A 183,573-nucleotide genomic window follows, 5' to 3' on the forward strand; every position below is an offset into this window, starting at 1 on the left:
GACTCCAAAAAGGACAAAAGGAAACGAAAAACAATGTAATTTTAAGAAAAAGCTAGATTAAGAGTGATATTGTCCAAAATTCGGGGGTTAATCCGCTATGTTGTGGTAAGAAGGGAGGTACTAAAATGGCAAACAACAGGCAAATTAACGAATTCGCTATCAAATGGTTAGAAAAATATCGCAATGCAAAAGCTACAGAAACTGAGGTTGCCGAGGGCTTTGCAGATGAGTGCTTTGCCCTCGGCTTTGAGATGGATTGTGGAAAGTCATTTGAGGATGCATTTCCTAATACAAAAGCTTTTAGTGATTATACTCAGCTTAAGAGGATCATTAACCAGGTAGAAGATATAACATTGCTGGGTTCGACAATATTCTCAAAGTGGCGTTATATTACCCATTGGTCATATGGCGAAGATCTACTTTCGCCAGAAAACAGACCCTGGTTCATCATCGCCTTTTCGCGCTTGATGGTGTTAAGTTCAAAAGACGGCTATAGTCCGTTTGGATTTTATGGTCAAGCAAAGAAAATCAGAATCATATCTAATAATATTGGCTATGGGCCTTGCCCTATGCCAGAGGACGAAGTGGAACAACACCTAACGATTACTGATGACGGTCGTGTATGGTTCTCTGGTTACAATTTTGGTAGCGGAAGTGGAAAATACGAGCGTGGTCGTACAAAAACCTTCCGCTTGGATAGAGAAAAAGCCAACCTTATTTTCTCATCTTTTACGAGATTCTTTAGTGGAGAATTTGATGATATTTTTGCTACTGATATTGGTTCTTGGGAAATGACAATCACCAATATGGAAGGTCGAGAGTTTACTTTCAGAGGTTCACTATGTGCTGATTATGAAATTGACGGGGCAGACCTATCGGATATGTTGCGTGATACATTGAATATTAAAAACCTCTTTGTTTTTGATGGTGGTAATAAGCCTGATAGGGTTGAGAGAATTTCAATTGATTATCATAGGGTTACTAAAATAAAACCAATGGCTCTTCCGAATAAAAATGTTGATACTATAACTTGGGAATACTCGGAACAGTTGGTTATTGACCGTGAGACAGAAACAATAGAACATATACTGCAAATCGGATCTGGTTGTGTCGTCACCCGCAAATATCAAGTTGAGGAAGGTGTATCGAGTTTCCTTGATGATCTAGATGCTGATACTTTATTTGAAAGTATAGAAGGAAATCCTCCAGATGTTATTAAAAATTCGAATGAAACAAAGGATTATACCATTAAGATTGATTTTAAGAGAAAACCCCAGAGTGTAATCAAAGGTACATACGATAGGAACGGTCTCCCGAAAGATTGGCCAGAGTTTGCGAATGACATTTATAACTTCATGCGATTTTACGGGTGGGGAGAAATTCTCGATCCATCTGTGTACAGAAAATTCAAACGGCGAGCTGGTGAGTATATGTTTTGCAGTGTGGAGTTTAATGAAGGTGGAAAACGCTATTATTACATAAGCGAAGATGACACGATAGAAGTGGGGGATTTTGTAATAGTTCCTGTTGGGATGGATGCACATACGGCTACAGTAGAAGTCGTAGATATTGAATATTTTTCTGAGGAGAACGCACCATTCCCTATTGAAAAGGCAAAATATATCATTCGCAAATTTCCAGATTCCCCAAACTGAAGCCTAAAGGGCTCCCAAGAAGTTCACTTATTTCGGCCAATCTATGCTTTTTAATGCAAGTAAAAGGCAGTTCCTATTTTAAAATGGAGCTGCTTTTCTTTATTTATGAGATATGTGCGAAAAAACTAATTTAAGGTAAACACATCCACTAATAGTTGAAAGAAGTTGAGTGAGAGAGAGGGATTGAGAATGGAAAAGTGGTTACGAAAGCAATAGGGGCAAGGAACCTTTTGAACAACTAATACAGCAGTACTATGAACGAATCAACTGAACTACTTATCTTATTGGCACTCACATAAAAATGTGGGTGTTTTTTGTTTTTGAGAAGAAGTAGTCCCCAATAAAACTGGAATGAAAAAGGACCGTGTAAATAAAGTGGCCTAATTATGAATATTTGGTGAGCAAAATACCTTTATTAAAATAAATGTTCACAAAACCTTCATAAATATATCTTTTTCCCCATCTTGATAGGGGTTAATGGCCATTATTTGATGAAAAAATAAGTGAAATAGTAATTTTCCAAAAAAAATTTTTTAAATTATATCACATAAATATTGTCTGTCAATGTTTTGCTGAAGAAGAATAACAAAACAGAGTACTAGTTGATGTTCGATACCACGTAAATTATTAATGGTATTTACATTCATAATTGGAAATATTTATAATATTCTCAGAGGAGTGATGAAAATTGTCAAATCTTGACTTCAAAACCATCATTGAAGGTATCGGCTATCATCAATTTGGCAAAGAGGTATTGGCAACCCAAATTCGTTTTTCGACACTAGAAGCTTTATTTAAGGTAGATCCAGAAGTACAGAGAAAATTAGATCCAATAAGAAGAGTTGAAATAAGACAATTTATATTAGATTCATTAAGATCTAGGTATTTTTATTTTTCACCTTTTATTTTTTCGGCAAGGGGAGCTATTAAAAAAACAGAGCAAGGCTGGGAGCTGATTCCGGGAGCAAAGCTTTATATTCTTGACGGACAACACCGCGCAGCGGCTTTGTCATCAGCATTAAGCCACTTAAAAACACAAATGGAAACAGCGGAAGAAGTTGGGGATATGGAAGAGGCACGGACTTTTCAAAACTACATTAATAAACTGGAAGCCTATCCAGTAGCGATGCAAGTGTATTTGGACCTTTCACTACAAGAGGAGAAGCAGCTATTTACCGATATCAATTCGGAGCGAAAAGAAGCACACACAGGATTAATTATGAAATACGATCATCGCGATGCATATACAGAGTTAACGAGAAAAGTGGCAAAACAACTTGAGCGTCAGTTTGAAATTGAAACAGAGTTATCACGCCTTACCTACCAAAACTCCGCAGTTACTTCACTAACCATCATGAGAAGATGCTTGCTTGCATTATTTGAAGGGATCTTGACAGTCAAAAAAGGCAACGCCAATTTTGGAAACTGTACACCTGAAGAAGTAATGGCCATCTCACTGGCATTCTTTGAATCCTGGCAGCACCTGTTCCCGAAGCAAATGGCTAACCGGAAGAAGTATGTGACGGGTCTGACGGGAATTCAGGTTGCATTAGCCCTTACGATTCATGAACTCAACAAGAAATATGACATTCCACATTTAGAGGCAATTCAGCAGTTAAAGAAGCTTAAACATTATAGCTCGTGGCAGCATGATGACCCGATCTTTTCACATCTATATGACCCTGCATCAAGAAAAATCAAACACCATTCATCCACAACTTCAATACAAAGAACAGCCGTGAAATTCTTATCGATTCTAAATAAAGAAAGGATAGGATGTCCTTGATCGTCAACGATGTGTTTTCCAAACGACAATCGATTGCAACTTATACACTTGAAGAGCTTTCAAACTTAATCCATCATGGTCAAGTGAAATTACGTGATGTAAACAAACTACATGTAAGAGCAATAAAAAAATACATTTTGGAGAATGTATTAACCGAGCAAATTTATTTCCCACCAATCGTCGCAAATGTTGATTATCTTGGGTCGGAAAAGCCTCAAGAGTTAACGATCATTGATGGCAGCCAAAGACTTGCTGCCCTTTGTCAAATCGAAGAAATGGGATACAGGGAGGCAAAAAGTGATCATCCCGAGGAAATGAAAAAAGGCTACAAGCTCCTTTTATTTTTTCAACATACAGAGATAGCTGTCCAAATTTTTGAAGGACTGTCAAAGGAAGAATCAGACCAGCTGTATATCGACTTGAATACGAAGGGGAAAAAGGTGGCTTTATCGAAAAGGATTGCCTTTGACTCAAGAAAAGAATTGAACATCATAACCAATTCAATTTTAGAAACAAATTCACAATTAAAGACAGCTGGTGTTGAAATTGAAAAAATAGCAGTCGTAAGGCCCGCTAATAAGAAGCTGCTTTCGTTGTCACATCTGCGCCAAATTGTGGCAATCTTTCTAACTGGAAAAATGGTATTCAGAACGATGGAGGATCGCTATGAAATGCACATGGAGGCAGAGGATTACATCAAGCTGATCAATACGTGGTTTCACGAATTATTCAAGTTATATCCTCCAGAACGGATCGGGGATTTTCAGATATCGATGCTGGCAAATCATCCTCTACTTATTAGTATTGCCTACTTTGCGAATAAAGGCTTGAAAAATACAAATCTAAAAGAGCGAGAACAAGAATTAGTCGAGCGAATGCGCAGTTTAAAAGATGTCGATTTTAATAGAAAAAATCCTATTTGGAAGGAGTTTGCGGGCACTGCTAGAGGAGGATATTTTTATTTGGCTAACGACAAAGCAAATATTGAAAAGCTTGTAAACTTCCTTGAGGAACAAGGGAGGTGAGGAGAATGTGAGAAATAAAATAAAAACCCCATAGGTAGCACAGTCTGGGCAGACAGTACCTATGGGAGTCTTTAGGTCGGGTATACCAACCTTTTGTTAGTATACCCTTTTTCGCGGAAATTTTATAGATCTACGATTAGTGAAACAGCAAACACAATGAAGGAGGGATACAAATTGGATATTAAGTACAATTACTTAATTAATGGAAAGACAGTTCTACTTTATGGTGTATTTCATGAGAATGGAGAATTATTCACATTTGTTATAGAAGGTGCAGATTGCTTTTTAGTCGCCATGTCACCGGTTAACCTTATTGATAAGTCGCTTATCAGCTATGGATCAGATTTCAAAGGTGCCTTAAGTAGTTCGAGAAAGCTGCTTGGGGAAAATAAAAAAATGTATCCGATTAAAATCGATGGCTCCTTGGACATCTGGCTATTCCCAACAAGATCCTATAAAAAACATAATTGCGTCTGGTTCGCCTTAAATCATGTGAAAAATACTAAATCACTGGGGATAAAAGACACGAAAGTATTTCTGAGCTATGGTCATGAAATTAATATTAAAATGCGAGAATCTTCATTTCGTAACAAACGCAATCTTACATCGGACCTAAGGGGGATGATTGACCATAACAGGCAACAATCATTAGGCTTCATCACTGAGCCTGAAAGAGGGTTTAGGATCGTTGAAGAGAAGGGGGGGTATGAATGCAAATCAAATAGAAAAAAAGATAAATAGAAATGCTATAAACAAAAGCAGCTGCTCCGAGTGGTACCATTCAATTGCTGTAAACATCGTTCGTATTGATAGCCTTATATCATAATGCTACTATTTTCTTGTAGAATATTTCGAGCTGCGTTTGCATGCAGAGGAGGATGAACCATAATGTATATGTATCTGATGAAAAACGAGAAGCCGATAAATAAGGAACTCATAAAGAGCCATGTGGAATATTTAAGAGAATTGAAGAGATTGGGAAAACTAGTGCTATGTGGCCCTTTTACGGATTATCCAGGTGGAATGGTCATATTTTTTGCCGAAGATTTAGTTGAGGCAATAAATATAGCAGAATCCGATCCGTTCATAGCTTCTGGATGTAAATCTTATGAAATCAGAACACTTGAACCAGCTAATGAAGAAAATAATTACTTATTGGATGAATAAATGCATATATACTGAAACAATCAAGTAGTTTGATCATCGCAGGTGAATAATTCAGAGATCTGCTGAAGGTAACATTTGTTTAATTGAAGAAGCAGGAACCAACTAAGGTATCCTGCTTCGTGTGAATTAAGCTTGTGAAAATAGATTCCTAAAGGGTGACTAGTGTCCAAATCCCAATATATAACTTTATTTTAAAGCATCTTGCAAGAGCTTTTTTGTTCCGTCTAAGGCATTGATATTGGACTGAAAGTTGAATAGATTATACTCTAGATTCCCAATTTCATCATTGATGGCTCTTTCTTGTTCAGAAGTAGGATTGGATTGGTAATCTTGCAACATGTCTAGCAGCTTTTCGGTACCTTCTATAAGGGGTGGAAGACCACCTACTAATTTCTGATTGAAATCTTGATATGCTGGGTCATTTGGTACATTAAGCCCCTCCAACTGACCTTGTATTTCTCTCCAATTTTTAAGTAATCCTTCAAATCCATCGATTCCTTGAGGTGATGTGGCTAAGCTTTCCTTTATTTGATTTGTCAAGACGTCTACAAATCTCCAATACTCTTTTTTGTGCTCAATTAACTCTGCCGATGTATTTTTAACCACTTTGGTGTTTGTATCTTTCTGCTTGTTCTTAACTTCTTTAGCTTGAGCTTTCACTACTTTCGATCCATCAGTTTCCAATCTTAGCAAGTCCTCATAGTCTACTATTTTTAAAGTATCTACGTTTAAAAGTGCTTGATTTGGCTCTGCATCTTTTGCATTTTTTCTATATTCAATTCGAACTAATTTCTTACTAGGAGTGTTGTCATCCCCACCCTCATCAAACAAAGCAGCTTCAGTGTCGGTGATTTTCTTGGATTCGTCAATTAATACTTTTCCATTTATGTCTACTAATTGATAATATTCTTTTCCTTTAGCAAAATATTTATCACCATAAACGGCACCAACCATATTGGTTACTCTAAATACTTTTTTACCTGTATAGTCAAAAAAGTCCCCTGATTGAGTATATGCCTCATCCTCAGGGTCACCTGATGATTCTCCAGTGAAGATGAGATTTTTGGCTAATCCCAGTGTAAAACCATCAGGTTGAAAAAGTACATTGAAATTAGAATCCACGATGGCATTTCCTTCTCCCCCAACGATGTCACCTGAAGCGAGGAACATGTTGTGATCGAGCAGGTCTTTAATATCTTCTGTTGTAAAGTGGCCTGTCTGATCGAAGGTTTTAATAGGGGAACCATCCAATCCCTCGATGCTAATATAACCATCAGCATCTTCTTTGATGATTTTTCCGTCCAAGACTAGAAAATGACTACCTTCATCTTCTGGCTCTTCTTCATATACTTCTATGTAGTTTCCCTGTTTGTCAAAAAATCCGAATGTCGTGTATAAATAATCACCGAAATATGAACCGTAAAAGTAGTCTCCATCATATAAGTCCAATTTTTCAAGGCCCACCTCAGCTAATTCGCCAACTTCCTTTCCTTTTGTATCAATGACAATTGTTCGTGAATTACTGAGATCATCACGATCCTCCTCGATCGTACTTACTACTGCAACTCCGTTTGAAAAATTATTGGCAGATCTGAATATCGGTTCAATGACCCATTCGCCTTTTGTATTTATGTAACCGTATAATCTAGCCTCAGGGTCCTCCGCTAGTATCATTTCTCTCATTTCTGGAATACTCGCTGCAGCTAGTCCATCATGGAACTCTAATTCCTCAAATTTATATTCATTCGTGGGCTCCATCAGCCAATGAAAGTTATCATCAATCGTACCGACATACTCCGCACCGTCTTTTTCAAGTGATATCATATTGAGATTTTCACCATAGGACAGGACCGTTTTAATTTCAAATCCTTGCTCTTCCAACGTAGGCTTTGTCTCTTTTTGAGAAGACTCAGTCTTCAAGGTTTCCTTAGATGTTTTGCCTTCATTCCCCGTATCCTGGCAGCCTGTTAGTAAGGCACCAGATATTACAAGTAAAGATGCAGCGACTTTCCAATTTCTAAATTTCATTCTGTAACCCCCTAGATGTCTAATTTTGAGCAAAAAAAATACCTGCTTTAAATAAAAGCAGGAAGATATCCGTTTCCCAACTAAATTCGGTAACTCAGCCACCGTAGCCAATAGGCATTAGGTCTGGAGCTTTGCGTCCTTACCTTTCGATAAGTTTGCCACTTCGTATAAGTAGAAACAGTAGAATTTTACTATCTTTTGAGGGGAAAATCTATAGATTTTTAATAATTTTTGGTAGGAATTCCAACAAAGGCGGCAAATCTGCCTAAGTAAGCATCAATCCCACAAGTAAGGACTGCTACAAATTTCTTACTACCAGCAGATCCCGAATGAGGTGTAAAAAATATTTGCTGAAAGCCTTGAGTAAACTATACTAAGGAGTGTTTGCACAATCTAAAAAATACATAGTATAAAGCGACAACAAGGGGAAGCAAATGACAACAACCATAACCTATATCAAAGAGTGGCAGCAAGCGCTGCATCAAGAGATTACATACTTAAAAAAATTTGGAGGAAGCAGGTATTCCGTAGTAAATGGCAGGATGGTATCAAATGAAGGCCCATATAGCTATTATTTTGATACAGCCAGCTCGTTGAAAATACCAGTTGGTTCCTCAATAAAGCTGGAATGGGGAACGATGAAAACGGGCGGCAAAGTGCTTTCCTCTGAGGGTAGGGGGATCATCCTTGCCTTGGAGAAAAACCTTGGGGAATTTATCTCGGATGCTTATCTGTTACATGATCCTTGGGAACTGCTTGAACAATTAATAGAGCGCTTGGATGAAATCAAAAAAAACAAACAAAAACGGCTGAGAGTGAAAAGATTGATGAATCCATCGATGGAAAAGAAACACCCAGTGGAAAAAATCAAGAGTAATGTCCATGAATTGATGTTAAGGTCGAAATACAATCCTGCTACATTTGTCTGGGGGCCGCCGGGTACAGGAAAAACATACACCTTGGCTAGAACAGCCGCTAACAAGTATTTTCAGAAGAAGAGAGTGTTGATATTATCCCATAGCAATCAAGCGGTCGATGTCCTAATGGCTGAACTGACTGATTTTATGAAAAGAAAAAAGAGATTTCAAGAAGGGGATGTACTTCGCTACGGTGGAAGCATGGGGGACATTTCAACAACTCATCGCGAAATTACCACAAATCTACTCATTGAAAAGCAGGATCCGCTCTTAGCAAAAGATAGAGAGAGACTATTCGAAGAACGGCGCCTTATCAAGCAAGACTTGGCCCATTCTTTCAGCAAACGAGATTCGGATCATCTGCTGGAGTTAGAAATACGGATTGCGAGGATGCTGGAAAAGGTTCGAAGGAAAGAGGTTCAACTAGTAGAAGATGCGTTCATTGTGGGGACGACACTGGCTAAGGCGGCAAGTGACAAAGCGGTTTACGAACAAACCTATGATGTTGTCATCCTCGATGAAGCAAGTATGGCGTTTGTGCCACAGGTTGCTTTTGCCGCTACCTTAGGAAAAAGAGTTATTATTTGCGGGGACTTCAAACAGCTGCCGCCGATCGCTTCAAGCCGGGACCCGCTTGTCGTCAAATGGCTGAAAGAGGATGTGTTCCATCATGCTGGGATGGTGGAGTGGTTGAACGAAGGGAAGCTTCATCCTCAGTTATTCCTTTTAAAAGAACAGAGAAGGATGCATCCTGATATTTCTGCTTTTACCAATCGGTATATTTATCATTCCCTTGTAAGTGATCATGAGAGTGTTCATAAAAGCAGAAATCCGATCGTAGGTCTTGCTCCATTTAAAGGACATGCATCTGTGCTGCTGGATACCAGTTTTACCGGCTTGCACGGGATGAGTGATATAACGACCAATTCAAGATTTAACCTATGGCAGCTCTTGCTGTCTTTTCAATTGATTCATGAAGCCCAATTAGGTGGAGCGAAATCGATTGGCTATGTGACTCCATATCGGGCTCAGGCAAATCTTATGGGCTTGCTACTAGAAGAGATGGATGAGAAGGGAGATAACCAAGCGGATATTATTGCGGCGACTGTCCACCGGTTCCAAGGAAGTGAGCGGGATGTGATGATTTTTGATACGGTGGATAGTGCTCCGCAAGATCGGGCAGGAATGCTATTAACTGGGAAGGATAGTGAACGTCTGATTAATGTCGCTATTACAAGAACGAAGGGGAAATTTCTTCACGTCAGCAACAGAAGTTTTATCGAAAAGCATGTCTATCGAGGAAAAACGCTGCGACAGCTCGTTGACTATCAGGTCCGGCACAAACAAACGATCACGACAAAGGAAATCGGCTCTTGGATTCGCAATCAGCATCCCAAATTGAAATGGATTCATGCGCGAAAGCTGGAAGTTGTTTTTCAGGATCTGAAAACAGCCAAGTCTTCCATTACCATCTCTCTGCCTGAGGGAACCCTGCTTTCTGAGGAATGGAATAAGCAGTTACTAGGTAGAGGCAAACGAATAAAATTAACCGTTATTTCCAATAAAAATTGGAGTGCATCCAATGTCTGGCTTGAAAAAAGCTTTCCGTTTCCGTTTGTGATGATAGATGACAAGGTATTGTGGTTGGGACTTCCACTTGAAGGCGCCAGAGGAGTCCACCCTCCCTATGTAGCAGCAAGGCTCATATCAAGCCAGGTTTGTGAGTATGTGTTAAAGCAGATTTAGTTAACTAGAGAGAGAAGCTATCCTTGTTGTCTTCCCAACTTACTTTAACTTGAAGAAGCAGGAACCAATTATGGTTTCCTGCTTCATTCATTTTTGGCAGCAGCTCTAAAGAAGGATTAACGATCGATTCCGTGGAACTGATAGAAAGGACAAATGTCCTTTCTTTTATCGATTAACACATATTACTATTAATGACAGGAAGAATGATTGTTAAGGTGATGAGCAATGAAAAAAATAAACGATAGACAATTACTAAGTGACTTGCTTATTAGGCATAATCTTTTAACAGTATTTAATAAAGAACATTTAGAACACTTCAATTTATATATGCTAGAAAAAGGTGAAGTTGTTTTTTCTGTAGGAGACCACTTGGAAGAATTATTACTTTTAGTCAGGGGAAGAGTGAAAATCTCCACGCCTTTACCTAATGGCAAATCACTTTTATTGAGATTTAATAACTCGCCATCTATGGTAGGTGAATTAGAATTTGTAACCAAAAGGCAGGCGAGGAATTCTGTAGAATGCTTAAGTGAATGTTTGTTGATTGGAATCAAATTCAACTTGTTATATGAACACTATTATAATCATCCAGCATTTCTTCAGTATATTGTCCAACACTTAGGCAATCGATTATATTCATCTTCCAACGCTGCCAGCCTTAACCTTCTGACTAAGGTAGAGAATAGATTTGCTAGTTACTTATTGTCCATGTTAACAAGCACCGATGATAGCTTTGAAGAAGAAATCAAGACGTCAAATTTGGTGGAAACAGCTGAATTATTAGGTACTAGCTATAGACATCTTAATAGAGTGATTAATGGGCTTGTTGAAAAGGATATTGTAGAGAGAAGAAAAGGAATTATCCAGGTAAAGAACATGAAGAAGCTTGAAGAGTTGGCAGATGGGATAAAATACGAATAATTTGGTGGGGAAATATTATTATGCTAAAAGGAATTCTTTTTTCATTACTCGCAGGAATATTTATCACACTGCAAGGAATTTTTAACACTAATGTAAGTTCAAAAGCTGGTTTTTGGTTGACTACTACAATTGTTCACGCTATTGGCTTAATTGGTTCTGTAATCATTTATCTTATTGTAAGAGATGGGAGCATCAAAAATCTGCAAGAGGTGAATAAGGTTTATCTCTTGGGTGGCTTATTTGGTGTAATTATCGTGTTTAGCGTTATGCAAGGCATAGCACATGTTGGACCAGCTTTTTCTGTTTCCATTCTATTAATAACACAATTAGTCATAGCATTAATGATCAACACGTTAGGCTTGTTTGGTATAGAGCCTGTTGCTTTAAGTCTTAATAAAATTATTGGTGTATTAGTAATGGTGGGCGGAGTCTTTATTTTTCAATTCAAGTAGTGGAACAGTTATGTATCAAGTGTAAAAAAAGCCCTGATCTCCTCAGGGCTTTTACCATTGGAAGTTGGAGAATAATATCCATACTTCCTAGATCAATCGTAAATCCCATTCTTGTGAAAGTCTTTTGAGAAGCGCCACACCAGCTGTGCTATTGCCATGTTTATCAATGGCCGGTCCATAAAGACCGACTCCCCAGCAAGCAAAGCGATTATTGGTCACTCTTGCACTTGGAGGGATGGCTGCCATAATGCCGCCTGAAACACCGCTTTTGGCAGGGATTCCAACAAAGGCGGCAAAGCGGCCTGAATAATCATACATCCCGCAGGTCAGCATCAGTGTCTTTGCCAGACTGGCAATTTCCATAGAGAATATTTGCTCATTTGTATAAGGATGAAGGCCATCATGTGCCAAAATCAGCCCCATTTGTGCAAGCTCGACAATATTGACTTCAATCGAGCAGAGCTTTAAGTAGACTTCCATTGCATCTTCTACACCCCCGAGAAGGAATCCAGTTTCCTTTAACCAATAGGCAAGGGCACGGTTTCGATTGGCAGTTTGCCACTCAGAATGAAAAACATCCATGTTAATGGAAGGTTTTCGTCCAATCATTTTTTCGAAAAATGAAAGGAGTGCCTCGACTTTATCCAATGGCGAATGACCGGGCAATAAAGAGGCGACAGTGATGGCTCCGGCATTGATCATCGGATTAAATGGCCTTCCCGGGTGGCTTAGCTCTAAACGAAAAATCGAATTAAAGGCATCACCCGTCGGCTCCACATCAACATATTGTAGCACCTCGTCTATTCCTCTTGTATGACAAGCAAAAATAAAGCTGAACACCTTCGAAATACTTTGTAAGGTAAAGCAATGATCCGTATCCCCTGATTTAAGGAATGTACCTTGAGAGGAGATTAAACAAATCCCGAGGTGTTCAGGATTTGCCTTTTTTAATGCAGGAATATAACTAGCTGTAGCTCCACTCGTTGTATTTTTTTTGGCATCTAAAACGAATTGATCAAGCTGTTCTTGTATAGAAATAAATTCAATTGATTCATTTTGGATATTGTTCATTTGAGCGAATCCTTTCAAGTTCATCTTTCCATTTTAGTATTGATGATTAGATGGGAAATTACAATCAAATTTTGTGCTATTCCTCTTTATTTTTCCAATCCAGCACATTTTGCTTGATTTAATGGGGGCACTGATTGGTGCTCCTTTATCTGCTTGGCTATCGAGTCGATTAGGTATGATTAAACGCCCTTTTGGAACGTAACGAATTTTAACATTCATGTTAACGAGTGTTGATAGACGATTCCAATTTTATAATTGATAATCATATTAGGAGGTATGAAAAGTATGATAAGTATGAATTTAAAAAACTTGCGGACACGCCACCGGCTTACTCAAGAAGAAGTGGCTGAGCACTTAAATGTATCACGTCAAGTCATTGCAAAATGGGAAAAAGGTGAATCTTCCCCTGATATTCATCATTGTATGGAACTCGCAAGACTTTACAATGTGACTTTAGATAACTTAGTTCATTTTGAGGAGGATGAAGGCGGTCTTGGTATACCACCAAAAGGAAAACATTTCTTCGGAGTGGCGACAATAGGTGAACGTGGACAAATTGTCATTCCAAAGAAAGCACGTGAGGTATTTAAGTTAGAAGCGGGTGGATTGCTCATTATCGTTGGAGATGATGAACGTGGGCTTGCTCTTGTCCCAGAACGTATGATGAGTGGCTTCTTCAATTTGGTCAAGACGACTTTAGATCAAGAGGGTGAATAAATGACTACCGCTATTGCAATCGACTCTCTCACAAAAAAATACGGTACGAAGACCGTTGTGGACAACATCTCTTTTTCGATTCAAGAAGGAGAATTATTTGGTCTGCTTGGTGTGAATGGTGCCGGCAAAACGACGCTTATCAAAATGCTTTCCTGTTTAATAAAGCCAACTTATGGTGATGCGACATTGCTGGGAAAAAGTATTGCACAATATCCGGAACAAGTACGAAAAGTCATTGCTGTATCGCCACAAGAAACGGCCATCGCTCCAAATCTAACCGTGCGTGAAAATTTGGAGCTAATGGCGGGTGTCCAAGGTCTTCATAAAGCAGATGCAAAAACAAAAGCGGATGAAATGATTGCCCAGTTTTCATTGCAGCCATATGAATATCAGCGGAGTAAAACGTTATCAGGAGGTTGGCAACGTAAACTAAGCATCGCGATGGCTTTAATTAGCGAACCACGAATTTTATTTTTGGATGAGCCAACACTTGGGCTTGATATATTAGGACGTCGTGAGTTATGGGTGCTCATTGAAAAGTTAAAAGAAAAAACAACGATCATTTTAACAACCCATTACTTAGAAGAAGCAGAGGCTTTATCTGACCGTATTTGTATTATGAAAAATGGGCAAATAAAAGCGATTGGTTCAGCTAAAGAGCTGATAGAAACCTCTACTACCACAAGCTTTGAAGATGCTTTTGTGTATTTTGTGATGGAAGGGGACGTACAATGAGAATACTATTATTTGCTAATAGAACGACAAAGGAAATTGTACGAGATCCAATGTCCATCTTTTTTGGATTAGGATTCCCACTTGTTTTAATGTTTCTTTTATCAGCAATTAACAAAAGTATCCCAGTCGATCTTTTTGATATTGGCCAATTAACACCGGGCATTGCGGTGTTCGGTTTATCTTTTATGGGCCTTTTTGCAGCGCAGGTTATCTCGAAGGATAGAGGAAATTCGTTTTTAACAAGGCTTTTCACAACGCCTATGACATCACAAGACTTCATTATCGGTTATAGTTTTCCTTTAGTTGTGATGGCAATTGCACAAGGGATTGTATGTTATATTACTGCAATGTTTTTAGGATTATCCATTTCTACTTCAATGATTATCGCCATTTCTTTATTGATCCTGCCTGGTCTTATTTTTGTTAGTCTTGGACTTATATGCGGATCATTGTTAAGTGAAAAAGCAGCCACCGGTCTTTGCGGGGCTCTTCTTACCAATTTAGCCGCTTGGCTTTCTGGCATCTGGTTTGATTTAGACCTAGTAGGAGGGGTATTCAAGGATATAGCATATTTACTGCCATTTGTACATGCAGTCGATATGGGAAGAGCAGCGCTTAATGGTCAATACAGTGACATTTTTCCACATATATGGTGGGTGTTTAGCTACGCCATCATATTGTCATTACTAGCGATTGTTATTTTTAGAAAGAAAATGAAGGCAGACTGATTTTACAAAAACTATTATTTGTTGAACGCAGCAACGCCTAAGGTCGGTAACCTTTTTGAGCTTGATGCAATTGCGGCATGTTTCATCGGTGGGCCGTTTCGATCTTTTATGTCGCCTCCTTAGTTAAGTCGCAAAGGGAAGGTTCTCCAGCTTCATTATTTAGCTCAAACTTAGTTCATTAATGCAATTAGTTCAACTTCCATCGAAATTATATGTATTTCAATCCCTATTCATAAGAAAATTGGTCTCTACCGTTACAGAAAATCCATATATATAGAAGTAAAAAGCCAACAGGAGTAGAAACCAATGGATAAATCAAATAGTAACTTTAGATGGGGTGTCTTTGCTTCTGTATTGTTCACCTATTTATTAATCTCAAGTCTGCGAACCGCGCCAGGCTTGATAACGAATCAAGTGATGCATGATTTTCATGTTACAGCTACAATAATCGGATTACTGACAAGCATTCAATTTTTTGTGTACACGGCGTTGCAAATTCCGATGGGGATTATGGCGGACCGGTTTGGGCCTAACTTTTTTCTAATCATAGGGGCCATCCTTACTGGGGTGGGTACCATCATTTATAGTCTTGCCACCCATGAATCTGTCCTGTTTTTTGCGAGAATCCTTACGGGGATAGGGGATTCTACGATCTGGGTCAATATGGTGCTAATTTTGAGCAGATGGTTTAATGCAAAGGAATTTACTCGCTTAATCGGTGTGACAGCCATGACAGGAAGTCTTGGCTTCCTTGTGGCGACCGTCCCTTTCGCTTTATGGATTGAACTACTTGGCTGGAGGGCATCGTTTTTTTCAATGGGACTAATCGTATGTTTATGTGGCATTCTTCTTTATGTTGTACTTGTAAAAAAACCAAAACAATCGATGTTTGAACAGCACGAAACTAAACGTGAAAAATCAGTCCGAAGAATTTTTCTGAATCCGCAGGCCTGGTCTTTATTCTTGTGTCATTTTGGGATTGTCGGAACGTATATAGGATTTATTGGTTCATGGGCAGTTCCATATGGGATGGATGTGTATGGAATGACACGTTCAGGTGCGAGCCAGCTCATTTTTCTGGGTTTGATCGGGGCACTTATTGGTGCTCCTTTATCTACTTGGCTATCAAGTCGGATAAGAATGATTAAAAGACCTTATGTGATGGTCCATATCATTCTTTTAATTTGTTGGTCTACCTTTCTATTATTTCACGGGAATCCTCCATTTTTCCTGCTAACGATGCTTTTCTTTATTATTGGTCTTGCCTATGGGGCAAATGCTTTAACTTTTGCTGCCGTTCGACAATCGTTTCCGATTCTGGAATCTGGCATTGCCTCCGGGTTTGCGAATACAGGTGGTTTCTTAAGCGCCGTCTTGTTACCAAGCATTTTTGGGAATGTATTGGATCATTTTCAGGCCTCTAAAGACAATTTAAGTACTGGGTATTTTTACGGATTCATTATTCCAGTTGTCTTTTCTATTATTGGCTTGTTCGGGGTGATTTCTTTGAAGGAAAAGCGTAGACAAATAGGTGAAAAAACACGATAAGAGAGGGGAGCCCCTCTCCTATAAGATATATTGCTGATAAGTGTCTCTTAAAAAAGGGTATTCAAAGGTATTTCAATTTCGGGTAGAACATGGGAGCAGAACACGTCTTCAATACTGTAAATATTAGGGGGGCCATAAAAGTTATTTTTTTCAAGTACATACTGTTCAAGAATCTTTTCATTTGGATAGATTAATAAATATTCTTTAACCCCATGCTTTTGGTATTGGTTTAACTTCTCAATTCGATCTCTTTGCCAAGTAGAAGGAGAAAGGACTTCTACAATAAGATCTGGAGCACCTTTGCAGCCATTATCATCTAACTTTTTATCATCGCATACTACGCTAATATCCGGCTGTACGACTACGAATTCATGCTCGTCCTCTTCCGCAGACAATCTAACATCAAATGGTGCAGTATATACTTCACGTGCTTTGCCTTTGAGAAAAGTATATAGTTCCCCTGTAAGCTGGGTTACAATACGTTGATGTTGTCGAGATGGAGCCGCTTGCAAATAGGGAGTTCCATCAATTATTTCATAACGAGGCTCATCGGCCCATGTTAAGTAGTCAGCATAGGATACTTTTTTAGAGTGAGGTGGTTTCATACTCATATAGACACTTCCTTGATTATCCTTATTTTAACATTTGTTATGGTGACTGTCACTTGCCTAAAACATTAATGATTGATACTTCTCCTAGGGTAATGCGAGATACAAAGGTGATCGAGCAATTACTTATCAATGAGGTTTGTTGCTCTTAAATTTATAAAACGAAAAGGCATTTTGGAATTTGATTATTCCCAAATGCCTTTTCGTTATTATGAAATAAAGTTCAATCCACTTACTTTGGTGCAGGGTTGTTATAAGTACAACATTTGCTAGAGTTGTTATTTTATATATTCATTGATGGGCCTTACCAGGTAAACATTGTTTGGAAGCTTATCAGTAGAGATATAACCTGGCTGGGCGTTCACTAGAGCTGGGATGCGGTTGACTACGTTAGCGCAAGTCAGCTCTACAGTAGCAGGACGGTTGACATTAATGGTCGTTTCAGGTTCACCGTAGAAAGTCCAATCGTTTTTGTCAAAATCGTCAGGCCCATAAACCTTGCCAATACACTCGGTTTCGATGGTAATTCCCTCTGCAGTTTCCGTGGTAACAATGGCAGACATACCAGTAGGCTCGCCAGCCTTTATCGTCATACCCAAGGTATCACTGCGCAAGTCGCTGTGATGGGTAGTAGGTACGCACTTCTGAGTTTGAGAAATAGGTGTAAGCCCCATTTTACTACAGAGCCAACCATTCTGGTTCCACATATAACTCGGTACATATTCCCCACTCTCTACAAGCCTTTTTTGTTCTTCAGAAGAGAGGTCGTTATAGTTTCCAATCTCCTGGGCGAATTCTTCTTTCGATAGGCCTGCACCATGACCTTTTGCCAGAGCAATTCCATAGTCTTCTACATTATAGCTGCTGCTTCCTTTAATCTTGGTTATTTTGTGCATGGATCCAGCTAGAGTGTCGATTAGAACGCCCCAGTACATGTCGGGATAACCGCTACCAGCCAATGTTACCCCATTTTCTTTCGCCAATTGATCTAATTTCTGCGTAATAGCTGGGGAAGAATTCCAAGGATAAAGTGCTTCCTCACAAGTAGAAATTGCATTCACTCCATTCTTGGCACATGTGGCAAAAGCTTGCTCAATATCAGCCATGGTGCTCAGGGTAGCAACGATACAAACGTCAGGCTTCAATTCTGCCATGATATCTCCAGCATCTTTGACATCAGAAATGATGACTCCAGTATGAGCTCCACCCATTATTTCACCGATATCTTTACCGATAACAGCGGGGTTCACATCGAAGGCTGCTACAATGTCAGCACCCTTTTCTAGCAAATAACGCATTAAAAATACACTCATCTTTCCACAACCATACTGAGCAACTTTCAGCTTACGGTCCATATAATTACCTCCGTCCTTTTTCCTGTGTGAGATTAAGTCATGTATACATTTATGCTATCAGGTTCCTTTACAGTTTATTAAGTCCTGCATAAGAGACCTGGTACGCACACAATCGCTAAACAGATAGCTACAAATCTCCTTCCATGGCTCGCATTTTTTACCATGTATTCTGAAGTCAGTTAACTATCTGATGCTTTTGATTTATTAGATTAGTTATATTTTAACCAATAAATACGAGATTGTATATAATTTCACAAAGTGTTAACAATTGAGATATTTAAATGAAAGATCATAGTTCTTAATTTTTCTAAGGGTAGCAAAAATCATTTGTTCTATACAAACTAGAACAAATCTGTTATATTAAAAATAGAACAAAGGAGGGGATATGGTTGATTATACAAATTGAGCCTCTGTCAGACATTCCGATTTATACGCAAATTACGAATCAAATGATCGAGGGAATAGCAAGGGGCTACATGAAACCTGGTGATTCTCTTCCGTCTGTACGCACATTTGCCGCTGACCTCGGGGTAAATATGCACACAGTTAATAAAAGTTATCACGAGTTAGAAAAAAAAGGCATTATTAGCATCATTCCTAAATCCGGTGCAATCATTAACTCTCCGGATAAAACTGAGATGCATATAAAGAGAATTACTGAAGAATTCAAACCAGTCATTGCTGAAGCCCTTGTTTTAGGATGGGAAAAAGAGCAAATTCAAGAATTGGTTACGTCAATTATGATTGATTTAAAGAAGGAATAAAAATTCATATGTTTTTTTAAGGATGGTGAAAGAGGATGGACATCATATTATTCTTAGTAATTATGATATTTTTGGTTGCAACGGAAATGGCCATTCCATTTCTTGCAAAACGCACTACTGTTTTTGGAGTTTCAATCCCTGATGAATATTGCAAAGATGCAACACTAGTTTCCTATAAGAAACGGTATTCTTTGCTCGTTTTCATTGTGGGAGCACTTGCTATCTCCTTATATATAGGCTGGATTTTAACGGGAAATCCTCTTAATGAAACTCAAGTACTAGTAGGACTCGCGATTCAATTTGGTATTCTCATTATTTGTACTGCTCTATACTTTTATTTTCATGCCAAAACTCTACAGCAAAAAAGCAGGATGAAGTGGGGAGAAAATGAAAAAAGAGTAAAAGTAATGGATCTTTCGGTACGTTCTCAGGATTCCATGCTGCCATGGTATATATATTTACTGCCAATTGTCGTGACTCTTGGGGTTATAGTTTATACGATACTAAATTACAGCATGCTTCCTGAACAAATTCCAGTTCATTGGGGACCAAATGGAGAACCAGATGCCTTCACCCCTAAAACGTATGTATCTGCCATTTCCTTACCCTTAGTGATGCTTGTTATCCAATGCATGTTCCTAGGGATCAATGAGACAACAAAGCGGTCCGGTATCAAATTAAGTGCTACTAGGCCAGAGGCATCGCGCATTCGTCAATTAACGCTAAGGAAGTATACGAGCTGGTTTCTGTTTTTAGTCAGCATCTTAATGACGATGTTGTTTTCGTATTTGCAACTAAGAATGGTACACCCTGATTTAGGTGGTAATGCCCTTTCTATCTCGATGCCATTTTTATTCTTAATCGTTATCCTTGTGTCGACTATTTTCTACGCGATTAAAGTGGGGCGTGCTGGCGAAAACATGAACCTTGAGCAGGAGCCGGGAATTGTAGACATAGATGAGGACCAGTATTGGATTGGAGGCATTTTTTACTTTAATAAAAATGACCCATCTATTTTCGTGGAGAAGCGCTTTGGGATTGGTTGGACGATTAATTTTGCCAACCCACTTGGCTACTTAATGATATTCGGGCCACTTCTACTGATCCTATTAATTACTATTCTAACCTAAATTAATTTGGAGGGTGTTTTTTGAAAAAAATAGGACTAGTTATTCTTATCATCTGTAGTATATCTTTATTACTCATTAGCTGTAGTCAAGAAAAAAAGGAATTGAAAACAAAGGAGAAAGGTGGAGTTCCATTGGAAAAAATAGCTGGGACTTGGGAAGGGTCTATCCAAATACCGAATCAACCTCTTCCAATTATCGTTCAATTTTCAAACAAAAGCGGCACGATTAGTATCCCTGCTCAAGGAGTCCAGAACTACCCATTAACAGAGGTCAACTTAGAAGCAGAAGGCATTACATTTACAATGGATATTCAGAAACAGCATATTGCCTTTGATGGAAAAGTTGGAGATGAGAAAATAACAGGCACATTTAAACAAAATGGTCAGTCCTTCCCGTTTGAATTAATGAAAGAGGAAGATGTGGCAGCAGAGGATTCAGGCGATAATGTACAAATTGAGCGTCAGGAAGGCCTCATGTATGGTCAGCTTGAGCTCCCTAGTGGAGAGGGACCTTTCCCTGTCATGATTATCCTTGCTGGCTCTGGCCCAACTGATAAAGATGGAAATTCCACCCTACTACCAGGAAAAAATAATAGCCTAAAAATGCTCGCAGAGGACTTAGCCGCTAAAGGCATTGCCAGTATTCGCTATGACAAACGTGGAATCGGCAAAAATCTCAGTTTAGGTGGAAATGAAGAGGATTTACGCTTTGAACACTATATTGATGATGCCGCAGCCTGGGTGCAATTTGCGAAGGAAGATAAGCGTTTTTCAAAGGTAGGTGTAATTGGTCATAGTGAAGGGTCGTTAATTGGAATGGTTGCCGCACAAAAGGCAGAGGCAGACGTATTTGTTTCCATTGCAGGTGCTGGGAGACCAATAGACGAAGTGCTAACCGAGCAGCTTGTTGGGCAATTACCCGCAAATCTCCAAAAGGAATCAGCAGAAATACTAGAAAAGTTAAAAAAGGGAGAGAGAGTGAAAGAAGTTAGTACGGAATTACAAAGTCTGTACCGCTCTTCTGTTCAGCCTTATATGATTTCTTGGCTGCAATACAATCCACAAAAGGAAATAGAGAAGCTGGATTGTCCTGTACTCATTATTAATGGTTCGCATGATATCCAAGTACCTGTTGCAGATGCTGAACGATTACATGAGGCAAAAGAAGCATCTAGTCTCTACATTGTAGAGGGAATGAACCACATCCTTAAGGAAGCGCCAGAGGAGCGAGAAGGAAATATTGCAACATATACAAATCCTGACTTACCTTTAGCTGAGGGACTAATTAGCCATATAATTGAATTCTTAGAGTAAGGAAATGGACCTAGTGCGATGAAGATATTGAACATGGTCATTTAAAAAGAAAAGCTTTACAGAGATTTTTCTACTGTAAAGCTTTTTATAAAATATTCAGCCTTCTGTCATTCCTGTGGAACGACTACGCACTGCTTAAACTGACAATGCTTTACCGACAGCTATTTCCTGTTCTTTGCTCGAATCTTTACGTAATGCATTGACTTCCTCATATTCCTTCGTATCCTTCCAAAGTTCATCTTTCAAAGGATTGAGTCGATATTTAATAATACGTGCTACTTGCCATACTGCAAGGACTACGTTTAAAGCTAAGCTTATTAAAGCAATCGTCCAGTTGGCTGCAGGATTGTATGAAACGCTTACATTGAATGTGCTTCCCACTGCGAAAAAGTGTGGAAAGGTCATTACCCACATCATCCAAAAGGATAGTGTTTGAGCACGGTTCTGCATCCAAGTGCCTTTTGCCCAAAGAAGTGCAGGTACCGTTGCAGCTATATTTAAAGCTACTCCTGAATAAAAGGCATTACCAGGTGCGCATGAGTAGACATAAGCGATATTCCATGCACCATAGGCAATAATCCATAGTTTTGTTTGGTCTGGCCATTGCATATCTTTTTTCTTACCAGAGGTTGCAAATATTCCAACCCAACCACAAATTAGCAGAAGGTTTAATATACCTGCAATTGCGTTAACATAGTTCCAACCACCAGAGATGTAATACATCCCATCAACTATTCCTTCGAAACCCATAATCCCCACTTGAAACTCTCGAATAACTGCCTCTGCAATATTAATTGCTAATATGGCTGGTACGAGAATTAAATACCATGGATGTTTTTTGTGGAAATTTGTAAAACGAATTACCATGTAAATCAGACTTCCGGCTAATGCTGAATAGACTTTTACCCAGTGGAACCATGAAGTAAGTTCAGGATCTGACGTAAAGTACCAAATAGGTGTTAATACGACTGGCAAGACCATGAATATGATCACGCTTCCCCACTTACTAGAACGAACTACTTCATTTAAACCAATAAGTAGACCAAAAACAACGAACCACATAATAGCATTGTACCAAGGGATAGATTCAAAAAAGAACATGACATGCCTCTCCTTTCATTTTTTGAAATAATAACTTGAGACAAACCATATTAAAGTATAATTCCCTGCAATACTTGGATAAAAGCTAGTATTGCTCGATGTTATTTAGACATAACGAACGTTCGGTATGTCTATGTGAAAAGTGTAACAAATTTTTCCAACATTGTCAATCATCAATAATTCTAGGCAAATCCTACTCTTCGATATTGTTATTTCACTTGTGATATAATGAATAATTATATGTAAGGAGTATCGTTGCCAGATGAAGAGCGATGGAAAAATGAAAATTTTAGAAGCAGCTAGAGCTATTATTATTGAACATGGTATTCAAGGTGCGACAATTCGTGGAATCGCTCAACAGGCGGGCGTTAGCACAGGTGCTATTTATCATTATTACGATTCAAAAGAGGCTATATTGTATGATGTGATGGATGAGGGCTTAAGTGAGATTAAACGAATTGCAACTATATCGCTCGAGGATAAAAAAAGGTTTCAAGAAATCATTCAGGAAATATTTGATGGAATGCAAGAGCGTTTTAAAAAGGATGCTGAAAATCGATTGCAATTTTATTTAGCTCATGAGGCCATGCTAGGAAATGAGGAGTTAAAACATAAATTTAAGGAAAAGTATCAGGATTGGATTAATCGACTAGAAGCTATATTTGTTCAAGCATATGATGCAAAATCTGGACCGTTAACAAGAGCAGTGGCAACCTGGACGATGGCAGCAATTGATGGGATGGTTCTTCAGATCCTTCTCCACACTGATACTGTTGAGCTAAAACATATTAACCAAGTATTAGAGTTTCTTTTAAGTGAAGGTTTTTCGCACTTCTTTAAAGTCATTCACGAAGTACCCGACAAATGATAGTATTTTATTCACAAACATATATGGGATATTTACTACATAACTCTATATACCAACTTTTTTCTATAGGAGTAATGATTGAATATACCACACAAAACGAACAGTTCTACAGAGATATTCCTTCATAGGCTATTCAGACAAAAGCCATTCCCCGCATTATCCCTGTAAATAATGTTTGTGAAATAAGATTCCGCGGGGAGTGACACCGTTGTCAATTATTCTATTTCCCATGACATCGTAAAACTACCTTGATGTTTCTCCCCTTCTATTTGGAGCTTGTATTGACCTGATTGGTTTAGTTCAACTGTATCTCCTGGTTTTAATGTTTTGATTGTTTTTCCATCTGAGTCTATCACCCTTGCAATTAGTTCTCCCTTTTTAGTTTCTGCCGAAAAATTTAAGACGAGCGTTTCTTGATTATCAAGTTTTACCTTTGCATAATAATGACCGGAGAATTGATTGTATTCCCCACTTAAACTGTTCTTTGTAGAATTAATTTCCCCTATTGTTATTACGTAAGAACCACCTGTGCATCCAACTAAATATAAGGACATAAGCACAGATAAAAATAACAAGCCCATTTTTTTCATCACTAGTTAATCCCCCATTATTATAGGTTCTTTTATCTACTTCCATTTTAGCATTAAAAGTTTCTCTCCCAACTATAACAATTATAAATAAAGGCTGTATTCGTGCAGATTGTGACTTTGGAATTGCTAGGTACCGTTTCCAAACTCAAAAATATAGGCAGCCTAAAAGAGGAGATGGTGAACTCCGTTATTAGACTGCCTTCATTAAATATAGATTTTTACATAGGTGAAGTAATTTGTGACCATCGCTTCAGCATATTGTGAATTACGTAGAAAAATAAAATGTAGGAACGAGGATCCTAGCTCCTCGTTCCTACAGATTTTAACGCTATTGAAAATTGACTTGGCTTGCTTGCCTAGTACGAAACAATTTCCAATCCAGTAGGGCATGTTCAGGAAGTGATAATGACTTGCTTTTATTCCAGCCCCTCAATAATAACTTCCTTCGCTGGCATGAATTCTTCACCAGTCTCTAAATAGGTAACCTGTACTTTGTCACCTTCCTGCAAGTAAATTGCGAGTGGGCTACTTTCAGAGGAAACGACGTAGCTCTTCTTATTATCCAATAAGAAGGTGATAACTGTGAAATCACCACTCTTTTCTTTGTAGACTCGGATGATCGAACCACTCACTTGTTTTTCTTCTGCCTTTGAGTTTCCGTCGACAGAGCCTCCGCCTTTTTGCAAGGCTGTTTTGTACAACTTTAAGGCTTCGTTTGGTGTCCCACCGTAGACAGAAATTTCTGGGTTCGCTGCTGATACGATAAAGTAATTTTGCAGGAAGCCATTTGAATCTAGAACAGCTGTAAGCCAGCTTGCTTCGCCATAGAAATTATAGAGAACGGGCATTTGACCCTTCCATTTCTTTTCGATAAATTTCTTTTCAATAATTTGTAGCGCGCCTTGGGAATCCATATAGGATTCTTCAAGATTTCCGGTGTAATAGGTCGCTTCGCCAGTTCTTGAATTTGTGAGAGAATAGCCAAGCATTGAATCGACACCCTCTTTTGGACTGGTGAAGTCAGTGAAATAATACATATCTCCGTTTTCATCAAAGATAGGACTTACATTGGCTTCTGTGCCTTCATCAGAAGGAAGCTTTACATCTTTCTTGCCAAATTTGCTATTCCAGAATCCGTGTACATAATTTCCGAAGTAGCTATTTTGCAGACTGACTGCTTCGGGAGAAACGGCCCCATCAATAAATTCTGGAACCTCTGCTAAGGAAAAGTCCTTTGTTTCCCCTGATTTGGGGTCGACCATGACAATCCCTTTCACGTCGAAGCCATTTCGAGCAGAGATAAATTTCCCATAGGAGCGGATATAAAAAGGCTTGCCGTCATCATCGATTTCGAGCTGCACATCCCCATAGAAGATATACTTTGGGTATTGCATTCGGATATGGCGTTCTAGATTTTTATGGAAGAAAGAGGATGGAGTGTATTCCATTTCGGCTTTCATAAATTTCGGATTCGCACTTGAATCAGTTGCACTAATCGTAAAATATCCTGGTGTCGTATCGCCATTTAACCATTTGAAAAATCCAGAAAATTCTACAGGAGCGATATACACATAATCTCCGTTTACCTTTTGAATTTGCAAATTTCCAAGCTCATAATAGCTTGTATTGGGTACTTGTCCAAAGGCTTTTTTCATTTTATTACGTGCAAATTTGGGTGGGACACTTGCTGGCGTTTCGTTCTCATCAAATGTCTCAATTTCCGTCTTTTCCTTCATTTTCGCAATCGTATATTTCTCGTCTGCATTAAAGAGGGGAGCCAATAGAAATGCAGCACCAACAATCAAGCTTCCAAGGAGTAGTACTCCTTTAATCCATCTTTCCCTTCCTGAAGCAAAGAACGCCCCTAACAGGGTAACAGGGATGGCAAGGGCCCATAAGGATGTGAAGTTTCTATCTAGATTTGTCAAATAATAGAAGGAAAAGACCCCAATTATTAATAGGATGATAACTGCTCCAAAAAGAAGACCTCCTGGCTTTCCCTTCTTGCTTTCTTTTTCTTTGGATTTATTTCTTTTTGAAAAAGGTATTAGCACAAGCGCAGAGGCTAATCCCGTAATCAGTGAAAATAGAAATATATTGCTCATATCAATCTCTCCTTTGTAAAACTTACATATTCAAGTACGTATTTCTGGATGAAAAGTTTCATGGGATGACATAATGGAAAGGGAATTCCACCACAATAAGATCAGATAAAACGAAGGAGTTGTTGAAATTGGTACAATCTTTGAAAGGAAAAGTAGCATTTATAACTGGAGCAGGAAAGGGAATCGGAAAGGCCGTTGCTCTTGCTTTGGCCAATGAAGGAGTAAACGTTGAATGGGTTAAACGGGGCTGCCACATCCAGTGCTTATAGCGCCTCCAAATTTGGAGTCATTGGCCTAACGGAATCACTGGCACAAGAGGTTCGAAAGAATAATATTCGGGTGACCGCTTTAACTCCAAGCACTGTTGCGACAGAGCTTGCGGTTAAAACGAACCTAATTTCTGAGAACAATGAAGAAAAATATATGCAGCCTGAAGACATTGCAGAATTCATTGTCTCGCAATTAAAATTACATCCACGAATTTATGTAAAAACAGCAAATCTATTGGCAACCAATCCATTTTAATCAAGTTCTCTGAGGGATTCTGTTTTGTTCAAGGTTTGATGAGTCTTGTATTTCAAAATTGAAAAAATACTAGCTGAGATTACCCTTACCAATCAAGTATACTAAAAGAAATACAGGTAATAGGGTGAAGCTATGGCAAAATTATTCTCAATCGGTGAACTCCTAATTGATTTTATTCCTCAGCAAAAGGGAGTTCCATTAAAGGACGTGCTTTCCTTTGAGCGAGCCCCAGGTGGAGCTCTGGCAAATGCCGCGGCGGCTGTTGCTAAATTTGGACAGCCTTCAGAGATGATTACGAAGCTTGGAATGGATGCGTTTGGGGATTTTCTCATTGAACAATTGCAGATGGCGGGTGTGGAGACAGACAAAATTCTTCGTACAAAAGAGGCAAATACTGGACTAGCATTTGTTTCTCTGAAGGAAAATGGGGAGCGGGAATTCTCCTTTTATCGTAAGCCGTCTGCAGATTTGTTATTAAGTGAAAAGGAAATTCAATCTGACTGGTTTGCAAAGGGAGATATTCTTCATTTTTGCTCAGTTAATTTAGTCGAAAGTCCGATGAAACAAGCGCATAAGAAAAGCATTTCGATCATGAAAGAGAAAGGCGGTCTTATCAGCTTTGATCCGAATGTAAGATTACCGTTATGGGAGGAGCCATCGGACTGTAGAAAAGCCATTCTTGAATTCCTGCCACATGCCCATCTTGTCAAAGTATCAGATGAGGAGCTTGAATTTATTACTGGGAACAAAGAGGTCGAAAGTGCGATTAAATCACTATTCATTGGTGATGTTCAAGCAGTAGTATACACAAAAGGTGCTCTTGGTGCAGAACTACATATTAAAGGTGCAAGCTGGGAATCACCTGGCTACACCGTTGAGGTTCAGGATACAACAGGTGCCGGGGATGCTTTTATGGGTGGACTGTTATATAAGCTGCTTGAAGCAGGCGCTCATCCAATGAACCTATTACAGATTCTAAGCAATCAACATATGGAAATACTCCAATTTGCCAATGCCAGTGGAGCATTGACGGCTGCTGGTAAAGGAGCGATTTCCGCACTCCCGAGCAAAAAACAGGTTCTCGAACTTATCAATGTTCAGGAAAGATAGTGTAATCCTATGGTAATTGACAAGCCATTAACGAGCCAGAAAGCTATATTTAACAAGCAAAAAGAGCCCAATTTTGGGCTTTTTTTGATGATACAGCAAAAGTTTCTCCAGTATTCTGAATTTATACTTTTCTTTTGGGGTCAAGGGGAGTATTCTAATATTTAAGTAATCTTTGTTTTTTGAAAATAATGTTCTACAAGTAGGGGGAAATCGGAATGAAGGCCTATCAAATTGAAACCATCCTAAGCTCCAATCGCAAGCAAAAGCCGGTAACGGAACAGCTTGAGTTTGGGACTATTTTCACGGATCATATGTTTATTATGGATTACAGCGTAGAGAGGGGCTGGCACGATCCCCGTATTATTCCATACCAACCGATCAGCTTAGACCCTGCTGCAATGGTTTTTCACTATGGGCAAACTGTTTTTGAAGGGTTAAAGGCATATTTATCGAAGGATGGAGAGGTTTTTCTATTTAGACCTGATCGCAATTTTTCGAGGATGAATCAGTCCAATGCAAGATTATGTATCCCGCCAATAGACGAAGAATTAGCGGTAGAGGCATTGAAGCAACTGGTGAAAATCGATCAAGATTGGATACCGAAAGCTGAAGGGACGTCATTATACATTCGACCGTTCATTATTTCGACAGCCCCTCATTTAGGTGTGGCCCCTTCTGAGTCTTATCAATTTATCATCATCCTGTCACCGGTTGGCTCCTATTATAAGGAAGGGATTCATCCCGTCAAAATATCTGTTGAGCAAAACTATGTGAGAGCGGTAGCTGGTGGTACCGGCGAGGCGAAGACAGGCGGTAACTATGCCAACGGTCTTAAAGCACAGGAGGAAGCAGCCAAGCTTGGATATTCACAGGTGCTTTGGTTAGATGGAAGAGAAAACAAATATATTGAGGAAGTAGGAAGCATGAATGTTTTCTTCAAAATAAATGGAGAAATCGTAACCCCTGCTCTAAACGGAAGCATCCTACAAGGGATTACAAGGGACTCTATTATTCAATTACTCAAACACTGGAATATACCGGTGATTGAACGGAGAATATCCGTTGAAGAAATTTATCAATCCTATCGTGAAGGGCTGTTGGAGGAAGCATTTGGAACAGGAACAGCTGCTGTTATTTCTCCGATCGGTGAGTTCCTATGGAAGGGAGAAAAGCTTGTCGTCAATAGCGGAGAAGTAGGTCAATTAACGAGAGAGCTTTATGACACTTTAACAGGAATTCAGAATGGAACGAAAGAAGACCCGTTTGGCTGGAGAGTTCAGTTAAGATAGATGAAGAAAGAATAAGACTGTCGCCATTTTTTAGAAAAGGCTATATTAGTCTTTAGTGTTGATTTTCAGCCTTATACATGTACGTGAACGGGTTTTATTCGGTACGAAAACATTCGTGAACGTATATGTATAAGGCGATATTAAGATCAACAATCAGATATAACAGAGCCTTAGAAAAAGGGGACAGTCTATTTTTATCATTATCAAATGTAGTGACACTTCCGCTATTGCATATAATTTTTGAGCGTATACCTATTATTATTCCTTCACATTTGGATCGACGATATTTCCTCCATAATCAGGAACATGGCTAGCTCGATTCTCATGATATTGAGAGCCTGATCCCTGCTGATTTTTTTGTTGCTTATTTTTACCTGTTCTCTTCCTTGCCATAATGTTCACCTCATAATTTTAAATTTGATGAATATGGTATCAGGATTAATTTCCCCATTTTATCACGAACTATGCTGAACAATAGGTTACAACTGGAAAAGGCTAGCAGTGAAATCATCCTGCTAGCCGAGATCCAAAGAAGCAACTATTTCGTACACGAAAAAATCCGATAATCTAGAATCCCTTGATAATTTGCCATGATATCAAAATGTTGGACCATAACCGTAAAAAGCTCCGGCTCAATATAATCTGAGTATTGAAACTCAGGAGCTTGATTTGTTTGGGGAATAGGCACGTTAGGCCTCCTGGCATTTATTCTTTTGAAACCGGCCTGCGAAAATAAAGCGATCCATTCCTGTTCTAAAGGGACAGAATCAAAGCCATAAAAATCTTTGATTTCCTTTTTTGTTGATGCTGCTAGGGGATGATTAATGGTAAGTTCATTAGCAATAAACCGGCCCCCCTTTTTTAATAGCCGATATATTTCCCGAAGGGCTCTAGGGGCATCAACAAAGGCTAGGACGGATTCAGAAATAACCATATCAAATGTATCGTCCTCTAAAGGGCAGCTTTCGATAGAGCCATGGATTATTTCCACAGGTAGTTGATATTTTTTCATTCGTTTTTTTGCTTTCTTAATCATGATCGGGTTGATGTCCAACCCAATTACCTTCGCACCATATCGGGCGGCCAAATATGCGGCTGTTTGGCCAGTACCGCACCCCACGTCTAAAATGCGAGAGGTGCTGTTAATCTTTTCAGACAGAAACATTTCCTTTGTAAGATCTATTCCCCCAGGATGTGCTCCTCCAACACCAAATTTGGATATGAATTCCAAGTATTTTGAAGTTCCTATAAGAACCACCCACTTTATACTATCTTTAAACATATTATGTAGATGCGGAAGGGATGGTTCCTTTCGTCTTGCTTATTCAGATTTTCTAACAGTATGAATCTTCAAAACATATAGGCGGATCTTGTCGAATATTGTATGATAATCTATATAAATAAAAGTATGAAGGGTGGCACAATTGAATTCGCTTCAAAAACAGTTAGAAGAAAAAGTTGTTTTGAATGAAAATAGAATTGCCGAGATTAGAAGCCGCATTGATTCTCGATATGAGAAGGCGTCGGCTCAAGAAAAAGCGAGAATGCTAGCGAAAGCCGTCCATAGCTTAATAGACCGCTCGTTGCCGAACTTCTCAATGGAAACGAAGAAAAGCATTCGAATGGGGCTTATTAAGGAAAAGGTCGCAGCAAAATCTTGGACGATTTCTGCGGGCGATCTCGTTGAGTATAGTGTCAGGCTGGCTACACAGGAAGAAATTACGAATGAAATGTCTCCATGGGTAATTCAACATGTGAGAGCTACACCTGATTTAGTTACTAGATACATTGATCAGCTTGTCGGTTATTTTGATGACAAAGAGCCGGAACCGATAGAAAAGAATATTACTAGTGTACAGACAACAAGCGAAATACATACCAAGCAAACTCGCTGGTTAATTCGGGTGGGCATAGTAGGAGCAGCAACAGCTTTTCTCATTTTGCTCGTTGTTCTTATCATGGAGTTTCCGTCTGACAAAAAAGTTGATTTTTCAAAGAAGGAAGCCATGGTGCTTGCTGAAGCTGAGACAATTGAGCGTGTACCAAATGATCTGCCTCCACATTTGCAATATAAGAATATAAATACTGATAAATTAAGAGATTGGTTGCATGGTAGGAATTCATTATTGGCGGAGGAACCATATTTTCCTACGATTGTGGAGGTTGCCGCAGAATATAATATCAACCCGCTTTTGTTATTTGCGATCACAGGGCAGGAGCAGGGATTTGTTCCCCAAAATCATATAAGGGCTCATGAAATTGCAAACAACCCGTTTAATGTATTCCATAGCTGGGAGGATTACAACACAAATATTGAGGAATCGACTCAAATCGCCGCTCGCACCGTTGTAAATTTGAGCAAGGAGCGACCCAATGATGTCGATCCCATTCAATGGATTAATCGCAAATATGCTGAGGACAAAAACTGGTGGAAAGGAGTTTCTTCTATCTATTCACAATTAGAGAAGGTAGTGAAGTGAGACAGAAGCACTTTGCCCCAGGTTCATTTCTCCTGTGGTACAACGAGTAGAGGACGCATCATATCATAATCCTCATGCTCAAGAATATGGCAATGCCAAACGTAGTGGCCTGTGTATGGAGAGAATTTCATAATCACTCTTGTAATTTCAGCAGAAGGTGCTGAAACAATGTCCTTCCACCCACGTTCGTTCGGGGCCGGAGGTTTGGCCGGTCCAGTATAGACAATTTGTCCATCCTGATTATAACGGTCGAGATCAAAGGGACGGCGATCAAGAATTTGGAATTGAACGAGATGGATATGAATCGGATGGGAAAAACCCGTTACATTGATTAAAGACCAAATTTCCGTTGCACCCAGTTGAGGTTTTTCGGTAATGGGATCATTCCACATTTTGTGATCGAGCAAGAGCAGGGGGCGTTCCCATTTATCTGTTGTGGATACTAACTTTAAATTACGGATTGCGGTAATGTTGTTCTTTGTCAGGGTGGGAATTTCAGATAAATATTGTGGAATTCTACCATGATCTTTTCCAGACAAAGATTTAGTGACCTTGAATTGCAGGATATCGTCTGTTTCGTCCTCTGGAGCGGCATTCGGCCCAAGATCATTCTTTAAAAGGATTGTGTCTCCATCATAATCGGAAAAGTCCACAATGACATCAACTCGAACTCCTGGCTCAATCTCAATTTTCTCTAGCTTGACGGTTTGGGCCAATAAGCCGCCATCCGAGCCAATTTGATGAAAGGATTGCCCGGAATCTAGATACAGCTGATAGGATCGGGTATTCGAAGCATTAAGAATCCGGAAGCGATATTTCCGCGGCTCTACCTCAAGAAACGGCCAAACCTTTCCGTTCACAACAATGGTATCTCCAAGGAAAAAGGGCTGGATTGATGGATGAGGGAGATCCTCTGATGGATTATTTGGTTGTTCCGGGTAAAAGAGGGATCCGTCCCTATTAAAGGTTCGATCTTGAATGATGAGCGGAATCTCATATGGTCCTTCTGGAAGTCCGAGGGATCTTTCCTTATGATCACGAATAATATACATCCCTGCTAGTCCTGCATATACATTAAGTCTCGTAATGCCCATTGCATGATCGTGATACCATAATGTTGCCCCGCGTTGAAAGTTGTTGTATTCGTAAACCTTCTGCTTAAAAAAGGGACCTACCTCCTTGTAGTCCTTCGTATACCAAGCCTCTGGATACCCGTCACTTTCAGGAGCTACGTTCGCACCGTGAAGATGTGTGACCGTTCTCACCTCTGGTAAATGATCGAGATCGTGGATTGATTTATCAACGGGGAGAAAATGTGTGCTGGGTAAGTTGTTTACCCACTTAATCCTAACCCGTTCTCCCTGATTTACATCTATGGTAGGACCAGGATATTGCCCTTGATAACCCCAAACGGTAGTCGGTGCTAGATCCCGATGTAACCTTTGCCTGGTTTCCTCCATGCTCACTACATAATAGGACTCATGTTTTGTTTTTCTATTTGGTTTTAAAGTCTCCATGATTGGAAGGGAATCGACAAATTTCTTTAGCTTCACACCCATGTCCTCAACTCCTTTTTATAGACAATGATACAATAGCTTATGTAAAGGACTGATTTTTGGATTAGGCTGAAGTATTTGAGTTTTTTGTAAGGTATTTATCTTAATCATTGTTCATCGGAGGGAAGAAAATGGACGGAAGAGTTGAAAAAATATTTGTTGGAATGCCTAGCAAGATAGGTGAAAAGGGAGCAATGGACCCGATGGAGCGCGAGTGGGAAACGGCGATGTTTAAAGAAGAGATCCAAGGCCCCGTGTGGGTGGGAACGACCCATATTGAAGGCGATGGGCAAGCGGATCTAAAGCATCATGGTGGTCCCGAAAAGGCCGTTTTTGCTTACTCCTCAGAGCATTATATATACTGGAATAAAAGCTTGGAGGGAGCTAGCCTCCTTCCCGGAGGAATGGGAGAGAATTTTCTCATCGACCATTTAACCGAAGAACATATTTGTATTGGGGATACATTTGAAATAGGAGAAACAATTATCCAAGTGTCCCAGCCAAGGCAGCCTTGTTGGAAGCCTGCTCGGCGATTCAAAATAAAGAATTTGGCTTTGTTAATTCAAAATACAGGAAGGACAGGTTGGTATTTTCGTGTTCTAAAAGAAGGAAAGGTGGAAAAAGGGCAGACACTTCGGTTGATCGATCGGCCTTTTTCACAATGGACGATATCAGCATGTAACCAAATCATGCATCATGATAAAAAGAATATTCCGTTAGCCAAGGAGCTTGCCTCCTGCGAACTTTTAGCCCTAAGCTGGAGGGAAACGTTATTGAAACGCGTGGAGACTGGGATAGAAGCAGATATACAAAAAAGAACGATTGGGCCAAACGAATAATGGATTACATTTGAAGCCCTTAGGAACCTTGATAAAAGGAGAGAACTAGAAAATGAAAACATTATTGTTAACTGGATTTGAACCATTTTTAAGCTTCACAATTAATCCAACGATGCGAATTGTCGAGGAATTAAATGGCGAGGTGATTGGGGATTATAAGGTTCATGGTGAAATTTTGCCGGTGGATTTCAGGGCTTCAGGGACAAAAATATTGGAACATATCGACAAAATTCAGCCTGATGCCGTGATTTCCTTAGGATTAGCTGGTGGGAGGTACAAAATAACTCCTGAACGAATTGCGATCAATGTCAATGATGGCGAGGCTGATAATCGAGGAAATATCCTTGTGGATGAACCAATTCGAGAGGAAGGATTGGATGCCTATTTTTCGACATTGCCAGTTCGAGCAATGGTCGAGCGATTGCTTGAGGAAGGGCTACCTGCTGAGATATCGAATAGTGCGGGTACTTATTTATGTAATCATGTGATGTATCAATGCTTGCACTATGCAAAATCGCAGCGAAAAAAGATGCCGACAGGGTTCATCCATATTCCAGCTTCACATGAGTTAGCTATTCAGCATGGGAAAATCCCAAGCTGGTCCCATGATGATTTGAAAAAGGGGATCCTTACCTGTATAAAGGTGATATCAGAAATTTCTCCTACGGAAGAGTGAGCATTTATGCATGAAATACGGTTGAAAAGAATCTATGAGCCTCCCGCAAAAGAGGATGGATACAGATTATTGGTGGATCGGCTGTGGCCAAGAGGGATAAGTAAGGAGAGAGCACAAATACAACTTTAGACAAACTTTAACAAATTGTAAGAGAATTTTCAAAAATTTTATCGTTCTTATTGATATTATGTTAGTAAATGATACATGGAAATTGAGGTGAAAAGGTATGACCTCTCGACCAGAAAAATTACAACATAATCTATGGAATGATCATGAAATTTTGAGTTCCCTTATCCATCAAGTACCCATTGGGATCATCATAATCGATTTATATGGGTTCATTCATCTATGGAATAAGGAGGCAGAAAGAATCTTTGGCTGGACCGAGGCAGAAGTAAAGGGGAAATTATACCATTTAATTATGAAGCTTGGAGAAAGCAAGTACAGGAGAGCCTTTCGGAAAATTGCACAGGCAAGGAAAGGTGTGACTTTCTCAGAAACGAAACGAAAAAGGAAGGATGGTTCTGATGTTACTGTTTGCATTAATGCCATTCCACTTATAGAAGAGGATGACAGAGTTATCGGAATCACCTTTTTGATTGAGGATCTTACCGATCAGAAGAATTCAGAGAAAATCTTGAAAAATACAATGAATGAGCTTGAAAATTTGAAGTTTTCATTGGATGAATCCTCCTTGCTGACGATAACAGATCCTCGTGGGATGATTACTTATGTGAATGACCGTTTTTGTGAGCTATTTCAATATTCACGGGAAGAACTGATCGGCTATGATCATCGAGTCATTAACTCCAAATATCATCCAAAGGAATTTTTTAAAAACATGTGGAGGACACTCGGGAACGGAAAAATCTTCAGGGGAGAAATCCGAAATCGAGCAAAGGATGGGACGATTGTTTGGGTAGACGGTACTATTGTTCCTTTTATCAATGAAAAAGGTCGACCTTATCAATATATGTCTATTTGCACGGATATTACAGATAAGAAACGGGCGGAGGAAGAACTTGTTTTTCTTGCGTACCATGACGAGCTTACAGGTCTTTCTAACAGAAGAAAAATGAGTGATTTAGTGGCAGAAGAAATAAATCAAAATCAGCCCTTTGCCCTTCTGAGCTTAGATTTGAACCGTTTTAGGCATATTAATGAATCCTATGGCTTTTCTGTTGGAGATGGGGTTATTTCAGAATTTGCGAATCGCCTTGTAGAAACGATTCCAAATGTCGATCATATTGCACGTAAGGATAGTGATAAATTTATCATTTTACTGAAGGGCATGGATGATGATGAAGTACATCGTATATGCGGGTTGATTAGTAAGAACCTGCAAAAGCCGTTTGAAATTAATAATAACCGTATTCATACCACTTCAAGTATTGGCGTTTGTTTTTACCCAAAAGATGGGAGTAATTTTGAAGAGCTCTTGAATAATGCTGTCTATGCCATGCATGAAGCAAAGATTGAGCGGAAAAGCTATATTAGGTTTTTTGACAAGCAGCTTGAGCAGGAGAAGAAGAGAAGAATAGAGCTTGAGAAATGTCTTCGTGAGGCTCTTGAGAATCAAGAACTCTCACTCCATTACCAACCAAGAGTAGACACAAACACACGGAAGATCACAGGTATGGAAGCCTTGCTGAGATGGAATTCGCAAAAATTAGGAATGGTTTCACCAAATGAGTTCATTCCTATTGCGGAGGAAACGGGATTTATTGTTCCTATTGGCAAATGGGTAATGGGAAACGCCATGAGCCAAACGAAGAAATGGCATCAGCTTGGCTTTTCAGATTTAAAGGTTTCCCTAAATCTCTCACCGATTCAATTAATGGAGCCAGATATTGATGAACAAATTATCAAAACAATAAGGAAAATCAACTATCCTCCGAATCTATTGGAATTAGAGATTACGGAAAATGCGGCGCTTGAAAATAATAAAGTTTTATTCCAAAAGCTTAATCGATTAAAAGAATTTGGCGTCCAAATTTCAATTGATGATTTTGGTACAGGGTATTCCTCATTGAGTTATTTACGGGAGTTTCCAATTAATCGTTTGAAAATTGATCGCTCTTTTCTAGAGGATATTGCAAAAAGTGGTGATTCACCAATCGTTCGAACGATCTTAGCGATGGCTAAGAGCTTAGGCTACCATGTGACGGCTGAAGGCATCGAGATTGAAGAGCAAATCTTGTATTTGCAGAATCATGGATGTGATGAACTGCAAGGCTTTTATTTTGGCAAGCCAGTGGCAGCAAATGAGTTTCTTCATTATCTATATGAAGCCATCTGAACATGTTACCTAAGGCCCTTTTAATAGGAAAGAGGGTCTTTTTTTCTTGTGAAAATACCTACTTCGACTCTGTTTGTGCTACAATGCAAAAGGGATAACCCATGTTACTTAAATTGTAAGGGAGTTTACTGAATGGATTTCATTGAATTATTGAAAGCGATCATTCTTGGTTTAGTCGAAGGTCTAACAGAATATGCACCCGTCTCCTCGACAGGTCATATGATTATTGTCGATGATATGTGGCTCCAGTCAAATGAGTTTTTGGGCAAGTATACAGCCAATACTTTTAAGATTGTGATTCAGCTCGGTTCTATTCTAGCGGCTGTGTTCGTTTTTAAGGATCGATTTATCGAATTACTAGGATTAAATCGTTTACGAAAAAGAGCGGGGCAGACAGGGAATTCGAAGCATTTGAAGCTGACACATGTAATCGTTGGCTTAATCCCAGCAGGAGTGATGGGCCTCCTTTTCGATGATTATATTGACGAACATCTATTTACAACAAAGACAGTGATCATTGGTTTATTGATTGGCGCGATATTTATGATTATTGCCGATATTTTTCGTTCGAAAAAGCCGCAGGTGGAAACCGTTGATCAGATTAGCTACAAGCAAGCATTGACAGTAGGTCTTATTCAGTGTCTATCATTATGGCCAGGGTTTTCTCGCTCAGGTGCGACGATTTCGGGTGGGGTTTTGACAGGAATGAGCCACCGTGCTGCATCTGATTTTACCTTTATCATGGCGGTACCGATTATGGCAGGGGCAAGCGGCTTGTCATTAATTAAGAACTGGGAGTACTTCACAATGGATTCATTGCCATTTTTCATTGCTGGATTCATTAGTGCATTTGTATTTGCCTTAATTTCGATTCGCTTTTTCTTGAAGCTTATTAACAAGATCAAGCTTGTGCCTTTCGCTATTTACCGAATCGTTTTAGTGGGAGTCATTTATTTTCTGTATTTCTAATTTGTATAGTTAGTTGACAACTATGTATACAAATATGTATATTTTCTAAACACTTTTATAACATAAACATTTGAATTAGATGATTCCTATGGGGCACGTGACTATTTCATTTTTTATTTTCGAAATAGATGCGTGTCCCATTGTCTTATTAAAGCCATTACGAACTGTTATCGCATAGTCTATAGAAAAAATGTTGGCACAATTCTTGCAAATTCAAAATAACAAAATGTCAATATGACTTCATTAGGGAGAGGGGAAGGGAATATGTCTAACCTGACGAGGGATTTTTTTTACGGACTATCTAAAAATAAATTCTTAAATGAAAATGCAAAAAAATGGGGCTTTAAATTAGGTGCAGAAAAGTTTGTTGCTGGTACAAATCTTGAAAGCGTAACCAAAGTAATAAAGGAGCTAAACCGTCATGGTATTAGCGGTACAATTGATAATTTAGGGGAATTTGTTTCTGATAGCCGAGAAGCGACGAAGGCAAAAAATGAGATCATTCGTATATTGGATCGAATACATGAAGAGAATTTAGACTGCCATCTGTCGATCAAGATTACACAACTTGGGTTAGATATCGACCAGGATTTCTGTATGGCAAACGTTAGGGAGATTGTTGAAACCGCATACCAATATGATATTTTTGTTAACATTGATATGGAAGATTATTCCCGTTACGAAAAAACAATGGAGGTTCTTCAAATCTTAAGAGGGGATTATCCAAATGTAGGAACGGTGATGCAGTCTTACCTCTTAAGAGCAGAGGAAGACCTTGACAGGCTGCAAGATGTCCGCATGCGGATTGTCAAAGGGGCTTATAAGGAAAGCCCAGGGGTTGCCTATCAATCCAAAGAAGAAATTGACCGCAATTTTATTAAATTGGCAAAGAAAAGATTGCTAGGGGATGCGTTCACCTCGATTGCTACACATGACCATCATATTATTAATGAACTCAAGGCCTTTGTGAGGGAACACAATATCAGCCGTGACAATTTTGAATTCCAAATGCTGTACGGCTTTCGCAAAGAGATGCAATATGATCTTGCAAAAGAAGGCTATCGTTTCTGCACCTACATTCCGTTTGGTACCGACTGGTTTGGCTACTATATGCGCCGCATTGCTGAACGCCCACAAAACCTTGGGATCGTTGCCAAAGATATGTTATATACAAGCGATAACAAGCTGAAAAAAGAACCGATCATCGGCGGGGCAGTGGCCGTGTCCTTGCTCTATCTTTTAAGAAAAAGTAGGAAAAAGAAAGATAAATAGTTTTTGGGGGACGGAGGGACAGGTTCCTCGACCCAAAAAGAGCAATCTCTCACTATATCAACATAGTGAGAGATTTTTTTGATCAGAAATATAGCAAACTTGATGTACGTCAATTTTTTTTAGAAAGGTTTCGATTAAGCTAAGAATACAGAAAACAAAGGAGGCCATAAATTATGAAAAGAGCTGTCTTTCAATTGGAACCATTAACTTGTCCGTCTTGTATTAAAAAGATTGAGTCTACCCTTAATAAAACGAGTGGAATTCAATCTGCTACTGTTCTATTTAATTCGAGCAAAGTAAGAGTTGAATTTGATGAACAAGATATTAGCACCGAACAGATTAGCAAAATAATCACTAAGCTTGGCTATGAAGTGCGATAAGCATGGAGGACAAGTGGGACAAGGGATCTATCCCTGCGTCCCACTATGGAAGGAGGAACGAAAATGATTCGTTTCATTAATCGAAATCGGAATAAGATAATTGGAATGTCAGGCTTAATTATTGCTACTGCCTTTTTGTTAAATATATTTGGTTTGGGTGAGTACAAGGCTATGCTCCTGATTTTGGCAACAGCTATTGCAAGTATTCCAATTTTTATAAAGGCCTTCCAAGCGCTAAGGATGAAGGCTTTCAGTATTGAGCTCCTTGTGTCTATTGCTGTGATAGGAGCGCTAGTGATTGGAGAGTATGTGGAATCAGCTGTCGTCACCTTCCTATTTTTGTTCGGCGCCTATCTAGAAGGCAGAACATTAGAAAAAACACGGTCATCCTTGAAAAAATTAATTGAAATGGCACCGCAGGAAGCGGAAGTTATACGAAATGAACAAACGCGAATGATTCCTGTAGAAGAGGTTGAAAAAGGGGATCGAATTTTAATTCGTTCTGGGGGAAAGGTGCCTGTTGATGGGAGAATTCTGACAGGGCATGCCCTCCTCAATGAAGCTACGATTACTGGGGAAAGTGCTCCGGTAATGAAACGTACCCAGGACCAGGTATATACCGGCACAATTGTGGATGAAGGATATATTGAAATCGTAGCAGAAAAGGTAGGAGCTGATACGACTTTTGCAAAAATCATCGAGCTTGTCGAAGAAGCGCAGGAAACGAAATCAAAAACGCAAAAATTCCTCGATCGATTTGCTAATGTGTATACACCGGCAGTTGTGATTCTATCAATCCTTGTCTTTTTGATTACGAAGGATATCCTTTTGTCCGTCACTTTCCTCGTTGTTGCATGTCCAGGCGCACTAGTCATTGGCGCTCCCGTATCAAACGTAGCAGGGATTGGGAATGGAGCGAGAAATGGTGTCCTTATTAAGGGCGGAGAGGTAATGGAGCAATTCTCGAAGGTGGATACAGTTGTATTTGATAAAACAGGGACATTGACGAAGGGGAAGCCTGAAGTAACTGATATCCACGTCATGAATGGGATGGAAGAAAATCTGTTTCTGCAAATGGCTGGAGTAGTAGAGAAGGTTTCTGAACATCATCTAGGTCAAACCATTGTGAATGAAGCGAAACGTCGGAAACTAGACATCGATCATGAACCCGAAGATATACAGGTAGTAAAAGGAAATGGTATCCTTGCACGAGTGAACGGGATGCCCCTTATTATAGGGAACCGAAAGCTTATGGAGACCCATGGAATCAAAATAGTGGAAGAAGTAGAGGAATATGCTCTAGGGAGAGAAAAACTAGGGAACACAGCTGTTTTTGCTGCAATAAACAATGAAATGGTGGGGATTATTTCCATTGCAGACCAAATTAGGGCGGATGCCCTTGAAGCCGTTCGTGAATTGAGGGAAAATGGAGTTAAGAGAATTTTGATGCTGACAGGTGATAATCGGCATACCGCAAGACGCGTTTCCGAACAACTAGGTCTTGATGAATATCATGCGGAGCTCTTACCAGAGGATAAAGTGAGATTTGTGAAGAAATTAAAGGAAGAAGGTCATATCGTTGCCATGGCGGGAGATGGGATTAATGATGCCCCAGCAATTGCTAATGCGCATATTGGTATAGCTATGGGAAAAGGCGGAACTGACATTTCAATGGAAACGGCAGATGTCGTGTTAATGGCAGATAAGCTTAAGCAATTCTCGCATGCCTATTCATTATCATTAGCAACGATTAGAAATATGAAGCAGAATATGTATTTTGCGGTAGGGGTAGTTTTTATTCTATTAGCTGGTGTCCTATTCGGGAACGTACACCTCGCCTCTGGGATGTTCATTCATGAAGCAAGTGTCCTTCTTGTTATCGTGAATGCTATGCGTCTATTAAGATTTAATAAGAGAAATAAACGGACTAGCATGGAAGAGCAACATCTTTTTACTGCTTAGGAATGGAGGATATCGATGAAGAGTGAGGAAAGACATTCCTGTGGACACCATGAAGCAGCCTGTGTCGCATTGGTGCCAATTTTTAACCATTTAGAAGATGAGCAGCTTCAAGAGGTCATGAAAGTGGTTCAATCAGTCTCTTATAAAAAAGGAGAAATCATCTACAGATCAGGTGATGACTCCTCTTCTTTATACATAGTGAATGAAGGGAAAATCAAGATCTACCGCCTTTCAGAGACCGGGAAGGAACTCCTTCTAAGAATTCTGGAACCTGGAGATTTTACGGGAGAACTAGCACTTTTCAAAGAAACGACACATGAAGCATATGCAGAGGCAATCGGAAACACGAAAGTCTGCATGATTAGCCGAATAGAACTGCAGCAGCTTTTGTTAAAATATCCTTCCATCTCTTTAAAGATATTGAGCGAGTTTTCAAACCGATTAGAGGTCTCAGAAAAGCAAACAACTAGCTTTGCAACGGAAAAAGTGGAAACAAGGATTGCTTTATTTTTGGCCGAGTGTGCGGACCAGGAACAAAAGCTGGAATTTGATTTACCCATGAGTAAGAAAGATTTAGCCTCTTACTTAGGGACCACACCAGAAACAATTAGCCGGAAATTAGCTGAGTTGGAAGAACGGAAAATTATTATTCAAAAAAAGCAAAAGAAAATTGAAGTACTGGACTTAGATCGTTTATTATTAATAGGAGTGGACGGAAAGGGGTAGTACCACTACAATGATGTGGCGGTACTTTCCCTTTTTTAAATGAAGGAAGTGAAATCAGAAAAAGGATTTATGGAGATACTAAATTAACGTATATTTACTATTGTAAAAAAAGAACGCACAGAATTGAACAACAAAGGAGTAATGCAACATGTTAGAGGGGATTCTTTCAACCTATGCCTCCATGCTGGACTGGCATATGTGGGCTGAGGTGTTGACCTCAGCGGAAGCATGGGGAATGATTCTATCACTGGCTGTACTAGAATGTATTCTATCTGCAGATAATGCACTGGTCTTATCCGCTTTCGTTAAACCACTTCCGAAAAAGCAACAGAAAAAAGCACTTGTATATGGTTTGTGGGGTGCTTATTTATTCCGTTTCATTTTTATCGGGCTAGGTACGTTCTTGATTAAGCTTTGGTTTATTAAGCTCATTGGAGCTCTTTATTTGCTCTGGCTAGCGGTGAAATTCTTTATTGAGAAATACAAGTCAAAAGAAGACGGGGAAGATGAGGACAAAAATCAGCCAAAGGGTTGGCTTGTCAGTACATTTGGTGTTTTCTGGGCGACTGTTATCAGTGTCGAGCTGATGGATTTAGCATTTTCCGTTGACAGTATTTTAACGGCTCTTGCTGTTTCAGAAGAAGTATGGGTTATTTTACTTGGAGGAATGATTGGAATTCTCATGATGCGGGGGATTGCGACCTTCTTCATTGCGTTAATGAATAGAGTCCCAGAGCTTGAGACGACCGCTTATGTGTTAATTACGTTCATCGCCATAAAAATGGGATTAACCCTTGTCAATGTTCATATTTCTAACGAGGTGTTCATTATTGTATTGATTTCTGCTTTCTTAATCACTTTTGTGATTCATTATATTCGCAAACAAAAATCGGAGAAATTTTCGCATTAACAACTTCTTTATGACTCGGCGCTTCTTCCTTTTGGGTAAATCGTGTATAATAAAAGTTATTATCTTTAACTGGACAAAAGGAAGGTCGCCATGCCATTGGAGAATGAAAATATTACGCGGATTTTTTTGGATGAAAAAGAATATATTTTAATTGGGACGGCTCATGTATCTAAACAAAGTGCGGAGCTTGTCAAGGAAGTCATTGAAACGGAAAAACCGGATTCTGTCTGCATCGAATTGGATGAGCAAAGATATCAATCCATTATGGAAGGAAACAAGTGGAAGGAAACTGACATCTTTAAGGTCATTAAGGAAAAAAAGGCAACCCTTCTATTAATGAACTTGGCGATTTCTTCTTTTCAAAAAAGGATGGCCAAACAGCTTGGAATTCAAGCGGGGCAAGAAATGATCCAGGGCATTGAGTCTGCCAAAGAGGTTGGATCGGAGCTTGTCCTTGCAGACCGGAACATACAAGTAACATTTTCACGTATTTGGCATCAAGTGGGGTTCTGGGGAAAAACACAGCTCCTTACGCAAGTGATTGCCAGCATTTTTAGCGATGAAACGATATCAGAAGAAGAGCTTGAAAGAATGAAGAGTCAGGATATGATCAACTCTGTCCTAAATGAGTTTACGGAATCATTTCCGCGACTAAAGGTACCCTTAATTGATGAGCGGGATCAGTATTTATCCCAGAAAATCAAGGAAGCACCAGGGAAGAAAATTGTTGCGGTATTGGGTGCGGCCCATGTTCCTGGAATTCAGGAAGAAATGAAGAAGGAGCATGATTTGGGGCGCTTGACGGAATTGCCGCCAAAATCGAAGGTTCCACAAATCATCGGCTGGTCGATTCCAATTCTCATTCTAGCCCTTATTGCAATCACGTTCTTTCATGATCCATCGGCAGGATTAAAGCAGTCAATTAGTTGGGTGCTTTGGACTGGCACACTTTCTGCGATCGCCACGGCTCTTGCATTTGGGCACCCACTTAGCATTCTCACATCCTTTGTGGCGGCACCGCTGACGACGCTGCATCCTCTCCTTGCAGCTGGATGGTTTGCAGGCTTTGTTCAAGCTTATTTCAGCAGACCAAATGTTCAAGATTTTGAGAGTTTGACAGAGGATGTCTTTAGTATAAAAGGGTTTTGGAGCAATAAAGTCACCCGTGTTCTACTGGTTACCGTTTTTTCAAATCTTGGGGCCTCTATCGGTACCTTTATTGGTGGAGCCGATGTCATTCGCCTATTTCTCAAATTATTTTAATCATACTTTTACCTATTTCTTTAAGGGGAATAGGTTTTTTTAATCTCTTTTTTGAAACGTAGTTCTTAAAAAAACACTTCCTAATACCTATATATCGCATAATCCCCGAAAGTTCTTTCTAATTCGATTCCATTTTTTTCAAAAAATAAGGAGGATGTCCCACAGGAATATATTTATGAAGGCTAGAATAGAATGTTAATTGGAAATGCCTTCCTGGATGGAGTCTTCTGATACAGATGGTTGTGATAATGTTCAGTACTGATTTTAGCCTCATGTGTATGGGTGAACGAGTTTTGCTCGGTACGAGCAACTTAGTGAACACATACGCATGAGGCGGCAATAAGATCAACTACAGATAAAAAAGAGATAATGGGGAGAAAAAATGGGGAAACTTCATTGGAACAGTTTGTTGATGGTTGTGGCTATTGTCGTGATGCTTTCTGGATGTATGAAGGTGGAAGCGACGAAGCAGGAGAAAGAGATAGGGACATTGCCTCATAAGGTGGCACAAGTTGAAAGAGATTTGGAGAAGGCACTCCCGGTTGTGATTGATGTGGTGGATCCGCAAACAGAGGAAATTGTCCAATCCTTTATTCCATGGGAGATGGACCTGGATATTCATGATGAGGCCTTTAAAACGGAGCTGGAAAAATGGGCAAAGGAACTGGCAAGGGGAACAGATTCAACAACCGGCTATGACCAAAAAATGATTCAAGACAGAATCGGTCCAGACGGGCAGATCATAAAAGGCAAGCCGATGGTAATCCTGGACGAAGCGGAATTGGTTGAAAGGGTATTGAATGCCACTCAAACTGGGGGAACGGTTGAGCTGCCGATAGAGGTTAAAGAAAGCCAGTATAATCCTGAAGAGGTCGCAAATTTAGACGAGGTGGTAGTCGCTTCCTATACGACTTATTTTGATAGTGGCGTTACTGGGAGAGCCAAGAATATTGAGATATCAGCTTCAGCGATTAATAATGTAATACTGGGTGTAGGGGATCATTTTTCTTTTAATGAAGTGGTAGGCCCGCGCGATCAAGCGAACGGGTATCAGAAGGCCATGGAAATCGTCAACAAAGAGCTTGTGGAAGGGATAGGTGGAGGGGTGTGCCAAACATCTTCTACTTTATTCAATGCGATTGATCAAGTAGGTGTCGAGTATCTGGAATGGCATCACCACTCGCTTAGCATCGGCTATGTGCCTGCTGGAAGAGATGCGACCGTTTCTTATGGGGGATTGGACTTTCGATTTAAGAATAAAAAGGAAGTTCCACTTTTAATAAAGGCCTATGTGAAGGGTGGATCCTTGACTGTTGAAATAAGAACCTCGAAGGCCAATGCGGAAAAACTGTAGAAATTTATATGATCAAACAGGATGAGAAAGGCTCAGGGAATTCCCTGGGTCTTTCTTAAATAGAAATATTGGTTCTCAAGTGTAAAGTTTATGATAGAAATAGTATAATAGGGTTAAAGAAATAGAAAGCCGAGGAGGATGGGATTATGCGTAACAAGGAAATGCTTTTAATACCTGGGCCGACACCGGTCGTCGATTCGATTTATGACGCATTAGCGAGCGAAACGAGAAGTCATACGGACCCACGATTTGTTGAGATCTATAAAAATGCCATTGCAAAAACAAGAGAAATGTTTAAGACAGATGGAGAAGTATTTGTTATTTCTGGCTCTGGAACGATAGCGATGGAAATGGCACTTGTGAATACGGTTGCAGCAGGGGAGAAACTTTTAGTCATAAGTCATGGCTATTTCGGAGATCGCTTTATCAAATTGGGAGAAGCATTTGGTATTGAGATTGATGTTCTACAGGCAGAGTGGGGAACACATGTTGATCCGAAGGCTGTAGAGGAGAAGCTGGCAACAGGAGGCTACAAGGCGGTAACCATTACTCATGCTGATACATCAACTGGGGTTGCAGCAAACCTTGATGTGCTAGTTCCCGTTGTGAAGAAATATGGGGCACTTGTGATTCTTGACGGAGTTTGCGCCACAGCAGCGATGGAAGAAGACATGAGTAAAGCCTATGGTGATGGAAAAATTGATGTCGTCCTAACGGGTTCTCAAAAGGCAATTGGAGTACCGCCGGGCCTAGCAGTGGTTGCTTTTAACCAAACGGCTCTCGAGGCTCGCAAAAAAATAGAAAAGATCCCTGCCTATTATTGTGATATTTACAATTGGTTACCAATTATGCATGATCCTTCTAAATATTTTGCAACGCCTCCAGTAAATCTCATCTATGCTTATGATGAAGGAATGAGATTAGTCCTTGAAGAAGGAATGGCTGCGCGCTATGAGCGTCACACCGCTTATGGACGAGCTGTAAGAGCTGCACTTTCTGTCTATGGTATGAAAGCGCTAGCGAATGAGGATATCGCAGCGGCAACCTTAAGCTGCATTCTTTATCCGGAGGGAATTAATGACGGGGAATTCCGTTCTGCTCTTGCTGGGAAAGGACTTATTGTTGCGGGAGCCCTAGCCCATTTAGCTGGAAAAGCCTTTCGCATTGGCCATATGGGAAATACAACAGTTGAAATGCTCGAAAAGGCGATTGTCTTAATCGGGGAAACATTGAACGAACAAGGGCTGTCTGTAGACATCGATCAGGCAGTTGAGAAGTTCAAGGAAGAGGCTTTGACTGTTAGAAATTAATAGAATAGGTAGAAGAGAGGGAGAATCTAGAGATGGTTCTCCTTTTCTGATGATCTAGGGTGATTGGAACTTGAATAACTAAATCAATCAAATGTTAAGTAGAGGTGCTTTTTTGTGTATTTAACGGTAAAGGAAACAGCAGAATATTTGTCCATTTCTGAAGTGGACGTGAGAGCTCTTATCCTATCGAAGCGAATCCGAGCTCTTTTTGATGGGGAGCAATATCTTATCAATAGAGAACAATTTAATACTCACTTCAAGCAGGTAGAAAAATATAAGGAATTAATAGAAGAAATTCTTAACGAACCTATCCCAGAGGATATCGATATCAAGGATGAAGACTGAGAGTGTCCGTACCAGATGGACAAAATAGCATAAATGTCCACGGTGCGTACCAGGTACCGCCTGTTTTTTTAGGCAGTATCTGGTACTTTTGTTTGGTTTATGCATAAATATGAGCTTGTCTTATTTTTTATTCGAATTTTGCTTGCGCCGATGCGGAATATCCTTTATGATGGAACAGGTGAATTATTATTCTAATAAACTAATATTCTTTCGGGATATTCAATAAAAAGTATAACAACTTAGTCCTTTTTTGAATAAATGATTGAATTTCTATCATAATACTACTAACAAGAGGTGCATACATCTTATGAATAGTCTTTCAAAAACTGTGGAAAGCTCTCATGAAAAATCTCCATTTCCGATGATGATTTTTCTAAAATTCATCATCCCATCTATTATTGGGATATTACTGTTTATGGTGCCTGTGAAAGCGAATGGTGAGATTACGATTCCAGTTGCCTTAATAGCGAGTCAAATTACCACTCATTTAGAGACAATAATTCCGACTATAACCGTTATCCTCATTTCTCTATCTGTATTAGGTTCCATCATGGCCGTTCTGTTTAAACCGAGCTTTATTATGGAGAGTTCTTTTCTGAAAAATTTATTTTTTGTAAACAAGTTCTGGTTCATCGTTCGTGTAATGGGAATGGTGATTTCAATCCTTACACTAACTGAAATAGGCCCAGCTTGGGTTTCTTCAGAGGATACAGGGGGATTGCTCTTATATAATTTAGTTCCTATTCTTTTTTCTGTATTCCTGCTAGCAGGCTTTCTATTACCGCTACTATTAAATTTTGGATTACTGGAGTTTTTTGGGGCCTTGCTTATGAAAGTGATGAGACCTGTCTTTACATTGCCAGGACGTTCCTCACTGGATTGTATTGCTTCCTGGGTTGGAGATGGAACGATTGGGGTCATCCTAACAACCAAGCAGTATGAGGAAGGCTTTTATACAAAGAGAGAGGCAGCGGTTATCGCGACGACCTTTTCAGTCGTTTCGATTACTTTTTCGATTGCGATTCTTTCTTATCTCAACTTATCTCAATACTTTGTTCCATATTATTTAACGATCCTCTTTATTGGTCTAGTTGCTGCACTTATTATGCCAAGAATCCCGCCATTGTCACGCAAACCTGACACGGGCTATGAAAATGTAGAGTTAAAGGCTGAGACACCGATTCCGGCAGGTATCACACCAGCTAAATGGGGGCTGCAAAAGGCTCTTACAAAAGCTCGAAATAGTTCAGGTGTAGCCGGTACGGTAAAAGAAGGGTTTCAAAATGTGCTAGACATGTGGCTAGGCGTTCTTCCAGCCGTGATAACAATTGGAACGGTGGCACTTATTATTGCAGATTACACACCGTTCTTTGCGATTCTTGGAAAACCATTTGAACCAATTCTTGCTCTTTTGCAGATTCCAGAGGCTGCTTCTGCCGCACAAACGATGGTCGTTGGCTTTGCTGACATGTTCCTTCCGGCGGTGATTGGAAGTGGAATCGAGAGCGAGCTGACACGCTTTGTAATTGCATGTATTTCCGTAACACAGCTCATTTATATGTCCGAGCTTGGGGGACTCTTACTTGGCTCAAAGCTTCCGCTAAATATTAAGGATTTAATCCTGATTTTCCTTATTCGGACACTAATCACATTGCCGATAGCAGCTGTTGTCGGTCATATATTATTCTGATTAAGACTTGCCCTTATTTCATGAGGGCCGGTCTTTTTTTTGCAAGAGTGGTTTTCTAGCCAAAATTGAATAAAAAGTAAAAGGCAGAAATGTTGATTTAACAACGTTTCTGCCTTTCAATTTTATATGATTTTACTCCAAAAAGGACTTAATAGACAGTCCCTTTTGTATATAATCATCTTAAAAATTCAGTTTATCCGTAAAGTAGCTGCTTCTCAATCGGTTGTTCCGGGATCAAAGTTTTCGGATAACTCGATATTATGTTCTTCCGCTAGTTTTTCAATCCCATGATCAAAATCTCTAAGTAATTTTCTTGCTTCATCCAGCATGGTGTTCGCTTCCTCAATCATTCCCCGATCTTGTTCCTCAAGAGCGCTGATAATTTTATTGAAGGCATTGTACTGGAGATTGGCCCCCTCAATATAAATTTCATGAACACCCCTAACCTCATCTGTTTTCAAACGAATCGCTTCAAGTTTATCAGTAAATTGTTGGTAGGTCGGAATCACATCAAGTGAAAGCACATCATATAGATCAAGATCGGATGTATAATTGGCGCCTGTGGCACTTTCATAAGCGGCAATGGCGTCCTCCTCCAAATTCGTAATAGCTGGAAGTTCTTCATTTAAGTAGACCAGCAATTCCTCTTGCACCGGATCCGCAAAGCATCCCGAAAGAAACAGTGTGAACAAAAGAACAGGGAAAATTATTAACTTTTTCAATGCTCCACCTCCATTGATCTTAATGTATGAAGGGGATAAGCCAATTGTTTCATGACAAATGGATGACAAAGATCTCTGTTGAAAATGTGGGGTTGCAAGAATATATAGAGTGTTATATAGTGTATATATAGATATAAACAGTATAACAGTTAGAAGGAGCTGACTCGCAGAATGAACACTTGGAAACAAGCGTCTTCACTTGCTTGGTTTGAATTAAGGAAATCAAAAATGAGCTTGTTGTACTTTGCCATTATGTTGCTGGCGTCAACCATCCTATTTGTATCCATGCTGTCAAGTTATTTACAGAAGAGCTTTGTAGGAATGGATGTATTTTTCCTTATTGCCTTTGGGTTTTCTCCTGTTTGGATGAAGCCAAAGGAATTTCAGTATCAGAAGATTGATGAGAGGACCTGGGGGTCTCCGCTGTTTATCACCTTGAGCCAGCTACCTATCAAAAAGGAAGTGCTGGCGGGCAGTCGATTTATCGTTTATTTTACCTATGCCATTCCCTTTCAAATTCTTCTGCTCATTTCCTTATATGTATTTTCTAGTGACATACGGGCAACCATGTCACCAGCAGCCTATTTCATTTTTTCTGTCATTTGGATGGCATATGGTATTTGTGTTGGTGGAGCATTTCCTGCAGTGGATGCTGGGGATCATATTACATTACAAAAATCGATTGTGCAGGCAATCCTTCTTTTCTTTGCCTTGATGATTATGTTAGTTATTTTTCATATAGCTTTCGGTTTTGGGCTTGTTGCTTGGACGATCATTCTTGCAAAAGAGTGGCCGCTTGTTTCTACGGTAGTTTCTATTATCACCGCAATCATAGGATACCGCTATTATGTGAATTATGCCTATAAAAAAATGGCAAAAATAGATTATTTAAAATAATGCTGATGGAGGGGTCCAAATGGAACTTCCGATTCGATTGTCAAAGGAATCACGGGAGCCGATATATCATCAAATTGAAGGGCAAATTAAGGCTCTAATCGCTAGTGGACAGCTGCAAGCAGGCTCCCCTTTGCCTTCCATCCGGGCACTATCCAAGGATTTGGAGGTAAGCGTCATCACAACAAGACGTGCTTATCAAGATCTTGAATATCAAGGCTTTATTGAAACGATACAAGGAAAAGGCACGTTTGTTGCGGAAGTGGATAAGAAAAGAAAGGACCGCATGAAAATGGAGACAGTCTTGGGTGCGATAGAAAAGGCGGTAGAAACAGCCCTCAGGCATGACTATACAATAGAGGAAGTTGAACAGGTATTTCAGCAGGTTATGATCCGGTTAAAGAGGGAGGACGGACAATGAAAAGGGGAGTTGAAGTCAAAGGACTACTCAAACAAATTGACGACTTTGAGATAGGACCGGTAGATCTTGATTTTGAGCCAGGAACCATTACTGCTCTTGTAGGGAAAAATGGAGCAGGGAAAAGCACGTTTGCCAAGCTATTGATGAATCTAGCGAAACGTGATCGAGGCGAAATATTTTTAGAGGGGCAACCCGTTTCTAGCTCAAGCGAGGAATGGAAAACAAAGATTGCGTATCAGCCCCAGGTCCTTTTAGGCTGTAATGCATTTAATGGCCGTGAATTAAAAAAACTGATATCAAGCTTATATCCAACCTGGGATGAGGAGTTATTTATTCGTCTTGTGGAAGTTTTTAAGATCCCGCTCGATAAACCATATGGGAGCCTGTCCCCAGGGGTGCAGCAGCAATTGAATTTTGTGTTATCACTACCAAGAGATACGGATATTCTCCTCTTGGATGAACCGACGGCACATATGGATATTCATAGCAAGCAATTGGTTCAGGATGAGCTTGCCACTTGGATGGAGCGTGGGGAGAAGACGATGATTCTTGTCAGCCATCAGGTTGAAGATATTCGCAAGCTTGCTGATTTTATTGTTGTATTTCAAGAGGGGAAAATCCTCGCTCATGCAGCGAAGGATGAGCTCACTCAGAATTATAAGCGCTATTGGCTTGAGGTTGTGTTGCCTGATGCAGTTCCAGGGGAAGTTGCACGGAAAAATGGGAGGATTATCGTCACGAATCAGCCTGTGAAGACTGAGCAATTTTTCCTTGAAAAAGGGATCAGATGGACAGACTCAAGAAGGTTAGAATTAGAAGAGATTATTTCAATGATGATAGGGAGTAGAGAGGGAGTGTAGGAATGGGTGAAGCGATTTTAACCGTTGAAGGCCTTGGCAAGTCCTTCAAAAACAAACAGATTATTAAGAACATCTCCTTTCATGTGAAAAAAGGAGAAATTATGGCTATCCTTGGTCCCAATGGGGCGGGAAAGTCGACGACGATTAGAAATATCATGGGCATCATGTATCCAGATGAAGGGAGCATTACGTTTCATTCGTCAAAAGGAGTACCCCGTCACAAAATCGGGTATCTGCCGGAGGAAAGGGGCCTGTACAAAGGGGTTAAAATTATGGATATTCTCCTCTATTTTGCCGAGCTGAAGGATTATCCACTTGAAAAAGCAAGGAAGCGTGCACTTGAGTATCTCGAGAAATTTGATTTAAAGGGCAAGGAAAAGGTGACCATTGAAGAATTATCAAAGGGAATGGCACAGAAGGTTCAATTTATCTCATCGATTATTCATGAGCCAGAGCTGCTTATTTTGGATGAACCCTTTTCAGGTCTTGACCCAGTTAGTCAGGAGCTATTTAAGAAGGAAATCAAGGATCTAGCTAATAAGGGCACGGCCATTCTATTATCTTCTCATCAAATGAATCTAGTAGAAGAGTTATGTGATCGATTATTCATGATTCATCAAGGGCAGAAGATTATTTACGGAACGATGGATGAAGTGAAAAAGGAATATGCGAATTTTAAATGTACGATAAAAGGAAACAATGACCCAAGTAAACTTGAACAGATGGCAATGGTAGAGCGTGTGGAGCAGGACGGCGATCAATCGATTCTTTATTTAACAGGCGATGTGGTCATTCCGCAGTGGTTAAAACAACTGCCAGAGGGGCTTCAAATTGAGGAATTATCAATAGACCGCACCTCTCTCCACGAAATTTTTATCGGGATTGCGACAGGAAAAAATATGTTGACGAAGGAGAGTGAATTATATGCGAAATAGTTTGAAGGTTGCGAAATGGGAAATGAAGAAGAATATGAAGAATAAATCTTTTATCATTTCACTCTTTTTAACACCGATTCTATTCTTAGTATTTGCGACTCTACCTTCATTGCTAGAAAAATTTGATAGTGAACCAGAGCCGCCAACCGTTTATATCTTTGATGACCTTCACGTGTGGAATGAGATGGAAAAGCTACCACAGTTGAAAGAGCTAGAGTGGAATGTGAAGGCGACAAAGGAGGAAAATCCTAGCTTTCTTGAAGGAAAAGAAAATGTGGCATATATTTCTTTAACTGAACAATCATTAAACGACGGAAAAATCCCTGTCTATATTAGTGAAGATGTGGACGGTGATTTTGTTCATGAAACAAGGTTCCTTGAGGAGCCATTGCGTCAGCTGCAGCTTACCCGCCTTGATTTATCAGAGGAAGAGATAAGCTTGATTGCCAAAGGAGTGATCATGGAAGAGGCGGAAATTCCCCATCCAGAATCTAGCCAGAAAGGGGATGAGGGGAGTGGAGAAAGCGATCCATTCAAACGTTTGGTCCCTGGTGTATTTGCAGGAGTCATTCTCTTTTCGATTGTCATTACAGGAATGATGATCTTCCAAAGCGCCTCCCAGGAAAAGAAGGAAAAGGTAGCTGAAATTGTCCTCTCATCGTTGACACCAGAAGAGCTTATGAATGGGAAAATTATAGGTTATTTCGGCCTAGGGATTGTCCAGGTGTTTGTGTGGCTGTTGTTCGCCATTCCGATCATCATGTGGCGCTTTGATTTTCCGGTGATGGAGTATCTTCTAGTTCCTGAGACTCTATTGTTGCTCCTGATTGCCATTGCAGGTTATCTTCTATTTGCGGCGATTTTTGTGGGGATTGGAGCAACAGTAGAAGACATGACAGCCACGAGTAATTTTCAGGGAATGGTCATGATGCTACCGTTTTTACCAGCTGCCATCATCGGGCCGGTCATCGCCGATCCGAGCGGTATGATTGCAAAGATTGCATCTTATTTTCCAATTACCTCGCCGGCCATATTACTTGTTCGACTTTCTGCATTAGAGGAATGGCCATGGATGGAAATTATCATTTCCCTTGTTGTTCTTGCCCTTAGCATTTGGTTATTTATGAAGCTTGCCGGGAAAATATTTAAGACAGGTATTTTGATGTACGGAAAAAATGCAACTCCACAGGAAATATGGAAGTGGCTACGGCAGTAGCTTAGTACTGATAGTATTTTTTTAAAGATAGGATTATTGCTAACTTGCACTTAGAATCGAGCTATTCTAAGTGCATTTTTACTCTGTTCAGCTGAAACTTGCAATTCCAAATAGTCGTTTGGGAATGAGGACAAGTTCAGTAATCGGTACTCACCCAGCTTTTCAAAATTAATTCCTGCTTTTGTAAAAGCATTGGAAAAAACATGGTTAACATATATAATAAAAATTGGGGCGGTGAACCGGATGGACAACCAAAAAGTGTTAGAACTAATTTTGACTAAACTTGATCATTTAGACAAAGGACAAAAATCCTTACAAGAAGAATTAACGGGTATGAAAACGGCCATCAGTGATTTACAACATGAAACAAATGGAATGAAAACGGCCATTAGTGATTTGCAACATGAAACAAATGGAATGAAAACTGCTATTAGTGATTTGCAGCATGAAACAAATGGAATGAAAACGGCCATTAGTGATTTGCAACATGAAACAAAGGAAATGAAAACGGCCATCAGTGATTTACAACATGAAACAAAGGAAATGAAGACTACACTTGGTAACTTGCACCAAGAGACATATATAGGATTTAAAGAAATAAATGACAAACTTGATTTATTAACAAAGCAAACCAGCAACGCAATTATTGAACACCATTCGAATGAACTTTCCTTTTTGAGCGAGAAGGTTTTTTCATTAGAAAAAGAATTGTATATACTGAAGAAAAATTAAAGCACTGGGTAGCTCAGTGCTTTTAATCATTTTATTTTTGCTAGAATTTTTTGTGGACATTTACAATCATTATTGAACGATCGCCAAGGCATTCATTAGCAAAATAAAGTAAAATCCTATTGAGAACAGGAGAGTTTCAATATGTCAGTTAGTCCAATCCAAGTCCAACAAATCATCCTACACCACCTAAAAATGCAATTAAAAAGTCCATTCTCCACTAGTTTTGGAACCATGCAAGATAAGGAGTTTTTTGTCATCGAGATGATCGATGAGGATGGTATCCGTGGATACGGCGAATCAGTGGCCTTCGTTAGTCCGTGGTATACGGAGGAAACCGTCAAGACAACTGAACATATGATGGTAGATTTCCTTATTCCTTTGCTATTTCAAGCTCCGATTAACCATCCCGATGAGGTATCTGCTCGGTTTTCTGTTATAAGAAGAAACAATATGGCAAAGGCGGCGCTAGAAGGGGCTGTGTGGGATCTCTATGCGAGGCGGCAGAACCAATCTCTTGCCCATTGCTTAGGGGGAACGAAGCGGGAAATTGAAGTCGGAATTAGCATTGGGATTCAGCCATCCACAAAAGATTTACTTCAAGTCATCGAAAAATCTCTTTTGGAAGGGTATAAGCGAATCAAGATAAAAATCAAGCCCAATCACGACATAGATGTGCTAAGAGAGGTAAGGAGGGAATTTCCTCATATTCCCTTAATGGTTGATGCTAATTCAGCCTATACATTAGAGGACAAGGAATATTTGAGAAGATTTGATGAATTTAAGCTGTTAATGATTGAACAACCATTAGGCCATGCCGACATCATCGAGCATGCGAGGCTACAAAAGGAGCTGCAAACACCTATCTGCCTCGATGAAAGCATCTATTCACTAGACGATGTGAGAATGGCGGTTGAATTAGGCAGCTGCAAAATCATCAATGTCAAAATTGGTAGGGTCGGCGGATTAACGGAAACAAAAAAAATTAATGATTATTGTAAAAAACATGAAATCCCCGTCTGGTGTGGTGGAATGCTCGAGGCAGGAATTGGAAGAGCCCATAACATTGCGGTGACGACGCTAGACCAATTCATTTTACCAGGGGACACCTCGGCCTCAAATCGATATTGGCAAAAGGATATTATTGAGCCAGAGGTTACAATGGACCATGGTATGATCAAAGTACCAACTGGGCCGGGGATCGGATATAACATTAATTGGCAGGTATTAGAGGAATACCGAATAGATAGACGGATATTTAGAAGAGAGCGGTAGAGAATTATCTATCGTTCTTTTTTATTAGTCCGTATTCATATATATACACTATTATCATAGATTAATAATATTTTTAAAAAATATATTGCATAAATAATCATATATAAGTATAATTACAAACATATCATATCGGTAACAAAAACAAGAAAGGAAGAAAAAAATCATGAAAAAAATAACAAAACTGAGCTTTTTAATGATTTTTGCCCTTGCCATGATTCTATCAGCATGTGGCACAAAGGAAGCAGGTAGTAATGCCGGTGGAGACGAGAAAAAGACACTTAAGGTTGTAACAAACGCCGCCTATGCTCCAATGGAATATATGGAAGGGGACAAAGTGGTAGGTTTTGATGTTGACTTGATTAAGGCAGTAGCAAAGGAAGCGGGCTATGAGGTAAAGGTAGAGCATACTGGTTGGGAATCCATGTTTGTAGAAGTTACAGATAAGATTGCAGATCTAGCTGTTGCGGCTATTACGATTACAGATGAAAGAAAAGAAGGCTATGACTTTTCTGTCCCATACTATGCATCATCGAATATGATTTTAGTACCCAAAGGTAGTGATATTAAAAGCGTCGAAGATCTAAAAGATAAAGTCATTTCTGTTCAAAACGGAACGACTGGACAAGAAGCAGCTGAGGCGATTTTAGGGGAAAACAGCAAAGATATTAAGAAATTCGAAGATATTAACTTAGCCATTCTAGAACTCATGAATGGTGGTGCTGATGCAGTAATTGCGGATAAACCAGTTCTTGAGGGGTATATAACTAATAATCCAGATCAAAACCTAGCAGTGATTGGAGACGAAGCAGCATTCACAAAGGATTATCTTGGCATTATGTTCCCTAAAGGGAGCGAGCTTAAGACCAAATTTGATGAAGCAGTTAATAAACTCATGGATAATGGAAAGTTTGCAGAGATTTATCAAAAATGGTTTGGAAAAGATCCAGATATTGACGATTTGAAGGCACAGCAATAATGAATAGGGAATTGCGTGACACAAAAGAAGTTGCGCAATTCTCCCCAAAAATAGCCATCGATTGTGGAAGCTCTTCATAAAACATACTAAAAATGTTCACTGACATTCTGAATAATTTCCCCTACAATGAGGATATGTGAATTAAATCACATAAATAATTTGATTGGAAGGAAAGAATTTAGATGTCTTATTTCAAGCCAGAAGAAATTTCAGAAATCACGATAGGTTATGGAGAGAAGAAGGCTAGTTATCCATTTATAAAATCACTTATTCTAGGATTTCAGGCAGGAGTTTTTATCTCTCTTGGCTATTTACTCTATATTCGAGTTACAGCCCCATTATCAGAAGAACTTGCTGGATTATCGACGATTCTAGGGGCCTCCGTCTTCCCAATTGGGTTAATTTTAACCCTTATTGCTGGTGGAGAGTTGCTCACAGGAAATATGATGGCAGTGCCGATGGCCCGGCTAGCTGGCAAAATTCAGACAAAGCAATTGATTCATAATATCATCCTTATCACTATAAGTAATTTTATTGGAGCAATCTTTGTTGCCTATTTCTTTGGGCATGTTCTTGGTCTTACGGAAACTGGTCCTTTCCTCGGGAAAATGCTATCCATCGCAGAGCATAAACTAGATGGAACCTTTCTCCAAATGTTTATATCCGGAATTGGCTGTAACTGGCTCGTAGCCTTGGCAGTTTGGCTTTGCTATGGTTCGGATAATGTATCTGGAAAGATCATTGGAATTTGGTTTCCGACCATGACCTTCGTTGCAATTGGATTTCAGCACGTTGTCGCTAATATGTTTGTTATCCCTGCAGCGATTTTTGCCGGATACTTGAGCTGGCTGGATTATTTGAGAAATTTTGTTCCTGTATTTTTTGGGAACTTGTTTGGAGGAGCCATTTTTGTTGCTATGCTTTATTGGATTGCTTTTCAATCAAAGAAGCACGAGCGTGAACCGAAAATACACAAACAAAAGGTCAGCTAGCGAGTGATAGCATGATCATCCATTCTCCCTCATAAAATAGGATGTCAGTAAATTTTGATATAGTAGTTTGTTCATAGATTTCTTGTTGCAGGAACAAAATATCGAAAGTATAATGATGTTATATCAGAATTTATAGAAAATTTTAAAATTAATAATATTTAGAGGGGGAAAATGAGTGAAAAGGCTATCAAAGTTGGGTTTAGTTTTGATTTTGGGTTTTGTGCTACTCCTTTCTGCATGTGGTACTAGTGAAACAGGATCGAAGGACTCTGGTAAATCTGGAGGCGATGAAAAGAAAACTCTTAGACTCGTAACAGATGCAGCTTATTCACCAATGGAGTATATGGATGGGGACAAAATACTTGGCTTTGATATTGATTTTGCCAGAGCGGTAGCCGAGGAAGCCGGCTATGAATTGAAAATTGACCATGTAGGCTGGGAACCACTTTTTGTGGAGATTGACGGTAAAAATGCCGACTTGGCAATTTCCTCTATCACGATAACAGACGAACGAAAGCAAACATATGATTTTTCGGTTCCTTACTATCTTTCAACGAATGAGATTCTAGTTCCAGAAGGAAGCGAAATTAAGAGCGGTGCAGATCTAAAGGATAAAGTTGTCGCAGTTCAAATAGATACGACTGGTCATGAGATTGCAGCTTCAATTCTAGGCGAAAATCACAAGGACATCAGGCCGTTTGAGACAACGCCAATTGCTATTCAGGAGCTATTGAGCAATGGAGCGGATGCCGTTATTGCAGATAAGCCAGTAGTTGATGAGTATGTTAAAAATAATGCAGAACAAAAATTAATCATTATCACGGATGACAGCTTTGAACAGGAATTTTACGGATTGTTGTTCCCTAAGGGTAGCAAGCTAGTGGAAGAATTTAATGAAGCGATCAACACATTATTTGAAAATGGAAAATATGTCGAAATATATAAGAAATGGTTTGGAGAAGAACCAGATATTGATGCTCTTAAAGCTCAAAGCTAGAGATAGGTTCTTACTCAAAATTGCGTAACCGTTAAAAAGAGTTACGCAATTTTTTTTCAGGAGAGGTGAAGTAAAGATATGGATTTCAGGTTTGACTTAATTATGGAATATTTACCTTTCTTTTTAAGAGGTACATTATATACAATAGGTATTTCCCTATTAGGAGTTATATTTGGAACGGCGCTCGGGTTATTGATCGGTCTTGGGAAGATGATGAAAAATAAACTTCTCGCCTTTCCATTTCTCCTTTACATTTCCTTTTTCCGTGGCACTCCATTTATTGTGCAAATTTTTATCATTCACTTTGGGGTGGTTCCAGCGATTATTGGAACGACAAATGGGATTGCCGCTGGTATTATAGGTCTATCCTTAAATTCGGCAGCTTATATTGCAGAGATTTTCCGTGCGGGGATTCAATCAATTGATCGTGGTCAAATGGAAGCGGCTCGCTCTTTAGGCATGACACATACTCAAGCCATGCGACACGTCATTTTACCACAAGCCTTTAAGAGAATGATTCCACCGCTTGGAAATGAGTTTATTGTTCTATTGAAGGAATCGGCGATCACGGCGCTAGTTACTGTTCCAGAAATCATGTACTGGGGTCGTGCAATGCAAGGTAAATATTATAGAGTATGGGAGCCTTACTTAACGGCAGCGGTCATCTATTTTATTTTAACATTAACAATTAGCTTCCTATTAAGCCGTCTAGAAAAGAGGTTAGCAACAGAATGATTAAAGTAGAAAAATTGAAAAAGTCGTTTGGTGCTAATGAGGTGTTAAAGGATATTAATGCCCATATTAAGCAGCAGGAGGTTGTCGTTGTGATTGGGCCATCAGGGTCTGGCAAATCGACATTTCTTCGATGCCTAAATCTCTTAGAAACAATTACAGCTGGGCATGTTCTAATAGAGGGTGTAGATATTACGGATAAAAAAACGGACATCAATAAGATTAGAACGGAAGTGGGTATGGTATTCCAGCAATTTAATCTATTTCCACATAAAACGGTGTTAGAAAATATTATGCTTTCTCCGTTAAAGGTGAAGAAGGTCGAAGTAAGCAAGGCGAAGGAAAAAGCGCTAGAGCTTTTAAGAAAAGTGGGTCTTGAGGATAAAGCCAATGCCTATCCTGATTCCTTATCTGGTGGGCAGAAACAGCGTGTGGCGATCGCCCGGGCCCTTGCCATGCAGCCGAAAATTATGCTCTTTGATGAACCCACTTCGGCGTTGGACCCAGAGATGGTCGGTGAGGTTCTAGAGGTTATGAAGCAGTTAGCCCGGGAAGGAATGACGATGGTTGTCGTGACCCATGAAATGGGCTTTGCCCGCGAGGTTGGGGATCGGGTTCTTTTCATGGATGGTGGTTATATTGTTGAAGAGAACGTACCGAATGAGTTGTTTGATAACCCACGGCACGAACGAACCAAAGCTTTTTTGAGCAAGGTGCTATAAAAGATAATAGCAGAAGACTATCTAGCACTAGTATTGTTCTTATGGGACCGAGTACATTATGTGTATTTGGTTTTTTTCTTGGGCAAAATATTGCTGTAACTTTCTGAAAGAGGACACGTCTAAAAGGATGAGGTGATAAAAAAATGAAAAAACAATTATTAATGCTTCTAACTGCAATTGCTTTACTTATGATGACTGCTTGTGGAACGGCAGATACAGATAAGAAGGTAAATGGGTCAGACGAAGGAAATGGGTCTAGCGAAGCCGTAAAGGATAATGAAGACGAGGGAGTAGAAGACACGGACACGGATGCAGACAAAGAAGAGGAAGTAGAAAAGGAACAAGCTACTGAGACAGACGTTGAGAAGATTCGAGAAGAAGCTGCTTTCGTTGGAATGATCGATAATAATTCTATCGAGGTCAACACCGAATTTGAAACGATCGTTTTACGAACTTCAGAGGTTAAGGATGTAGATTTTGGAGCCATCGAAGAAAATGCACATGTTATTATTGAATACTACAAAAACAAAGAAGGTCAAAATATACTAACGGATATTGAAGTAAAATAGAAAAACTCGCCAATATGGCGAGTTTTTCCCTCTTTATTCTATCGATAATACCCCGCTATCGCCTTGCTTTACACTACCTTGTTTGTTCAGGTTCAACTTCGTTAAGTTTGTAAAAATGACAGGTGTAACGATGGAAGGAGCAGAATTCTTAATAAACTCCATATCAAATTTTAGAATTTCCTGTCCTTTTGAGACTTTATCTCCATCTTTGACAAGAGCAGTAAAGCCTTCTCCATTTAACTTCACCGTGTCTAAACCAACATGAATGAGGATTTCATAACCCTGTACAGACTTAATGCCAATTGCATGCTTTGTTGGGAAGACATTCAAGATTTCTCCATCAACTGGAGAGACGACTGATCCTTTTGTTGGAATAATAGCGAAACCATCCCCCATCATTTTTTGTGAAAAGACGGGATCCTCCACATCTGTAATAGGAATGATTTGTCCTTCAATCGGCATCACAAAGTCATTGCTGCTTAATGATGTTAATCCCGCTTGCGCAGAAGGAGCTGTCATTTCAGGGGCAGTAGGTAGATTTGCACCTTTTCCATCTAATCTCTTCATCGCGTCAGCAACGAATTCCACTTCCGTTCCAACGATAATTTGAAGGTTTGTCTTATTTAATTTCATTACTCCTTTGGCACCGTGTGCTTTTAAGGAAGAATCGTCCACCTTGTCCATATCCTTCACATTTAGGCGAAGGCGAGTAGCACAGTTGTCTATGACCGTAATATTATCCTTTCCACCAATATCATGGATAAAATAGTTGGCCATTTGTTCATATTTGTTATTTCCAGCAACAAATAAATCTTCTTTTACTTCTTCGACATCATCCTCACGGCCAGGTGTCTTTAAATTCAAAGCTTTTATTAGTGCATAGAAAACCACAAAATAAATCACGGCATAGACTAAGCCAATCAATAATAATAACAAAGGCTTTTCGGCAATGTTAAAATTCAGTAAATAGTCAATTCCCCCAGCTGAGAATGTAAATCCATCGCGAATTCCAAGAATGGAGGTAAGCCATAACGAAAGTCCTGTCAAGATGGCATGTACACCATATAGTAATGGAGTAATGAACATGAATGAAAATTCAATCGGCTCAGTAATTCCTGTGAGGAAAGAGGTCAAAGCTAGACCGATAAACATACCTGATACAGCTTTTCTCTTTTCGGGTTTTGCGGCAGCAATGATCGCGAAAGCTGCTGAAGGAAGACCAAACATCATAACAGGGAAGAAGCCGGTCATATATGCCCCTGCTGTTGGGTCACCAGCGAAGAAGCGGGCAATGTCCCCAGATTTTCCTGCATATTCTCCAAACTCAAACCAGAACAGACTGTTTAATACGTGGTGAAGACCTAAAGGAATTAATAAACGGTTCAAGAATCCAAACAGACCAGAACCGATGGCTCCTAAACCAATAATCCAGTTGCCCAGTCCATCGATAGCCGCTTAAACCGGTGGCCATGCAAATCCGGCAATGCCTGCGATAATAACCATTGAAACCGAAGTTACAATTGGGACAAATCTTCGACCGCTAAAGAATCCGAGCCATTCAGGAAGCTTCACATCATGATAGCGATTATATAAAAGTCCGGCAACGATACCAGAGATAATTCCACCAAGGACCCCCATATTAATATCCTCGTTTATAGCTCCAGCACCATTCGTTAATACTAAATAACCAATCGCACCAGCTAGTGCTGCGGCACCGTTACTATCCTTTGCAAACCCCATTGCAACCCCAATTGCAAAAATCAAAGCTAAATTTGAAAAAACTGCATCTCCTGCTTTTGCGATGAAGGCAATATCGAGTAAATCTGGTTGCCCGAAACGAAGCAGTAGTCCCGCTGCAGGTAGTACTGCGATCGGCAACATTAATGATTTTCCAATTCGTTGTAAAAAACCTAACATAGCTGCTCTCTCCTTTTGAAAAAATGTAATGATGTGAAAGCGGTTTTTTGAACAGCATATCATATCATTCATTAAATATAGATGTCTATACCATTTTTTAAGTTTATTTAACATAAATAGTAGCTAGCACTTTACATATTTGTAGTAATATTCCCAGAATACTTCTCATATCAATTGGTATAGACAACTATTCCTTGGGGATGCTAAGATAAAACTCATAGAGTATTAAATGTTCGCAAAGTAGCGTTAGCAGAAAATAAAAGCTTGGACAATTATACGAAAGGATGAATGATCAATGAATGGTAATAATAAACCTATTTTGCTTAAGGGATGTCAAATTTATTTAGAGGGATTACAAGTGGAAACGGGATATATCAAGATAATAGAACAAAAAATAGTCGACTTTGGCCCAATCGATGAGTTAATAGAAGAAGAGCAATTTGAGGTAGTTGAAGTTCCGTCGGGCTATAAAGCCGTGCCAGGCTTCATCGACGTACATATTCATGGGGTGAATGGTGCCGATGTAATGGATGCCACAACAGAGGCGCTTACTCTCATGTCAACTACACTTCCTGGAGAAGGAACAACTAGTTTTCTTGCGACCACGATAACTCAAAAGCCTTCAGAAATCGAAAAGGCGCTCGTAAAAGTAGGTGAGTACATGAGTGGAGAGCAGGAGACCGGACAGGCAGAGATACTGGGAATTCATCTGGAAGGTCCATTTGTAAATAAGAAGAGAGCAGGTGCTCAGCCGCTTGAGCATATTATCGACCCTAACCTAGATGTTTTCAAAAAATGGCAATCATTATCACAAGACAGAATTAGGATTGTCACTTTGGCACCCGAACAACCAGGTGGTTTGGAGATGGTTCGTTATTTGAAGGAAAATGGGATCGTCTCATCCATCGGTCATTCCGATGCGACATTTGACGAGGTCGATGAAGCAATCGAGGTAGGAGTCAATCATGTCACCCATTTGTTTAATCAAATGAGGGGTTTGCATCATCGAGAGCCTGGGGTTGTTGGAGCAGCTTTTTTGCGTGATGAATTAATCACTGAAATCATTGTTGATGGAATTCATGTTCGACCAGAAATGGTGCAGCTTGCTTACAAGCAAAAAGGAAGCAAGCGAATGATTTTGATAACAGATTCTATGCGTGCCAAGTGTTTGAAAAATGGACACTATGATCTAGGTGGTCAAGACGTGACAGTCCAAGATGGAAAAGCAGTTCTTCATGATGGAACCCTTGCAGGAAGTATATTAAAATTGGGAAACGCTGTAAAAAATATGATGGCCTATACCGACTGCTCACTTGAGAATGTCATTGAGATGGTTTCCACTAACCCAGCCAAACAATTGAATCTCTATGACCGAAAAGGAAGTATTGCCAAGGGCAAAGACGCTGACATCGTCATCCTTGATGAAAATCTAGATGTTTTTATGACATTTTGTCGAGGAAAGCTTGCCTATATAAAGGGGGAAAATTGAAATGAATTTGATCGAAGTAAAAGATTACGAAGAAATGAGCGAACGGGCTGCAAGATATATCATTGAAAAAGTTCGTCAGGCAAAGACACTCAATCTCGGTCTTGCTACTGGAGGAACACCTGTCGGGACATATAAGAATTTAATAGCCGATCATAAGGAAAACGGTACCTCCTATCAGAATGTTACAACCTTCAATCTAGATGAGTACGTTGGACTCTCGGGAGATGATCGAAATAGCTATCGTTTTTATATGAATGAAGAGCTTTTCAGTCATATCGATGTTGTTCAGGCAAATACCCATATTCCACGTGGCGATGCCCCTGATATGCAACAAGAATGCCTCAATTATGAAAAGCTAATAGCGGAACATGGTGGCATTGATTTGCAACTATTAGGAATTGGAACGAATGGTCATATCGGCTTTAATGAACCGGGGACTTCATTTGACTCTGCCACTCATCTAGTTGATTTAGCTGAATCTACAAGAGAGGCAAATGCAAGATATTTCTCCAGTCTTGCTGAAGTGCCAACGAAGGCGATTACAATGGGGATTGCCACCATTATGAAAAGCAAGGAAATCCTCCTTCTTATTTCTGGTCAAAGCAAAAGAGAGGCTCTCTCCAACCTTCTGCACGGTGAGGTGAACGAAAACTTCCCTGCTTCTGCGCTAAGAAATCATCCTTGTGTTACAATTATTGCAGATAACGCTGCCATCGGAAAATAATAGTTGGTTTACTTTGTAGTTTTAAAAGAAAGGATGCTAGTTGTGGAGCATGATTAAGAAGAATTCCCCTATTCCTATTTATTATCAGCTTGGAGAAACCATTAAGGAATTAATTGAAAAAGGTGAACTAAAGCCTGGTGATGTTCTTCCCGCAGAAAGAGAATATGCAGAAATGTTTCAAATTAGTCGAATGACTGTTAGGCAAGCTTTCACTCAGTTAGTAAATGAGGGATATTTGCATCGAATCCAGGGAAAGGGAACCTTTGTGGCTGAGCGAAAGCCAAAAATCGAACAGGCTCTTCAAGGCTTGACAAGCTTTACAGAGGATATGGAAGCAAGAGGAATGAAGCCAGGGAGCCAGTTAGTTTCTTTTGAAATTATTCCAGCAACAAGTCTGATTGCAAAGCAATTAGGAATTCAAGAGTATGGGCCTGTATATGAAATAAAACGCATTCGCCTAGCGGATCATATGCCAATGGCTTTAGAAACGAATTATATATCAGCCAATTTTATCAAAGGTCTTACTGAGAAGATCGTTAATCAGTCCCTCTATTCTTTTATTCAGGAGCAGTTAGGTATGAAGATTAGTCATGCTACACAGGTGATTGAATCCTCCATTGCCAGTGAACTTGAAGCAAAGTATTTACAGATTCAACCAGGTGCACCTGTGATGCTCATTCAACGAAACACGTTCTTAAAAGACGGGACACCTGTTGAATTAGTAAAATCATCTTATCGAGCAGACCGCTATAAATTTATGATTCAACTGAATCGCTAAAAGTGGGAGGTTCTTAGCATGTTCAAACAATATTTTCATGCGCTAAAAGATTTATTAGATACTGTTGAAAAGGATGAAAAGGACAGTATTCAAAAAGCCGCACAAATGATTTCGTCCTGTATTCAAGAGGATGGCATTGTTCATGTGTTTGGCTGTGGACATTCGCATTTGCTAGCTGAAGAACTGTTTTACCGTGCCGGCGGGTTAGCACCGATCAGTCCTATCTTGATCGAGGATTTGATGCTTCATAAAGGGGCTGTTCGCTCTTCACAGTTAGAAAAGGATGATGATTTCGCTGAGGTAGTTATGGCGAATATGACGATACAACCGAAGGTTGGGGATACACTTATGGAGCATCCTTCCCTCGATGTTCCCTTTGGCTCCGGCTCGACTGTAATTGGTACAGCGATCGTTAATGGAATCATGGTTGAGACGATTAATATTATGGTTGATAAGGGAATCAATCCTCCCGTTTTGAAAAGCGGTAATGTAGATGGTGCAGAAGAGCATAATAGAAGATTAGTTACACATTATAAAGGCAGGATTCCAATGCTAGAAGATTAATTTACGCTAGTTAAAAAGGCTACCCGTGATGGTAGCCTTTATGCGGAACGTTTGACAAGCTGTGGATTTCTTTGTTTGGCCAAATATAGAAGAAGACCGCTGACCAGCAATAACCCACTTGTAATAAAGAACACAGATGAAATGCCGAATGCACCTGCGACAAAGCCCCCCATCACTGGTCCAATCACATTCCCTAGGAAGCGAAGGCTTGTGTTGTAGCCTAGCACTTCTCCTTGCATCGCAATCGGTGCCTCCTGACGAATATAAGCAACGCGAACAGGAACGATTCCTCCAATGGTGATTCCAATCGCAAAACGGATCAGAACAAGCTGCCAAATATTTGTAACAAAAGCCCCTGGTAAATATACAATCGCAGCGACCAATAAGAGTGCAATGAGGATCTTGATATAACCAAAGGAGTCGGCTATTTTTCCCCATCTTCTAGCCATGATTAAATTTCCCAGTCCCGCCGCAGAAAAGGCAATTCCAGAATAGAAGGCGAGATTTTCCGTTCCATGCAATTCACTAACATAAAGGGAGAGAATGGGCTGAATGCTAAAATGGGCAATTTGAATGACTGTTGAGATAAGCAATACGTTCAATAATAGCGGGTGTCTCGCAATATGCTTAAAAACTTCTTTTGTTGTGTAGGAGGTCTTGGTTCCCTTAATATCCTCCATTTTATATTCCTTTGTGGCAAATACAAGCATGGCCGAGATAAAAATGGCTATGGAGGTCCATTTAAAGGTGGCTGAATAGCCAAAGGAGTCTGCCAATACACCGCCAAGTAAAGGTCCGATCAACTGTCCGGTAATGCTGCCGGTTTGAAGCGTTCCAAGTACCTGCCCGGCAATCTTCTTGGGAGTTTGCGTGGATATGAAGGCTTGGGACATCGAAATGAATCCTGCAAATATCCCCATGAATAACCTAAGGAAAAACAACTGCCATACCGAGTGAACAAATCCCATTAACAAAATCGATACAGCCATTCCAAAAGCCGAAAAGATGAGGATTTTTTTGCGACCAAATTGATCGCCAATTCTTCCCCAGATGGGTGAAAAAAGAAAGGCGGTAACAAAGGTGACCCCGAAGATAAGTCCTGACCAATTTTGGACATACTTTTCTGAAAAATCCCCGAATGTCTCAATGTATAATGAGATAAATGGAAGAACCATCGTCATGCTGCCTGAGATAAAAAAGTTGGCAAACCACATGATCATCAGATTTCGCTTTGCTGTTTTCTGCTCGATCATAGTAACACTTCTTTCTCAACGAGAAATTTCGTTTCCCTAAATATTATCATACCTGATTTAAAAATTAAAACAAACAAAACGCAGGATTTACTATTTGAGCAATTCCTAGTAATCTTAAAGGAAAAAAGTGTGGGGGAGAGCCATGATAAAAGCGGTATTTTTTGATTTAGATGATACATTACTCTGGGATGAGCGAAGTGTCAAGGAGGCATTCTCGGCTACATGCTTGGTGGCAAAGAAGAAATACGGAATAGATCCGGAAAAACTAGAGCATGCGGTTCGTTCGGCGGCACGTGAGCTTTATTCCTCTTACGAAACGTACCCCTTTACACAAATGATCGGTATCAATCCATTCGAGGGGCTTTGGGGGAATTTCTTAGATGAGGAGGACAATTTCCGAAAAATGAAGGCAATTGTCCCGGCCTACCGTAAGGATGCGTGGACAAATGGTTTACAAGCACTTGGGATAGATGATCCACAATTTGGTGCCGAACTTGCAGAACGATTTCCTCAGGAAAGACAGAAGCACCCATTTGTCTACGAAGATACCTTTGCGGTGCTTGATAAGCTTAAAGGAGATTATAAGCTGTTGCTACTTACAAACGGTTCACCAGATTTACAAAATACGAAACTAACGATGACTCCAGAGATTGCTCCTTATTTTGATCATATCGTCATATCGGGAGCCTTTGGGCGGGGCAAACCAGATCCAGCGATCTTTGAACATGCTATGAATCAAATGGGCATCGAGAAGGACGAGGCGATCATGGTTGGGGATAATCTAATGACGGATATTCTCGGAGCTTCGCGAGCTGGAATGAAATCGGTCTGGATTAACCGACATGATAAGGAACGGACTATGGTCGTCCCAGATTTTGAGATTAAGAGGCTGGATGAGCTATTCGGGGTGCTGGAAACATTGAAATTGGAAGTTTGACCGATATAACTGTAAAAGTGACCGATATTTTTCGATAATGACCGATATATTCTCAGTTTGACCGATATATCTAAAAAAACGCAGATATCCTAAAAAAAGTGAGGTGCTACTGATGCTACAACAAGCTAGAGAGCTATTACGAGCCCATTTTGGCTATTCTTCTTTCAGAAAGGGGCAGGAAGAAGCCATTCTTTCTGTTTTAGAAGGAAAAAATACGGTTTGTATCATGCCGACGGGCGGTGGGAAATCGATTTGTTACCAAATTCCTGCACTGGTTCTGTCGGGAACAACTCTTGTCATTTCGCCGCTCATTTCACTAATGAAGGACCAAGTGGATTCGCTCCTCCAGGTTGGAATTGAAGCAACTTTCATTAATAGCTCCTTGAGCATACAAGAGGCTAATGAGCGGTTGAACGAAGCCATGCATGGGAGGTACAAGCTTTTGTATATCGCCCCGGAACGACTTGAATCCCAGGAGTTTGTCGAAACCATTAAACAGCTCAATATCCCACTCATTGCTATCGATGAAGCCCATTGTATCTCCCAGTGGGGCCATGATTTCCGTCCGAGCTATCTACAAATTCAAAAAATGGCCGATAAGCTTTCGAGACCGCCAATCGTCATGGCTTTAACTGCCACTGCCACACCAAAGGTGCGCGAGGATATTTGCCGTTCCTTGCATATTCCCGAAGAGAATAAGGTGATCACAGGCTTTGAAAGGGAGAATCTATCCTTCCAGGTTATCAAGGGTCAGGATCGGGATGCTTTTTTACGAAGCTTTGTGAAAAAGAATGAACAGGAAGGCGGTATTGTCTATGCGGCAACCCGAAAGACGGTCGATCAGCTTTTTGAAAGGCTACAAAAAGAAGGCGTTTCCGTTGGCCGCTACCATGCAGGAATGAGCGATAACGATCGCAAGCACGAGCAGGAAAAATTCCTTCGAGATGAAACGACGGTAATGGTGGCCACATCCGCCTTCGGAATGGGGATCGATAAATCAAATATCCGCTATTGTATCCATTATCAGCTTCCTAAGAATATGGAGAGCTATTATCAAGAGGCAGGCCGTGCGGGCCGCGATGGGTTGCCAAGTGAATGCATTCTGCTATATTCTTCACAGGATGTGCAGGTGCAACGTTATCTAATTGACCAGTCTGCCGATCGTTCAAGGATTTCACAGGAACTGGACAAGCTGCAATCAATGGTGGATTACTGCCATACAGAAAGCTGTTTGCAAAGCTTTATCCTTGAATATTTTGGAGAAACCAACCATACCTCCTGCGGCCGTTGCGGGAATTGTACGGATGCTCGTTCCAGTGTGGATGTTACGAAAGAGGCACAAATGGTTTTATCCTGCATTATCCGGATGGGGCAGCGTTTTGGAAAAACCGCAGTCGCAAAGGTTTTGACCGGCTCCAAGGATCGAAAAATCATCGAATTTGGCTTTGATCAGCTGCCTACCTACGCCATTCTCAAAGAAAAGAGTGCAAAGGAGGTCAGTGAGTTCATCGAATTCCTCATTTCCCAGGATTTAATTGGGGTTGAGCAAGGAGCCTATCCGACGATTTTTGTTGCTCCTTCAGGAAAAGAGGTTCTGCTTGGAAAAAAGCTCGTCTTTCGAAAGGAAATCATTGAGGTCAAAGAGGTTTCGAATCGTGACCCGCTCTTTGAAGAGCTTCGAGCGGTACGAAAGACCATCGCAGAACAAGAGCAGGTACCACCTTTTGTGATTTTTTCTGATGCGACCTTAAAGGATATGTGTATCAAGCTTCCAATGACGAGCGAGGAATTTCTGAACGTGAATGGAGTAGGGGAGCTGAAGCTCGAGAAATACGGAGCTGTTTTTCTTAGTGTGATTGAGAACTTTTGCAAGGCCAACCCGGAACGATTAAGCGGCAAACCAGTAATGAAGACTTCAACTCAAAAATCAAAAAAACTCGAGAAAAATTCTCATCTGATCACGTTCGAGCTTTTTAAAGAAGGCTTGACGGTTCCCGAAATAGCCAAAAAAAGAGAGATGGCCATAAGCACCATTGAAAATCATATTATGCAATGTATGGCACAAGGGCTCGACATTGACATAGAAGAAATTATTCCGAGTTCATATATGCCCATGATCCAGAAAGCGGTCGAAGAGGTGGGCCGGGAAAAGCTCAAGCCGATTAAGGAGCAGCTCCCGAATGAAATTACGTATCTTATGATAAAAGCATACTTACGCTCAACGTCCTAGGATGTTGGGCATTTGTTTAATCCAAACAGGATCCCCCTATTAAAAGGGGGTTCCTACTTTACGCAGCAAAGGCATCGCTTCTCCCATTCTTCGGACAACCAGGTCGGCAGTTAAGCCCAAATCGTACGGATCGATAAATATGGTTGCACAGCCAAGCCCTTGAACAGGGTGGATTTCATTAATCCAGTTGTCACCGACACTCAAAATTTCATGATACTCCACGCCAAATTGCTCCTTAAAGGTTGCGAATCGTTCCTCGGTCCTATTGGGCTTTTGACCATTAAATATTTTCAGGTCAAACATTTGATCTAAACCAAGCTTGGACAAAATAGCCTCACTGTCTGGTTCAGGGCTGTTCGTTAAGAGAGCGAGCTTTACTCGTCCATGAATGTCCTCGAGAGTCTCCTTAAATCCATTAATCGGTTCCATCTCAAACTCAGGTCCCATCATGAATTCCCGTGTCTCGAGAAAGGCATCATAGCTGCTCCTGCTATCAAGTCCGTAGTGAGCAGCAACCGAAATGGATGTCCACCAAGGATCGCCAACACTTAACATGGTCGTGAAATTCAGTTCAATCGGTACAGGATAGAGCTCGTGAATTTCCTCCTCGGATAATCTGTTTCCGTTCCAATCATAGGCTTCTTTCACTCGGTTATCGAACTGGACGAGTATTAAATCCTTGAAACAATCAAATACTCGTCCGATTTTCAATGGGTGCTTGCCATGCTTGATTGCGATGTAATCCTGGTCGAAAAGTGGTTGCTTCTCCTTAGGGAGCCGCTCCCTCAACCGTGCTGCCTGATAATCAAAATGGTGCATATCTTCATATAATGTTCCGTCCAAATCAAATACAATCACTTTAATGTTTGAGAAATCCATCTCTCCTCACCTCTTTCCTAGTCTACCGAATTTCACCCTCGAGCTACAAATTTTAGGATTAGAAATTGTATTAACCCTCCAATGATATTATGATAGTACATATTTGAGTAAATTTGAGGGGAGAAAAAATGACTATTCAGCAGAAAAATACATATGACATCATGGAAGTTTGCGTGCTTGCTGGAAAGATCATGCTCCAAAGTGGGGCAGAAACCTATCGGGTGGAGGATACGATGATGCGAATCGCCTCTGCATATGGTGCGAAGGAATCGCATAGCTATGTGACTCCGACAGGAATTATTTTTTCAATCGAAAGTGATCAGCCAACAAAAACAAAGCTTTTCCGAATTACAGAGCGAACGACAGATTTGCAAAAGGTTACTTATGTGAATAGTATTTCTAGAAGAATCAGCAAAGGCGAGCTCACACTTGATGAGGCCTATTACGCCTTAAAAGAAATTGAGGAATCAAAGGCGGGTTATCCAACTGTGATCCAGGTGCTCGCTGCAGCAGCGGCCAGTGGCTGCTTCTTAATTATGTTCAAGGGGACCTGGTTTGATTTCCCAGCAGCCCTTGTTGCAGGGGGGACAGGATTGTTGGGCTTTATTTATGCACAGCGTCTCGTTCCGATTAAATTTTTCTCAGAGTTTGTTGCTTCCTTAATCATTGCGATAATTGCCGTCCTAGCTGTCGAGTTTGGCTGGGGGGTTCAGGTAGATAAAATAATCATCGGTTCCGTAATGCCGTTAGTTCCCGGCCTTGTGCTTACCAATGCTATAAGAGATTTGATGGCAGGACATTTAGTTTCCGGTCTTTCTAAAGGGGCGGAAGCGTTGTTAACGGCTTTTGCCATTGGTTCTGGGGTCGCCATTGTCTTAACTTTTATGTAGGGGAGATATTCCATAATGATTGAACAACTGATCACAAGTTTTATTGCAACAGCGGCATTCGTCATTATTTTTAACGCACAAAAGAGCTCTTTAATAAAATGTGGGATTGTCGGGATGTCCGGTTGGTTTATCTATGTGATGATGACGACATTTGGCTATGATGTGGTTCCAGCATCCCTTATTGCTTCGTTTGTGGTCGGCATCATTTGTCATATTTTTGCAAGAGTATACAAAACACCGATTATTATTTTTAATGTTGCTGGCATCATCCCACTTGTCCCTGGAGGCTTGGCCTATGATGCAATGAGGAACTTTGTCGAAAATGACTATAGCTTCGCGCTCAGCCTAGCGGCAAAAGCAGGCTTAATCTCAGGAGCGATTGCACTTGGACTCGTCTTCTCAGAGGTCATTAACCAACTGGTGCGAAAGGCAAAGCAGCCGCCGAAAATCTATTCCAAATCAAGACTATAAGGACTTGCTCTTTCAAAGGGTGAGTCCTTCTTTATGTTGGCAAGCCGGCGAGAGTGAAATGAAGGAATTGCCATCCGATTATTTACGGTCTCCCAATTTTCGTAATTATTGTGACATTTTTACTAGATAGGAGGATTGTTGAAATAACAAGGATTATAATATGGTTAAGTATTTATTCTATCAAATGGGTGATAGCAATGATAAAGCACGTATATGCTGTGGTTCTATTATTATTTATTTTTGTCACAGGCTGCGAAAAGGATGAACCAGTTAAAAAGGTGGAGAAGGAGTCACAAAATCTCACGACGTTAAAGGTCATTGCTGATTCTGAAGAAGCGCTGGCTGCCTTCAGAATGGAGGAGGACAATATTCAGAAAAAGTTTGGCATTCAACTAGAATACTATTTTCCGAACCGGATGAATGATAATGTCGAGGATTTCCTTTTTGCGAGCAAGGAGACATACGATCTGTATATTCTTTTTCCAGGAAAAATCCCTCAATATGTAGAAAGGGATATGCTTCTCCCGTTAGATCCATATATTCAAAGTGATCCATCCTATGAAGAGATTATTCCGATTTATCGAAACATGTATATGCATTACAATGACCATGATTACGGCGTTGTCTATGATGGAGATGCCCATTTCTTATTCTATCGAACAGATATATTTGAAAAATACAGCAAGGAATATGAAGAGCAATTCGGAACTCCTTTACTTCCACCTAAAACGTGGGAAGAGTACGACAAAATTGCAAAATTCCTGACGAGGGATGAGGATGGAGATGGAAAGATAGATATTTATGGAACAGCCACATTTACCGGAGATGCTAAAAGGTATATTTGGTTTGCGGAAAGATATCTGTCCATGGGTGGCAAGTATTTTGATGAAAATATGAATCCTCAGATTCAATCCAAGCTAGGCGTGGAATCCCTTCAAAGCTGGATTGATCTGCGGAATAGCGGAGCTACCCCACCTAATGCCATGTATGATTGGATTGATTTAAATAATGTGTTCCTGCAGGGGAAAGTAGCTATGGTCGTTCAGTGGGGTGATACATCACGGTTTTCCTTTGATGAAGGAAAATGGGATTCCCAAATTGCTAACAAGGTAGATTGGACGGTTGTACCTGGGGACGATCCGAATTCGCCTAGAGGGGGTGTTTGGATCGGAAGAGTATTAGGTATTTCAAGCGAGACGGCAAAACAGGAAGAGGCTTGGAAGGTCATTCAATATTTGACCTCAAAGGACGTTAGCTCGAAATTGGTCACCTCCTTACAAACCATCAATGATCCCTATCGAGAAAGCCACCTGTCCTTAAAAGGGAAGGGGGCATTTCCAAACGAAGAGGTTCAGGAAAAATTTCTATCGGTTCTAGAAGAGAGTCTAGCTCATACGAATGCAGATTTAATGCTTCCAGGCGGTTGGGAGTATATGCAAGCCTTGGATGAAAAGATTGGCCTCGCTCTGATTGGTCAATTGACCGCCCAAGAAGCACTCGATCAAACAGCAATAGAATGGAATCGAATCACGGAAAGCTATGGACGGGAACAACAAAAAATCTATTATCAAAAATGGCTAGCCAAGCTTGAGGAGGTTAGCAACCGATGAAATGGTTTAATAGCATCGCCTTTCGCTTCTGGCTAACGATGAATATCCTAATTTTGACCGCAGTATTGTGTATAAGCTCCTTTTATTTATGGAAGGAGAGCAGTCAATTAGAGGAGTCTTTAAAGAATGAAGCCATTTCTATGGCGAATACACTTGGTTCAGCTATCGGGCTGTCTATGTTAAAGGAGAATTACGCAGAAATAAGTCCCCTTGCCTACTCTCTGATCGATCAACCCGATGTAAAATATGTGAAGATTCGTAATGTGGAAGGACGTGTCATCAATCAAAAGGGAGAAACTCTCGATGATCCGAAGAAAGTAATGGTCACAACGGTACCAATCTTCTATTTCCAGAAAGAAGTAGGGGAGATTGAAATCGCTGTTAACACGATTAAGGTGGAAGAACAAAAGGAGCATGTTCTTCGTACAACGGTGATCACCTCTATCATTATTTCTGTTATCTCTCTATTACTCTCTTTTTGGATAAGCGGGAAGTTGACCCTGCCTTTAAAAAAAGTCGTAGAGGCCACAAAACAGGTAACGAAAGGGAACCGAAATGTTACAGTACCTGAAGAGCAATTAACGGAGATTAATGAGCTTGTCACTTCTTTTAATCATATGTCAAGAACCATTGAGAATTTTGAGGATCAGCTTGTCAACGAAATAAATATTGCGACTAAAAGTCTATCAGATAAAGTTAGCATTTTAGAAGCTTTGAGTAATATCGCTCGGTCGGTAATGGAAAACAACCCGAGCAAAAAAGAAGTCATTCGCGTCTCCTTGAAGGAAATTCTACAATACATCCCAGCAGATAAAATATCCATTGCCCTTTGGGAAGAAGATAATGAAGAGGAAATTCTAATCGTCTCCTTGGTCAATCAGCAATTTTTAAAGGAGGAAATCATTCCTCTTGCTGATACCCCGATCCATTTGATGATAGAAAATAGGCAGCTTATGATAAGAAACCACACGACCGAGGAGGGGATTTACCCGCAAGAACAGGTTCTTTTGAAGGAAGGAATTGCCACAACGATGATGGCTCCTCTCATTACCAAGGATAAAGTACTTGGGTCCTTGAATTTGGGAAGTGTGAGCCCGAATTTTTTTGACCGGATACATGAGGAAGAAATCATGATGTTTGCCCATCAAATTGCCATGGCACTGGACCGAGCATCCCTCTACATGTCACTGCGAAGAGCAGCCTATTATGACCATTTAACAGGGTTAGCAAATAGCCGGTTGCTCAGAGAACGGATTGATGAGGTAATACGCCATAGTGAGGAAGATCCTAACAAGAAATTTGCCATTCTTTTTCTCGATCTAGACCGATTCAAAAATATTAATGATACGTTGGGGCACGAGGTCGGAGATATGGTGCTAAAGGCTACTAGTCAGCTCCTTATTGGAAACTTGAGCTATAAATATCTGATTTCAAGATTGGGTGGGGATGAATTTATCATCCTTATTCCAGATATTAGCTATGAAGGGGAAGCAATAGACTGTGCCAAAACGATTCTGTCTCTATTTAATCGACCTCTTCGTGTTAAGGATTACGAGCTACATATCACAGGAAGTATCGGAATCTCGATGTACCCAGCAGATGGCAAGGATGCTGATACGCTTATAAAACGGGCTGATACAGCGATGTATCGGGTTAAGGATCAAGGAAAGAATAACTTTGCGATCTATGCACCTTTGACCTCTGATCCTTCATATGAAAAGTTGGCTCTGGAGAACGACTTAAGGAAGGCGCTTCAGAAAGGGGAATTTATTGTCCATTATCAGCCAAAGATTAATATCGTCGAAGGGACCCTATCAGGATTTGAAGCATTAGTAAGATGGAAGAATTCAACGAGAGGGTTGGTTTCCCCAGGAACCTTTATTCCAGTTGCAGAGGAGACAGGTTTGATTGTGCCTATTGGCGCCTTTGTTATGAAGGAGGCAGCTAGGCAGATGGTTGCTTGGCGTCAAGCAGGGCTACCAGAGGTTCCGATTGCCGTGAATCTATCGACAAGACAATTCCTGCAGTCCAATTTGGTTCAGTCTGTGGAGTCGATCTTGAAGGAAACTGGACTACCCCCACATTTGTTGGAGCTAGAAATTACAGAAAGCATGACGATTGATCTGGAGAGAAGTATTGAAATACTAGCTAAACTAAAAAAACTCGGTGTAAAAATTAGCATTGATGATTTTGGGACAGGCTATAGCTCACTGCATTATCTTCAACAGCTGCCAATCGACCGTCTGAAAATTGATCAATCATTTGTTCAAAATATAACGGTGAATGAGAATCATGCCATTCTCGTTGCCACGATTATTAATATGGCAAAGAATCTTCAATTATCTGTTACAGCTGAAGGGGTAGAAACGGAAAAACAGGCAACCTACCTTCAAAAGCAAAAATGTGAGGAGGTTCAAGGCTACTTTTTCAGCAGGCCTTTAAGTGCAGAAGAAATCGAGGGGAAATATAGAGAGCTTATCGAAGACGTGAAGAATTGGAAAATTGGATGAAAAAAAGACTTATTTCTGTATGGAAATGAGTCTTTTTTGCGTATAGAACTATTTTTTACATAATCATGCAAAAACTGTGGAAAATATGGAATGAAAAGGTAGGATGATAGTTCATGGTGACCATAACATTTCTTGTTACTTTCGCGGGGATATTATTCCTCATTTCAGGCATTGATGTGTTTTTGTACAAACAGTCATTTTTCATCAGTATTTACAAGCTATTTGCTGAGGATCAGGGGACAAATGAAATTTATGTGGACTTCGCATTAGTAGTTGGGTTTATCTTGGCGTTGATTGTGGACTTCCGCATCCACAAAAATAAAAGGTCTAAAGAGTCATGAGCAAAAACCTCGTTGAAAAAATATCCCTCTGGCAGCTAGCTGTTTTGATTTTTATTTTTGAAATCGGTAGTGTTGCCGTTGTCGGTGTTGGAAATGAGTCAAAACAGGATGCATGGTTAGCTGTTGCGATTGCTACAGGAATTGGCATATGTCTTATTAGCTTTTATATGTTTTTACTCAAAAAACTGCCGGGGAAAAATATCTTTGAAATTTTTACATTTTGCTTTGGGAAATGGTTCGGTAAGGTCATTAGCTTTTTGTATGTTCTTTACTTTGTCTATATTGCCTCAAGGGTACTAAGAGACTTTGGTGAGTTGATCACAACCGTGATTTTTGAAACTACACCGATTGAGGTTGTCATGATTACGATGATGATGGTCATCTGCTATATGCTCTATTTGGGTCTGGAGGTATTCGGTAGGACAGCTGAAGTGTTTCTCCCCTATGTCTTTAGCTTTATCCTTCTGATTGGTATCGCCATTCTTTTGTCAGGTGAAATGGAGTTTGAGAATCTGCAACCCGTATTGGCAGAGGGGTTTGGGCCGATTATGAAACATATCTTCCCGAAATTGCTCACTTTTCCTTTCGGAGAATTGGTCGCCTTTTTGGTGATTATTCCAGCTGTTACGCATTTTGACAAAGCGCGAAAGGTCAGTATCATTGCGGTTCTTATGAGCGGTTTCATTATTATGTATCAGAGGTTTATTGCCATTGTGACACTCGGTCCAAAGCAGCTCGAACGAACGGTGTTCCCATTCCTTTCTGCTGCCAGAGAGATTTCCCTATTGCAATTCATCGAGCGAGTAGATTTGATCGTTGTATTTATCGTTATGTTTGGGATTATCACAAAGGTCAGTGTGTTCTTCTATGCTGGGTTGAAGGGGCTTGAGCATATCATAAATCTTCCTTATCGCTACTTTGTATTTCCAATCGCCGCCATTATCTGCTATGGTTCCGTTCAAATTTCGGCTAATTACGCAGAACATATTGAGGAGGGGCTTAAGTTCATCCCTCATTATATGCATGTCCCATTTCAGTATCTTATTCCAATCTCCATTACACCTCTTTTCATTTGGAAGGTAAAAAAACAACAAAGGGGAACGGACAAACATGGGTCTGTTTGATTTCTTGTTTTATCGAAGAAAAAACAAAGATAAAGGAAATTTAACGGCAGAAGAGCTATTTCAGCTAGAGGATCTTCCTAATCAATACTTTAGAAATCTTGAACAAAATAAACAGCAAATCGGTCAACTCTTTAACAAAAGCTTTGATTTCAAAATGGAATCAATCAAGCTTGGAGAAAAGGATGCATGCGTTTGCTACCTACAGACGATGTTAAATATGGACGATCTAACAGATAAAGTGTTAAATGCTGCTCAATATGCCGCCAATTTAGGACCCAAGCCCAATTTGGACACGCTTCGTAATGTATATTTCCCAACCTTGTCCTTTGAATATGCCGATACTTTTCACAAAGTGGTTTGGCAAATATTAAATGGCTTTGCCGTCATCATGGTGGATGGAGAAGGAAAGGCGCTGTCTGTGCAGATTGGCAATATTGAGCATCGTTCCATTGCCGAACCAAGCACACAAACGATTATTCGCGGCCCAAAGGAGGGCTTTATCGAAGGTATTGAAACAAATTTGAGCTTGGTTCGAAGAAGATTAAAGAATCCACATTTGGCATTTGAAAGCTTCCATGTAGGAAGGGATACGAAGACAACGGTAGCAATTGGCTATATTGGGGATATCACAAATCATGATATTCTGGATGAAGTTCGAATGCGAATCCAAAAAATTGACATAGGGGGCGTCTTGGATTCGGGAAATATTGAGGAATTCATCACAGATAAGATTGTTACCCCATTTCCGCTTGTTTTTAATACGGAAAGACCGGACACGGTTTGTGGGGATTTAATGGAAGGAAAGGTAGCGATCTTTGTAGACGGAAGCCCCTTTGTTTTGACCGTACCGAGTGTGCTGACAGATTTTTTTCAGTCCCCTGAGGACTACTATCAGCCATATCTCATGTCGAGCTTTATACGTATCGTCCGTTATATATCGTTTATGATTGCTTTAATCCTGCCGTCATTATATGTGGCTCTTTCTACTTTTCATCAGGAGCTGCTACCAACGCTATTGTTATTGAGTATACAAGCACAAAGAGAGGGAGTCCCCTTTCCAGCTGTTATCGAGATTTTTGTAATGGAGCTAACCTTTGAGATCATGCGGGAGGCTGGGGTCCGCATGCCGCGGGCAGTGGGACAGACCGTCTCAATCGTGGGCGCATTGGTCATTGGACAGGCAGCTGTTGAAGCAGGTCTGGTGTCAAATGTATTAGTCATTATTGTCGCATTCACCGCCATAGCAAGCTTTGTTTCACCTATATATAATTTCTCGATTTCGACAAGATTGCTGAGATTTGTACTAATTATTTTTGCTGCTGTGTTCGGATTGTACGGAGTGCTGCTTTTCTTGGTTGCGATGGTGATTCACCTTGCGAGCTTAAGATCATTTAGTGTCCCTTATTTAGCTGGAGTTGCTCCGTTCACAATTGAAAACCAGGATGACATTTTTGTCAGGATTCCTGCTTGGGCTAACCGTAAGCGTCCTACGTATCTATTTGCGAAAGCTCCGATTAGAGAAAAAGGCAATGAGAGTCCATCACCTCCACCTGCTAAGGGAGGAAGCAAATGAAGAAATGTCTGTTTTTGCTGATAATGACGATGAATGTTTTTCTGTCGGGCTGTTGGGACAGCACGGAGATGAACGATATTGCGATCGTGACAGGGATAGCGATTGATCCCGGGGATGAAAGAAAATATAAGATGACGGTAGGATATGTAAATCCACGGCAATTTTCCAAGCAAAGTCCAGAACCCGGAGCCCCAGTAACGTCCTTGTCGCTTGAAGGGGATTCACTTCCAGAAATGTCAGTTAAAATGAATATTGGAATCAGTCGAATTTTAAAATTCTCGCATACAAGGGTTGTGTATATTAATGAAAAAATTGCGCGAGAAGGGGTTGGGCCATTTCTGGATGAAATTGAGCGATCCCCAGAATTTCGTAATGACTTCAATATTTTGATTACAAAAGGAGATGAAGCAGCGAAATTTACACAAGTCAATGATAATATCGAAAAAGTTCCATCCTTAAAGGTTCAAAAGCAAACTAAATCTCTAGTGGAAACTTGGGGTGGCGACCCTCGTATCCGCCTTACCGATTTTATTAATGCAATCGTTTCCAAAGGCCGGGCACCAGTGGCGAGTACTGCAGTCATAAAAGGGAGTCCAGAGAAAGGAAAATCCACGGATAGCAATAATAACATTAAACCAGAAGCTACTGTTGAGCTGGATGGAATGGCCGTATTTGATATGGATAAATTAATCGGGTATTTGACTTTAGAGGATACAAGGAATTATCTATGGACCCAAAATTTAAAACAAACAATGGTAACAACTCCCTGCAGTGACAACGAAGAAAAATTCTTTGACTTGCTTATCACGAAGAATAAGACAACCCTTAAAACTAATTATCGAGGGGATACGCCAGTTCTTCAGGTGAAGATTCATGCTGAATCCAATCTAAATAGTATGCAATGTGCGAAGGATTTAACAAAGATGAAAACGTATAGTGAAATCGAAAAAGTAGCGGAGAACCATATCAAAAATATGGTGGAAGCAACCATTAAGAAGGTTCAGAAGGAATATGGTGTTGACATTTTTGGATTCGGAGAAGAGCTTAACAGGCAGCATTATCAGAAGGCGAAGGAAATAGGGAACCAATGGGATAAAGAATTTGCCCGAGCGGATGTTGAGGTTCACGCCCAAGTGGCCATTCGCCGTACTGGCACGAGAACAAAGAGCTTCTTATCAGAAGTCGCACCATAAGAAAGCTAGAAAAGGAATTCTAGCTTTTTTGTGTGTCATTCGCTATAGTGGAAAAAGATGAAACTAAAGGAGAAAACGATGAGCGATTTGATTCAAACGAAAATGAAGGATACTATTAAAAACGCATGGGAAAAAGCTGGGTTCAATCAGCCGACACAGGTTCAGGCATCCGCCATTCCCTTCATTTTAGAAGGGAAGGACGTCTTGGCAGAGTCGCCAACGGGTACGGGAAAAACCCTGGCTTATTTACTGCCTGTATTGAATAGGATCGATCCTGGAAAAAAGACGATTCAAGCTGTTATTTTGGCATCCTCACAAGAGCTGGTTATGCAAATTTTGCAGGAGGTTGGCAAGTGGAGTGAAGGTAGTGGAATTCGCTCTGCCTCCTTTATCGGCGGGGCTAATGTAAAGAGACAAATCGAAAAGCTGAAAAAGAATCCTCATATTATCGCTGGTACACCCGGTAGAATGTATGAACTAATTAAGCAAAAGAAAATTAAGATGCATGAGGTTCAAACCATTGTTTTGGATGAGGGAGATCAGCTTCTCACTCATGAGCATCTTCCGACTGTGCAGAATATTATTCGCTCCGCCCTTGCCGACACGCAAGTGGTCCTTTTTTCTGCAACCCTATCAGGCTATATCGAAAAGGAAGCGAAGGCTTTCATGCGGGATCCAGAAGTGATTCGGGTGAAAAAGGATGAGACGATCCAATCTGGTAGAGTGGAGCATGTTTATTTTGCCGCAGAGCAAAGGGAAAAGCTAAAGCTCTTAGAAAAGGTTTCGCGCATTCAAGATGTTAAGGCACTGGTCTTCATGAGGGATATTGGTAATTTAACGGTGGCTTTTGAAAAGCTAGCATACAACGGTGTACAGGTGGCTGTTTTGCATAGTGATCTTAATAAGGATAAAAGAAAAAATGCTCTGAAGGATTTTAGAACAGGAAAAGTCCCGATGCTTTTGGCAACAGATGTGGCAGCAAGAGGATTGGATATTCAAGGAGTCACTCATGTTGTTCATTTTGATTTCCCTAAGGATATCGAGCAATATGTCCATAGGTCCGGGCGGACGGGACGTTTTGGAGCAGACGGCATCGTGATTTCTTTGGTGACGGAGCGGGAAGAGAGAGAGCTGAAGAAATTTTGTCGTGAACTAGAGATTGCTGTGGATCGAAGGGTGTTCTATAAGGGAGATATCGTCAGTCCTGACGAAAGAAGGTAATTATTGCTCCCTAGAATGAAGAGATTGAGGAATACTCATACTACCAATGACCATATTTGAAGGAGATGAGGTAGATGGGTCGTACCAAAATGGCAAACGCCAATGCAGAACGCAACAAAAATCAGAAAAAACAAAGACAAAGCTCAGAATTAGTGGAATTTACACCAAAGGACGAGCGGAATCAAAAGAGAATTGTTGATTAACTAAAGAAACTGACTTATGGATTCCCCTAAGTCAGTTTTTTTGTGCAATATTATTTACCTTTATTCATTTAATCCAATTTTACCAATTTATGAGGAGTTTAAGTGAGTTATAATCGAATTTACTTATGAGCTTGTTTCCTCCCACTCGATTGGGTCTAACGGTCGTACAGCTGGACCATTGAGGACTTCTCCATCAATCGAGTAGCGGGAGCCGTGGCATGGGCAGTCCCATGTTCGATCTCCGTCATTCCATTCCACCTCACAGCCCAAATGCTTGCATGTCGTATCGACAATATGGAGTTTCCCTTCCTGGTCGCGATAGGCACCGGCACGCTGGCCATTGATCATAACTGGTGAGCCCTCGTCCTTCCCTAGTTCGCTCGGGTGCATCGGGATGACCTCGAGCTTCCCTTTAATGAGATGCTTTGCTACATCCAAGTTGGTACTTATGAATTTCTTCACATCGGGATCGGCATGAAAGCGAGAGGGTGTGTAGAGCTCTCGATAAGGATTATCTTTTTCTAGAACAAGATCCTTTAAGAGAATGGCGGCTGCGGTTCCGTTCGTCATGCCCCATTTTCTATAGCCTGTTGCGACGAGTACTCTCGGTTGATTCTCAGTTAGTGGCCCAACAAAAGGTACCTTATCTAGTGTAGTCATATCCTGTGCGGACCAGCGATACTTGTATTCTTCAATTCCAAGCACGTCCTCTGCGAATTGTTCAAGGGCCAAATAGTGCTTGATGGTATCGATTCCTTGTCCTGTTTTATGGCCCTCACCAGCTACTAATACGAGATTTTCGCCGTCCATCGGGGTGGAGCGCAGGGAGCGAGTAGGGGTGTCGGCACTAATATACATGCCACCTGGGAAGGCTTTTTTCGTCTTGAGCCCAAGAATATAGGAACGTTCTACATATATTCTGGCAAAGAAAAGCCCTTTTTTATCACAAAAAGGAAAATGGGAGGCGGCAATAATATACTGACAATGAATTTTGGTTCCATTTCTAAGCAGCACCCAAGGAGAATCCCCATCTTCAATATCAGCGGCCGTCGTATTTTCATAGATTGTCCCACCAGCATCGACAAATAGCTTCACTAATTGATTCAAATATTTGAGCGGATGGAATTGCGCCTGATTATGCATCACCAAACCTGTTTGAATGGGAATATCGAACGGAATACTATTGATCGTCGTGCTTGTAATGCCAAGCGTCTGGTAAGCCTTCGCCTCTTTTTCAACCTTGCTCACTCCCTGTTCTGTATCTGCATAAATAATTGCATCCTGATCACTGTAATCACAATCAATTTGGTTGATTTGCACCATTTTTCGGATAAAATTTAATGCGTCCGTATTGGCATCGTAATACATTCTTGCCTTTTCTTCACCAAAATGGCTAATAAACTCATCATAGATAATATCATGCTGGGCGGTGATTTTTGCCGTCGTATGACCAGTGGTTCCGGTCAGAATTCTGCCTGCTTCAATAATGACGACTTTAAGTCCTTCCTTCGCTAATAAATAGCCAGTGGTTATGCCAGTAATTCCACCACCGACAATGGCTACATCAAAGGATTGGTCCTCTGTCATTTTATTAAAAATAGGCAATTCAAAATTTCTCCAATAGGATTGTGGAAATTGAGGCATTTCGTAATTGTTCGTCATCACAAACCTCCAAATAAATATGTATGTAGTTAATTTTTCCACTTCTGTGAAATGTATGTATTTTATTTCTCGACAGCCCCCCTAAAATCAAAAAAAAATGCCGCTAATAGGGCAGCCAAAGCTATTTTTTTGGTAATGGATCAATTCTGGTGGAATCTTCCGTATCGAGAGCAACCTGTAGAACATGAACATAAATACCGACAACAATCCCTAGGGAAATCATAAATCCAATAAGTATTATCGACCATACTAGCATCATGAACTCCCTCCCTTATAACACCATATGCATAGCGTGACAGATAAAGAAGAGGATTTTATGAGGTCTATAAAGAAATAATAAGAAGATTGAAAGTAAGGGGGAAGCATAATGGATTTCAAAACAGCAGATTTATGTGATGATTATTCAAATGAGATTCAGGTCTTGGGCTCTTCTCTAAGGTCCTTTGGCAAGAGAAAAAAATTTTCAGGACCAATCGTGACCGTAAAGGTATTTGAGGACAATGTTTTAGTAAGGAGTGCCCTAGAAACGATTCCGGCAGGAAGTGTCCTTGTTGTCGATGGAGGTGCTTCCCAGCGCTGTGCACTTTTGGGTGACAGGCTCGGGGAAATTGCTCAAACGAGAGGATTAGCAGGAGTGATCATCAATGGATGTGTACGTGATTCTGCAGAACTCGCTGGGCTGGATGTAGGAATTCTTGCCTTGGGCACCCATCCTCTAAAAAGTAAAAAGGAAGGAAAAGGTGAAACGAATATTCCGTTAAGCTTCTTGTCGATGGACTGGAAACCAGGACATTATGTATATGCGGACGAAGACGGGGTAATTATCTCGGAAAAAAAGCTATTAGATTAGAAATAATGGGGCTAGTTCAGTTAGATTGAACTAGTCTTTTTTAAGTAAAGGTTCAAGAAAATTTCATTCATAAAACTGGCAATATCATCCATGATTTATTTTTCACTCTATGATGAATTCTATCTTCGAGGAGGAGTGAAAAATGCTCAAAAAACTACTAATTAGCATTTCATTACTATTATCTCTTGCGCTGGTACCAACCATATCTCACGCTCAGCAGGTACATACTGTTAGCCGTGGGGATACAATGTGGAAGATCTCTGTTTGGTATCAGGTTGGCTTGTCAGAAATTATTGCAGCTAACCCACAGATTAAGAATCCACGCTTGATCTATCCAGGGCAAAAGATCACCATTCCAAACTATAGTGGAACAAAGAATGTTGAAAATCAAGTCATCCAGCTAACGAATCAGGAACGGGCAAAGTACGGTTTGAAGCCATTAAAAGCCAATTGGGAACTATCAAGAATTGCCCGCTACAAATCCGCTGACATGAGGGACAAGAATTATTTCTCCCATGACAGTCCAACCTATGGCTCTCCTTTTACCATGATTAAGAGCTTTGGACTGGCGTATCGAAGTGCAGGTGAAAATATTGCAGCTGGGCAAACGACACCTCAGCAGGTGGTTCAAGCTTGGATGAATAGTCCTGGTCACCGGGCTAATATTTTGAATTCATCCTACACAGAAATTGGGGTAGGATATGCGGCAGGTGGCTCCCAAAGATATTACTGGACGCAGATGTTCATTCAAAAATAATGCAGTAATATATTGTGCAATAAAGCCTAAAATGCCGGGATATTCCGGCGTTTTTTTATGGGGAAAATGGCGAGTAAGTCCCAGACCTATCCCTTTCTAAGACTCAAGACCGATCGAAAAATAAAGCTCAGGCTCGTTATGAAAAGCATGAAATCTAGGTAAGATGAAATCAAGAAAGGAGGCAACAACAAATGAAAAAATTCGGGTTGCTTTTATTAGGAGGCATTGCTGCATTCGTGTTGATTGCAAATCTTGGACCATTGGTAGGGCTTGCCGTGAGCTTAGCCATCCTGTATTACGTCTTTAAACAGTTCCTAAAAACAGATTCCCTTGGACTAAAGATTGGACTCGCTATCTTGGGCTTTTTCTTACTCATGGCAGCGGCCTCCAATGTACCGGCCATTATCGGCATCGTCGCAGCATACATTCTCTTTGTCGTTTATAAAAAATGGAATGGTACAAAGGAGATGGCCGTCGAAAGTGACGACCCATTCCAAAACTTTGAAAAGCAATGGTCAGAGCTTAAGAATTACTAATCAGTACAAAGGTTCACAGAAACATTCATTGTCACAAAAAACTATCAAATGAGGAGAGGTTAATATGACCAACTTATTCACCCGTATTAAAAATATCGTCGTTGCAGACATCAATGAGGCATTGGATCAAAAGGAGAAAAGAAATCCTATCTCCTTACTAAATCAATATCTTCGTCAGTGCGAACAGGAAACAGAGAAGGTGCAGAAATTAATTACACGACAATATCGCTTAAAGGAAGAATTCGCTCGTGAGTATGGGCAAGCGGCTGAGCTTGTGGATAAACGCAAATATCAAGCGGATGTTGCCGCCAAAGCAGGAGAAAGCGAATTACAGCAATTTGCTATGCAAGAGGCCATCTATTATGAAGAGCGTGCAGCTAGACTTAAGCAATCGCTTCATGAAGCGGACAAAGAATTACAGGACCTTGAGAGAAAATATGAAGAAATGAAGCATAGGTTAAAGGATATGCAAATTCGTCGCATGGAATTAATGGGTCGTGAGAATGTTTCAAGAGCCAATCACCGCATTAACCAGGTCATTGATAACGACCTATATTCAGAGAAGTCTTACTCTCGTTTTGCGGAGATTGAATCCTACTTGAATCGCCTCGAAAATGAAGTGAATTCTTCCTATCAGCGCAGCACGATTGATGCAAGAATCACACAGCTTGAAAAAGATATGAAAAAAGAAGAAAAACTGGTATAAACATGATATTCTAAAAAAGGGCGTAGAGTTTCTACGCTCTTTGAAGCTAACAAAGTTATTTCTCATAGGAGGGGAGGAGCAAATATGCAGTTAAAGATAAAAAGCGAATATGTCAGCTGGGCAATTTTACTAGGCCTAGTCGTTTTATTACTAGAGATTTCTTTCTTTAATCGCGGCGTCATCTTTTCCCTCCTAGTTGCAATTGGCATGATATACATGGGACGAAAATGGATGCCTAGCTCAACGGGAAAATTATTTTTCTGGTTTGGAATCATCTTTTTCACACTAAGTATCTTTAATATGATGACATTTAAGTTCCTGCTCTTAGCGATATTAGTTTTTCTCATTATGGAATATGCCAAATCGAAAAAGAAGCCCGAAGTCATCCAACCGATTATAAAGACAGAGGATTTAGAGAAAAAACAAGCAGAGGTATTACTCGAAAAAAAGCCAATTTTTGAAAACACGCTTTTTAAAGATCGGAAGACACCTGAACAGGTCTACGAATGGAATGATATTAATATCCAAACATTGATTGGGGATACAACGGTAGATTTGAGCTATACGGTTCTTCCAAAAGGGGAAACCGTCATTTTTATCCGTAGCTTTGTCGGCAATCTTCAGGTTCTCGTTCCGTATGATATAGAGGTGAGCATCAATCATTCCTCTATCGTGGGTACCGCAAACGTCTTTCATTTTGAAGGGGATAAAATGTTTAACCAATCCGTTCAGTATCAAACGGAAGGGTATGAGAAGGCGGAGCAGAAGGTCAAAATCTTCACCTCGTTCTTTGCTGGCGATTTAGAGGTGAAGCGCTCATGAATATTCTTCAAAGGCAGATTGGCTGGGGGCTACTAGTAGCCTTTATTGTTTTTGTAATGATCACGATATCGTTTACTCTTTCTTTTCCAATTTCGAGCTTCAGTGAACTTTGGGAACGAGAGCTAATGGATATCCCCTTTATTCTATTTGTGCCAAGTATTAGCCTTGCCATCGGACTTTTGTTTGGCGTCGTTTCGGGCTTCTATTGGAAAAAACAATTCCAATCCATCAATCAAATGCTTCACGAAATTGAAGAGGGAAGAACGATTGACGTAAAGGAAGAAGGAATGTTTGACGACATGGAAGAGATTTTTGGACGAGGCAAGAAAATTCAAAGACAAATTGCTGAGCAGGCAAAGCTGTCACAAAAGCTAGCGAATGAAAAAGCAGAGGATCAGGAAAACCGCATTCAGGAAATTATCTCTCAGGAGCGAAATCGCCTTGCTCGAGAGCTTCATGATTCGGTAAGCCAGCAGTTATTTGCGGCATCCATGCTCATGTCTGCCATTAATGAAACGAATCAACCTTCCAACGAGCGAGAGGCGAAACAGCTGCAAATGGTCGAGGCGATGATTCATCAGTCCCAGCTTGAAATGAGAGCCCTTCTTCTTCATTTGCGTCCTGTTGCATTAAAAGGAAAGTCGCTTCAGGAAGGAATTGAAGAGCTCTTAATCGAATTATCACAGAAAGTAACGATGAACATCAATTGGAAGGTGGAAGATTTTCCTCTCGATAAAGGGGTAGAGGACCATCTATTTCGAATTTTGCAAGAGTCCGTCTCGAATACGTTAAGACATTCTAAGGCGAATGAGCTGGAGGTTCTGCTCATACAGAGAGACGATTTCATTATTTTGCGAGTGGTCGATGATGGGGTCGGCTTTGACCAAGAAGAGTCGAAGGCAGGCTCTTATGGCATGCAGAATATGTACGAACGTGCAGTGGAAATTGGCGGCACGTTAAAAATCGTTAGCGTCAAAAATAAGGGAACTCGTCTTGAGGTTAAGGTTCCAATTATGGAGAAAAAAGGTGAGGTCAATGATTAGAGTATTATTTGTCGATGATCATGAAATGGTGCGTATTGGGGTTTCGTCCTATCTTTCTGCTCAGCCCGATATTGAGGTGGTTGGTGAGGCTGATAACGGGAAAACAGCAATTGAGCTTGCTTTAAAGCTCCGTCCTGATATTATCCTAATGGATCTGGTTATGAACGAAATGGATGGAATTGAGGCGACAAGAAACATCATTGCCGAATGGCCGGAAGCCAAAATTATTATCGTCACAAGCTTTCTCGATGATGAAAAGGTCTATCCTGCTCTAGAGGCAGGAGCGACGAGCTATATGCTCAAAACCTCGAAGGCGAGTGAAATTGCCGATGCCGTTCGGTCTACATATCAAGGGCAGTCTGTTCTTGAGCCAGAAGTAACGGGGAAAATGATGACGAGGATGCGCCAAAGAAACAATGCCCTTCCCCATGAGGAGCTTACTTCCCGCGAGATGGAGATTCTTTTATTAATGGCGGAAGGAAAAAGCAATCAGGAAATTGCAGATGAACTCTTTATTGCTTTAAAGACGGTAAAAACTCATGTCAGCAATATTCTGAGTAAGCTTCAAGTACAGGACCGAACGCAAGCAGTCATCTATGCGTTCAAGCATTCATTGGTAGAATAAAGGATAAGCTTATTGACATCGTCAGTAGGCTTTTTTTGTTACCTTCTATACCGCCATATACGTGTGTGTTCACTAAGTTATTCGTACCGAATAAAACCCGTTCACACACACGTATATGGCGAAAATCAGCACGGTGATTGAACAAGCATTTACACGTTTTTGAACAAAACTTCTTAAATAATCTCCCAACTTGTCTCATATATTTAGAGAGTAGATGTTATGAAGTTAGGAGATGCAGCATGAGTACATTTGTAAGAGGGTCATTGTTGTTAATTGTTGCTTCCTTTTTGGGAGAATGTGTGGAATTTGTGATGAATATGGTCTTAGCGAAAGAGCTTGGTGAAAGAGGATTAGGTCTATATATGTCGATTCTGCCGACAGTTTTCCTCATTGTTCTCTTGGCTAGTTTTGAGCTGCCGATCTCAATTTCGAAGTTTATTGCGGAAAAGGATGAGAAATACCATCGCTATATGCTCAAGTATGCCATCCATATGACAGTGGTCATTACTGCCGTCTTTCTCATTCTATTTATCCTGCTCATGCCGTTCTTAACGATGTTTAAGGAATATCATCCACTTTTTAAATGGCTGATAGTCGTCCTTATTCCGCTTGTTTCCTTTACGTCCATCGCAAGAGGGTTCTTTATGGGAAAGCAGCAGATGGGCAAGATTGCATTGGCGAATTTCATGCGGAAATTTGTCCAGCTCGGCCTGCTTGTGTTCTTGTTTCAGCTGTTTGAATTTGATATGGAATCGGCTATTTTGATCGCTTTTTTTACTTTTGTAGGAAGCGAGTTTGTCATTTTCTTATATTTGCTTCATATGTTTTACCTTCAGTATCAACAAATGAGGCCTCGTTCCTCAGAATATATTAGCGGCAAAGCTGTACGGAAGAATTTGATCGCGGTTTCTGTTCCTACAACAAGCATAAGAGTCTTTCATTCGTTAACCCATGCGATCCAGCCCTTTTTAATTAAAGCGGCCCTTCTACAATCCGGAATGACTGCAAGCCTAGCAACCGAACAATTTGGCCTCATGGCAGGTGTGGCGATGACCATCGGCTTCTTTCCAGCCTTTATTGCTCATTCCTTATTAATTGTTCTGATTCCAACTGTGTCAAAAGCCTATGCCCAAAGGGATCTGGATAGGCTGCAGCATTTATTAAGACAGGTAATTGGAGTTACCTTCTTATACGGTATGCCCGTTGTCCTCGTATTCTATTTTTTTGCCGAGCCATTAACAAATCTGTTTTTAACCTCCGAGACCGCGGCCCTTTATTTACAAGTATTAATTCCCTACTTCCTTCTCCATTTCTTTGTGATTCCTTTCCAGGCTTATTTAATTGGGCTTGGTCTATTGAAGGATGCCTTCATTCATAATGTGTGGTCGACAATTGTTTCCTTTGCTCTGATTTATTTTCTTGGCTCGATGCAAAGTTTCGGTATGGATGGAGTGATCATCGGAATGAATACAGGTACCGTTCTTCTTACCCTGATGCATTACTTAACCATTTGTAAGAAAATTGGAGTATCCTATTATTCTCTAAAAAGAGTGGCAAACCCATCTATGTGATTAATTTTTTTGTAAAATAATTTCAAACCTGGAAATAGTTAAAACTACTGAAAAAAGTCACTCCCATTCACAAAACAGTCAAAATTAAAAAAATAGCCTCTTATTAGAAACCCTTCAAAGTAAGGGTTTTTTCTGTTCTATAACATGTGAGACCCTTCTAGAAAATAATAGAATTCAAATATTTGTCAAATCATTGTTTCTAAAATGTGACAAAAGTCACAAAATAATGTTATTGTCAACTGAAAATGATAATCTTTAATTGTAAGAAGAAATAATATTTCTATTATTAAGAAAAGGGGAGATTATGATGTTTGGAAAATTATTAAGAGAAAATAATATTGTTGCTGGTATTTTAACCATTGTAAGAATATATTTGGGCTGGGCATGGATGTCAGCAGGCTGGGGGAAAATTACCGGCGGCTTTGATGCAAGTGGGTTCTTAAAGGGAGCAATTGCAAATCCGGTTATGGGACCTGATGGAAATATGGTCTATAGCGGTTGGGTCTCCTTCCTTGAAAGCTTTGCGATTCCTAATGCAGGATTATTCAATTTCCTTGTAGCTTGGGGAGAGCTATTAGTCGGTCTTGGTCTTATTCTTGGATGTTTCACAACAGCAGCTGCATTCTTCGCCTTAGTCATGAACTTTGCATTTATGCTGTCAGGTACAGTATCTCATAACCCAACTGATGTGATTATGGGAGTCTTCATTGCGGCAGCAGGTTATAACGCAGGTAAATTTGGTTTAGATCGTTTCGTATTGCCATACCTTCGCAAGCTAGTGAGCAAAGGAAAAAGCGAAGCAGGCCATTCGATATCCGCATAAATAATGATTGGTAGAGAGGAAGGCAGTGGGTTTAATCCCACTGCTTTTTCAATTTCTTTAGAGAAAACTGTAGGGTTATTCCTTCGCATAAGCGTCTATTAGGGTGAAGAGTGTTTTTGTGCTTTGAGGAGGAAAAAACATTGACAAAACAAATCGAAAATCAATTAGAAAACATATTTGAAGAATGGGTACAGGAGAATGGACAATCGCTATTAAACTATATTTATAAACTAGTTCAGCATAAGCAGCTCTCAGAGGATTTATATCAGGAGGTATTGATTTCTTCCTATCTTGCCTTACCAACCTTTGAAAATCGGTCCAATCTAAAAAGTTGGATTTATAAGATTGCCATCAATAAATGTAAGGATTATTGGCGAAAACAAAAAACCGTACAGAAATTTTGGGAGGAAAAGGTTTATTTTTACGAGTCAAGTTCGTCAATCCCACTTCCTGAGGAAGCTGTTATTAACAAATGTTCTGAGGAGGAAATGATCGAAACGATTAATGAGCTACCAGATATTTATCGAGAGCCATTGCTCCTATTTTATTATAAAGACCAAACATTGGGAGAAATTAGTGAGACGAAGAAGATCCCGATTTCGACAGTTAAAACAAGAATGAGAAGGGCTAAAGTTCAGTTAAAGGAGAGAGCTGAAGAGCTTGTCGCACTATAATTGGGAAATTTGACATATAATAAGGGAGTGATTGAAGGAAAGGAGTATACATATGAAGGAAAAATATTGCAAGGATTCATTCGTTGTCAAAACGAGCATTGTATTACCGCCGAATACGAATAATTATGGAACTTTATTTGGCGGGAAGTTGATGGAATATATTGATGATGTGGCTGCCATATCTGCCATGAGACATGCTCGTAAAAATGTCGTAACGGCTTCGACAGATTCGGTTGATTTTCTGCACCCTATTTTTAGTGGTCATTCCGTTTGTTTAGAGTCCTTTGTTACCTATACAGGAAGAACCTCGATGGAGATATTTGTGCGCGTGATTGCAGAGGATCTTTTAACTGGGGAAAGAAATGTCTGTGCATTATCTTTTTTAACGATGGTGGCCATTGATCAGGATGGAAAACCATCTGAAGTGCCAAAGGTGATTCCACAAACAGATGTAGAGAAGGAGTTATATCTCTCCGCAAAGGAACGTGCAGAAAGTAGAAAGAAGAGAAGAGCCGAAACAGAATCTTTTGCGAAAAAGTTTGGTACTAGTCTACCATGGTAAAGATTTTTTTGACACTGACCTCTCTAATGAGGCAGTTTTTTTTGTCTGATTTTAAGAGAAAAGAGGTTATTTCCTCGGAAATGATATGCAATTGGAGAAATGTTGGGTCAAAGAATTTTTGAGAAATTTGTAGTCTGAAAATTAAATATATTGTTATAATGATAGTATTGTTTTTGTATTAGGGTGTTTTCGTACGGATGGTGGTTTTTGAATGGCTTTGTATAACATCGAGAGGAGTGGGGTCTTGCGTCCAATCATACTTGGTCTACTTGCAGCGTTATTTTTTGCAACAACCTTTGTTTTAAACAGAGGGATGGAGTTATCAGGCGGCAGCTGGATCTGGAGTGCTTCGCTCAGGTTTATTTTTATGGTGCCCTTTTTGTTGGTGATCGTCATCAGGCGAAATAATCTAAAGCCGCTCCTTGAATTGATGAAGGAGAAGCCTTGGGAATGGGTGTTATGGAGTACAGTTGGATTTGGGCTATTTTATGCACCGCTTTGTTTTGCAACTGTGTTTTCACCAGGCTGGCTTGTGGCAGGTACATGGCAATTCACAATCATTGCCGGCTCCCTTTTAGCACCACTGTTTTATGAAACGATTCACACAAAAGAAGGCTCAATCAAAATTCGGGGTAAAATTCCACTGAAGGGTTTATTGTTTTCGTTGATCATTTTGCTCGGTATTGGATGCATGCAGCTTGAACAGGCGGAAAGCCTAACGACAAGGGATTTTTGGTTAGGGATCATCCCTGTTGTCATTGCTTCGTTTGCGTATCCTTTAGGTAATCGAAAAATGATGGTGATCGCAAATGGACGGTTAGACGTGTTTCAGCGGGTACTCGGTATGACGTTAGCAAGCATGCCGTTATGGCTGGTTTTGTCGGTATACGGGGTGATTGAGGTGGGGATGCCAAGTGCTAGCCAAACATTTCAATCCCTGATCGTCGCCATTAGTTCGGGAGTGATTGCAACCGCCTTGTTTTTTAAAGCAACCGATATGGTGAAGGACAATATGCAAAGACTAGCTTCCGTTGAAGCAACACAGTCTATAGAAGTGCTTTTTGCGTTAATGGGAGAAATCATCTTCCTTTCGCTGGCCTTTCCATCTCCACTTTCCTGGCTAGGAATTGTGCTTGTTATTATTGGGATGATTCTTCATAGCTATCTTTCACATGTGGGGGTAAAGGCAAATTCAAATGTGAATTTACAACCAAAGAAGGCGAGAATATAAAAAAGAACGACCGCGGTCGTTCTTTTTGCATATGGGCTTAATCTCTACTCCCAAGTATTCCAAAAATACGCAGGATGCTAATAAATAGGTTGATAAAATCTAAATATAAGTTAAGTGCCATGAGCGGTACTTCTTCTGCGGTAACTCCATAATGCTTCATCCGGTTGAAATCAAATAGAACATAGCCGCTAAAGACCAATACGCCGATAAAGGAGAATGCCAGCATCCCTGTAGAGCTTAATGGCCAAAAAATATTAAAGATGGATATGGCAATTAATGCAATCAATGCAGCCATTAGCATTCCACCAAGGAAGGAGAAATCACGTTTTGTCGTGGATGCGTAGATGGCAATGCCAGCAAAAACGGCAGTTGTTGTTCCTAAAGCGGTTATTACCGTGTTCGCTCCAATGGTTGCTAGATAGTACGAGATGATCGGATACGTAGTGACGCCTGAAATAAAGGTAAAAACAAACAAGAAGGTATAGGAAATAGACTTCTTACGGCGAAGCAAGAATGCACCGATTAACATGACAAATTCTAGAATGATGAGCGGAAGAAAAAGAGCCGGTGGAACAAAAACTCCCGCCATTGTCCCTGCGAACGCTATCCCTAAGGAAATGGCAAAGGTTCTCAGGACAGAGGGCAAATGCTGATTAGTGGATGTGTAGGCATACATATATCTTTCACCTCTGAATTAGAATGATTTATTGGTATGATACTTATACGTATGAAGGGTCTTGAGGTTTCATTCGATTGTTTAATTGGTTCAAAAGTAACACAGTTTAAGAAAAGAGCCTTATTTTTTTAACAGATCACGAATTTCCCTTAGTAACTCTTCCTTCGGATCAGCCTTGGTTTCTTCCTTCTTTTCTTCTTCCTTTCGTTTAAATCGATTAAAAAATCGAACAAAGAGAAAGATGGAGAATGCAATAATGAGAAAATCGACAACGGTTTGAATAAAGGAGCCATATTTTACTGTTGCAGCACCAACTGGAAAAGAGAGCTTACTGAAATCAACTCCACCGACCAATAGGCCGATAAGAGGCATAATGATATCATCCACGAGGGAGGAGACTATTTTTCCAAAGGCAGCTCCGATAATCACCCCAACGGCTAAGTCTAATACATTCCCTTTGAGTGCGAATTTCTTAAATTCATTCAACAAATTAGAAAACCTCCTTTGATTTTGGTAATACTTGATGTACTAATATAAATTATTTTAGAAAATTTGTAAAATAAAAGAAGAAAGCAGGAACCGATGAGGTTCCTGCTTAATATCTGATCTTAAAAGAATGAAAGGGCTCGGTATCAGCTTGTTCCTCGACTTTTAAATCTGTTACCTTGGAAAAAGGAGTTCCTAATCGAAGATCATTCATGAATTGGTCAAGGTTATCCTTATCTCCAACCGCAACAATTTCTACTGATCCCTCTGCTGAATTTTTTACCCATCCTGTGATGTCATACTGTACAGCTTTCATTTGGGTAAAATATCTAAATCCAACCCCTTGAACATTGCCACCTACGGTTATATGCAAACGAACCAACCTAATTCACCTCTTTTTTAAGGCTGTAAACGCAACGGTTGTGACGTTGCTCGGGCCGAATCATTTCACTTAGAAAGCCCAGTCACCCTTGCGGAAGATAGGTTCTGCCGTGCCGTCCTCTGTTATTCCATCAATATCCATTTCAGCGGAGCCAACCATGAAGTCCACATGGGTAATACTTTCATTAAGTCCATTCTCAGCCAACTCTTCGCTTGTCATTTGCTTACCACCTTCAATGCAGAATGCATAGGCACTACCGATGGCAAAGTGGTTTGAAGCATTTTCGTCAAAAAGTGTATTGTAGAAAAGAATATTAGACTGTGATATCGGAGAATTATGTGGCACTAGTGCAACCTCTCCAAGATAATGGGAACCTTCATCTGTTTCCACAAGACGCTTCAGGATTTCTTCGCCTTCTTCAGCTTTTACGTCCACAATGCGACCATTTTCGAAGGTGATTGTAAAATTATCAATAAGGTTTCCACCATAGCTTAAAGGCTTTGTGCTAGAAACGGTACCGTTTACTCCAGTTTTATGTGGAACGGTAAACACTTCTTCAGTAGGCATGTTGGCCATAAATTCATGACCTTTTTCATTCACGCTACCAGCTCCAACCCACACATGCTTATCAGGAAGTTCAACCGTTAGGTCCGTTCCAGGTGCTTTATAATGAAGCTTTTTGTAGCGTTTTTCATTAAGATAGTTCACTTTTTCATGAAGAGTTTCATCATGCTTTTTCCATGCTTCAACCGGATTGTCTAAATCTGAACGGGTTGCCTTGAAGATCGCATCCCAAAGCTTCTTGGTAGCAGTTTCCGCTGATTCATTTGGGAAGACCTTTGCCGCCCAGCTTTGTGATGGTGCAGCGATTACGGTCCAACTCACTTTATCAGACTGGATATATCGACGATAGGTCTTGAGGGCTTTTCCGGCTGCCTTTTGGAAGTTGGCAATGCGCTCAGGATTGATTCCTTTTAGTAAATCAGGGCTTGAAGAGACAATGGACATGAAGGCCGCACCATTCTCAGCCAGCGCTTCAGTCTCTTTCGCTCTCCATTCAGGATACTCGTGGAATGCTTCATCAGGTGCCAGCTCATACTTGGTTCTTGATACTATATCATCGCTCCAGTTCACAACAACATTATATGCACCCGCTTCATAGGCCTTCTTAACCACCAGTCGAACAAACTCAGCGGAGTCAAGAGAAGTATTAATAACGAGTGTTTGATCCTTCTGAACATTGACCCCAACTTTAACTGCGAGCTCAGCGTATTTCTCAAGGTTCTGTTGAAACTCTGTCATAGGGAAATCTCCTTTGCTATGTATTATTCATATTGTAGCTTTTAATCTCAAAAAAAAAAAGGTACCTGGTACCGATTATTCTCCGAGGTCGACGTTGTGGTAGACTTGTTGGACGTCTTCTAAATCCTCGAGGGCATCGATCATTTTTTCGAATTGAGCCTGTGCATCCTCAGGAAGTGTCACTTCATTTTGTGGAAGCATCGTAAGCTCGGCAACTGAGAATTCGGTCACACCAGCATTCTTGAAGGCTTCCTGAACAGCATGAAATGCTTCAGGTTCAGCGTATACGATGACGGAATCGTCTTCTTCAATAATATCACGGACATCGACATCTGCCTCCATTAAGAGCTCAAGCACGTCGTCAGCGCTCTTACCCTCAACACCGATGACTGCGGTCTTATCGAACATATAGGCAACAGAGCCACTAACTCCCATATTCCCGCCGTTCTTGCCGAATGCTGCACGAACTTCAGATGCAGTGCGGTTAACGTTGTTGGTCAAGGCATCGACAATGACCATCGATCCATTCGGGCCAAAGCCTTCATAACGAAGCTCATCAAAGCTCTCATCCGAACCGCCCTTTGCCTTTTCGATGGCACGGTCAATGATATGTCGAGGGACATTATATGTCTTTGCCCGTTCAAGAACAAATTTTAACGCTTGGTTTGCTTCTGGATCAGGCTCGCCTCTTCTTGCAGCAACATAGATTTCACGACCAAATTTTGCGTAGATTCGACTTGTATTGGCGTCCTTTGCCGCCTTCTTATCCTTAATATTGTTCCATTTACGGCCCATTTTTGAACACTCGCTTTCAGCTAGGGTAGATAAATCAATTTTTTAGAAAAAAGATTCTAATGATTTTTTTCCATCGAATATTATAACAAAAACAATGCGAAAAAAGGTATTAGAAATATTATCTAATCCTTTTTCTCGATTGCTGCTTTTAGTAAATCCCCGAGACTTGTTCCGAAATCGTCCTTCTGTGAGTATTTTTGCACAAGCTTTCTTTCTTCTTTTTTGGAAACAGACTTTTTCTTGTCTTCTGCTTTTTCAACAATATTGCAGCGGCGGCATTGAAAATAAAGTCCTGCTTTCCCTTCGTGCATTTCCATCTTCTTGTGGCAGGTTGGGCAGCGGCGGTTGGAAAGCTTCGGGTCTTTTCTTTTTCGATAATGACACTCAAGACTGGAGCAAACAAGGATTTTTCCTTCCTTCGTGTTTCTTTCCTTTAAGAAAGAGCCACATTCAGGACATTTTGAGCCGGTAAGGTTGTGAGCTCGATATTTCTGGTTGCTCATCTTAATCTCTGCTATTAATTGCTTCGTTTGCTGACGGATGTTATTCCGGAATACTTTTGGATCACTCTTTCCACGGGATATCTTTTCAAGCTCCTGTTCCCAGCGTGCTGTCAGCTCAGGGGATTTCAATTCATCGTTGACAAGCTCAATCAGCTGCCGACCCTTTGCCGTCGTATGAAAACGTCCGTTGTTTCGCTCGACAACCTCTGTCTGCAAGAGACGTTCAATAATTTCTGCCCTTGTTGCGGGGGTGCCAAGCCCGTATTTTTCCATTTGTGTTAAAACGTCCGCTTCGGAATATCTTGCTGGTGGCTCTGTTAGCCTTGACTCGAGCTGCACATTTTGAACCGTATAGGTTTGGCCTTCAGCAATTTTTGAGAGACTTTGTGTTGTAGATGACTCTTCTTTATTAGTTAGGGCTCTGAATCCTAATTGGATGACAGCTGTTTCATGTGCAGTAAAAGTTTCTCCATCGACATCTATGATAGCTTTAATGCCTTCATACTCGTAGGCCTGGTGAAAAAGCATCAAGAATCTGCGAACAATGAGGTCATATAATTTTCTTTCATCTGGAGACAAATCACTAATATGTGCACGCTCCTCCGTTGGAATGATCGCATGATGATCGGTTACTTTTTCATTGTTGAAGATCTTTTTAGCGACTACTTTACCCTTTTTTGCAATGAGTGGCTTAACCTCATCTTTGTAGCTTGACGCAAGGCCATGTAAACGGTCAAGCATCGTCGCTTCCATATCCGTTGTTAAATAACGAGAGTCCGTTCTCGGATAGGTGACAAGCTTATACTGCTCATATAATTTCTGGAGAACGTTAAGCGTCTTCTTAGCAGAAAATCCATAACGATGATTCGCATCTCTTTGCAGCTCTGTTAGATCGTAAGGAAGGGGATGCTGTTCCGTCTTTTTTTTGCGTTGAATCGAGACGACCTTGCCTTTTCCTTCCTTTATCTTTTCTACAATTTTTTGCGCACTATCGGAAGAAAAAATTCTCTTTTCACCGTTTTTCTCCCAGCTTGTCTTTAGAGGTCCGATTTGGGCGTCAATTGTCCAGTATTCCTTTGGTATAAAGCTCTGTATTCCTTTTTCTCTTTCCAAAATAAGAGCAAGGGTTGGAGTTTGAACACGCCCTGCTGATAGCGGATCCTGATATTTGGTTGTAAGAGCCCTTGTGACGTTTAGACCAATGAGCCAATCCGCTTCTGCACGGCAGACAGCCGATTGATATAAGGCCTCGAACTCCTTGCCAGGTCTAAGCTTTTGAAAGCCTTCCTTAATAGACCTATCCGTGTGAGAGGAGATCCAGAGTCGCTTAATGGGTTTCTTCCAATGCAGCTTTTCCAAAATCCAACGGGCGACGAGCTCTCCTTCACGGCCAGCATCGGTTGCGATAATACAGTCCTTGATATCCTTCCGTTTTGAAAGCTGCTCAATCGCCTTAAACTGCTGGCTTGTTTGCTTCATGACCTTTGTACCCATTTGATCCGGAATAATTGGGAGGTCTTCTAGGTTCCAGTTCTGATATTTCTTATCATAATGCTCGGGCATCTTCAACTCAATTAAATGCCCAAGAGCCCAGGTCACAATGTATTGGTTTCCTTCAATGTAACTTTTATTCGATTGTTTGCAGCCTAGGACACGCGCAATTTCACGAGCAACACTAGGCTTCTCAGCAAGTACAAGTGATTTCATCATTTCACCTTGATTTCTATTTAGATTCCATATCAGTATAACGGAAATTTGCTGAGATTGGTAACTATGCTATTTCTCATGAGAATGAAGAGGAAAAAATAAAGGGAGGCAGCATATTAAATAAGCTGTCTCCCATAAAAATTAATCTCTTACATATACCGCTGTACCAGTTGCAACACACATCATCATGCCATCTCTCAAGGTTTCGAAATCTAAATCAACACCAACTACGGCGTTAGCCCCGAGTCTGCGTGCTTTGTCTTCCATTTCACGAATAGCAATTTCTCTTCCTTCAGCAAGCTTATTTTCGTAAGCACTGCTGCGGCCCCCGATAATATCCGTCACACTTGCTAAAAAGTCACGAACCACGTTAGCGCCCATAATCGCTTCCCCAGTTACAATCCCTATGTAGCGTTCAATTACTTTTCCTTCTAATGTTGAAGTAGTGGTTACTAGCATTACTTATTCCTCCTCAAAAATTGGGTCATTAATTAGTACGTTTTGGAGGTAAGGAGGTTTCACGATTGGAAAAATTTCATTCCACGTCTTCTTGTTCGACTCGATTCTTGAAGGCTTCTTGGACGACGATAAATTCCTCATCCCCGATTGCATCTCGAGATTTTTTCTGTACTAAAGCGTCCTCTGGAAATTTTCCTGGATGCCCTTTCCGCTTATGGTTGAATTCTTTTCCTCTTGCCACTTTCTACACCCCTTTCTCCCATAGAATACCCGGAAAAAAAGACTTCTATTTAGATAAGTAGTACAACCAAGAAAGAAACAAGCCAAGGTCATACCCTGGCTTGTAGATTAGCTATTCTTAATTTTTTCTGCGGCAGTTGCGGTTTCTGCCACATATTGGGCAATTTTATGATTGTCGCTGTTAAGGGTTTCGATGGTTGCATCCATCTCCTCTAATCCAGCTGTGGCTTCCTGAATGACGGCAGCTAGCTCCTTTGTGGCTGTTTCTGCAACGACAGCTTGAGACTTTACATCATTCACAGTATGGCTAAATTCGTTGAAGCTTATATGGAGATGATCTAGAGATGCACCTACCTCATGGAAAAGGTTTGAAACCTCGCTGACCGCTACAAGGCTATTCTTAAATTTACCACTGCTTTCATGCATTTGTGCAAAAGCGGATGAATTGGCTGTATTTACTTCAGTTAAATTTTCGGTAATTTGGACAGCTGTTTGTCTTGTTAATTCGGCAAGCTTGCGGATTTCCTCCGCCACGACTGAGAATCCTCTCCCAGCATCCCCGGCCCTTGCTGCTTCGATCGATGCGTTAAGGGCCAGCAGATTCGTTTGTTCGGTAATACTTTGGATATTTACGATAAAACCATTGGTTTCCTCAATTTTTCTTGTTAAATCAGCAAAGATAGAGCTTAATTCCTTAATTGAATCAGATAATTCCTCCATGTCTGAATGCAAATCAGCGACCTTTGTTAATCCATTGTTAGAAGCGGTAGTAGCAGCTGTTACATCATTCGATAACTCAGAGGAAACTTGGCTCATCTCGTCCATCATTGATTTTGTCGCCTCAGCACTTTCGGCAATTTGATTAATTTGTTCTGTTTGGATTAGACTGCCGGTGGAAATCTCGGAAACAGCCACCTTCATTTCAGTCTGAGCAACCAAATGATTCTGAATCTCTTGATTAATTTTATTCAGGCTGTCGGTTATAACTGAAATTTCATCTTGAAGAAACTGACTATGTGCTTCCTTTTTATGTTGTTCCGCTTCAGAATCAGCTAGGAATCCTTCAATTGTCCTGAATTGGTTTTGGTTAAGTCGAATCAAAACAAACAACACGATTCCCATTAAGACATACATCAAAATAGAAGCAGAAAAAATATCCCTTAGCAGCTTTTCTGTTTCAGCTGCATAGAGAGTGTTGATTATGAGATTCAAAAAACCGAAGCAATAGCCAATCAAGAATAACCTTTGATCAAAGTGAATGGAAGCGATAATCGTCAGGAATAGGATGACCAAAAAAATCTGACTTCCTCCACCGTAAAGGATGATATTCAAAAAGTTAAGGGAAAAAATCATGATGATAGAGAAGTAGGGGAATAGACGCTCTTTTTTTAACCAGAGCTGGAAAATAAGATACAGCCCAACAAAAATGATAAGTTCACTTGCATACAAAGTTACTTTTCCCCAAGAATCCGACTTCAAAGCTGTGAAAATCGTCGTACAGATAAGGGCTACAGAAAAAGTAGATAGCATTAAATTGTTTTTCTTTATGATATCCCTTCTTCTGAGATTCTTAATCGATTCCAAAACAATCATCTCCAAATTTGTATTTATATCTATATAATAATTTAACGGATAATATAAATGAACGAATATTCACGAATAATGACCTTGGGACAAAAAAAGTGACTCTTGGTCAATCATTTGTTGTCTGAAAACAAAGGATGACATTATCTAATACCCAGTCTGATGATTTTCTTAAAAACTACTATTCTATTGCTAAAAATATAACGAATAATGTCGAATAAAATGGTATAATGGTTACTATAAAAATAGGATATTTATATGTTTTTTACAATATCAATATAGCGAAAATGGGTAATTAGTCATGGTAAGGGATAGGTGGGTATTAAATGGATAAAACGTCGTTAATTGGAGTTATTTTGGCGCTTATTGGTGTCTTCGTGGGGATGGTTTTAAAAGGGGTGGATCTCGTTGCTCTTGCGAACCCGGCTGCGATTCTCATTATCCTCGTAGGAACAATGGGTGCGGTAACAATCGCATTTCCAACCAGTGAAATTAAGAAGGTTCCTAAATTGTTTGGCATCCTATTTAAAGAAAAGCAATTAATGAACCCTGTCGATCTAATAAAAATGTTCTCTGAGTGGGCGCAGTTAGCTCGTAAGGAGGGGCTGCTTGCGCTTGAAGCGAAGACAAATGAAGTGGATGATGAATTCTTAAAAAATGGATTATCACTAGCGGTGGATGGGCAAAGTGCCGATTATATTCGCGATGTATTATCCGAAGAAATCGAGGCTATGGAGGAGAGACATCAAGCAGGTGCCTTGATTTTCACCCAGGCAGGAACATACGCTCCGACGCTAGGGGTTCTTGGGGCGGTTGTCGGTTTGATTGCGGCTTTGAAGGATATGAGTGATATTGATGCCCTTGGTCATGCCATTAGTGCTGCCTTTGTCGCAACATTGCTGGGGATTTTCACAGGTTATGTTCTATGGCATCCATTCGCAAACAAGCTAAAGAGAAAATCACATAAAGAAGCTAAACTGAAATATATGATGATTGAAGGGGTGTTATCAATCCTTGAGGGAGAGGCTCCAAGAATCATTGAACAGAAGCTGGCTTCCTACTTACCGGCATCAGACAGGAAGAAGTTTTTGAATGAAATTGGTGGTGAGAAGAAGGATGAGTAAACGGAAAAAGAAGGCTCATCACGAGGACCATGTCGATGAATCCTGGCTTATTCCTTATGCCGATATTCTCACATTGCTGTTAGCTTTATTTATCGTTTTGTTCTCCATGAGCTCTATTGATGCGAGAAAGTTTAATGCGATGTCACAGGCTTTTAACCAAGCCCTTTCGAGTGGTACAGGGATTTTTGAATATCCAAGTCCCGTGCCTACAGATGAGGCAAATAACCTGGATGATGCGAAGGGAAAAGAGAAGGTAGAGCAAAGTCAAGAGGTAAAAGAAAAGATTGAAAAGCTGGAACTTGAAAATATTCAAAAAAAGGTCAATACATATATTGAGGATAAAGCTCTAACAGAAAAGCTCTCTACATCTTTGACAGATGAAGGACTCCTGCTAACCATACGTGACAATGTTTTATTCCCCTCTGGAAGTGCGGATGTGAGACAGGAGGATATTAAGACGGCAAATGAGATTTCGGAGCTTCTTGTCATGAATCCACCGAGAAATATTATTATAAGCGGGCATACAGATAATGTGCCAATTAGGAACCCGCAATTTGAATCTAATTGGGAGCTTAGTGTCATGAGGGCCATTAATTTTATGAAAATTATCTTAAATAATAATCATAAGCTAGACCCAGCTTTATTTAGTGCAAAGGGTTATGGGGAGTTTCAACCTGTTGCAAGCAATGATACAGCAGAAGGAAAAGCAAAAAACCGGCGCGTAGAAATTCTTATTTTGCCAATCACAGCTGAATAGACTTTAGAAAAGTAGTGGAGAGGGAAAAAACCTCTCCTTTTTATGTGGATTTTTGAAATCGCTTTCATTTTTCTATTTGTTATTTTTCTCTTGCTGAATAGGTACAGGTTTACACATACGATCGACTACATATCCGAGGGCTATCATTGAAACAATTGGAATAGCGAAATTTAGGACATGAAAAAAATTCATCTCATTACCACCTTTTATATAATATAAAACTTTGTTATAGGTATTATATTACTTTTTCAACTATTTAGACAGATGTTTTTTCACAAAATGTTCACAATTACTTGTTGACAAATTTCGCAACTCCTCAAAAAAACTTCCTGGTACTAGTCTACTAGAGACCCCATTCAAAATTTCCATACATATTTTTGTTAGGACAATAATAAGATGAATCAACCTAAGAAATTTGCTAGAAAGGAGCGAAATAACAAGAAAAACGTTCTTTAAAACGAAAATAATGCTTGATTTACTGAACACCCATGCTAAAATAGGAGTATATTCTTAATAAAGAACAAAAAGGTCTTTTAAAAGAATTTGTAGGAAAATTAGAATAGGATGGGTGGGAATGTATCAGAAAAATTGTGAGATATGCCATCGAGCATCATATAGTAGTAGTGAAGTAGGAAAATGGATTTGCCCGATTTGTGGAAATGATTTGACCAATCAACCATTCTTCGATGCGATGACATTCGAACGGATACATATTAAGACAGTACCTCTCCATCGAAAGCTAAAAAAATACCAAAAGTGAAAAAATACAATATCAATGACTTAAGTCCTGCAAACTAGGAAATCACAATATAAGCTCTTCGACAACATTTATTAAAAAGACATATTTTATTCTTGTTTTCAAAGTAAAGAAAAATATTAGGTAAATTATTTTAAAAGTGATGTCATTTTTTGTCTAAATTTGTTAAAAAAGAATATTTAAAATATTCATACAAATGACAAATAATAACACTTTTATTAAGAAAAGCAAAGTAGACTAAAAATAACATAAAAAAACGATAGATCGCCAAAAAGGCAAACCTATTGAAAAATAGGGGCGCAAAGTCTCAGGTCTAAGGTGGGGCACAACTAGGACGGCTGGACTGCTGAAATCGATCCGACAAATAGGGGGAACTATGGTGATTGAAGCAAAGGGATGTGTAGAGGGGTTAGATACGGAATGGGTGAAATTAATCTTGGAGGCAAAGAGGTTGGGAATTAGCAAGGAAGAAATAAGAGAATTTTTGAATTCTAATTCATACAAGCAAGCTAGTTCTTAAAAATGGATCAACACTATTTTTTATATAAGCAGAAAAAATAACCTGTTCAAACTGGGAACAGGTTATTTGTTTTGGTTTATTCTCCATTTGTTGAATTCAAGATACTCCCGGAACTGTTCTTTAGATACTCCTGAGTCCATTGCTTCCTTTACGATCTTGATCCATTCTGAATCAAGCTCCTCGTCACTCAAGTGTTCGTGGATAAGGTAATCTACTGGTACATGGAGTACACCCGCAATTTTTTCGAGAAATTGTATGGACGGGTTACTTTGTAGATTTCTTTCTAAAGAACTCAAATAAGATTTAGCTACACCTGCTTGCTCAGCGAGTTCTGAGAGAGACATCTTTCTTTCTAAGCGGAGTTTCTTAACGCGATCACCAATCATCCAAGCCACACATCCTATCAGTATCTATAGTTCTATCATAGCAAAATATAGAGGGTAGTTCCATATTTAGAACGGACGTTCAATATCAATTTCATATTTTATCACACTTGATAACTATTTAATAAGGGTCTTTTCTAAAATTGTGACGATTGTATGTAAAAAAATAAAAAATATGGCAAAAAGCCTAGTACCGACCCCATGTCCAAAGAAATAAAATTAACTATGTAGTCAAAGTCCTTAGGAAGAAATTATTTTGATTGTCCATCGAAAAGTATTACAATTGATAGAGTACAATGGTATTTGGCTGAAGGAGGCATAGGAATGATTGTTCTAAAATCACCAAGAGAAATTGAAATGATGAAGAAAGCCGGTGAACTTCTGGCTTCAGTGCATAAAGAAATTGCGAAAATGATCAAACCTGGTGTGACAACCTGGGAAATAGAAGAATTTGTAGACGCCTATTTAAAAAAGCATGGGGCAACGGCACAACAGAAGGGCTATAAAGGCTATGAATATGCAACCTGCGCAAGTATTAATGATGAAATATGTCATGGATTCCCCCGGAAGGCGCCACTTAAAGAGGGAGACATTGTCACCATTGATATGGTTGTCAACCTTAACGGAGCCTTAGCTGACTCTGCTTGGTCGTATGCTGTAGGTAAGGTTTCAGAGGAAACAGCCAAGCTCCTAGAGGTTACAAAAGAAGCGCTCTATAAGGGAATTGAACAAGCGCAAATAGGAAACCGGATTGGCGATATCGGGCATGCGATCCAAACGTATGTTGAGGGAGAGGGATTCTCTGTTGTTCGCGACTTTATCGGCCATGGAATTGGGGCTAATATTCACGAAAAACCAGATGTTCCTCATTTCGGTTTACCTGGGAAAGGGCCAAGAATTAAAGAAGGAATGGTTTTTACAATTGAACCCATGGTGAACGCAGGTGAATATTATATGAAGATGGATGACAATGGCTGGACAGCACGCACTGTTGATGGTAGAAATTCTGCGCAATATGAGCATACCATTGCCATTACGAAGGAAGGTCCTGTTATTTTGACCGATCAGAATGATCGATAGAAGCCAGGTGTAATAAGGGTATTAAGGGAGTAGGAAATGAAACTTATTAGCATAGAAGATTACAATCCGAATTATATGCAGCTAGCTCGGCCCATCTATGATAAACAAAAGAGAGTGTTGCTTGGAGCAGGTAGAACGATTCATCCAGTTTATCTCAAGAGAATTATGGAACTAGATATTCGTTATTTGTTCGTTGAAGATGCGACCTCCTTTGGTATTACGATGGAGGAACTAGTGGATTTCCCAACATGGATGGACGCCATAGACACCGTAAATAAGTTTTATCATGCGGTTTCAAAAAATGAGGAGCTACCGATTCGTGAACTGCAGAAACAAGTCATTCTGCTTGTTGAAGAAGTTTCGAAAAGGAAGGCGATCGTTTTGATTCCGGCTTCCTCACTAGCGATGGAGCTAAGGGAGTATGCACATTCAGTCAATGTTACGTTACTTGCACTTCAAATAGCAAAAAAGCTAAACCTTTCTCAAATGCAGGTAAAGGATTTGGCCCTTGGCTGCCTTTTGCATGATATCGGTAAGGTATTAGCTAAAGGAGTGGAGGATCATTCTCGAGTGGGCTTTGAATATTTACGGAAAATTAGAGAGGTTAGTCTGCTATCTGCTCATGTTTGTTATCAACATCATGAGGCTATCGATGGTAGCGGTGCGCCTCGGGGCCTTGAGGGAAAAGAAATTCATGAATTCGCTCAGGTTTGTGCGATTGCCAATCTATATGAAAATTCGATCTCAAAGGATGGACTACAGCCCCATGAAGCAATGGAGTACATCATGACCAAAAGTGGTACGCTGTTTAGCACAGATTTAATCAATGTCTTTATTCAGCAGGTTCCAAGCTATATCCCTGGTACTCAGGTTAAATTAAATAATGGTAGAAGAGGGATCGTCACAAAAATAATCGGAAATGTTCAACGGCCCTACATCCGCTTCTTGGATACTGAAGAGGAAATCTCCTTGGCTGAGAACCATACGTTATTGATAACAGAGGTCCTGAATGAAAAAAAGTCCACTTAAAAGAGTGGGCTTTTTCGTACCAATTATCTTTTTCTTAAATTACCCAGTTCTTCGGCTAGTGCTTGCATTTCATTTGGGCTGAAGGAATTTTTTTTCATGACGAGCTCATAAATCTCTTTAAGCTCTTCATACAGGTTCTCATCAAAATGAGAGGGCTTGATGGCGCCAAGATTCAATACCTTCAATTTTTCTTTAATCTTTTCAATCATAAATTCAACGTTTTCAACGGAAGCAGTTGATAAGTTCAAGTCGATCCCCTACCTTTTCCTTTGATGCTGTTATTATATGCACCCTTCTTTAGTGAATATTAACATCTTTTCAGATGAAATTATAGGCTCTTTCAGAACTTTGTTGTAACCTAAGGGAAGAGTTGATGATTTTCTTTCAGGAGGTCTTGCATCTTCCCTGAGAGATCGTGGAAAATGAGAGGTAGGAGGTTTTTTACATATGATAAAGGTACTATTTGTTTGTCTCGGGAATATTTGTCGGTCACCCATGGCAGAGGCCATGTTCCGGGATGTCGTTATGAAGAAAAAGCTAGAGGAACAAATCCTCGTCGATTCAGCAGGTACAGGGAACTGGCATATTGGACAAACTCCCCATAAAGGTACGATCGAAATACTTGAAAAGTACAACATAAGTACGAAAGGTCTTAAGGCTAGACAAATCCATGCGAGGGATATAGAGGAATTTGAATATATCATTGCGATGGATTCGAATAATAAAAAGGATATTGAAAAACTAAAGGCTGTTTTTCCAAAGGCGAAAATCAAAATGCTGCTTGATTTTGTACCAGATACTGAGAATAAAGACGTTCCTGATCCTTACTTTACAGGGGATTTTGAGGAGGTCTATAATTTGGTCAAGCAGGGCTGTGAAGGGCTATTAGAACATATTATGGCAAATGATTTACATGATGTGGGAGGGAAAATCAATGGGGAATACGAATAAGTTTTGGAAAGGCATTCTATTTGGTGCCATTGCAGGCGGAGCCGTCACATTATTGGATAAGGAAACACGCCACTCTGTCAGAGAAGGTATTAAGAAAGGAACAAAAGAGGTGACCCACTGTATCACTCATCCAAGTGAAGTAGCCGAACAGCTCAGGACGAAAACAGAAAAATTACGGAATACAGTGGAACAGGTGAGTGAAGACGTCACCTTCATTGCAGAAAAGGTTGGAGAATTAAAGGAAGTAACCCCAGCGGTTGTCAGTCTTGTATCCGATACGAAGGAAGCGTTCCTAGAGAGTTCCGACGATTGATAGGAGTGTCGTAATGGAGCTGTTAAATGTCAGAGCACTGTTGATGCTTGTGAAGCGAATTTGGGAGGATGATATATTTGGACTTGCAGCCCAGCTTGCATATTTTTTCCTTTTATCTCTTTTCCCTCTCTTGATTGTTCTAGTCAGTCTGATTCCCTACCTTCCTATAAAGCAAGAGGAAATGCTTTGGGTGGTGGCTGACTTTGCGCCAGGTCAGACAATGGCGTTTATTGAAACGAATTTGAATGAAATTATGAGTCATCAAAATGGGACCCTGTTATCCTTTGGTATCCTTGCAACCATATGGTCAGCTTCAAACGGCATGAATGCCCTGATACGAGCTCTGAATAAGGCGTATGAAGTGAAGGAAAGTCGTTCCTTTGTTGTCGCCAGAGGGATGGCCATCCTTTTTACATTTGCCCTTGTTTTTGTCTTCCTTGTTGCATTGCTTCTGCCTGTTTTTGGGAAGCAAATTGGTATGTTCCTTTTTGCGAAATTAGGGCTATCAAGTCAATTCCTCGCGTTTTGGAACATGGTGAGATGGCTCATGAGTGCACTCATTATTTATCTTGTTTTTCTCGCCGTATATTGGATTGCGCCCAATAAGAAATTTAAATGCATTGAAGCATCACCTGGGGCGTTCTTTGCTACAGTGAGCTGGTTAGTAGTTTCCTTTGGCTTTTCCTATTATGTCAGCAATTTTGGGAACTATTCGGCCATGTACGGTAGCATTGGTGCAGTTATTGTGCTGTTGATTTGGTTTTATCTAACGGGAGTAACCATTTTGCTTGGCGGAGAAATCAATGCCCTCGCAAGCCAGCTGAAGAATGAAAATTGTTAGTGTTCCCGTGGTTTTGCAAAAAGTTCCTTTATGGAATGGCGTCCTTTTTCATACAATAACATGAGGGAAGAGGAGGCAGTATCAATAAAGGAGGCTTATGTGAATGGCAAAGAACAAAGGTGGCACAAAGCAAAAGGGAAAAAGCAGCCCAAAGAATAAAACATCCAGTTCAGCAAATGGTTCAAATGGATATCATTAAAAGGCTCATTTTTACAAACATAGTTGCAGTCTAATAGCAGCATGAAATAAAGGCTGAGCGCGCTGCTCAGCCTATTTCAATAGCCTTAGTCCGTTTAAGATAACCAAAATCGTGCTTCCCTCATGACCAATGACTCCAAATGGCAGGTCAATAAACTGAAAGAAATTGGAGACAATTAACACCATAATAACACTGATTGAAAAAATCACATTTTGCTTAATAATTCGATTCATCCGATCTGATAGCTTGATAGCTTCCGCAATACGAGGTAAGTCATTCTTCATTAAGACAATATCAGCTGTTTCTAGTGCCACCCCTGATCCATCGCCCATTGCGATCCCAACATTCGCTGTTGCAAGTGCGGGGGCATCATTAACCCCATCTCCAACCATTGCGACTTGGCTGAATTTTTCTTTCAGCTTTTTCAATTCCTCGACCTTTCGTTCTGGGAGGCATTCCGCTACATAAGCATCCACATGACTCTCTGTGGCAATAGCTTGGGCAGTGCTTTCACTATCCCCTGTTAGCATGATGGTGTAGATGCCACGTTTCTTAAGAATATCAATGGCCTTCTTTGTTTCTTCCCTGACCACGTCCTTCAAAGCTATGACTCCAACAACCTCATCATTTTTTTGGATATAGACCACAGTCTTGCCTTCGTTTGCGAGTTTTTTTGCGGCTCCATTTAAGAAGGCTTCAGCTTCTGATCTCCCCACAAAATCAGCCTTGCCAATTTTCCAAATATCATGATGGTAGTGCGCTTTCACTCCAAAGCCTGCAATATCTTCAATGCTTTCTGGCTGGATGAGTGGTCTATCTAGGCTTTCTTTTGTGTATTTTACGATGGCTACAGCTAATGGATGATTGGAATGGCTCTCAATGGAAGCGGTTGTTAACAATACATCCTCTACTGATAAGTGATCCTTAACTAGTACATCTGTTACCTCAGGTTTCCCCTTCGTCAATGTCCCCGTTTTATCAAAGGCAATGGCTCTTAGGTGACTTAAATTTTCTAAGTGTACCCCGCCTTTAAAAAGAATCCCATGTCTTGCGCCGTTTGAGATGGCGGAAAGAGACGCAGGCATAATGGAGGCGACCAAAGCACAAGGAGAGGCAACAACAAGCAAAATCATGGCTCGGTAGAAGGTTTCTGTCCAACTCCAGCCTAAAAGAAAATGTGGCAAAAACATCATTAGAACGACAACAGCTAATACAATCTTTACGTATGTTCCTTCAAACTTCTCAATAAATAGCTGTGAAGGTGATTTTTCACTTTGAGCAGATTGGACAAGCTGGATGATTTTTTGAAACAGGGTGTCCGTGCTCGGTTTTGTTATTTCCACAGTGATCGAGCCATTAAGGTTGACCGTCCCTGCAAAAACCTCCTCATCCAGCCCTTTTGAAACAGGGATGGATTCACCTGTAATAGCCGCTTCATCCAAATGAGTTTGCCCTTTGACAATTCGTCCATCAGAGGGAATACGTTCCCCGGGCTTAACAAGGATTAAATCGCCGATTCTTAAATTCGAAACAGGGACGATTTTTTCCACTCCATCTGTTATCACTAATGCCTCCTCTGGCTGCAGCTCCATGAGGCTTGAAATTTCCTTCCGGCTTTTGTTCATCGTATAAGTCTCTAATGCACCACTCATGGAAAAGATGAAGATTAAGATCGCGCCCTCGGTCCAATAACCGATGACTGCAGAGCCTATGGCGGCAAACACCATGAGCATTTCGACATTGAGCTCTTTGTTGGCAATCGTGTCTTCAATTCCTTCCTTTGCCTTTGCAAATCCCCCAATCACAAAAGCAAACAGAAAAGAGATGACGGAAGCAGTTGAGAAGCCCCCCTTTTCTAAGAGCCAGCCAATTCCGATCAGGACCCCACTCGTAATAGCGGCGATTAATTCTCCATGAATCTTCACTTTGTCCATGAGACTTTCTTCTGAGGCTTGTGTATTTGCTGTTCCAATTCCTAATTCCATTATTTGTATTCCCCTTTCTGTAATAGTTTCAATTAATTGCTCTAATTGAGAAAAATAATCAGCATCATTACCCTAAAAAAACACGAAAGCTGCCATCCTTAGGATGACAGCGGAAAAGCCGAAAAGATTAGTAAATTAAATTTATTATAATTATATCACTAATGTCACAAGATAGGAAGGTTTTTTTAGGAAGTTGCTTCAGTCTCTTTCTTTGACTTAAATAGGATGAGCCCGACAAAAATACAAAGCAGCATGATTGAAATAAAATAAAAGAAGCTGATTCCTTTTAAATACTGTATCGTTAACCCACCGATAAAGGGTCCTGAAATACTACCGAAGCTAAATAGAACACTGCACATAATATTTCCAGCCGGCAAAAGCTGTCTAGGTAGAAGATCCGCCATATAGGAAATCCCTAGGGAATAGGTTGAACCAACCAGCATTCCTGCCACAAAGAAGCAGATGAAAAGTGCGGTTCCCGAGTTTTCTAGAATTCCAGCAAGGATAAATGTAATAAATCCCCCGAGCATGATGACTGGTAAGACCCGCTGTCTTCCGTAGCGATCGCTCAATAAGCCAAGGGGCATTTGAAAGACGATGCTCCCGAGCGCAAACGCAGGCAAAATAATGGAGACCGCCTTCACATCGATCCCGATTCTTAAAGCATAGACAGGAAAATTTCCGTTTAATGTTGCCTCCAAAAAACCATAGCCAAAAGGCGGGAGAAAGGCAACCCATGCGTATTTCCAGACCTGCCCGAATCGTTTAAATGAGCTGAGCAAGGATGACGCACTTTTTGCATCAGGGTCCGGGAATTCATTCCGTATGAAAAAGATTGTGACCCAAGCAGCTAGGCTCAAAGCTGAAGAGATAATAAAAGGTAAGGATTCATGAACCTCTAATAATCGGGTCATTAATGGACCAATCGCAAACCCAAAGCTGAAAAATAATCCATATAAGGCGATGTTGCGTCCCCGGTTGCCTGTTGTGGAGAAGGAGGTAATCCAGGTTTGCGTTCCGAAATGGAGCATATTATCTCCAATCCCAATCAATAAGCGTAAAATGAACCAAAACCACAAGGATTTCCATACTGGAAATAGAGCAAGGGAGGCTATAACGATAAGTCCTCCGAAGATAATCGTTGGCTTAAAGCCAAATTTTTGTAGCGGTTTTTCCATAAAAGGGGAAATTAACAATATTCCAATATATATTCCGGTTGCGTGTAGTCCGTTAATGGATGAGGATAAGCCATCCTGTTCGAAGATGATGGCAATGAGAGGCATAAGCATGCCTTGGGAAAATCCAGATATCGCCACGATCCCAACAAGGACCCATAGTTTCATGTTCTTCATTATGTAAGCTCCATCGTGTATTGTGATGGCTGAATAAGCCATTCTCCTTGATGTTAACCGAGATATCGGGTATCTGGCAACCATTTTTATGGTAGTTGAGGATTGGCTTATGCTTGTCCTGGGCTAAATGGCTTTTCTAATTTGTTAGCTTCAAAAAATGGATAAGATGTCAAAGCTCTGAAAAAACTATAGGTATCCTAGGGAAAATATTGAAAGGAGTTCCGCTTCTTATGAAGAAAAAAAGGTTTATGTTAGTAATTGGATTTCTTTTAATTATACAATGCCTCGTTGTCCCATCCGCTTTGGGAGCTAAAAAAGAGGAAGGTGTCAAAATTCCACAAGGGGTCCTGAACATTACAAAGGAGAATACATATCCGAATCCGACGCAGGATCTCCCTACCTTGCAGCCAAGTGAGCTGACACAAGAGCTGCTTCATTCATCGAAAATTAAGATTGAGAATCCCAATTTGATTCGCATGCTTAATGAAACAAACGTTAACAGCACTCCCTTTGCATTTGGCTATCGGGCGGTCATTTATTTGGGGCAATGGCCGCTCAATTATGAATCGACGGAGACAGCACCGAATTGGGAATATCAGAAAATCAACACGAATTATTTTGATAATCGGGGTGGGAATGCGAACTATCAAATTCACTATGTCCAGGAAGCACAAAAGGTAGTAAAAGGTGGCCTAACTGCCAAAATCCCAGAAGCGGAAGATGTCAAGAAGATGATGCTTTTGAAGGCAGCGGAAAAATCAGGCTTGCCACTTGCATTTGAGACGGTGATCGGTGCAGGAACGAAAAAGGATCATGTCTACAATATCCCTCCGAAGAGACTTGGATATTTGTATGGATATGCGCCAGCCGTGAACGAAAAGGGAAAGGTTACGTATGGAGAAGTCTATTTAATGCTTAAGGGAAATAAGAAAATGATTATTGTCAAAAATGTCACCTCTCAGGGAATCGGCGCTTGGATTCCATTGCAGGATTATATCGCCTTTGGATTTGTCGCATCAGAGCGGCCAAGGTAGAAGAGAACCGTCGGATTGGTCCGACGGTTCTTCATTTGAGTACACAAACAAATCTTAGAGGGAGATTTTTGCTTTCCTTTGGAGGAAATTCAAGCTCTGGTAATAGCTATTTTTCACCAAAACATTGGGTCCGAGACAACGAACCTCTGGACAATGACAATTTAAGCTTTTTGCCAGCTCGGACTGCATCCACTTGGAATAAGCATCAGCAAGAGAATCCGTTTGAATATTGCCAAGCGGTGGGGTATCACCGAAATCGGTCACAATGACATCTCCAGAAAAAATATTCACATTTAAGCGTGAGCGTCCATCTGGATCGTTTCGTACCGTTACATTTTTACTCTGATATAATCTTTGCAAAAGGGCTAAGTCCTCTTCATTGTCGCTGCAAGGATAAAAGGGGAGGGTCCCGAATAGCATCCATGTATCTTCATCACGAATATCTAACAAATGATGAATTGCCCTACGAATTTCATCTAGGCTTAATACGTCAAGATTAGCAGCAAATGCGGAAGGGTACATCGGGTGCACCTCATGACGGCTGCACTTCATCTCCTCGACAATTTGATGGTGAATATGTTCAAGATGGGGCAAGGTGCGTTTGCTTAGCATCGTTTCTGCCGAGACCATCACCCCTAATTCGGATAAGGCACGACTGTTTTCAATCATGCGCTGAAAAAGGGCAACTCGCTGATCGATCGTTGGTTTCCGCTCCATCATCGCAAATCCACCCTCAACGAAATCCTCTACCGTTCCCCAGTTATGAGAAATATGTAACACGTCTAAAAATGGAGCTATTTTTTCATAGCGTTCAAGCTCAAGAGTTAGGTTTGAGTTCAGTTGAGTACGAATCCCTCTTGAATGGGCATACTCAAGTAAAGGGAGTACGTAGGCTTCTACCGATTTTTTTGAAAACATGGGCTCTCCGCCAGTGATGCTTAAAGACCTTAGTGTGGGAATTTCATCGAGCCTCTGAATCAGAAGATCGATTGGAAGGGCTTTTGGATCCTTATGTGTCAAAGTATAACCAACAGCACAATGCTCACAGCGCATATTGCATAAATTCGTTGTTGTAAATTCAATATTGGTTAAGGTCATGTTCCCATATTGTTCAACATCCATGTAGGCTTCCCAAGGGTCGAAACGAGGTGAGATTTTTCTGTCCATAGAATATAACTCCTTTAATCAAGCTAATAACAAAACCTTTGTCATTATCAGATTCTATGTCTGATCTGTCAATAAATTTCTCTTTACGATTAAGAATATTAGGTTGCGAAAAGGGGAGCTTTTTTGTACGATCAGTGAGTTAGCACGAAGGAATGAAAGGAGCGCAAAATTTTGGGTAGTCCAATTAAAGAAAAAGAAGACCAGGTAGTTTTTTTGAAAAAACGATTGAATATGTTTCTTGATCTATTGGATGCGATTGAGCCGGAAAATGCAGAGCTTGAGGATATTGACCGTCTCATTTCAATAATCGACGATTTAGAATCGAAATGTCGAGAATTTCAAAATCGAGAGCTATGAGGAAAGGGCCCAATGGGCTCTTTTTCTATGAGGTAGATACCTTTTAATCAAAGGGAGATAGGAGTATAATAAGATTCGAGAAATTATGTGAATTTCACATTTCGCACGGATTGTGGTTCTGGAATGTCCTTAGTACCGGCCATTCCGTTTCATACTAGGCGTGCGATACGCATAGGGTGAGCAGCACTTTTCTCCGTTGTTTCTAAAGATAGACTACATGAACAACTGCTTTGTTTAATTATTTTTATTCCAATGCAACAATGTTTGAGAAAAGAGCTTCACAAATAAAAGATAAAGCGTTTTCAACAAAGGGGAAAGGGGAACTACCATGAATTTAGAAAAATTTCAAGAGAGCATGTACAAGCTTATTGTAGAAACCTCGACTAATTTACCAAAGGATGTTCGGCGTGCAGTAAAGGCTGCAAAGGAAAACGAAAGCGCTGGTACTCGCGCTGCTATGAGCTTAGCGACGATCACCAATAATATCCAAATGGCCGATGAAAATGTTTCTCCAATTTGTCAGGACACGGGGCTGCCAACCTTCAAGATTAAGACACCTGTAGGAGTGAACCAAATTGAACTAAAAAAAGCGATTCAAAAGGCAATCGCATTAGCTACAAAGGATGGAAAGCTACGTCCCAACTCTGTTGATTCGTTAACTGGGGAAAACAGTGGGGATAACTTAGGGGCTGGAGTTCCGGTTGTGAAGTTCGAGCAATGGGAGAAAGATGATATTGATGTTCGTCTCATTTTAAAAGGAGGCGGCTGTGAAAATAAAAATATCCAATATAGCTTGCCTTGTGAGTTAGAGGGGCTTGGTCGAGCAGGTCGCGATCTTGATGGAATCCGAAAATGTATCATGCACTCTGTCTACCAGGCACAGGGACAAGGCTGTAGTGCAGGGTTTATCGGTGTTGGGATTGGCGGTGACCGTTCTTCAGGGTATGATTTGGCGAAGGAACAGCTCTTCCGTTCCAACGATGATGTGAATCCTCATGAAGACCTTCGCAAGCTTGAGGAATATGTAATGGAAAATGCGAACAAGCTTGGGATTGGAACAATGGGATTTGGCGGAGAAACCACTCTCCTTGGCTGTAAAATTGGTGTCATGAACCGTATTCCGGCGAGCTTCTTTGTATCGGTTGCCTACAACTGCTGGGCCTTCCGTCGTCTCGGTGTGAAGGTCAATGCAGAAACGGGAGAAATAAATGAATGGCTTTATCAGGATGGAGATAAGATTAGCTTTGCGGAAGAGACAGCCAGAGAGCAAGCAGCTGCTACATCTGAGAGTGAGCCAAAGGTTGTCACTCTGAAAGCCCCTATTTCTGAAGAGCAAATCCGTGAGCTCAAGGTAGGAGACGTAGTTCGCATTGATGGCAGAATGTTTACGGGCCGTGATGCGATTCATAAGTACCTATCAGAAAATGATGCTCCGGTTGATTTGAATGGCCAAATTATCTATCACTGTGGACCAGTGATGTTAAAGGATGATGAAGGCAACTGGCATGTGAAGGCGGCAGGACCAACAACAAGTATTCGTGAGGAGCCTTATCAAGGGGATATCATGAAGAAATTTGGCATCCGTGCTGTGATCGGTAAAGGTGGAATGGGCCCTAAGACGCTTGCTGCCCTTAAGGAGCACGGTGGTGTTTACTTGAATGCGATCGGTGGAGCGGCCCAATATTATGCGGATTGTATCAAGTCTGTTGATGGCGTTGATTTAATGCAATTTGGTATTCCGGAAGCGATGTGGCATCTATCGGTGGAAGGCTTCACGGCGGTTGTAACGATGGATGCGCATGGAAACAGCCTGCATGAGGATGTAGATAAATCCTCGTTAGAAAAATTAGCTCAATTTAAAGACAGAGTATTTTAAATCGTGGAGGTTGACTTAAATTCTGAACTGCATCTCTGATTGGTAGACATTCTATCAATTGGAGATGCAGTTTTTTGATCTGAAATTTGGTAAAAATTACTTGAATATCTCATTTGAGTTCGATTATAATCGAACTAATAAAATATCTAGTTAGATAGGAGTCGAACTTCAGATGACTTATTCAGTCGAACTGCGCTTTCATCCCATTTATGAACTGCTAAATAGCCTCCATGTCTATGTTCATGCCAGCTTTTATAAAAAAGTAGATCTCGGTGCTAAGTGGAGAAAAGCTACGATGAAAAAGCTCAGCAAAGAGCTTGCAGAGGCTTTAGAGTCTGAGCAAATCGAGCATTTAAGCTATTTAAACTATTTAAATGATTATCTGTTCAGTCTAAAACTAGGAAATGCACCGCTTGAACAATTGTTACAAGAGCTATCCAAGTTAGAAGAAAAGGAAGTGATTAATTATTTTCTCAATCAATTGCATGTATCGGAAGAAAAGCTAAAGCCACATATAGGAACCTTTCATCAAAGTCTTCATTTAGTAAAACGTTGGAACGAAGAATACTTCCAACAAATTGCCCCTAGTATTCTCCCATCTTTAGAAATGGATTTTAAGCAAAAAAGTCAATTATTAGGGAAGGAGGAACCAAGCGATATTATAGAAAAGGCAACAAATGGCCTTCTACTAAGGGGATTTTCAGAAGTAAAAAGGGTTATTTTGTATCCTGTCTACCATGCAAGTCCAATTATTACGTTCGCTCATTTACCACAAGTGCATTTCTATGGCTATCCTGTAGATCTAATCCCATCATCAGAGGAACCTTCACCAAGCTTAATGCGAAGGGGCGTGGCTTTAACAGACAAAAACCGTCTGCAGATCCTTCGTTATTTAGTCAACAATGAACGCAGTTTTACGGATATTGTTAAGTATATTGGCCTTGCAAAAAGTACTGTGCACCACCATTTAATTAGTCTACGGGCAGCTGGGCTAGTCCAAGTGATTGTAACTCCCCATTCTTCGGATCGTTTTCGATTAAGGGAAGAGGGCTTGGAGCATATTTTTCAGGACTACCATCGCTATATATTTTCAGACAGAAATGAATCATGAGGGGGAGGTTATGAATGAAGGAATTATTTCTAGATAGAAAATTCGTGTTCTTATGGTTAGCGCAAGCAGCTTCCGGATTAGGAAGTACATTTGCGACGTTTGCCATATCATGGCTAGTCTATGATATGACAGGCTCGAAGATGGCGATGGGGAGCATTTGGCTTACCTTCATGCTTCCGAATATTATCATTCAAATGTTTGCAGGTCCTTATTTGGATCGATGGGATCGGAAGAAGGTCATGATCTTTTCAGAGTGGTTCCGCGGAGCTGTGTTTCTTTTACCAGCCATATTATTACCGATGGGTGTATTAGAAGCTTGGCATTTATACGTTGTATCTATTGCGGTAGGGCTTGCCCAGCCTTTGTTCTATCCCGCAAGTATGGCGTATGTTGCGGATATTTTACCAAAAGATAAATTAACAAAAGGGAATTCGATTCTCGAAGGTACCGGACAATTAATGACCCTTTTAGGACCGACCTTAGGGGGAATCATGATTTCCGCATTTAGTGTTGAGCTCGTTCTCTTTATCTTGATTATTGCTTTAGGCGTATCGGGAATGTTATTGATGATGAATCCAAGCTCCAAAAAACAGCGGGTAGAACAGAAGGAAAGCTGGTTTATTCAGTTTAAGGAAGGTCTTCAGTTCTATCGCGTTTATCCCGTGTTATTTTGGGTTGGAATCATGATGATGATCATCAATTTTAGCTCTGGTGCTGCTCAGCCAATGTTCTTACCTTATATCACCGATGAGCTAGGTGGAACGGCCTTTCAGTATGGATTGTTTACATCTGCTTTTTCCCTTGGAATGGTAGGAGGTTCATTACTAACTGGACTTTTGAAAGAACCAAAGAATCGAAAAAGGGTCATGCTCGGGTCGTTATTTATAGATGGACTACTTTTCATTGGATTAGCTTGGACATCTTATTATTGGTTAGCCCTCGTTTTTTCCTTCGGTCAAGGCTTATTTGCGATTATTTTCAATATCAACAATACAACACTGTACCAGCGCAGAGTTCCTGAGCATTTACGTGGCAGAGTCTTTTCGGTAAGAATTTTGCTTGCCCAGGCGGGAATCCCATTTGGTGCAGCATTAGGAGGCATGTTTGCAGAAGCCTTTTCCATCCCACTATTGTTTGCTGTTCTGGGGATGATCATCATCTTTACAAACTTAATTTGCTGGAGACAACCTATTTTTGAGAAGCTTAATGATCACGTAGTGGAAGATCGAGGAGAACAGAAAGCGTCTTTGTAAATATTGCTAATAACTGTAAATCATCTTTTCTCCCCTCCTAACGAAAAATAAAGAAAAGTGTGTTTAGGAGGTAATGGAATCATGTTAAATAGGAAGGTTTGTATCAGTTTATTTTTCATCCTGTCACTCATGATCACCCCTGCTTCAGCTAGCTTAAGTAATTCTCCGATTCATTGGGGGTTTAAGAAGGGAAAAGATGAACAGCCTGCAGATGCGGGTGCAGAATTAGATGCGCTACTTGAAAAATATGATGCCTTTTATAAAGGCGATCCCGACAAAAAAGATATTTATTTAACCTTTGATAATGGTTATGAAAATGGTTATACAGCCCAATTCCTTGATGTCTTAAAAAAGGAAAAAGTACCTGCCACATTTTTTGTAACGGGTCACTATTTAGAAAGTCAGCCCGAACTGGTGAAGCGAATGGCTGATGAAGGTCACATTATCGGAAACCATTCTTATTATCACCCTGATTTAACTAGGGTAGATGATGAGAGGTTGAAAAGAGAACTTGAAAAAGTACGGGCAAAAACTGAAGAAATTACAGGGATTAAACATATGGTCTACTTGCGCCCACCACGAGGGATTATTAGTGAGAGAACAATGAAACTGGCTAAAGAACAAGGATATACACATGTGATGTGGTCACTAGCCTTTGTCGATTGGCATGTCAACAACCAAAAAGGATGGCGATATGCCTATGATAATATTATGAGACAAATCCATCCAGGTGCTGTCATCCTGCTTCATACCGTGTCAAAGGATAATGCGGATGCTTTGGAAAAGGCGATTAAGGATTTGAAGAAGAAAGGCTATACCTTCAAAAGCCTTGATGATTTAACAAAAAGTAAAGCGTTTGAGCATCCAGCGCTTTTTTAAGGCGGTAGGTTGTCGATAGTAATTTGTTCTTGACCGATATCTAGGCAGATTTGACCGATATATGTAATTAACGACCGATATACTTTATTTTTGACCGATATCTGTGAAGCAGAAGGATATCTATAGTAATGGAAGCCGCCTTCAATCATTTGAGGGTGGCTTTTTCGAGTTTTTGCCAAACAAATGCTATAATTTAAGCAATTTGTGTAGGTGGGATATTGTGTGAAGATTGCGGGACCGTATAATTTCGATTTAGTTTTGGACAGGCTTTCCCTCGACCCTTTGAACATCGTGGATTTGGGAAAAAGAAGTGTGAAGATACCCCTTATAATCGATAAGAAGCCAAAGGTGGTTGAGGTGGCAGCAGTGGGGACTACGGATGACCCAGAATTCTTAATTTCTGGTGCTGAAAGTGAAGTGGAGTTGGCAAGGCTAGCCCATATTTTACAATGGGATACGCCCTTGGCAAGGATTCATGAGCATTTTCAACAGACAGATCTGGCACCCATATTTTCCGAGCATCGTGGAACACCCCTTATTCTTGACTATGACCCATATGATTGTCTCTTAAAATGCATCATTCACCAGCAATTGAACCTAGCATTTGCCCGGACGTTAACCGAACGGTTTGTCAGAACCTTTGGAACGATGGTAGACGGAGTATATTTTTACCCGCAGCCTGAAGTGGTGGCAAAGCTTAAGGTAGAGGATCTAAGAGAGCTCCAATTTAGTGGGCGAAAAGCGGAGTATATAATCGGAGTTGCGCAGGCGATTGTGGAGGGTACTCTAGACATAGACAGCCTTTCTGAGAAAACAGATGATGAAATCATGAAGGAATTAACTAAGCTGCGTGGTGTGGGTCCTTGGACGGTGCAAAATGTGTTAATGTTTGGACTGGGGCGACCGAACCTTTTTCCGGCAGCGGATATTGGCCTGCAAAATGCCTTGAAAAAACGATATAATCTAGACCGCAAGCCAACGATTGAAGAAATGGAAGCCTATCAAAAGGAATGGGAACCATACTTAAGCTATGCCTCTTTGTATCTTTGGAGGAGCATTGAGTAGAACGAATGAATGGAGAGAACACAGCATGAAAAAGGAACAAGCAGTAAAAATCAAAGAGAAGCAAACCTTTCCGCTAACCATCAAGCGCCTTGGGATCAATGGGGAAGGTGTCGGTTATTTCAAAAAGCAGGTCGTGTTCGTTCCCGGCGCCCTTCCAGGTGAAGAGGTTGTGGTTGAAGCAGTGAAGGTTCACCCCAAATTTGCCGAGGGTCGAATCAAAAATATTCGAAAAGAGTCGCCATTCCGTGTCCAGCCCCCTTGTCCCCATTATGAGGAGTGTGGAGGCTGTCAGCTGCAGCATTTGCGCTATGACAAGCAGCTAAAGGAGAAAAGGGACATTGTTATTCAAGCGCTGGAAAGACATACAAAGCTGCCGACAGCCGAGCTTGATATTCGTGAAACCCTTGGAATGGAGGACCCTTGGAATTACCGCAACAAAAGTCAATTCCAGGTCGGGAGTCAGAATGGAAAGGTGCTTGCTGGCCTCTATGGCCTGAACTCTCACAAATTAATCCATATCGATCATTGTGCTGTCCAGCATCCAAAAACCACGAAAGCCACAGGCAAGGTCAGAAAGTTAATCGAAAAATTAAATATCCCTATCTATAATGAAAGAACGAAAAAAGGCATCGTCAGAACCATTGTGACAAGAGTTGGCATCCAAACGGGTGAACTGCAAATCGTCTTAATCACAACAAAGAAGGATTTCCCGCAAAAGGAACAGCTTATCCAAGAAATTAAAAAGCGGATGCCGGAAGTCAAATCCATCGTTCAAAACATTAATGGTGAAAAGACATCCTTAATCTTTGGTGATGAAACCTTTGCATTAGAGGGAAACGAGTATATTCAAGAAACCTTAGGAGATCTGCAGTTTGAATTATCGGCAAGGACCTTTTTCCAGCTGAATCCTGAGCAAACCGTGAAGCTCTATGATGAAGTGAAGCAAGCGGCAGGATTAACAGGAACAGAAAAAGTAGTTGATGCTTATTGCGGCGTCGGTACGATCGGACTATGGCTGGCGGATAAAGCGGGAGAAATTCGCGGCATGGATGTCATTCCCGAATCCATCGAAGACGCAAAGACAAATGCAGCACGACACGGAATCAAGCATGCCAAGTATGTTACGGGGAAAGCGGAAGTCGTCATGCCGAAGTGGGCGAAGGAAGGCTGGAGACCAGATGTTGTTATCGTTGATCCGCCAAGGACGGGACTTGACGGGCAACTATTGAAGACCATTTTGAATGTTAAGCCGAAGAAGGTTGTTTATGTATCATGTAATCCGTCGACGTTGGCTAAGGATATTGCGGTGTTAGCGGACAAGTATAAGGTGGAGTATTTGCAGCCGGTGGATATGTTTCCGCAGACGGCGCACGTCGAGTGTGTTGTCTTGATGTCAAGGGTTGAGGAATAAGCTCTATTCAAAGTATTGATAAATAAAGGGTTTCCAAGGTTGGAGGATTTTCTGCCCAATGTCTGGCAGTGCCTTTTAACCTTGAAAATCCTTATTTTTATTTATTGAGGAAACAGTTCAATCGCAAAAATTTGCGTAGGGTTGTGGAGACAGATTAGATAACTTCATAGGGTTGTGGAGATAGGTTAGATTAAACATTCCCTAATTTTGAAATGAAGGGTTATCCATATTTCTATATTATAGATATACATATATTAATATTTGAGTTGAAAAAGTAATTACATTTCAAGTATAAATAGTCATTTCAATAGACTGATTTTCTTGGTATAATAAAAAGAAAAAGCAGGTGTGGATATGGAAAGTGAAGATAAAATACAAAAACAGCCTATGGACTTTTATAATATGTCAGATTTTTTAAGAGGGCAATCCTCGAAATTAATAACTAAATTATCTGATGAGGATAGGACAGCTTTCGTTTTAAAAAATGGAAAGCCTATTGCTGTTCTACTGTCTAATGAACGCTATGAAAGGCTTTTGAAATCGGGTATTGATATAACAGAATATTAAAGATGAGCGAGGTAAAATGAATGGCCGTGAAAAAATCAGAACTATATTCCCTACTATGGGAAGCGTGTAATAAACTAAGAGGTGGCGTAGAGCCGTCAAGATACAAAGACTACGTACTTGTATTGTTGTTTTTTAAATACGTATCAGATAGATACAAGGGACAGCGATTTGCTGAGTTTACAGTAAGCGAAGGTGCATCATTTGATGACTTAATTGCTGCGAAGGGCAAGAGTGATGTCGGTGAACGAGTAGATAAGATTATCCAAAAGTTCCTAGAGGAAAACCGTCTTCAAGGTTCTCTTCCTGATGTTAGTTTTAATAACCCGGATGAATTGGGTTCTGGCAAGGAACTAGTTGATAAAGTTTCTGGACTTATTGCTATATTCCAAAATCCTGCTATTGACTTCAGAAGTAACAGAGCTAGTGGTGATGACATCATCGGAGATGCTTATGAGTACTTCATGATGAAATTTGCTCAAGAGTCTGGTAAGAGCAAGGGTCAATTTTATACACCTAGTGAGGTGTCACGTATCATTGCTAGACTTATTGGTATTGGTGATATTAGACAAGAAACAGGTAAAAAGTGGACACTTCATGATCCTGCAGCGGGCAGTGGTTCTTTATTAATTCGTGCAGCAGATGAAGCTCCTATGGATGAAAACGGTGACTCTATAGTTACAATATTTGGTCAGGAAAAATACCCTGATACTGCAGGTTTAGCAAAGATGAACTTTATCCTACATAACAAAGGTACAGGTGAAATTAAAAGTGGTAATACATTAGCAAACCCAGCATATACTGATGATTTTGGTGGGCTTAAGAAATTTGACTTTATTGTTATGAATCCACCTTTTTCTGATAAGGACTGGACAGATGGAATCAAACCATCAGAAGATAAATTTAAGAGATTTGATGGGTATGGCATTCCACCAGAAAAGAATGGTGACTATGCTTGGTTTTTACACGTCTTAAAGGCCTTAGATAGTAATGGTAAGGCAGGGATTATTCTGCCCCATGGTGTGCTATTTAGAGGGAATATAGAAGAGACCATTAGAAAAGCAGTTCTTGATAAGCGATACATAAAGGGCATAGTTGGTCTGCCTGCTAATTTATTTTACGGCACAGGTATTCCTGCTTGTATCATAATTATTGATAAAGAAAATGCCGATAATCGTGAAGGTATCTTTATGGTAGATGCAAGCCGTGGATTTAAGAAAGACGGTAACAAAAATCGCCTTCGTGAACAAGATATTGAGAAGATAGTACAAACATGCATAAATAAAGAAGAAATTATGGGATATTCTCGCTTTGTTACCTATAAAGAAATCTTAGAAGAAAACGATGGTAATTTGAATGTTCCTCGATATATCCAAAAGATTGACGATACATTGCCGCAAAATATTTCATCCCATCTAAAGGGTGGAATTCCGGAAGTTGATATTGATTCAATAGAAAAACTATGGAAAGTTTCACCAAAGTTAAAACAAGAGCTATTTACCCGTGTTGATGAAAAGCATAACGTCTATAACCTTGCTACGTCACCAAACGAGATAGAAACGGTTATCTCTGAGGACGAAAATATCAAGAGCCAAAAGGATACCGAGTGTGGTGAACTATTCGGGGCTTGGAGAAATGCAGTAAAAAATGTGCTATTAAATATCAATGTAGATACAAATCCAAAGGAGTTAATTCGTAACATTGGCCTTGAAATCTTGCATGATTTCGAATCGGCACAGCTTTTAGACAATTATGATGTGTACGATTTCTTGCTAAATTATTGGAATGAGAAAATGCAAGATGATGTGTATGTAATTAAGGCTAGTGGATATGAGGCTGGTCGTGAGATTGAATATGTATATGCTCAAAAGAAAGCAAAAGATGAAAGTGGAGAAGAAATAAAAGTTGACGATACCTCTAAAATGAAGTCGTTTGAAGGGGCGTTAATCTCAAGAGAGATTATCGAGAATGAGTATTTTGAAAAAGAGTTAATTGTTCTTAATAAGTTGAGAGAAAAATCAACATTGCTTGAATCTGAAATAGATGAAATGCGTGAAGAAGAATCTGGCGATGAAGGTTTGCTGGTAAATGCCCTAAATGAAAAAGGTGACAGCATTCCAAAGGCAAATCTTAATAAACGGATTAAGGAACTCGAAAGTAAAAAGACCTCACCTGTAATGAGCGATATTACAAAGTTGATTGAATTGTTAGATGAGGGCAATACAATTGAAATGGAGCAAATCGTTCAAGATAACAGTGAGCTAAAGGGCTACGAACTTAGAAATAAGAATGGGTCATTTGGTAAGGCCAAGCTAAAAGCCGCATTAAAAGAGGCAAACGAAAAAGCGGTTATGCCTGAAATTTATGCAGATGAATATAACGCTCTGCTTGCATATCAGGCTAAGGTTTCAGAAAAAGAAGAATCTGATAAGGCTATCAAAGAGGCACAAAAGACACTTGATGAACTAGTGCTTGCTAAATATGGCGAATTATCAATTGATGAAATTAAGCACTTGCTTTTTAATAAGAAATGGATGGCAAGACTTGAGGGTGATATTGTAGATGCAATTGATCAAGTATTAAATGAACTAGCATCAAAAGTGGTGTTAATCGCAAAACGCTATGAGCATACTCTAGGTGAGATTGAAGAAAAGACAGCTCAGTCAAAGATTAAGGTAAAGTCTGCTCTGGAAAGGATGGGGTACATATGGTAGCTTATCCTAGTGATTGGAGTGAAAGCATTCTTGATGATGTCATTAAAATAAAAAGGGGTGCATCCCCTCGTCCAATAGAGAGTTATTTAACTTTCAGTTCATCAGGAGTGAACTGGATTAAAATTGGCGATGCCCCACAAGATGGGAAATATATTATTTCTACGGCAGAGAAAATAACAAAAGATGGGGCTAAGCGTTCGGTACGGGTATGTCCAGGTGATTTTATTTTATCAAATTCAATGAGTTTTGGGAGACCCTACCTTTTAAAAATTGATGGGTGCATACATGACGGATGGTTAAGGCTATACGATTTTCAAAATGAAGTTGATAAGGACTTTCTTTATTATTTGCTTTCATCATCAAGTGTCAAGGGGCAATATGATTCTTTTGCTGCCGGAAGTGGAGTCCAAAATCTTAATAAAGAGGTTGTAAAAAAAGTACAAGTTCATTTACCCTTGCTCGCTGAACAACAAGCCATCGCCTCTGTTCTATCCGACTTCGATGAGCATATCAATAATCTAGCAAAGCTTATCGAAAAGAAAAAAGCTATCCGTGATGGTGCTTTGGAGGATTTGGTTAGTGGCAAAACTAGGGTTGATGGTTTTGAAAAGGAATGGGAAACTGTTTCTTTTAACCAAGTGATTAAACCAAAAGCAAGAATTGGATGGCAAGGTTTAAAAAAGGAAGAGTATTTAAGAAGTGGATACAGTTATTTAATTGGGGGCACTGATTTCCATAATGGAAAGGTCAATCTGGAGAACATATCATACGTATCAAAAGAACGATACGATATGGATTCAAATATTCAAGTCGAGTCAAATAATGTACTGGTAACAAAGGATGGAACGATTGGTAAGGTAGCACTGGTTCCTAAATTGGATAAACCAGCAACTCTGAATAGCGGAGTTTTTGTTTTCAGAACAACGTCTAGCCTTCTTCCAACGTTTCTCTATAGAGTTTTGTTGTCCTCAATTTTTAAAGAGTTTATTAATACATTGTCCGCAGGTTCTACAATAAAGCATCTATATCAAAAAGATTTAAGTAATTTTGAGTTTAGAATGCCACAGGATATCAGAGAACAACAAGCCATCGCCTCTGTCTTAACAGCTATGGATGAAGAAATCGAATCTCTCGAAATAGAAAAAGAGAAGATAATGGGAATTAGAGAAGGTGCAATGGATGACCTTTTAACAGGCCGTGTGCGTCTTAAATTATAGGGAGGTTAAGTTTATGTCTGTTGATTTAGAAAGAAAATTACAAAATAAGGTCCTCCACTGGTTAATAGATAAAGAAAAAGACGGTGGTTTAGGCTACACATATCTTGGCAACCTTGAAGATCAAGACAACACACCAGTTAAAGAGGACTTGCTAAAGAAGAATCTAGAAAAGCGCGGTTATACGAAAGACCAAATTTCAAAAGCAGTAAATGAACTTGTTACTAAGGCAAGTAATCAAGTGGATAGCTTATATCAAACCAATAAAGAGGTCTATTCCCTACTTCGTTACGGAAAGCAAGGTGTAAAGGACGATAATAAAAATCGTCAAACTGTGCATTATATCGACTGGGATAATGTAGAGAATAATGATTTTTATGTTGCTGAAGAAGTAAGTGTACTTTGTTTTAATCAGATAGAAAGAAAACGTCCTGATGTGGTGCTGTATATAAACGGCATCGCTCTAGGCGTATTTGAGTTAAAGCGTTCATGCGTTAGTATTGGCGAAGGTATTCGTCAAAATCTTACAAATCAAAAAAAAGAGTATATTCAGCCTTTTTTTAGTACCGTTCAATTAATTTTTGCAGGTAATGAGGCAGAGGGGCTTAAGTACGGTACTACCGAAACGGCTGAAAAGTATTTTCTTAAATGGAAAGAAGATATCAAAGCCACCGATGACCTTTCCGCAACTATCAAGGATATTCAATCTAAAGAAAAGAATAAGCTAAGAGATGCTATAGTCTCTCTTTGTCAAAAAGAACGTTTTTTATCGTTGATTTATGACTTCATTATCTTTGATGCTGGAGTGAAGAAGGTTACAAGACATAATCAATACTTTGCAAATATTGCTGCAAGGAAAAGGATTATTGAAAAAGAGGGAGGTATCATTTGGAATACACAAGGTTCCGGTAAGTCGTTGATAATGGTTTGGCTGGCTAAGTGGATTATTGAAAATTTGGCAGATAGCCGTGTAGTTATCATTACAGACCGTGATGAGCTTGATGACCAAATAGAGAGCCTATTTATTGATGTTAATGAGAAAGTTAAAAGAGCAAAGAGTTGCTCTGATTTAAGAGAAATACTAAATAAAAATGATGATTCTATCATATGCTCTTTAATTCATAAGTATGGACACAATGCAGGTAAACAATCCGATGTGGATCAGTATCGGAAAGAGTTATTAAAGGACTTACCTGCTGACTTTAAGGCAAAAGGAAACATTATTGCCTTTATTGACGAATGCCACCGTACAAACTCGGGGAAATTACACGAGGCTGTTAAAGTATTGATGCCTGAAGCAGTGCTTATAGGTTTTACAGGAACACCGCTACTTAAAAAGGACAAGAAAACCAGCCTTGAAACATTTGGATCGTATATTCACACTTATAAATTTGATGAGGGTGTGGAAGATGGCGTTGTTCTTGATTTGCGTTATGAGGCAAGAGATGTTGACCAAGATCTATCCAATAAGGAAAAGGTAGATTTGTGGTTTGATAATAAAACCTTTGGTCTTACTGAAAGAGCAAAGACAAATTTAAAACAGAGTTGGACTTCAATCAATAAACTATATAGTTCAAGACAAAGACTTGAGAAAATTGCAGGGGACATTATCTTTGATATGAATTTAAAACCGCGCCTTAAAAATGAACGTGGAACGGCTATGCTGGTTGCCAACAGTATATACGAGGCTTGTAGATATTGGGATATCTTTACTAGCAATGGCTTTAATAGGTGTGCTGTTGTCACCTCTTACGAACCTTCAGCCGCTAGTGTAAGAACTGCTACGAGCGACTTAAGTCAAGAGGGTGAGGAAGAATATAAGAAGTCTATTTATGAGCGGATGCTTAGAGGTAAAAAACTATCCGAGTTCGAAAAAGAAGTAAAAGAACAATTCAAAAAAGAACCCGCTAAAATGAAGTTACTTATTGTGGTGGACAAACTATTAACAGGTTTTGATGCACCAAGTGCCACTTATCTATATATTGATAAATCTATGCGTGATCATGACTTGTTCCAAGCAATCTGTCGAGTTAATAGACCGGATGGTGAGGATAAAGACTATGGTTACATTGTAGATTATATGGATTTGTTCCGTAATGTACAGTTGGCAGTTGCCGATTATACAACTGAGGCTTTCGATAACTTTGATAAAGAAGATGTTGAAGGACTTATTAAGAATCGTTATGATGAAGCCAAATCTGAAATGGTAGGTGCAATTGCATCACTTAAGGATTTGCTGGAAAATGTAAATGATCCGAAAGAGGATACTGATTATATTGAATATTTCTGTGGTGAAAATAGTGAGGATGATGAGAGAATAGGTCGTAGGGATATATTATACGCTCTTACTGCATCCCTGACTCGTTCCTTTGCAAATTGCTGTGATAAACTTGTGAGCAACTATGGTTATTCAGATAATCAAGTTAACCAGCTTAGAAGTGATATTTCTGGATATAACAAAATAAAAGAAATGATTAAACTTGCTAGTTGTGATTATATTGACTTGAAGCCGTATGAGGCGGATATGCGTTATATCTTGGACACCTACATTCGTGCCGAAGATTCTAAGGTTGTAAGCGAACTTGCCAATATGCCATTGGTTGAGTTGCTATTAAATAATACAACTACAACACCAATAGATGCATTAGTGAAAGAACTTCCAGGAAGCGATAATGCTAAAGCGGAGATAATTGAAAATAACTTGCAACATGAAATTGTTAAGAAGATGTCATCAAATAAAGTCTACTATGGTAAGCTATCGGAAATGCTCCAAATAGTTATTGATCAAAGACGAATTGAGGCTATGAGTTATGAGGAGTATCTGCGTCAAGTGGTAGAACTAGCACAAGCGATTTTACGTCCGGAAGAAAATTCTGATTATCCTGATGCTATTAAGAAAAGCGAAGCCAGAAGAGCTTTCTTTGATTACTTTGATAGAGATGAAAAACTGGCTATAAATAGTGACAATGCTATCCGTAATGCAATACGTCCTGATTGGAAGCGAAATTTCCAGAAACAACAAAATATAAGACTTGCTATATATCAAAATTTATTGGTATATGGTTATGACGAAGATGTAGCAACTGAAAAAACAAATGCCGTCTTCGAAATAGCTGAAAGACAGGGAGAATACGATGTGTAATGAAGTAATCATTGGCGGTATGCCAATAGAGATTATCAAAAAGCAAAATCTTAAAAATCTTTATATAAGGGTTAATCCCCCAGAAGGAAATGTAACCGTCAGCACTCCTAGTGATTATCCTGATGAAGAAATAAGGCTTTTTGTTTTAAAGAAAATGCCGGAGATTACAAAGGTGAGAGATAGGATGTTGTCACAACCACGTCAAACTGAACGTGAATATGTGTCTGGCGAATCACATTATTTATGGGGAAAGCCTTATCGGTTGCAGGTCGTTTATGAAGGAAACAAATACGAAATTACTAAACTACCAAATAAAATAATTTTAACTGCTCCCGAAAGATCAACCAAGGAATCTAGGGAGAGGGCTTTTAACGAATGGTACAGAGAAGAACTTAAACGAGTATTGAATGGTGTGGTTTCGAGGTGCGAGGCAAAGACAAACCTTTATGCTAATGAATACAAAATAAAAAACATGAGGACAAAATGGGGTACTTGTAACATTGATAAAAAAAGAATATGGATTAATTTGCAGCTTGCTAAAAAGCCGGTCGAATGTCTTGAGTATGTGGTTATACATGAACTAGTACACTTGATAGAAAAGAATCACACCCATAGATTTCATGCTCTTGTTGAGGAGTTCTACCCTACCTGGAAAGAGGCAAGAAAGCTATTAGCAGAGCTGCCTTTAGATTATATTGAAAAAGGGGAGTGGGTAGAGAATGAAGAGCAAAATAACATCGAGTGATATTTTTGATATTAATAAAAAATCGGGCGCATTGATACTTGGAAAGAATCGACTTGATGATTATGCAACTAAATTTCTAACAAAATATTGTAAGCAGGCATTGGTTGATCCAATGCCTCTTCCAGTTGAGGAGATTCTTCAGGATATGGGACTAACAGTACAAGAAGTTTCCTTATCTAGCAATTTAGATGTTTTTGGTTGTTGTTTGCTATTAGATGCACATATAGATGTTTATGACCAAGAAACAAGGCAATATACATCAACTGCTTTTAATGCTGGAACTGTATTGATTGATCCATTATCTGAAGCTGTATTTGGTGAAGGTTCGAGAAGAAACACACTAATCCATGAGGCACTGCATTGGGAAAAAGATAAAAGATATTTTGAAATCCTTGAGATAAAAAGTAAAAACGCATCTGAAAAGCTATACCCTATTTTATGCCGTCAATCTGAGACTTTCTATACTCCACCTGAGGGAAAGAACACAAAAGAAAATGAAGTAAGGTGGTTGGAATGGCAGGCACATAGATTAGCACCAAGGGTACTTATGCCAAAAAACAGCTTTAAAAAGAAGGCACTGGAGTTTATTCAACAATATAAAGAGGCTGGAGAAAATGTTATATTATCGTGTGACACTTTGATTGAAGATTTAAGTATCTTCTTTAAAACGTCACGGTTATCAGTAAAATATAGATTGATTGAGGTTGGTCTCAAAGATACAATTTCAAGGTTTTCAGATTATGAAGATGTCTATGAAGAAATCAATAGCAATAAAGATTTTGTCAAATTAACCCCAGTAGAAGCATTAAAGATTGTTGACACAGATTCAGTGCTTAAAGGGTGGATAAGCGATGGACGATTTGTTTATGCTGACGGGTACTTTGTTCTCGCTGACATCCAGTATGTAAAACAAAAAGATGGAGTACTTCATTTAACTGCTAAAGCAAAGAAAAATCTTGCAAAATGTGTTATTAATATTCGTGAGCAAAAGTTTACTACATATGAAAATGCCGATAAGGATTTTCTTGGTTATGCGGTACTTAGAAAAGTAGAAGGAATTGACAATAGACTTCTTACATTCCATCCAAAGTATCAGTCTTCTTTAATGTGTGAACCAGAAGAGGCTTACCAAGCATTTTATAAACAGTTAGCTTCTTATGATGAACAAGAAGAAATTGAACTTATGAAGATGATAGGAGACCCAACTAAATCACTGTGTGAGTGTTTATGGTTTTTGATGGAGAATAGAAAATGGAACTATCCTAAGCAATTTAACGAAGAGACAGGGCTGCACATAAACTATCATGGTAAAATTAAGAAAAATAACTATAACAACATGACTACTAATGTTTTGATGGCGATTTGTGTAGCCATGAGATTAAGTTCGAGAATAACACAAAAGTTATTTGATAAATCAAATAACAAATTAAATTATTATTCTGATCCTGATAAAACCTATATTCGTATAATGGATACTATGCCAGGACTGTCGCTTGACGATTTCAATGGAGTCTTAGGGCAGTTTGGAATACCTGAACTAGGTAGTGAAATAAAAATTTAAAAGTTCGTTAACTCGTTGAGTTGGTTTTGAACCCCGAAAGGGGTTCTTTTTTTTTGCTTAAAATTGAAAAACCCCCATTTATAAGGAAACAAAAGCCAACTCGATGAGTTGGTCGCTGAATTTTGAAATCCTTTATGTTTATAAGTGTAAGGCACAGGTCTTACAAAAATTTAAATACGTCTAAAGCTGGCCAGCAGAAGACGGTGGATACATAAATGAATCGAAGATAGTCAATGAAGGGCTATTGGAAAAGTTTATGCTCCTCCGTTTTATTTCCTATGCACATTTTCGGGAAGTAACTCTGTTGGTCATTTTTTCTAAGACTCATTAGTACTCCGCCGTCTTGCAAGACGGGAAAAGGAGAATCTAATGAGATTTTCAGTAAGGTATGAAGAAAAAATTCAAACAATCGAGCTTAATGATGAAGAAACCGAGCAAATGTGGGTTAGTCTGTCCCTTGTAGGTGAAGGACTTTCCAAATCAAATAAAGAGCGCTTAATTCAAGATGCTTTTAACGATAAGTATAACAAACCCGACTACAATAACTGGCATAAATTTGATAGACACAGAGGGATGCCAAAAAAACCATTCCGTAAGGACGACGAATCCGAGGATGCAACGGATCATATGGACTATCTCCCCGATAATTCCCATGAAGTGGCACGAAATAAAAAGGAAGATTATGAATATTACTGTGAGATTATTCGTTCCATTCTCAAGCCGAAACATTCAGAACCTTTTATTGCTGTATATCTTGATGGCATGACAATGACCGAGTATGCAGAGCGAGAAGGCGTTAGTAAAAGTGCTATTTCACATCGCTTGGCTACCGCTAAGAAGAATTTAAAAAAAGTTTTTCCTGAATCCTCAACTTTCCCCTCTTGCCACGGCTAATAGATAGAGGGCAGCACATAAACGCTCTCGGAAAGAGGTGAAGAACATGAAACACAACTTGAAAATCAGTGTTTCAAAAACTCCACAGTCTGGCGGGATTGTCTCCTGTCGTAATGTCACTATAAGGGAGCGTTTCCTACGTTTCTTACTTGGTGATAAGCAGAAACTGACTATCCTTGTCCCGGGTGACACCGTAAAGGAACTCGCCATTAGTGAGATTAAGGAGGGAGGATTAAACCATGAGCAAAATCAAACTTCTTCTTGATGTGGTTTCTGATATGCGCTCTTTGGCAGACAGTATACAAGCGGTTGCTGATGCAATGGCGGGCAATGAACCAGTCGAAGCAAAAGAACCTACTTCATCTGTAAAAGAACCTGCGCCAAAGAAAAAGGAGATCACTCTGGAGGAAGTAAGAGCAAAACTCGCTGAAAAGAGCCAAGCCGGTCTTACTGCCCAAGTGAGAGAAATCATCCAAAAATACGGTGGCTCTAAATTAAGCGAAGTTGACCCGAAACATTATGCAGATATGTTGAAAGATGCGGAGGTACTAGGGAATGAGTGATCACGCAGTACTTTCCGCATCAGGATCCCATAGGTGGCTTAATTGTCTACCATCTGCAAGATTGGAACTGGAATTTGAAAATAGCGAATCCAATGCAGCCGCTGAAGGTACCGCCGCCCATGCTCTCTGTGAACATAAACTTAAAAAAGCACTTCACATGAGAAGTAAACTGCCAGTCTCGGCTTATAACACCGATGAGATGGAAGAACACAGCGATGCCTATGTGGAATTTGTAATGGAGCAGCTTGAACTGGCGAAACAAAGCTGTACGGACCCGTTAATACTTATTGAACAACGTCTTGATTTTTCCTGCTATGTTCCGCAGGGGTTTGGAACTGGTGACTGCATTATTATTGGAGATAAAAATCTTCATATTATCGATTTTAAGTACGGCATGGGTGTGTTAGTAGATGCGGTGGATAATCCGCAGATGAAATTATATGCCCTTGGTGCTTTGGAAATCTACGATAGCCTGTATGACATCGAGGAGGTTTCCATGACCATCTTCCAACCCCGCAGGGAAAATGTCAGCACATGGACAATCCCGGTAAAGGAATTAAAAAACTGGGCAGAAAACGAACTGAGACCAAAGGCCAAAAAAGCTTATGAAGGCGAAGGTGACTACCTTCCAGGTGAATGGTGTACTTTCTGTCGAGCGGCTGTTAAATGCCGTGCAAGAGCAGAAGAAAAGCTGAAATTAGCACAGATGGAATTTAAACTGCCACCCCTGCTTACGGATTCTGAAATTGAGGAAGTTCTCTCTAAATTGTCCGACCTTACAAAATGGGCAAATGAAATCATTGCTTATGCCACGGATGCTGCCGTTAATCACGGGAAAGAGTGGCCTGGTTTTAAGGTTGTCGAGGGCAGATCTGTCCGCAAATATAAGGACGAAGAAGCTGTGGCTGAAGCTGCTAAAGCAAACGGCTATAAGGATATCTACCGCCATAGTCTTATTACCTTAACGGAAATGCAGAAGCTGATGGGCAAAAAGAAATTTGAGCAGATTCTCGGTGGTCTCATACATAAACCACCAGGTAAGCCAACGCTGGTTCCGCTTTCGGATAAGCGGCAGGCTATGAATATATCAAACGTAAAAAACGAATTTAACGAGATAACGGAGGAATAGGAATATGAATAATCAAAACAGAACAAAGGTTGTTACAAGTGTCAACACACGTCTTAGCTACTTTCACGGCTGGGAACCCGTATCTATCAATGGCGGAGCGGAAAAGTACAGCGTATCCGTATTGATTCCCAAAACAGATAAGGAAACCATCAATGCTATCAATGCAGCAGTAGATGCAGCCATTGAAGAGGGCCTTGCAAAGTTTGGTGGTAAAAAGCCGAATAAGGCGGCTATCAAACTGCCACTTCGTGATGGTGATGTAGAACGTGACGATGAGGCTTATAAAGGGCATTACTTTGTAAATGCCAACAGCAAGACTCCACCCCAAATAGTAGATAAAGCAGTCAGACCTATCTTGGATCGCAACGAGGTTTACAGTGGTTGCTATGCAAGAGTATCCCTGAATTTCTACGCTTTTAATTCTAATGGCAATAAGGGTGTAGCTTGTGGTCTTGGCAACATCCAGAAGATAAGCGATGGAGAGCCTTTAGGCGGAAGAACCAATGCAGCTGATGACTTCACAACGATTGAAGATGATGATTTTCTAGCATAAGGAATAAATACAGATGAGGTGGTGGAGGTTGTTCTTCTGCCACCTCGTTTGCATTGGAAAGGGTGGTAATACATGAACTCTATTTCTATTGACATTGAAACATTTAGTGGCGCCAATCTTCAAAAATCTGGAGTTTACCGTTATGCCGAGAGTGATGACTTTGAAATTCTACTATTTGGCTACTCGGTGGATGGCGGTGAAGTACAAGTTGTTGACCTTGCTTGCGGGGAGGAAATCCCCGATGAAATTATAAACGCACTTTTGGATGATTCCGTTACCAAATGGGCTTTTAATGCAATGTTTGAGCGTGTGTGTCTATCAAAATGGCTTAACCTTACAGAATATCTTGACCCCGCATCCTGGAAATGCTCCATGATATGGTCGGCATATATGGGGTTACCACTTTCTTTGGAGGGAGTTGGGGCGGTTCTAGGTTTGGAGAAACAAAAGCTAACAGAGGGTAAAGACCTCATCAAATATTTCTGTACACCTTGCTCCCCTACTAAATCAAATGGTGGTCGAGTTCGTAATCTGCCAGAACATGACATGGATAAATGGGAGCGGTTTAAAGCCTATAATCTTCGGGATGTGGAAGCTGAGATGTCAATACAACAGAGATTTTCTAAGTTTCTGGTGCCGGAAAATATCTGGGAGGAATATCATCTCGACCAGGAAATCAATGATCGCGGCATTGCCATTGACATGACTTTCGTAAAACAGGCTGTTGTGATGGATGAACATTCCCGTGAAAAGTTAATGGCTTTAATGCAAGATATAACCAATTTAGAGAATCCAAACTCTGTACAACAAATGAAAGACTGGCTTGCCGATAATGGGCTAGAAACAGATACCCTTGGTAAAAAAGCAGTTGCTGAGATGCTAAAGACGGCTCCTGAACCACTAGGAACTGTTTTAGAACTCCGTCAGCAACTTGCAAAATCCTCGGTGAAAAAATACACGGCAATGGAGAATGCGGTATGTAATGATGGTCGGGCAAGAGGAATGTTTCAGTTTTATGGTGCAAACAGAACTGGTAGGTTTTCGGGCAGGCTTATTCAACTGCAAAATCTCCCTCAAAACCATATGCCCGATTTGGAACAGGCTCGTGCTTTAGTTCGTAGCGGAAACTTTGATGCTCTTACCTTACTTTATGATTCAATCCCAGAGGTACTGTCGGAACTTATCCGTACCGCTTTTATACCACGAGAAGGTATGAAGTTCATTGTGGCAGATTTTTCAGCGATTGAGGCTCGTGTCATTGCCTGGCTAGCAGGCGAAAAATGGAGAATAGACGTTTTCCAAAACGGCGGAGACATCTACTGTGCCAGTGCTTCTCAAATGTTTAATGTACCTGTTGAGAAGCATGGTGTGAATGGCCATCTTCGTCAGAAAGGGAAAATTGCCGAACTTGCTCTCGGTTATGGCGGATCGGTTGGGGCATTAAAATCAATGGGAGCTTTAGAGATGGGGATTGAAGAAGAGGAACTTCAGCTTCTTGTAACGGCTTGGAGACAATCCAATCCCAATATTACAAAACTGTGGTGGGATGTTGACCGGGCAGTAAAAACTTGTGTTAAGCAAAAAACTCCCACAGAGACACACGGCATTAAATTTATCTATCAAAGCGGGATGCTCTTTATTGCTCTTCCTTCTGGTAGACGGCTTGCCTATGTGAAACCTCGTATGGGAGAGAATATGTTTGGCGGTGAGTCGGTTACTTATGAAGGGGTCGGTGGGACGAAAAAATGGGATAGAATCGAAAGCTATGGACCCAAATTTGTAGAGAATATTGTTCAGGCAATCAGTCGTGACATCTTGTGTCATGCCATGCAGACATTAAAGAATTGTTCCATTGTGGCTCATGTACACGATGAAATTATCATCGAGGCAGATATGGGGACGTCACTTTCCGCTATCTGTGAACAGATGGCTAAGATACCAACATGGGCAAATGGCCTGTTGCTTAGTGCTGATGGTTATGAGTGTCAGTTTTATCAAAAAGATTAAAATTATTCGGTATTCGGATTATCATGTGGTAGAAGTTAAAAGACCTTCAACTTTTAAATAATGAAAACAGGATAGCACTTATTTTATGATTAGTAGGTGCTACCCTGTTTGTTCAGTAAACGCGCCCTATTCTTGAAGATCAAGATAAAAAATAATGCCTATAGCTAATTGAACTAACGCACCCGTTAGTGCAAAAGAATGCTACTTTTCGTTTGCACGTATTCTTGCAAATGTAGAAGGTGAAAACGAAACCTCATATTGTCCTCCAAGTTCTTTTTGCACTTGTTTTGTTAGTATCAAACCCTGCTTATTGTGTTCTTCTTCAAGTTTAATTCCATCAGGGACAATTTCATCTTTATCCCAATCTATCCATTCACCATACTTCCCTATCCATTTCATTAACTCCGACTTCAAGTCAAGTGAAATTGGAATCTCCTCTATGTCAAGGTTACAATAACATTGATTGCACCAAATTGGGTCAGCACACACATCACCTTCAACCTTCAAGTTATAAATTCCCTTTTGTTCACAGAAACATTTCATATATCTAATACCCTCCAAATCTTAACTTCCATAAGAAGAGGTACTGCTACATCAACAGCTCCTCAGCTATCGCTACCCGTTACTTCCATAAGCAACTTCCTTTAGTTTTTTGGAAGAATCCCGTTAGTAATCTTTTGTAATACTTTGTTTAGAATGCTTATACATAAATAAAGTGCTATACAAACGACTACAAGAAAAATTACATACTTAAAGAATATATTTGAAAAATATCCCGCAACCCAATTTCCACCGTAGTATATAAAAATAAAGGCTATAAAAACTGTAATAAGATAGGAAATCACTACACCAAAAATCTGACGTTTTGTCAGTTCCTTTAAAATTTTTCTATTTTTCAAGATAGCACGAATCAGTATTACAATGAACAAAGTCGTCATTAAAATATCTATCATATTCATATAACCCCCCCTAAACCATACAAACATAATATAAATACCTATTTCTTATCCCATAAACCTGCGTCTTTACTTCAGGGCATTACGCTTCTTGAAGATAAGCACCCGTTAATTGAACAATAAAATTAGTACCTCACTAATTAGCCCAATCAAAACTTCTTATTTTAAATCCTTGTTTCTTTGCATAGTTATTAATTGCTTTAAGCAGCTTACTTTTGGAAATAGAAAATGATTGGTGAATTTCTCTCTTTTCATCAATTACATATTCTGCAAAAACAATATAGTTTAAGAAATCCATTTTTTTTACAACATATTGGTTGCATTCATATTCTCCGCATCTGATATTTCCAGAATAGATAAAACGAATAAGTCCGTCATAATAGTCTTGATGAGAAATCTCCACTTTCAAAAAATCTTGTAATATATCTTGCATTAAATCACATCCTCAAGTAAATTCCTTCATTTTTAAATTAAATCGGATTTATTTATTACAAATTCTTCTTCAACTCTTCTGCCCCGTTAGTTTAAGTGAAAGCTTTCACAACTTCTTCATTCAATAGCAATTTTCTATATACACATTATTCCTTGGCCCGTTTGTTGAAGTAAAAAACTGCTGAATCAATCTTTGAATCCATTTTAGCATAAACAAATTCCTTACGATAATCAGAATTCTAAATAATTTTTTCAAAATCCTCAACAATCATTACCTCCTGTGGCTATTAGGTAGAGGAACTTTCCTCTGACTATATTGCAGGAGGTAATTCGTATGGACGAATTAGTAAAAATCAATTATGAAAATCAACGACCAACCGTACTCGGTCGTGATTTACATGAAGCCTTGGAAGTAAAGACCGCTTATAAAGATTGGTTTCCAAGAATGTGTGAGTACGGATTTGAGGAAGGATCAGACTTTAGCTCATTTTTGAGCGAAAGTACTGGAGGCAGACCAAGCATTGACCATCAGTTAACAATTGACATGGCAAAAGAGCTATGCATGATACAGCGTACTCCAAAAGGGAAAGAGTGTCGCCAATACTTTCTTGAAATAGAAAGAAGATGGAATTCCCCAGAAGCAATCATGGCAAGGGCACTTCAGATTGCTAATCAACAGCTAACTCAAGTAAGGAAACAAAATAAAGTGCTTGAAGGTACGATTGCCGTTCAGAATCAGCAAATTGCAGAAATGAAACCGAAAGTCTCCTATTACGATGTAGTTTTAAATTGCAAAGACCTCATTTCCACCTCAGCAATTGCCAAAGATTACGGCAAGTCAGCTATTTGGATGAATCGCTATCTTAATAAAAAGGGTGTCCAGTTTAAACAAGGCGGCATCTGGCTTTTATATCAGAAGTATGCGGAAAAAGGCTACACCAGCACCAAGACACATAGCTACCTTGGCAGTAACGGTGAACAGCATACAAAGGTCCATACATATTGGACTCAAAAAGGCAGACTCTTCATTTACGAACTGATGAAGGCGGACGGTATTTTGCCTCAGATAGAAATGGAGGGTGTGTAATGGGGATCAACAAATTTAACCATGAAGGATACCATGACCCAACTCCCCATGAAGCACTGACCAACATAATGAGAAAGGAAAAGGCAGAGAAAAAATCTGCCTTTAAGCCGCTTGTATATATCTGTTCTCCCTATTCCGGTGATGTAGAAGGAAACATTAAAAAGGCTCGCAGTTTTTGCAGGTTTGCTCTAGACCAAAACTGTATCCCGATTGCTCCCCATCTTATGTTTCCTCAGTTTATGGATGATGAAAACCCAGAGGAACGGGAGCTTGCCATATTTATGGACATCGTGCTTATGGGCAAATGCTCCGAGGTGTGGGTGCTGGGCAATACCATCTCAACCGGTATGGCGAGGGAAATTGAAGTAGCCAAGAAACGCAGACAAACGGTCAGATATTTTAGTCCGGAGCATGAGGAGGTTGAAAGCTTATGAAAATTGCAGTGGGCAATAGCCGGATGGATAGAAAATGGAAAAACAAAGATATCTCCTGGGAGGATTTTTGCTCCCGTGTAAAGACGACGCAACGCACCACGGAAACAGTAGAAGAATATCGGAAGTTAAAAAGAGGTCAACAAGATGATACCAAGGATGTAGGCGGCTTTGTCGGAGGACATTTAAAAGAAGGAAGGCGAAAGAAGGGCAATGTTCTGTGTCGTTCTTTGCTCACCCTTGATATGGATTACGGTAGACCAGATGTTTGGGAGCAAATCAGTATGCTTTTTGATTTCAAATGTTGCGTTTACTCCACTCATAAGCACACACCAGAAAATCCAAGACTCAGACTTATCGTTCCCCTTGCTCGTGAGATCAGCGAAGAAGAATATGCAGCTGTTGGACGTATGGTGGCAAAAGAAATTGGTATTGATCTTTTCGATGATACGACATATGAACCCCATCGCCTTATGTATTGGCCATCCACTTCCTCTAATGGTCAATTTGTCTACGAAGAGCAGGATGGAGAATTACTTGACCCCGATGTTTATCTATTAAAATATGAAAATTGGCGGGATACATCAACTTGGCCTGTATCAAGCAGGCAGTCTGAAGTTATTAATCGCAGTCTGAAAGAACAAGCAGATCCTCTTTTAAAGGAAGGTGTGGTAGGAACTTTCTGTCGCGCCTATTCCGTTCGTGAAGCAATTGATAAATTTTTAGGTGCAGTTTATGAACCATCTGCTATGGAAGGGCGATATGACTATATTCCAGCTGACAGTAGTGCGGGTGTGATTATCTATGATGATAAATTTGCATACAGCCACCATGCTACTGATCCAGCAAGCGGCCTGCTCCTTAATGCTTTTGATCTCGTTCGTATTCATAAATTCGGCTCTTTAGATGATAGAGCTTCCACTACTACGGCTCCTGGCAGGATGCCGTCTTTTGTGGCAATGTGCGAGTTTGCTATAAAAGATGAAGTGGTAAAAGCTGAGTTCGCAAAGGAGAGACAGGCTCAGGCTGAAGAGGAGTTTAGTGATGAGGATTGGCAGACAGGTTTGGAATTGGATAAGCAAGGTCGGATAAAAGACACGCTGGACAATATCGTTCAGATTATTCGGCATGATGAAGATTTACAGTATATAGCTTTCAACTGCCACCGTGATGGTATAGATGCCAAAGGTGGTCTGCCTTGGGAACAGATCAAGGCTGGTTGGAATGATTCGGACAATGCCCTTCTTAAGGTGTACTTAAGCAGCAAATACGGAGTTTATTCTCCTACCAAGACCAAGGATGCTGTGCTAGCGGTGGCGGCTGAACGAGCCTACCACCCTGTTAAGGAGTACCTAGACTCCCTGCCAAAATGGGATGGTATTAGCCGAGTAGAAAATCTACTCATTGATTATTTCGGTGCAACAGATAATTCCTACACAAAGGCAATTATTCGTAAAACGATGGTTGCAGCGGTAGCCCGCATTTATAGGCCCGGTACAAAGTTTGATAGTGTTCTAATCTTAAACGGGCCTCAAGGTATCGGTAAGTCAACCTTCTTTGCCAAACTTGCTGGAGACTGGTTTTCAGATAGTTTGACTATTACAGATATGAAGGATAAATCCGGGGCTGAGAAACTTCAGGGATATTGGTTGTTGGAACTGGGTGAGCTTGCTGGTATGCGTAAGACGGATGTGGAAATTGTGAAATCTTTTATTTCAAGGGCGGATGATAAGTACCGTGCCAGTTATGGGGTCAACGTCGAAAGCCATCCCCGTCAGTGTGTAATTGTAGGTTCAACGAATGCAGAAAGTGGATTTCTTCGGGATATTACAGGCAACCGCAGATTCTGGCCAGTCCGTATTAGCGGTAACGGTAAAAAGAAAGCTTGGCAGATGACCAAAGAGGAAGTGCAGCAGATTTGGGCAGAGGCACTAGAGCTATATGAGAAGGGCGAAAAACTCTACCTTGAAGGTGATGATATATCCATGGCAACTAGTGAACAGGCAGATGCCATGGAAACAGATGAACGAGAAGGACTGGTTCGTACTTACTTGGATACGCTCTTGCCGGATGATTGGGACACGATGTCTCTGTACGAGCGTAGAAATTTCCTCGGCGGTAGTGAATTTGGCGGCGGCACCCGTGTTGGAACAGTAAAAAGGACTCTTGTCTGCAATATGGAGATTTGGTGTGAATGTTTCGGTAAAGAGGCATCAATGCTAAAGCCTTCAGATTCCTATGCCATCGGTGCCATTATGAGAAAGATCAGTGAGTGGAACAAGTACACTGGGAACAAGAATGGTGTTGTAACGTTTCCTGTCTACGGAAAGCAACGAGCTTATTCCCGAGTCGAGGAACAACGCTAAGTTGTACCTTAGCTTGTTCCCATACTAGTTCCTTCCCTAAAGTTAGTAATAATAAGGAAAATCAAAGGTTCGGAACAAGTGGAACAAGAAGTAACCTATTTATTTATAAATAGTAAAAAGAAGTAATAGTAGCCTGTGCGTACACGCATACACGCGCGTATAGGAAAATTGGTTCATAGTTGTTTTCTTGTTCCGGCCTTTTTATATGGGAGGTATTTATGCTTGAAAAATATATCGAAAAGAAACTGGTGGCTGAGGTAAAAAAGATGGGAGGCATTGCAGCGAAGTTTGTTAGCCCAGGTTTAGATGGAATGCCAGACCGCCTAGTGCTTTTACCGCATGGGAAGATGGCATTTGTGGAATTAAAGGCTCCCGGAAAGAAACCTCGACTGTTACAGATTAGAAGAATAAAGCAATTACAGAAGTTAGGCTTTGCCTGCTATGTCATTGATGATGTTAAGCAGATTGGAGGGATACTCGGTGAAATACAATCCTCATAAATATCAGACCTATGCAACGAACTTCATTCTAGAGCATCCCATTGCTGCGGTGTTTTTAGAAATGGGTCTTGGCAAAAGCGTCATTACTCTAACTGCTATATTCGACCTATGTCTTGATCGTTTTGAAATTGGAAAGGTTCTGGTCATTGCCCCACTTCGAGTAGCTAGGGATACTTGGCCAGCTGAGATAAATAAGTGGGAGCATTTAAAAGGACTCAAGTTTTCGGTAGCAATCGGTACAGAGCAGGAGCGATTGGCGGCTCTAAGGAAACCTGCAAGTGTCTATCTTATAAACAGAGAAAATGTTGACTGGTTGGTAAACAAAAGCAGTATTCCTTTTAATTTCGATATGGTGGTCATTGATGAACTATCATCTTTTAAGTCCTATGGCGCAAAAAGGTTTAAAAGTTTACTAAAAGTAAGACCGAGGGCAAAACGGATTGTGGGTCTTACGGGCACACCTTCCAGTAATGGATTAATGGATTTGTGGGCAGAGTTTCGTATTCTCGACATGGGTAAAAGACTCGGCAGGTACATAACTCACTACCGCAATTCCTTCTTTACACCAGATAAACGCAATCAGCAAATCGTATTTTCATATAAACCATTGCCAGGTGCTGAAGATGCCATATATCGGCTCATTTCTGATATTACCATTTCCATGAAGTCGATAGATTTTCTAAAAATGCCTGAATGCGTGATCAACGAAGTGCCTGTCTATCTTAATGATAAAGAACAATCAGTATATGAACACTTTCGTGAAGAGATGGTCCTTGAATTTGGTGATGAAGAAATAGATGCCATGAATGCAGCTGTTCTTTCAGGCAAACTTCTGCAAATGGCAAACGGTGCTATCTATGATGATGATAAAAACCCCCATATTATCCACGACCGCAAGCTAGATGCTCTTGAGGATTTAATTGAAGGTGCTAACGGCAAACCTGTGCTTATTGCCTATTGGTATAATCACGATTTAGAGCGTATTAAGGCAAAATTCAATGTCAGAGAAATTAAAACTTCCAAGGATATTAAGGATTGGAACAACGGTGATATTTCTGTGGCGGTTATCCATCCTGCATCGGCGGGACACGGTCTCAACTTACAAAGTGGAGGTTCAACTCTTATTTGGTTTGGACTTACTTGGAGTCTGGAACTCTATCAACAAACAAATGCGAGACTTTGGAGACAGGGACAAAAAGAGACAGTGGTAATCCATCACATTATTACTAAAGGCACAATCGATGAAGATGTGATGGGAGCCTTGAAACGAAAGGACAAGACACAATCCGAGCTTATTAATGCGGTCAAAGCAAATCTTGGGAAAGCGAGGGATGCCGTATGATGGATGCATTTGAAAAACTGGCAAATGCCATTATTCTTCAGGCAGTTAAGGATTATCGTTTTGCATTAAAAAGACTAGCAAAACACCCTCGCAATGATTCTGCTTTATATACGAAACGTGAGGTGGAGTGCTTCTTTCATTCTGAATTGTTCAATGTCCTCACCTCTCTAAACCCTGACATGTTAATCCAACAGCTACAAGAGGAGGTGGTGCGATGATGACAGCTAAGGAATTCTTAAAACAGGCCTATCGTCTGAATGAAGTGATTAATTCCGACCTTGAAGAGTTACAAAACTTAAGGGAACTATCAAGAAGTGTTTCATCCCCCGTTCTTGAGGAAAAAGTCAGTCGAACCAAGTGTACTGACCCACCCTTTGAAAAGTATGTGATTAGAATAGTAGATTTGGAGCAACAGATACAACAAGAGGTTGAACGGCTAGTAAAGCTTAAATCAGATATCCGTGAAGCAATTAACCAGATGGAAAACGTAGATGAGAAGCTGATTCTTCGCTACCGATACATTAACTTTCTTAACTGGGAAGAAGTCTGTGTTAACCTTAATGTTTCTATGAGAACCGTGCATAGACTCCATTCATCTGCATTGCAGCATTTAAAGGTGCCTAAATAAAAAGGAGTAATCTGAAAAGAGTGAGGGAAGAGGGTCAAAAGGCCATCTTCTCCACTACCTTTAGTCAATGTGGGAAAATAGCAGTGATTCAAATAATTAGTATTTCACTTTTAATGATTAATTAAATTAAAATGAGCTGTCAAAACAACAGCTCATTTCTTACCTGCTTTGAGTATCTGCCTAATGCGTGATTTCAGTATAAACTTTTACAGTTTTCAGGTAGTTTGAAAGGATTATCTTTATTGATACGGTCATAAAACATAATTCCATTTAGATGATCTATTTCATGTTGAATAACAATAGAGGAATAGCCATTGAGTTTTAATATTATTTCTTCTCCTTCTAAATTAAACCCTTTCACTTTAATTCTTTCATATCTTGGGACGAATCCATTTATATCTCGATCAACAGAAAGGCAACCTTCACTTGGTGGTAAGTAAATCATAGAAACTGAATGACTTATTATTTTTGGATTAATAAGAGTATATTCATGTTCTTTCTCCCTCTCGTCAGTGAAATACGCTACAAACATTCGCTTATTCAAGCCAATCTGATTCGCGGATAATCCAACTCCTCCACGCAATTTATATTTTTTGGATAGAATGGGGTCTTGACTATTTTTTAAGAAATTCATCATACTAGTTAATGTTTCCTTATCTTCCTCAGAGGGAGGTACCATCACTTCTAGTGTTGGTCGATGTAAGATATCATTACCTTCACCCACAATATCTTCCATTGTTATCATATAATTTGAATGAAATTTATTCATAAATAAACAATTCATCTACCTTTACTTTTAACGTTTTTGATAATTTAAATGCCAGTTCTAGTGTGGGATCATATTTATCATTCTCTATACAATTTATTGTTTGTCTAACAACTCCACACTTCTTAGCAAGTTGCTCTTGTGTTATCCCCAATTTGTTCCGTATTGCTTTAATTTTATTTTTCAACAGTATCACCTATGTCAAAGATATTGGACATTTTTTATTATAACAATTTCAATAAATATGTCAATAAATTTGGACATTTCAATGTATCTATTAGTGGTTTTTGTACGCAGTAATCTGAATGCTCGTAAAAGGTTGGCACACTTTGGCACAGTTTGGCACACAATGACACTGTTTGTCCGTAGTGAAAGTTATATAATGGTAGTATGGAATATTAATAAACAGAAGCCTTCACGGGAGCATTTCTCCTGCGAGGGCTTTTTCTATGGGCAAAAGGAGGTGCAAGTATGCCAAAGAAACCTAAGCGACCGTGCTCTTACCCTGGTTGCCCAGAGCTAACCGACAAGCGCTTTTGTGAAGAGCATGGCAAGAAGGAAGCCGCACGGTATGAAAAGTATGACCGTGACCCAGCAACCCGTAAGCGTTATGGTCGTGCTTGGAAAAGAATACGTGACCGTTACATTGCAGCTCATCCTCTTTGTGAGAAATGTAAACGACAAGGAAAGCTGACCCCTGCAAATGAAGTCCATCACATTCTTCCTCTTGCAAGAGGAGGGACTCACGATAGAAGTAATCTGATGGCTCTTTGTACTCCTTGCCACTCTGCAATCACGGCAAGAGATGGAGACCGTTGGGGAACCCGGTAGGGGGAGTCAAATCTCCACAGCTTTTTCTTTGTGTAACGGGCGTGGGGCAACGCGTGAAAATTCGCGGTTTCAAACAGGGTAATAGGCCCATCGACGAAAAGAGGTGAGTGAATGGCCAAAGATGGAACAAATCGTGGCGGTGCCCGTATAGGCTCCGGTCAAAAGAAAAAACCACTTGCTGACAAAATTGCAGAGGGAAATCCCGGTAAAAGAAAGCTTGAAGTCGTTGAGTTCCAAAATACCGCTGACCTGAAGGGGCAGGAAATGCCAAAGCCAATGGCCATGCTCTCTGCAGTACAAAAGGATGGTAAAACCCTAGTAGCGAGTGAAATCTATGAAATTACATGGAGATGGCTTGAAGAACGAGGATGTGCCCATTTGGTACTTCCACAGCTTCTAGAACGATATGCCATGAGTGCGGCCAGATGGATACAGTGTGAGGAAGCAGTAACCGAGTTTGGCTTTCTAGCCAAGCACCCAACCACCGGCAATGCTATTCAAAGTCCTTATGTAGCAATGAGTCAGAACTTTATGAGTCAGACAAACAGGCTATGGATGGAGATATATCAAATCGTTAGAGAGAACTGTGCTACAGAGTATTCTGGTTTAAACCCACAGGACGATGTGATGGAGCGACTGCTATCTGCCCGCAGAGGAAAATAAAGATGAGGAGATATGATGTAATGAGTAAAAGATATTTAACAGCAGAAAGTGTATGTGCTGGACATCCTGACAAACTATGCGACATCATAGCAGATAGCATTTTGGAAGCTTGCCTACGTAAAGATAGGGCATCAAGGGTGGCTTGCGAGGTTATGGCAACTAAAGGAAAAATTATCGTGGCGGGCGAGATCTCCTGCAGCGAGAAAGTGAACATTAGAGACATTGTAAAAATTGTACTGAAAGATGTGGGATACAATCCTCTAAAATTTTTGATTTATGTATATGTACATAATCAAAGTGTAGATATTGCGGCTGGTGTGAATACCGCACTAGAAGAACGAAATGGTATAAATGAACAGTACGGTTCGATAGGTGCTGGAGACCAGGGAACTATGTATGGCTATGCCACAAAGGAAACAAGAGAAATGCTTCCTCTCCCCCTTGTACTGTCTCACAGAATCGTAAAGAGACTGGATGATTGTCGCAAAGGAAAACTGATCAAAGGGATTCTTCCCGATGGTAAAGCACAGGTAACGGTGGAGTATAAGGATGACACTCCAGTGAGAATAAAGACGATTGTGATCTCTGTGCAGCATGATAAGAATAAAACGCAGGAAGAACTTAAGGCGGATATTCTTAACAATGTCTTATGGCAATGCTTTGAGGATTTCCCTTTTGATGATGAAACAGAACTTCTCATCAATCCATCAGGTCAGTTTGTTCTTGGTGGTCCCGCTGCTGATACGGGTTTGACTGGTAGAAAAATCATGGTCGACACCTATGGAGGGCTTGCATCTCATGGAGGTGGTGCTCTTTGTGGTAAAGACCCAACCAAAGTTGACCGAAGCGGTGCTTACATGGCTCGGTATATTGCCAAGCATATTGTTTGGTGTGGTTATGCAAAGAAGTGTGAAGTGAGTATTTCCTATGCCATTGGTAAGGCAAATCCAGTAGCCTTTACTGTAAATACCCTTGGCACTGGAACTGTTTCTGATGAAATATTAACTATTGCAGCTCAGGAGACTTTCAACTTAAGACCTGCGGCCATCATTGAAAAACTACGTCTTAGAAATGTGGTTTATTCTGACACAGCGGCTTATGGTCACTTTAATAGTTGTCTGTTCCCGTGGGAGGATGTAAATAAATACAGTGAATTTAGAAAGGCGGTGGAAAAGTATGTTGATAGAGAAGATTAAAACGAAACAACTCATCCCCGCTGAATATAACCCAAGGAAGGATTTAAAACCGGGTGATCCGGAATATGAGAAACTTAAACGCTCCCTTGAGGAGTTTGGATATGTAGAACCCGTTATATGGAATAAGACCACAGGCAAAGTTATCGGAGGGCATCAACGCTTGAAAGTCCTGCTGAGTATGGGCATGGATGAAATAGAATGCGTAGTTGTCGAAATGGATGAGCAAAAGGAAAAGGCTCTGAACATTGCACTAAATAAAATAAGTGGCGATTGGGATAAAGATAAATTGGCACTTCTCATTACAGACCTAAATGCTTCTGATTTTGATGTTTCTCTTACAGGATTTGACCCAGGAGAGTTAGAGGATCTTTTCAAAGATTCCCTTAAGGATAATATAAAAGAAGATGATTTCGATGTAGACAGCGAGCTGAAAAAGCCCGCTGTTTCGCATTTAGGGGATGTTTGGATACTCGGACAGCATCGATTAGTCTGCGGAGACAGTACAAAGAAAGACACCTTTGATGTCTTGATGGATGGGAAAGCTGCCAATCTGGTAGTTACGGACCCTCCATATAACGTTAACTATGAAGGCACTGCTGGAAAAATCAAAAATGACAACATGGCTAACGAAGCGTTCTATGATTTTCTGCTTGCGGCATTTCAAAACACCGAAGCAGCGATGGCAAAGGACGCTTCTATTTATGTATTCCATGCTGATACGGAAGGACTCAATTTCAGAAGAGCATTCTCCGATGCGGGATTTTATCTATCCGGTACTTGTATATGGAAAAAGCAGTCCCTTGTTCTCGGTCGCTCTCCTTATCAATGGCAACATGAACCGGTACTCTTTGGATGGAAAAAGAAAGGCAAGCATCTCTGGTATTCAGACCGCAAGCAGACCACCATCTGGGAGTTTGAGAAACCAAAGAAAAATAGCGACCACCCAACCATGAAACCCGTGGCACTTGTGGCATATCCCATTATGAACTCGAGCCTTAGTAACTGCATTGTGCTTGATCCCTTCGGTGGTTCAGGAAGCACATTGATTGCCTGTGATCAGACCGATAGAATCTGCTATACCATTGAACTAGATGAAAAGTACTGTGATGTCATTGTGAAAAGGTATATTGAGCAAGTCGGAAACTCTGATGGTGTGTTTCTTTTCAGAGATAGCTCGAAATTCAGATATTGTGATTTGCCAAATGTTGATTTATCTACACAAAATACCGCCGATTAATGGAACAGTATTTTCTACAGAAAGATGCTCTAAATGACTTGATAATAACAGCTTTTAGAGTGATATATGTACGTACCGAAAATAGAAAGGCGGTATGAAAATGCAGATTAACTATAATGTTTCAGGACCAAAAAGAAAAGCACTGGTTAACGCAATCAGTCAAGAACTAAATGCCCCTGTAAAATATCTCGGAGCACCTACATTTGCATATGAGGTGGCAGACTACAATGTTAACAAAAACGGAGTTCTAAGTGGACCAGATAATAAGGAATTGGTCGAAGATCTATTAGGACTTCACGACTTCAAAGCAATTTCAGAAGAATTTGACACACCACCTCCGAAAGCAGAAGCAAATGAAACGGAAGAATCTATCAATTTGATAATTCAAATGCCACGGGCAGATTTTACAGACACGGCACTCGAGAACCTAAAAGGATTAGTAGAGAGCAAAGCGGCTCTTATAAAGAAAGCACTTAATACGGATTCCATTCCCATCATTGTAAATGATGAATTTGTAGCATTCCCTTGGTTTCAAGGTGAGTGCTCCCCAGAGGAGGTTAAGGCATACACCCATTTTGTCACAGCACTATGCGAAATGGCGAAAAAACAGACCCGTGTCAATTCCACCGAGAAATCAGTAGAGAATGAAAAATACGCTTTCCGTTGCTTCCTTCTAAGGCTTGGTTTTATCGGCCCAGAATATAAAATGGAACGAAAGATTCTCCTCTCCAAGCTTTCAGGTAGCTCCGCTTTCAAAAGCGGAACGGCCAAGCAGGAGGTGAGTGAACAATGAATATCATTCACCCAGAAATGCTAAAGCAACTTAGAAGCTATTACACTCCAGGAACACGTGTGATGCTACTTAAAATGAACGATCCTTATACCAAACTTCAGCCTGGATCTAAAGGTACGGTTACTAGTGTTGATGACATAGGAACGATTCACGTCAGTTGGGATTCCGGTGGTTCCCTTGGAGTGGCCTTTGGTGAGGATTTATGCAAGAAAATCGAAGGGTAAAACATACACAATTTAAGTCAAATATGGCAGTAAATATGTAGATTTATATTGCGGAATTGTCTTGCTATAAAAGCCTTTTAGAGTGATATATGTACATGCCGAAAGGACACACACACTTTAGAAGGAGCGAGAAAAATGCTAAACGCAAAATTTGGAATTGAAATTGAGTTCACAGGGATTACAAGGGAAAAAGCAGCAAAGGTTGCAGCTGAATATTTGCAAGGCACTTACAGTGAAGGCGGTACTTACTACGACACCAAGAAGGTAAAAACACTGGACGGTCGGGTATGGAAGTTTATGTACGACGGGAGCATCCACTGCCAAAGAAAAGAAGGCGGAAGAAAGGTAGCCGCCAGTAGGGAGTACAGCGTTGAATTGGTCAGCCCCATCCTTACCTACCAAGAGGACATTGAAACATTACAGGAATTGGTGAGAAAGCTACGCAAAGCTGGAGCCTTTACAAATACATCTTGTGGCATTCACATTCATCTAGATGGTGCTGAGCATACACCGAAAAGTATTCGAAACATTGTAAATATCATCGCAAGCAAAAACGACTTATTTTACAAAGCACTTCAAATTGCACCGCAGAGAATGAACTACTGCAAAAGGATGGACAGCATTTTGGTTGAGAAAATGAACCGCAAGAAGCCTAAAACTTTGAGAGAAATTGAGGATATTTGGTACGAGGGTTACAGCGAAAGCAGAAGCGCCCACTATCACAATAGCCGCTACCATTTCCTCAACCTTCACAGCTTTTTTACGGGAAACCATACAGTTGAACTTCGAGGGTTTAACAGCGAACTTCATGCTGGAAAGATAAGAAGTTACATTGTTTTAGCACTCGCCATTAACCACCAAGCCTTAACACAAAGGTGTGCATCGGCAAAGAAACCCCAGGTGGAGAACGAGAAATTTGCCATGAGAACCTACCTAAACCGAATTGGTTTCATCGGCGACGAATTTGCAAACTGCAGAGAACATTTAACCTCAGCACTTTCGGGTTCAGCTGCATGGCGGTTTCGGGCGGCCTGAGCTGCTCCTAATCCCTAAAGCTAAGAAGGAGGATGACAATGAACAGTAAATTATATCTTGCCTATGGCTCCAACCTTAATCTGGAGCAAATGGCCAACAGATGCCCCACAGCGAAGGTAGTGGGTGCAAGCCAAATCAATGACCATCGCTTGTTATTTAGAGGGGCACACGCGGGCGCTGTGGCGACCATCGAGCCTTTTAAGGGTGACAACGTACCAGTTTTGGTGTGGGAAATCACACCCGCTGATGAGGCGGCACTTGACCGCTACGAGGGATGGCCATTCCTTTATCGCAAGGAAACTGTAAAAGTAAAATTGGACGGTAAAACCGTCAAGGCGATGGTCTATATCATGAATGACGGGAGACCGCTTGGACAGCCAAGCTGCTATTATTACAGTACAATTTTAGAAGGCTATAAAAGTGCAGGCTTCGATGTAGATATCCTGCGTAAAGCGACAACAGATTCACTAGAATCGGAGGAGGTAATAAATGAATGAGATAATCAAAGAACAAATCCTTTCCATCCGAGAAAGTGGAGTCACAAATATGTTTGATGCAAACCGAGTCCAGTATGAAGCAAATGAACGAGGGTTTTATGAATTGGTAGTCTATTTAATAGACCATAAAGCGGAATATGCTCATTTCATACTGACGGGGGAAGTGGATGAAAATAAGTAAATAAAACTAAAACAGGATAAGGGGAAGAGCTTCATCTATAGGATTGAGGCTCTTTTCTTTTGTCCTTTTTCATAAAAGGGGCGGTGTTTATGCGGAAACTCAAGAAATATAAGCCGACCGCCTTTATAGCTGATGGGTCATATTACGATAAGGATGCTGCTGATTACGCTGTAGCTTTTATCGAAGCACTCTCCCATACGAAAGGTTTATGGGCAGGTAAGCCTTTTGAACTTATCGATTGGCAGGAGCAAATAATCCGTGATTTATTCGGAATTTTAAAGCCAGATGGATATCGGCAGTTTAACACTGCTTACGTAGAGATACCTAAAAAGATGGGAAAAAGCGAGCTTGCCGCAGCAATTGCACTTCTCCTCACTTGCGGTGATGGTGAAGAACGGGCGGAGGTGTACGGTTGTGCCGCCGACCGCCAGCAGGCATCAATTGTATTTGAAGTGGCGGCCGATATGGTGCGGATGTGTCCAGCACTGAATAAACGTGTTAAGTTGCTGGCTTCAACTAAGCGACTGGTGTACCTGCCGACCAACAGCTTCTATCAGGTATTGTCGGCTGAAGCCTACTCCAAACACGGCTTCAATATACACGGTGTTGTTTTCGATGAACTTCATACTCAGCCAAACCGGAAACTATTTGATGTTATGACGAAGGGATCTGGGGATGCAAGGACACAACCGTTGTATTTTCTTATCACCACAGCGGGAACGGATACTCAAAGTATTTGCTACGAAACACACCGAAAAGCAGTTGATATTATTGAGGGCAGAAAATACGATCCTACCTTTTATCCCGTAATCTATGGTGCCAAAGAAGAGGATGATTGGACAGATCCAAAAGTGTGGAAGAAAGCAAATCCAAGCTTAGGAATTACGGTGGGGATTGACAAGGTAAGGGCTGCTTGTGAAAGTGCAAAGCAGAACCCGGCTGAAGAGAACAGCTTCCGGCAATTGCGCCTGAATCAGTGGGTTAAACAGTCTGTCCGTTGGATGCCGATGGCAAAATGGGATGCATGTGCATTTCCAGTTATACCAGAAAGTCTTGAGGGACGGGTGTGTTACGGGGGACTTGACCTATCTTCTACAACAGACATTACAGCCTTTGTGTTGGTGTTCCCACCAGAGGATGAAACAGATAAATACATTGTTCTTCCGTATTTTTGGATGCCAGAGGACAACATTGACCTCCGAGTCCGAAGAGACCATGTGCAATACGACCTCTGGGAGAAGCAGGGTCATATTCTAACCACAGAAGGAAATGTAGTGCATTACGGCTTCATTGAGCGGTTTATTGAAGAACTGGGAGAAAAATATAATATTCGAGAAATTGCTTTTGACCGATGGGGAGCTGTTCAAATGGTTCAGAACCTTGAAGGGTTAGGCTTTACTGTCGTTCCATTCGGTCAAGGCTTTAAGGATATGTCACCACCAACCAAAGAACTGATGAAATTGACATTAGAAGAAAGAATAGCGCACGGTGGGCATCCAGTACTCCGTTGGATGATGGACAACATCTTTATAAAAACTGATCCGGCAGGCAATGTGAAGCCGGACAAGGAAAAAAGTACAGAAAAAATAGATGGCGCGGTGGCAACTATCATGGCACTTGACCGTGCTATACGCTGTGGCTCAGGTAATAGTGGAGATTCGGTGTATGACGAGCGAGGTTTGATTGTCTTTTAAACCTTAATGGTTAGCACAATGTTTATATTCGGAGGTGATGCCTATGAATCTAATAAAAGGACTGTTTCGTTCAAGAGACAAACCGCAAAATCGTGTGGGTAGTGCGTTCTCCTTCCTGTTTGGCGGTACGTCATCTGGCAAAATGGTTAATGAACGTACTGCAATGCAGGCAACAGCAGTGTATGCCTGCGTAAGGATATTAGCTGAAGCGATTGCCGGACTGCCACTTCATGTATATAGATATCGTTCTGATGGAGGTAAAGAAAGGATTCCTTTCCACCCGCTGTATTACCTTCTTCATGATGAACCAAATCCAGAGATGACTTCATTCGTGTTTCGAGAAACACTGATGAGTCATCTTTTACTTTGGGGAAATGCCTATGCACAGGTGGTCAGAAACGGTCGTGGGCAGGCAGTTGCACTTTATCCCCTACTTCCTAACAAGATGGAAGTTAGTCGAGCAACAAACGGAGAGCTGGTCTATAACTACTATCGTGATACTGATGAAAGTGGCCTAAACCCAAAAGGTGGCTATGTCACACTCCGTAAAGATGAAGTTCTACACATACCTGGCTTAGGTTTTGATGGACTCATTGGCTATAGCCCAATCGCTATGGCGAAAAATGCAATCGGTATGTCACTTGCTACTGAAGAGTACGGTGCGGCATTCTTTGCCAATGGTGCTAATCCCGGAGGTGTGCTGGAACACCCAGGAGTAATCAAAGATATACAGAGGGTCAAGGATAGTTGGAATAGTGCCTACCAAGGCACAGGCAATGCTCACAAAATTGCTGTGTTGGAAGAGGGCATGAAGTTCCAAGCCATTGGTATCCCGCCTGAACAGGCACAATTCCTAGAAACACGGAAATTCCAAATTAATGAGATTGCGAGGATTTTCCGAGTACCGCCCCATATGGTGGGAGATTTAGAGAAATCCAGTTTCTCCAATATTGAGCAGCAGTCTTTGGAGTTTGTAAAATACACCCTCGATCCTTGGGTGGTGCGATGGGAACAAAGTCTCCAGCAATCGCTTATTTTGCCTTCTGAGAAAACTTCATTGTTTATCAAGTTCAATTTAGATGGTCTGCTTCGTGGAGATTATCAAAGTCGTATGAATGGTTACGCTACAGGTCGACAGAATGGCTGGATGTCAGCCAACGATATCCGTGAACTGGAGGATATGAACCGCATACCGGCTGAGGAAGGTGGCGACTTATATCTGGTTAACGGAAATATGACAAAACTGGCTGACGCAGGTGCGTTTGCCAAAACCGAAGGAGGTCAGTAAATGAGGAAGTTTTGGAACTGGGTGCGAGATTCTGATGAAGAACGTACCCTCTATTTAAATGGAGTGATATCCGAAGAAACGTGGTGGGGCGATGAGGTCACACCTAAGATTTTTAAAGATGAATTGCTGGCAGGCACCGGCGATATTACGGTGTGGATTAATTCCCCTGGTGGTGATGTGTTCGCAGCAGCTCAGATTTATAACATGTTGATGGAGTATACCGGAAAAGTCACTGTAAAGATTGATGGGCTTGCGGCAAGTGCGGCATCCGTTATTGCAATGGCAGGTGGAGATGTATATATGTCCCCAGTTTCCATGCTGATGATCCATAATCCATCAACCATTGCTATCGGTGACAGTGAGGAAATGATGCGAGCAAAGGCTTTATTGGATGAGGTTAAGGAAAGCATTATTAATGCCTATGAGTTAAAGACAGGTCTTTCTCGAACAAAACTCTCCCATCTGATGGATGCAGAGTCCTGGATGAATGCCAATAAAGCGATTGAACTTGGTTTTGCAGATAAGATCATGTTCATGGAAAGTGAAACACCGGATTTGACAGATAGTCTTATCTTTAGCAGGATGGCGGTTACTAACTCGCTTATCAGCAAACTGCCAAAACAACCAAAACAACCAAAACAACCAAAACAGAAAACAGGTACACCCATTGAGTCGCTGGATAAGCGGCTTTCTTTAATTTCGCACTAATTTTAAGGAGGAAATAACAATGAGTAAAATTCTTGAATTGCGTGAGAAACGCGCTAAAGCTTGGGACGCAGCAAAGGCATTCCTTGATTCAAAACGTGGCGGTGATGGACTGTTATCCGCTGAGGACACGACAACCTATGAAAAAATGGAAGCCGATGTGGTGGCTCTTGGTAAGGAAATTGAGCGTTTAGAACGTCAAGCATCTATCGACTTGGAACTGTCGAAAGCAACCAGTAACCCAATTACGAACGAACCTACTAGAACTGGAGAGGAAAAGACTGGTCGCGCAAGTGCTGAATACAAAAAAGCTTTCTGGAATGCGATGCGTGATAATGTCAGCTATGAAGTAAGGAACGCTTTAAAGATTGGCACTGATTCCGAAGGCGGATTCCTCGTGCCAGATGAGTTTGAGCGTACGCTTGTAGAAGCCCTAGAGGAAGAAAATATCTTCCGTAGGTTGGCCAATGTAATCACTACATCTTCTGGTGACCGCAAGATTCCTGTTGTTGCAAGCAAAGGCACTGCAAGTTGGATCGATGAAGAGGGAGCTATACCAGAGAGTGATGACAGCTTCGGTCAAGTATCGATTGGTGCTTATAAACTAGCAACGATGATCAAAGTCTCTGAGGAACTGCTAAATGATTCCGTGTTTAATCTCGAAAGCTACATCACAAGAGAATTCGCCCGTCGCATTGGTAACAAGGAGGAGGAAGCCTTCTTCATAGGTGACGGTACAGGAAAGCCAACAGGAATTCTGAATGCTACTGGTGGTGGTCAAGTTGGGGTTACTGCGGCAAGTGCCACTGCCATCACTTTGGATGAGGTATTAGATTTATTCTACAGCTTAAAAGCACCGTATCGAAATAAGGCAGTATTCGTAATGAATGACGCCACTATAAAAGCTATCCGTAAATTAAAGGACGGAAACGGACAGTACTTATGGCAACCTTCTGTCCAAGCGGGGACACCTGATACGATTCTTAACCGCCCGCTGTACACCTCATCATATGTACCTACTATTGAAGCAGGTGCAAAGACTATGGTATTCGGTGATTTTAGTTATTACTGGGTGGCAGACCGTCAAGGACGCGTATTCAAACGATTAAATGAACTCTATGCTGTTACAGGTCAAGTAGGATTTATTGCGACTCAGCGAGTTGATGGAAAGCTTATCTTACCGGAGGCCGTTAAGGTACTCCAACAGAAAGCCTAACGGAGGTGCTTTATGAGTTATAACACGAAGAATTATACCGAACAAGGCGGAGAAAAAACTGTCATCGGAGGTGTTTTAGAAATTAAAGAAGGGGCCTCGGTTATGGGGCTTCCTGTTGCTGAAAACCAGGCAGACAGCACCGCCACCTATGTTGCTGGTCTAGTTACGGACTTTAATGCCCTGCTTGCCAAACTAAAAGCAGCTGGGCTTATGGAGGCTGACTAAGGTGGAATGTAAAGGAGGTTGGTGGTATGGCAGTGGCAGATAATCTCTTGCCTAAAGTTAAAGCGAACTTAATTTTAGCACATGATCAGGATGATGCCCTCCTTATTGGATTTATCACTGCTGCAGTCTCCTATGCACAAAGCTATCAGCACGTTCCTGAAAACTATTATGAAACACATGCTATGCCTCCAACAACAGAACAAGCAGTGATCATGTTGTCGAGTCATTTCTATGAAAGTAGAGATGGCTCGACGGCAGGTTTCTTTGCTGATAGCGTACAGGCGGGACAACAAGTATGGAATACAGTGAACTTGCTTTTACGACTTGATCGAGAGTGGGGTGTTTAGTGTGAGCTTTGGGAAGATGAACACCTTCATCGATATCATTTGCACGATACCCACAAAGGATAAGGAAGGCTTCGCCACAAAAGATGACAACATACTCGCAAGTGTACTTGCTTACAAGGAAGATCGGCATGGCAGTGAGCGATGGACGAATATGGCATCATTTTCATCTGCAACTTCCCTATTCAGGTTTAGAAAAATCTTCGGACTTAAGGTGACCAATGAAATGGTTATCGTCTGCGATGATGGCAGATATCAAATTTTAAGTGTTGAGGATGTAAGAAATCGAGGTATGTATGTCGAGGTTTTAGCCGAAAAGCTAGAACCAACTGTGAGGTGATGGATATGGCAAAAGCGAATATAAAGATGCCAGAAGAATTCCTTTTAAAGGTATCTCGATTAGCTGACCAGACCGATGTGATTCTTCCTAAGGTTTTGGAAGTTGGCGGTGAAGTGGTGCTTGATAAAGTCAAAGGAAATCTAAGTAAGGTGGTTGGCAAGGGCACGAAATATCCATCCAAAAGCACTGGTGAGTTGCTATCTTCACTGGGTCTTTCTGGAGCAAAGCAAGATAGAAACGGAAACTTCAATGTAAAAGTCGGCTTTGCCGAGCCACGATCTGACGGCGAGAGCAATGCTAAACTTGCCAGCATTATCGAATATGGCAAACATGGTCAGCCTGCAAAACCCTTCCTAAAGCCTGCGAGGAATGCATCTAGGAAACCTTGCATCAACGCAATGGTCGCCAAGCTGGAGGAGGAGATCAAGAAGATATGAATATTTTAGAGGAATTGAATACCCTTGTTTCCACTATACCGCTCCCCGTGGAAACCGGGGTTTTTTCAGGTTTGGCACCAGATGAGTATGTCGTGATTCTCCCTCTTTCGGATATTTTTGAAGTTCATGCGGATAACCGTCCAGGCTTTGATGTGCAGGAAGCGAGGATATCATTGTTCTCAAAAAGTAACTACTTAAAGAGGAAAAGACAGCTCACCACTTCTTTAATAAATGCGGATTTTACTGTCACCGAACGGAGATACATCGGACACGAGGATGATACTGGATATCATCATTATGCCCTCGATGTGGCAAAAAACTATAGATTGGAGGAATAACACATGGCAACGATCGGTCTTGATAGACTGTACTATTCAAAAATAACCGAGGACACTAACGGTGAGGAAACTTATGCCCAACCTTCCGTACTTGCAAAAGCCATCACTGCTGAACTCTCGGTAGAACTGGTGGAAGCAATTCTGTATGCTGACGATGGTGCGGCTGAGGTTGTGAAAGACTTTAACAGTGGTACTCTCACTCTCGGTGTTGACGACATTGGTCCGACAGTTGCAGCGGATTTAACTGGTGCTTCTACAGATGACAACGGAGTATTAATCTCAGCCAGTGAAAATGTGGGTACACCAGTTGCAGTAGGGTTTCGTGCACAAAGGGCTAATGGAACATACCGCTATTTTTGGCTGTATCGCGTTAAGTTTGGACTACCAGCTACCAACTTACAGACAAAGGCTGATTCCATTACCTTTTCAACACCCACCATTGAAGGAACTGTTATGCGTAGAAATAAGCTGGATGGATTGGGCAAGCACCCATGGAAAGCGGAAGTTACAGAAGGTGATCCGGGTGTTTCATCGACCACCATAACAGGCTGGTTCACTGAAGTCTATGAACCTGTATATACACCTGAACCATAGGAGGGGAAATCATGGATAATGATAGAAGTGCCTCAATCAACATAGGTGACAAAGAGTATGAACTGGTTTTAACTACACGTGCAACAAAGGCCATTGCCGGTCGTTACGGTGGTCTTGAAAACCTTGGAGAAAAACTGATGAAATCAGAAAACTTCGAGATGGCACTGGACGAGATTGTTTGGCTAATCACGCTGCTTGCAAACCAGTCCATTTTGATTCGTAATCTTAAGAATAAGAACGCACCAGAAGAATTGTTGACAGAGGAAGAAGTGGAGCTTCTTACCTCACCGCTTGACTTAGCGGCATATAAAACTGCAATTACCGAGGCGATGTTCAAAGGTACAAAGAGAAATGTAGAAAGTGAGGAGGAAACTCCAAAAAACGTGGAAGTCGGGTAACGGACGCTGAGGTCTTTACCCGGCTTCTTTATTATGGAACGGTTCAGATGGGCATGGAAGCAGAGGAATTCTGGCTTATGCCAATTGGGCTGTTTTTTGATTTATGGACTTGCCACAAGCAATGGCATGGTATTGAAAAACCAAAGAAAACTCGGACAATTGACGATATTATCCCACTAGGCATATAGGAGGAGGTGAAGGGATGGCGGACAATTTTGGATTAAAAATAGGTGTCGAGGGTGAGCGAGAATTTAAGAAGGCACTCTCGGAAATTAATCAATCATTTAAGGTACTAGGTAGTGAAATGGCCCTTGTAACCAGTCAATTTGATAAGAATGATAAATCCATTCAATCGATCACGGCACGAAATGCCGTTTTAAATAAAGAAATTGACGCACAGAAAGAAAAGATTTCAACCCTTAAGGCTGCCCTTGACAATGCCTCCTCCTCTTTCGGTGAAAATGACCGCCGCACCCAAAACTGGCAGATCCAATTAAATAGGGCTCAGGCAGAACTGAACCTTATGGAACGTGAACTTGAGGAGTCTACAATTGAAGCGGATAATCTCGGTGAAGAGTTAGAGGATTCCGGTAAAAGTGCAGAGGATGCTGGTGGCAGGTTTGAAAAGCTTGGCGGTGTACTCAAGGGAATTGGTGTGGCGATGGGTGCGGTTGCCGTTGCCGCTGGAGCCGCGGCTATTAAGTTAGGTAAAGAGGTAGTTACTCAGTTCGGAGAATTAGAACAAAACCTAGGTGGATCGGAGGCGGTTTTTGGAGCATATGCTGCATCGATTCAGAAAACTGGTGAGGAAGCCTATAAAAATCTAGGTGTTTCCCAAAGTGAGTACCTTGCAACTGCTAACAAAATGGGCGCGTTATTCCAAGGTTCTGGTATACAGCAACAGAGAAGTCTTGAGCTAACTGAAAAGGCCATGCAACGTGCGGCAGACATGGCATCTGTTATGGGTATTGATATGTCCTCGGCATTGGAGGCAGTCACTGGGGCGGCAAAGGGTAACTTTGATATGATGGATAACTTAGGTGTTGCGATGAACGCTACAAACATCGAAGCCTATGCTCTCGCAAAGGGTCTGGATTTCACTTGGAATACTGCAACACAAGCGGAAAAAGCCGAAGTAGCAATGCAAATGTTCTTTGAGAACACAGAGCAGTATGCAGGTAACTTTGCAAAAGAATCAACCGAGACAATCTCCGGTTCTATTGGGTTACTACAGGCCGCACTTGGTTCATTTACAGCTGGACTCGGTAATGCCAATGCTGATATGACGAATCTGACTGAGAATCTTGTTGATGCTTTCGAGGCGGTTGTCACTAATATTGTACCGGTTTTAGAAAATATCGTAGCCGCCTTGCCAACAGCGACAGGCGCAATATTAGCGGCGGTTGCAGACTTGCTACCAATGCTTCTTGAATTGGTTACAAATATATTTGCGCAAGTACTGGAAACAATTTTAAATCTTTTACCAGAACTTATCCCAGCAGCAGTAAGTGCTCTAATGACGATTGTTGGAGCGTTAATTGATAACCTTCCGCTACTGATAAATGCAGCAATCGAACTAGTAACAGCACTAGTGGAGGGGATCGGCATCGCTTTACCACAACTCATCCCTGCGGCAGTTTCTGCTGTTATGCAGATTGTCCAAGGATTGATGGATAACCTACCACTCATTTTGAATGCCGCTTTGCAGTTGATTATAGGGTTAGCACAGGGATTGGTAGAGGCAATACCTCAGCTTACTTCTGCCTTACCGGTCATCATCAAAGCAATAGTGGATTTTATCATTAAATCTATTCCGCAGATTATTGAAGCGGGTATTCAATTATTGTCCTCACTGGTTACAGCTTTGCCTACCATTATTACAGCAGTTGTGGAAGCAATCCCGCAAATTATCGACAGTATCATCAGTGCTGTTATTGGTTCAATCCCTTTGATTATTGATGCAGGTATCCGGCTTTTGGTATCTCTCATTCAAGCATTGCCACAGATTATTACTACTGTTGTAGGTGCTATTCCCAAGATTGTTACCTCGCTGGTCAATGCCATTATTGGTAACATCGATAAGGTTATTTTAGCGGGTGTTCAACTGTTTGTGGCACTGATTGCAAATCTGCCAAGGATAATCGTAGAGATTGTTAAAGCAGTACCGCAGATCATCTCTGGACTGGTCAGAGCCTTTACTGGTTATATCGGTCAAATGGCTCAAGTGGGTGGCAATTTGATTAAAGGTCTATGGCAAGGTATATCAGATGCAGGTGCATGGCTATGGAGTAAAATATCTGGATTTTTCGGAAATGTTGTATCGAAGATTAAAGACTTCTTTGGTATCCGCTCCCCTTCAACTCTATTTGCTGGAATTGGCCGCAACATGGGTGAAGGTATCGGTGTGGGGTTTGAGGATGCAATGACAGCAGTTTCAAGGGATATGCAAAATGCAGTACCAACCAGCTTTGATTTTAATTACAGAGGTATATCTAGGCAAGGCAATGCCACTGGTGCAAGTATCACTCAAAACATCTCGGTAGTGACACCTAAGGCTCTATCAGAAAAAGAACTAGCACGGCAGTTTAAGAACTTATCCCGTAAACTGGCACTTGAATTGTAAAGGAGGTACGGAAATGGAGCTAACATACACCAATAGAGATGGAGAGAGCATTACGCTTAAGCAAAGCCGACCGTATTTTCTTATGAAGATAGATGGTACTGGCAACATCCGTCAAACTGTCAACACTTTCAAGGCACCAGACCAAGATGGCGCTTTTTATATTTCCTCCACACTAGATATGCGAAACATAACGATTGAAGGTACGGTTGTTGCTGATACTCCCGATGAGGCGTATAAAAGGAGACAACGCTTCCTTCAAATATTTAGTCCAAAGCTATTAGGGACGCTTCAATACCGCGAGCGACAGATATCCTGTGTTGTGGAGGAGGCAGGTTTTAGTGTTTCTAATCGGCAACGAATACCAAACTTCTTTGTCAGTCTGCTCTGCCCATCCCCTTTCTTTGAGACATTAAATGAAGTGCGAGAGGAACTAGCATCATGGATACCGCTATTTGAGTTTGAATTGGAAATTCCAATGACTGGGATGGAGTTCGGAATGCGTCAACCTAGCCAAATCATTACGGTGGAAAATATAGGGGATGTATCTTGTGGATGCGAGATAGTGTTTAGGGCCTTAGGTACTGTGTCGAACCCTGAACTATTAAACATAGACACGGGAGAATATATCCGACTTCTCACTACAATGAGCGCTGGGGATGAACTTCGTGTATATACCCACTTCGCTGGTAAGCGTGTGGTCCAGATTGATGGGTCAACGATTACAAATGCTTTTTCACTGTTGGATACCAATTCGGTGTTCTTTCAACTCGCGGCAGGTCTTAATACACTGCGTTACGATGCTTCTGTCAATATGGAACTGTTAGAGGTTAGTATTTACTTTCGTCCGCAGTTTCTGGGGGTGTGAAAATGGAACTGTATATCTACAATTCAAACCGAGAGCTTGCGGGCATTGTGGAATCTTTCGAGTACTTACGCTGGACGAGACGCTATTCCCAGTGTGGCTCATTTGAGTTAAAGGCGATAGCAACTCCAGAGAATACAGAACTCTTAAAGGAAGGGAATATCATCTGGAAAAATGATGATGAGGAAGCCGGGATCATTGAGCATCTGGAACTTTCTCAAACCGAGCATGAAATTATTACTGCAAGTGGTCGTTTTGCAACTTCCTTCCTCTCCCGCCGCATTGTTTGGCAAACGGAGAAACTGTCTGGTGACATCTCTGTCTGTGTGGAGCAGTTGATAAATAATAATCTTATCAATCCTTCTGATACAGCAAGGAAGATTTCAAACATAACCTTTTCTGCTCCAAACTTAAATGTTCCCATCAGCACACAAATATCGTATAGAAATTTGATGGATGCGGTGACAGGACTATGTGTTGCCTCAGATATTGGCATTAAGACCGTATTCTCTCCTGCGACAGGGGGATTTACCATATCGTTGTATAGAGGAAAGGAATCACAAGCAGTATTTTCTAAGGAATATGAAAATCTTACGGAACAGATTTATACAATAAGTGCAGGAGATTATGCAAACACTGCCCTTGTTGCTGGTGAAGGAGAAGGCACAGAGCGAACCTTTATTTCGATTACAGGTGGCTCAGGTGAGACAAGACATGAAATTTTTGTGGATGCTAAGGATTTGCGGGCGGAAGACTTTGGTTCGGATTACATTGATACACTAATCTTTCGAGGTAAAAGTAAGCTTAGTGAGCAGGCAATACGCTATTCATTTGATACATCAGTCAATCCACACGGCAATTTAACATATAAGATAGACTTCGATCTTGGGCAGACCGTCAAAGTTATTTCCAAAGCATGGGGTGTATCCATGACGACACGTATCACCGAAGTCGAGGAAACCTATGACGCAGACGGCCAGAGCATCAGTGTAGTGTTTGGAAAAGCGGAGTTAACGATAGCACAAAAAATCCGCTCTGACTTAAGCGAGGTTAAAACAGCGATATTTGCTCCAACGGGCATATCCGAAATTGCACAGGCTATAGGGACCGTGGAGGAAACGTTGGGAATTGTGGAGGAAACCTTAGGTGACTTGACTGAGGTAGATTCAGAGATTCAAGGAGACAGCGTAGCATCTACTATCAATAATCTGTATGGTAAACTACCAGCACTCGAAATCAATGTGGGCGGAGGTACTATATCCATTGGACAATATGCGTTGTACCATATGAACTCTGGGGATGCCTTTTATTTCACCTCATGGAGTGGCAATAAGTTTAGTGACCAGCCAAGTGATGACGGTCATGTCTTTTTGGTAAAGCATAACGGGGATAACACGGGGAATGGCTATCAGCGGGCAATGGGTTTCTTTATTTCTCGTAATACCATGACATTTTATGTGATTTCTGTTTTCGTATTTAACAACCCTTCTGGTCAAGCAAACTGGCTTAATATCAATAACGAACCTGTAACTACTGCAAGGATTGCCAATGGAGCAGTCACTGGCTTGAAAATTACAGACCGTACAATTACAGCCACTAAACTGGCTTCTTCCTTTAGCGACTACTCAACTACAGAACAAAACACAGGGCGGCTATGGATAGATGGCAAGACGATTTATCGTAAAGAGATAAATCTCGGTTCGCTTACGGATACAACACCAAAACATGTACCTCATGGTATAGCAAACCTCAGCACTGTTGTCAGTTTAACCGGTTTTGTCACGAATGGGAGTGTTTTCTTGCCACTGCCCCTTGCTCGTTACAACAACTTTGCATCTCAAATCGGACTCTTCGTGAATATGACCGACATTGTAGTCGAACCAGGCAATGATAGAACTGCATATACAGGCTATGTAGTTATAGAGTACACAAAAACCGTTTAGTAAGGAGGGAATAGTTTATGGAGAAAAGTGGATTTTTCAACTCATCTGATGGAGATAGAATCTATGACGCAACAGATTTCGCTGCATATTTTGGAAGCCTTGTCTCGAATGGTGTATTTTATTCTACACCAACAAACCTTCTGGTGTCTCCAGGGATTGGGTTGGTAGTGAGCATAGCAGCGGGCAGTGCGTGGATTAATGGTTATCGATATGAAAATACGGATGTTTTAAACAAACCACTTTCTACAGCAGACGGAAGCAATCCTCGCATAGACCGGGTTGTGGTTCGCTTAAGTCAAATTACGAGGAGCATTCAGCTTGCCATTGTCACGGGTACTCCCGCAGCAACACCCATAGCTCCAGAGTTGACAAGAACAAGCGATGTCTATGAACTTGGCATCGCTGATGTTTTAGTACCTTCGGCTGCCACATCGATTTCAGCAAATAACATTATAGATACCCGATTGAATACTAGCCTTTGTGGGCTGGTAAACTCGCTAGTTTCGGCTGTTTATGAATAGGAGGAGGTGAATGTAAGTGGCGGATATTAATGGCATCACTCTGCAGGCGGGTTCTAGCCCGACCGTCCATTACACAATTACTTATACCAAAAGCCGTCTAAATAATAGTCAGATGAGATACAATTTCACCATATCCGCTGCGTTGGGTTCATCAGGTTCCTTTATCCGTAGTGGTTATGCATTGCTTTGCACTATGACTGTAAATGGATCTTCTTCACAGGTACGTATTAAAGCGGCGGATGGAGATAACTGGGAAGGGACCACACCAAGGCTCAGATATGTTTCGGTAACCTGCGCTTCTACTACAGGTAATGCAACCCAGCCAGTCACATTCAAAGTGGTATCTGATGGACGATTGCCATTATCCTCTGGTGTAATTACCAATTCAAGCTATACGGTACTAAGTGCTCCATTGCTTACTACAGCTTGTGGAGCCCCAACATCTTGTACTGTTTCTCCAACACTTGCAGAAGGGAATGTGACTCTTTCTTGGAGTGGGGCTTCTGGAGGTATTAATAATGCGATTTCCAGTTATGAGATTCAATATAGTGAATCTACCGATAACGTCACATGGGGAGCATGGACTGCCTTGACCACGCTGACCACCACAGCAACAAGTGGTAATGTATCCGTTGCGCCACCTCCTACCCGAGGTAATTACCGTAGATTTCGGGTGCGAACCCGTGGTTCAGCAGGTGCTAGTTATTACTCTGGCTGGAAAGTATCCACAAACAGCGTCCGCAGAAACACTGTACCAAAGCCAGCAACGACCGCTATTGCATCCCCTGCAGCATATAGTGATGAAACGATTACACTGACTTGGAGTGGGGCATCAAGCGGTACGAGTCCAATTAAGGGATATCAAATTGCCAGTCGTACTTCAACGGATAATAGTACTTGGGGTGCGTGGAATGTGTTGACTACGTTGACATTGGCGGCAAGCGGTGGCAGTTATAATCCAATAGTATCGAGGACTCCAGGAACATATACACAATTTGGTATTTGGACAATTGATTCATTGGATGTTTATTCAATAGAGAAAGTCAGCAATAGCATTTATTGTAACGTGACAGCTTGTACAGCACCGACCCTTTGCACGGTAAGTGCAACATTATCCGAAGGAAATGTTACTCTCTCGTGGAGTGGAGCATTTGGTGGTGCAGGTAATGCCATCACATCCTACGAAATACAATATAGTGAGTCGCCTGATAATAGCAACTGGGGTGCTTGGTTGGCATTGGCTATCGTCAATACTTCAGCAACAAGCAGTATTTTAAATGTCAGTCCACCTACCACACGTGGTCATTATCGTCGGTTCCGAATAAGAACCCGTGGTACGGCTGGAGAAGATTTTTACTCAGACTGGGCTATATCTAGCAACACTGTTCGTAAAAATATACTGCCGATCCCACCGACTATTTTTGCCGCAAACCCTCCAATATATGAAGCTAATACAATAAATCTTTCATGGAGTGGGACGGTACCTGGAACCAGTGCGATTAAGCAGTATGTCATACAACAGTCTACATCGACAGATGGTGTGAATTGGTCGGCATACGTAGCACTGACGACTATTATTTCAAGCAATACCTCAGGTAGCCTTCAGGTAAATGCTTCACAAATAGCTGGTCGGTATACCCGTTATCGAATCAGTGTTACAGATGCACTTGATGCAGTTTCTGCCTTTGTAGTTAGCAACATGGTAAAGAAAAACAGCCCACCTGCATCACCAGTAGTGGACTGTCCAATGTCTGGCAATTTTACTTATAACTCTACACCACGTTTTATGATTACAACAGGAATTGAACCAGATGGACAAACACAAATAGTGGAGGTAAGGATTGATTCTGGTCCATGGCAAAATAGCGTGGACAATCCTGAGCGGTTTTCTGTAAGCGGCTATCTTGGTAATGGTGTCAAGACGGTTTACCAAGCAGAACCTCTTTCTGTAGGAAATCATACGGTTACTTTTCGTTGCCTTGACAGTGATATCGAGTCAGCAAGCACAGAAGTTGTTCGTACCTTCACGATTTTAGCATTACCTTTTGAAATCATCACCGCTAATGTGACACATGTAAAGGCAGCGCATATTCAGACGCTTCGAACTGTTATAAACAGGGTACGTAGCTATTACAATATGTCCCCTGCAACTTGGAAAGAGGAGATCACCGCAAGAAAGACCACTGTTAAGAATTGGCCATTCCATATCGTTGAAATGCGTAAAGCTATTGATGCGATTATTATGATGATTAATAGTTTTGATTCTTCCCATGCATTCGATATACCATCTGTCACATGGCTACCTATTGGTACAGGAAGACCTAGGGCAGATGTAATGCAACAAATTCATGACCTAATAAAAATAATGTAAAAATAAAATTCAGCGCTCTTGTCATTTGCAGGGGCGCTTTTCTATATGGAAATACACGAAACGGAGGTGTCTTTAATGAAAGAAATTTGGAATTGGATACAGCTAGCTATTGCCGCAGTCGGTGGATTTCTTGGGTGGTTTCTCGGCGGTTATGACGGATTTCTCTATGCACTGGTAGCCTTTGTGATCATTGACTACCTGACAGGTGTCTTTTGTGCAATTGCAAACAAAAAACTGTGTAGCGAAATCGGTGCTAAGGGGATTTTCAAAAAGGTACTCATCTTTATAATGGTAGGCATCGCTCATATTATCGATACACAAATTTTGGTTAGTATTGGAGAAAATAGTGGGATTTTACGAACTGCAGTAATCTTTTTCTACCTAAGTAATGAAGGAGTATCCATTTTAGAGAACGCTGGACATATAGGACTGCCTATTCCAGAAAACCTAAAATCTGTTCTACAGCAACTACATGGACGTGATGGGGAACCGCCTAAGCCTGGTGGTGGAAGATGATTGACTTAATATTTGATTAGAGGTGATTTTAATGAAGTTACGCAAACTATTACTTACGAACAATGCCTGCTATAAAGCGGGTAAAACCATAACACCAAAGGGTATTATGGTTCACTCGACTGGTGCAAACAACCCATGGTTGAAGCGCTACGTTGGCCCAGACGATGGCTTGCTAGGAAAGAACCAGTATAACAACCATTGGAATCAAGACAAACCTGGAGGGCGTAAAGTCTGTGTCCATGCCTTCATTGGTAAATTAGCAGATGGTTCCATTGCTACCTATCAAACATTACCTTGGAATCACCAAGGTTGGCATGCTGGAGGAGCTGCTAATAATTCTCATATTGGTTTTGAAATTTGCGAGGACGGATTGACCGATGCCTCGTATTTTTCTGCTGTTTACAAGGAAGCTGTGGAGCTTTGTGTACATCTTTGCAAACTCTATGGATTTAGCGAAAAAGATATCATCTGTCACAGCGAAGGTTATAAACGAGGCATTGCCAGTAACCATGGGGATGTGATGCACTGGTTCCCTAAACATGGGAAGAGTATGGACACCTTTCGAGCGGATGTGAAGAAATTACTAATCACAGAAAATAAGCCAGAAGAACCAGTGAAAAAGAAATATTACCGTGTGCAGATCGGTGCATATTCGGATAAAGCAAATGCTGAGGCACAGCTTGCCAAGGCTAAAAAGGCAGGCTTTACGGATGCATTTATTAAGTATGATTAACAAATTGAGCGAGTTAAAAATCATCGAGATTCCTAAATAAAATATTAAACTATTAATTTATCTAGCCTGCGGGGGTTCTTCCCTTGCAGGCTCTTTTTTTATGCCTTGATTTAATTAAATTCTACAAATCCTCAACTTCGACCTGTTCCCACGGCTATTAGGTAGGAGGTGATTCCTAGTGAATCAGCACGAGGATAAAAAAGTTACGAAGATCTCGGATGAGGTTATAGACAAAAGCACCACCGCACGTAAGAGAGTGTCACAGGAACAGTTACAACGTGAGTTTGATTATATTCAGGCAGAAAAATTGCTGAGAAAGATGCTCGAAAAAGGCTTAATAACTGAAGTAGAATTCAACAAGATAGATGCACTCAATCGCCAAACATTCTCCCCCTTTTTAGCTGAGATAATGCCCTGAAACCGTTGATATATAAGGGTTTCAGAGGTAATATGTGACCTACCAAGAAGGAGGTGAGAGGATGAAAAAGATAACGAAAATAGAAGGGAATCTAGCCAACTCTTTTATTAAGCCAAAAACACGAGTAGTTGCCTACTGCCGAGTTTCAACAGATAGTAATGAACAGCTAGTCAGCTTGCAAGCGCAAAAGGCTCATTATGAGACTTATATAAAGGCGAATCCAGAATGGGAATATGCAGGCTTATATTATGACGAGGGAATCAGTGGCACGAAAAAGGAAAACCGCTCTGACCTGCTTAGAATGTTATCAGACTGTGAAACTGGAAGGATTGACTTAATTATTACAAAGTCCATCAGCCGATTTGCGAGAAATACTACAGACTGCTTGGAGATGGTTCGAAAACTGATAGACCTTGGGGTTCATATCTATTTTGAGAAGGAAAACATCAATACGGGTTCAATGGAAAGTGAATTGATGCTCTCCATTTTAAGTGGGCTTGCAGAAAGTGAGTCAATTTCCATTTCAGAGAATACGAAGTGGGCCATTCAAAGACGATTTCAAAACGGAACCTTTAAAATTTCCTACCCACCATATGGGTATCAAAACATTGATGGTCAAATGAAAGTAATCCCTAAGCAGGCTGAAATTGTGAAGTATATTTTTGCAGAAGTATTATCGGGCAAAGGTACACAGAAAGTTGCAAATAATCTTAATCAAAAGGGTATCCCATCAAAAAGAGGTGGCCGTTGGACGGCTACTACCATTCGAGGGATTCTGACCAACGAAAAATATACTGGCGATGTTATTTTGCAAAAGACTTATACGGACAGCCATTTTAACAGGCACACCAATTACGGTGAGAATAATATGTATCTAATAGAAAACCATCATGAGGCAATTATTAGCCATGAGGATTTTGAAGCTGTAGATGCCATTCTTAATCAGAGAGCAAAAGAAAAAGGCATCGAAAAACGCAACAGCAAATATCTAAACCGATATTCTTTCTCCAGTAAAATTATTTGCTCTGAATGTGGCAGTACCTTTAAAAGACGGATTCATTCATCTGGAAGAAAATACATCGCTTGGTGCTGCAGTAAGCATATAAGCAATATAACGGAATGTTCTATGCAGTTCATACGAGATGATGATATAAAGACTGCATTTGTTACGATGATGAATAAACTCATATTCGGTCAGAAATTCATATTAAGACCACTTTTGAATGGATTACGTAACCAGAACAATGTGGCAAGTTTCAGCAGAATTGAAGAATTGGAAACTAAGATTGAAAATAACATGGAGCAGAGCCAGATGCTGACGGGTTTAATGGCCAAAGCGTATCTGGAACCTGCCCTGTTTAATAAAGAAAAGAATTCACTGGAAGCAGAAAGAGAAAGGCTGCTTGCTGAAAAGGATCAACTTACTCGTTCCGTCAATGGCAATTTTGCAAAAGTAGACGAAGTTGCCCGTTTACTTAAGTTTGCCACTAAGTCCAAAATGCTCACAGCCTATGAGGATGAGCTGTTTGAAAATTACGTAGAAAAGATTATTGTTTTTTCACGAGAGGAAGTCGGATTTGAATTAAAATGTGGAATCACATTGAAGGAGAGGTTGGTGAATTAGATGGGTCACACACCCTATGGATATAGAATTGAAGATGGAAAGGCTGTTGTGGATGATATAGCAGCAGAAAAAGTAAGAGAATTATTTTCAGGGTACTTGGCAGGACTTTCTTTGAAGGGGGCTGCTAAAAAAGCCGGGATAGACTGCTACCATGCCACAGCAAGTAAGATGTTGCAGAACAAGCATTACTTGGGCGATGAATTCTACCCTCCAATTATTGATGAAGAGACCTTTGAAAAAGCCAGAGTAGAAAAACGAAAACGAGCAGAAAAGCTCGGAAGGATATGGGAGCCTAAAGATGAACCGGTAAGGGATTACCCTGTAAAGTTCAAAGTAAAACCTCTGGTGCAAAAATATGAAGATCCATACAAGCAGGCGGAATATGCTTACAGTCTGATAGAAAGTGAGGTGTAACAAGTGGCGGTAAGTAGGAATGTAACAGTGATTCCGGCAATTAAACGGGTTGGAAATAATAAAAATAGTGAAAGCAAACCCAAAATACGAGTGGCTGCTTACTGTCGTGTTTCAACGGATAGTGAAGAGCAGGCTTCAAGTTATGAAATTCAGATCGAGCATTATACAAAATATATTAAGAAGAACAAGGAATGGGAACTGGCAGGTATTTTTGCAGATGACGGCATCACAGGTACAAATACCAAGAAGCGTGAAGAGTTCAACCGCATGATTGAAGAATGTATGGCAGGAAAAATTGACATGATTATCACAAAATCCATCAGCCGATTTGCCAGAAACACGTTGGATTGCCTTAAATACATCCGTCAGTTAAAGGATAAAAACATAGCGGTATTCTTCGAGAAAGAGAATATCAACACCATGGATTCTAAGGGTGAAGTATTACTGACTATCATGGCATCCCTTGCCCAACAAGAAAGCCAATCCTTAAGCCAGAACGTTAAGCTAGGTATTCAGTATCGATATCAGCAAGGTGAAGTACAGGTCAACCACAAGCGTTTTCTCGGATATACTAAAGATGAAAACAAGCAACTGGTGATTGACCCAGAGGGTGCAGAGGTTGTTAAACGAATTTACAGAGAGTACCTTGAGGGTGCTAGCCTTTTACAGATAGCAAGAGGGTTAGAAGCAGATGGTATTCTAACAGCGGCAGGCAAAGCCAAATGGAGACCAGAAACATTGAAAAAGATACTGCAGAACGAAAAATATATTGGTGATGCACTTCTACAAAAAACATATACGGTTGATTTCCTTTCTAAAAAGCGAGTAAAGAATAACGGCATCGTTCCCCAGTATTATGTGGAAAATAGCCATGAGCCTATCATTCCACGTGAGCTTTTTATGCAAGTTCAAGAAGAGATGGTTCGAAGAGCAAATCTTCGCAGCGGCAAGGGTGGTAGAAAGCGAGTTTACAGCAGTAAGTATGCTTTATCGAGTATTGTTTACTGCGGACACTGTGGCGATATTTACCGACGGGTACATTGGAATAACCGAGGTTACAAGTCAATCGTTTGGAGATGCGTTAGTCGATTGGAGGAAAAGGGCTCTGAATGTACTGCACCTACCATAAACGAGGAAACGTTGCAGACAGCAGTGGTCAAGGCTATTAACGACCTTTTGGCTAACAAAGAACCCTTCATCCAGGCGCTACAGAAAAACATAGCTACTGTATTTAATGAAGAAAATGATAATGCCACTGATGACCTTGATAGCAAATTGGAAGAATTGCAACAACAGCTTCTTATCCAAGCAAAGTCCAAGAATGACTATGAAGATGTCGCTGATGAAATTTACCGCCTTCGAGAATTAAAGCAAAATGCACTAGTTGAAAATGCAGAGCGAGAAGGAAAAAGGCAACGAATCGTTGAAATGACTGATTTCTTGAATGAGCAATCCTGCGAGCTGGAGGAATATGATGAGCAGTTAGTAAGACGGCTTATTGAGAAAGTTACGGTGCACGATGATAGAATTGAGGTGGAATTTAAGTCAGGCATTAGTATAGACGTTGAAAATTAAACTGGAAAACAAATTGTTACTAGGATCTAACACCTTGCTGAAATGCAGGGTGTTTTTCATAGTTCTTTCAATGAGTCAATACAAATTAGTTTATTAGTATTTACAAATTAGTGGTATAATTTGTAATAGAGTAAATAGTGGAGGTGTAGACGGTGAATAAGAGCGTGACCTTTACAGTGGATGCAGATGTGTATGAGAAATTCTGTATCGCATTAAATTTAACAAATGAAACACAAGATGTTGCAGTGGAAAGCTGTATGCGTTGGTATATTGCAAAAACCTTTGAAAAAGCATCACAAGCCTATAACCCAAAAACAATAGCAAGACAGAATGAAGATACAAACAGGGATTTTTACGGAAAAGCAAATCAACGAATCCCAGTATGGGCTGTTAAGCCGAATCAATTTAACCATAAAATCATCCGTGCTTATTTTAAGGCAGTGGCTGCCACAGGTCGTGCTACTATAGATATGATGGAACGCTTATGCAGTGAAGAAAACAACCCGGAACTGTACGTGCCAACTTTTAAGAATAATTACTCACAGATGAAGTTGGATGGACCTAAAAGTCACGGTAAAGTATTTGAGGATGACGGTGAAACGGTAACTATCTGGCATGAGGTTGAAGATACGCTAATGAAATACAAATCGAGTTTTTGTGATTAAGGGAGCAAATTTATGCTTTAATAAGATAGGGGGATTACATAATGAGTAATCAATTAACAGAACGAGAAGTTTTACAACAATTGAATATTCCGGATTTTCGGCATATTACAAAAGATAAAATTATGACTTTTGCATCCATGCTGCAGAATATGGAGCCAGAAGTTGCAAAGAAAGCGTTAGAGCAATTCCCAGAGTTTGCAAAAATGGCTTTGGAAGTGCTGAAAGATTATAGAAGTGTCATGGAAAAAACACTGGATGGAAATTCAGCGAGTAGCAAGCAGTGCTATGACATATACAATGAAGTCATTGATGCCTTAAAGACCTGTTTGGCGAAGGGTGACTTGCCTTTCGAGGAGAAAAAATATTACATCGAAAAAATGATGGAAATTGCAAAAATGGCCGAAAGTAAGGATACAGAAAACAAAGGATTTAACTGGAGAATGATTTCGTTAGGCACATTGGCAGTCTTTACAGTTGTTGGTATAGGCGCAAGCATTCTTGGTGGTAACACTAATATTAAGTTGCCAAAACCAAAGCTATGATTATAGAAGGTAGGTAGTTAAATGTATGATTTTGACTTGAGAACACCTGATAGAGCGTATGATTTTTTACTTACTTTCTTTAATATGTCTGGAGAAGAATATATTGAAGAGCTTATTATCAATAGTAATAATGAGTTTGAAAATTTTGGGATCGCAATGCAGCAAAGGTAAATAACATCAATATGGATACTATTAGAATATGGGGATTTCATGTTATAGGGTCTTTAGATGAATGCGGAGAAATTCATAGTCAAGGCTTAAAGAATCTCCAAAAGGTTTTATCTGGGGATACTCTATTAAGCAGAATGCTAAAATCCAATGGCGTATTTTTTGATGTGGAAAGACGTTTATTGTTCTATAAAGGTAAAGAGTACAATGTGGATTATGATTGGTATAGGAATAATGATTATTCAATGTCTCCGGAGAAATATCTCAAGCCGATTGCACATCGAGTTTATTACGACTATTGCGTTAATGGATTTATGATGAATGATGATATTTTTTCCTATGGAACAAATATTCATGAAAGACCAGAATTTTTGATGAAACTTTCCGCTGCTTTTCCGGATTTGAAAAAGATGGAGGAAGAATGGGCTAAACGTAGTAAAGGCTATAAAGTGAATTTTTACGCAACGATAGATCAAATCCATCGGTTCAATTTTGACTTAAATGATACTCAAGAAGAACTGACAGATGAGGAAATTGTACATATAAAACGGTGGATGGTAAGCCGTGCGATTGATCGAGCTAATAATAATTTGATTTCTGAAGTGTTCTTATATATAAAAGACGAAATAGATATTCCGCCTGAGCAAATAACCAGTTGTGAGGAAATATAGATTTTTGAGTACAGATGTTATTATAGACACTAGGATAACTGGAGTTCAGAATCTGTTGAAAGACACGACGGTTTGTTTAGTACTATTTGCGAATGAAGGTGAAAAATAATGAGAATAGGAAGAAATGATCCTTGTCCATGTGGTAGCGGTAAAAAATATAAAAAATGTTGTCTTGGAAAAGCTGATGATGTTTACTATTCTAATCCACTTAATCTTCTAGAAACCTATAAAAAAGTGCGAAAAGAATCGAGAATTAAAAGATGTCTACATCCTAAATCAGACGAATGCTCTGAAAAAATAATCGGGGCACATTCAATCCAAAACAATAAAATAATCAAGCGTTTATCTTCTAATGGTATAGTGTATATGCCTTGTCCAAAATCGGACAATCCATTTGCGCCAATGACTGTGTACGGTAGAAAAGAAGCAACTGTTTTTACAGGATTTTGTGGATATCACGATAAGACGGTATTTCAACCTATCGAGGATGGAATGTTTGACAAAAGCATACAGCATATTTTCCTTTATACATATAGATGTTTTGCCGTTGAGTATCACAAAAAGCAAGAAGTTGTTAATATGGAAAGGAACATGTTTAAAATAAAACCATCATTAGCAGATATGCCAGATGAAGATAATCCATATCGTGGAATGCATATGGCAATTGATGATCTTGAGAATGTTAAAAAAATTTTTGATACAGCTTTATTAACTGGTAATTATGATGTGCTTTCTAGTGTTGTGTGGGAGTTTGATCAATCAGTTAAGTTTGCTGGTACCGGTTTTGAAGCAATGACACATGATTTAGAAGGAAACAAAATACAAGATTTATTAAATCCTAATGTTTCGGCAAAACATATTTTTGTAATGGTATTTCCAGAAGGAGAGAAAACGTATTGCATTATATCTTGGCTCAAGGAAAATGATGAATTATTTGCAAGATATAAACAGCAACTCCTGAGTTTATCAGAAGAAAAGAGAAAAATATATATCAATAATTTACTACCTATGATAAGTGAAAATATTGTCGTAAACCCTGAAGCGTGGGACAATTGGGAAGAATACAAACGTAATGAATTCTGTGCAATAGAGTTTGGAATAGCAACTTTGTTTGAAGCTGAAGGAGATTACTGGGATAGACTCGAACCACCTGTTTATGATTTGTTTGATTTGTAAAAAATTATTGAAATTCTATCTAACTAGCAGACTATAGCTGGTTGACATGTTCCCGTCTACCGATAGTGCCAAAAATGCAGTGGATATGTTTCCGAGAACGGACATACTCAAATGACATTCGTTCTATCCTCTCGAGCCACGTTGAGTGTGTTGTCTTGATGTCGAGGGTGGTGTAGATCACGAATAAACACCTGACTGTCATAATAAACTCTTGCTAACTTCACCACCAATTCTGTAATAATAAACATTTGCTTTTTCAGCACAAAATCCAAATAGAAACTCGGGTTTTCCTCATCGGGATCCCGAGTTTTTTCATGCCTTTTTCAATGTTTTTTCAATACAGTTATGTTCCTAAACCATTGGTATTACTGGGTTTAATCAATATGCCAATCAATATAATCCCAATAATAAATCAATACTCATTCAATACTTTTCTCTTTTCTCTTGATCTCTTATCTCCATTACTTTCTTCTCTCTATTATGTCAGAACTTTATTCCATCTCCCCAAAAACCATGAAAAAACAGCCGAAAAAGGGCCGAAAAACGGTCATTTTTGAACCGAAAAACCTTCAAAATGGGGGTTCCGTAGCAAAACTTTATTTTAACTCGAACGGTGGAATGCGGGTTGGAGGGATGGGGTTTAGCAAATGATTATTCTTATGGTACAGAAATTGTAGATCAATAATAAACTCTTAGCAACCATAATAAACTCTTGCTAATCTCAACGCCAATTCTGTAATAATAAACAATTGCTTTTCTAATACAAAATCCAATAAATTCTCGGATAACAGATGAAAGAGAGGGGAGAAAAGAGTTCGATTTCTTTCCTCTCTTTTTTGTTCTAACCCTTGCCATCATTGGGTTTATCCAATATCGCACTCAATAGCAAATCAATACTTATCCAATATTTTATCCTTATTCTGGACCTCTTATCTCCATTATTTTTCTTTGTTTTGTTCGCAAAACTCTATTATGACTCCGAAAAAACCATGAAAAAACAGCCGAAAAAGGCCCGAAAAACGACCGATTTTAATCCAAAATTGGATAAAATTAAGGGGTCTGTAGCAAAACTTTATTATGACTCGAACGGTGGAATGCGGGTTGGAGGGGTGGGGTTTAACAGGAGTTTATTATGGTTGTATATAGTAGAAAAATAAATGAAGTTGCGTTTGTAATATTTCATCTATAATATGGGAATTAGGAGTTAAGAGGAAAGAAAACACAATGTAGAAGTCACTTATTGGATAAAAAGTCTCTCAATTATTCGAGAGACTTTTTACTTTAGTTATTCACAGTATTTTTTACTGAAGTGAGCGTTAGAAAGTAATAACCAAGATAAATGATAAAATACACTAGAATGGTTATAACAATTGGAATAGTTAAGTTCATTCCTATTAATACAGAAAAAATGTTTGAAGCTATTTGTAATATTACAATCCCATGAATAATACCAATTATGAGTGGCAATCCAAACACAAAAATAATTTGCTTTCTTATAGTAGCATTTAATTCTTTCTTACTTACTCCAATTTTGCGTAAAACTTCATAACGGCTTCTATCATCGTGAGCTTCCGTTAATTGTTTGAAATATATAATGCTGCCAGTTGCCGCAAGAAAAACAAGTCCTAAAAATCCTAAAATAAATAAGTTTAATCCACCAGATTCTAACCCTTTTCTATATATATTGTAAAAGGTGGTTAATTGCATATCTTCACTTGCTATTTTTTGTATTTGAACAGTAGTATCCTTTGTTGATTTTTCATTTGCAACTTCATATGCTTTAATGGTTACGGGAGTTATTTGGGTTGCAATTTCAGAGAAAAGTTGGTTACTAACTACAATGTTGAAGTCTGGATAATTCCAAGGAATAATTCTATCTTCTAACATTGAGCTAAATGCTAACTCAATTTCTTTGTTAGGTAATTGTAATGTAATTGTGTGTTCTTCATAATCAGCGGAAGTATATTCAGTTAAGAGTGGCTGTATGCCAATCGTTTGATTGCCAGATAGTTGAATATTACTTTCCCTATCTAACATCCTTAATGCTTCATTATACGTGTTTTCAGATATTATTTTAATCGGGCCTTCTTCTAAATAATCTTGAAGTAATGGGTTCGAAACTTCACCGTTTGAGTTAATAACAGGGATATCTATTTGCCCATTAATCGGGTGTTCTGTATCTGATTGGATGGTTTTTTCTATATGTTTATCGACAGATTCATCCAAAGAAATATGCATATAGCTGAATGGAGCCTCTTTTTCTGCCTGTTTTTCATTCGTATAATAAAAGCTGTAACCGACAGATATAGCACTTATTGTAACGGCACTAAGTAATGCTATAATAGTAAGCGTACGAGCATTGCCATTAATACGATAAAGTAGCTGAGAGATTCCAACTAAATTTGTCCCATTATAATAAATTGTTTTTTTCTTTTGTAGTTGTCTTAGTATATAAATGGTTAAGAATCTAAATAGTAAATACGTACCTACCACGATACTAATTAAATATAATCCAAGGTTTACAAGCAATTGTACATCTGAAGTTGGTGATTGAAATCCAATCCAATAACTAAAACCAATTAAAATGATTGAAGTTATTGCAGCTATAAAAGATGTTCTAGGTGCATGTTCTCCTTCCTTTTCTGCCCGAAATAACTCGATTAATTTAAAACGATAGATCAAACGATAAGCATTAAAGGATGTAAATAAGGAGATAATCATAAAGACAATAATTGTATTGAGAATTGCTTCAATGGATACTTCAAAGCTAACTTCAACTGGTGTATCCAACAATCTAAGCACAATCATGGTGAACAGTTTCGATAGTATGGTTCCGAGTATAACTCCGATTATAATCGCTATACCACCCATGATTATATTTTCATAAAAAAGCATTTTACCGATTGTTTTTTTCCTTAAACCTAAAAGGGAATATAATCCTACTTCTCTCTTTCGTTTTTTTGTAAAGAATGAATTTGAATAAAGAATAAATATTGCCACAAATAATATTAGTACAACGGAACCAGCAATAAAGATATTAAGTAAACTATTTTCTGATTCAATGGCCATTTGTACTTCCGGGCTGTATTGCAAGGATACAAATGTATAGTAAATAACAACACTGAATACCATTGATATAAAATAGAGTAAGTAACTTTTAAAGTTCCCAATAACGTTTTTTTTCGCTAAATTAAATAGAGTCACTTTGTCCACCCCCAAGTGCAGAGAGTACATCTAAAACTTTTTGGAAAAATTCTTTACGAGAACCCTTTCCTTTGACAAGTTCTGTAAACATTTTGCCATCTTTAATGAAAATCACTCTATCACAGTAGCTCGCAGCGAATGCGTCATGGGTGACTAGAAGGATAGTTGCTTTATCTACCTCACTTAATCCTTTTAAACTCTCCAACAAATCTGTTGCTGATTTAGAATCCAATGCACCAGTAGGTTCATCTGCTAAAAGTAAGCTCGGTTTTGATATGATTGCACGTGAAGCAGCTGTACGCTGCTTTTGGCCACCAGAAATTTGATATGGATATTTGTCTAATATCGGACTTATCCCAAACTTATTTGCTACTTCAAGTACTCTATGCTCTAATTCATTCGGATCTACTTTGGCTAATGCTAAGGGCAATATGATATTTTCTTTAACCGTTAATGTATCTAGCAAATTATAATCTTGGAAAATAAAACCAAGTTTATCACGACGAAAGGCTGCTAATTGTTCCTCATTCATATTTACAATACTTGTCCCATCAATATTAATGTCACCAGAAGTCGGTTGATCAATAGTTGCTAAAACATTAAGAAGTGTTGATTTGCCAGCACCAGAAGGACCCATAATACCTACAAATTCACCCTCCTGTACCTCTAAATCTATATTATCTAATGCAGTAAACACATTTCCTTTTGTTCCGTATACTTTTTTTATATTCTTCGCATTTACGATTGTTCTCATTTATTTTCGATCCTCCATAAAAATCAATTACTTTCATGTTTTTTATTCTACCGTAAGTAACTATTATTTAACCTTACAGTTTTACCTTGCAACCTTACAATTTTGAAAGAATGGTACAAAAATACGAAGTATAATACTAATATTAGTATTATGAAATGATATCTTATATAAATGCCATACTTATACTAACTAATTAACGGTGTTTGTCAAGAAAGTTGTCGTATTTCACTTGTTTGCTAGTGTAAGAACGTTAGGGGTTACTACCGCGCTTCGCTTGGTGGCCTTCTCATC

184 protein-coding genes, 3 pseudogenes and 2 riboswitches are annotated in these 183,573 nt (G+C 40.3%); of the genes and pseudogenes, 149 read left to right on the forward strand and 38 right to left on the reverse strand.

The features are described from left to right. Positions 1–125: 125 nt before the first annotated feature. From J2S07_RS08605 to J2S07_RS08625, 5 genes are all read left to right on the forward strand, one after another. Positions 126–1,655 carry a hypothetical protein gene (locus J2S07_RS08605; RefSeq protein ID WP_307150025.1) on the forward strand — a complete coding sequence of 510 codons (1,530 nt, stop codon included), beginning with the start codon at positions 126–128 and terminating at the stop codon, positions 1,653–1,655. A gap of 688 nt (positions 1,656–2,343) precedes the next feature. Further along, positions 2,344–3,441, forward strand: coding sequence for a DNA sulfur modification protein DndB (locus J2S07_RS08610; RefSeq protein ID WP_307150026.1), 1,098 nt, complete (start codon positions 2,344–2,346; stop codon positions 3,439–3,441). After that, the gene (locus tag J2S07_RS08615; protein WP_307150027.1) at positions 3,438–4,466 is read left to right on the forward strand and encodes a DNA sulfur modification protein DndB; all 1,029 of its coding nucleotides are present in this window, start codon (positions 3,438–3,440) and stop codon (positions 4,464–4,466) included. Before J2S07_RS08610 ends, J2S07_RS08615 begins: the two co-directional genes overlap by 4 nt. Positions 4,467–4,640: 174 nt before the next feature. Beyond that, the gene (locus tag J2S07_RS08620; RefSeq protein WP_307150028.1) at positions 4,641–5,207 is read left to right on the forward strand and encodes a competence protein ComK; all 567 of its coding nucleotides are present in this window, start codon (positions 4,641–4,643) and stop codon (positions 5,205–5,207) included. A gap of 147 nt (positions 5,208–5,354) precedes the next feature. Next, complete coding sequence (locus J2S07_RS08625; RefSeq protein WP_307150029.1) at positions 5,355–5,633, forward strand: YciI family protein; 279 nt, start codon at positions 5,355–5,357, stop codon at positions 5,631–5,633. A 186-nt stretch (positions 5,634–5,819) separates the two neighbouring features. On the opposite strand, the gene J2S07_RS08630 is transcribed toward J2S07_RS08625, so the two are convergent. Further along, positions 5,820–7,661, reverse strand: coding sequence for a WG repeat-containing protein (locus tag J2S07_RS08630; RefSeq protein WP_307150030.1), 1,842 nt, complete (start codon positions 7,659–7,661; stop codon positions 5,820–5,822). A gap of 85 nt (positions 7,662–7,746) precedes the next feature. After that, positions 7,747–7,831: riboswitch (cyclic di-GMP riboswitch) on the reverse strand. Positions 7,832–8,095: 264 nt separating this feature from the next. Between J2S07_RS08630 and J2S07_RS08635 the strand changes: the two genes are divergently transcribed. From J2S07_RS08635 to J2S07_RS08645, 3 genes are all read left to right on the forward strand, one after another. Beyond that, a complete protein-coding gene (locus J2S07_RS08635) occupies positions 8,096–10,324 on the forward strand; it encodes a DEAD/DEAH box helicase (RefSeq protein WP_307150031.1) in 2,229 nt (742 codons plus the stop codon). Between the two features lie 225 nt (positions 10,325–10,549). Further along, on the forward strand, positions 10,550–11,245 hold the full coding sequence (locus J2S07_RS08640; RefSeq protein WP_307150032.1) for a Crp/Fnr family transcriptional regulator: 696 nt from the start codon (positions 10,550–10,552) through the stop codon (positions 11,243–11,245). A 20-nt stretch (positions 11,246–11,265) separates the two neighbouring features. Beyond that, a complete protein-coding gene (locus tag J2S07_RS08645) occupies positions 11,266–11,697 on the forward strand; it encodes a DMT family transporter (protein ID WP_307150033.1) in 432 nt (143 codons plus the stop codon). A gap of 87 nt (positions 11,698–11,784) precedes the next feature. On the opposite strand, the gene J2S07_RS08650 is transcribed toward J2S07_RS08645, so the two are convergent. Continuing rightward, positions 11,785–12,759, reverse strand: a complete 975-nt coding sequence (locus tag J2S07_RS08650; RefSeq protein WP_307150169.1) for a glutaminase — start codon at positions 12,757–12,759, stop codon at positions 11,785–11,787. A 294-nt stretch (positions 12,760–13,053) separates the two neighbouring features. On the opposite strand from J2S07_RS08650, the gene J2S07_RS08655 reads away from it, so the two are divergent. From J2S07_RS08655 to J2S07_RS08670, 4 genes are all read left to right on the forward strand, one after another. Then, positions 13,054–13,485: a helix-turn-helix domain-containing protein gene (locus J2S07_RS08655; protein ID WP_307150034.1), complete on the forward strand. Its 432-nt coding sequence runs from the start codon at positions 13,054–13,056 to the stop codon at positions 13,483–13,485. Next, complete coding sequence (locus J2S07_RS08660) at positions 13,486–14,220, forward strand: ABC transporter ATP-binding protein (protein WP_307150035.1); 735 nt, start codon at positions 13,486–13,488, stop codon at positions 14,218–14,220. Then, positions 14,217–14,948, forward strand: coding sequence for an ABC transporter permease (locus J2S07_RS08665; protein ID WP_370872807.1), 732 nt, complete (start codon positions 14,217–14,219; stop codon positions 14,946–14,948). Before J2S07_RS08660 ends, J2S07_RS08665 begins: the two co-directional genes overlap by 4 nt. 306 nt (positions 14,949–15,254) lie before the next feature. Continuing rightward, positions 15,255–16,496, forward strand: coding sequence for an MFS transporter (locus tag J2S07_RS08670; RefSeq protein WP_307150036.1), 1,242 nt, complete (start codon positions 15,255–15,257; stop codon positions 16,494–16,496). Between the two features lie 47 nt (positions 16,497–16,543). Here J2S07_RS08670 and J2S07_RS08675 read toward each other — a convergent pair whose 3' ends face one another. Then, the gene (locus J2S07_RS08675; protein WP_307150037.1) at positions 16,544–17,107 is read right to left on the reverse strand and encodes a Uma2 family endonuclease; all 564 of its coding nucleotides are present in this window, start codon (positions 17,105–17,107) and stop codon (positions 16,544–16,546) included. A 275-nt stretch (positions 17,108–17,382) separates the two neighbouring features. Next, positions 17,383–18,459, reverse strand: coding sequence for an NAD(P)H-dependent amine dehydrogenase family protein (locus J2S07_RS08680; RefSeq protein ID WP_307150038.1), 1,077 nt, complete (start codon positions 18,457–18,459; stop codon positions 17,383–17,385). Between the two features lie 389 nt (positions 18,460–18,848). Here J2S07_RS08680 and J2S07_RS08685 point away from each other — a divergent pair, with 389 nt between their 5' ends. The 3 genes from J2S07_RS08685 to J2S07_RS08695 are packed head-to-tail and all read left to right on the forward strand — an operon-like array spanning position 18,849 to position 21,666. Then, on the forward strand, positions 18,849–19,223 hold the full coding sequence (locus tag J2S07_RS08685) for a GntR family transcriptional regulator (RefSeq protein ID WP_307150039.1): 375 nt from the start codon (positions 18,849–18,851) through the stop codon (positions 19,221–19,223). 35 nt (positions 19,224–19,258) lie between these two features. Further along, a complete protein-coding gene (locus J2S07_RS08690) occupies positions 19,259–20,353 on the forward strand; it encodes a DUF1648 domain-containing protein (protein ID WP_307150040.1) in 1,095 nt (364 codons plus the stop codon). Positions 20,354–20,373: 20 nt separating this feature from the next. Next, positions 20,374–21,666: an alpha/beta hydrolase gene (locus J2S07_RS08695; RefSeq protein ID WP_307150041.1), complete on the forward strand. Its 1,293-nt coding sequence runs from the start codon at positions 20,374–20,376 to the stop codon at positions 21,664–21,666. 135 nt (positions 21,667–21,801) lie between these two features. Here the strand turns inward: J2S07_RS08695 and J2S07_RS08700 are convergent, their stop codons facing one another. Then, positions 21,802–22,767, reverse strand: coding sequence for a DUF5692 family protein (locus J2S07_RS08700; RefSeq protein ID WP_307150042.1), 966 nt, complete (start codon positions 22,765–22,767; stop codon positions 21,802–21,804). A gap of 262 nt (positions 22,768–23,029) precedes the next feature. On the opposite strand from J2S07_RS08700, the gene J2S07_RS08705 reads away from it, so the two are divergent. Beyond that, on the forward strand, positions 23,030–23,635 hold the full coding sequence (locus tag J2S07_RS08705; RefSeq protein WP_307150043.1) for a TetR/AcrR family transcriptional regulator: 606 nt from the start codon (positions 23,030–23,032) through the stop codon (positions 23,633–23,635). 215 nt (positions 23,636–23,850) lie between these two features. On the opposite strand, the gene J2S07_RS08710 is transcribed toward J2S07_RS08705, so the two are convergent. Both J2S07_RS08710 and J2S07_RS08715 read right to left on the reverse strand, forming a co-directional pair. Then, positions 23,851–24,228 carry a hypothetical protein gene (locus J2S07_RS08710; protein ID WP_307150044.1) on the reverse strand — a complete coding sequence of 126 codons (378 nt, stop codon included), beginning with the start codon at positions 24,226–24,228 and terminating at the stop codon, positions 23,851–23,853. Positions 24,229–24,641: 413 nt separating this feature from the next. Continuing rightward, complete coding sequence (locus J2S07_RS08715) at positions 24,642–26,330, reverse strand: YrzE family protein (RefSeq protein WP_307150045.1); 1,689 nt, start codon at positions 26,328–26,330, stop codon at positions 24,642–24,644. Positions 26,331–26,470: 140 nt separating this feature from the next. On the opposite strand from J2S07_RS08715, the gene J2S07_RS21930 reads away from it, so the two are divergent. The 4 genes and pseudogenes from J2S07_RS21930 (at position 26,471) to J2S07_RS08730 (ending at position 29,254) form a co-directional block, all read left to right on the forward strand. Further along, positions 26,471–26,599 (forward strand): SDR family NAD(P)-dependent oxidoreductase, encoded by a 129-nt coding sequence (locus J2S07_RS21930; RefSeq protein WP_370872812.1) that lies wholly within the window; start codon positions 26,471–26,473, stop codon positions 26,597–26,599. After that, positions 26,565–26,855: pseudogene (locus tag J2S07_RS08720) on the forward strand (SDR family NAD(P)-dependent oxidoreductase); the annotation flags it as partial. The gene J2S07_RS21930 and the pseudogene J2S07_RS08720, both read left to right, overlap by 35 nt. Before the next feature lie 132 nt (positions 26,856–26,987). Beyond that, the gene (locus J2S07_RS08725) at positions 26,988–27,965 is read left to right on the forward strand and encodes a carbohydrate kinase family protein (protein WP_307150046.1); all 978 of its coding nucleotides are present in this window, start codon (positions 26,988–26,990) and stop codon (positions 27,963–27,965) included. A gap of 215 nt (positions 27,966–28,180) precedes the next feature. Then, a complete protein-coding gene (locus J2S07_RS08730) occupies positions 28,181–29,254 on the forward strand; it encodes a branched-chain amino acid aminotransferase (RefSeq protein WP_307150047.1) in 1,074 nt (357 codons plus the stop codon). 258 nt (positions 29,255–29,512) lie between these two features. Here the strand turns inward: J2S07_RS08730 and J2S07_RS08735 are convergent, their stop codons facing one another. Next, positions 29,513–29,647, reverse strand: coding sequence for a hypothetical protein (locus J2S07_RS08735; RefSeq protein WP_307150048.1), 135 nt, complete (start codon positions 29,645–29,647; stop codon positions 29,513–29,515). A gap of 145 nt (positions 29,648–29,792) precedes the next feature. After that, positions 29,793–30,485: a class I SAM-dependent methyltransferase gene (locus tag J2S07_RS08740; protein ID WP_307150049.1), complete on the reverse strand. Its 693-nt coding sequence runs from the start codon at positions 30,483–30,485 to the stop codon at positions 29,793–29,795. A gap of 193 nt (positions 30,486–30,678) precedes the next feature. On the opposite strand from J2S07_RS08740, the gene J2S07_RS08745 reads away from it, so the two are divergent. After that, entirely contained in the window at positions 30,679–31,734 is a 1,056-nt protein-coding gene (locus J2S07_RS08745) for a hypothetical protein (protein ID WP_307150050.1), read from the forward strand. 23 nt (positions 31,735–31,757) lie between these two features. Here J2S07_RS08745 and J2S07_RS08750 read toward each other — a convergent pair whose 3' ends face one another. Then, positions 31,758–33,293, reverse strand: coding sequence for a multicopper oxidase family protein (locus tag J2S07_RS08750; RefSeq protein WP_307150051.1), 1,536 nt, complete (start codon positions 33,291–33,293; stop codon positions 31,758–31,760). 128 nt (positions 33,294–33,421) lie between these two features. On the opposite strand from J2S07_RS08750, the gene J2S07_RS08755 reads away from it, so the two are divergent. The 15 genes from J2S07_RS08755 (at position 33,422) to J2S07_RS08825 (ending at position 49,285) form a co-directional block, all read left to right on the forward strand. Continuing rightward, positions 33,422–34,129 (forward strand): MOSC domain-containing protein, encoded by a 708-nt coding sequence (locus J2S07_RS08755; protein ID WP_307150052.1) that lies wholly within the window; start codon positions 33,422–33,424, stop codon positions 34,127–34,129. A gap of 52 nt (positions 34,130–34,181) precedes the next feature. Next, a complete protein-coding gene (gene pcp / locus J2S07_RS08760; RefSeq protein WP_307150053.1) occupies positions 34,182–34,805 on the forward strand; it encodes a pyroglutamyl-peptidase I in 624 nt (207 codons plus the stop codon). Between the two features lie 6 nt (positions 34,806–34,811). Continuing rightward, on the forward strand, positions 34,812–34,934 hold the full coding sequence (locus J2S07_RS08765) for a DUF488 domain-containing protein (RefSeq protein ID WP_370872810.1): 123 nt from the start codon (positions 34,812–34,814) through the stop codon (positions 34,932–34,934). A 97-nt stretch (positions 34,935–35,031) separates the two neighbouring features. Then, a complete protein-coding gene (locus J2S07_RS08770; RefSeq protein WP_307150054.1) occupies positions 35,032–37,104 on the forward strand; it encodes an EAL domain-containing protein in 2,073 nt (690 codons plus the stop codon). A 132-nt stretch (positions 37,105–37,236) separates the two neighbouring features. After that, the gene (locus J2S07_RS08775) at positions 37,237–38,073 is read left to right on the forward strand and encodes an undecaprenyl-diphosphate phosphatase (protein WP_307150055.1); all 837 of its coding nucleotides are present in this window, start codon (positions 37,237–37,239) and stop codon (positions 38,071–38,073) included. A gap of 264 nt (positions 38,074–38,337) precedes the next feature. Beyond that, entirely contained in the window at positions 38,338–39,345 is a 1,008-nt protein-coding gene (locus J2S07_RS08780) for a proline dehydrogenase family protein (protein WP_307150056.1), read from the forward strand. A 173-nt stretch (positions 39,346–39,518) separates the two neighbouring features. Beyond that, positions 39,519–39,725: a heavy-metal-associated domain-containing protein gene (locus J2S07_RS08785; protein WP_307150057.1), complete on the forward strand. Its 207-nt coding sequence runs from the start codon at positions 39,519–39,521 to the stop codon at positions 39,723–39,725. Between the two features lie 63 nt (positions 39,726–39,788). Further along, a complete protein-coding gene (locus J2S07_RS08790) occupies positions 39,789–41,687 on the forward strand; it encodes a heavy metal translocating P-type ATPase (RefSeq protein WP_307150058.1) in 1,899 nt (632 codons plus the stop codon). Between the two features lie 15 nt (positions 41,688–41,702). Next, the gene (locus tag J2S07_RS08795) at positions 41,703–42,413 is read left to right on the forward strand and encodes a Crp/Fnr family transcriptional regulator (RefSeq protein WP_307150059.1); all 711 of its coding nucleotides are present in this window, start codon (positions 41,703–41,705) and stop codon (positions 42,411–42,413) included. Positions 42,414–42,561: 148 nt separating this feature from the next. Next, a complete protein-coding gene (locus tag J2S07_RS08800; protein ID WP_307150060.1) occupies positions 42,562–43,323 on the forward strand; it encodes a MeeY/MeeF family manganese export membrane protein in 762 nt (253 codons plus the stop codon). Between the two features lie 96 nt (positions 43,324–43,419). Next, positions 43,420–44,586: a TraB/GumN family protein gene (locus J2S07_RS08805; RefSeq protein ID WP_307150170.1), complete on the forward strand. Its 1,167-nt coding sequence runs from the start codon at positions 43,420–43,422 to the stop codon at positions 44,584–44,586. Between the two features lie 382 nt (positions 44,587–44,968). After that, positions 44,969–45,940 (forward strand): VanW family protein, encoded by a 972-nt coding sequence (locus J2S07_RS08810; RefSeq protein ID WP_307150061.1) that lies wholly within the window; start codon positions 44,969–44,971, stop codon positions 45,938–45,940. A 146-nt stretch (positions 45,941–46,086) separates the two neighbouring features. After that, positions 46,087–47,250: a pyridoxal-phosphate-dependent aminotransferase family protein gene (locus J2S07_RS08815; protein ID WP_307150062.1), complete on the forward strand. Its 1,164-nt coding sequence runs from the start codon at positions 46,087–46,089 to the stop codon at positions 47,248–47,250. 114 nt (positions 47,251–47,364) lie between these two features. Further along, the gene (locus J2S07_RS08820; RefSeq protein WP_307150063.1) at positions 47,365–47,595 is read left to right on the forward strand and encodes an excisionase family DNA-binding protein; all 231 of its coding nucleotides are present in this window, start codon (positions 47,365–47,367) and stop codon (positions 47,593–47,595) included. A 307-nt stretch (positions 47,596–47,902) separates the two neighbouring features. Continuing rightward, positions 47,903–49,285, forward strand: coding sequence for a YjiH family protein (locus J2S07_RS08825; protein WP_307150064.1), 1,383 nt, complete (start codon positions 47,903–47,905; stop codon positions 49,283–49,285). Between the two features lie 215 nt (positions 49,286–49,500). Here J2S07_RS08825 and J2S07_RS08830 read toward each other — a convergent pair whose 3' ends face one another. Next, positions 49,501–50,007, reverse strand: a complete 507-nt coding sequence (locus J2S07_RS08830; protein WP_307150065.1) for a hypothetical protein — start codon at positions 50,005–50,007, stop codon at positions 49,501–49,503. 171 nt (positions 50,008–50,178) lie between these two features. On the opposite strand from J2S07_RS08830, the gene J2S07_RS08835 reads away from it, so the two are divergent. From J2S07_RS08835 to J2S07_RS08895, 13 genes are all read left to right on the forward strand, one after another. Beyond that, positions 50,179–50,904, forward strand: coding sequence for a hypothetical protein (locus J2S07_RS08835; protein WP_307150066.1), 726 nt, complete (start codon positions 50,179–50,181; stop codon positions 50,902–50,904). A gap of 19 nt (positions 50,905–50,923) precedes the next feature. Continuing rightward, entirely contained in the window at positions 50,924–51,322 is a 399-nt protein-coding gene (locus tag J2S07_RS08840; RefSeq protein ID WP_307150067.1) for a GntR family transcriptional regulator, read from the forward strand. Next, on the forward strand, positions 51,319–52,182 hold the full coding sequence (locus J2S07_RS08845) for an ATP-binding cassette domain-containing protein (RefSeq protein WP_307150068.1): 864 nt from the start codon (positions 51,319–51,321) through the stop codon (positions 52,180–52,182). Before J2S07_RS08840 ends, J2S07_RS08845 begins: the two co-directional genes overlap by 4 nt. 2 nt (positions 52,183–52,184) lie before the next feature. Beyond that, positions 52,185–53,117: an ABC transporter ATP-binding protein gene (locus tag J2S07_RS08850; RefSeq protein ID WP_307150069.1), complete on the forward strand. Its 933-nt coding sequence runs from the start codon at positions 52,185–52,187 to the stop codon at positions 53,115–53,117. Then, a complete protein-coding gene (locus J2S07_RS08855; protein ID WP_307150070.1) occupies positions 53,107–54,333 on the forward strand; it encodes an ABC transporter permease in 1,227 nt (408 codons plus the stop codon). Before J2S07_RS08850 ends, J2S07_RS08855 begins: the two co-directional genes overlap by 11 nt. A gap of 243 nt (positions 54,334–54,576) precedes the next feature. Continuing rightward, a complete protein-coding gene (locus J2S07_RS08860) occupies positions 54,577–55,065 on the forward strand; it encodes a hypothetical protein (protein WP_307150071.1) in 489 nt (162 codons plus the stop codon). 141 nt (positions 55,066–55,206) lie between these two features. Continuing rightward, on the forward strand, positions 55,207–56,337 hold the full coding sequence (menC, locus tag J2S07_RS08865; RefSeq protein ID WP_307150072.1) for an o-succinylbenzoate synthase: 1,131 nt from the start codon (positions 55,207–55,209) through the stop codon (positions 56,335–56,337). Positions 56,338–56,500: 163 nt separating this feature from the next. Continuing rightward, the gene (locus J2S07_RS08870) at positions 56,501–57,313 is read left to right on the forward strand and encodes a basic amino acid ABC transporter substrate-binding protein (RefSeq protein WP_307150073.1); all 813 of its coding nucleotides are present in this window, start codon (positions 56,501–56,503) and stop codon (positions 57,311–57,313) included. A gap of 182 nt (positions 57,314–57,495) precedes the next feature. Further along, positions 57,496–58,305, forward strand: a complete 810-nt coding sequence (locus J2S07_RS08875; protein ID WP_307150074.1) for a formate/nitrite transporter family protein — start codon at positions 57,496–57,498, stop codon at positions 58,303–58,305. A gap of 175 nt (positions 58,306–58,480) precedes the next feature. Continuing rightward, a complete protein-coding gene (locus J2S07_RS08880) occupies positions 58,481–59,302 on the forward strand; it encodes a basic amino acid ABC transporter substrate-binding protein (protein WP_307150075.1) in 822 nt (273 codons plus the stop codon). Positions 59,303–59,380: 78 nt separating this feature from the next. Further along, a complete protein-coding gene (locus J2S07_RS08885) occupies positions 59,381–60,037 on the forward strand; it encodes an amino acid ABC transporter permease (protein ID WP_307150076.1) in 657 nt (218 codons plus the stop codon). Next, on the forward strand, positions 60,034–60,756 hold the full coding sequence (locus tag J2S07_RS08890) for an amino acid ABC transporter ATP-binding protein (protein ID WP_307150077.1): 723 nt from the start codon (positions 60,034–60,036) through the stop codon (positions 60,754–60,756). Before J2S07_RS08885 ends, J2S07_RS08890 begins: the two co-directional genes overlap by 4 nt. A 143-nt stretch (positions 60,757–60,899) precedes the next feature. After that, the gene (locus J2S07_RS08895) at positions 60,900–61,325 is read left to right on the forward strand and encodes a LytA/YqiH family protein (RefSeq protein ID WP_307150078.1); all 426 of its coding nucleotides are present in this window, start codon (positions 60,900–60,902) and stop codon (positions 61,323–61,325) included. A gap of 33 nt (positions 61,326–61,358) precedes the next feature. Here J2S07_RS08895 and J2S07_RS08900 read toward each other — a convergent pair whose 3' ends face one another. Then, positions 61,359–61,892 (reverse strand): PTS sugar transporter subunit IIA, encoded by a 534-nt coding sequence (locus tag J2S07_RS08900; RefSeq protein ID WP_307150171.1) that lies wholly within the window; start codon positions 61,890–61,892, stop codon positions 61,359–61,361. Further along, positions 61,881–63,242 (reverse strand): annotated as a pseudogene (nagE, locus tag J2S07_RS08905) (N-acetylglucosamine-specific PTS transporter subunit IIBC); the annotation flags it as partial. The gene J2S07_RS08900 and the pseudogene nagE, both read right to left, overlap by 12 nt. Positions 63,243–63,537: 295 nt before the next feature. Here nagE and nagA point away from each other — a divergent pair. The 4 genes from nagA to J2S07_RS08925 are packed head-to-tail and all read left to right on the forward strand — an operon-like array spanning position 63,538 to position 66,797. Next, a complete protein-coding gene (gene nagA, locus J2S07_RS08910; RefSeq protein WP_307150079.1) occupies positions 63,538–64,731 on the forward strand; it encodes an N-acetylglucosamine-6-phosphate deacetylase in 1,194 nt (397 codons plus the stop codon). 1 nt (position 64,732) lies between these two features. Further along, on the forward strand, positions 64,733–65,455 hold the full coding sequence (gene nagB / locus J2S07_RS08915) for a glucosamine-6-phosphate deaminase (RefSeq protein WP_307150080.1): 723 nt from the start codon (positions 64,733–64,735) through the stop codon (positions 65,453–65,455). A gap of 49 nt (positions 65,456–65,504) precedes the next feature. Further along, complete coding sequence (locus J2S07_RS08920) at positions 65,505–66,233, forward strand: GntR family transcriptional regulator (protein ID WP_307150081.1); 729 nt, start codon at positions 65,505–65,507, stop codon at positions 66,231–66,233. A gap of 18 nt (positions 66,234–66,251) precedes the next feature. After that, positions 66,252–66,797: an SIS domain-containing protein gene (locus J2S07_RS08925; RefSeq protein WP_307150082.1), complete on the forward strand. Its 546-nt coding sequence runs from the start codon at positions 66,252–66,254 to the stop codon at positions 66,795–66,797. Between the two features lie 38 nt (positions 66,798–66,835). Here J2S07_RS08925 and J2S07_RS08930 read toward each other — a convergent pair whose 3' ends face one another. Then, complete coding sequence (locus tag J2S07_RS08930) at positions 66,836–68,050, reverse strand: MFS transporter (RefSeq protein WP_307150083.1); 1,215 nt, start codon at positions 68,048–68,050, stop codon at positions 66,836–66,838. A 142-nt stretch (positions 68,051–68,192) separates the two neighbouring features. Here J2S07_RS08930 and J2S07_RS08935 point away from each other — a divergent pair, with 142 nt between their 5' ends. Both J2S07_RS08935 and recQ read left to right on the forward strand, forming a co-directional pair. Beyond that, positions 68,193–68,987 carry an HAD family hydrolase gene (locus J2S07_RS08935; RefSeq protein WP_307150084.1) on the forward strand — a complete coding sequence of 265 codons (795 nt, stop codon included), beginning with the start codon at positions 68,193–68,195 and terminating at the stop codon, positions 68,985–68,987. A gap of 112 nt (positions 68,988–69,099) precedes the next feature. Next, positions 69,100–71,217 (forward strand): DNA helicase RecQ, encoded by a 2,118-nt coding sequence (gene recQ, locus J2S07_RS08940; protein WP_307150085.1) that lies wholly within the window; start codon positions 69,100–69,102, stop codon positions 71,215–71,217. 39 nt (positions 71,218–71,256) lie between these two features. On the opposite strand, the gene J2S07_RS08945 is transcribed toward recQ, so the two are convergent. Beyond that, positions 71,257–72,096: an HAD family hydrolase gene (locus J2S07_RS08945; RefSeq protein ID WP_307150086.1), complete on the reverse strand. Its 840-nt coding sequence runs from the start codon at positions 72,094–72,096 to the stop codon at positions 71,257–71,259. 128 nt (positions 72,097–72,224) lie between these two features. Between J2S07_RS08945 and J2S07_RS08950 the strand changes: the two genes are divergently transcribed. From J2S07_RS08950 to ypzF, 10 genes are all read left to right on the forward strand, one after another. Continuing rightward, positions 72,225–72,986 carry a threonine/serine exporter family protein gene (locus J2S07_RS08950; protein WP_307150087.1) on the forward strand — a complete coding sequence of 254 codons (762 nt, stop codon included), beginning with the start codon at positions 72,225–72,227 and terminating at the stop codon, positions 72,984–72,986. A 15-nt stretch (positions 72,987–73,001) separates the two neighbouring features. Next, positions 73,002–73,457 carry a threonine/serine exporter family protein gene (locus tag J2S07_RS08955; RefSeq protein WP_307150088.1) on the forward strand — a complete coding sequence of 152 codons (456 nt, stop codon included), beginning with the start codon at positions 73,002–73,004 and terminating at the stop codon, positions 73,455–73,457. 197 nt (positions 73,458–73,654) lie between these two features. Beyond that, the gene (locus tag J2S07_RS08960; RefSeq protein WP_307150089.1) at positions 73,655–75,067 is read left to right on the forward strand and encodes an ABC transporter substrate-binding protein; all 1,413 of its coding nucleotides are present in this window, start codon (positions 73,655–73,657) and stop codon (positions 75,065–75,067) included. Then, entirely contained in the window at positions 75,064–77,577 is a 2,514-nt protein-coding gene (locus J2S07_RS08965; RefSeq protein ID WP_307150090.1) for an EAL domain-containing protein, read from the forward strand. The genes J2S07_RS08960 and J2S07_RS08965 overlap by 4 nt, the downstream gene beginning before the upstream one ends. A gap of 113 nt (positions 77,578–77,690) precedes the next feature. After that, positions 77,691–77,918: a hypothetical protein gene (locus J2S07_RS08970; protein ID WP_307150091.1), complete on the forward strand. Its 228-nt coding sequence runs from the start codon at positions 77,691–77,693 to the stop codon at positions 77,916–77,918. Further along, entirely contained in the window at positions 77,915–79,042 is a 1,128-nt protein-coding gene (locus J2S07_RS08975; RefSeq protein ID WP_307150092.1) for a GerAB/ArcD/ProY family transporter, read from the forward strand. Before J2S07_RS08970 ends, J2S07_RS08975 begins: the two co-directional genes overlap by 4 nt. Further along, positions 79,029–80,615 (forward strand): spore germination protein, encoded by a 1,587-nt coding sequence (locus tag J2S07_RS08980; protein WP_307150093.1) that lies wholly within the window; start codon positions 79,029–79,031, stop codon positions 80,613–80,615. Before J2S07_RS08975 ends, J2S07_RS08980 begins: the two co-directional genes overlap by 14 nt. Continuing rightward, positions 80,612–81,808 (forward strand): Ger(x)C family spore germination protein, encoded by a 1,197-nt coding sequence (locus J2S07_RS08985; RefSeq protein WP_307150094.1) that lies wholly within the window; start codon positions 80,612–80,614, stop codon positions 81,806–81,808. Before J2S07_RS08980 ends, J2S07_RS08985 begins: the two co-directional genes overlap by 4 nt. Before the next feature lie 78 nt (positions 81,809–81,886). Further along, positions 81,887–83,029, forward strand: coding sequence for a DEAD/DEAH box helicase (locus tag J2S07_RS08990; RefSeq protein ID WP_307150095.1), 1,143 nt, complete (start codon positions 81,887–81,889; stop codon positions 83,027–83,029). A gap of 74 nt (positions 83,030–83,103) precedes the next feature. Then, positions 83,104–83,232: a protein YpzF gene (ypzF, locus tag J2S07_RS08995; protein WP_307150096.1), complete on the forward strand. Its 129-nt coding sequence runs from the start codon at positions 83,104–83,106 to the stop codon at positions 83,230–83,232. Between the two features lie 123 nt (positions 83,233–83,355). Here the strand turns inward: ypzF and J2S07_RS09000 are convergent, their stop codons facing one another. Both J2S07_RS09000 and J2S07_RS09005 read right to left on the reverse strand, forming a co-directional pair. Continuing rightward, positions 83,356–84,894, reverse strand: a complete 1,539-nt coding sequence (locus tag J2S07_RS09000; protein ID WP_307150097.1) for an FAD-dependent oxidoreductase — start codon at positions 84,892–84,894, stop codon at positions 83,356–83,358. Positions 84,895–85,015: 121 nt separating this feature from the next. Further along, positions 85,016–85,153: a hypothetical protein gene (locus J2S07_RS09005; RefSeq protein WP_307150098.1), complete on the reverse strand. Its 138-nt coding sequence runs from the start codon at positions 85,151–85,153 to the stop codon at positions 85,016–85,018. Between the two features lie 108 nt (positions 85,154–85,261). Between J2S07_RS09005 and rraA the strand changes: the two genes are divergently transcribed. From rraA to J2S07_RS09065, 12 genes are all read left to right on the forward strand, one after another. Continuing rightward, the gene (rraA, locus tag J2S07_RS09010; protein ID WP_307150099.1) at positions 85,262–85,744 is read left to right on the forward strand and encodes a ribonuclease E activity regulator RraA; all 483 of its coding nucleotides are present in this window, start codon (positions 85,262–85,264) and stop codon (positions 85,742–85,744) included. Between the two features lie 142 nt (positions 85,745–85,886). Continuing rightward, positions 85,887–86,501 (forward strand): SafA/ExsA family spore coat assembly protein, encoded by a 615-nt coding sequence (gene safA / locus J2S07_RS09015; protein WP_307150100.1) that lies wholly within the window; start codon positions 85,887–85,889, stop codon positions 86,499–86,501. Between the two features lie 191 nt (positions 86,502–86,692). Then, on the forward strand, positions 86,693–87,037 hold the full coding sequence (locus J2S07_RS09020) for a lmo0954 family membrane protein (RefSeq protein ID WP_307150101.1): 345 nt from the start codon (positions 86,693–86,695) through the stop codon (positions 87,035–87,037). A 64-nt stretch (positions 87,038–87,101) separates the two neighbouring features. After that, positions 87,102–87,743 (forward strand): PspA/IM30 family protein, encoded by a 642-nt coding sequence (locus tag J2S07_RS09025; protein WP_307150102.1) that lies wholly within the window; start codon positions 87,102–87,104, stop codon positions 87,741–87,743. Between the two features lie 84 nt (positions 87,744–87,827). Next, on the forward strand, positions 87,828–88,565 hold the full coding sequence (gene liaF, locus J2S07_RS09030; RefSeq protein WP_307150103.1) for a cell wall-active antibiotics response protein LiaF: 738 nt from the start codon (positions 87,828–87,830) through the stop codon (positions 88,563–88,565). Beyond that, positions 88,562–89,608 (forward strand): sensor histidine kinase, encoded by a 1,047-nt coding sequence (locus tag J2S07_RS09035; RefSeq protein WP_307150104.1) that lies wholly within the window; start codon positions 88,562–88,564, stop codon positions 89,606–89,608. The genes liaF and J2S07_RS09035 overlap by 4 nt, the downstream gene beginning before the upstream one ends. Continuing rightward, complete coding sequence (locus J2S07_RS09040) at positions 89,601–90,233, forward strand: response regulator transcription factor (RefSeq protein ID WP_307150105.1); 633 nt, start codon at positions 89,601–89,603, stop codon at positions 90,231–90,233. The genes J2S07_RS09035 and J2S07_RS09040 overlap by 8 nt, the downstream gene beginning before the upstream one ends. Positions 90,234–90,472: 239 nt before the next feature. After that, positions 90,473–91,804: a polysaccharide biosynthesis protein gene (locus tag J2S07_RS09045; RefSeq protein ID WP_307150106.1), complete on the forward strand. Its 1,332-nt coding sequence runs from the start codon at positions 90,473–90,475 to the stop codon at positions 91,802–91,804. A gap of 307 nt (positions 91,805–92,111) precedes the next feature. After that, on the forward strand, positions 92,112–92,627 hold the full coding sequence (locus tag J2S07_RS09050; RefSeq protein WP_307150107.1) for a DoxX family membrane protein: 516 nt from the start codon (positions 92,112–92,114) through the stop codon (positions 92,625–92,627). A 140-nt stretch (positions 92,628–92,767) separates the two neighbouring features. Continuing rightward, positions 92,768–93,301 carry an RNA polymerase sigma factor gene (locus J2S07_RS09055; RefSeq protein WP_307150108.1) on the forward strand — a complete coding sequence of 178 codons (534 nt, stop codon included), beginning with the start codon at positions 92,768–92,770 and terminating at the stop codon, positions 93,299–93,301. Positions 93,302–93,353: 52 nt separating this feature from the next. Next, positions 93,354–93,863 (forward strand): acyl-CoA thioesterase, encoded by a 510-nt coding sequence (locus tag J2S07_RS09060; protein ID WP_307150109.1) that lies wholly within the window; start codon positions 93,354–93,356, stop codon positions 93,861–93,863. Positions 93,864–94,107: 244 nt separating this feature from the next. Beyond that, a complete protein-coding gene (locus J2S07_RS09065) occupies positions 94,108–95,094 on the forward strand; it encodes a DMT family transporter (protein ID WP_307150172.1) in 987 nt (328 codons plus the stop codon). Positions 95,095–95,131: 37 nt separating this feature from the next. Here J2S07_RS09065 and J2S07_RS09070 read toward each other — a convergent pair whose 3' ends face one another. The 9 genes from J2S07_RS09070 to J2S07_RS09110 all read right to left on the reverse strand — a co-directional run bounded on the left by J2S07_RS09070 (position 95,132) and on the right by J2S07_RS09110 (position 103,228). Continuing rightward, positions 95,132–95,770, reverse strand: a complete 639-nt coding sequence (locus J2S07_RS09070; protein ID WP_307150110.1) for a Bax inhibitor-1/YccA family protein — start codon at positions 95,768–95,770, stop codon at positions 95,132–95,134. Between the two features lie 120 nt (positions 95,771–95,890). Next, on the reverse strand, positions 95,891–96,259 hold the full coding sequence (mscL, locus tag J2S07_RS09075) for a large conductance mechanosensitive channel protein MscL (RefSeq protein ID WP_307150111.1): 369 nt from the start codon (positions 96,257–96,259) through the stop codon (positions 95,891–95,893). A gap of 106 nt (positions 96,260–96,365) precedes the next feature. Beyond that, positions 96,366–96,638, reverse strand: a complete 273-nt coding sequence (locus tag J2S07_RS09080) for an acylphosphatase (RefSeq protein WP_307150112.1) — start codon at positions 96,636–96,638, stop codon at positions 96,366–96,368. Between the two features lie 69 nt (positions 96,639–96,707). Further along, complete coding sequence (locus J2S07_RS09085) at positions 96,708–97,940, reverse strand: aminopeptidase (protein ID WP_307150113.1); 1,233 nt, start codon at positions 97,938–97,940, stop codon at positions 96,708–96,710. A gap of 75 nt (positions 97,941–98,015) precedes the next feature. Continuing rightward, positions 98,016–98,735, reverse strand: a complete 720-nt coding sequence (locus tag J2S07_RS09090; protein WP_307150114.1) for a YebC/PmpR family DNA-binding transcriptional regulator — start codon at positions 98,733–98,735, stop codon at positions 98,016–98,018. 122 nt (positions 98,736–98,857) lie between these two features. After that, positions 98,858–100,945 (reverse strand): DNA topoisomerase III, encoded by a 2,088-nt coding sequence (locus J2S07_RS09095; protein ID WP_307150115.1) that lies wholly within the window; start codon positions 100,943–100,945, stop codon positions 98,858–98,860. Positions 100,946–101,086: 141 nt separating this feature from the next. Beyond that, positions 101,087–101,404: a YbjQ family protein gene (locus tag J2S07_RS09100; protein WP_307150116.1), complete on the reverse strand. Its 318-nt coding sequence runs from the start codon at positions 101,402–101,404 to the stop codon at positions 101,087–101,089. Between the two features lie 76 nt (positions 101,405–101,480). Next, positions 101,481–101,645 carry a hypothetical protein gene (locus J2S07_RS09105; protein WP_307150117.1) on the reverse strand — a complete coding sequence of 55 codons (165 nt, stop codon included), beginning with the start codon at positions 101,643–101,645 and terminating at the stop codon, positions 101,481–101,483. 107 nt (positions 101,646–101,752) lie between these two features. Then, complete coding sequence (locus tag J2S07_RS09110) at positions 101,753–103,228, reverse strand: methyl-accepting chemotaxis protein (RefSeq protein ID WP_307150118.1); 1,476 nt, start codon at positions 103,226–103,228, stop codon at positions 101,753–101,755. A gap of 326 nt (positions 103,229–103,554) precedes the next feature. Between J2S07_RS09110 and motA the strand changes: the two genes are divergently transcribed. The 4 genes from motA (at position 103,555) to J2S07_RS09130 (ending at position 106,386) form a co-directional block, all read left to right on the forward strand. After that, positions 103,555–104,352 (forward strand): flagellar motor stator protein MotA, encoded by a 798-nt coding sequence (motA, locus tag J2S07_RS09115; RefSeq protein ID WP_307150119.1) that lies wholly within the window; start codon positions 103,555–103,557, stop codon positions 104,350–104,352. Further along, positions 104,345–105,109 carry a flagellar motor protein MotB gene (gene motB / locus J2S07_RS09120; protein ID WP_307150120.1) on the forward strand — a complete coding sequence of 255 codons (765 nt, stop codon included), beginning with the start codon at positions 104,345–104,347 and terminating at the stop codon, positions 105,107–105,109. The genes motA and motB overlap by 8 nt, the downstream gene beginning before the upstream one ends. A gap of 574 nt (positions 105,110–105,683) precedes the next feature. Beyond that, complete coding sequence (locus J2S07_RS09125; RefSeq protein ID WP_307150121.1) at positions 105,684–105,869, forward strand: hypothetical protein; 186 nt, start codon at positions 105,684–105,686, stop codon at positions 105,867–105,869. A gap of 261 nt (positions 105,870–106,130) precedes the next feature. Beyond that, a riboswitch (cyclic di-GMP riboswitch) is annotated at positions 106,131–106,217 on the forward strand. Positions 106,218–106,242: 25 nt separating this feature from the next. Continuing rightward, a complete protein-coding gene (locus J2S07_RS09130) occupies positions 106,243–106,386 on the forward strand; it encodes an anti-repressor SinI family protein (protein ID WP_307150122.1) in 144 nt (47 codons plus the stop codon). 62 nt (positions 106,387–106,448) lie between these two features. Here J2S07_RS09130 and J2S07_RS09135 read toward each other — a convergent pair whose 3' ends face one another. Continuing rightward, entirely contained in the window at positions 106,449–106,772 is a 324-nt protein-coding gene (locus tag J2S07_RS09135) for a helix-turn-helix domain-containing protein (protein WP_307150123.1), read from the reverse strand. Positions 106,773–107,093: 321 nt separating this feature from the next. Between J2S07_RS09135 and map the strand changes: the two genes are divergently transcribed. Beyond that, entirely contained in the window at positions 107,094–107,849 is a 756-nt protein-coding gene (map, locus tag J2S07_RS09140) for a type I methionyl aminopeptidase (RefSeq protein ID WP_307150124.1), read from the forward strand. 36 nt (positions 107,850–107,885) lie between these two features. Continuing rightward, positions 107,886–108,878 (forward strand): HD-GYP domain-containing protein, encoded by a 993-nt coding sequence (locus J2S07_RS09145; protein ID WP_307150125.1) that lies wholly within the window; start codon positions 107,886–107,888, stop codon positions 108,876–108,878. A gap of 23 nt (positions 108,879–108,901) precedes the next feature. On the opposite strand, the gene J2S07_RS09150 is transcribed toward J2S07_RS09145, so the two are convergent. Further along, a complete protein-coding gene (locus J2S07_RS09150) occupies positions 108,902–109,126 on the reverse strand; it encodes a DUF1128 domain-containing protein (protein ID WP_307150126.1) in 225 nt (74 codons plus the stop codon). A 199-nt stretch (positions 109,127–109,325) separates the two neighbouring features. Between J2S07_RS09150 and J2S07_RS09155 the strand changes: the two genes are divergently transcribed. From J2S07_RS09155 to J2S07_RS09165, 3 genes are read left to right on the forward strand one after another with little or no spacing between them, the layout of a single operon-like run. Further along, entirely contained in the window at positions 109,326–109,829 is a 504-nt protein-coding gene (locus J2S07_RS09155; RefSeq protein ID WP_307150127.1) for a low molecular weight protein-tyrosine-phosphatase, read from the forward strand. After that, the gene (locus J2S07_RS09160; RefSeq protein WP_307150128.1) at positions 109,813–110,142 is read left to right on the forward strand and encodes a YtxH domain-containing protein; all 330 of its coding nucleotides are present in this window, start codon (positions 109,813–109,815) and stop codon (positions 110,140–110,142) included. Before J2S07_RS09155 ends, J2S07_RS09160 begins: the two co-directional genes overlap by 17 nt. Positions 110,143–110,155: 13 nt before the next feature. Further along, positions 110,156–110,983: a YihY/virulence factor BrkB family protein gene (locus tag J2S07_RS09165; RefSeq protein ID WP_307150129.1), complete on the forward strand. Its 828-nt coding sequence runs from the start codon at positions 110,156–110,158 to the stop codon at positions 110,981–110,983. Positions 110,984–111,253: 270 nt separating this feature from the next. On the opposite strand, the gene J2S07_RS09170 is transcribed toward J2S07_RS09165, so the two are convergent. Both J2S07_RS09170 and J2S07_RS09175 read right to left on the reverse strand, forming a co-directional pair. Further along, a complete protein-coding gene (locus J2S07_RS09170) occupies positions 111,254–113,167 on the reverse strand; it encodes a heavy metal translocating P-type ATPase (RefSeq protein ID WP_307150130.1) in 1,914 nt (637 codons plus the stop codon). 185 nt (positions 113,168–113,352) lie between these two features. Then, on the reverse strand, positions 113,353–114,561 hold the full coding sequence (locus J2S07_RS09175; protein WP_307150131.1) for an MFS transporter: 1,209 nt from the start codon (positions 114,559–114,561) through the stop codon (positions 113,353–113,355). 188 nt (positions 114,562–114,749) lie between these two features. Here J2S07_RS09175 and J2S07_RS09180 point away from each other — a divergent pair, with 188 nt between their 5' ends. Then, on the forward strand, positions 114,750–115,553 hold the full coding sequence (locus J2S07_RS09180; RefSeq protein WP_307150132.1) for a YfkD famly protein: 804 nt from the start codon (positions 114,750–114,752) through the stop codon (positions 115,551–115,553). Positions 115,554–115,607: 54 nt separating this feature from the next. On the opposite strand, the gene yfkAB is transcribed toward J2S07_RS09180, so the two are convergent. Beyond that, positions 115,608–116,720 (reverse strand): radical SAM/CxCxxxxC motif protein YfkAB, encoded by a 1,113-nt coding sequence (gene yfkAB / locus J2S07_RS09185; protein ID WP_307150133.1) that lies wholly within the window; start codon positions 116,718–116,720, stop codon positions 115,608–115,610. A gap of 171 nt (positions 116,721–116,891) precedes the next feature. On the opposite strand from yfkAB, the gene J2S07_RS09190 reads away from it, so the two are divergent. From J2S07_RS09190 to J2S07_RS09280, 19 genes are all read left to right on the forward strand, one after another. Continuing rightward, positions 116,892–117,077 (forward strand): SE1561 family protein, encoded by a 186-nt coding sequence (locus J2S07_RS09190; RefSeq protein WP_307150134.1) that lies wholly within the window; start codon positions 116,892–116,894, stop codon positions 117,075–117,077. Between the two features lie 328 nt (positions 117,078–117,405). After that, positions 117,406–118,953 carry a fumarate hydratase gene (locus tag J2S07_RS09195; protein ID WP_307150135.1) on the forward strand — a complete coding sequence of 516 codons (1,548 nt, stop codon included), beginning with the start codon at positions 117,406–117,408 and terminating at the stop codon, positions 118,951–118,953. Between the two features lie 172 nt (positions 118,954–119,125). Continuing rightward, the gene (locus J2S07_RS09200) at positions 119,126–120,064 is read left to right on the forward strand and encodes an ArsR/SmtB family transcription factor (protein ID WP_307150136.1); all 939 of its coding nucleotides are present in this window, start codon (positions 119,126–119,128) and stop codon (positions 120,062–120,064) included. A 14-nt stretch (positions 120,065–120,078) separates the two neighbouring features. Next, complete coding sequence (locus J2S07_RS09205) at positions 120,079–121,317, forward strand: MFS transporter (protein ID WP_307150137.1); 1,239 nt, start codon at positions 120,079–120,081, stop codon at positions 121,315–121,317. A gap of 81 nt (positions 121,318–121,398) precedes the next feature. Then, positions 121,399–122,196, forward strand: a complete 798-nt coding sequence (gene pdaA / locus J2S07_RS09210) for a delta-lactam-biosynthetic de-N-acetylase (RefSeq protein ID WP_307150138.1) — start codon at positions 121,399–121,401, stop codon at positions 122,194–122,196. 222 nt (positions 122,197–122,418) lie between these two features. After that, on the forward strand, positions 122,419–123,261 hold the full coding sequence (locus tag J2S07_RS09215; protein WP_307150139.1) for a DNA-3-methyladenine glycosylase family protein: 843 nt from the start codon (positions 122,419–122,421) through the stop codon (positions 123,259–123,261). A 25-nt stretch (positions 123,262–123,286) separates the two neighbouring features. Beyond that, positions 123,287–124,672, forward strand: a complete 1,386-nt coding sequence (rlmD, locus tag J2S07_RS09220; protein WP_307150173.1) for a 23S rRNA (uracil(1939)-C(5))-methyltransferase RlmD — start codon at positions 123,287–123,289, stop codon at positions 124,670–124,672. 354 nt (positions 124,673–125,026) lie between these two features. Further along, positions 125,027–125,239, forward strand: a complete 213-nt coding sequence (locus J2S07_RS09225; protein WP_061129961.1) for a type II toxin-antitoxin system Phd/YefM family antitoxin — start codon at positions 125,027–125,029, stop codon at positions 125,237–125,239. Between the two features lie 20 nt (positions 125,240–125,259). After that, a complete protein-coding gene (locus tag J2S07_RS09230) occupies positions 125,260–127,950 on the forward strand; it encodes an N-6 DNA methylase (RefSeq protein ID WP_144515349.1) in 2,691 nt (896 codons plus the stop codon). After that, positions 127,944–129,167, forward strand: coding sequence for a restriction endonuclease subunit S (locus J2S07_RS09235; protein ID WP_144515348.1), 1,224 nt, complete (start codon positions 127,944–127,946; stop codon positions 129,165–129,167). The genes J2S07_RS09230 and J2S07_RS09235 overlap by 7 nt, the downstream gene beginning before the upstream one ends. Positions 129,168–129,180: 13 nt before the next feature. After that, the gene (locus J2S07_RS09240) at positions 129,181–132,306 is read left to right on the forward strand and encodes a type I restriction endonuclease subunit R (RefSeq protein ID WP_307150140.1); all 3,126 of its coding nucleotides are present in this window, start codon (positions 129,181–129,183) and stop codon (positions 132,304–132,306) included. Continuing rightward, positions 132,299–133,051, forward strand: a complete 753-nt coding sequence (locus J2S07_RS09245) for a M48 family metallopeptidase (protein ID WP_061129964.1) — start codon at positions 132,299–132,301, stop codon at positions 133,049–133,051. The genes J2S07_RS09240 and J2S07_RS09245 overlap by 8 nt, the downstream gene beginning before the upstream one ends. Further along, positions 133,026–134,612, forward strand: coding sequence for an ImmA/IrrE family metallo-endopeptidase (locus J2S07_RS09250; protein ID WP_061129965.1), 1,587 nt, complete (start codon positions 133,026–133,028; stop codon positions 134,610–134,612). The genes J2S07_RS09245 and J2S07_RS09250 overlap by 26 nt, the downstream gene beginning before the upstream one ends. A 369-nt stretch (positions 134,613–134,981) precedes the next feature. Beyond that, positions 134,982–135,506, forward strand: a complete 525-nt coding sequence (locus tag J2S07_RS09255; protein WP_222123464.1) for an RNA polymerase sigma factor — start codon at positions 134,982–134,984, stop codon at positions 135,504–135,506. Positions 135,507–135,552: 46 nt separating this feature from the next. Beyond that, entirely contained in the window at positions 135,553–135,771 is a 219-nt protein-coding gene (locus J2S07_RS09260; protein WP_061129967.1) for a hypothetical protein, read from the forward strand. Continuing rightward, the gene (locus J2S07_RS09265; protein WP_307150141.1) at positions 135,746–136,069 is read left to right on the forward strand and encodes an rRNA biogenesis protein rrp5; all 324 of its coding nucleotides are present in this window, start codon (positions 135,746–135,748) and stop codon (positions 136,067–136,069) included. The genes J2S07_RS09260 and J2S07_RS09265 overlap by 26 nt, the downstream gene beginning before the upstream one ends. After that, positions 136,062–137,198 (forward strand): DUF2800 domain-containing protein, encoded by a 1,137-nt coding sequence (locus tag J2S07_RS09270; RefSeq protein WP_307150142.1) that lies wholly within the window; start codon positions 136,062–136,064, stop codon positions 137,196–137,198. Before J2S07_RS09265 ends, J2S07_RS09270 begins: the two co-directional genes overlap by 8 nt. A gap of 4 nt (positions 137,199–137,202) precedes the next feature. Beyond that, positions 137,203–137,751 carry a DUF2815 family protein gene (locus J2S07_RS09275; RefSeq protein WP_204797893.1) on the forward strand — a complete coding sequence of 183 codons (549 nt, stop codon included), beginning with the start codon at positions 137,203–137,205 and terminating at the stop codon, positions 137,749–137,751. Positions 137,752–137,823: 72 nt separating this feature from the next. Continuing rightward, positions 137,824–139,758: a DNA polymerase gene (locus tag J2S07_RS09280; protein WP_307150143.1), complete on the forward strand. Its 1,935-nt coding sequence runs from the start codon at positions 137,824–137,826 to the stop codon at positions 139,756–139,758. Positions 139,759–139,959: 201 nt separating this feature from the next. Here the strand turns inward: J2S07_RS09280 and J2S07_RS09285 are convergent, their stop codons facing one another. The 3 genes from J2S07_RS09285 to J2S07_RS09295 all read right to left on the reverse strand — a co-directional run bounded on the left by J2S07_RS09285 (position 139,960) and on the right by J2S07_RS09295 (position 141,147). Then, on the reverse strand, positions 139,960–140,265 hold the full coding sequence (locus J2S07_RS09285) for an immunity protein CdiI family protein (RefSeq protein ID WP_307150144.1): 306 nt from the start codon (positions 140,263–140,265) through the stop codon (positions 139,960–139,962). A 137-nt stretch (positions 140,266–140,402) separates the two neighbouring features. After that, entirely contained in the window at positions 140,403–140,717 is a 315-nt protein-coding gene (locus J2S07_RS09290) for a hypothetical protein (protein ID WP_060668992.1), read from the reverse strand. A 133-nt stretch (positions 140,718–140,850) separates the two neighbouring features. Then, positions 140,851–141,147 (reverse strand): hypothetical protein, encoded by a 297-nt coding sequence (locus J2S07_RS09295; protein WP_072892077.1) that lies wholly within the window; start codon positions 141,145–141,147, stop codon positions 140,851–140,853. A gap of 333 nt (positions 141,148–141,480) precedes the next feature. Between J2S07_RS09295 and J2S07_RS09300 the strand changes: the two genes are divergently transcribed. The 7 genes from J2S07_RS09300 to J2S07_RS09330 all read left to right on the forward strand — a co-directional run bounded on the left by J2S07_RS09300 (position 141,481) and on the right by J2S07_RS09330 (position 147,500). Continuing rightward, entirely contained in the window at positions 141,481–142,233 is a 753-nt protein-coding gene (locus J2S07_RS09300) for a phage antirepressor KilAC domain-containing protein (RefSeq protein ID WP_100330393.1), read from the forward strand. After that, positions 142,233–142,667 (forward strand): DUF7768 domain-containing protein, encoded by a 435-nt coding sequence (locus tag J2S07_RS09305; RefSeq protein WP_145614205.1) that lies wholly within the window; start codon positions 142,233–142,235, stop codon positions 142,665–142,667. The genes J2S07_RS09300 and J2S07_RS09305 overlap by 1 nt, the downstream gene beginning before the upstream one ends. Then, complete coding sequence (locus J2S07_RS09310; protein WP_307150145.1) at positions 142,664–145,030, forward strand: virulence-associated E family protein; 2,367 nt, start codon at positions 142,664–142,666, stop codon at positions 145,028–145,030. The genes J2S07_RS09305 and J2S07_RS09310 overlap by 4 nt, the downstream gene beginning before the upstream one ends. A 218-nt stretch (positions 145,031–145,248) precedes the next feature. After that, positions 145,249–145,530 (forward strand): VRR-NUC domain-containing protein, encoded by a 282-nt coding sequence (locus J2S07_RS09315; RefSeq protein ID WP_012103000.1) that lies wholly within the window; start codon positions 145,249–145,251, stop codon positions 145,528–145,530. Beyond that, positions 145,511–146,872, forward strand: a complete 1,362-nt coding sequence (locus tag J2S07_RS09320) for an SNF2-related protein (protein ID WP_307150146.1) — start codon at positions 145,511–145,513, stop codon at positions 146,870–146,872. Before J2S07_RS09315 ends, J2S07_RS09320 begins: the two co-directional genes overlap by 20 nt. After that, positions 146,872–147,090, forward strand: coding sequence for a hypothetical protein (locus tag J2S07_RS09325; RefSeq protein ID WP_000338537.1), 219 nt, complete (start codon positions 146,872–146,874; stop codon positions 147,088–147,090). Before J2S07_RS09320 ends, J2S07_RS09325 begins: the two co-directional genes overlap by 1 nt. After that, positions 147,087–147,500 carry a DUF1492 domain-containing protein gene (locus J2S07_RS09330; RefSeq protein WP_307150147.1) on the forward strand — a complete coding sequence of 138 codons (414 nt, stop codon included), beginning with the start codon at positions 147,087–147,089 and terminating at the stop codon, positions 147,498–147,500. The genes J2S07_RS09325 and J2S07_RS09330 overlap by 4 nt, the downstream gene beginning before the upstream one ends. Positions 147,501–147,693: 193 nt before the next feature. Here J2S07_RS09330 and def read toward each other — a convergent pair whose 3' ends face one another. Continuing rightward, entirely contained in the window at positions 147,694–148,269 is a 576-nt protein-coding gene (gene def, locus J2S07_RS09335; protein ID WP_090411893.1) for a peptide deformylase, read from the reverse strand. Then, complete coding sequence (locus J2S07_RS09340; RefSeq protein WP_027625332.1) at positions 148,262–148,453, reverse strand: helix-turn-helix transcriptional regulator; 192 nt, start codon at positions 148,451–148,453, stop codon at positions 148,262–148,264. The genes def and J2S07_RS09340 overlap by 8 nt, the downstream gene beginning before the upstream one ends. Positions 148,454–148,737: 284 nt before the next feature. On the opposite strand from J2S07_RS09340, the gene J2S07_RS09345 reads away from it, so the two are divergent. The 36 genes and pseudogenes from J2S07_RS09345 to J2S07_RS21935 all read left to right on the forward strand — a co-directional run. Continuing rightward, complete coding sequence (locus J2S07_RS09345; RefSeq protein WP_124763832.1) at positions 148,738–149,097, forward strand: HNH endonuclease; 360 nt, start codon at positions 148,738–148,740, stop codon at positions 149,095–149,097. A gap of 111 nt (positions 149,098–149,208) precedes the next feature. Beyond that, positions 149,209–149,760: a P27 family phage terminase small subunit gene (locus J2S07_RS09350; protein ID WP_307150148.1), complete on the forward strand. Its 552-nt coding sequence runs from the start codon at positions 149,209–149,211 to the stop codon at positions 149,758–149,760. Between the two features lie 20 nt (positions 149,761–149,780). Next, the gene (gene metK, locus J2S07_RS09355) at positions 149,781–150,956 is read left to right on the forward strand and encodes a methionine adenosyltransferase (RefSeq protein ID WP_307150149.1); all 1,176 of its coding nucleotides are present in this window, start codon (positions 149,781–149,783) and stop codon (positions 150,954–150,956) included. After that, positions 150,937–152,193: a site-specific DNA-methyltransferase gene (locus J2S07_RS09360; protein WP_307150150.1), complete on the forward strand. Its 1,257-nt coding sequence runs from the start codon at positions 150,937–150,939 to the stop codon at positions 152,191–152,193. The genes metK and J2S07_RS09360 overlap by 20 nt, the downstream gene beginning before the upstream one ends. Positions 152,194–152,293: 100 nt before the next feature. Next, complete coding sequence (locus J2S07_RS09365) at positions 152,294–152,986, forward strand: hypothetical protein (protein ID WP_040036577.1); 693 nt, start codon at positions 152,294–152,296, stop codon at positions 152,984–152,986. Beyond that, positions 152,983–153,210, forward strand: a complete 228-nt coding sequence (locus J2S07_RS09370; RefSeq protein ID WP_040036576.1) for a DUF4314 domain-containing protein — start codon at positions 152,983–152,985, stop codon at positions 153,208–153,210. Before J2S07_RS09365 ends, J2S07_RS09370 begins: the two co-directional genes overlap by 4 nt. 135 nt (positions 153,211–153,345) lie before the next feature. Further along, positions 153,346–154,245, forward strand: coding sequence for an amidoligase family protein (locus J2S07_RS09375; protein ID WP_040036575.1), 900 nt, complete (start codon positions 153,346–153,348; stop codon positions 154,243–154,245). 38 nt (positions 154,246–154,283) lie between these two features. Continuing rightward, positions 154,284–154,742, forward strand: coding sequence for a gamma-glutamylcyclotransferase family protein (locus J2S07_RS09380; RefSeq protein WP_040036574.1), 459 nt, complete (start codon positions 154,284–154,286; stop codon positions 154,740–154,742). Continuing rightward, positions 154,735–154,923 carry a DUF5049 domain-containing protein gene (locus tag J2S07_RS09385; RefSeq protein ID WP_040036573.1) on the forward strand — a complete coding sequence of 63 codons (189 nt, stop codon included), beginning with the start codon at positions 154,735–154,737 and terminating at the stop codon, positions 154,921–154,923. Before J2S07_RS09380 ends, J2S07_RS09385 begins: the two co-directional genes overlap by 8 nt. Before the next feature lie 89 nt (positions 154,924–155,012). Continuing rightward, positions 155,013–156,617, forward strand: coding sequence for a terminase large subunit (locus J2S07_RS09390; RefSeq protein WP_307150151.1), 1,605 nt, complete (start codon positions 155,013–155,015; stop codon positions 156,615–156,617). A gap of 43 nt (positions 156,618–156,660) precedes the next feature. After that, positions 156,661–157,905: a phage portal protein gene (locus tag J2S07_RS09395; protein ID WP_307150152.1), complete on the forward strand. Its 1,245-nt coding sequence runs from the start codon at positions 156,661–156,663 to the stop codon at positions 157,903–157,905. Beyond that, on the forward strand, positions 157,906–158,613 hold the full coding sequence (locus tag J2S07_RS09400; protein ID WP_307150153.1) for a head maturation protease, ClpP-related: 708 nt from the start codon (positions 157,906–157,908) through the stop codon (positions 158,611–158,613). A gap of 19 nt (positions 158,614–158,632) precedes the next feature. Beyond that, positions 158,633–159,826, forward strand: a complete 1,194-nt coding sequence (locus J2S07_RS09405; RefSeq protein WP_055742198.1) for a phage major capsid protein — start codon at positions 158,633–158,635, stop codon at positions 159,824–159,826. Positions 159,827–159,838: 12 nt separating this feature from the next. Then, a complete protein-coding gene (locus J2S07_RS09410; protein ID WP_307150154.1) occupies positions 159,839–160,051 on the forward strand; it encodes a head fiber protein in 213 nt (70 codons plus the stop codon). A 26-nt stretch (positions 160,052–160,077) separates the two neighbouring features. Beyond that, positions 160,078–160,398 (forward strand): head-tail connector protein, encoded by a 321-nt coding sequence (locus J2S07_RS09415; RefSeq protein WP_000257312.1) that lies wholly within the window; start codon positions 160,078–160,080, stop codon positions 160,396–160,398. A gap of 1 nt (position 160,399) precedes the next feature. Further along, entirely contained in the window at positions 160,400–160,735 is a 336-nt protein-coding gene (locus tag J2S07_RS09420) for a head-tail adaptor protein (protein ID WP_019155112.1), read from the forward strand. Positions 160,736–160,740: 5 nt separating this feature from the next. Continuing rightward, the gene (locus tag J2S07_RS09425; RefSeq protein WP_188497517.1) at positions 160,741–161,172 is read left to right on the forward strand and encodes an HK97-gp10 family putative phage morphogenesis protein; all 432 of its coding nucleotides are present in this window, start codon (positions 160,741–160,743) and stop codon (positions 161,170–161,172) included. Then, complete coding sequence (locus tag J2S07_RS09430; protein ID WP_307150155.1) at positions 161,169–161,510, forward strand: hypothetical protein; 342 nt, start codon at positions 161,169–161,171, stop codon at positions 161,508–161,510. The genes J2S07_RS09425 and J2S07_RS09430 overlap by 4 nt, the downstream gene beginning before the upstream one ends. 3 nt (positions 161,511–161,513) lie before the next feature. After that, a complete protein-coding gene (locus J2S07_RS09435) occupies positions 161,514–162,104 on the forward strand; it encodes a major tail protein (protein ID WP_035197483.1) in 591 nt (196 codons plus the stop codon). Between the two features lie 11 nt (positions 162,105–162,115). After that, positions 162,116–162,502, forward strand: coding sequence for a hypothetical protein (locus J2S07_RS09440; protein ID WP_019155108.1), 387 nt, complete (start codon positions 162,116–162,118; stop codon positions 162,500–162,502). Positions 162,503–162,704: 202 nt separating this feature from the next. Then, complete coding sequence (locus J2S07_RS09445; protein ID WP_307150156.1) at positions 162,705–165,125, forward strand: phage tail protein; 2,421 nt, start codon at positions 162,705–162,707, stop codon at positions 165,123–165,125. Positions 165,126–165,138: 13 nt separating this feature from the next. Further along, positions 165,139–165,990 (forward strand): phage tail family protein, encoded by an 852-nt coding sequence (locus J2S07_RS09450; protein ID WP_307150157.1) that lies wholly within the window; start codon positions 165,139–165,141, stop codon positions 165,988–165,990. 2 nt (positions 165,991–165,992) lie between these two features. After that, positions 165,993–167,930, forward strand: coding sequence for a siphovirus ReqiPepy6 Gp37-like family protein (locus J2S07_RS09455; RefSeq protein WP_307150158.1), 1,938 nt, complete (start codon positions 165,993–165,995; stop codon positions 167,928–167,930). A gap of 17 nt (positions 167,931–167,947) precedes the next feature. Further along, entirely contained in the window at positions 167,948–168,451 is a 504-nt protein-coding gene (locus J2S07_RS09460) for a hypothetical protein (protein WP_018664403.1), read from the forward strand. Positions 168,452–168,632: 181 nt separating this feature from the next. After that, positions 168,633–170,822, forward strand: coding sequence for a hypothetical protein (locus J2S07_RS09465; RefSeq protein ID WP_307150159.1), 2,190 nt, complete (start codon positions 168,633–168,635; stop codon positions 170,820–170,822). A 75-nt stretch (positions 170,823–170,897) separates the two neighbouring features. After that, positions 170,898–171,338: a phage holin family protein gene (locus J2S07_RS09470; protein WP_027625352.1), complete on the forward strand. Its 441-nt coding sequence runs from the start codon at positions 170,898–170,900 to the stop codon at positions 171,336–171,338. Between the two features lie 31 nt (positions 171,339–171,369). Continuing rightward, complete coding sequence (locus J2S07_RS09475; protein ID WP_307150160.1) at positions 171,370–172,071, forward strand: N-acetylmuramoyl-L-alanine amidase; 702 nt, start codon at positions 171,370–171,372, stop codon at positions 172,069–172,071. A 178-nt stretch (positions 172,072–172,249) separates the two neighbouring features. Continuing rightward, a complete protein-coding gene (locus J2S07_RS09480; RefSeq protein WP_307150161.1) occupies positions 172,250–172,489 on the forward strand; it encodes an SHOCT domain-containing protein in 240 nt (79 codons plus the stop codon). A 61-nt stretch (positions 172,490–172,550) separates the two neighbouring features. Then, on the forward strand, positions 172,551–174,113 hold the full coding sequence (locus tag J2S07_RS09485) for a recombinase family protein (RefSeq protein ID WP_307150162.1): 1,563 nt from the start codon (positions 172,551–172,553) through the stop codon (positions 174,111–174,113). Next, a complete protein-coding gene (locus J2S07_RS09490; protein ID WP_055742189.1) occupies positions 174,114–174,527 on the forward strand; it encodes a recombinase family protein in 414 nt (137 codons plus the stop codon). Positions 174,528–174,530: 3 nt separating this feature from the next. After that, a complete protein-coding gene (locus J2S07_RS09495) occupies positions 174,531–176,102 on the forward strand; it encodes a recombinase family protein (RefSeq protein WP_307150163.1) in 1,572 nt (523 codons plus the stop codon). 152 nt (positions 176,103–176,254) lie between these two features. After that, positions 176,255–176,767 carry a hypothetical protein gene (locus J2S07_RS09500; RefSeq protein ID WP_307150164.1) on the forward strand — a complete coding sequence of 171 codons (513 nt, stop codon included), beginning with the start codon at positions 176,255–176,257 and terminating at the stop codon, positions 176,765–176,767. Positions 176,768–176,808: 41 nt separating this feature from the next. Next, a complete protein-coding gene (locus J2S07_RS09505; RefSeq protein ID WP_047341613.1) occupies positions 176,809–177,309 on the forward strand; it encodes a hypothetical protein in 501 nt (166 codons plus the stop codon). A 21-nt stretch (positions 177,310–177,330) separates the two neighbouring features. Next, the gene (locus J2S07_RS09510; RefSeq protein ID WP_307150165.1) at positions 177,331–177,480 is read left to right on the forward strand and encodes a hypothetical protein; all 150 of its coding nucleotides are present in this window, start codon (positions 177,331–177,333) and stop codon (positions 177,478–177,480) included. Between the two features lie 11 nt (positions 177,481–177,491). Then, positions 177,492–178,148, forward strand: a complete 657-nt coding sequence (locus tag J2S07_RS09515; protein WP_307150166.1) for a hypothetical protein — start codon at positions 177,492–177,494, stop codon at positions 178,146–178,148. A 108-nt stretch (positions 178,149–178,256) separates the two neighbouring features. Then, positions 178,257–178,328 (forward strand): annotated as a pseudogene (locus tag J2S07_RS21935) (SEC-C metal-binding domain-containing protein); the annotation flags it as partial. A gap of 2,277 nt (positions 178,329–180,605) precedes the next feature. On the opposite strand, the gene J2S07_RS09525 reads toward J2S07_RS21935, so the two are convergent. Then, positions 180,606–182,528 (reverse strand): FtsX-like permease family protein, encoded by a 1,923-nt coding sequence (locus J2S07_RS09525; protein WP_307150168.1) that lies wholly within the window; start codon positions 182,526–182,528, stop codon positions 180,606–180,608. Beyond that, complete coding sequence (locus tag J2S07_RS09530; protein WP_026562879.1) at positions 182,515–183,282, reverse strand: ABC transporter ATP-binding protein; 768 nt, start codon at positions 183,280–183,282, stop codon at positions 182,515–182,517. Before J2S07_RS09530 ends, J2S07_RS09525 begins: the two co-directional genes overlap by 14 nt. Positions 183,283–183,573 lie beyond the last annotated feature (291 nt).

This window comes from Anoxybacillus andreesenii (genome assembly GCF_030813005.1).
Classification (GTDB): Bacteria; Bacillota; Bacilli; order Bacillales; family Cytobacillaceae; genus Robertmurraya; species Robertmurraya andreesenii.

Excerpts from the sequence above, each read along its gene's own strand:
- J2S07_RS08605 (WP_307150025.1), top strand. The coding sequence starts at position 126 with ATGGCAAACAACAGGCAAATTAACGAATTCGCTATCAAATGGTTAGAA.
- J2S07_RS08625 (WP_307150029.1), top strand. The coding sequence starts at position 5,355 with ATGTATATGTATCTGATGAAAAACGAGAAGCCGATAAATAAGGAACTC.
- J2S07_RS08630 (WP_307150030.1), bottom strand. The coding sequence starts at position 7,661 with ATGAAATTTAGAAATTGGAAAGTCGCTGCATCTTTACTTGTAATATCT.
- J2S07_RS08635 (WP_307150031.1), top strand. The coding sequence starts at position 8,096 with ATGACAACAACCATAACCTATATCAAAGAGTGGCAGCAAGCGCTGCAT.
- J2S07_RS08640 (WP_307150032.1), top strand. The coding sequence starts at position 10,550 with ATGAAAAAAATAAACGATAGACAATTACTAAGTGACTTGCTTATTAGG.
- J2S07_RS08645 (WP_307150033.1), top strand. The coding sequence starts at position 11,266 with ATGCTAAAAGGAATTCTTTTTTCATTACTCGCAGGAATATTTATCACA.
- J2S07_RS08655 (WP_307150034.1), top strand. The coding sequence starts at position 13,054 with ATGATAAGTATGAATTTAAAAAACTTGCGGACACGCCACCGGCTTACT.
- J2S07_RS08660 (WP_307150035.1), top strand. The coding sequence starts at position 13,486 with ATGACTACCGCTATTGCAATCGACTCTCTCACAAAAAAATACGGTACG.
- J2S07_RS08665 (WP_370872807.1), top strand. The coding sequence starts at position 14,217 with ATGAGAATACTATTATTTGCTAATAGAACGACAAAGGAAATTGTACGA.
- J2S07_RS08670 (WP_307150036.1), top strand. The coding sequence starts at position 15,255 with ATGGATAAATCAAATAGTAACTTTAGATGGGGTGTCTTTGCTTCTGTA.
- J2S07_RS08675 (WP_307150037.1), bottom strand. The coding sequence starts at position 17,107 with ATGAGTATGAAACCACCTCACTCTAAAAAAGTATCCTATGCTGACTAC.
- J2S07_RS08680 (WP_307150038.1), bottom strand. The coding sequence starts at position 18,459 with ATGGACCGTAAGCTGAAAGTTGCTCAGTATGGTTGTGGAAAGATGAGT.
- J2S07_RS08690 (WP_307150040.1), top strand. The coding sequence starts at position 19,259 with ATGGACATCATATTATTCTTAGTAATTATGATATTTTTGGTTGCAACG.
- J2S07_RS08700 (WP_307150042.1), bottom strand. The coding sequence starts at position 22,767 with ATGTTCTTTTTTGAATCTATCCCTTGGTACAATGCTATTATGTGGTTC.
- J2S07_RS08705 (WP_307150043.1), top strand. The coding sequence starts at position 23,030 with ATGAAGAGCGATGGAAAAATGAAAATTTTAGAAGCAGCTAGAGCTATT.
- J2S07_RS08715 (WP_307150045.1), bottom strand. The coding sequence starts at position 26,330 with ATGAGCAATATATTTCTATTTTCACTGATTACGGGATTAGCCTCTGCG.
- J2S07_RS08725 (WP_307150046.1), top strand. The coding sequence starts at position 26,988 with ATGGCAAAATTATTCTCAATCGGTGAACTCCTAATTGATTTTATTCCT.
- J2S07_RS08730 (WP_307150047.1), top strand. The coding sequence starts at position 28,181 with ATGAAGGCCTATCAAATTGAAACCATCCTAAGCTCCAATCGCAAGCAA.
- J2S07_RS08735 (WP_307150048.1), bottom strand. The coding sequence starts at position 29,647 with ATGGCAAGGAAGAGAACAGGTAAAAATAAGCAACAAAAAAATCAGCAG.
- J2S07_RS08750 (WP_307150051.1), bottom strand. The coding sequence starts at position 33,293 with ATGGGTGTGAAGCTAAAGAAATTTGTCGATTCCCTTCCAATCATGGAG.
- J2S07_RS08755 (WP_307150052.1), top strand. The coding sequence starts at position 33,422 with ATGGACGGAAGAGTTGAAAAAATATTTGTTGGAATGCCTAGCAAGATA.
- pcp (WP_307150053.1), top strand. The coding sequence starts at position 34,182 with ATGAAAACATTATTGTTAACTGGATTTGAACCATTTTTAAGCTTCACA.
- J2S07_RS08765 (WP_370872810.1), top strand. The coding sequence starts at position 34,812 with ATGCATGAAATACGGTTGAAAAGAATCTATGAGCCTCCCGCAAAAGAG.
- J2S07_RS08770 (WP_307150054.1), top strand. The coding sequence starts at position 35,032 with ATGACCTCTCGACCAGAAAAATTACAACATAATCTATGGAATGATCAT.
- J2S07_RS08775 (WP_307150055.1), top strand. The coding sequence starts at position 37,237 with ATGGATTTCATTGAATTATTGAAAGCGATCATTCTTGGTTTAGTCGAA.
- J2S07_RS08780 (WP_307150056.1), top strand. The coding sequence starts at position 38,338 with ATGTCTAACCTGACGAGGGATTTTTTTTACGGACTATCTAAAAATAAA.
- J2S07_RS08785 (WP_307150057.1), top strand. The coding sequence starts at position 39,519 with ATGAAAAGAGCTGTCTTTCAATTGGAACCATTAACTTGTCCGTCTTGT.
- J2S07_RS08790 (WP_307150058.1), top strand. The coding sequence starts at position 39,789 with ATGATTCGTTTCATTAATCGAAATCGGAATAAGATAATTGGAATGTCA.
- J2S07_RS08795 (WP_307150059.1), top strand. The coding sequence starts at position 41,703 with ATGAAGAGTGAGGAAAGACATTCCTGTGGACACCATGAAGCAGCCTGT.
- J2S07_RS08800 (WP_307150060.1), top strand. The coding sequence starts at position 42,562 with ATGTTAGAGGGGATTCTTTCAACCTATGCCTCCATGCTGGACTGGCAT.
- J2S07_RS08810 (WP_307150061.1), top strand. The coding sequence starts at position 44,969 with ATGGGGAAACTTCATTGGAACAGTTTGTTGATGGTTGTGGCTATTGTC.
- J2S07_RS08815 (WP_307150062.1), top strand. The coding sequence starts at position 46,087 with ATGCGTAACAAGGAAATGCTTTTAATACCTGGGCCGACACCGGTCGTC.
- J2S07_RS08825 (WP_307150064.1), top strand. The coding sequence starts at position 47,903 with ATGAATAGTCTTTCAAAAACTGTGGAAAGCTCTCATGAAAAATCTCCA.
- J2S07_RS08835 (WP_307150066.1), top strand. The coding sequence starts at position 50,179 with ATGAACACTTGGAAACAAGCGTCTTCACTTGCTTGGTTTGAATTAAGG.
- J2S07_RS08840 (WP_307150067.1), top strand. The coding sequence starts at position 50,924 with ATGGAACTTCCGATTCGATTGTCAAAGGAATCACGGGAGCCGATATAT.
- J2S07_RS08845 (WP_307150068.1), top strand. The coding sequence starts at position 51,319 with ATGAAAAGGGGAGTTGAAGTCAAAGGACTACTCAAACAAATTGACGAC.
- J2S07_RS08850 (WP_307150069.1), top strand. The coding sequence starts at position 52,185 with ATGGGTGAAGCGATTTTAACCGTTGAAGGCCTTGGCAAGTCCTTCAAA.
- J2S07_RS08855 (WP_307150070.1), top strand. The coding sequence starts at position 53,107 with ATGCGAAATAGTTTGAAGGTTGCGAAATGGGAAATGAAGAAGAATATG.
- J2S07_RS08860 (WP_307150071.1), top strand. The coding sequence starts at position 54,577 with ATGGACAACCAAAAAGTGTTAGAACTAATTTTGACTAAACTTGATCAT.
- menC (WP_307150072.1), top strand. The coding sequence starts at position 55,207 with ATGTCAGTTAGTCCAATCCAAGTCCAACAAATCATCCTACACCACCTA.
- J2S07_RS08870 (WP_307150073.1), top strand. The coding sequence starts at position 56,501 with ATGAAAAAAATAACAAAACTGAGCTTTTTAATGATTTTTGCCCTTGCC.
- J2S07_RS08875 (WP_307150074.1), top strand. The coding sequence starts at position 57,496 with ATGTCTTATTTCAAGCCAGAAGAAATTTCAGAAATCACGATAGGTTAT.
- J2S07_RS08885 (WP_307150076.1), top strand. The coding sequence starts at position 59,381 with ATGGATTTCAGGTTTGACTTAATTATGGAATATTTACCTTTCTTTTTA.
- J2S07_RS08890 (WP_307150077.1), top strand. The coding sequence starts at position 60,034 with ATGATTAAAGTAGAAAAATTGAAAAAGTCGTTTGGTGCTAATGAGGTG.
- J2S07_RS08895 (WP_307150078.1), top strand. The coding sequence starts at position 60,900 with ATGAAAAAACAATTATTAATGCTTCTAACTGCAATTGCTTTACTTATG.
- J2S07_RS08900 (WP_307150171.1), bottom strand. The coding sequence starts at position 61,892 with ATGAAGAGATTAGATGGAAAAGGTGCAAATCTACCTACTGCCCCTGAA.
- nagA (WP_307150079.1), top strand. The coding sequence starts at position 63,538 with ATGAATGGTAATAATAAACCTATTTTGCTTAAGGGATGTCAAATTTAT.
- nagB (WP_307150080.1), top strand. The coding sequence starts at position 64,733 with ATGAATTTGATCGAAGTAAAAGATTACGAAGAAATGAGCGAACGGGCT.
- J2S07_RS08920 (WP_307150081.1), top strand. The coding sequence starts at position 65,505 with ATGATTAAGAAGAATTCCCCTATTCCTATTTATTATCAGCTTGGAGAA.
- J2S07_RS08925 (WP_307150082.1), top strand. The coding sequence starts at position 66,252 with ATGTTCAAACAATATTTTCATGCGCTAAAAGATTTATTAGATACTGTT.
- J2S07_RS08930 (WP_307150083.1), bottom strand. The coding sequence starts at position 68,050 with ATGATCGAGCAGAAAACAGCAAAGCGAAATCTGATGATCATGTGGTTT.
- J2S07_RS08935 (WP_307150084.1), top strand. The coding sequence starts at position 68,193 with ATGATAAAAGCGGTATTTTTTGATTTAGATGATACATTACTCTGGGAT.
- recQ (WP_307150085.1), top strand. The coding sequence starts at position 69,100 with ATGCTACAACAAGCTAGAGAGCTATTACGAGCCCATTTTGGCTATTCT.
- J2S07_RS08945 (WP_307150086.1), bottom strand. The coding sequence starts at position 72,096 with ATGGATTTCTCAAACATTAAAGTGATTGTATTTGATTTGGACGGAACA.
- J2S07_RS08950 (WP_307150087.1), top strand. The coding sequence starts at position 72,225 with ATGACTATTCAGCAGAAAAATACATATGACATCATGGAAGTTTGCGTG.
- J2S07_RS08955 (WP_307150088.1), top strand. The coding sequence starts at position 73,002 with ATGATTGAACAACTGATCACAAGTTTTATTGCAACAGCGGCATTCGTC.
- J2S07_RS08960 (WP_307150089.1), top strand. The coding sequence starts at position 73,655 with ATGATAAAGCACGTATATGCTGTGGTTCTATTATTATTTATTTTTGTC.
- J2S07_RS08965 (WP_307150090.1), top strand. The coding sequence starts at position 75,064 with ATGAAATGGTTTAATAGCATCGCCTTTCGCTTCTGGCTAACGATGAAT.
- J2S07_RS08970 (WP_307150091.1), top strand. The coding sequence starts at position 77,691 with ATGGTGACCATAACATTTCTTGTTACTTTCGCGGGGATATTATTCCTC.
- J2S07_RS08975 (WP_307150092.1), top strand. The coding sequence starts at position 77,915 with ATGAGCAAAAACCTCGTTGAAAAAATATCCCTCTGGCAGCTAGCTGTT.
- J2S07_RS08980 (WP_307150093.1), top strand. The coding sequence starts at position 79,029 with ATGGGTCTGTTTGATTTCTTGTTTTATCGAAGAAAAAACAAAGATAAA.
- J2S07_RS08985 (WP_307150094.1), top strand. The coding sequence starts at position 80,612 with ATGAAGAAATGTCTGTTTTTGCTGATAATGACGATGAATGTTTTTCTG.
- J2S07_RS08990 (WP_307150095.1), top strand. The coding sequence starts at position 81,887 with ATGAGCGATTTGATTCAAACGAAAATGAAGGATACTATTAAAAACGCA.
- ypzF (WP_307150096.1), top strand. The coding sequence starts at position 83,104 with ATGGGTCGTACCAAAATGGCAAACGCCAATGCAGAACGCAACAAAAAT.
- J2S07_RS09000 (WP_307150097.1), bottom strand. The coding sequence starts at position 84,894 with ATGACGAACAATTACGAAATGCCTCAATTTCCACAATCCTATTGGAGA.
- J2S07_RS09005 (WP_307150098.1), bottom strand. The coding sequence starts at position 85,153 with ATGATGCTAGTATGGTCGATAATACTTATTGGATTTATGATTTCCCTA.
- rraA (WP_307150099.1), top strand. The coding sequence starts at position 85,262 with ATGGATTTCAAAACAGCAGATTTATGTGATGATTATTCAAATGAGATT.
- safA (WP_307150100.1), top strand. The coding sequence starts at position 85,887 with ATGCTCAAAAAACTACTAATTAGCATTTCATTACTATTATCTCTTGCG.
- J2S07_RS09020 (WP_307150101.1), top strand. The coding sequence starts at position 86,693 with ATGAAAAAATTCGGGTTGCTTTTATTAGGAGGCATTGCTGCATTCGTG.
- J2S07_RS09025 (WP_307150102.1), top strand. The coding sequence starts at position 87,102 with ATGACCAACTTATTCACCCGTATTAAAAATATCGTCGTTGCAGACATC.
- liaF (WP_307150103.1), top strand. The coding sequence starts at position 87,828 with ATGCAGTTAAAGATAAAAAGCGAATATGTCAGCTGGGCAATTTTACTA.
- J2S07_RS09035 (WP_307150104.1), top strand. The coding sequence starts at position 88,562 with ATGAATATTCTTCAAAGGCAGATTGGCTGGGGGCTACTAGTAGCCTTT.
- J2S07_RS09040 (WP_307150105.1), top strand. The coding sequence starts at position 89,601 with ATGATTAGAGTATTATTTGTCGATGATCATGAAATGGTGCGTATTGGG.
- J2S07_RS09045 (WP_307150106.1), top strand. The coding sequence starts at position 90,473 with ATGAGTACATTTGTAAGAGGGTCATTGTTGTTAATTGTTGCTTCCTTT.
- J2S07_RS09050 (WP_307150107.1), top strand. The coding sequence starts at position 92,112 with ATGTTTGGAAAATTATTAAGAGAAAATAATATTGTTGCTGGTATTTTA.
- J2S07_RS09060 (WP_307150109.1), top strand. The coding sequence starts at position 93,354 with ATGAAGGAAAAATATTGCAAGGATTCATTCGTTGTCAAAACGAGCATT.
- J2S07_RS09070 (WP_307150110.1), bottom strand. The coding sequence starts at position 95,770 with ATGTATGCCTACACATCCACTAATCAGCATTTGCCCTCTGTCCTGAGA.
- J2S07_RS09085 (WP_307150113.1), bottom strand. The coding sequence starts at position 97,940 with ATGACAGAGTTTCAACAGAACCTTGAGAAATACGCTGAGCTCGCAGTT.
- J2S07_RS09090 (WP_307150114.1), bottom strand. The coding sequence starts at position 98,735 with ATGGGCCGTAAATGGAACAATATTAAGGATAAGAAGGCGGCAAAGGAC.
- J2S07_RS09095 (WP_307150115.1), bottom strand. The coding sequence starts at position 100,945 with ATGAAATCACTTGTACTTGCTGAGAAGCCTAGTGTTGCTCGTGAAATT.
- J2S07_RS09100 (WP_307150116.1), bottom strand. The coding sequence starts at position 101,404 with ATGCTAGTAACCACTACTTCAACATTAGAAGGAAAAGTAATTGAACGC.
- motA (WP_307150119.1), top strand. The coding sequence starts at position 103,555 with ATGGATAAAACGTCGTTAATTGGAGTTATTTTGGCGCTTATTGGTGTC.
- motB (WP_307150120.1), top strand. The coding sequence starts at position 104,345 with ATGAGTAAACGGAAAAAGAAGGCTCATCACGAGGACCATGTCGATGAA.
- J2S07_RS09125 (WP_307150121.1), top strand. The coding sequence starts at position 105,684 with ATGTATCAGAAAAATTGTGAGATATGCCATCGAGCATCATATAGTAGT.
- J2S07_RS09130 (WP_307150122.1), top strand. The coding sequence starts at position 106,243 with ATGGTGATTGAAGCAAAGGGATGTGTAGAGGGGTTAGATACGGAATGG.
- J2S07_RS09135 (WP_307150123.1), bottom strand. The coding sequence starts at position 106,772 with ATGATTGGTGATCGCGTTAAGAAACTCCGCTTAGAAAGAAAGATGTCT.
- map (WP_307150124.1), top strand. The coding sequence starts at position 107,094 with ATGATTGTTCTAAAATCACCAAGAGAAATTGAAATGATGAAGAAAGCC.
- J2S07_RS09145 (WP_307150125.1), top strand. The coding sequence starts at position 107,886 with ATGAAACTTATTAGCATAGAAGATTACAATCCGAATTATATGCAGCTA.
- J2S07_RS09155 (WP_307150127.1), top strand. The coding sequence starts at position 109,326 with ATGATAAAGGTACTATTTGTTTGTCTCGGGAATATTTGTCGGTCACCC.
- J2S07_RS09160 (WP_307150128.1), top strand. The coding sequence starts at position 109,813 with ATGGGGAATACGAATAAGTTTTGGAAAGGCATTCTATTTGGTGCCATT.
- J2S07_RS09165 (WP_307150129.1), top strand. The coding sequence starts at position 110,156 with ATGGAGCTGTTAAATGTCAGAGCACTGTTGATGCTTGTGAAGCGAATT.
- J2S07_RS09170 (WP_307150130.1), bottom strand. The coding sequence starts at position 113,167 with ATGGAATTAGGAATTGGAACAGCAAATACACAAGCCTCAGAAGAAAGT.
- J2S07_RS09175 (WP_307150131.1), bottom strand. The coding sequence starts at position 114,561 with ATGGCTTATTCAGCCATCACAATACACGATGGAGCTTACATAATGAAG.
- J2S07_RS09180 (WP_307150132.1), top strand. The coding sequence starts at position 114,750 with ATGAAGAAAAAAAGGTTTATGTTAGTAATTGGATTTCTTTTAATTATA.
- yfkAB (WP_307150133.1), bottom strand. The coding sequence starts at position 116,720 with ATGGACAGAAAAATCTCACCTCGTTTCGACCCTTGGGAAGCCTACATG.
- J2S07_RS09195 (WP_307150135.1), top strand. The coding sequence starts at position 117,406 with ATGAATTTAGAAAAATTTCAAGAGAGCATGTACAAGCTTATTGTAGAA.
- J2S07_RS09200 (WP_307150136.1), top strand. The coding sequence starts at position 119,126 with ATGACTTATTCAGTCGAACTGCGCTTTCATCCCATTTATGAACTGCTA.
- J2S07_RS09205 (WP_307150137.1), top strand. The coding sequence starts at position 120,079 with ATGAAGGAATTATTTCTAGATAGAAAATTCGTGTTCTTATGGTTAGCG.
- pdaA (WP_307150138.1), top strand. The coding sequence starts at position 121,399 with ATGTTAAATAGGAAGGTTTGTATCAGTTTATTTTTCATCCTGTCACTC.
- rlmD (WP_307150173.1), top strand. The coding sequence starts at position 123,287 with ATGAAAAAGGAACAAGCAGTAAAAATCAAAGAGAAGCAAACCTTTCCG.
- J2S07_RS09225 (WP_061129961.1), top strand. The coding sequence starts at position 125,027 with ATGGAAAGTGAAGATAAAATACAAAAACAGCCTATGGACTTTTATAAT.
- J2S07_RS09230 (WP_144515349.1), top strand. The coding sequence starts at position 125,260 with ATGGCCGTGAAAAAATCAGAACTATATTCCCTACTATGGGAAGCGTGT.
- J2S07_RS09235 (WP_144515348.1), top strand. The coding sequence starts at position 127,944 with ATGGTAGCTTATCCTAGTGATTGGAGTGAAAGCATTCTTGATGATGTC.
- J2S07_RS09240 (WP_307150140.1), top strand. The coding sequence starts at position 129,181 with ATGTCTGTTGATTTAGAAAGAAAATTACAAAATAAGGTCCTCCACTGG.
- J2S07_RS09245 (WP_061129964.1), top strand. The coding sequence starts at position 132,299 with ATGTGTAATGAAGTAATCATTGGCGGTATGCCAATAGAGATTATCAAA.
- J2S07_RS09250 (WP_061129965.1), top strand. The coding sequence starts at position 133,026 with ATGAAGAGCAAAATAACATCGAGTGATATTTTTGATATTAATAAAAAA.
- J2S07_RS09255 (WP_222123464.1), top strand. The coding sequence starts at position 134,982 with ATGAGATTTTCAGTAAGGTATGAAGAAAAAATTCAAACAATCGAGCTT.
- J2S07_RS09260 (WP_061129967.1), top strand. The coding sequence starts at position 135,553 with ATGAAACACAACTTGAAAATCAGTGTTTCAAAAACTCCACAGTCTGGC.
- J2S07_RS09265 (WP_307150141.1), top strand. The coding sequence starts at position 135,746 with ATGAGCAAAATCAAACTTCTTCTTGATGTGGTTTCTGATATGCGCTCT.
- J2S07_RS09270 (WP_307150142.1), top strand. The coding sequence starts at position 136,062 with ATGAGTGATCACGCAGTACTTTCCGCATCAGGATCCCATAGGTGGCTT.
- J2S07_RS09275 (WP_204797893.1), top strand. The coding sequence starts at position 137,203 with ATGAATAATCAAAACAGAACAAAGGTTGTTACAAGTGTCAACACACGT.
- J2S07_RS09280 (WP_307150143.1), top strand. The coding sequence starts at position 137,824 with ATGAACTCTATTTCTATTGACATTGAAACATTTAGTGGCGCCAATCTT.
- J2S07_RS09290 (WP_060668992.1), bottom strand. The coding sequence starts at position 140,717 with ATGAATATGATAGATATTTTAATGACGACTTTGTTCATTGTAATACTG.
- J2S07_RS09295 (WP_072892077.1), bottom strand. The coding sequence starts at position 141,147 with ATGCAAGATATATTACAAGATTTTTTGAAAGTGGAGATTTCTCATCAA.
- J2S07_RS09300 (WP_100330393.1), top strand. The coding sequence starts at position 141,481 with ATGGACGAATTAGTAAAAATCAATTATGAAAATCAACGACCAACCGTA.
- J2S07_RS09305 (WP_145614205.1), top strand. The coding sequence starts at position 142,233 with ATGGGGATCAACAAATTTAACCATGAAGGATACCATGACCCAACTCCC.
- J2S07_RS09310 (WP_307150145.1), top strand. The coding sequence starts at position 142,664 with ATGAAAATTGCAGTGGGCAATAGCCGGATGGATAGAAAATGGAAAAAC.
- J2S07_RS09315 (WP_012103000.1), top strand. The coding sequence starts at position 145,249 with ATGCTTGAAAAATATATCGAAAAGAAACTGGTGGCTGAGGTAAAAAAG.
- J2S07_RS09325 (WP_000338537.1), top strand. The coding sequence starts at position 146,872 with ATGGATGCATTTGAAAAACTGGCAAATGCCATTATTCTTCAGGCAGTT.
- J2S07_RS09330 (WP_307150147.1), top strand. The coding sequence starts at position 147,087 with ATGATGACAGCTAAGGAATTCTTAAAACAGGCCTATCGTCTGAATGAA.
- def (WP_090411893.1), bottom strand. The coding sequence starts at position 148,269 with ATGAATAAATTTCATTCAAATTATATGATAACAATGGAAGATATTGTG.
- J2S07_RS09345 (WP_124763832.1), top strand. The coding sequence starts at position 148,738 with ATGCCAAAGAAACCTAAGCGACCGTGCTCTTACCCTGGTTGCCCAGAG.
- J2S07_RS09350 (WP_307150148.1), top strand. The coding sequence starts at position 149,209 with ATGGCCAAAGATGGAACAAATCGTGGCGGTGCCCGTATAGGCTCCGGT.
- metK (WP_307150149.1), top strand. The coding sequence starts at position 149,781 with ATGAGTAAAAGATATTTAACAGCAGAAAGTGTATGTGCTGGACATCCT.
- J2S07_RS09360 (WP_307150150.1), top strand. The coding sequence starts at position 150,937 with ATGTTGATAGAGAAGATTAAAACGAAACAACTCATCCCCGCTGAATAT.
- J2S07_RS09365 (WP_040036577.1), top strand. The coding sequence starts at position 152,294 with ATGCAGATTAACTATAATGTTTCAGGACCAAAAAGAAAAGCACTGGTT.
- J2S07_RS09370 (WP_040036576.1), top strand. The coding sequence starts at position 152,983 with ATGAATATCATTCACCCAGAAATGCTAAAGCAACTTAGAAGCTATTAC.
- J2S07_RS09375 (WP_040036575.1), top strand. The coding sequence starts at position 153,346 with ATGCTAAACGCAAAATTTGGAATTGAAATTGAGTTCACAGGGATTACA.
- J2S07_RS09380 (WP_040036574.1), top strand. The coding sequence starts at position 154,284 with ATGAACAGTAAATTATATCTTGCCTATGGCTCCAACCTTAATCTGGAG.
- J2S07_RS09385 (WP_040036573.1), top strand. The coding sequence starts at position 154,735 with ATGAATGAGATAATCAAAGAACAAATCCTTTCCATCCGAGAAAGTGGA.
- J2S07_RS09390 (WP_307150151.1), top strand. The coding sequence starts at position 155,013 with ATGCGGAAACTCAAGAAATATAAGCCGACCGCCTTTATAGCTGATGGG.
- J2S07_RS09395 (WP_307150152.1), top strand. The coding sequence starts at position 156,661 with ATGAATCTAATAAAAGGACTGTTTCGTTCAAGAGACAAACCGCAAAAT.
- J2S07_RS09400 (WP_307150153.1), top strand. The coding sequence starts at position 157,906 with ATGAGGAAGTTTTGGAACTGGGTGCGAGATTCTGATGAAGAACGTACC.
- J2S07_RS09405 (WP_055742198.1), top strand. The coding sequence starts at position 158,633 with ATGAGTAAAATTCTTGAATTGCGTGAGAAACGCGCTAAAGCTTGGGAC.
- J2S07_RS09410 (WP_307150154.1), top strand. The coding sequence starts at position 159,839 with ATGAGTTATAACACGAAGAATTATACCGAACAAGGCGGAGAAAAAACT.
- J2S07_RS09415 (WP_000257312.1), top strand. The coding sequence starts at position 160,078 with ATGGCAGTGGCAGATAATCTCTTGCCTAAAGTTAAAGCGAACTTAATT.
- J2S07_RS09425 (WP_188497517.1), top strand. The coding sequence starts at position 160,741 with ATGGCAAAAGCGAATATAAAGATGCCAGAAGAATTCCTTTTAAAGGTA.
- J2S07_RS09430 (WP_307150155.1), top strand. The coding sequence starts at position 161,169 with ATGAATATTTTAGAGGAATTGAATACCCTTGTTTCCACTATACCGCTC.
- J2S07_RS09435 (WP_035197483.1), top strand. The coding sequence starts at position 161,514 with ATGGCAACGATCGGTCTTGATAGACTGTACTATTCAAAAATAACCGAG.
- J2S07_RS09440 (WP_019155108.1), top strand. The coding sequence starts at position 162,116 with ATGGATAATGATAGAAGTGCCTCAATCAACATAGGTGACAAAGAGTAT.
- J2S07_RS09445 (WP_307150156.1), top strand. The coding sequence starts at position 162,705 with ATGGCGGACAATTTTGGATTAAAAATAGGTGTCGAGGGTGAGCGAGAA.
- J2S07_RS09450 (WP_307150157.1), top strand. The coding sequence starts at position 165,139 with ATGGAGCTAACATACACCAATAGAGATGGAGAGAGCATTACGCTTAAG.
- J2S07_RS09455 (WP_307150158.1), top strand. The coding sequence starts at position 165,993 with ATGGAACTGTATATCTACAATTCAAACCGAGAGCTTGCGGGCATTGTG.
- J2S07_RS09460 (WP_018664403.1), top strand. The coding sequence starts at position 167,948 with ATGGAGAAAAGTGGATTTTTCAACTCATCTGATGGAGATAGAATCTAT.
- J2S07_RS09470 (WP_027625352.1), top strand. The coding sequence starts at position 170,898 with ATGAAAGAAATTTGGAATTGGATACAGCTAGCTATTGCCGCAGTCGGT.
- J2S07_RS09475 (WP_307150160.1), top strand. The coding sequence starts at position 171,370 with ATGAAGTTACGCAAACTATTACTTACGAACAATGCCTGCTATAAAGCG.
- J2S07_RS09485 (WP_307150162.1), top strand. The coding sequence starts at position 172,551 with ATGAAAAAGATAACGAAAATAGAAGGGAATCTAGCCAACTCTTTTATT.
- J2S07_RS09490 (WP_055742189.1), top strand. The coding sequence starts at position 174,114 with ATGGGTCACACACCCTATGGATATAGAATTGAAGATGGAAAGGCTGTT.
- J2S07_RS09505 (WP_047341613.1), top strand. The coding sequence starts at position 176,809 with ATGAGTAATCAATTAACAGAACGAGAAGTTTTACAACAATTGAATATT.
- J2S07_RS09510 (WP_307150165.1), top strand. The coding sequence starts at position 177,331 with ATGTATGATTTTGACTTGAGAACACCTGATAGAGCGTATGATTTTTTA.
- J2S07_RS09515 (WP_307150166.1), top strand. The coding sequence starts at position 177,492 with ATGGATACTATTAGAATATGGGGATTTCATGTTATAGGGTCTTTAGAT.
- J2S07_RS09530 (WP_026562879.1), bottom strand. The coding sequence starts at position 183,282 with ATGAGAACAATCGTAAATGCGAAGAATATAAAAAAAGTATACGGAACA.